The sequence below is a fragment of the Arthrobacter sp. BE255 genome (assembly GCF_031457335.1).
GTDB lineage: Bacteria > Actinomycetota > Actinomycetes > Actinomycetales > Micrococcaceae > Arthrobacter.
In genome coordinates this window covers 226408-457093 of sequence record NZ_JAVDWK010000002.1, presented here as the reverse complement: position 1 = coordinate 457093, position 230686 = coordinate 226408, and the positions used below count along the sequence as shown (strand labels likewise).

Genomic DNA, 230686 nt, shown 5'->3' with positions numbered 1-230686 from the left:
ATGTAATCGGACGTCACCCCATACTTGACGCAACACAGTCCGCCGGCATTGGTGGCGGCATTGCCGCCGATACTGCAGATCTCGTACGAAGCGGGGTCCGGCGGGTACCACAGTCCCGCCTGGGCAGTTGCTGCCTTGACTTCAGCATTGAGAAGCCCTGGCTGGACCACGGCAGTACGGGTGACTGTGTCCACCGTGATGCTGCGCATCCGCTCGGTGCTCAGCACTATGCCGTTATTCACAGCGGTTGCTCCTCCGGAGAGCCCGGTCCCTGCACCTCTGGGTACCACGGGGATCCGATGTTTGGCCGCCCACTGCATGGTCTCCTTGACGTGCTCGGTGGTCAAGGGAAGCACAACAGCCATCGGCATCCCCGCATCGGGATCGAAGGCGCGGTCCTGTCGATAGGGCGCCATGGCCGCAGGATCAGTGATCAGAGCTTCGGGCGGCAGCACCCGAGCAAGCTCGTCCATGATCCGGCCGCTGGTGTCTTTTTGGTCAGTTACTCCGGATGCAGGATCTTGTAGCTCTGCATCATGGACGTTGGCAGCGTGTGACATGTGGTGCGCTCCTTTTCGGTCAATGTATTGGAGTAATGGGGAGATTCGGGCGCGCTATGAGTGCCCTGCTGCCAGCAATTGGCAGCGTCAGTCAATTCTTGAGTTGGGCGACTTCGAAGAGAGTTCGATCATTGGAGGCTCGATGAGCAAGTCGCACCCTCCGAGCGGTCTTCACCGGCGCCACAAGCGCTGTTGCTTTCGTCGCTCCTTCATGGGTGCACAGGAGACCGCTGCTGAAGGAAAGGTGCGGCCGTAGGTGCGCCGGCCTTAGGAACAGTGAGTGAGTTCGAATTCCCTTCAGCTTTACCCTGGTGCTGCTAGTTTCTGAGGTCCTGTTGCTCTGTATAGCCGTAGGGTACTGATGGGCTGAGGCTGACCCGGCAGGCGTCGTGGCGAATGCGGGTTACCAGGATGCCTTGGTCTATGCGGCCAACTGCTAAATCAACAAGCTGTCTTACGGCAGCCTCCAATTTCGTTTCCATGGAGGCCTTATCGTCAGCCACCACTGTTATCGAGCTGGGCTTGCTAATTTTCATGTGGTGCACCGGATTCGTGGAAGCTGTAGCCCTCGGCTTCTTGGTAGATAGCACGGGTTTCAACACCGTCTGTTTCGAGCCAAACTGCGGCCAGGGCAGGTGCGACCTCTTGCACCCGTCCTGTTCTTGTATGTCGTCCGTCCTTCCAAACTTGGATCTGTTGCCCGATCAGCCCCTTCCAGTCGTCATCCTTTTTTGTCGGCATGGATATTTCAGATTCTTTGGAGTGGTTTAGTGGGAAGCCGTTGATGAAGCTTTCGTTCCGATCTGTCACTGTGGCATCCTTTGGCGGCGGACACGGCGGGCAAAGTCCGCGGCGCCGATCACGGCAGCCTTGGGACCGAGCTCGGCCTGAACAATGCTGGGAATGCCTCGACGCGAGCGGAGGAACGCGACTTCATTCAAGTGTTCTCGGACGGTGGGGAGGACTAAGTGGCCGACCCCCTCTGCCACTGAACCCCCTATGACTACAACGTCCGGGTCCACGACAGGGATAAGCATTGCGATGGCGTCTGCGAGAGCTATTGCTGCCTTTTTGAATGCGTCCACAGCCGCCTGATCGCCAATCTCCGCCGCCTCTCCCATCTCTCGTGCAGTAACACCAAGAGGCTGTGCCGCGAGCCAGGGGGAGGTTGCTGTGGCCTGCAGATTCGAGGCTGTTCGCTCCAACGATCGCCCGCCAGCAACTGTTTCCAGACAGCCGATGCTGCCGCACGCGCACTCTAAGCCTGGGGGGACTGCAACTGGCATGTGGCCAAGTTCGGTAGCGAAGCCGTTGGCGCCTTTCAGTAGTCGCCCATCGACCATTATGCTGCCACCAACACCTGAGCCGAGGGTGAACAGCAGTGCACCCTTGGCGCCACTGGCAGCTCCGGCCACATATTCCCCCCACAATGTCGCATCGCCATCATTCTGCAAGACCACGGTGGCGTTGGGGAATCGGACAGAAAGCAATTCGGTGAGGGGTACCGATTCGAGACCTAGGATTGCGCTGCCCACTAAGATCGTGCGTTCGGGGTTGATCCACCCTGCACAGGAGACTCCCAAGGCACGGATCTCGCCGGAGTTGAGCATTGGGGCCAGGAGCAGAGCCTCTGCCGCGAGTTCGAAGGTTGCCAGTAGGTCCTGGCTCGTTCGGATCCGGTGAGGTACCCACGTTTCCCGCATCACTTCACCGTTTTCACTGACTAAAGCCATAGCCAACTTGGTTGCACCCAGGTCAGCACCAATCGTGTACATGGATCTCCTTGAAAAATTCGACTTGCCCGGGTCACGGCTGTCCACGGCCAGACCCTGTTCGGAATGGGCGTGATGGTTTTACTGAATGGTGTCGGGCTGGAATGCCTGCTTAACGTGGCTGAGTACAGCCGCCTGAATGCCCTTCTCGTAGGCGACAGGGTCGTCGTCGCGGGAGGGGACCTGAACGAACTTTGCGTGTGGGAGTTGTGCCGCCCAGTTTTCCGCCAGCAAGAGCGGGTGTACTGGATCGCCAGGAGTGCCAACTATCAAAGCGGGCAGGACCTTGCCCTCTTGACTTTGGGCACTGTCGAAGGCGGTGTTGCGTGGAATCTCCGCTAAACGGATTGATCGCTCCAGCACACCGGGCTTGGTGAATTGGTCCCGGAGGCTGGCGGCCCCGCTGGGCGATATGGCTGCCACCGTCTGATACGCCACTGTTTCGGTAAAGCGGTGCAGACCTTCCTCTTGCCCGTATTGGTCGAGGATTTCCGCAATCACCTTCATTACTTTCAGGTGTTCCGGAAACGGGACGTGGCTGAAGGCAGGTCGGATATAGCCGGCTCCGCGCAGATCTAGGGCGTGCGTGTAAACCGTGTGAAGGGCAAGTGCCGCGCCCATTGAGATCCCGGCGATGTAGGTAGGCTTTTCAGCCTGTCCGGTTGCCCTGATCAGGGCGAGAAGGTCCGCAACCATGGCTGGGAACGTGAAGTCCGATGGCTCTCCTACCAAGGCAGTCGCGCCATGGGCGCGAGCGTCCGGAGCGAGGACCGCAATATCGTTCAAGGCCGCTCCTCGAATCAATCCGAGTGCCTGATTTCTGTCCCCGCCCAAACCATGGAGTAGAACCAGTAGCCGAGAGGCATCTGGGCTGCTTAGCTCATAGCCGGCGGCGGCAACATAGTCTTGGTGCCTGTTACTCATGCGACTGTGGCTGCGATGGAGCGAAGTCGGTGGCACAGTTCAGGGATCTGCACTTCTGTCGCATCCTGGATAATCAGCGGTACATGCCTGGGAAGATGGGAGCGCAGGTCAAGGACAAGCTCGTAATCCACGACGCCGAGGCCGTCAAGCGTTTCCGTCCATGGGACGGTGTCCTTGGCATGCACGCAGATGGTCTTTGTTCCGAGCTGGTCAAATGCTTCGCGCAGGACGGCTTCGTGCTTCGATTGTTCGTGTTCGGATATGAGATTCGCAGGGTCCAGAATAAAACCAATATGCCTTGCATCGTCACCAAGTTCACGGATCAGGCGGATGGCTTGGGCAGTGCCCGCCACTACATTTCCAGGTTCTGGCTCCACTGCTAATTGAACGTTCGATTCTTCCGCCGCGGACAGCAGTGCTTCAAGGGACTCTCTCATGTCCCGCCATGCCGACTCGCTTGCATTGTCGGGGTGCTTGCGCCACATGTTCTCGGGATCGCGACTGCCAGTGCATAAGGTTGCCGCCACGGCTCCGCTGTTGCTCATGGTGCGGATAAATTGTGCTGCCCGAGCGGTGGATGTCCTTCGGACCATGTTGTCAGGGTGTGCGGCGTTGTAGGTGGCCGAAAGGCCCCACACTGATCGGCCTCGTTCTTCGAAAGCCGTACGAATAGCCCCCAGGTCAGTCCGCTCGAGCTCGAAGCCATGTGGGATTGTGGGCAAGCCAATTGCGTTCAAGTTCAGCTGTACCTGGAATAGCGAGTTTGCGACAAAGGCATCTGCAACTTCGTGTGCTGAGGACCGCGGGAAGATTCTTGCGAATGCGCCAAGTTGCTGTTCGAAGACATCAATTTTTTGAAGTGCGTTCATAGCAGGACCTTCTGTTGAAGGGCTACTTGAGCCCCGTCGTTGGTCGACGACTCGGAGACCGCCTCAATCCAGCGCACGGCAGCCACTCCTTCCTCGGGGTCGGGGCTGGTGGGCAGGTTTTCGAGAATGGCTCTTGCGAAGTACTCGGCCTGCAACTTATAGGCGTCCGTGTCACCCGGGTGGTTGCTTATGGACGTACCGTCCGCTTCGATATGGACCGACACGGAACTGGCACGCTTGAAGAAGGGAAAGTGCGTCCGGATACTGATGTGTCCGTGTTCGCCGTAGACGTCCATTCCTTCGGCATAATCGCCGTGCACAGTGGTCGAGATTTCGAACGAGATCAATCCGCCGCTATTTGTCAGGTCGGCGACACCTTTCCACGTGTAGTCCTCCCCAACGTTGCCCACGCGGGCACTGACCCATGAGGAAGGCCCCCCGAAGAAGCGCAGTCCGTCGAAGAGATGGGCGCCATGGGTGGCGAGCAGGTATCGCTCGCGGTCAGCCTTGAATTGCTGCTCTACCCTGCGGACTTCAGGATCAACTACGAGGTCACCCGGGAAGAGGGTTGCCTCGATCGGGTGCCGATCGCTCATGACGCGGTACCAGGAGGTGAGACTGAGGATTCGGCCGATGCGAGGCAAATGCTGCCTAGCGAAGGCAATCCCTGGATCGTGGCGCTTCATGGCCCCGGTCTGGAGTTTGAGGCCCTTTTCATGGGCGAGATCGGCGAGTTCTGCCGCTTCAGTGCTCGTTGAAGCCAATGGTTTTTCCATCAAGACGTGTTTTCCTGCATTCAGTGCCAGCGCACCGAGTGACCTGTGGAACCTGTCCGGGGTCGCGATCAGGACCGCGTCGAGCTCGTGCCTGAGTAGCTCCTCTGTGTCGGTGAATCCCTTGATTCCATACCTCGCGGCAACTCCCTGAGCGAGGGCGGGGCTTGGGTCGCTGATGGCCACCAGTTCCAAATTTTTGGCTTTTACGAGAGCCGGCAGATGCGCTGCCTGTGCGATGCGGCCCGCGCCGATGACGCCGAGTCGGACTTTTTGGGTGTTGTCGAGCATTGTGTCGTCCTTTCTGTGGACTTGGGGCCTTGCCCTTTTGGTCCGGTAGATCTGGTGCAGTGCCGGAAGAGGCAACAGCGATGAAACGGATGGCCCGCATGGGCGACAATCCTTGGCAGGCCTCCAAGGCGTCGTGGATTCCTATGGACTTACGACGGATGTGGGTGCGGGGTCAGCGGATGCCTTGAGGGCGCCCCCTTGCAGCTGATTTGACGCGCGAAGGGCCCTGTCAGTGTTAGGCATCTGGCGGAATAACTCCCTTGCGGACGATAACGCCGCCATAAAGGCGTCGTTCTCCCGTGATGACTACGGCGTAACTGTTACTGGCCCTGTCCTTGAACTCACTTGGTTCGATAGCAGTCAGTGCAGTTCCCGGTGCATTCTGCCCGACGATTGAAGTGAATTCTTCGAAGATCGGGAGGATCTTGTCTGGCTTTGAATCGGCGATCATCCGCCAGGCGGTGGCGGGTTCTTCGACTTCGAGCGGCATCACCGAGAGGACGGCTGACAGAGCATCTGTCGCGGAAATGCCATCAAGACGAATGACGCGGCTTTTTGGATCGCACGGGAAGTTTGCGTCGACAATGGCCAGATCCTGGCGGTGGCCCATCGACCTCAGCGCGTGGAGTAGGTCCGGGGATAGCAGGGGGTTGATGTTTTTTAGCACGACTAACTCCTCGAAATCAGACAAAAGGTGCGATCAGCAAAAGAGCGGTGTTCGCCGAGAATGGTTTGTGTTGCGATGTGCAGCGCCCCGTCGGCCCAAGTCGTGCCTGTAAGGTCCCTGACGACGATGTGGGCGCGAGTTGCTAGGGCGGCCGGCCCTACGCCTAGGACAACTGAAGCGCCGGCGGCCAGAGCGGCATCGACTCCGGTTTCACTGTCCTCCAGAACGATGCATTCGTGGATTGCTGCGCCAAGTTTGGTTGCAGCAAGAAGGTATCCATCGGGGGCGGGTTTTCCATTGACGACATCATCACCTGTCACGACGACAGCAGGGCGCCGTAGTCCTGCGGCAGTAAGTCGGGCTCCGAAAAGTGCAGGCGTAGCGGAGGTGACGATCGCCCAGTTTTCAGCCATCGACTGGAGAGCCTGCACTGCCCCCGGCACGGGCGTGGTGGTGTCCGCGGCCTGAAGTTCGATTTCTTCGATTCTGTCCAGACCATGTTTCCTGGCGTTCTTCGGCAGGTGCTTGTCAACCGTTTCGGCGGATCTGCGACCGTGGATGCCTTGCAGCACGTCGTCTTCATTTAAGTTGTGGTCCTGAGCCCATTGACGCCAGGCGTTCTCTCCAGCGGAGGTAGAGTCAACGAGCACGCCATCGCAGTCGAAGAGCACGGCGTTGCAGCTGAGGGTGATAAAGGCCACGGTTAAACCTCCAGTCCCTATGTAAGGGTGGATCGACGCCGCGATAGCGCGTCCACGGTGGCAGCGAGGGCCAGTACAAGGCCGGTGACAATCGAGACGATGGCGGCTGGCTGGTTGAGCAGACCCAGGCCATTTTCCACGATGGCAAGAACCAGTCCGCCGATCACGGCGTTCGAGAGCTTTCCACGGCCACCGAATAGAGAGGTGCCGCCGATGACAGCAGCTCCTACCGCGAACAACAGTGTGTTAAGGCCTCCAGCGCTGGGATCGACAGAACCCACCTTTGACGAATAAATGATTGCCCCAACTGCGGCCAGCGAGGAAGAAATGATGAAGACGCTGGCACGGACCTTGGTGACGTCGATCCCTGCGCGGCGGGCTGCTTCGTTGTTGCCGCCGACAGCATAGACGTGGCGGCCGTATCTGGTCCTACCGAGAACGTAAGTTCCGGCTACAAGCAGGGCAAGTACGATCGGCACCACGTAAGGGACTCCGGCGATAATGACGGAAGGGTTCTGGGAACGGTTAGCGGTGAGGAGGGTGGTCGCAATGGCCCCCAGGACAACGGCAGCGACGACCTTGGCGATGACGACCACAATAGGCTGGGTAACCAGCCCGCGACGGGCGCGGGTCAGGTGTTTTCCTACCGTCACCGCAGCAAAACCTCCCACGGAAACCGCATAAAGCAGCCAACTGTTCAGCGTTGAAAGATTGCCGTTGGCAACAGCGTTCAGGGTCGGGGAGGTGTTTATGCCCAGGACCCCGCCATCGCCGATCAGCTTTAGGATTACGCCCTGCCAAGTAAGGAACAGGGCCAAGGTAATAACGAACGAAGGGATGCGTACTTTGGCCACCATGAAGCCGGTCAGCGTACCGATCGTTGTGCCAACTGTCACAGCCAGGAGCATTTCGATCCAGGGGTTGGCTTCGAAGCCCAGCACGGCGATGACGACAGGAATGACGCTGATGACTGCCGCGGCCCATATGCGCATCCAGAGTGCCAGCGCGATGCCCAGGATATTTACGGCAATGAAGATGATGAATACCGGCTGGCCCATAGCGCCAAGAAGGTTGCCGTCGTTGACGAAATGCAGAGCCAAAACGGCTGCTGTTACTCCGGAAGCCGCGCCTGCAGAGACGTCAATCTCGCCGATCAGGAGGACGAACACCAGACCCATCGCGATGAGCATTCGTCCGGATCCCTGAGACAGTAAATTGGCCATGTTGGTCACGGAGAGAAATACCGGTGACGTGGAGGCGAAAATGACGATAAGAACGGCTATGCCCGCCAGAGCCGGCAACGATCCCAGCTCACCGGAACGCAGGCGCGAGCCATAATCACGAACTGCTTGGGTCGTCGACTTTTTCAAAGTATCGCTGCCGAAGTCCGACTGTGAATGCAGAGTCGGTGAGGTCAAACTTGTTTTGGACATGGGGAAAATCTCCTCTAGAGGCCTGAAATGGCAGCCGTTTCGGGCTTTGGCAGCCCCAGATCGCCCGATCGCCCGGACGTGATTAGTTCGACGACTTGGTTCTGGGTGACGTCTTTTGCAGCTAGCTGGGCCACCAGTCGGCCCAGATAGACCACTGCAATTCGGTCAGCGACTTCAAAGACGTCGCCAAGGTTGTGGCTGATCAGCACAACCCCTAAGCCCTGCTCGGCCAGCCGACGGACAAGGTCGAGGACCTGGCGGGTCTGAGCCACACCGAGGGCAGCTGTGGGCTCGTCAAGAAGGATGACTTTCGAGTCCCACAAGACGGATTTAGCAATGGCGACCGTCTGGCGCTGACCGCCTGACAAGGCCTGGACGGGCAGCCTAACGGAGGTGATGGTGCGAACGGATAGGGAGGCGAGCGTTTTCCGCGCTTCTTCCTCCATTGCTACTTCGTTCATGAACCACTTCGAACCGCGTTCCCGGCCAAGGTACATGTTCTGCACGATGTCCAGGTTGTCCGCCAGTGCCAGGTCCTGGTAAACGACTTCAATGCCGAGTTGTGAGGCGGCCTTCGGTTCGGTCAGGTGCACTTCCTCGCCGTTGAATCGGATTGTTCCCGAGTCAATCGGGTAGATTCCGGCAATGCATTTGACCATGGTTGATTTGCCAGCGCCGTTGTCGCCGACCAGAGCCACAACTTCGCCGGGACGGACGGAGAAATTGACGTCGTGAAGTACATGGACCGGGCCGAACGCTTTGTTTACCCCCTGCAGTGACAATAGATCCTGACTCATTTGCTGATCCCAGCGATCTTGCAGGCTTCGACCAGATCGGAAGAACACAGCTGCTCGGCGGTCAGGTAGCCCTGCTCTACGACATCCTTGACGTTGGATTTGTCAACGACCTGCGGCTTCAGCAGCACTGACTTGATCTGTCGTCCCGACTTCGGGTCGGTGGTGGTCTGTGTGGCCAGGGAATCAGCCGCGCCGGTGTCCTTAGACGCTACTGCTGCCGCGAGCTTGGCGGCTGCCTCGGCCTCGAGTTTGATGGCCTTGAAGACCGTCATGGTCTGATCCCCACGCAGAATCGATTGAAGGCCGGCGAGTGTTGCGTCCTGGCCGGTCACTGGGACCACGCCGTTAAGGCCGTTCTTCTTCAGGACGGTTATTACGGCCCCGGCCATTCCATCGTTTGCGGCGATGACCCCGTCAACCTTGCCGCCGTTTGACGTAAGAATCTGTTCAAATTGAGTTCCGCCGAGCTGGTTGTCCCAGCCGGGAGTGAACTGGTCGCGCACAAGTTTGAGCTTTCCCGAAGAGTAAAGCGGCTCCAGAACTTCCATCTGGCCCTTATGGAACAGAATGGAATTGTTCTCGTCCGGGGCGCCCTCGATTTGGATAACCTCCGCACCCGGCTTGTCCTTCAACGCCGCAGCGAGTGCCGTGCCCTGCAACCGGCCAACCTCCACGTTGTCGAACGAGACATAATAGTCAGCGCTTCCGCCGGTATTGAGCCGGTCGTAGTCGATGGTCGGGATCCCTGCCGCCTGCGCCTTCTGCTCCACGGTGGCACCTACTTCCGCGTTGGGAGAGGCAATGATGAGCGCCTTGACCTGAGTGGCGATCATTCCATCCGCCAGGCTCGAAAATTTCTGTACGTCACCCTGGGCATTTTGGATGTTGGACTCGTACCCCTGCTTCTTGAGGGCGGCGGCGAGAAGCGGCTTGTCGAAAGCCTCCCACCGGGCGGACGTTGCGGTCTCCGGAAGAATGACGCCGATCGTGCCCTTCGACGGTCCTGCGGTGGAATCTGAGGTCGCCGATTCCTGTGCAGGACCCAGTGCATTGGCGCCGCACCCGGTGAGCATGAGCGCTGCGGCGCCGAAGCTGGCGAAAACAAGCGCGCGGGACGTGCGGACAGAAGATGATGTGCGGGTGGTGTTCATGGAGTTCCTCGTCTCTGAGGTGAAAATTGCAAAGGATGACTTGTGAACTGACGGGACCGGACTGTGGCGACCCTTGTGGAGTTCCTGCAGGCAGGTGTGGCGGCTTTCCAGCCGGGGAACCCGTCTTTGCTGTGAAGCATCAATCTCGGTTTGATCATCCGAGCTTTTCCGCTTTGACTCGTTCACTTACGTTTAGTAGCGATATATGGCAGTCTAGTACCCAATGGACCGATCCTGTCAAGGGCTTCGGCGGATAATCAGCGGGAAATCGAAAGTTTCCGAAACAATTCAAAAATCAAGAGGAGAAATAGCGATGGGCGCAGGGCTTTCAGGACAGGTGGCAGTTGTAACGGCGGCATCGAGGGGGATTGGCCGGGCGATCGCCCTTGAGCTTGCAAAGGCTGGGGCCGACGTGGCACTCGGGGTTCGGGATGTCAGCGGGGCCTCTGGGGTGGTTCAGGAAATCACCGCACTAGGGCGCCGGGCGTTGCCGGTCCGGATGGATGTCACTGATCTTGCTGGCTGCCGGCAGTCTGTCGACCAGGTCGTGGCTGACTTCGGCCGCGTGGACGTTCTCATCAATAACGCAGGCGGAAGTATTCTTGGCGATGCCCTCGTCGTAAGCGAAGAGGATTTTGCTTCGGTGTGGGAGCTCAATGTGAAGTCAGCCTTCTTCATCTCTCAGCACGCCGCGAAGCACATGGCCAGATCTGGGACTGGATCGATAGTGAACGTCGCTTCCCAGGCGGGCGTGGTGGCACTCCCAGGGGAGTCCTCGTACTGCATTAGCAAGGCCGCGTTGATCCATATGACTAAATGCCATGCAATCGAATGGGGGAAGATGGGGATTCGCGTTAATGCCGTGGCACCCACTTTTATCGAAACTGACGGAACCTCCGGGGCTCTCGCAGATGAGGCTTTCCGTGCAGACACTCTCGAGCGGATTGCGGCTCTTCATCGAGTTGGCACGCCCCACGAGGTCGCAGCCGCAGTAGCTTTTCTGGCATCCCCTGACGCTTCTCTGATCACGGGGCACACCCTTGTCGTCGACGGGGGATGGACGGTCCGATAAGTCCGGCGCGGTGATGTCAGATTCGTCATTATCGGCGACAGAAGTTGCGAACTCTCGCCATCCTGCCGTGCTAGCGTAAAAGGAAAGCAAACGAGTTGTATCGAAAGATTGGCCATGCTGACTGGCTCGGGTCATGGCCGTCCGAACACGCTAGGAGCCAAAATGAAGACTGCAACCGGAAGCCGCTCTCCTGAATTCGCCGAGGAGCGACGCGCGCACATCCTGGAGATGGTGAATGCCCGCGGACGCGTTACAGTTACGGAGCTCGCGGAAGAACTGAATGTCACGCAGCCGACAATCCGCAAGGACATTTCCAGCCTGGATGAACAGCGCAAGCTCCGGCGGACGCATGGTGGAGCGCTGGCAGCAAAGCCTCTTTATGAGACACAGATCGACACGAGGCGAAATGCCAACGCCGACGGCAAAGCCCGCATCAGCCAGGCATGCCTGGCCCTGATCAAGGAAAACGACTCCATCTTCCTCGACTCGGGTACGACGACCTTGGGCATCGCTGAAGCCCTCGCAGCGGAGGCTGAGGGCGGTCGCTTTGGCAGAAGTCTTAATGTATTGACAAACTCAGTGCCCGTGGCGCGCGTACTGGCTAACATCGGAACGATTCACCACACCCTTCTGGGTGGCCAATTGCGTCCCATTGCAGACAGTCTCGTTGGGCCAGTAGCCCTCCAAGCTGCACGGCAGTTCACAGTCAATCTCGCGTTCATCGGAGTAACCGGCATTGCCGGGGACCAGTTCAGCGTCGCTGATTTGGGCGAAGCCGATCTGAAGCGGAGCTTGCTTGGTCAAGCACATCGAGTGGTAGTACCTATGGACGGTACGAAGATAGGACTGACCGATTTTGTCACCCTCTGCCGCCTCGACGAAATCAGCACACTAGTGACTGACGAAGACAACGACTACTTAGCCACACTCTGCAGAGGGAAGGGCGTGGAACTTATCGTCGCGCCGTAACCTTCGGTGCCACCGCAAAAACAACCGGAATTTTGGCACTGGGACGTACCAATTGGCCGGAGGGAACCCGCGCGGGTTGTCAGATCCTGACGGCTGCGCCACACACGTGCTCCCAAGCGGGATAGTCCCTATGCGCTTTTAGGGACGCGCCACATTCCCTTCTTCACCTGACAAATACCTTAGAGTCGCCTTACCCACCCTCTCGCGGCTTTGCCATGACCCGTATCGGCTTCTATGTACAAGGGGCTAGAGCCCTCCATTGCTCGGATCATTGACCAGCTGCTCTGGCCGCAGACCGCAGGCAGTCCCGACGCCGGCTGATCGATCCCTCATCGGAAGGTAGGAGACGGCCTCTTTCAGGCCCCCACGAATTTTGAACACCGATAACCCACGTTCCGCCAGTAATCGCCGCTTGGACTCCGGCATTACGGGCGGGCCGGCAGGGGAGTGCTTCACCCCAGCTTCGCGTGGCGCAGATACTGGTAGACGGTCTCCCCGCTGATCCCGTAGTCACGTGCAGATAAAAACCACGGGAGTAGAAGCAGAAGGACTCCCATCCACTGGTTTTGTCGCGCCAACTGAGAGGTTGCCTGGATTGAATGACGGGGCGACGGCCGCGAAACCAGGGTGCATCGGCACTGCGTGGAACCGGCCCGACCGCCGGTCAGGACTCCAGCGCCGCCGCAAACCAGCCCGTGATGGTGGCCGGATGGGTGATGGCGGTGCCCACGACGACGGCGAACGCTCCGGTGTCGAGCGCCTGGCGGGCCTGCGCGGGAGTGTGGATGCGGCCCTCTGCAATCAGCGGCACACCGAACCCCGCCGCAGCGATTTCTTCCAGCAGTGCGAAGTCCGGACCTGATGTCTTGGGGCGCTCGCCTGAGTAGCCGGCCAGGGTGGTGCCGATCAGGTCCGCGCCGGCGTCGACGGCTGCAACGGCGTCCTCGAACGAGCCGCAGTCGGCCATCACCAGGGCGTGTGAGTCGGCGTGGATGCCGGCCACGGTCTGGGCCAGGGTGAGTCCGTCGGGGCGGTCCCGGCGGGTGCCGTCCAGGGCCACCACGTGGGCGCCGGCGTTGGCCACGGCCAGGGCGTGCCGGAGTGTGGGCGTGATGAAGACGCCGTCGTGCCCGTCCTTCCACAGCCCGATCACGGGGACCTCGACGGCGGTGCGCGTGGACTGCACGTCGGACAGCCCCTGGACGCGGACCGCCGCTGCCCCGCCGATGACTGCCGAGGCCGCCACCTGGCCCGTGGTGCGCGGGTCCCGCATCGGTTCGCCCGGGTATGCCTGGCAGGACACAATTAGCCGGCCGCGGAGGGATTCAAGGGCTTGCGGGGTCAGGATCACGGTCAGTTCCTCTGGAGGATAGGGGCGGTGGAGAGGACGAGGCTTGCGGCGCCTACCAGGGCGGCGGCGTTGCCGAGAGCGGCAGGAAGCACAGGAAGATCGGCGAGTGAGGGGAGCAGTTCGGCGCGCAGCGCCCGTTCCATCGGCTCCCACCACGACGCACCGGCGTCGGACAGGCCGCCGGAGACCACCAGCACCTCGGGGTCGAGGACGTTGGCGAGTCCGCCCACGGCCTGCCCGGCGGCGGCAGCTGCGACGCCGACCGCCCTGACAGCCGCGTCATCGCCGTTTGAAGCGAGGGTGAAGACCGTGCGGGCGTCAGCCGCCGGGGCCTGCCCGCCGAAGCGAAGGTACGCCTCGCGCACGGCCGGACCGGACGCGATGGCTTCCACATGGCCGGAACCGCCGCAGACGCAGGGGAGCGGGGCGCCGCCGTCGAACGCGTACGGGGAGGCGAAGTGGCCCACGTGCCCGCCCGCGTAGCGGTGGCCCAGGACCGGGCGCCCCTGCAGGACAAAACTGCCTCCGACGCCGGTGCCGACGGCCACCAGCAGCGAACTCGCCGTTCCGGCAGCGGCACCGGCCCGGGCCTCGCCGAGCGCATGGGCGTGGACGTCGTTCACAGCCATCACGGCCGACGGCGGCACCCCCAGCCGCGAGGCCAGCCCGGCAGTCAGTTCAGTCCCGGCCCAGCCGCGGATCGCGTCGGTCGCGGAAACCACCACCCCGCGCGAGGCATCTATAACCCCGGCAGAACCAACACCGACGTGCTCTACGGCGATCCCGGCGGCAGCAGCCCGCCGAATCAGCCCCGAGACCAGCGCCGCAGTAGCATCCAGAATCGCCGCGCCGCCGTCGCGGTTCAACGTAGGAATGGTCTCCGAAAACAGCACCTCGCCATCCCCAGAGACAACCCCGGCAGCAGTCTTGGTGCCCCCCAAATCAACGCCAATCGCGTACTGCATTTCTGTCCTTACATAGTTTCCTGTGGTTGCGGCGCGCCGAGGGCTCCATTTTGCCGGCCCTTAGACACCTCCCGCCGCCATATTCCCGTCGCTGAGCGACGTCCATAAGGCTCTGGTCGGCGATGCGGGCCTACGCAAAACGAAACCCCCTGCGCTTCGGTGAGACGGTCGCCTAGGGTGCGGCAGCAGTGTTCCGGGTAGGCGCGCATCGCCGACCAGAATGGTGCGGAGGTCGCCCAGCGACCGGAGCGGCATGGCGGGAGGTGTCTAAGCGCCGGCGGAACGCTGCTGCCGAGCCCGACCCGGCCCCGACACGAACTAGACCAGCGCGTTGCGTTCGAGGATGACCTTGATCGCCGTTGTCTCGTCTTCGTTCAGTGCAGGCATGGGCACGCTCATGGTGTTGGACTCGATGACGCCCATGATCTGCAGGGCGGTCTTGAAGGCGCCGAGGCCGGCCGCACCGCCGGAGACGCGACCGTTGGGGGTGTAGACGATCTCGAACAGGTCGGCCAGGCGATCCTGCTCGCAGGAAGCGGCAGCCCAGTCGCCGGCCCGTGCGGCATCGAACAGGTTCCGGTAGCCGCGCGGGTCCACGTTGCCGAGGCCGGGCACAACGCCCTGGGCGCCGCCGAGGAGGGCGCCGTCCACCACCACTTCGTGGCCGGTGAAGATGTCGAAGTTGGGGATGCCGCGGGCCGCCAGGAGCAGCTGGCGGAAGGACACGTCGTCGCCGGAGGAGTCCTTGACACCGGCGATCACGCCGTCGCGGCCGAGCCGGACCAGCAGGTCGGTGGGGAGCTTGAAGTGGGTGCGGACCGGGACGTCGTAGGCGAAGATCGGCTTGCTGACCGCGGCTTGGATGGCGCGGAAATGCGTTTCGGTCTCCTCGGCGTTGCCGATGGCGTAGTACATGGAGGTGACCACAATGGCGTCGGCGCCGAGGTCGATGACCTTCTTGGCTTCCTCGATCACACGGTTGGTGGTCTGCTCGTTGGCGCCCACGATCAGCGGCACCGCGCCGGCACCGGCAGACGCGTTGGCCTCGGCGATCGTCGAGACCACCAGCTCACGCTCGGCGTTGGTCATGTAGGGGACCTCGGCGGAGGAGCCCAGGACGAAAAGTCCGGACACGCCGCCGTCGAGCAGGTGTTTGGTGAGGTTCTGCAGCGACGCGGTGTCGATGCTGCCGTCAGCGTGGCGTGGGGTGACGACCGGCGGGATAACGCCCTGGAACTGGGAAGACACGGAAAAACTCCAATGAGAGGGTGGGTGAAAGCGGGGGATAAAAAGGGAAATTTAGGTGTGGAGCAGGCTGGGCGCTGCGCCGAGGAGCTTCTTGGTGTAGTCGTTGCGGGGGGAATCGAACACCTGCGCGGCAGCGCCTTCCTCCACGATTTCGCCGAAATACATCACGCAGATGCGGTCTGACACGTAGCGGACGGTCTGGATGTCGTGCGAGATGAACACCATGCCCAGGTTGAGCTGGGTCTTCAGGTCGGACAGCAGGTTCAGCACCTGCGCCCGGACGGAGACGTCCAGGGCCGACGTCGGCTCGTCCGCCACGATGATGTCCGGGTCCAGCGCCAGTGCCCGGGCGATGGCCACGCGCTGGCGCTGCCCGCCGGAAACCTGCGACGGCGTGACTCCCGCGGCCGAGTGCGGCAGGCCTACGAGCGCCAGCAGTTCCTTGACCTTGGCTGCGCGGCTGGCCGCGGTGCCGATGCCGTGGACCTGGAGCGGATCCGTGAGGATGTCCTGGATGGTCATCCGCGGGTTCAGCGCGGTGGCCGGGTCCTGGAACACCACCGAGACGGCGCGGCCGAATTCCTTGCGCATGGCCGCGTTCCGCTTGATGGCTGGCTTGCCGTGGAACAGCACTTCGCCGGAGGTCGGGGCCTGCAGGCCCACCAGCACGGAGGCCAGCGTTGACTTGCCGCAGCCGGACTCGCCCACGATGCCCACGGTCTCGCCGCGGCTGATGGTGAAGTCCACGCCGTTGACGGCCTTGACGATGTTCGGGCGGAAAAGGCTGCCCGTCCGTGCCCGGTGATGGACCTTGACGTCCTTCAGTTCGATGACCGGCTTGCCGGTGGAAACGCTCACTGTGCGTCCTCCTTCAGGTGGCTGGCCCAGTAGTGGTCGGCATCGCCGCTGACGGACGTGAGGACCAGTTGCTGGTTGGGGTCGGCGTCGGACCGCAGTGACCGCGCCGCGAAGCGGTCGCCCGCGGCGAAGTCCTGCGGTGCGGGCACGGTCCCGGGGATCTGGTGCAGGCGGACGGCGTCGGCCTCGATGGAGAGCACAGCACCCAGCAGGCCGCGGGTGTATTCGTGCCTCGGGTTCTGCAACAGCTCGGATGCCTGGGCGGATTCCACCACCTGGCCGGCGTACATCACGGTGATGCGGTGCGCGAGCGATGCCACCAGGGCGAGGTCGTGGCTGACGAAGACCATGGCGAAGCCGAGCTGCCCGCGCAGTTCGTTCAGCAGGTCCACCACCTGTTTCTGGACGGTGACGTCGAGGGCGGTGGTGGGCTCGTCGGCCACTACGATCCTGGGTGAGCGGGACAGGGCCATGGCGATCAGGACGCGCTGGCGCTGGCCGCCGGAGAGCTCGTGCGGGTAGCTCGCCAGGGTGCGGACGGGATCCAGCTTCACCATTTCCAGCAGTTCGGTGGGGGTCTTGCGGCCGCCGCGGCGGGTGAGCTGCAGCATCTGGTCCTTGATCTTCATGGACGGGTTCAGCGAGCTGAGCGCGTCCTGGTAGACCATGGCGATCTGTTCGCCGCGGAGCCCCTGGTAGGCCTTGGCGCTGCTGTTGCCCGTTGCCGGGTCCAGCAGTTCCTTGCCGTCGAACTTGATGGAGCCGGTGACCTGGGCGGTCTTGGGCAGGAGGCCCATGATGGCCAGCGAGGTGATGGACTTGCCGCAGCCGGATTCGCCTACCAGTCCCATGGTTTCGCCTTCGCGGACCGTGAAGGAGACGTTGTCCACGATCGCGGTGTCGCCGAAGCGGCCCGGGAAGCGGATGGACAGGTTCCGGACTTCCAGGACGGTGCGGGCGGTGGCCGGCACCTGCGGGAGCCGGTCGGCGCGGCCGGCTTCGACGGCGGCGAGCAGCTTCAGCTCCTGGTCCAGCAGGGCGTGCGGGTTGGCGAGGGCCGTGCGCGGGTCGTGGAGGATGCCGGCACCTTCGGCACCGGAACCTCCGGCACCGCCGGCGAACGGGGCCGCATCACCCGAGGCGGCGCGGACGCCGTCGAGCTCGTGCTGTTCCACCACGGAACCCTGCGCCACGGACGTTCCGATCTCGGTGTCGACGGCGGTGGCGGGGACAGCGGCGGAGGAACCGTCGTCGTCCTTCACTGCCGGCGCCCGGCGCAGCTTCGGGTTGACCATGGCATCGGTGAGGCCTTCGGCCAGGATGTTCAGTGCCAGCACGGTGAGCAGGATGGTGAGGCCGGCGAACGTGGTGGCCCACCAGCCACCGGAAAGGACCAGGTTGCGGCCGTAGGAGATGACGTTGCCCCAGGACGGGGCGGGGTCCTGCACGCCGGCGCCGAGGAAGGACAGCGACGCCTCGAGGATGATTGCGTCGGCCACCATCACGGTGGCGAACACCAGCACGGGGGCGGCGGTGTTGCGGACGATGTGCTTGAGCAGGATATAGAAGCGGCCGGCGCCGATCACCCGTTCCGCCCGGACGTAGTCCTCGCCGTACTGGGAGAGCACGTTGGCGCGGACCACGCGGGCCAGCTGCGGGGTGTAGATGACGGCGATGGCCACGATGATGGTGGGCACGGTGTTGCCGAAAGCAGCCAGCAGGACGGCTGCCAGGGCGATGCCGGGGAACGCCATCAGGATGTCCATCAGGCGCATGATCAGTTCGTTCACGGCTTTGCTGGACGTGGCGGCGAGGGATCCCAGCAGGGCTCCGACCACGACGGCCAGGCCCACGGCGCCGAGGCCGATCAGCAGCGAGGACTGGGACCCGTAGAGCAGCCTGGAGAAGATGTCCCGGCCCAGCCGGTCGGTGCCGAAGAAGTGTTCGCCGCCCGGCGGGGTGGCCGGAATGAAGGATTCCAGCGGATCGTGCGGGGCGATGACCGGCGCGAAGATGGCGGCAACGGCGATCACCGTAAGGAAAACGAGTGCCAGGCGGGAACTCCAGGGCAGGGCCTTGAAACGGATTCCCGGGGCGCTCAGGCGTTCAGCAAGTTTGCTGCGCATGGGTCAGACCGTCCTGATTCGGGGGTTGATGAGCAGGTACAGGAGGTCAACGGCGATGTTGACCAGGACGAAGGTGACCGAGATGACCAGGACCACGCCCTGCACCAGGTTCACGTCCAGGTTGGTGATGCCGTTGAGGATCAGCTGGCCCATGCCGGGCAGCGCAAAGATCATTTCAATGACGACGGCGCCGCCCAGCAGGTAGCCGATCCGCAGTCCCAGCACGGTCACCGGAGTCACCAGCGCGTTCCGGAGCACGTTCTTGGACACCACCTCGCGGTAGGGCACACCGTTGCCGACGGCCGTGCGGACGTAGTCCCGGTCCAGCTCCTCCACCATCGAGGTGCGGACCACCCGGATGAGCGAGGCCGAGACCGGGATGCCAAGCGCGAGGGCCGGAAGCGCCATCGAGTTGAGCCAGCCGCCAAAGCCCGATTCCGGCGTCGCGATTCCCCCGGAAGGGAACAGCGGGCTGGAGCCGAGGGCGAACCACTGGATCAGCAGGATGCCCAGCCAGAACGACGGCGTGGCGACCGCGGCGATCGAGAACACCCGCACCACCTGGTCCTGCCACTTGTCCCGGTACAGGGCGCCCAGGATGCCGAAGGCCAGTGACAGGACGACGGCGATCAGCACACCCAGGAACGTCAGCTGCAGGGTCAGCGGAAACGCGGTGCCGATCATGCTGGCCACCGACTTCGCCGGGGGAGTGGTGACGCCGAGGTCCAGCTGGAGCAGCTTGCCCAGGAAGCGGAAGTACTGCAGGAACAGCGGATCGTTCAGGCCGTTGTCCTGCCGGTACTGTTCCTTGGCTTCCTCGCTGGCGCCGTCGCCCAGGGCGCTGCTGGCCTGGTCGCCCGGGGCGGCCTGCAGGACCAGGAAGACCAGCAGCGTGATGCCCAGGACCATCAGGGGCAGTGCTGCGAGCCTGCGGCCCAGGAGGCGCAATATCGTGACCAATGTAATCTCCGGTTTGTTGGGGGTGCTGCAGTTCAAGATGTTGCGGGGCCTGCTCTGCGTGCTCCCCGGGGGATTAGGGGCGTAGAGCAGGCCTCACAACGCAGGGGTGCGCGTCAGGCCGTGCGGCCGACGCCAACGAAGGAAACCCCGGTGGTGGGCAGCGGCTTGAAACCGCTGAGCTTTTTGGAGTCCCAGGCGCTGGGGAGCTGGCGGTGGAAGACCGGGTAGAGCGGCAGCTCCTCGGACACCAGGTCCACGATCTCGCCGGTCAGCTTCTTGGCCTCGTCCTTGGCGGACTGGCCGGCCTTGGCCATCAGATCAACCAGCTTGGCGCGCTCAGGTGTGGAGGCCCAGTAGGCGCGCCCCTTCATCCACGTGTCGCCAGCGTAGAACCAGCTCAGGAGCAGGTCGGCGTCGTTGCCGAAGACGGACGGGTCACCCGGGGCAGCGACCACCGTGTAGTCACCCTTACCCACGCGGTCCGTGTACAAGGCGCCGGACTGCAGGTTCTTCAGGGTGACCTTGACGCCGGGGATCTTGTTCCAGGATTCGAGCATCAGCGGAGCCACGTCCTTGACCCAGGCGGTGTCCGTGGTGAGGAGTTCGAATTCGAGGCTGGTGACGCCGGCTTCCTTGAGGAGTTCCTCGGCCTTCTTGGCGTCGTAGCCGTAGACGTTCTTGGCCTTGACGTAGTCCGGGTGGCCTTCCTGGAAGTAGGAGCTGGCCGCCTTGGCGTTGCCGAACAGCGCCTTTTTGATGATGGATTCCTTGTCCAGGCCGTAGTGCAGCGCCTGGCGGACCAGCTTGTTGTCGAACGGAGCCTTGGCGCAGTTGAACATGAGGAACAGCAGGCCGAAGGACTGGACGGACTCCACGGTGGCCTTGGACTTCAGGCCGTCGATGTCCAGGTAGGGGACGTCCTCGATGGCCTGGACGCGGCCGGACTGCATGGCGGTGACGCGGGCGGCGGCGTCGGAGAGCAGCAGCCAGGTCATGCCCTTGGCCAGGGCGGGCATCGGGCCGTTGTAGGCCGGGTTGGCCTCGAACACGATCTTGTCGTCCTTGACGGCGGAGACCAGCTTGTAGGGGCCGGTGCCCACAGGCTTGGCGTCGAACGCCTTCAGCTGCTCGGAGCCCAGCGGGAAGTTGGCCAGTGCCTTGGGCACCACCTTGACCACGGAGATGCGTGCGGCGAAGCCGGGGAACGCGTACTTGAGGGTGAACTCCACGGTCTTGGCGTCCAGCGCCTTGACCTCCTGGATGAAGGGGATGAACTGGGAGAAGAGCGACTTGTTGGCCGGATCCAGCACGCGGGTGAAGGAGAAGACCACGTCTTCTGCAGTGACGGGGGTGCCGTCGTGGAAGACGGCGCCTTCCCGGAGGGCCACCTGGTAGGTGGTGCCGTTGACCATCTTGGGGTCGGCCGCGGCGAGGGCGTTGTAGGGCTCGCGGGTGGCGGGGTGCAGTTCCACCAGGCCCTCGTAAATGTGCAGGTTGGCGGCCAGCGGGGTGGCGCCGGAGGAGGAGATGGGGTCGAACCCGGTGGAGAGGGCGTAGGAGATGCCCGCCTCAATGATGAGGTCCTTGTTCACCGGGGCCGTGTTGGACGTGGCGCCGGCGGTGGTGGTGGCGGGGGCTCCGCAGGCAGCAAGGGAGGTGGTGAAAGCCGCGGCCGCGCCCAGCGCGCCCGTCAGTTTGAGGAAGCCGCGGCGGCTGGCGTCAGTAGCCAGCGGCAGGTTCTTAAGGGTTGTGTTCATGAGATGCCTCGCCATTCCAGGGTGTTTATCGGATGTAGGACGTCCGATGCTCGTAGAATGACTGTAAGGGCCATCACATCCCCGCGTCAAGCGTTAAGAGTTGCGGGTGTCCGGCGCCCGCTTCTCTGGCAGAGTATGAGCATGCTCACTGTTATCGGCGAGGGCCTTGTTGACGTTGTCCAGCGCGCCTCCGGAATCGAAGCCCACGTGGGCGGCAGCCCCCTCAATGTCGCGGTGGGGCTGGCACGCCTGGACCATCCGGTGCAGTTCATCGGCCGCTACGGCCGCGACGCCTACGGGGATTCCGTGGCGGCGCACCTTCGTGCCAGTTCGGTGATGCTGCCGCAGGGCCCGGACGACCTGCCCACCAGCGTGGCTACCGCCCTGATCGACGACGACGGCGCCGCCACCTACACGTTCGACCTCACCTGGGAGCTCCCCGGGCTGGCCGACCGCCTCGCCTTTATGCTGCAGGGCACCACCCTGCTGCACACCGGCTCCATCGCCACGATGCTGGCGCCGGGCGCGACGGCGGTGCTCGCCGCCGTCGAATACGCCCACCCGGCTGCAACGATCAGTTTTGATCCCAACTGCCGGCCCAGCATCATCACCGATGTGGACTATGCGCGGCGGCAGGCGGAAAAGTTCGCCTCGCTCGCGGACGTGGTCAAGGCCTCCGATGAGGACCTGGAGTGGCTGTATCCCGGGGTCGATCCCCTGGAATCAGCCCGCCGCTGGCTGTCCCTTGGCGGTCACGAGGGTCCGGCGATGGTGGTGGTGACCCGCGGCGCGGCCGGCCCGTGGGGTGTTACGGCCGCCGGGGAAGCTGCCTATCCCGCACCTACAGTCGAGGTGGCGGACACCGTCGGCGCAGGGGATTCGTTCATGGCTGCGCTCTTGTCCGGCATCGTTGACCGCGGCCTGGACGGTGCACAGAACCGGAAGGACCTGCGCGAGCTTCCGGCCGAAGGGCTGGCTGAACTGCTGGCGCACGCGTCCCGCGCCGCCGCCGTCACGGTCTCGCGGCCCGGCGCCAACCCGCCCACGCGAGCTGAACTGAACGGGGTTCCGGGGGAGTAGGGCGGGTATGAAGAACCTGGACCTGAACCTGTTGCCCCAACTGCAGGTCCTGCTGGAGCTGAAGAACGTTTCCCGGGCGGCCGAGAGGCTGCAGCTGAGCCAGCCGGCCACGAGCGCCGCCATGGCCAGGCTCCGGCGCCATTTCGACGACGAGCTCCTGGTACGGAACGGCCGGACTTACGACCTCTCGCCGTTCGCGCAGTCCCTGGTCCCGCTGGTTGATGAAGCCATGCTCCACATCCAGCGGGCCACGCGCGTCCGGTCCGGTTTCGATGCCGCCACCAGCGAACGGGAGTTCATCATCGCGGCCTCGGACTACGCGGCAGCGCTGATCGTCGGGCCGCTGCGGGGCATCCTGCGGGAAGAGGCCCCGTCCGTGTCAGTGGACTTCGTCCCCACCGCCGGCTCCGGAATCCAGGGCCAGATGGCCGACTATTCGAAAATTGATTTGCTCGTGGGTCCGACCGGATACCACATGCAGGGGGCGAGCAAGCAGCTGTTCCGCGACAGCTTCGTGGCCGTGGCAGACAACGGAAATCTTCTGCTCCGGCAGTCCCGCCTGACACTGGCCGATCTGGCAACGGTTCCGCACGCCGTCGGGTATTTCGGGGAAGGAATCAGCACCCCCGCAGACAAACTGTTTGAGTCCCGGGGCGTGCAGCGCCGCGTGGCGGCTGTGGTGGCCGGGTTCCTGTCCCTGCCGCTGCTTGTCGAAGGAACGGACCTGGTGGCGATGGTCCCGCGAATGCTGGCCGCACGGGCGCAGCGTGGCGCGGACATCGTTGTGCTGGAGTTCTCCGAAGGCACGGAAGCGTCCCTGGTGGAAGCGATGTACTGGCATCCGTCCCAGACGGAAGACCCCGCCAGCGTCTGGCTGCGCTCGGTGGTGCAGCGCGCCTGCGCCCAGCTGCATGAACTCTTCCCGGCCACTGCCCACCCGGTGCCCATCACAACCGAAGTAGGCGGCAATTAGCGTTGTTATGGGCGCTCATCCGCGCATCGCGTCGGAGACTGACTTGGCTGCCCCGTGGCCTGACTGGCCGCCGTCCACCGGAATCTCTGCCCCCGTGACGTAGGAGGACAACGGGCTGAGGAGGAAAAGCACGACGCCGGCCACCTCCTCCACGCTCCCGGTGCGGCCCAGCGGGGTCTCGGCCAGCGTTGCCTGCTTGAACTCCGGCTTGGCGCTCGCCGTCATGGGCGTTTCGATAAAGCCCGGGTGCACTGTGTTCACCCGAATGCCGCGCGGACCCATTTCCATGGCAGCCACCTGGGACAGCCCGCGGAGCGCCCATTTGCTGGCGGTGTAGGCCACCGGATAATGCGCAGTGAGGCCGGCGACAGAGCCCACGTTCACGATGGCGGAGCCACTGGCCATCAGCGGGGCGAGGGCCTGGATGCCCAGCAGGGCTCCGGCAACGTTCACTTCATAAACGCGCTGCAGGTCAGCCACCGTCGCATCGAGCAGCCGGCTGCGCTGGGTGATGCCGGCGTTGTTGACCAGCCCGTCCACCTGCCATCCCTGGGACTGGATCCAGTGCGCGAGCTTGGCCCAGCCTTCAGCGTCGGCGACGTCCAGCGGCCGGTACACCAGCGCATTGGCCGCAGCCGGGGGAACAGCAGCCAGCCCCGCCGGAATCTCCGATGCCAGGTCCGTGGCGATGACGCGAGCCCCGGCCTCAACCAGCAAGCGGGCCTCGGCAGCGCCCTGCCCCTGGCCCGCGCCGGTGACAACCACCGTCCGCCCCTCCAGCTGAAGGGATATCACGCTAGATCCCGGAAGGAGCAGCAGTGGCAACCCGGTTGCGCGGACGGACACGTGCAGCCACCCGCGTCACAGCCTGACGCCGCTCACCCACGGTGTTCTCGATGCTGCCGATGCCCTCCACCGTCATCCGGACCACGTCCCCGGTCTTCAGCGGCGGGGGAGTCTTGGCGCCGTTGCGCCCCCATAGTTCGGCCAGGCAGCCGCTGCCGCAGGTGCCGGAACCCAGGACATCGCCCGGCCGCACCACGGAATCCTGCGAGGCGTAGGCGACGAGTTCGGCGAACGGCCAGCCCATGTTGGAGAGCAGGTCCTGCCCGATGGCCTCGCCGTTTACTTCCACGGCCATGGAGATCGGCAGGAACCCGTCGGCGTCGTGCAGGTCCTCGAACTCGTCGGCCGTGACAATCCAGGGGCCCAGGGTGTTGGCGAAGTCCTTGCCCTTGCACGGGCCCAGGCTGACTTTCATCTCGCGGCGCTGCAGGTCCCGCGCCGACCAGTCGTTGAGGACGGTGTAGCCGAAGATGTGCCGGTGTGCCTCGGCTGCGGTCAGGTTCCGGCCGTCGTTTCCGGGGACACGTCCGACGACGGCAGCCACCTCCGTTTCAAAGTCCAGGTCCGTGCAGCCCGCCGGAATCCCGATCACCTCGCCGGTGCCGGTCACCGTGTGCGGGTTAGTGAAGTAGAAGGTGGGTGCCTCGTACCATTCGGGGACGACGCCGGCCACGCCGTCGATGCTTTTCCGCACGCCTTCGACGTGCTCCTCGAAGGCCACGAAGTCCCGGATCGTGGCGGGAACCAGCGGCGCGATCAGCTGCACGTCGGCCAGCGGTACGGCGGGCGATGAGCCCACGGTTTCAGCCGCCAGCCGCAGGGCCTCCGCCAGGCCGGCGTCCAGCAAATTCTGGACAGTCTGCCCTGCGGGCAGGGCATAGCAGTTTCCGCCGTCCACGAAGCCGGACTGCGTCCCGCCGTCGTAATTCCAGCGTGCAATCTTGACCATCTGAGTGTTCCTTAAGCGTTGGGGCGGGCGGTCAGGGCGGCCGCCGCGGTGATGCCCAGGGTGCGTGCGTTGCCGGCCAAAACCTGAGCCTCGTCGTCGGCAGGGAGTCCGGCAGCCTGGACCTCGTCCACGGGAAGGTCAGAGCCCATGTCGAACGGGTAGTCGGATCCCAGGAGGACCTGTTCGGGGCCGGCGGCTGCCACGAGTGCCCGCAGTTCGGCCGCGCTGTGGACCAGGGAGTCGAAGTGGAGCTTTTTCAGGTATGAGGACGGCGGCTGGGCGCAGCCGTGCGCTTCGGGCCGGACCTTCCAGGCGTGGTCGGAGCGTCCGATGGTGGTGGGCAGGTAGCCGCCGCCGTGGGCCGCCAGGACCTTGAGCTCCGGGTGGCGGTCCAGCACGCCGCTGAAGATTAGGTGGGAAAGGGCGACCGCGTTTTCGGCCGGCTGGGAAACGGTGTTGGCCAGGTAGAAGCGGCCCAGCCGCTCGTCCAGGGAGCAGCCGAAGGGGTGCAGGAACACCAGTGCCCCGAGTTCCGCAGCCCGGCTCCAGAACGGTTCCAGGCGGGGGTCTGAAAGCTCGACGGTGCTGCGTTCCGGATCGTTGGGAGTGGCCGCAAATGAGCCGATTTCCACGCCGAGCAGCCCGCATTCCAGGACGGCGTGCTCCAAAGCTGCCACCATCAGGGCCGGGTGCTGCAGCGGGACCAGGCCCAGCCCGTTAAGGCGGTTCGGGGCGCGGTCCACGAACTCGCGCACCGCCTGGTTGGCGGCTTTCGCCACTTCCAGGGACAGCTCCTCGGCGGCGAAGTAGTAGAAGTGCGACGGCGACGGCGAGACCAGCTGCACGTCCACGCCCTGGGCATCCATGTCCGCCAGCCGGCGGTCCAGGTCGGTCAGCTGAGGCCACCGCTCCTTGATCATCCGGCCGGAGGCTGCCATGGATGCCGGCCCGTTTCGGCGGATCTCGAGTGCCTGCTGGGCGCCGAAGCCTTCGGGGTCGGCGTCCGCGACCAGTTGCTGGAGGGCAGGGAGCAGGATGTGGGCGTGGACGTCAACGGTGGGACGCGTGCCGTCATGGATGTGGGCGCTCATGCGGGTTCCTTAACCATGGTGGACAGCGAGTGCATCAGGCCGGGGACGTCGGCGTCGCGGACGCCGTCGAGCATCCACTGGCCAAGCTGGACCGAAGCGTTGACTACGGCTTTTGCCCGGTCCAGGCGCCGGTCGGTGAATTCTTTCCAGAGCGTCTCGGTGATGTGGTCGCCGTTGATGAGCAGTTCGGCCAGGACGGCCGCGTCCTCCAGGGCCATCGCTGCACCCTGGGCCACCGTGGGCGGGCAGCTGTGCGCGGCATCGCCGATGATCACGGTCCGGCCGCGGTTCCAGGGGCCGTCCACCAGGTGGGTGGTGAACCACGTGTAGTTGATGCGGGCACTGTGGTCCAGGTTTGCCCGGATCTCGTTCCAGGGGCCGCCGTAGGCTGCGGCGAGTTCGGTCATGATGCGGGGGCCGTCCTCGTGCTTGCGCTCCTGGGCCCTTTCCACCAGGTACGCGTAGATGGTGTCCGGGCCGGTGGGGCAGTAGCCGGCGATGAAGCAGGGGCCGCCGTACGTCAGGTCGGTGCGGACCACGTCCGCGGGCCGCTCAACGAAGGCGCGCCAGATGCCCATGCCGGTGGACTGGGGCTCGACGTCGATGCGGATGGCCTTGCGGACGGCCGAGTGCAGGCCGTCGGCGCCGATCAGGAGGTCGTAGCGTGCGGTGGCGCCGTCGGCGGTGCTGACGGTGACGGATTCGCCGTCGTCCGTTATCCCTGTGACCGTTTTGCCGTAGCTGATGCGGGCACCGGCCTGCTCGGCGCGTTCGCGGAGGATGGCGGTGAGGTCCGGGCGGTACATGCCCAGGGTGGCGGGGAGGTCCTCGCCGCCGGTGCGCATGTCTTCAAGCACCGCGATGACGGTCCCGGCGGGGTCCGGGGCGCGCAGGCCGAGGGTGCTGAACGGGTAGCCCTTCGCCTCGATCTGCTCCCAGACGCCCAGCTGGCGGAGGACCCGCAGGGCGTTTCCCTGCAGGGTGATTCCTGATCCGAGGGTCTGTGGTTCGGCGGCCTTCTCCAGGACTTCCACGTTGATTCCGGCGTCGGCCAGGAGGATGGCTGCGGTCAGTCCCGCGGCTCCCGCTCCGACGATTCCGACGTTCTGTACTGCTGCCATCGCTGACTCCTTTGTGTTGACGGCGTTACTGCTGGTGGGTGTTTGTTGCTGCTAACTGAAAGCTACCGGAGGGCGATCGGGTTGACCGGTGATCCGACGGCGCCGGTGATGGGGAGCGGTGCTGCGGTGAGGAGGAAGTCGTATCTGCCGTCCGCTGCGCACGCTTCCGCCAGGCCGTCGGGGTCCCACATTTCACCGAGGAACAGCCCCAGGTTGGGGATGGCGATCTGGTGGAGGGGCTGGAAGGCGCCGTCGAACTCGTTGGGACGGACCTCAAAACCCCACGTGTCGGTGGCGATCCCGGCGATTTCGCTCTCGTGCAGCCACGGGGCCGTGCTGAAGGACAGTCCCGGGGCTGAGCCGCCGGCGTAATCCCCCCAGCCGTCGCGGCGAACCCTGGTGTGCTGCCCGGTGCGGATCACGACGATGTCGCCACGGCCCACCGTGGAGCTGGGTCCCTGCAGTTCGATGGTGCGCTCGAGGTGTTTCGGCGTGATGGCGAAGCCGTCCGGCAGCTCGCCGTCGGTCCGGCCGAGTTCCGGGCCGAGCGCGCGGCCAACGTCGAGCAGGACGCCGCGGGTGGCGATCTTGGCCGCTGCGGTTTCGATGCCGGTGACCAGGTCGCCTTCGGAGGTGACGACGTCGCCGGCTGCCCGGCCGTTCCAGGCCTTGCCCTGGTCGAAGATGTGGCCCAGGCCGTCCCACTGGGTGGAGCACTGCAGCGGCATGGCAATCACGTCGTCAGCGCCGCCGAAGCCGTGCGGGAAGCCCTGGTTGCCGCGTTCGGCGTCCACACCGGTGTCGGTCATGGTGTGGACGGGGTTGGTGCGCCGGCGCCAGCCCTTTTGCGGGCCGTTGGTGTCGAACGGCTGGGAGAGCGAGAACGCCTCACCCGTTCTGACGAGGGCTGCGGCCTCGATGCGTTTGGCGGCGTCGATGAAGTTCAGGGTTCCCAGGACGTCGTTGGCGCCCCAGCGGCCCCAGTTGTTGTGCTCTGCTGCCATGGCGCGGATGCTGCCGAGCGGGTCCTCACGCCGGATCACCGGGGAATCGGTTGATTCCCCGGTGCCGGTGGTGCGCGTGTCCTGGGTGGTCACGACTGGACCTCGTCCTTGCAGTGGATGAGCTGGGTGCCCAGTCCTGTGATAGTTCCTTCCATGACGTCGCCGTCCTGGAGCAGCCGGCCCCAGTGCTGGCCGTTGCCGGCGGGGCTTCCGGTGAGGACCAGGTCGCCGGGGCGCAACGGCATGATCTGCGAGGCTTCGCTGACCAGCTTGGCCACACCGAAGATCATGTCCTGGGTGGACTCGTCCTGCATGGCCTTGCCGTTGAGCTTCAGAGTGACCTGCACGTCCTGCGGGTCGCCGAAGAACTTGGCGGGCACCAGCAGCGGACCGGTGGGCAGGAAGCCCGGGGCGTTCTTGGCGCGGTACCAGTCCGAGCCGATGGCCGGCATGTCCTTGCGGAAGACGTATTCGCGAGTGGTGATGTCGTTGACCATGGTGTAGCCGAAGACGTAGTCCAGTGCCTCCTCCGGGGTGACCCGGAACGCGGTCTTGCCAATGACGGCTGCCAGTTCCAGTTCCCAGTCATGGGATGTGGAGTAGGCAGGCAGGGTGAGATCGTCCGTGGCGGAAGCGACCGCCGTCGGGAGTCCGATAAAGAAGTACGGCGTGCCCTGGCCAGCCCGCTTGTCCATCATGGCGGCGGTCTTGGCGCGGACTTCGTCCTCGTCCTCGCCCGGTTCGCGGTGCGCGGCCGCCAGGTCGATGACGTGCTTGCGGTAGTTGGCGCCGGTCTGCAGGACCTGGACCGGGTCCACGGGGGCCAGGACCTCGACGTCGGCCAGTGCCAGGCCGGTTTCCCCGGCGGCGGAGGCGGCGAGGCTGTCCAGCTGGCTTTCGGTGGTGTCCCAGTGCTCGATCAAGGAGTTGATGTCCCCGTCCAGGGGCAGGACCCGCTCGCCGACCAGAAGGCCGGCGCGGGCCTTGCCGTCACCGGCTTCCTGGAACCGGATCAGGGAATATGTCGTTTCAGGCATATTCCTCTTAGCCCCGTCCCTGCTTGGCGTACGGGTTCAGGAGCGCTTCCTTCATCTCGGGGGAAGCTCCTTCTTCGGTGGCGGTGAAACCTTCGGCCGGCGGGAAGGATTCGGTCATGGAGTGCGGCATGGCGCCGTTCTTGTAGAAGTTGTTGGAGCCCTCGGACGGCTTCCAGGTGTTGGCTTCCCAGTCCGGGACGTAGTTGCGGTAGCCGCCGGAGTTGAGCTCGACGCGCAGGCCTGACGGATCGCGGAAGTACAGGAAGTTCTGTTCGCCCACGCCGTGGATGGAGGGTCCGTATTCCATGGGGGTGCCGTTTTCCATCATGACGTCCGCGGTGCGGAGCAGGTCCTCGGTGGCGTCCACCCAGAAGGCAATGTGGTTGACGCGGCCGGCGCGGCTGGAGGTGTCCAGGACAACGCCCAGGTCGTGGGACTTTTCGTTGGTGGTCAGCACGGAGAAGACGGTGATGGGTGCTTCGTCCAGGTCAACGAATGCCATGACGCGGAAGCCCAGGGCCTCGTTGTACCACTTTGCGAAGCCGCGGACGTCCGAGCAGGCCACAGTGACGTGGTCCAGGAAGCGAGGTGCTGCGGCGTGGCTGCTGCGGCGCTCGGGGCGGTCGGGGTAGGTGGACTCGAAGCCGGGCTCGGCAACGAACTTCTCCACGTCATAAAACAGGCGCATCCGGTGGCCGTAGGGTCCGGTGAATTCGTAGGCCTTGCCGTAGCCGTGGCCGCCGGGGGTCCAGGTGCCCTGGACGCCGGTTGCTTCGACGCGCTGCGCCGCGGCTTCGAGAGCGGCCTGGTTGTTGGTCCGCCAGGCCATCCGGCCCAGGGACGCCTCGGGTCCTTCGGTGATGACCAGGCTGTAGCGGTAGTAGTCGCCCCAGCAGCGCAGGTAGACGTTGCCGTCCACGCGGTCGATGATGCGCATGCCGAACTTTTCCTCGTAGAACCGTGCCGACGCTTCGACGTCGGGAGTGGTGATCTCGAGGTGGGCAAGATGGGAGAGGGGAGTTTCCACGTTGAATTCCTTCTGGTTGCTGGCTGCTTCGGTCTGCTGCAGGTCCTGTAACCACTGTGAACCAGCTCATGTATTTGGTGAAGAGGCATTTACTGATATCTGGCATTTGTCTGGCAGATACGCCGCGACCCTCCTCTGACTATCCATGCGGCGGATACCACCTAGTGCCAAAGCGCCGTTTCCCTTCCGGATTTTTCCTGCGAAAGTCGATGAAACGTACCTTCGGAAGGACCCCTCATGCGCGTTTCCAGTCAGCGCCTCGCCGGCAAGACCGCGGTCATTACCGGAACGGCCAGCGGCCAAGGCAGGGCCGCGGCGCTGGCCTTTGCCGAAGCGGGAGCCGTGGTGGTGGGCTGCGACATGGACGACGACGGCGCCGAAGCCACGGTTGCCCAGGTCACCGCGGCGGGTGGCCGGATGAGCAGCCAGCGGGTGGACCTCACGGACGAGGCCGCCGTCGAGTCCTGGGCGCAGGCTGTGGCCGCAACCCACGGTCAGGTCCATATTCTGTATGCCAATGCTGCGGTCACGCGGTTCGCCCCGGTGGAGCAGCTGACCTTCGCCGACTGGAAATGGAACGTTGAACATGAAATGGACGTGGTGTTCCTGCCGGTGAAGTACTTCTGGCCGCACCTGATCCAGGCCCCGAACCCGGCCATCGTCCTTGTGGGGTCCACGGCCGGAGTCACCGGTTCCATGACCAACGGGAGGTTGGCCCACACTGCCACCAAGGGAGCCGTGCTGGCCATGACCAAGCAGCTCGCGGCCGAAGGGGCTCCGCACGGGCTGCGGGTCAATGCCGTCAGTCCCGGAATGATCCGCACGGCGGCCACCGAAGGCAACCTCCTGGCCCCGGGACACCCCATGAGGACCATCGCCGGAAGTATTCCCCTGGGCCGGATCGGCACCGCGGAGGAAGTCGCCAAATGCGCCCTGTTTCTGGCCTCGGACGAAGCATCGTACGTGACGGGCGCCAACCTGATGGTCGACGGCGGCTGGTCGGCCGTCCTGCCCGGCTGACAGTTTAGTTGAATCTCAACAAACTTAGGTGTGAAAGTGACGGAATGCTGTTACGCTAAATAGGCACCTACAGAGAGTGAGCAATGATGCTTCTCGAAAGAGACCTCATCCAGTCCGTCGGATTCCGGAACGTCACCGAGGGTGGGCGCGTGACCGGCTTCCAATTCCATGTCCGCATGCCGTCCTACAGGGGCATGGCCGCCTCCCTGATTGACGGAATCGCGGTCCGCGTGGGCAGCATCGTCGACGTCGGCCGGGACGTTCCGCTCTGGACCTTCGGCGGGCAGACCTGCACGCTGCAGCAGCTCTGGCAGAGTGAAGGCCTCCGGTGGCCCCTGGAGGAAGCCGCGGTTGTCACCGTCCCCCTCGACGGCGGCCTGCCGCAGGGCGTCCATGAGATAACCATCGAGCTGCACCTGCGGATGTCCTACATTCCCATCGAGCACCAGCCCACCGTGTACCGCGCCAGCCGCAAGGTGACGCTGGGGCCCGAAGGCGGCGAGGGCACGTTCCGCTACGGCGTCTCCCTCTATAGCTTTATGGGCGACTACGGAACCGTCATGGACCTGGAGACGGCGCTCGCCGCCGTCGCTGATGCAGGCGCAACCGGCGTCGAAATCCTCGGCGAAGGACATATTCCCGGCTACCCTGAGCCGTCCACAGCCTGGACGGACACCTGGTTCCGGCTCCTGGAGAAGTATTCACTGGAACCCACCAACTACGGTTCCTGGATCGACACCCGGCTGCACCCGGGACGGGCCATGACCGCTGCCGAAGGTGCGGACGCCTTGCAGCGTGACCTCAGGCTGGCCCACCGGCTCGGCTTCGGCTTTGTGCGTCCCAAGATTGGCGTTGTGTCCAGCGATTTGGTCCCCGACCCGATTTGGACGGAATCGGTGGAACGCTCCCTTGACCTTGCGCACGAGCTGGGCGTCATTATCTGCCCTGAGATCCATTCGCCGACGCCCATCAAACATCCCGTGGTCGAGGATTACATCGGCCTCATTGAACGGACGGGCACCAAGAACTTCGGCCTGCTCATCGATACCGGGATCTTCCAGGACCGCCCGATTCCGTTGCGGGAGGGGGAGTCCCGGGAAAACCGGCCCGCGTTCCTCGACGGCATCGGTGTCGATCCGGCCGATTTCGCTGGCATCGCCCAGTATGTGGTGTTTATCCAGGCGAAGTTCCATGACATCAACGAACAGCTCGAAGACCAGCAGATCCCGTGGCGGCCCGTGCTCCAAAGCCTCAAGGACGCCGGCTACACCGGCTACCTCTCCAGCGAATACGAAGGCGAACGCACCCCGTGGCGCGCCATCGAACAGGTGCGGCGCCAACATGCCCTTATCCGCCGCATCGCCGGCGAGCTAGCCTGACCCGCCCCACACCCACCCACCTCTCCACCAGCAAAAGAGAGAACCATGCCAAACGGACTCATTGACGATTCAAGCCTGCGCACCCATCCTGAAGGTTTCGCGCTGGCACTGACACTGCCGTGGTACCGCAGCCTCTGGCTTTCCTCGGTCACCAGTCTCCGGCTCACCGTGGATGGCCAGGAGGTTCCCGCCGGGAACCTGTCCCTGGAGCTCGGCGGAGTGCGGTACGCGCTGCCTGACCTTCCGGAGCAAAGCGCGACACTCTGGTACCTCCAGGACCACCCGCTGCTGATAGCCCGGAGAGACAACCCTGTCTCCCTGGGCGAGCAGCTCCAGATCCAGCTGACCGGAGAGCTGCGCCTCCCCTACATGCAGATTGCCCCGGGCCAGGACGGCGGTCCCGGGATGTACGTCCCGAACTTCGTGAACCAGTCGATGGAGCTGACGGCCACCGACCGGAACGTGCCGGCTCCGCAACTCACGACGGCAGCCGTCATGCCGGCTCCGCCGAAGGCCGAGGACGATCCGTTCTCGCTGGGGCTCACCCTCTATTCGGCCAGTGCCGAATTCCGGGCAGGCTGGTACGACTTCGACGGCCTGCTCAACCGGGTGGCCGAACTCGGGATCGGTCCCGGGATTGAGATCGTGGCATCCCAGGTTTTGCCGACCTACCCCCACGTGACGGACGACTTTGCCCGCTCATGGCAGGCTGCCTTCGACAAGCACGGCTTCGTGGCCAGTTCCTTCGGCGCCAACCTGGACATGGGACGCCGTCGCGACCGGGACATGACCCCTGATGAGGAATACGAGTTCACAGAGACGCTGTTCCGAGGCGCCAAGAAGCTGGGGTTCCCCCTCGTACGCATCCAGAGCGCCAAGCCTGAGCTGCTCCGCAGGCTGCTGCCCCTCGCTGAGGACCTTGAGCTCAAGCTTGCTTATGAGATCCATGCGCCGCTGGGGCCCAACTCGCCGGAGATCATGAAAGTCCGCGATGTCTACGCCGACCTCGACTCACCGCTGCTGGGTTTCGTGGCGGACTTCTCCTCCACCATGCACAGCATGTCCCCCACGCTCCTGCGGGCTGTCCGCCGTGCCGGTCTCGACGACGACGCCATCCAGCGGCTGCAAGCCATCTGGGCCACTGACTCGCCCATGCGGGCGCGGCAGGAGGAGTTCATTGGCTACCTCCGTGGACGCGACTTTGATCCTGCACGCCTTGGCTCCTTCGCCCACCTGGCCTTTAACATGCACGGCCACGTCAGTCCGACGGAATGGGCGGACATCATGCCGCAGATCATGCACGTCCACGCAAAGTTCTACGACATTGACGAGCAGGGCAACGAGCCCGCCATTGACTATCCGGAGCTGGTGCGCGTGTTCGTTGAAGGCGGTTACCGCGGCTATTGGTCCAGCGAGTGGGAGGGCCACGCGTTCGCCGAGCTCGGCGAGGTGGATCCACTGCTGCTGGTCCGGAAGCAGCATGACCTCATCCGCCGCAGCATGCGGGCATCCGTTATGTCAGCATGACGGGCAGCCTGCTCCGGTAGTACGCGGTCATGTGAACGGGAATGCCCGGCTGGTCATCCAGCCGGGCATCACGGCCTTAAGTCGCGTTCTTTGCTGCGGACGCCGCCACAATCCCGGCGGCTTCTTCAAAGAGGCCGCGCATCCACTCATGTTCCGAATCCCGGTTGTGCACCGGATGCCACCAAAGCGCGTTGACCAGCGGTGTGGCATCAAAAGGCAGCGGCAGAACCCTTATGCCTCCCAGTTGAAGGGCGAAGGGCGCCAGCGCCGCCTGGATAAGTCCAATCCGCTGGGTTCCAATGACGAAGTGGGGGAGGGAAAGGAAGCTCTCCACCACCACCTCGACCCGGGGCTCAATGCCCAGCTGCTGGATCTGGCGTTCCGCGGAGGTAAAGGCCGACCGCGACTGGTAAGACATGACCCACGGAAGTTCGGCGACGTTTTCCATGGTGATCTGCTCTCCGACGGCCTCGTTGGATGAGGAGACGACGGCCACCCAGCCGTCCCGCCAGAGGTCCAGGTAGGGGAGCCCGGTGAGGAATCCGTGCGGCAGCACCATACCGTCCACCGAGCGAAGGCGGTTGGCGGCGTCCTCCACCACCATCGGATTGTGGAGCATGAACCTGAACCGGACGCCGGGGGCACGCTCCGCGGCGAGTTCCGAGGCGACCCGGCCGATGGTGGTGAAGCCGTAATCCGACCCGTAAATGGAGAACTCACGTTCGGACTCCGCCGGCTCCCATGTTGCCTGGCTTTCGAAGACGCGGCGGGCCGCCTCAAGCGCGGTGGTGGTGTGCTCCGCCAGGCGGAGTGCGAAGGGCGTGAGCTCGTAGGCATTGCCGCGGCGGGCAAGGATGGGGTCGCCGAAGTGCGATCGGAGCCGCGACAGGGCGGCGCTGAGGGCGGGCTGGCTAAGGTGGAGCCGCTCGGCCGCCCTCGTAACGCTGCGCTCCGTAATAAGGGCATCCAGCGAGATGAGCAGATTCAGGTCAAGCCGGGAAAGAAGAGCGGAATTCGTCACGGCGGAGCGATCCTTCGGGAAGGGATTCAGTACGCCAAGCGTATCAGGGCCATCAATGTGGACAGGGGAGATCATCATTATTTTTGATGCTAATCGGGGGTGGGTGGCACGGACTTCCCCTGCTGGGTCCACGTTGCGGCCTTCTGCAATCCATCTTCAGACTTATGTCCGGTATCGGGAATACTTATGTGCTTTTTCGGCACATCTCCTGCATACTGATGAGTGACCGGGGTCACGGCTCCCGGAAATTTTTCGACAACGAAGTCAGAAAGGCTGGACATGACACAGCACAGTCGCTTTTCGGGCCTGAAGGTCGGCGCCCTCGCCCTCCCCACAGCCGCAGCCCTCATCCTCACCGGATGTTCCGGTTCCACCGGGAGCAACACCGCCGCAGGCGGCGCCCAGGAATTTTCCCTCAGCTTTGCCACCTCCAACACCATCGAGAGCCCGTTCCAGACACTGGGCGAGAAGTACATGAAAACCCACCCGGACGTGAAGATCACGTTCAACCCGCAGCCCAACGACTCCTACGACCAGACGCTGCGGACCCAGCTCCAGGCCGGAAACGCGTCCGACGTGGTGGTGACCTCCCCGGGTTCCGGCACCGGCCGCAGCATCCTGCCCCTCGTGCAGGCAGGATTCCTCGAGGCGCTGGACGGGGCTGCCAAGGCGCTCGTGCCCGAGGGCAGCGAAGCCCTGTTCGGGACAGACGGCAAGGTGTACGGACAGGCCCCCGAAATCACGGTGGTCGGTATGGTCGCCAATGAAACAGCCGCCAAAGCCGCCGGCATTTCCGATTTCCCGTCAGACTTCGCCTCCCTTGAGGACCAGTGCCGGTCGCTCGCGTCCTCCGGCAAGTCGTTCATTGCACTGGCGGGCTCCGCAGCTCCAAACACCGGCCTGATGGCGATGTCCCTGGCTGCGTCCCGCGTCTACGCGGAGGACCCGAAGTGGAACGAAAAGCGTGCCGCCAAGGAGACCACCTTCGCTGGGTCTGATGGCTGGAAGGCATCGCTGGAGGCCGTCACCAAACTCAACGATGCGGGCTGCTTCCAGAAGGGCGCGGCAGGTGCCGGGTTCGATGCCATTACCAAGGGCCTTGCCAGCGGAACATCCGTTGCCGGCTTTATCCCGGGTCCCAGCTGGAAGCAGCTGAAGACCGCGGCTGCCGACTCTGATTTTGATGTGCGTGCGCTCCCGGCAGAGAAGAGCTCGGATAAGGCTTTCGTTTATGCCAGCGCTAACTACGCATTTTCGATCAATGCAGCGTCCAAGAACAAGGATGCGGCCCAGGCGTTCCTTGACTGGGCGGCGGAGCCTGAGCAGACCAAGGCCTTCGCGGAAATCGATGGCGCCCTTCCGGTCACCGGCCTGGACAGCTATGACTTCGACGCCAGCGCCTACAAGAATGTCGGCGATCTCATCAAGGGCGGAAAGTACGGCCCGCTGCCGAACAGCCAGTGGCCCAACTCCGCCGTGTACGACGCTCTCGCCACCGGCGTGCAGGGCCTCATCACCGGACAGAAGACTGCCGATCAGGTGCTGCAGGCCATGGACACAGCCTGGGGACAGTGACAGTTTCAGACCACCAGAGTTCTGACGACTCAAAGGGACAAGCAAGGATTACCATGACTGCGACGATGCAACCGAAAAGCGAAGCAGCTAAAGCACCCCTGCGAGGCAGGCGTGCTCCGGGGACGGGCGAAAAGACCCGTCCCCGGAGCACCGGCCTGCAGTTGGGTCACTGGTGGTGGGCGCTGCCCGGGATTGTCCTGGTCATCGCCATCCACTACGTGGCAACGGGTATCGGCGGCTTCTTCGCATTTACGAACTGGACAGGCATTGGCTCGTTCAAGATTGTGGGCTGGCAGAACTTCGAAGCCATCTTCAAGGACCCCACCAAGCTCGGAGCACTGACAAACACGCTGTTCCTCGCCTTTGGATCGGTCTTCCTCGGCAATGTCGGCGGGCTCATCATCGCCCTCGGCCTCAACCGGATGCTGAAGACGCGGTACGTCCTCCGCACCCTCTTCTTTATGCCCGTGGTGCTCAGCCCGCTGGCCACTGCATACGTCTGGAAGTACATCTTCGACTTCGACGGCCCCATCAACGTGTTCCTCACCTCGATCGGCGCCGGCGACCTCGCCAAGCCATGGCTGGCGGACCCGCAGTGGGCCATCTGGACGGTCCTGATCGTGCTCGTCTGGGGATCCACCGGCTTTGCCATGGTGATCTTCATGGCCGGACTTGCCAGCGTCCCGGTGGAGGTCGAAGAGGCGGCCGCGATCGACGGCGCCAACTTGTGGCAGCGCTTCCAGAACGTCACGTTGCCGGCCATCCGCCCCGCCATCGCGATTGCCACCACGCTGGGAATCGTCCAGGGGCTCCGGGTCTTCGATCCCATCATGGCCCTGACCAACGGCGGACCCGCCGGCGCCACCGAAACCCTGGCCACCCAGGTCTACAAGCAGGCATTTGCGCTCGGCAACTTCGGCGGCGGTGCCGCCCTGGCCCTGGTGCTCGCCGCCATCATCCTGTTCTTCGCCGTGATCCAGCAACGGCTGACGCGATCGAACCCCGAGGACTGACAATGTTCCGTTACACCAAGCTGACCCTGCTCCGCGAAATTGGCCTCTGGGCCTTGGCGCTGACCTTCCTCGCCCCGTTCTATTTCCTGGTGACCACCGCCTTGAAGCCGGATAGCGAGATGTACACCACCTCGCCCCTGGCGCTGCCGAAGAACCCTGACTTCAGCAACTTCGTGGCCGTCCTGACGGCCCAGGGCAATTCCAACGTGGTCATGGGCCTTGTGAACAGCATCATCATCACCGCCGGAAGCATTGTCGGACTGATCGCCCTCGGTTCGATCACCGGCTACGTCATCTCCCGCAGCACCCGCCGCTGGAGTAAGGCCACGTACTACCTCTTCCTGATTGCGATCATTCTCCCCGGCCAGCTCGGCGCGGTGCCGCTGTACATGGGTGCACGGTCCCTGGGCCTCACCGGCTCGGCGTGGGGCCTGATTATCCTGTACACCGGTATGCTCCTGCCGCTGTCGATCTTCCTTTACTCCAACTTCTTCCGCGGGTTGGGTACCGACTATGAGGAAGCGGCCACCATCGATGGCGCCAGCAGATCGCAGATCTTCTCGAAGGTGGTACTGCCCATGATGGCTCCCGCCACAGGGACAGTCACGATCTTCGCCGGGCTCATCGTGTGGAATGACTTCTTCACGTCGCTGATCTTCCTCGGCGGCTCCGCCAACCAGACCCTGCCCGTGGCCATGTATTACTACATCGGGTCCCTGGTCTCGGAATGGAACTCCATCTTCGCGATTGTGATCGTGTCCATGATCCCCATTCTGGTGCTGTTCCTGTTCGCGCAGAAAAGGTTCATCCAGGGCTTTTCCGGCGGCCTGAAGGGCTGAGCCCACAATGACTGACAACCGCGCGGCGTTCGAGCGCTTCGCGGAGATCTCCTACACCCAAAAACGGGTCAGGGAAGCCTTCGAATACCTCATCGCCGACGACTACCGGCAACACAACGCGACCATCCCGGGTGGTCCCGAAGCGGCCATCCGCATGCTCACCCCCATGCTCTAAAACCCTTTTTCTACTTACCAGGAGACAGCCATGTTCCAACTTTCGCCGAATATCGACCTTTTGTTCGCCGAAGCGGGCGAAAGTGCCGCAGATCGAGTCCGTGCCGCCGCGGCCGCAGGCTTTAACGCTGTAGAGATGTGGGGCCCCACGGGCAAGGACATTCCGGCGCTCAAGGCCGCCCTGGAGGAAACGGGCGTCCAGCTCACCGCCCAGCTTGCGGAGCCCCGCATGCAGTTCATGATCCCGCCGCGCAACCACGAGCCGTTCTATGAGGGCCTGGACGCGGGCGTCAAAGTGGCGCAGCAGCTCGGCTGCCCCCGCATGGTTGTGGGAAGCGGCACCGGATTCGGCGGACGCAAGCGGCAGGACCAGCTCGACGAGCTGATCGAGATCTTCACCCGCGGCGTGGCCCACATCGAGGGGTCCGGCATCACACTGATCCTTGAGCCCGTCAACGTCCGGGTGGACCACCCCGGTGCCCTGCTGGACCGCACGTCCGAGGCCGTCTACATCGCGCGGGGTGTCGATTCGCCGAACTTCGGCGTCCTCTACGATCTGTACCACTCCACCGTGGAGGGCGAGAACGTGGCCGCCGAGCTCGCAAATGCGGGTGACCTGATCCGCTACGTCCAGATCGCCGACACTCCGGGCCGGGGCGAGCCGGGCTCCGGATCCATCGACTGGGTTGCCCGGCTGGCCGACCTGCGCACCAGCGGATACTCCGGACCGATCGGACTGGAGTATTACCCCACCATTGACTCGGCGAAATCGGTCCGGTACATCCAGGAACTGGTGGCAGGGCGGTGAGCCACCACCGGTACCCCGAATCGGTCGACGTCGCCATCGTCGGGAGTGGTCCGACGGCGTCGGCATACGCTCGGATCCTCAGCGAGGAAGCGCCGGGCGCCACGATCGCCATGTTCGAAGTGGGACCGACGGTCAGCAACCCGCCCGGCGCCCACGTGAAAAACATCGAGGACCCGAACCGGCTCAGCCTCGCGCAGCGCGCCTCCGAAGGGCCGGGTGCGGGCGCCAAGACAGTGAACTCGCCCGGTGCCGTTAAGAGCGGTGACCGGCTCGCCCGCCCGGGGACCTTCCTCCTCCAGGACGGCTTCGCCTTCCCGGGAGAGGACGGGCTGCCCGTCGCAGCCATGTCGAGCAATGTGGGCGGCATGGCCGCGCACTGGACGGCGGCGTGCCCCCGTCCGGGCGCCGGGGAGCGCATTAGTTTCCTTCCGGACCTGGATGGCCTGCTGGACGACGCCGAGCGCCTGCTTGGCGTCACCGCTCACGCCTTCGACGGCGCGCCGTTCTCGGACATTGTCCTGGGGCGCCTCGCCGACGCCGTGGACAATGGCCGCGACGCGGCGTTCCGGGTCCAGCCCATGCCGCTCGCTGTCCATCGGCGCCAGGACGGGCGCCTCGTGTGGTCCGGCGCCGACGTCGTCCTGGGCGACGTAACCCGCGAGAATCCCAACTTCGAGCTCTTTGATGAGTCGCTGGTGACCCGCGTGCTGGTTGAGGGCGGCCGGGCTGTGGGCGTCGAGGTCAGGAGCCGGCGCACCGGCGAAACCCACAGCGTAGCCGCCCGATATGTGGTGGTTGGCGCGGATGCGCTCCGCACCCCGCAACTGCTGTGGGCTTCCGGAATCAGGCCCGCCGCGTTGGGGCGCTACCTTAATGACCAGTCGCAGGTGGTGTTCGCCAGCAGGCTGCGGGACGTACCGGCAGACAGCGGGCTTGAGGCGGCAAACGGTGCGCTTCGTGAGCAAAGCGGTGTTGCCTGGGTTCCCTACACGGACGAGATGCCGTTCCACGGGCAGATCATGCAGCTGGACGCCTCGCCGGTCCCGGTGGCTGAGGACGATCCCGTGGTGCCGGGCTCGATTGTGGGGCTGGGGCTGTTCTGTGCCAAGGACCTTCAGAGGGAGGACCGGGTGGCCTTCGACGACACCTCCCTGGATGCCTACGGGATGCCGTCCATGCGCCTCCACTACCGCCTGACCGAGCGGGACCGGGACGTGCTGGAGCGGGCCAAGCAGGAGATCGTCCGCCTGGGCAAGGCTGTGGGCGAACCGCTCGACGAGCGTCCGTTCGTCCTCCCGCCGGGAGCCTCGCTGCATTATCAGGGCACCACCCGGATGGGAGCAGCGGACGACGGCGGCAGCGTCTGTTCGCCTGACAGCCAGGTCTGGGACGTCCCCGGCCTCTTCGTGGCCGGCAATGGTGTCATCCCCACGTCCACGGCGTGCAACCCCACGCTGACTGCCGTGGCGCTTGCGGTCCGCGGCGCACGGAAGCTTGTCCACGATCTCAGCACCCCTTTACTTATGTCTAAATCAGACAATAGAATGAATAAATAATGAAGAAGTGGCTAACGGCCGCACTTCAGCGCCAGGCACAGACAAGGAGGTCTCGATGATTGCCGACCGCATAATCGAGCAAGGAACACTCACCACAGAGGGCGGCCGCGCCGCCGTGGAGGTCCGCATCCCGTGGTACCGCGCCCTGCCGGGCTCCTGCATTGCCGGAGCCTCGCTGACAATCGACGGGGTCGCTGCTCCGGAGGATTCGCTGCGCTGGACCATGAACAACCGGACGTTCAGCTTTGAGGAACTCGTGGACGAGACAGGCGAATGGTGGTTCCCGCTGGACTCCGCCATCCTGTCCGGCGATGTGCCCGTTGCGGAAGACCAGACCGAACATGAGATCCGGGTGGACCTGAAGCTCTACATTCCGTACATCATCACCGACCACGGCGTGCTCCACATCGAAGAACACGACACAAAGACCATGAAGGTGGTACAGCGATGACCAGCCTCGGCACGCCGATCCAGGGCGTCACCCTTTACAGCTTCACCCGGGCTTTCCACGCCCGGCAGTATGACCTCGATGGCCTCATCCGCAGGGTGGCGGCAGAGGGCTTCGGCCCTGGTCTTGAAGTCATCGGCTTCTCCAGCCTGCGCGGATTCCCGGACCACATCGATGACGCCTTCGTTGGGCATTTCCGCGATCTTGTCTCCGAAGTGGACCTGGTTCCCACATCCCTTGCCGTTAACGTGGACACCGGAATCCGCCGTGACCGGCTGATGAACCACGATGAGCTCGTTGAGTACATGAGCCGGCAGATCGAAGTTGCCGCCAGGCTCGGCTTCCCCATCGCCCGGGTGCAGATCTCCCTGACTCCGGACGCCATGGAGAGCCTGTTGCCCGTTGCCGAGAAGTACGGCGTGACACTGGCGCTCGAAGTCCACGCTGACCAGCATGGCGCCCACGAGCGGGTCCTTGCCCTGCGCGACCGCTACGAAAAGCTCGGCTCGCCCCTGCTCGGCTTTACCGCCGACTGGGGAGCCACCGTCACCGGCTTTGCGCCCTCGCTGCTGGAGGCCTACCGCCGTCGCGGGGCTTCCGAGGAACTGCTTCGCCAGGTCGTTGAACTCTGGAACGGCTTCTACGCAGAGGGGCCGCCCAACACGCAGAAAATCCACGGTGAACGCTTCGGTGCGTTTATTGGCCTGGCGGCCCGCAACGGCCGGCCGGACCTGGGGATTGACTTCGCCATCAACGGAACAGGACTCTTTGGTCCGGCCCCCGTCGACACCTGGCTGGAAATCATGCCGTGGGTCCGCCACGTGCATGGCAAATTCTTCGGCATTGACGAGCACGGCGAGGAACCCTCGGTTCCCGTGCGCGGGCTGGTCCGCCAGCTCGTCGAAAACGGCTATTCCGGTGCGATTTCCAGCGAATACGAAGGCTGGCACTGGAACAACTGGCAGGATCCGTTCGAGATCATCCGCGGCGAGCAGGCCGTGCAGCGTTCAGCAGCTGTAGACGCCGGCTCCGCCATGATCACCGATCCCGCCGAGGCCCGCCGCATCCTCAACAGCCACCTCGCCCAGCCCGTCCGCGGCTGAAACAGAAGGAACAAGACATGTCAGAAGGCATCGCAGGCTCGGGAATCGAGCTTGGCATTACCCTTTATTCGCTCACCTCTGAGTTCGCCGCCGGGCTCTACACCCCGGAGACGCTGATCAAGGCGGTCGCAGACGAGGGCCTCGGCCCCGGAGTTGAGTTCAACATCGCGCAGATGCTGCGCACCTACCCCGACGTCGACGACGACTTTGTGCGCCTCTGGCGCGACAGCATGGACCGTTACGGGCTGACGCCCAGCGCAGTGGGAACCAACCTGGACATGGGGCGCCGCAAAGACCGCGACATGACCCCTGATGAGGAGTACGACTTCTTCGCCAGGCAGCTCAAGACCGCCAACACGCTGGGCTTCAATAAGATTGTCATCCGGTCCGCCGGCAAGGAACTGCTGCGGCGCCTTCTTCCCTTGGCTGAGAAGTACGACCAGAAGCTTGGCTACGAAATTCACGCACCCCAAGGACCGAATGACCCCAAGATCCTGCAGATCCGGGAAATGTACGAGGAACTGGGGAGCGACCGGCTGGGCTTCACCGCCGACTTCAGCTCTACGATGCACAGCCTTTCCCCGACGCTCTTCCGTACCCTGACCCAGATGGGGCTGCCCGAAGAGCACTTCGCCGTGATGCAGGAAATCTGGCGCAAGCCGCTGCCCATGCAAGAGCGCAACCAGGAGTTCGAGGACTACCTGAATGCCAACAACTTTGATCCTGCACGCCTGGGCCCGTTCACCCGGCTGGCGTTCAACATGCATGGGCTGGTTCCGCCGGAGGAATGGCTCGACATCATGCCGCAGATCTTCCACGTGCACGCGAAGTTCTACGACATCGACGAACACGGCAACGAGCCTGCGATGGACATTCCGCGCATCGTGCAGCAGTTCGTCAAGGGCGGCTACACCGGCTATCTGTCCAGCGAGTGGGAGGGGCATGCGTTCGCAGACCTTGGCGAGTCCGATCCGATCGACCTGGTCAAGAAGCAGCACACACTGATGCGCCGCGCCGTCGAGGAATCCGTCGTCCCAGCCTAAGGAGAACGCCCATGACTGCAACCAAAGGCGAAGTCAGCACTGAGGTCGAGCAGCTGCGCCGTGAACTCGACGAGGCACTCCGCCTGGCCCGGCGGGCCAACGACAGGGGCGACCTCGAGAACCTGTTCAACCGCTACATGTACCTGCACAATGCCTTCGAGGACGAACAAATTATCCCGCTGTGGGTAAAGCCAGGAACGCCGGGCGTGCGGGCGAGGTACACCAACGCGGGGCAATACACGGATTACGAGAGTGTGGTCCGCTACCACAAGGGGCGTCCGTCCCCTGTGGGCAAGCTGATCCTGCACTACACCACGACTCCGGTCATCGAGGTCGCCGCCGATGGCAAGACGGCCAAGGGCGTCTGGATCGTCACAGGCAACGAGTCAGGACTCACGGACCCCGAAGTGGCCAAGGAAAGCCCCGACTACATGTACTCGCCTGGTGAGGTACAGGGCAAGAAGGTCTGGGCCCACTGGGTCTGGTGCAAGTATGCGGTGGACTTCCTGCGCCAGGACGGTGAGTGGAAGATCTGGAAATTCCGCTGCTACGAGCTCCTCCGGGCGCCATTCGAGGAAAACTGGATCAGCTTCGCGGAAAAGAACCAGCATGCCTTTGCCCTGGACCTGATGTACTTCGGCGACGACGGCAAGCCGGTCTTTATGCCACCCGCCGATGAACCCGTGCCCACGGAGTACCACCCCTACAGCCCATCAACACGGCAGACGCTGGACCCCGCGCCGCCTGTTCCCCACGACACCTTCGTCGACACGTTCAAGTAAGGAAAGCCATGGCAACTCACAACTCCCTGTTCAAGGACACCGATGTCAGCAGGCACCCAGAGGGCATTGCGGTGTCGGTGCAACTGCCCTGGTACCGCAGCCTTTGGCTGTCCGCCGTTGACGACGTCGCCGCAACAGTCAACGGTGTGGAGATCACCAAGGAATCCCTTCGCCTCGAGCTCCAAGGCAAGTCCTATTCCATTGCCGAACTCCCGGAGCAGTGGGAGACCCTGTGGTTCGTCGCGGACCGGCCCGATGTGATCATTCCCCTGGACCGCGTCCCTGAGGCCGGCGAGGAGATCGACGTCGAAGTCATCCTCACCCTCCGCCTGCTCTACATGCAGATCGCCCCCATGCGTTACGTGGGCAACCGCGTCGCCGTGGAACGGAAGGTGGTGCTCGCATGACCGCCCTGCGCGTGGCCATGATTGGCTACGGCTTCATGGGCGCCGCCCATTCCCAGGGCTGGCGCACTGCCCCGCGCGTATTCGGCCTGCCTGCCGAGACGGAAATGGCCGTTATCGTGGGCCGCAACGCCCAGGCTGTCGGTGAGGCGGCCCGGAAGTGGGGCTGGGCTGAATCGGCAACCGACTGGCGGGAGGTCATCGCCCGGGACGACATCGACATTGTCGATATCGTCACCCCCGGTGACTCCCACGCCGAGATAGCCATCACGGCGCTTGAAGCCGGAAAGCATGTGCTGTGCGAAAAGCCACTGGCCAACACGGTGGCAGAGGCCGAAGCGATGGCCGACGCCGCCGCATACGCCGCCGTACGGGGTGTTCGGGCGATGGTGGGGTTCACCTACCGGCGCGTTCCGGCGGTGACGTTCCTCCGCAACCTCATCGCCGAGGGGGCCGTGGGCAGGATCAGCCATGTACGGGCTTCGTACCGGCAGGACTGGCTCGTGGACCCGGAGATGCCGCTGGCCTGGCGCCTGCAGAAGGAGCATGCCGGCTCCGGTGCGCTCGGGGATATCGGCGCACACGCGATCGACCTGGTCCAGTTCGTTACCGGGCAGAACCTCCAGAAGGTCTCCGGCGTCGTCGATACGATCATTAAGGAGAGGCCTGTCCTGGCTTCCGGTTCAGGCCTGTCGGGCCGGGCCGGCGCAGGGTACGGGCCGGTTACCGTGGACGACATCGCCATTTTCACCGGCCGTTTCGAATCCGGGGCGTTGGCCTCGTTTGAGGCATCGCGTTTTGCCACCGGACGCAAGAACGCGCTCGCGATTGAGGTCTCAGGGGACAAGGGAGCCCTGGCCTTCGACCTTGAAGACCTCAACAGTGTCCAGTTCTATGACCGCACGGTCCCGGCGGACCGGCAGGGTTTCCGGAAGATCCTGGTCACGGAGGCGGTGCATCCCTATGTCTCGGCCTGGTGGCCCGCAGGCCACATGCTCGGGTACGAGCACGGGTTCTCGCACCAGGTCAAGGACCTCGTGGAAGGCATCGTGGGCGGCACTGACCCGCATTCGACCTTCGCTGAGGGACTCACGGTGCAGCGCGTGCTCGACGCCGTCGAGCGCAGCTCTGGGAACGACTCTGCCTGGACAAGCGTCGGAGCCGACGCGGCCGTCCAGGCCCGCTAAGGAGGGAAGAACATGGCTCGACCGATTACCTTGTTTACCGGCCAGTGGGCCGACCTGCCGTTCGAGGAGGTGGCCCGGCTCGCCGGCGAGTGGGGATATGACGGGCTGGAAATCGCCTGTTGGGGTGACCATCTTGATCCTTGGCGGTGGAACGACGACGCCTATGTCCAGGGCAAGCTGGACGTCCTGGAACGCAATGGCCTGAAAGTGTGGACGATTGCCAACCACCTCAAGGGCCAGGCCGTCTGTGACGACCCCATCGACGAACGGCACCGTGGCATCCTGCCGGACATCGTCTGGGGCGACGGCGGCCCTGAGGGTGTCCGGCGCCGGGCCGCCGAGGAAATGAAGAACACCGCGCGCCTGGCAGCCAAGCTCGGCGTGAAGACTGTGACCGGGTTTACCGGCTCATCGATCTGGAAGTACGTTGCCATGTTCCCGCCCGCCACAGAGGCGATGGTGGAGGCAGGTTACCAGGATTTCGCCGACCGGTGGAACCCGATCCTTGACGTCTTCGACGAGGTGGGTGTCCGGTTTGCGCATGAGGTACACCCGTCGGAAATTGCCTATGACTACTGGACCACGGCCCGCACCCTGGAAGCCATCGGGCACCGCAAGGCTTTCGGCCTTAATTGGGACCCCAGCCACATGGTCTGGCAGGACATTGACCCCGTGGGGTTCCTGTGGGACTTCAAGGACCGGATCTACCACGTGCACTGCAAGGACACGAAGAAACGGCTGGCAAACGGCCGCAATGGCCGTCTGTCATCCCACTTGCCGTGGGCCGATCCGCGCCGCGGCTGGGATTTCATCTCCACGGGCCACGGTGACGTGCCGTGGGAGGATGCCTTCCGCATGCTCAACTCCATCGAGTACGTCGGCCCGTTGTCCGTCGAGTGGGAGGACGCGGGCATGGACCGGCTGGCCGGAGCGCCCGAGGCCCTCGCTTTCGTCCGGCGGCTGTCCAGCTACGAGCCGTCCGTTGCCGCTTTTGACGCGGCATTCAGCACACGATAAACAGCCACAGACAGAGCGGCCGGCCCCGGTGACCCGGGGCCGGCCGCTTTCTGCTGTGCCTGTGTGCGAACTGGCAGCAGATGCCCCCAAATCCACATTTTGAGGGCGTTAGCTGCCAGTTCGCGCGGGACGCGTAAGGGGTCAGGCTGCAGCTCCATCCCCTGCAGCCAGCGCAGTGGTGGCGAGGGCAAGGTGCCGGCGTGTGATGTCGGTGGGGTCATCCCGGAGCCACTCGTGGCCGCCCCACTCACTGGTCAGCGTGCCGGCAAACCCGCTGCTGCGCAGGAGCCCGCCCAGGTCGCGGAGCGGCTGCGACACGCGTCCGTCAGCGTCCTCCAGGTCCCAGAACTTCAGGTGGAAGGCGCCAACAAGGGGAAGGACGCTCTGCAGGTCTGAAGCGACGCTGCGGCCGAAGCGGATCACCAGGTTCATGAAGAGCGTGTGGACGCCTGGCGGCACCTTTCCGGACTGCAGCAATGCCTTCACGGCATCCAGCGTGGCAGGGTTCCGCCATTCATCCGCCAGCCGGGTCACGAGCTCAGCGGGGACGCCGCCCCGGCGGAGCTCCTCAAGGTAGCTGGCAGGCAGGGCCGGCATGAGCATGCTGATGTCCACGAGCACCCGCACATGATCGTCCGCCAGCCCTGCGATCGTCTCCAAGGCCGGGGCTATGGCGGGGCTGTCAGGAGCCTGCTGCCCTTGAATCTCCTCGTACAGCACCAGGTCCAGCTCGTGCAGCAGCGGCTGCACCATGGCCAGCAGGTCGGCGCCGGCCTGGCCGATCGGCAACCGGACACCGGTAGCACCCACCCGCCGGGCCGCTTGGAGCTGGGGAACCAGGAAGTCCAGCCGCTGCCTGGTGGACCGCCGCTGTGTCGGTGAGAGGAAGTCATCCAGGCTCACGCCCACAATGCTGACCCTTCCACCCACCTGGTCAAGGGCATCGTGAAACTCGTCCACCTCGGCATCCCGGGGCTCCGGAAAGGATCGCCACAGCAGCCCGGGCTCGAGTTCGACCGTATCGGCCACGCCGTCGGCGACGATGCCGGTGACAATGTCCAGGGCCGGTCGCCGTGCCGCGGTGATGTCAGGTGTCCAGTTGAAGGCACTTGCGCAGAGGGTCCAGGTTTGAGGAATTCCAGTGATCATGGGCACCTTTTCAAATATGCGTGTTAATGACAAACTTATGTCACTTTTAGGATAAAGGATGGAAGCCATGCTGCAAACAGCTCTGCGCGACGATGCGCTCACCACCACTCCGGACGGCTTTGAACTGCGGATCGGACTGCCTTGGATCCGCTCAATGCCGCTGTCCAGCGTGTACGGCCTTGCCGTCGAGGTCGACGGCGTGCGGTTCGGTCCGGAGGATCTTGCGGTGCATCTTGGGGTGCGGGACGTGCTGGCGGGTTCATTGCCGGAAGAGCACGGCTGGTGGTTCGTCCAGGACCGCCTCGTTGTGGCTGGCGGTGGCCGGGTCGCCGCTGGCGCGCATGCCGTCTCGGTGGATTTTCAGCTCCTGGTGCCCTATCTCCAGGCGCGGCCGGGCTCGCCGCTCATTCTGCCGTTCCACCTCGAAGCGGAACTGGAATCCGGGCGGGATGCTGTCTCGGGCGTGGCCAGGGACGTGGCCTGAACGCTTGTGGCCACGTCCCGGATTTCGGCGGCGGTGATACTACTTCTGGGAGGCGGGTTCGCCTGCGGCAACCCAGCCGTATTCGATCGCGACTTTATGCCGGAACGGTTGCCCGTTCCGGTGAGGGCCGGCCTTCCGCGAACCAGCGGGGGAAGGTGACGTCGAACAGCTGCTCGCGGGCCAGTTCGGCTCCGCCGCGCAGCGGTTCGCGCTCATCGTTTACCGAGAGAGTGATGGTGAGATCCCGGGTGGCGAGCGGCAGCGACAGTTCGTAGACCCGCTGGCGCACTTCTGCCAGGAATACCTCGCCGGCGGAGCCCATCGCGCCGCCGATCACAATGACTCCCGGATTGAACATGTTCACCAGCGCTGAAATGGTCTCCCCTGCCACCCGCGCAGACTTCTGGACGAGGGTGATGGCGAGTGAATCCCCGGCCTGGGCTGCAAGGGTGATGTCTTCAAGGGTCAGTGCTCCCTTCTTCACGCGCGCTGCCAAGGAGCTCGCGGTACCTTCCTTGATGGCGAGTTCGGCATCCCGGACGAGAGCCCAGCCGCCGGCCACAGCTTCCAGGCAGCCGACCTTGCCGCAGCGGCACTGTGCATCCGAGTCGGAGACCCGGACATGGCCGATGTCTCCGGCGGCGCCGTTCGCGCCCCGATGGATCCTGCCCTTGGACAGCAGGCCTGCTCCAATTCCCGAACCGATCTTGCAGTAAATCAGGTCGACCAGGGAGTCGCGCCGCCGGGCGCGTTCCCCGAGGGCAAGGAGGTTGGAATCGTTGTCCACCCAAACCGGTGCATTGAAGCGTTCTTCAAAGGGAGTGCGGACGTCGTAACCGTTCCACCCTGGCATGATCGGGGGCGCCACGGGCTGCCCCGAGGCAAAGTCCACTGGGCCGGGAAGCCCTACCACCACACCCCACACTGGCACCGCGGGGTCCTTCTTGAGTAAATCGTCGACCAGGGACATGACCGCATCGATGGTCTTCTCCGGACCCTGCGCGATATCCCAGGTGCGGTGCGTATGGTCCAGGATGTCGCCGTCGAGCGCAGTAATGCCGACCCTCATGTGCGCCGCTCCCAGGGCGCATATGACGATGCGTCCCTGCTCCGCCCGGAAGCGCAGGGTCCGTGGTGCGCGGCCGCCGGAGGAGGCTCCGAATTCGCCATCGCCCAGGAAGCCAATATGAATGGCCTGGTCCACGCGTTGGCTGACTACGCCCCTGCCCAGGCCGGTGACCTTGCCGATCTCCGGGCGGGTGGTTGCTTCGCCCGTGCGCACCAGATTGACGATCCGCAAAAGGCTCGTCACTTCATCCGTTTGGGCTCCAAAGCGGAGTGTGGAGTCTGTCGTCATGGTCACAATTCTCACACATTGAGGCCCACTAAGGTGTCGTGGGACGCGACTATAGCCAGAACCAACCTAACTTATGAATAATAGACACATAAGAAGGAGGGCGATGATGCCTTGGAACGTAGGTGTGCTGGGTGCCGGGCCGGGGGTTGCCGCGCTTCATCTGGCGACGCTGGGCCGGTTGAGTGAGCTGTTCACCGTGGTGCATATTGCCGATGCCGGCAGTGGGCGCGCCCGAGGTCTGGCTGAGGGGCTCTGTGCGCGCTGGTCGCAGGGCGATTCGGAGCTTCTTGCAGACCCGGACGTGGACCTTGTGGCCGTGTGCAGCCCACCCGCAGAGCATGGCCGGCAGGTCCTCGCCGCCGTGGCTGCCGGCAAGCGGGCCGTCTTCTGCGAGAAGCCGCTGGCCACGAGCCCGGAAGAAGCTGAAGAGGTGGTCGACGCCTGCCGCGCGGCGGGGACCATCCTCCTGGTCGGCACGAACCATTTGTTTGATGCGGCCTGGGGGCATGCCAGACATCACCTCGTGGCGCTCGAAGGCCGGGTGCAGGCGGTCTCTGTCACGATGGCGCTGCCGCCGAACGACCGGTACCACCGGCTCGTTGCTGAGGGTGGGCCCTTCCTGCCTGCCCGCCGGGGCAGGCCGGACCTGAAGGACGCCGCCGTGGCAGCGGATGTCCTCCGGCAGCTGCTGACGGGGCTCGCGATCCATGACCTCCCGGCGCTGCGGGACCTTGCGCCCGCGATTGAGGAGGTGGTGTACGCGCGGCTGGTTCCACCGGTCGGCTATGTGGTGGGCTACCGCGCGAGCGGGGTGCTGGTGCAGCTTGCCCTCACCATGCTTCCGGCGGGGCCCGATGCCCTTTGGCGGATGAGCATCTCCACGTCGCATGACCGCATCGAGGTGGACTTTCCACCGGCGTTTGTCCATGCGGGAAGCGCCGCCGTACGCGTCCGCACCCCCGGCGGACGCTGGACAGACTATGGCCGTGATCCGGAAGACGGCTATGTGGCCGAGTGGCGCCTGCTGGCTGCGCTCCTAGAGGAAAGGGTGCCAGTGGAATACGACGAGCTGCTTGCGGACTCCCATTATGCGACTGCCCTGGCCGACGGCGCCGCCGCGAAGCTGCTTGAGGGTGTGTACGCATGAGCGGGGCGACCCTGCGGATGGGTGTCTGCGCCGTCCTTCCCGACTACCGCGCCGCCGTCGCCGAACTCCCTGTCAGCGCGGCATCGTCGGAAAGCCCCCGGGGTTCTGTTGTGGTGGTGCCCGGTGCCGGCGGATGGTGGGACCGTGCGCTCGCTGCCCGGGCCGAGGGTGCGGCGGCCATCGTCATCGCAGACCCGCAGGACCTGCCGCACGAAGCCCGGGAGGCCCTCCGGACGCTGACGGACATCCCCATCATTGTTGAGCGTCCCCGGCTGAGGCCCGATCTTGTTGACGATGCAATCCAGGGGCGGGCAGGTATTCCGGCCAGCATCATCGCCGTCGAGTGCGCCGCGCCCGCGTCGGAACTTAATCCGGTCATCCGTGATGGGTTTGGCTGGGCAAGGGTCTTCGCAGGTGGCCCGCTGAGCATTCTTGCCGGTTCTGCCACGGCCCAGGCGCGGGTGGCGCTCCTGGAGCCCCGGGAAAGGCGGGCCGGTCCGGCCGTTACCTTGGCGGGCAACGCTGAGGCGGGGAGCGGCTCGGGCGGCCTGTTGCGGGTCCTGGCGCTGGGCGAAGTGAGATCTGAGGTATCGGTGGACCAGGCAGCGGGTCTGGCGCGGCTTGAGACCTGCACGGAGGAAGGCGCGTTGGTTGCGCCGCGTCGGTTTGAAGCCTCGGCGCGGCTGGCGCTGCGGCGGGCTTTCGAGGCTTGCTCCACGGGCGGGGCCGTGACAGACGTCGAGGATTTCCTGGATGACTGCGCGCTCGGGTGGGACCTGGCTGCGCTCGTAGCGGCTAAGGACGCTAGTGTTTGATCCCGTCATTCTTTGGTTGCTTTCAGACCAAAGTGCGGTATGATGATGGTGGCGTCGGGGTCCCCTCCGGATCCGTTCTCCGCCGTGATGGTGCGGCGGAGGCACAACACGTCGCGTCGATGGCCCGATCGTTCGGGTAGATGACTATGCCACTTTCGCCTTTGAGATTCCGTCTCCTCGTTATTTCCCTGCTCACGGTCTCCTTCCTCGGGGCCCTCGACCACACCGTGGTGTCCACGTCCCTTGCCACGATTGCCGGAGAGCTGGGCGCCCTGAAACTCATGAGCTGGGTTGTGGTGGGGTACACGCTCGCAAGCACCGTGCTGTTGCCGGTGCTCGGCAAGCTCGGTGACGTCCTGGGAGCCCGCCGGGTCTTCCTCGTCTCGCTCGTGACCTTCCTTACCGCTTCCCTGGCCTGCGGCTTCGCCCAGGACATCTCCTGGCTCATCGCCGCGCGTGTCCTGCAGGGGATGAGCTCCGCCGGACTGCAGCTGATGTCCCAGACCGTCATTGCCCGCGTGACCACCCAGCGGGAACGGCCCCATTACATGGCCATCATTGGGGCGGCCTTCCCCATCGCAATCCTGGTGGGTCCCGTCCTCGGCGGTGCCATTACCGACTACTGGGGCTGGTCGTGGGTCTTCTGGATCAACATTCCGGTCGGAGCAGTCGCCCTTGGCCTGGCAATTATCGCAATACCGCACCTGGAGCCGGGAACCGTTCCACGCCATTTCGACGTCGGCGGCGCCGTTATCTTCACGGCCGCCCTGGTGGCCCTGGTGCTGGCTGTGTCCTGGGCGGCCGAGCGTACCGCCGGCCCCGCCACCACGGCGGCGCTCGCGGTCAGCGTCGCAGGTTTCGTCGCTTTCTTCATCGTGGAGCGCCGTGCACCGGAACCGATCGTGCCGCTGAAGTACTTTGCCAACCGCACTATTGCCGCGGGCACCGCGCTGTCGGCGATTATCGGCGTCGGACTCTTCTCCATCACGGCCTACCTGCCCACGTATTTCCAGATGGCGTACCAGACCACGGCAACCGTGTCCGGACTCGTTCCGATCGCCACCGTGTTCGGCATGCTGGTCAGCAACCTCCTCACCGGCTATCTGGCCAGCCGGACGGGCCGTTACAGGGTGTTCCCGATTATTGGCACGTCGCTGGGATCCGCCGGCCTTTTTGTGATGGCCATGCTTCCTGCCGGTCTCCCGCTCTGGGTTCCGATGATTGTGATGGGTGTGGTGGGAATCGGTACAGGTGCTTTTATGAGCCTGATTGTCGCCGTTGTCCAAGGAGCTGCCCCGGCCAGCCAGACAGGCACCATCACCGCGACCGTCAACCTGGTGCGCCAGGTGGGGTCAACAGTGGCCACCGCGGTCATCGGCGGCGTGATCGGGTTCGGCGTGGCCGCCCTCCTTCCGGCAGGCCTGGATCCTGCCACCCTGACGCCCCAGTTCGTCCACGGGGCGGCGCCGGCCGTGCAGGCGGACATCGCCCGGATTTACAGCACTGTGTTCGTCCCCATATTCGTCGCATTGGCGGCCACCTACGCCGTCGGCATTGTCGCGGCGGTGCTTCTTCCGCACGGCCGACTTTCGGATGAGCCCGTCCCCGCCGCCCGCCAAACAACGTCCGAGACCCAAGCGGTCTGACCCTTTTTCGAAGGAGACACCATGTCCACCAACCCCACCATCGCGATCGTCGGCAGCGGGCCGATCGGCTCCACCTATGCCCGGGTGCTCCTGGAACGAGTCCCCAGCGCGCGGGTGGTGATGTTCGAAGCAGGACCACAGCTGACGGACCGTCCCGGCGAGAGCGTCCGGAACATCGCCGATCCCGACGAGAAAGCCCGCGCGCGGGAGATGTCGCAGGGGCCGCAGGCCGGCGCCTACCGTGAGTCGCTCGGCATCCCGGCCGGCACCGTCACCGAGGGCATGTTCACCGCGCGCCAGGGCACCCACCTGCTCGATTTCGGCGGCACAGGCTCCGCACACGCCGCCGGCTTCCCGGCCGCGGCTGCGGCAACCAACGTCGGTGGCCAGGGCGCGCACTGGACCTGTGCGACGCCGTCGCCCGCCTTCAGCGAGAAGATCCCGTTCATCACCGACGACGAGTGGGATGAACTGATCGGCGCCGCGAAAGGGCTGCTGCACGTGCAGGGTGCGGCGTTCGCCGACTCGGCCGTCGGCGCAGCCGTCAGGTCCCTCCTCGACGAGGAGTTCGGCGCGGAGCTTCCCGACGGGTACGGCGTGGACACCCTGCCGGTGGCGGGCGACCCGCAGCCGGACGGCTCGATCCGCTGGGCAGGCGCCGACGTTGTCCTCGGCCCGCTGCTCGATCCGGACAGCCCGCTCTCACAGCAGTTCGAACTCCGCGACCTGACGTTGGTCCGCCGCGTCGAACTGGACGGACGCCGCGTCACGGGGGTCACGGTGGAGGATCTCCGCACCGGCGCGTCGTCGTTCGTGGCTGCGGACGTCGTGGTGGTCGCTGCCGATGCCTTCCGGTCGCCGCAGCTCCTGTGGGCCTCGGGTGTCCGGCCGCAGGCCCTCGGCCACTACCTGACCGAGCACCCCGTGGTCATCTCCACAGTGGCTCTGGATGCAGGGAAAATGGAGCGCTTCGCCACAGAGACGGACCTCGACGCCGAACTGGCCCGGCGCGCCCTCAATCCCGCCGATCCCGTCGCGGCGGTCAACCGCATTCCGTTCTCCGAGCCGGACCACCCCTTCTCCGTCCAGGTCATGTACTCCGAATCGACTCCGTTTCCGATGGAGCCCGGAACGCCCTACTCGGAGAACCGCTGGGGCTATGTCAACATGGGCTACGGGATGCGCAAGCACCCCCGCTATGAGGATGCCGTGACCTTCGACGATAACGAACCGGACTACCGCGGATTCCCGAACATGACCATCGCATACGCACTCACCGAGCGGGAAGAGTCGGAGATTGCCGACGCCACCGAGCGGCTGCGGCGGGCAGGCAAGGCACTCGGAGCGTTTGTTGCCGAGCCGAGGCTGATGCCGAACGGGTCAAGCCTGCACTACCAGGGCACCATGCGCATGGGCGAGGCCGACGACGGCACCTCGGTGGCGGATCCGTGGTCGCGGGTGTGGGGCTACAGCAATCTCGTGGTGGGCGGAAACGCACTGATCCCTACAGCGACGGCCATGAACCCCACACTGATGAGCGTCGCCATCGCCGTACGCGGCGCACGGAAGGCTGCAGAGGGGCTGGGCTGACCGGCAGCCCGGTGACGGTCGCAGCCGGAACCTAGGCGCCGGTAACCTTGCGCCGCCGTCGTTCTGTCCGGCGGAGCTGCAGGATGCGCGCCCCGCCGGCGATGGCTACGAGGATGCCGCCTCCAACGGCTGCGATGAAGAAGGCAACACCCTGGGCAAGGCGGCCCTCCCAGCCGAGGAACTTGACGGCAACCATGTCCTGGTTCTGGATGAAGAAGATGATCAGCAGCACCAGCACCGCGAGGCTGACCGCCACGGCACTCCAGATGACGGCGGCCCGGGTGACGCGGGTGGGAACAGCTTTGCTCCCGGATGCGGGCGGAGGGGCAGGCTCGGCGCGCTGGACCGTTGGCTGGGACTCCGGTGCGGGGGGCACAGCGGCGGATGGCAGCGGTTCTTCTGAGCTCATACCGCCATTGTCTCCCCGCGCGGGTCTTTTGGTGGGACGCCGGAACATATGGGATGGCGGGCACCCGGCAGAACCGCCGGCATGCAAAAACCCAGCCGCCCGGAACTTGTTGCAGTTCCGGGCGGCTGGGTTATTTAATGTGTTTCACTGCCGGCGACTCCGTCAGTAAGGCCTACTCCTTGCCCAGCCCCGCAGCGGACGTTTTCTCCCCGGTGACCTCATTCAGGGCCCGGAGGTCGAAGATGCCGTTGATGTCGGCCTGCTTGGTGGTGCCGGCCTCGACGCCGTCCTTCAGCAGCTTGGGGTACGTTCCGGCCAGCGGATCCACGGTGAACACGATGTTCTTCAGGGACCGCTCGATCACGTCGGCCTTCAGCTCGGCGCCGGCGGCTTCCTTCAGTGCGGCGTTGATGACCTTGGCCTTCTCATCGGCGGCGGCGCTGTTCAGCCACTCCACGGACTTCACGTGCCCCTTGAGCAGGGCCTTCACCGTGTCCGGGTGCTCTGCCGCAAACGTTTTGCTCACGATCAGGATGGTGGTGGGGAATTCGCCGGCCTTGCCGGAGAGCGAACCGTCCCAGAGGTCCTTTTCATCAACCAGGACCTTCGCTCCGGCGGTCAGCACCAGGCGGGAGGCCCAGGGCTCCGGCAGCCACGCGCCGTCGAGCTTTCCGTCCTGGAACAGTTTGAGGGTCTGCGCGTTTTCGGTCGGGTTGATGGCCACGTCGCCGCTGCCGTCAACGTTGGTCTTGTAGCCCTGCGTGGCGAGCCAGGCGCGGAGCGCCACGTCCTGCGTTCCGCCCAGCTGCGGCGAGGCGAGCGTCTTGCCCTTCAGGTCCGCGGCGGAGGTGATCTCCGGGCGGACCACCAGCTGAGCCCCGCCGGCGGCGGCACCGGCGATGATGTTGACCGACTCGCCGCCGCTCTTGACGAAGGAGTTGATGGCAGGGTTGGGGCCGATGTACGTGGCGTCGATGGCGCCGGCGTTCAGGGCCTCGATCGCGGCGGGACCGGCGTTGAAAACCTGCGTGGTGAGCTTGGTGTCGCCCAGTTCCTTGGCGATGTAGCCCTGGCTGACGCCCACCAGGGCGGGTGCGTGGGTGACGTTGCCGAAGTAGCCGAGCTTGAGCTCGGCGGCGGGGTTGCCGGCGGGTGCGGCGGCCTCGGCAGGCGTGCCGGTGCTCGAGGAGTTGTTGCTGTTGACGGCCGATGCCACTGCCACGCCGCCGCCGATCAGGGCCAGGACGCCGGCCACAATGCCGATCTTCAGGCCGAGCGGGCGCTTGGGGGTGGCGGACTGGCCGGCCACGATGCGGGTGGAGCCTTGGGGGTTCTGCGGACTGTTGTCCTGCGGTGTTGTCACGGGGATTCCTTTGTTGGGGCGAGTACTGGAGATGAGATTACGGACGGCCCCCCGGCGCCACAACGGGTCAGGACACGGACGTTCACCGGACGTCGCGGACGCTCAACAGAACGTAGCGCGGCGTCAAAAAACGTCGCGGGGCGTCTTCAAGCGGCTGCGTCCGGCGCCTCCCGGCGGCTGCAGCCCCACGTAGACTGGCAGGATGCGGCTCGTAGCAAGTGACATTGACGGAACGATTCTTGGGCACGACGGAAAGATCAGCGACCGCACCGTCCGGGCCTTCCACGCCTGCCGGGAGGCCGGCGTCGAACTCGTTTTTGTCACCGGACGCCCGCCGCGCTGGCTGCACCCGCTCGAAGAACAGCTGGGCCACACCGGCACCGTGATCTGCTCCAACGGGGCCGTGGTCTGGGATCTGGAGGACAACCGGCTGGTGTCGGCGCGGGCGCTCAGTATCAATGCTGTCCTGGAGATCCGCCGGATCATCAAGGAGCTGCGGCCGGCCGCGCTCTTCGCGGCGGAAACCCTGACCGGCTTCCACCTGGAGCCCGGCTTCATCGAAAACGGCTCCAGCGAACTGCTGGCCGAATTCACGCCGGCCCCGCTGGCCGACACGCTCACGCCGGACGACGCCGTAGTGAAGTTCCTCGCGATCGTCCGCGAAGGCACCCCGGACAGCTTCCTGGCCGAGGTGAAGCCCGCCGTCGAGCACCTGGCCGCCGCCACGCACTCGTCTCCCGGGGTGTCCATGCTGGAACTGTCGCTGCCCGGCGTCAACAAAGCCGTCACCCTGGCCGAATACGCCAAATCCCTGGGCATCAGCGCCGCCGACGTTGTGGCCTTCGGGGACATGCCCAACGACATCGAGATGCTCCGCTGGGCCGGCCACGGCTACGCGATGGCCAGCGGCCACCCTGAGGCGATCCTCGCCGCCGGCCAGCAGGCGCCGCATTTCGACGACGACGGCGTTGCCCAGGTCCTCGAGGCCCGGCTCGCATCGCTCGGGGTAAAGCTTCCCTAGGTACGGCACCGCGTCAGCAGTACCGCTTTTTCACAGCTGGCGCTCACCTGACGTTTACCTTGCCGCCCTACCGTGGGCAGTGGACAACCGATCCGCGGCTAAGGGGACATCATGGCAAGGAACGTCAAGCACGGTGCGGCCGAGGCGCCGCTGCGTCCGGCGGTACCGGAGGCCCACTGGAAGAAGCTGAAGCAGGGCGACCGTGTCCTGGTCCGCCTCACGCCCGGCTTCGAAACCGGCGGCGTCGTGGATGCCATCACCTGGGACCACTCGGCCGTCTGGATAGACCTCGACGGCGGCCGCGGCCGTACGCTGCTGCACTGCAGCGACGGTGTGGAGGTTGTGCTCCGGGAGTAGGCGGTACGCTCGCACTGTGACTGCACCCTCGCCGTTCCTGTACAACGCCGGCCATCCGGTGGCTCTGGCCCACCGCGGCTTCTCGCACGAGGGGCTGGAGAATTCCATGGCGGCGTTCCGCGCCGCCGTCGACCTCGGTTACCGGTACGTGGAAACCGATGTGCACACCACCTCCGACGGCGTCCTGGTGCTTTTCCATGACGAGACGCTGGACCGGGTGACGGACGGCGTCGGCCGGATCTCCGAACTCACCGCCGCCGAGGTTGCTGCAGCGCGGATCGGAGGGCGCGAAACGGTGCCGCTGTTCGACGAGCTGGTGGCCGCGTTGCCCGGCATCCGGCTCAACCTGGACGTGAAAGACTGGCACTCGGTCCGCAGCCTCGCCGCCGCCATCGAACGGCACAGCCTCCACGACCGGGTGCTGGTGGCCAGTTTTTCGGACCGCCGGCGCCGGGCGGTGCTGAAGCTGCTCAGCCGCCCCGTTGCGTCGTCAGCCGGGGTCGCCACGAATACGCTCTTTTTCCTGTTGCGGCCGCTGCCGGCCGCGTGGCTGAGGCGGTTGCTGCGGGGCCCGCTCGGGGATGTCCAGGCACTGCAGGTCCCGGTCAGGTACGGCGGCTTCCGGGTGGCCACGTCCGGCTACGTCCGGCAGGCCCACTCCCTGGGCCTGAAAGTGCACGTGTGGACCATCAACGACCCCGCCGAAATGCGAAGTCTGCTGGATCTCGGCGTGGACGGCATCGTGACTGACCGCGCCGACCTCCTCAAGCAGGTCCTGCTGGAACGGGGGGAGTGGCCGGACAGCTAAGCTTTGTGCGCAGCCGTCAGTGCTTGTCGGTTCTGCCTGACACGCCCTGGGCAACGTTCTCCGAATCGGAGAGCCGGATGAGCCCGTCCGGATCCTTTGCCGTGTTCCAGGCCGCCCATTCCTCGGGCCGCACTGACGGCCGGCCAAGGAGGTAGCCCTGTCCTGCGCTGATGCCAAGATCCGTCAGTACCTGGAGTTCCTCGCGCGTTTCCACGCCTTCGGCCACCAGTTCGGTGCCGATCTGCTCGGCGAAGTCCACCATGCACGCTGCCAGCGCCTGCTGGGTTGGATCAACGTCCACGCCGCTGATGATGTCGCGTCCCAGCTTGATGAAATCGGGACGCAGATGCACCATCCGGCTCAGCGCGCCGGCTCCGGAGTAGGAGTCGTCGATGGCGATGCGCAGGCCGCGCTCGCGCAGCGGAGTAATTGCGGAAATGAAATGCGGGTATTCATCATCCGAAATTCCCTCGGTCAATTCGAGCACAATCCGATTGACCGGAAGATCGATGTGCTCAAACAATTCGGGCAGCCGCGGATCAATGCAGGACGTCGGTGAGACGTTCAGGGAAACGTAGAGGTGTGGCGGGAGGTTAGCGGCGGCGTCAGCAGCGGAGCCCAGCGCAGAGAATTCCAGGTTGGCTCCCAGCCCCACTGAGGCAGCCTCCGCAAACCACAGTTCGGCACCGGCGCCGTCGTCACTGACGAACCGCGAGAGCGCCTCCACCCCCACCACGCTTTTGCTCGCAAGGCCGTAGATCGGCTGGAACGCGGTCATCAGCATCTGGTTTTCCAGCAGGGCGCTGATCCTCGACAGGCTGCGGATGGCATCCAGGCGTTCAAGCAGTTGCGGCGGCATGGCGTTCCGAGGAAACGGTGCGCGGGCGGTGTCCGGGGTTCCGCTGTCCAGGCTGTCCTGTTGCCGGTTCTCCAGCAGGTGTTCCAGGAGCGCCCTTTCAGGTACTCCCGGGTTTTCGTCCAGCCGGTCGCTAAGACGCTGACGTGTAGCTGCCTGGGCGGGGTCGGACCCCGCCAGGACAGCAGCAATTACTCCCCAAGCCTGTACTCGAACCGACATTAACTACGCCCCCAGTTGACGAAGTAATGACCCGTTGGCCCCGTAATTGTTCAATTTCCAGATACCTTCGGAATCAGCAACTTCTGATTAAATCCGATCTCCCACGCAGTGTAATTCTGACACCGCATCATGATCGTATATCGGGCAGGGCAAAAGTACAGCCCTTTTCGCCACTATGGCCTTTTATTGACGGTTGGGAAGGCTCCGGCCACCAGTGCCGGGATATCGTCCGCCGGCAGGGGTTTGCTAAAGAAATAGCCCTGCGCACTCAGGCACCCGAGGTTCCTGAGATGCTCAGCCTGCTCGGCAGTTTCAACACCCTCCCACACGGCTTCCAGTCCGCATGCACGCACCAGCTGCAGGACCGCGGCCACCAGGGCGGGCTGGCTGGGATCGGTGCCCAGTCCGACGATGAGGGAGCGGTCCACCTTGACCCGGTCCACGGGGAGCCGCCGGAGGTAGCTGATGGATGAATAGCCCGTCCCGAAATCGTCGATCTCAATCCCGACGCCCAGGCCGCGCAGCCCGCCCAGTGAATAGCGGTCCAGGTCGTTGCCCTTGACGATGGCCATCTCGGTGAGTTCCAGGACCACCTGTTCAGGCCGGACGCCCGTCTCCTTGAGCACCTCCCGGACATCCTCGATGAACTGGAGGCTCTGCAGGTCGGTGGCAGAGATGTTGATCCGCACCGAGAAACTGCTGTCCACCGCATCGTCCTCCACCCACCGGCGCAGCTGCTCCACGGCGGTGGTGAGGACCCAGCGTCCAAGCTCGGAGATCAGCCCCGCCTCCTCGGCAAGGGGGATGAATTCATCCGGCATGATCCGGCCCCGGGAGGGGTGATTCCACCGGATCAGCGCCTCCACACCTTCGACCCGGCCGGTGGCCAGTTCCACCACGGGCTGGTAGTTCAGCACCAGGCCCTCGCCCTTAAGTGCCAACCGGAGGTCGTCCAACAGCTGGCTGCGGAGCCGGCGAACCAGCAGGAGGCCGGGCTCAAAAATATGGAGCCGGTTCAGGCCCTCGGCCTTGGAGGCGTACATGGCGACGTCGGCCTGCATCAGCATTTCCTCGGGCCCCTGCCCGGTATCCCCGACGCTCAGCCCGACGCTCGCCCCGCAGCGGATGCTCCGGTCGGGCAGCTCGATGGGTTCGTTAAGGGCGGCCAGGATCCGCTGCCCGACGACGGCGGCCTGGTCGGCTCCGGTGGCGGGCATAACGATGGCGAACTCGTCGCCGCCCAGCCGGGCAACAACGTCGGTGGCCCGGACGGCGCCCCGGATGCGCTCGGCCACCGTGATCAGGACCTTGTCCCCGGCTGTATGGCCCTGGGTGTCGTTGATGGACTTGAATGCGTCCAGGTCCAGCAGCAGGATGACAGGAGACAGGGTGTCGCGCGCGCCGTCAGACTGCGCCGACTTCAGCGCCGTCAGCAGCGCCGAACGGTTGGCCAGCCCGGTGAGGGGGTCCTGCATGGCCATTTTCTGCATTTCCAGGTGGGCCTCATGCAGGAGCTTGGTCCGGACCTCCACCCGCTGTTCAAGCTCTTCGTAGATGATCTGCAGGTCCTCGGCGAGGAGGTTGGTGCCCATGATGATGGCATCGAGTTCGTCCCGCGCGGGGGACACCTCAATCCTCGAATTCAGGTCGCCGGAGGCCAGCCGGACAATGCCCTCCAGCAGCTGCGAAAGCCTGGGGTCATTGTCAGCGAACACCTGGATTGCTCCTTCCGGCGATCAGCTTGCCGGGGCCGCGTTGGTGCCCAGCGGCAGGGTCACGGTGACCGTGGTGCCGGCGCCCAGCTCCGAGGCAACGTCAATGCTGCCACCGTGGCGGCTCACGATGTCCTTGGTGATGGCCAGGCCCAGGCCGGTGCCCGGGACTGCCCCGGACATGGCGTTGGAGGCGCGGTAGAAGCGGGTGAAGACGTGGGCGATCTCCTCACTGGAAATCCCCATTCCGGTGTCCGTCACACGGACTGTGGCCCAGCGCGTGCCGTCAGCGGCGGAATGGGCAGAGCTGCCCACATGGATTTTCCCTCCGCCGGGCGTGAACTTGATGGCATTCGAGACCAGGTTGGTGAAAACCTGCTGCAGCTGCACCTCATCCCCCATGAGTTCAGGATCCTCCTGTGCGGGTTCCAGCGCTATGGTGACGTCCTGCAGCGTCGCCAGCGGACGGAGGGCACCTGCCACGATTTCCAGCGTGCGGCCCAGCCGGATCGGCGTCAGGTGCAGCGGGCCGTCCCCGCCGCCGCTGCGGGACACGCTCAGCATGTCCTCGATGAGCATCCGCAGCCGTTCCGTGTTCCGAACCACGATGTCAAGCATCTGGTGGACTTCAGGCGACACAGGATCGGCGGTGCTCTCCTGGATCATGTCCAGGTACGCCATGATCGACGTCAGCGGGGTGCGCAGTTCATGGTTGACGGTGGCCAGGAAGTCCGTCTTGGCCTTGTCCAGCTCCTGCAGCTGCTTGACCACCTGGAGCTGGCTGCTGATCAGGTGGCTTTGGATCAGTCCGTGGGCGCCGTTGCCGGCCACGTGCTGGATGAGTCCCAGTTCGGCGCGTGACCAGGCCCGGGGGCTGTCCAGCAAAGCGATCCACAAAATGCCGAGGGACGAGTTTCCTTCCCCCATGGGCACCACCACCGACGCTTTCGCGTGCAGGTCCTCCAGCGATTTTGGCAGCCTGATGGAGCCGTCCGAGCCGTCCGTAGTCAGGACTTCTGCCCTGGCCCACAGCTGATCCGCAGTGGACCGCGCGGCGGCTTCGTCCTCAAGAGGGCCGGCCCGAAGCGGATCCAGTCCTTGCCGGCTCCACGTCGCGGTAATGGGAGGCACGCGTTCGTCCTCAAACGTGGTCAGCCAGACGTGGTCGGCACCGAACGTTTCGCCAAAGCCGGTCACCACGTAGTCGGCGATCTTCTGTGGATCATTGGTTCCGCGCACGGCGGCCGATACGAGCCGCAGCTGCTCGCGCAGGGCCTCGGCCTCCTGCCGCGCCCGGGTGCGCCGTTCCACGAGGTTGATCAGGGCGGTGGCGCGGTGCACCAGCTCCTTGGCCGCCGGAGGCTTGGCGATGCAGTCACGGACGCCGGATCCCTCGATGGCGGCGATCTCGCCGCTGTCGTCCAGGTCCACCAGCACCAGCACCGGCACACGGCTCTCCCGGGGGGAGAGGGAACTGTCAACGACCAGGACGGAGGGCCGGACGCCGTCGAGCACCGAAAACAGGGTCTCGGCATTTTGGGCCGTGCGGACGAGGTAGCCGGCCGCGCGCAGGGCCTCGGCGCTGGACTCGAGCCGGCCGGCGTCGGGGTCGGCCACCACAGCTGTGCGTTGCATAGCTGTGACAAGGGGTGTGTCCGCTGCCACCATGCTCCCTTCGCTCCTGATTGAGTACATTCTAGGGGGACACTTCGCCGCTGCTACCGCAACGATGCATGGTGCAAGGGATGCGGCTGCTGCCCTGCTTATGACGGACCGCGGCGGCGGCATGACGCCAACAGACGTATTGGTGCCCTGCCCGGTGCCTGCGGGACATATATTTGGACCGTGTCCTCGCCAGCGAAAACCATGCTCTCCGCCCTGCGGAAGTACCTGATGATCCCGAAGCTCATCAGGCTGTCCCGCTCTGCGCCGAAGGACAGGAACGTGGCCTGGGACCGCTACTGGGCGGGAATAGCCAGGACCGGTACGCAGAGCGAAGTGCTCTGGGACTCCGGCAGCGACCATGAGCTCCTCGGTTACGCCGACGTGCTGGGGCGCCACCTTGATCCGATGCTGCCGGTGGTGGACGTCGGGTGCGGCCACGGCAGCTTCACGCGCGCCCTGGCCCAGTTTTTCCCCCGGGCCGTTGGAGTGGATGTGTCCGCCCACGCCGTGGAGCGGGCCCGGGACGGGTCCCACGGGATGGACAATGTCAGCTTCCTCGTGCGCGACATGACCCAGCCAGGTGCCGGTGCAGGAATCGCCGGGAACAGCGATGCCAACGTTTTCATCCGCGGTGTGCTGCACGTGCTCGAACCGGCAGAGCAGGCGGCCCTGGTGGATAACCTGCGGCAACTGGTGGGCAGGCGCGGTGCTGTCTTCCTGGCCGAAACGAACTTCCAGGGCAACCCGGTGGAGTACGTGACCCATCTGGGCGCCACCATGGAGGCCATTCCGGCACCGCTGGAACGGGCCATCCGCGAACTGCCGATGCCCGGCCACTTCGGTCCTGCCGAGCGCAGCAGGGCCTTGCCGCCTGAGGCCTGGGAACTGCTGGAGGACGGCCCCACCACCATCGAAACGAACCCGATGACCGGGGACGCGGCCGCAAGCCTCGTCCCCGGTTACTTCGCGGTCCTGAAGCCCCGGAACTAGGCCCGGTCCGGAACTACGCCCGGGCCAGCAGGCGTTCGACGTCGGCCGGGCCGGGGTACGCGGCCTGCGTCCCCTTCCGCGTGGCGGCCAGCGCGGCCGCAACCGAGGCGAACGCGGCAGCGGCCGCAAGGGGGTCTCCCGCTGCCAGGCGGGCCGCCACGGCACCGGTGAACGCATCACCGGCGCCGGTGGTGTCCACCGCCTTCACCGGGGTGGGCGCAATTTTCGTCACCTTCGCCCCGGCCGCCTGCGAATCCAGGACCACCGAACCGTCCGCGCCCAGGGTGACCAGGACCCGCTGCAGCCCGCGCTCGGCAAAGCGCTCGCGGATCCTGTCCCAGTCGGCGTCGTCCGCTCCGGCACCCGGCATCCCGGACTCCGGCACGTCCCCTGAGCCAAGGAAGAGCGACGCCTCGTGGGCGTTGACCAGCAGGACGTCCGCCAGTTCCGCCAGCTCCCGGCTGATCCCTGCGTAGGGGGAGAGGTTCAGCAGGACGGTGGCGCCGGCGTCGTGCCCCGCGCGTGCCGCGGCCTCCACCGTTTCGGGGCTGACCTCGAGGCAGAGGCAAACCACTGCGGCGCCGTCGAACGCGTCCGCCGCGGCGGCGACGTCCGTGGGGGACAGCGTGCCGTTGGCGCCTGCGGAGATGATGATGTTGTTTTCGCCGTGCCCGTCGACGGCGATGACGGCCACGCCCGTGGGCTCGACGACGCTCCGGACATGGCCCACGTCTACTCCTGCGCCGGCCGCGGAGGACAGCAGCATCCCGCCGTTGGCGTCGTCCCCCACGGCGCCGACGAGGCTCACATCCGCGCCCAGCAGGCTGGCGGCCACGGCCTGGTTGGCGCTCTTGCCGCCCGGGTTGACGGCGAATCCGGTGCCGTGGACTGTCTCGCCCGGCAGGGGGAGACGCTCGCAGTAGATGGTCAGGTCCGCATTCAGGGATCCGACGACGACGATCCTGCCGCCCTTTTCGACGCCGGTGCCCGCTGTTCCGGTGATCATTCGGCCACCTCAGCTTCGACGGGTTTCGGGATCAGCAGCGAGGCGCCGAACGCGGCAACGGTGATGACCAGGCCGGTGACCACGACGGTCAGGTAGGACGCCTTCGCATCCCCGAGCGCCGACGTCGCCACCAGCACGGCCGGGAGGACCAGGAAGCTGAGGCCGGCACCGAGGTTGAAGGCACCCGCGTTCATGCCGGGCAGGAAGCCGGGGTTTCCGGCGGGGGAGAGCACCACGCCGAGGCCGTTGAGCATGATATTGACCGTACCGGCGTACATGATGCCCAGCAAGACCGTTCCGGCGATCATCAGCGGCAGGCTGCTGAGCCCAAAGAACGCGATGATGGCCAGGGCGGCGATGCTGCCCAGCATGCCGATCCGCAGCACCTGCGTGTAGCCGAGCACGGGGGCCAGCCTGCCGCTGATGGGCCCCACCAGCCAGCCGAGCAGGGCGTACGGGGTGAGGATGATCAGCGACATTTCGGTGGGACCGACGCCGAACCCGGGGGCGGCCGCCTGGACGTAGGCGGGGATGATGCCGTTGATCACGGCGAAGATGCCGGTCATGGTCAGGGTGGTGGTCAGCAGCGGCGCCCAGGTGGAGCGCTGGCGCAGGTGCACGGTCTCCACCATGGGCTGCTTCGCGCGGTTCTCCACCGTCCAGAACGCATAAAACGCGACGGCGGCAACGGCCACCAGCCCGATGGCCAGCATCAGCGTGCCGGTGGAGAATGCGCCCACCAGCTTGGAGCCCTCGTTCAAGGCCGTGAGCAGGGCGCCGACGGCCACCACAATGAAGAACACGCCCAGCCAGTCCATGGTGGTACCGGCGGCCGGCTTGCTTTCGCCGGCGAGGAAGGCGATCAGGGCGGTGGCCACCAGCGCCAGGACCACCATGAGCCAGAAGATGCTGCGGAAGCCGAAGTGCTCGGCGAAGTAGCCGCCCACGAACGAGTCCACGCCGGCCACGCCACCGTTGACCGCGGTGATGAGGCCCATGAGCGTGCCGTACTTGCGCGGGTTGCTGACGGCGGAGCGCAGCATGATCAGGCACAGCGGCACGGTGGGGCCGCTGACGCCCTGGATGATGCGGCCCACAAAGAGCCAGGTCACGTCCGGGGCCAGTGCGGCGATGACGGAGCCGACGGCCATCAGGAGCATCATGCCGATCAGGATCTTCTTCCGGCCGATGATGTCGCTCAGGCGCGGCAGGAAGAGGGAGAACAGGGCGGCTGCGGTGAAGAACCAGGTCTGGGAGAGACCGATGACGGCCTGGTCGGTGTTCAGTTCGTTGCCCATGGTGACCAGGGCAGGGCTGAGCATGGAGGCGTTGAGCTGGAACGCCACGCAGGCGGCCAGCAGGGCCACCATCAGTGCGGTGACGTTGCCGCGGGAGGTCTTGGCTTGGGTGAGTGTGGCGGTCATTTACTTGATCCCTCCGGCACCCACGGTGACCGTTTCAGCAACGGTGGCGGCAGCGCCGGCGTCGGGCTCGCCGATCCGGATGAGGGCATCGGTGACGAGGTCCCAGAACCGTCCGTGGTCCAGGTCCACGGCGACGGAGGTATTGCAGTCGGCGGGCGCCGGCGCGCGGAAGTCGGCCACCGTCATGCCGAGGGTCAGCGTGCCCTGCAGTTCGATGTCCACGGGCACCTTCCGGGTGGTGACGATGCTGGGGTCGATCACGTAGGCCACGGCGCAGGGGTCGTGCACCGGCGGGTAGTCGAAGCCCTGGGCATCCTTGTAGGTCTGGGTGAAGAACTCCATCAGTTCCATCACGAACTGCGCCGGTTTGGTGCCGATGGCCGCGATCTTGGCCACGACTTCGGGCGTGGCCAGCGCCTGGTGGGTGAGGTCCAGGCCCACCATCACCACGGGCCACTTCTCGTTGAACACGATGTGCGCGGCTTCGGGGTCGATGATGATGTTGAATTCGGCCACGGCGCTCCAGTTGCCCACGTGGTAACCGCCGCCCATCAGGACAACTTCCTTGACGCGTTCCACAATGCGCGGCTCTTTGCGCGCCGCCATGGCGATGTTGGTGAGGCCGGCGGTGGGCACCAGGGTGACGGTGCCGGGCTCGTGCGCCATGACGGTGTCGATGATGAGGTCGACGGCGTGGCGGGGGTCCAGCTCGATGGCGGACTCGGGCTGGGCGGGGCCGTCCATACCGCTTTCGCCGTGGATGTCGGGTGCGGTTTCGATCGTCCGCACCAGCGGCCGTCCGCAGCCGGCGGCGAACGGAACTCCGGTGATGCCGGCGATGGTGCCCACGGACAGGGCGTTGCGGGTGACCTTCTCGAGGGTCTGGTTGCCCACCACGGTGGTGACGGCCAGCAGCTCGATGTCAGGGTTGCCGTGCGCGAGCAGCAGCGCCACGGCGTCGTCATGCCCGGGGTCGCAGTCCAGGATGATCTTCTTGCGGGTTACGGGGTTGGGGTCCACGTTGGTCTCCACGTCATTGGGGGCCTGCCAGGGGCAGGGTGCTAGCAGGAGGCTAAAGCAATCAATGGAGATCATGGCATCTCCACCACAGCTGCGTCAAGCGCTTAACGTAAAACCCGTCAAGCGCTTGATGCCTTGCAGGGCCTGATGGCGCGGATGGGCCTCCCGGGCCGACTACCATCGAGTTATGGAAACCGCGGAGCACACCCAGCAGCAGCCAGGGCGGGGCCCGCGGGTCACGGCGGCCATGGTGGCCGCCCGGGCCGGCGTCTCGACGGCGACCGTTTCCCTGGTGGCCAACGGCAAGACGCGGGGGCGCGTCTCCGAGGACAACATCACCCGCGTGCGGGACGCGATCGCCGAACTCGGCTACGTGGTGGACAGTGTGGGCAGCTCACTGGCCAAGGGCGTGAGCTCGATCGTGATCCTCGTGGCGCCGGACATCTCGAACCCGTTTTTTGCCAAGGTGATCGCCGGGGTCAGGGAATCCCTGGGCGCCGATTACCAGCTCCTGCTCTCCGTGACCGACGCCGGCGAGTTCCCGCAGGCCCACGATGTCCGCAAGCTGCTGGCACTGCGCCCGGCCGGGCTGCTCGTGGACGCACCCAACTCCGACTTCCTCGAGGACCTTTCGGCGCCGGGGCCGCTGGTGCTGCTCGATGCGCCGGGGCTGGAGTCATACGCGCCCTCGGTGAACCTTGACGTAGCCTCCGGAGCGCGCCAGCTGGCAGCCCACCTGGCCGACGCCGGTCACCGGACGGTGGCCTACGTTGACAGCGTGACCGGCACTGCAACCTTCGATGTGCGGCGCACCGCGTTCCTGGACGAGGCCGGGATGCGGGGGATCTCCGTGCCTGCCAGCTGCATCATCAGCACCACCATCGACGTCGGTGCTGCAGCGGCTGCCTTCACGCAGGCGTGGCCGCAGTGGCAGCAGGCCGGGGTCACCGCCGTCGTCTGCGGCACGGACACCCATGCCTACGGCGTGCTGCAGGAAGCCCGCGTGGCCGGCGTGCAGATCCCTGCTCAGCTCGCCGTGGCGGGCTTCGACGACCTCCCGTACTCCGCCACGTCCAACCCCGGCCTCACCAGCGTGCACCTGCCGGCCACCCCGCTGGGCCTTAAGGCGGGGGAGCAGTTGCGCGCTTTGATGGAGGGCCGGCCGCTCGAGCAGGCCCAGCTGACGCTTGAGAGCTCGCTCGTGGTGCGCGGCTCCACCAGCTGACCCGGCCGCGACCGGCTTCGCCCTACGAAGGTCGCACGTAACGTCGTCGCCGGGAGAATGGCGACGTTACGTCCGGGTTGGTTGGACGGCGTGTCCGTATTACGGATCGGGCAAGCGCTTTCCAGGACGGGGCTGGCATGATGGAGCGCATGCGCATTCTCATTGCTCCGGACAAGTTCAAGGGCTCGCTCACCGCCGCCGAGGCGGCCGCCGCCATCGCCGAAGGCGCGCTCCGCGTCTACCCCGATGCCGTGGCCACCCAGTTCCCCGTGGCCGACGGCGGCGAAGGCACCCTGGAGGCGGCCGTCTCGGCAGGCTATGAGGAGCGGCTCAACGCAGTGGTCGGCCCCATCCTGGCTCCCGTGGGGGCTGCCTGGGCCATCCGCAAAACCGCCTTCGGCGGCGCCACCGCAGTGATCGAGACGGCACAGGCTTCCGGTCTCGCCGAGATGGACCCCACCCCGGAGAATTCCCTCCGGGCCCACAGCTACGGCTGCGGACAGCTCGTCGCCGCGGCACTGGACGCCGGCGCCACGGAGATTGTGCTGGGCCTTGGCGGGTCGGCCATGACCGACGGCGGCAGCGGCGCCCTGCGCGCGCTCGGCCTCAAACCGCTGGACTCCGCCGGAAACGTGGTGCCGCTGGGCGGCGGGTCCCTCGCCGATATCGTGGCGCTGGACACGACCGAACTGGATCCGCGGCTGTCCACCGTGCAGTTCCGGATCGCCGTCGACGTCCGGAACCCCCTGTACGGACCGGAGGGGGCCGCCCATGTCTTCGGTCCGCAGAAGGGCGCCGACGCAGACGCCGTTGAACTGCTCGACGCCGGCCTCCGGAACTGGGCGTCAGTGCTGCGGGAGGCCACCGGCCGGGACGTCAACATTCCGGGCGCAGGCGCAGCAGGCGGGTTCCCGGCGTCGTTCCTTGCCTTCACTGAATCCAGGCTGGAAGGCGGCTTCGCGCTGGTGGCCGGGCTCACCGGGCTGGCCGAGCAGCTGGCGGACTCGGACCTGGTGATCACCGGCGAGGGTTCCATGGATTCCCAGTCCCTGACCGGGAAGGCGCCCATCGCGCTCGCCGACGCCGCCCGCGAACGTGGCATCCCCGTCATAGTGGTGGCCGGCCGGATCCTGGTCACGCCCGAGGACCTCGCCCAGCATGGTGTGGTGGCCGCAGCCCAGCTGCTGGATGTGGCGCCCAGCCCGGCTGAGGCGATCGCGAACGCCGCCAAATACCTGACCTGGGCCACCACGCAGGTGCTGGAAGGCGCCTGAAAGCGGTTTTACGCTCCGGTCTCGTAATGCGGTTCAGCCACCGGCTTCGACTCGGGTGAGCCCTTTTCGCGGAGGTAAACGGACGCGCCCACCAGGACAGCGACCGCAAGGAATTCGCTTTGCCAGTTCTGGAAGGACTGGAACCAGAACTGGCTGGTGCCCAAAAAGTCCAGCAGCGTCACCGTGGGCTGGCCATGGCTCATCTGCTCCTCGTTGTACGCCGCCGTGCCGCCCAGCGCATGAAGGGTGAATGAGGCGACGAATAGCGCCAGGAGCACCAGGGACAGCGAGTGCTCATAAAGCTTGAGCACCAGGCCGCCGCGCTTCACCGGCCACGGCGTGGCGGCCTTGATGGGGGCGTCGCGCGGATCCTCGTCCTGGGGCGCCTTCCTGCCCATCGGCTTGGACTCGGAAGAGCCCTTCTGGAACAGGAAAACCGTCAGGATGACATACATGGCCATCTGCAGGAATTCCGATTCCCAGTTTTCAAAGGTGGCTTCCACGAAGTCGCCCGTGGACAGGTATTCAAGGACAGTAATCGCCTGCTGCCCGTGGGCGGCCTGCTCCTCGCTGTAGGCGGCGGCGCCGGAGAGGACCATCCCGCCGAAGAACACCACGAATAAACCGGCGTTTGCCAGCAGCAGCCCGTGTTCCCTGGCCCATGTGCGCATCTTTGCTCCCGTTGCTGTTTGGACGGACCCGCGCCTGGCTATTGGCCTTTGGCGCGGTGGTTCAGCCGGAGCGGGACGTAGACCAGCAGCACCAGCAGGATGGCCAGCAGGATGCCGCCGGCGGTCAGGCCCGCGGAGCGGCCCGCGGTGACGTCAAAGACGAGGGACGCCGTTCCAATGCTGAGCATGCCCACCCCGGCCAGGGCGATCTTGGTGATGGTATCCGCACTGGAGACCAGCGTCTCCTTGAGGCGCTGGCGGAACAGCCGCCGATGCACGCTGACCGGGAGCAGGATGAAGGCGGTGGTGAGGGTGGCAATGACCACGTTGACGAGGTAGAGGGTGACCTGGAAATCGTCGAGGCGCCCGAAACGCTCCTGGAAGGGCAGGGTCAGCAGGAAGCCTGCGAGGATCTGGACGCCGGTCTGCAGGACCCGAAGTTCCTGCAGCAATTCCGCCCAGTTCCGGTCCAGCTGTTCTTCGCGGGTCTCGTTGCGGCCGGTGCTCCCGGTGAAATCCTCCACATCCGACATGCCCTCTCCTCCTCCGCCCGGTGGTGCCACGGAGATCCGTCCGCGGCGCCGGGTGCTCCAAAACTAGGCCGAAGTTGCGCCAAGATCAACGTTTGATAAGTTTACTGATTATTCGCCCGGGACGGTGGACTTTGCTCCGCCCAGCGGGTTAGTTTCAAAGGACCGGCGCAAGCGGGAGCCCTTCGAAAACCTTTCGACGTGAGTAGGTGGACTATGAGCGATACGCAGAAACAGACCGGGCCGCCGGCCGACCCCAGGGGCGGCTACCATTCCGGTCCCTTTCCGGAGCAGGAACAGAAGCAGCCGGGCCTGACAGCGCCCATGGATCCCCAGCCGGACCACGGCGAGCACAGCTACGAGGGGCACGGTGCCCTGCAGGGCAAGGCTGCGCTCATCACCGGCGGGGACTCCGGAATCGGCAAGGCCGCGGCTATTGCCTTCGCCCGTGAGGGGGCCGACGTCGCGATCTCCTACCTGCCGGAAGAGGAAGACGACGCCCAGGACACCGCCAACTGGATCCGGAAAGCGGGCCAGCGTGCCCTGCTGCTGCCCGGCGACGGGCGGGACGAGGAGTTCAGCACCCGCATCGTGGAAGACACCGTGGCAGAGTTCGGCGGCCTTGACGTCCTGGTGCTCAACGCGGCCTACCAAAAGAACCGGGAGAGCTTCGAGTCGCTCCCCACCGAGGAATTCGACCGGGTCTTCCGAACCAACTTGTACTCGCTGCTCTGGACGGCCCGCGCCGCGGTTCCGCACCTGAAAGCAGGCGCTTCGATCATCACCACAGCCTCCATCCAGGCGTTCAATCCCTCGCCGGGTCTGATCGACTATGCCATGACCAAGGCAGCGCAAGTGGCTTTCACCAAGGCGCTTGCCCAGGAGTTGGGGCCGAAGGGGATCCGCGTCAACGCCGTGGCCCCGGGCCCCATCTGGACGCCGCTGATCCCGGCGACCGAATGGCCGGACAAGCTGCCTAAGTTCGGGCAGGACACGCCGTTGCAGCGCGCCGGCCAGCCCGCCGAACTTGCGGCGGCGTATGTGCTGCTGGCCTCCGACCAGGGGTCCTACATTTCGGGCGCCGTGCTGCCAGTGACCGGCGGCAAGGGCCTGTAGCAGGAAGTTTGCACGTCAGATTCATCCACATCCATAACAGGAGGAACCATGGGTCAGGACAACCAGCACGCCGAAGAAGCCGGAGGCTACGGCTCGCCGACGGCCGAGCAGGAGATGGGCGGTGCAGGCAGCCAGCACTTCCACGCGGCAGCCGAGACCAACGATCCCGGGTTCGAGCCGGGAGACCTGCCAGTCCCGCGCGATGCGGACCTCCCCTCCGCGGAGGCCGAAATCAACGAATCCAACGCTGATGAGCAGGGCGCGGAGCCGTTCTCGTCGGAGTCCGGGCAGGAGGCGGCGGGCCTGCCGGATGGCAGCGGAAACGACCTTCCGGCTGAGAAGGCCGCCAAGGACGACGACGGGGAAAGCTTCGACGCCGGCTAAACGCAAGGTGCCGGCTCCGATAAGAAAGGTGCCGTCCGGCTTTGCGCCGGCCGGCACCTTTCTTGTTGCATTGGGCCCAGTACTTTCGGGCTGGACAACGCCCTTCCAGCCCGATCCGGACGTATCCTAATTACAGGCTTTGAAGTGGGCCGGCTCGTATCGTAGCGAGGCGTGCACCATGGCCGCGTTGACCCCAGGGGACCCGGGCTGGGAATCACTTCCAGCACCCCAGGATGTCGTGTTCGACAGCCAGGAAGTGGAGAGCTTCCTTGGCGAAGTCACCCATGAGTTCATGCGGAGCATCGACGGCCATCACCGCGGCATCAGCTGGGCTGCCACGTTCTACCGCCGCGGGGACGTCCACCCGGACGCCCACCCTATCGCCCACACCATCGCCGCGGGCAGCGAGGTCGCCCGGGCCGCGGACCGGGAGCAGTGCTCGTTCGAAGACGGACCCGTGCTGGAGGCCATGCGGTCAGGCGACTTTGTCCATCTCCCCGATACGGCACGCGACCGCAGATGGCCAGGCTACGCCAGCGCCGCCGCCGGCCACGGGGTCCGGTCGCTGCTGTCCATGCCGATAGCCGCCACGGCCGGATCAAGTGCGGCGATCAACCTCTACGCCTCTACTCCGCACGCCTTCACCAGCGAGGACATCGTCAGGACACGCGCGTACGCGCTGGAGGTCGGAAGGGCGCTGCGCGTGGTGCTGCGTGTGGCGGAGCGGGCAGAAGCCAGCGCCGAACTCGCGGTAGCCCAAAGCTCCATGGTGCTGATGGACCTTGCCGTCGGCACGCTCATGGCGGAATACGGACTGAGCCGTGAGGTGGCACTCCAGTACCTCCGGACCGTCGCGAAGCACAACAACCAGGGGCTCCGCGACGCAGCCTTGAACATAGTGGCGGCCGCACGCCGGGATCCGGTAACACCGGGCCGGGATGATGCGGGCTTCCCAGGACTCATTGCAGTCGAATCACAGGCCCTCAAAAAGGGACCCTAGAAGACAGGGAGTACGGCATGAACGTCTGGAAGCAGGACCGGCCAACCCGGGATGCCTCTGCAGTTCCCGCACCGCATCCGTGGCACCGGCTGGTGGCACTCGGAGACTCGTTCACTGAGGGAATCGGGGACCCTGAACCGCTCAGCGAAGGAGGGCTGCGCGGCTGGGCTGACCGCGTCGCCGAAGAACTCAGCGCGAACCAGCCGGACTTCGCGTACGCCAACCTGGCCGTCAGGGGCCTGATGCTGCAGCAGATCCTGGACCAGCAACTGGCACCTGCCCTGGCCCTGAAGCCGGATCTGGTGACGCTGTCCGCCGGCGGCAACGACATTGTCTTCCGGCGCAGTGATCCTGACCGGCTGGCGGAAAAAATCGACGACGGCGTCGGTCAGCTGACGAGGTCAGGCGCCACCGTGGTCCTCTTTGCCGGCCCGGACTGGGGAGCCACACCGGTCTTCAGCCAGATCCGCGGGAAGGTGGCGATCTTCAATGAGAACCTCCATGCCGTGGCTGCCCGCCACGACGCCGTGATGGTGGATCTGTGGTTCCTGCGGGAGCTAACCAACGCTGGCATGTGGGATCCGGACCGGCTGCACTTCTCGCCCCTGGGCCACCACACCATCGCGACCGCCGTGCTGAATTCCCTCGGTGTCCCGCATACCCTGGTGCCCCTGCAGCCCAAGCAGCTGCCGCCGCGGACCTGGCGGCAGGCCCGGGCGGAGGACCTCATCTGGGCGCGCGAATACCTGGTCCCGTGGGTACTCCGGCAGCTGAGGCAGCACACCGCGGAAGACGAAATGCTGCACGCCAAACGGCCCGAACCGGGCCCGGTTTTTGGCATCGGCAGCCCGCCCGGACCATTTATCGGCGGGAGCAACGCCGCCTGACCCTGGCTGCCCTGGTCAGCGCTTCTTGGGTGCCCGTTTCGCGGCCGCGTTGACTGCTGCCTTCACGGCGGGTGGCAGGCCCGCCTGCTCGGTCTCCGGCTCGGCGGCCGTGCCCCGCGCCTTCGCGATCGCCTTCATGCCGTGGTAGATCACCAGAGCGGCGGCCGAGCCCAGCGCGATGCCGGTGAATTTCAGTTCCCCGATGGTCCAGGTGTAGTCGGCGATGCCGATGATCAGCGCCACGGCGGCCGTGGTCAGGTTCACCGGGTTGGAGAAGTTGACCTTGTTCTGCACCCAGATCTTGACGCCCAGGATACCGATCATGCCGTACAGCATGGTGGCGGCGCCGCCCAGCACACCCGGGGGAACGGTGGCGATTAGTTCGCCGAATTTCGGCGAGAAGCTCAGCACGATGGCGAAGGTCCCCGCCACCCAGTAGGCCGCCGTCGAATAGACCTTGGTGGCGGCCATAACGCCGATGTTCTCCGCGTAGGTGGTGGTGCCTGATCCGCCGCCGAGGCCGGCCAGGACCGTGGCCGCACCGTCTGCCATCAGCGCGCGGCCGGAGACGCCGTCGAGGTTCTGGCCGGTCATGGCAGACACGGACTTCACGTGCCCGATGTTCTCGGCCACGAGCACCAGCACCACGGGCACGAAGAGGCCCAGGACACCCACGTGGAACTCCGGCGTCTGGAACTGCGGCAGGCCGACCCAGGCCGCGGCGTCCATCTTTTCGTAGTTCACTTCACCGCGCAGCATGGCCACCAGGTAGCCCACAACCACGCCCACCAGGATGCTGAGGCGCCCGATGATTCCGCGGAACAGGACGCTGACCAGGATGATCGTGGCCAGTGTGATGACGGCGGTGATGGGGGCGGCGTCGAAGTTCATCTTGGCGGCGGGGGCAAGGTTCAGGCCGATCAGTGCCACGATGGCGCCGGTGACGATCGGGGGCATCAGCCTGTTGATCCAGCCCGCGCCGAACTTCTGCACCAGCGCACCGATCAGGGCGAGTGCGACGCCGGCGAGCACCACTCCGCCCAGGGCACCGGGCACGCCGAACTGCTGCTGGGACGCCATGATGGGGGCGATGAACGCGAAGCTGGAGCCAAGGTAGCTGGGCACCCGGCCCTTGGTGATGACCAGGAACAGCAGCGTGCCGATGCCGGAGAAGAACAGGGTGGTGGCCGGCGGCATGCCCGTGATGATGGGCACCAGGAACGTGGCTCCGAACATGGCCACCACGTGCTGCATGCCCACGCCGATGGTCAGCGGCCAGGCCAGCCTCTCATCGGGGGCCACCACATGGCCGGGCCGGATCGACTTGCCGTTGCCGTGGAGCTTCCATTTCATTCCGAGCATGCTCATGGCGGGGGCCTTTCAAGGGGGTGCCGCGGGGCGGGGATCTTCCGCAGCAAGAATACCGCGCAGGCCGCTGTTCCCAGGCGTGTCCGCGGCTCGGAACCGTCAAGGCCAGGAAGTGCGGGCAAGCCTCTGAGCCGGACGGGCTGTGGGCAACGTCACCTGCCGTCATGGGAAGAGGACTCAATCGCTTGAAGTTGCAACCATAGGAAGAGAAACAGACAGCCGCCGCCCGGTGGGCTGCGCAGCGAAAGGTAAGCCAATGACTATTGCCCACGAAGAAGCGGCCATCGATTCGGCCGCCGTCGACGCCATCTTTGCCGAGGCCCGCACCGCCAACTCCTTCACCGGCGAGGTGACCGAGGACCAGGCCCGCGCCATCTACGAACTCACCAAGTTCGGCCCCACTGCCTTCAACTCCCAGCCCCTGCGCGTCACCTACGTCCGCTCCGACGAAGCCCGCGCAACGCTCGTGGACACCCTCGCCAACGGCAACAAGGCCAAGACCGCGTCCGCGCCGCTCGTCGCCATCCTCAGCTACGACACCGACTGGGCGGGGCAGTGGGAGAACTTCCTCCCCGGCTACAACGCCCCCAAGGCCATGTACGATGCCTCGCCGGAGCTGGCAGCCACCACCGGCAACAACAACGCCCACCTGCAGGCCGGCTACTTCATCCTGGCCGTCCGCTCGCTCGGCTTCGCAGCCGGACCCATGACCGGCGCCGACTTCGGTGCGATCGATGCCGCATTCTTCCCGGCCGGTGACCAGAAGAGCTTCCTGGTGGTTAACATCGGGCAGCCGGGTGAGGACGCCTGGGGCGCCGCGAAGCCCAAGTTCAGCTACGACGACGTCGTCCGCACCGTCTAATCCGAACCCTCAAGCAGGGGTGATTCAGGGGCGCCGTTTCGCCAGTTCTGCCTGATCGTCCGCGGATGCCGGTGCATGCGCGGGGTCCGGGCAGAGGTGGTTGGCGGCGTCCCGAAGTTCCTGGGCGCGGAACGGCTTGGTCAGGTAGGCGGCGGCGCCGGAGGCCATGCCGGCGAGGAGGTCATCATCTTCCGCCCGGGCAGTAATGAACAGCAGCGGAGCCGAGCTCAGCGCCCGCACCGCCCTGGCCACGACGTGGCCGTCCATGTCCGGCAGCCCGAGGTCCAGGGTGACCAGGGAAACGGCCGGGTCGGCGGCCGCGGCGATGCCCTCGGCTCCCGTGGCGGCTGAGCGGACCTCGAAACCGGCGCGCCTCAGCACCATCCCGATCAGTCCGCGGATGTCGTCATTGTCCTCAATGACAAGGCAGATCCGTCGTTTTTCCATGGAAGCCCCCCGGCCCTAGCTACGACAAGTATAGGGGCGCAACGTACCCGGGAAGGGCACGGCGCCGCAGGCTCCACCGCATGACGTTGAGGTTACGCCAGGACCAGCAGCCCGGTGGCGAACATGACCGCCAGGCCGAGGATGATTCCGGCCGTTGTGGCGGCTGTGAAGGTCCTCCCCGCCTGGTCCTTCAGCAGGGGGAGCAGCTTGACGGCCACCTGGGCCACCGCCCCGGCCCCGACGCCGAGCAGGAATGCTGCAAGTGCCGGCTGGTAGACGGTTGCTCCGATGAGCGCCCCGGCGATGGCCGGCGCGCCGGCGACGAGTCCCAGGGCTGCGAGCCGGGGCAGGCCAGGCGGCTGCTTCGCCAGCGGCGTGACGATGGCGAGGCCCTCGGTGGTGTTGTGGATCGCGAAGCCGATGATCAGCGAGGCGCCCAGGGCGAGCGAACCAACAGCGTAGGCGGATCCTATCGCGAGTCCTTCGCCAAGGTTGTGCAGGCCGATACCGACGGCGATCAGCAGGGAGAGGCGGTGCGGCGGAAGAGCTGCCGACCTGCCCTCCGCGGCCGGTTCACGGCGCCGGCGCATCCAGGCGTCCAATCCCTCCAAAAGCAGGTACGCCACCGCCGCGCCGAGGAACACGACCATCGGACCGCCGAACGCCCTGTTGTCCGCCACGAGTTCAGTGGCTTCGAGGGTGGCGTCGATGGCCAGGAAGGCGAGCAGGCCCACGGTTACGCCGAGCAGTACCCGGACCCAGGACGCGGGCGCACGGCGCACGAACGGCATCCACAGCATCCCAAGTGCCACGGGAATGACGCCGACATACACTCCGAGCAGCGTCATGAGGGCAAAGAATGAGCCGCCGCGTTCCGGGCTGAGCGCGGCCGCGTCAATTGTCGCCGGGATCTTGCCGCCGTTCGAGGTCACCAGGGCCACATCGTAGGGATCTCCGTCCACCCAGTGGTAGCTGATGGTCAGCGTGGTGGACTCCAGCGGCGCCATGGTCTCCCGGGTCTGGGTGAACATGGCGTAGTAGTCCGAGACGTTGACCTGGGCGATGGACACCGGGTCCGGTCCCTCGTTGCGGAGCGTGATGGCGATCTGCCCGGGCGTGAGGCGGATGTCTTCGACGGCGACCTCCTCCTTGGGCGGGACGCCTTCGGAAAGTTTGTTGAGGCCGGGCGCGTTGAGCAGGGTGAACAGGCCGAGCACGATCGCGATCAGGACCAGGGGGCCTACGCCCAGCAGCCAGGGCGGCACGGGCGGCCGGCGGTGGGGCGCCGCTGCCTGGCGGGCCGCCGTCTTTTCATCCAGGCTCATGCTGCACCTACCTCGAAGAAGCCCATCCAGCCCAGTTCCGCGAACTCGGTCTTGTGGGCGTGGAACATGTACTTGCCGGGGTAGGGAAAGCGCAGTTCCACGATGCCGCGCTGGCCCTGCACCTGCGAGATGGTGTCCGTGTATTCGCTGGGCGTCAGCATGGTGCCGGTGGGGTAGTAGTGGAAGAAGTTGCCGTGCACGTGGAAGGAATTGATGGGGTCGTATTCCAGCACGTTGATGAGGTGGATGCGGACCAGCGCGTGCTGTTTTACCCGGACTGGAAAGTCCATGAAGTGGAACGGCAGGCCGTTGACGGAATAGAACTCGTTGTCGTCCCCGCCGTCGGTGTTGTAGCCGTTCATGACCATGACCATTTCGTCGTCGGCCGGCGGCCGGCCCTCACGGGGCTCGATGATGAAGCCGCCGTAGAGCCCCTTGGCGATGTGCGGTGCAAGAGGTGACTGGTGGCAGTGGTACAGGTGGGTGCCGAACGGTGTGGCGTCGAATTCGTAGGTGAAGCTCTGGCCCGGCGCGATCGAACCCGCCCCGATGCCGGGTGTCCCATCCATCTCGGCCTTGTGGATGCCGTGGAAGTGCATGGTGTGCGGATGCGCACCGGCGTTGGTGAAGTTGATCCGCAGCGCGTCGCCTTCGCGGGCCCAGAGTGTGGGTCCCGGGATCCGGCCGTTATAGGTCCAGCCGGGGAACGTGACGCCGGGTGCGATCTCGAAGTCCTTGTCAACGGCAACGATGTCCCACACCCGCAAAGTCCGGCCGTCCGGCAGGAGGCTTGTTTTCCCGCGGTCGAAGTCACGCAGGATGGCAGTGGGGTCAATGCCGGCCCGCCCCGGCAGGACCGAGCCGCCCGCGAAGCCGGCATGGCCGGCGTGGTTTGTGGCGCCGCCCGCGGAGGTGGGCGCGCCGGCGTTTCCGGAACCGGCGTTTCCAGAACCACCGGTCCCGGAAGCGCTGCTGCCGGAACTGCCGCCATGCTGGTCATGACCGCTGGCTGCGTGCGCCTGGAACGTCGAAATGGCAGGGACGGCCGCCAGTGCGGCCGCGCCGGAAAGCATGGACCGCCTGCTGGGGAGCCGCTCCGCCAAATTTTTCGGCATGCCGATTCCGTTCACTTCATTGCGAAAACAAATTTGTTCGCTAAGCCTAACATTTGAGGCGGGCTTGATACTATGGACGTCATGCCGGTCTCTGATTTGTCCCCCGCCGCACAGGATTATTTGAAGCTGATCTGGTCAGCCACGGAGTGGTCGCCGGCCCCCATTACAGTCAGCGTGATGGCAGAACGGCTCGGTGTGCGGCCCTCCACCGTCTCCGACGGGATCAAGAAACTGGCCGGCCAAGGGCTGGTCACCCATGCGCCCTACGGCAGCATCGAGCTGACGGACGCCGGGCGCGCACACGCTGTCGCGATGGTCCGCCGGCACCGCCTCCTGGAAACTTTCCTGGTGGACGTGCTGGGCTATGGCTGGGATGAAGTCCACGATGAGGCTGAGGTCCTGGAGCATGCCGTCTCGGACACGCTGATCGACCGGATGGACCGGAAGCTCGGCCATCCCACCCGGGATCCGCACGGAGATCCCATTCCCGGTGCCGACGGCCGGCCAAGCATGCCGAAGGGGACCCAGCTTTCCGCCGCCGCCGCGGGCAACACGGTGGCCATCACCCGCATTTCGGATGCGGACCCGCAGATGCTGCGCTACTTCACAGAGCTGGGCCTCGCGCCGGACACGAGGCTCACCGTCACGGAGCACCGCCCCTACGCAGACGTCACCACCGTCCGTGTGCACGAACCCGAGCGGGACATCGACCTGGGCGCCTCAGCGTCCGATGCCATCTGGGTGGTTGCAGTCTAGAGCCGGCCAGCGATTACATCGCCGGCGGGCTCCGGCTGCCTGCTGCCATGTGGCGCAGGCAGCCCTCCTGAACTGATTCCTAGGCGATGACGCCGTCCACCAGCGCCTTGGCCTCGGCCTGGACCTGCTTGAGGTGCTCCTCACCCTTGAAGGACTCGGCGTAGATCTTGTAGACGTCCTCGGTGCCCGACGGACGCGCGGCGAACCAGGCGTTCTCGGTGACAACCTTCAGCCCGCCGATGGACGCGCCGTTTCCGGGGGCCTCGGTCAGCTTGGCGGTGATCGCCTCGCCTGCCAGCTCGGTTGCAGTAACGTCCGACGGCGACAGCTTGCCGAGTGCCGCCTTCTGCTCCCGCGTGGCCGCGGCATCAATGCGCGCGTAGACGGGTGCGCCGAACTGGTCGGTCAGGCCCTTGTACAGCTGCGACGGGGACTTGCCCGTGACGGCCGTGATCTCCGACGCCAGCAGGGCCAGCAGGATGCCGTCCTTGTCGGTGGTCCAGACGCTGCCGTCCTTCTTGTTGAAGGAGGCGCCGGCCGATTCCTCGCCGCCGAAGGCGCCTTCGCCGGACAGCAGCCCCGGCACGAACCACTTGAAGCCCACGGGGACCTCCACCAGCTTGCGGCCCAGGCTCTCGGCCACGCGGTCGATGATGGAGGAGGAAACCAGCGTCTTGCCCACCACCGAGTTCGGGTTCCAGCCGCTGCGGTTGCGGTAGAGGTAGTCAATGGCGACGGCGAGGTAGTGGTTCGGGTTCATCAGGCCGCCGTCGGGGGTCACGATGCCGTGCCTGTCGGCGTCGGCGTCGTTGCCGGTGGCAATGTCGAAGGAGCTGCCGCCGTCGGACATCCGCTGGATCAGTGACGCCATCGCTGACGGTGACGAGCAGTCCATCCTGATCTTTTCGTCCCAGTCCAGGGTCATGAAGGCCCACTGCGGGTCCACGGTGGGGTTCACCACGGTGAGGTTAAGGTGGTGGCGCTCGCCGATCTCGCCCCAGTAATCCACTGCGGCGCCGCCCATGGGGTCCGCGCCGATGCGGACGCCGGCGTCGCGGATGGCATCCAGGTTCAGCACGGAGGGGAGGTCGTCAACGTAGCTGCTGAGGAAGTCGAACTTGCCGGTGCTGTCGGCGGCGAGGGCATCCGCGAGGGGGATGCGCTTCACGCCGCGGAGCTCGTTTTCGAGGAGCTCGTTGGCCCGGTTGGCGATCCAGCCGGTGGCGTCGGAATCGGCGGGTCCGCCGTGCGGGGGGTTGTATTTGAAGCCGCCGTCGGCCGGCGGGTTGTGGCTGGGGGTAACGACGATGCCATCCGCTTCGGGTGCGCCGGGCAGGCGGGCCTTGTTGTAGGTCAGGATGGCGTGGCTCAGGGCCGGGGTGGGCGTGTAGCCGTGGCGGGCGTCGACCAGAACATGGACGCCGTTGGCGGCCAGCACCTCAAGGGCCGAGTTCTGCGCCGGCTCGCTCAGGGCGTGGGTGTCCTTGGCCAGGAACAGGGGACCGGTGATGCCCTGGCCGGCCCGGTACTCCACAATCGCCTGCGTAATGGCAACAATGTGCTTTTCGTTGAACGACGCCTTGAGGCTGGATCCGCGGTGCCCGGAGGTGCCGAACGCAACGCGCTGGCCGGGATCACCAAGATCCGGGGTGATGTCGTAATACGCGTCAAGGAGCGCAGTGATGTCAACAAGGTCCTGGGGTTGGGCAACTGTGCCCGCGCGGCTAGCCATGGCACCAGCATGCCAGACGTGGGCTGGAGTCAAAACGCCCTGCCCAAAATGCGGCCCCTATGACGCGGAAAGTCCCCCGCCCCCGGCCGGAAGCAGGTAGTCAGCCTGAGTACACAGGCCCAAAAGTACTTATATACCGGGCACCCGCGGCGCTGTTACTTTCAAAAAACCTCGAAAGGACAAGGACGACGGCGGGACTCACCGCCTGCGTCGGACGGCGGAAGAGTGGGGGACCGGTCATGGCGGCAGGCGACAGCGCAGCCGAGCAGTCCAGGCTTGCTGCCGAACGGGTCGCACGCCTCAAACGCCAGCTGGACCTGGCCGAGCGGGCCACTAAATCGTGGGACACCGGCGCGGTGGGCGAACGGGTCGTGGCCGACCGGCTGAGCCAGCTCATCCCGCATGGCTGGTACGTGCTCCACGACGTGCACTGGCCCGGGCGCCCCAAGGCCATCCTGGACCACGTGCTCGTGGGGCCGGGCGGCATTGTGGTGGTGGACGCCAAGAACTGGACCGGGGAGGTCCGCGTTTCCTCGGGCGTCCTGTGGCAGGGGCGTTACTCGCGGACGCAATCCGTGGAAGGCGCGCTGGCCCAGTGCGCTGCCGTGGCCTCGGTGCTGTCACCTCCGCACCGGAGGCTGGTCCGCCCGCTGATCTGCATGGCCGCCCAGCCCGACCTCTTCGGCATCACCAGCTCGGACGTGGCAGTGGCCGGCGTGGACCGCGTTGTTGCTGCTGTTACGGCGCTCCCGGCCGTGCTGGACCAGCAAACGGTGGTTGGACTCTATGCCCATCTGGGCCAGATGCTGACGCAGGAACAGGAAGACAGTGCGCTTTTGGGAATGCGCCCGATCGCCGAAACCCAGGCGGGGACGGCGGCATCTCCGGTATCAGCGGATGGAAGACCACAAGCTGGCAGTCCGCAGGCCGGCAGGGGACAGGCAGCCAGGGGACTGGCAGGCCGTCCGCAGGCCGCCAAGTCCGCGGCCCGCCGGCCTGCGGTCCCGGGCCAGGCCGGCCGCGGAACGGTGGCGGGAACAGGCGGCCGGAAGTCGAAGGCCCACGACCACGCCGCCGGCAGCATGGCCAGGCTCGTTCTTCTGGGCGCCTTTGTGATCTTTGCCGTGTACATCCTGCCCTACTGGGGCCGGTAGGGCCGTGAGCCGGTGGTCCCGGCAACAGTGCTGGCGGTAGGCTGGGAACACAGACTTTTGAGGGGGAAATCATGAGTGACCAGCCAACGCCGCGCCCGGATTCACAGGGGTCCGGCACCCACGATTCGGGCGATTCGCCGGCCGGCTACGAGCCGCCGCAGTTTGTGCCGCCGCAGGGCTCCGACATCCCCGCGCCGCCGGTCTACGGCCAGAACCAGTTCGGCCAGGCCCAGTACGGCCAGGCCCAGTTCGGGCAGACCCAGTATGGGGCCGGCCAGTACGGACAGAATCCGCCGGGGCAGGACCAGCCGCACCAGGGGCAGGGCACCTACGGCCAGCCGGAGTTTGGCCAGAGCCAGCACAGCGCCGGCCAGTACGGCCAGCCCGGCGAACAGTACGGTCCGCCCTATGCGCAGCCTGCCGACCCGTTTGGCCAGCCTTCCGCCTACGGCCAGGCACCCGGCCCCTACGGCCAGCCGCCCAGCCCCTATGGCCAGCCCAATCCGTACGGCCAACCTGCGTACTACGGCATGCCGGCTGAGCCCAAGGGGCTGAGCATCGCCAGCATGGTGTGCGGCATCGCCTCGGTCATCCTCGGCTGGTTCCTGCTTCCGCAGCTCGCTGCAATCATCACCGGCCACCTGGCGCTCAAGCGTGAACCGTCAGGCAAGGGCATGTCCATCACCGGGCTGGTCCTCGGCTACCTCTGCCTCCTGGGCTACGGCGCCTTCTGGTTGCTGGTTGTGGTGGCCGGGGCCATGTACAGCACGTCCGGATACTCCTACTAAGCCACCAGTAGTAAGCCGCCAGCGGGACGTGCCGCAGGTCCGCCGGCGGCCATCTCCTGACGGATCAGCGAAGCAGCTCCACGTCTGACACCAACTCAATATGGGCCAACATGGCCTCCGCCGCGCCATCCGGGTCCTGTGCCCGGATGGCGTCAGCGATTTTGCGGTGCGAAGCCAGCGACTGTTCGGGCCGGCCCGGCTGGCCGAGGGATTCCATCCTGGTTTCCAGGATCATTTCCGCGATAAAAGCCATCAGCTGCGCCAGCACCGCTGAATGCGCCGCGCCTGTCACCGCCTGATGGAACAGCTCGTCACCGTGGGTTCCCCGGTCTCCCTCGCTGATTTCGCCGGCCATCACCTCCAGTGCGGCATCGATCGCTGCGAGGTCTTCCTCCGTGCGCCGAACCGCCGCCAACGCGGCCAGTTTCACTTCCAGGGTGCTGCGCGCCTCGACAATCTCCGGCAGCCGGCTCTGGTGTTCGCGCAGCCCCTTGATGACTGATGCCACGCTGGGCCGCCGGGCGAGGACGGCGCCGGTCCCGTGCTGCACATCGATCACGCCCAGCACCTCAAGTGCCACCAGCGCCTGGGCCAGCGTTGCCCGCGAGACCCCCAGCCGCTCTGCGAGGTCGCGTTCGGCCGGCAGTAGATCGCCTGGTCCCAGCTGGGCGGATTCGATGTACGCGAGGATCTGCTCCACCAGCTGCTCATACAGCCGGGGCCGTGTCACACGTTCCAGTCCGAGCCGCGCTGTTTTCTCCACAAGGGCCTCACTACGTCGTCGATTTCTCCAAGAATACACCGCAGGCGTATTGACAGATTGACTCGGTGTCTAGGAGGCTAGTCCAGTGAGCCAGTTACTCACATCACACTCTTTAGACCCTAGGAGGACCAAAGATGTCCGCTCCTGTCTTGTCGATCATCATCCTGGCGGCGATGTTCCTGCTCGCCACCGTCCTGCCCCTGAACATGGGTGCGCTCGCCTTCGTCGGCGCCTTCCTGCTGGGCAGCGTGGTCCTGGGGATGTCCACCAACGACATCCTCGCCAACTTCCCCGGCGGCCTGTTCCTGACCATTGTCGGTGTGACCTACCTGTTCGCGATTGCGCAGAACAACGGCACCATCGACCTCCTGGTCCGGGGAGCCGTCAAAATGGTGGGCAGCCGCGTGGCCCTGATCCCGTGGGTCATGTTCGCCATCACCGCCGTCATCACGTCCGTGGGCGCACTGTCTCCCGCCGCCGTCGCCATCATTGCCCCGATCGCCCTCAGCTTTGCCGGGAAGTACAAGATCAGCCCGCTGCTGATGGGCATGATGGTCATCCACGGCGCCCAGGCCGGCGGTTTCTCGCCGATCGCCGTCTACGGAGTCACCGTCAACGGCATCCTGGCCAAGACCGACCTGGATTTCAGCCCCACCGCGCTCTTCCTGAGCAGCCTCATCTTCAACCTCGTCATTGCCCTCGTGCTCTTCATCGTCCTCGGCGGCAGGGCCCTGCTGTCCTCCAAGGTCAGCCACTTCGTGGAGCAGGCGGCCGAAGCCCGGATGTCCGTCAGCGTGGGGGCCAATGCGGGAGACGTGCCGTTCAAGGGCTTCGGCTCCGGCATGTACGGCCCCCGGGACCCCGCAGGTGACGGCGTGGCGGCCACCAAGGAACGGTCCGAACGGATCCCGCAGCTTGTCACCATCGCCGGACTGATCGCGCTCGCCGTCATCGCTCTCGGGTTCAAAGTAGACGTCGGCTTTGTCTCCATCACCATCGCCATCGTGCTGGCACTGGTCTCGCCGAAGGCCCAGAAGGGCGCCATCAATAAGATCAGCTGGTCAACAGTGCTCCTGATCTGCGGCATGCTCACCTTTGTCGGCGTGCTGGAAGAAGCCGGCACCATCGAGTTCGTCTCCAACGGCGTGGCCGGCATGGGCATGCCACTGCTGGCAGCGCTCCTCATTTGCTACATCGGCGCCGTGGTGTCGGCGTTCGCCTCCTCCACAGCCATCCTCGCCGCCCTCATCCCGCTGGCCGTGCCGTTCCTCTCCACCGGCGAGATCGGCGCCGTCGGCGTGATCTGTGCGCTCGCCGTGGCCGCCACCATCGTGGACGTTTCACCGTTCTCCACCAACGGGGCCCTGGTCCTGGCCAACGCCCCGGAAGGCGTGGACAAGGACAGGTTCTACAAGCAGATCCTTGGCTACAGCGGGATTGTCATTGTGGCCGGGCCGCTGCTCGCGTGGCTGGCCCTGGTGGTGCCCGGATGGCTGTAGGTCCCGCACACCGCGCCGTGTCCCGCGCATCGCACCCCAACCACACCCAGAAGGAAACCGCCTCATGAGCACAGCAAACGAATACCGCAGGGGCGGCCCACTCTCCGGTCACCTCGTGGTGGACCTGAGCCGGGCGCTGGCCGGACCGCACGCGGCAATGATGCTGGCCGACCTTGGCGCCCGCGTCATCAAGGTGGAAAACCCGGGCACCGGGGACGACACCCGCGGCTGGGGCCCGCCGTTCGTCGGCCCTGAGGACGACCTGCAGTCCACCTACTTCATGTCCTGCAACCGCAACAAGGAATCCATCAGCCTTGACCTGAAAAGCGATGACGGCAAGGAGGTGCTGCGCAGCCTGCTGGAACGCGCCGACGTCGTGATCGAAAACTTCCGCCCCGGCGTGATGGACCGGCTGGGCTTCTCCACCGCCGCCATGCACGAACTCAACCCGCGGCTTGTGATCCTCTCCATCACCGGGTTCGGGCACGACGGCCCCGAGTCCCAGCGCAGCGGCTACGACCAGATCCTCCAGGGTGAAGCCGGGCTCATGTCGCTGACGGGCTCCGGACCGGACGACCCCCAGCGCGTGGGCGTGCCCATCGCCGACCTGCTCTCCGGCATGAATGGAGCCTTCGGCGTGCTCGCAGCGCTCGTGGAACGGGACAGGACCGGCCGCGGCCAGATCGTGCGGACATCGCTGCTGGCATCGCTGATCGGCGTGCACGCCTTCCAGGGAACGCGCACCACTGTGGCCGGCGAAGTGCCGCAGGCACAGGGCAACCACCACCCCTCCATCGCGCCCTACGGACTGTTCGCCTGCCGCGACGGCAGTGTCCAGATCAGCGTGGGCAGCGAGAAACTGTGGTCGGCCTTCGCCGCCGCCTTCGGCCTCGATCCGGCTGCACCGGGCTTCGCCAGCAACGGCGACAGGGTGCGGAACCGCGCGGCGGTGATTGCCGCCGTCGAACGCGTTTTCTCCGGCTACGGTGCCGCGGAACTGCTCGCGAAACTGAACGACGCCGGGATCCCGGCCGGGAAGGTGCGCTCGCTGGATGAGGTTTACGCGTGGGAGCAGGTGGCTTCGCAGGGGCTGGTTATTGACGTCGAGCACCCGCTGCTGGGGAAGGTCAGCCTGCCCGGGCCGCCGCTGAGGTTCTTCGCGCCCGGCGACAGCGCCGAGACTACGGTGACGGCCCACGGCGCGCCGCCCTTGCTGGACGAAGACGGGCAGGGCATCCGCGAATGGCTGGGCATGGCGGCGTCCGTCGCGGGGGTGAAATAGCATGCCAACGACGGAAAAAGTCCGCCACCTGAGCGCCGCCGAACTGCTGGACTCCGTTGTCGACCCGGGCACTTTCGTCTCCTGGGACGAGGCTGCGCAGCAACCGCAGGCCACCGAGGACTACGCCCGGGATCTCGCCAGGGCGCGGGAGAAGAGCGGGACGGATGAATCCGTCCTCACAGGATCAGGGCTGATCCGGGGACACCGGGTGGCGGTCATCGTCAGCGAGTTCTCCTTCCTGGCCGGATCGATCGGCCACGCCGCGGCCCAGCGGATCGTGGCAGCTGTGGAACGGGCAACGGCCGAGGGCCTGCCGCTGCTGGCCGGACCCGCCTCCGGCGGCACGCGCATGCAGGAAGGGACGCTGGCCTTCCTGTCCATGGTCAAGATCACCGGGGCGGTGCGCGCCCACCGGCATGCCGGGCTGCCGTACCTGGTCTATCTCCGGCATCCCACCACCGGGGGAGTGATGGCTTCCTGGGGTTCACTGGGTCACATCAATGTGGCGGAGCCTGGGGCACTGCTGGGGTTCCTGGGGCCCCGCGTTTATGAGGCCCTCTACGGGGAGGCTTTTCCCGACGGCGTGCAGGTGGCGGAGAACCTGTTCAGCAAGGGCCTGATCGACGCCGTGGTGGAACCGGCCGAGCTGCCGGCAATCATCGGGCGGGCGCTGGACATCCTGGCGGTAAAGCCCGGGGCCGGACCCGTCCCCGGGGCGGCCACACCGCCAGCCACCCTCGCGGTCCGGCCCGCAGCCGTGGACGCCTGGACCTCCATCGGCATCTCCCGGCAGCCCCGACGCCCGGACCTGCGCCAACTCCTGCGCTACGGAGCTGACGACGCGCTGCCCCTGAACGGCACCGGCCAGGGTGAAAAGGATCCCGGCCTCCTGCTGGCGCTTGCCCGCTTTGGCGGACAGTCCTGCATCGTCCTGGGCCACGCCCGTCCCCTGCGCAAGGACGCAGCCGGAATGGGGCCGGGTTCGCTGCGGGAGGCGCGCCGCGGCATGAAGCTCGCCGAGGAACTGCGCCTGCCGCTGCTGACCGTGATCGACACCGCCGGTGCTGCCCTGTCGCAGGAAGCGGAAGAGGGCGGACTGGCGGGTGAGATCGCGCGGTCCCTGCACGAACTGATCGGGCTGCAGTCGCCGTCGGTCTCGGTACTGCTGGGCCAGGGCGCCGGCGGAGGGGCGCTGGCCCTGCTCCCGGCGGACCGGACCATCGCCGCGCAGCACAGCTGGCTCTCACCGCTGCCGCCCGAAGGGGCCAGCGCGATTGTGCACCGCACCACCGAATTTGCGCCGCAGATGGCCGATGCCCAGGGCGTTAACGTCGCGGCGCTCTACGCCAACGGCCTGGTGGACCACATCGTGGACGAACGGGACGACGCGTCACTGGAACCCAAGGACTTCTGCGCCCGCATGGCACGGGCTATCGAATACGAGCTCGGAACCTTGGCGGGCATCCCCGTGGATGAACTGCTGGCGTCCCGGGCCCGGAAGTTCCGGGAGCTCGGCGGGTAGGGCTTGTTCGGAGGTCCTGCGGCGTCCTACGTGGTGGCGATCCGCTCCGCCTGTCCGCGTTCCGCACCGCTCAACACTGCGGCGCTGCTGCCCTGCAGGGACCAGCGCGTTGTCATTCCATCCGGGCCGGTGAGCGAGCCCGACGCCAGGGCTTTGTCTATCCGACGGCGGACCTCGGCTTCCTGCCCCGGGTCGGCGGCGAAGACGATCCGCAGTTCCACTGCACCACCTTGCCGCTCAGGGCTGGTGTGGTGCGGGGCCAGCGGACAGGGCGGAACGTGATCCCAGCTCCCGCATAGCTCCAGCGTGATGGCGGCACCCGGCGCTGCCAGGTCGGCGTCCGGGTCCATCCGCAGGGAGGCCGCGTGTACGTAGTGTCCTCGCATGCTGCCATTGTCCCAGCACCGCCGCGCGGCAGGTTCCTCGGGCCCCTGGCAGGATCAGGGCAGCGCGCGGACAGTCACTTGGCAGGACCCCGGGGTGCCTTCGAGGCCGAGAGTGAGCATCTGGTCCCACGCAACGCCAGCGGCACCTGGTGCCGGGACCGTGAGAATCTGTTCTGTACCCGGCTCCAGCTTGCCTTGCGTGACGTTCGAGGCATCGGCGGTCCCGTCCGCAGCGGGTGGCGCAACGGTTGACCACTGGTACGTGAGGCCGTCGCAACCGGCAGTGGCGGAACGCAGACCGATCGAGCGTGCAGCCGCGCCGTTGACGAGCAGCTGCGTAGGTGACGCGAGGGGACCGGCGGAGGTGGTCCACGCCGTGGGAGTCTGGGCGCTTGGTCCTTCAGTGCGCAGATCATGATCCGTCAGCAGGGCGACCGATCCTTGCAGCCCCTGCCCCGTGCTGGCTGGCAGATAGGGCTGGATAGCTGCCGCGAAAGCGAGGGCGTCGGATTCCGGGATTACCAGGTGGACCGCCCGCAGGTCCGCAAGTTCCCCCGGGACGCCGGCATCGAGTGGTTGTGAGGATTTGATCCACCGCTGGGCGGCGGGCGATTCGAGGAACTCATTGACTGCCTGCAGGTTGCGGTGACCTTCCGGCAGGTCGGGTACCCATTGGCGGGAAACCAGGACAGTACGCCCGTCGTCGCCGATGAGTCCGGACCAGGGCAAAGCATCCCGCAGGTCCACTTGAGGAAGCTGGTAGATGTCCGGAGTGGGGGCCCCGGCCTGTTGGACGTAGGTCTGGAACAGAAGGCTCGAGTTGAAGGATGTGGAGGCAATCGGCACCATGACGGGCCCGTTGGTGCTGGCCAGGGTCCTGGCGGTTGTTGCGATCGCTACGAGATGGTCGAAATTCGTTTGAACGAACGGCTCAGTGACACTCGGGTTGAGGCCCGCGGGCAGTTTCGCCGCCGCGATGCGGGGCGCCAGCAGGGCCGGCACCGGGGCAAACATAAACACAAACAAAGCCGCCGTGAGTCCCAGGGCGACCATCTGGCGGACAACCAGGCGTGGCCGCGGCACCATCCGAATGACGCCGGCAAGTCCAAGCGTCATAAGGAGTGGCCAGACATGGACCTGATGGATGATGCCTGCTTGCTTCTGGGTGACGGCCCACAGTACCTCTGAGACGCCCAGGAAAGCAGCCACGAAGACGGCATTGCGGGTGACAGCGGGCGACGTCCTCCGGGCTATCACCAGCCATAGGGCAAGGACAGCTGCCGCCGCGAGTACCAGGGCCACAAAGCCGCCGGCATAGGACAGGTTGCTGGAGAGCGCATCAGCAACGGAGGTCTGATAACTGACGTAGAAAAGGGAATTGTCCCGCGTGAAGATTGACGTAAGAGTCCCGGGTGTGACAGTCGCGATGGCAGCGATCACCCCGGCTGCTCCGAGCAAAACCCTCAAGCTCAGCGCCTCTTTAATGAGGTGCAGGCCCCAGGCGGCTGGATGCCTGTACCGCAGTGCGGCGACTGAGTACGCAAAGAGGTAACAGGCGACGACGGCTGTGAGATCGAAAAGGAAGTTTTTCTTCACCAGGAGCGCGGCTCCGGCAACCAACACCGCCCAGAAGAGGGTCGACCGCCGCATGGGACGGGACACCAGGATCCACACTGCAGCGAGGACCAACGACATCCCGATCAGATCGGGAACACCTTGAACGCATACGAGGAAAGCCAGCGGGTTGAGCCCAGCCATCAGGACCATCCACGGCGAGACGCGCAAGCCGAAGACCCGGCAGGCAATTTTGGTGGTGAACACTGTCATCGGGATCAGGCCGATCAGGCCCATGGCGCCGACGTAAGGCACCCGAAGGTTGAGGAGTTCGGGTGGTAAAACCGCCAGCGGCAGGGACCAATACGGAGGATATTCGCTCAACGACTGCGTCTTGAGCCAATCGAAGAGCTCATGTGGACCTTGGCGAAGCGCTACGGAGGCGTTGATTGCCACTTCCTGGAAGCCACGCGGATCGTAGAAATAAATCCGGTGTTCACCGGCAACATACAGCACGAGAATCCCGAGGATGGCGCCTAGCGGCAGGACCCAGGTCAGGAGAAATTCACGGCGTGGCAGTCCCCAGGCAACCGTCCGCCTCATGTTTTCCTTACCCGTCATTCCTCGCCATCCGTCTTCCCCACGAAACTGATTTAAGAGTCCGGTAGCCTCCCCGGAGTTGGCCCAGCTCCTCACCGTGGACCCGATCAACCATACCGAACAAAACGCGACGGCCGGGGTCGACAGTGCAGAGGGAGCCCGTGACGCGCATCGCATCGCAGAGGCATGGCGAAGGCTTCTGCGTCGAACATTTCCCGTGTACGTCAGGATGCTCCTGACAGCGGAAAGGCCTCCGCGGGGAGGCCTTTCTTCGGGAAGTTCCGGCCCTTCGGGTCAGACCCTCTCGTGGGCGCGGTCAGCAACCGGTTCTTCAGCTGCGGGTGTCTCCCGGCGAAGCGGGAAGGCCCAGAACTTGAAGTCCTGCGCCGTGTAATGCGGCTCGGGACGGTCCGGCGGTGTTTCGTGGCGCGCTTCGGGTTTCCGGTCGGTTTCCTTCTTGTAGCCCCAGCCGAAATCCTTGCTTGATGAATAGCACATCACAGGCCTCCTCAAAGTGACTGCCCTTTAATCGTCCTCCGGTTGCGGCTTTCCGTACACACTTATTCCGGCATTTCCACTCCTGCAGGGGCTAGCGGCGGAGGATGTCCTCAGCTTCCTGCGGGTTGTGGAACTCGCACGGCCCGTAGTGCCGGAGCGGCAGCAGGCACGTCCGGCCGGTGGCAAGGTGGACGTTGGCGCAGCGCCCTGCCCGGGCCAGATCTTCGCGGACATGGATGTTGCTCAGGTCCGACCTGACCGTGACCGGTTCCCGGTTGTGTGTGTGACCGTGCTCAGCGTTCCTGTCCATTGCAGCTCCCCCTCGAGTGCCTGCCGTCAGCGATCACGGCTGATGTGTGTGGCTGTCCTCTAATTCTGCTCCTTTCCGGTTACCAATGGGTTACGGGGGCCCAAGGTTTCCGGCTATGAAGGACAGATCCCCGGCAAACTCCCTCGTGGGCGCTTCCCCATCAGAACCCCAGCTGCGCCGCCACCTGGAGAAGCAGCCGTTCGGAGCCCGCGGGACCCACCAGCTGGATGCCCATCGGAAGGCCCTGTCCCGGGCCGTCTCCCGTCCAGTGCACGGGTATGGTGATGGCCGGCAATCCGCAGACGTTGACCATGGAGGACCATGGCGCGTATTCGCACTGTTTCCGGTAGTCGCCGTCGGCGTCCCCGGTCCACTCGGCGGCGGGCCAACGGTCATCCCCGTGGGCCGCGCCGGTAAACCAGCCCACGGGACGTGGTGTCTGCGCCAGCGTGGGCATCAGCATCAGGTCCCACTGCCCGTACTGGGTGATGGTGTCGCGCTGGAACTGGCGGAGGAACGCCAGCGCTTCGTTGAGCTTTGCGGCGCTGCGTTGCTGGGCCCGCCGCCGGAAGGCCCGGGTGAGCGGCGCCAGCAGCGCCTCGCGGTGGGGGGTGATCCTGGCGCTGCCGACGGCGGCCGTCCAGGCTGTGGTGAACGCGTCCGGGTAGCGGTTGTCATAGCGGACGGCAGCTTCCGAGACCCGGTGTCCGGCGTGCTCCAGGAGTTCCGTACCGGCGCGCAGCGCGTCGAGGGCCTCAGGCCCGGTGATGAACGGGAAGGTGGTGGACCAGGGGCTGTCCAGCGTCACCCCGATGCGCAGCGGGCCCGGACCGTGCCGGACTGCCCCGCTGTAAGTCTCGCCCGAGGAGGGCGCCAGCGCGTCCATCATCAGGGCCGCATCCGCCGCGCTGCGCGCCAGGGGGCCTGCCGCCACCAGCCGTGCGGGGTCGCCGGAGCTCTCGCCGGAGGCCACCACGCCGCGGCCCGGCTTCAGGCCCACCAGTCCGCAGGCCGCCGCCGGGATGCGGACCGACCCGCCGCCGTCGGTCCCGGGGGCGAACGGAAGCATCCCTGCGGCCACCGCGGCAGCGCTGCCTCCCGAGGAACCGCCGGAACTCCGGCTGGGGGCGTGCGGATTGCGCGACGGCGGGGCGATGCGGTTTTCGCTGTATGCAGTCAGTCCGAACTCCGGCACCTGGGTCTTGCCCAGGGAAACGACGCCGGCACCCTTCAGTGCGGTGACCAGGGCACCGTCCGTCAGCGCGGGTTTATGGTCCAGAGCGGCGCTGCCGTGCGTGGTCACCACGCCGGCGACGTCTGTCAGGTCCTTGAAGCCGACCGGCATCCCGTGCAGCAGTGGCAGGGTTTCACTGACGTCGCCAGAAGACGCCGCACGACGAAGCCGCGCGAACTTCGCGTCCGCGGCGGCGGCGTCGGCCATGGCCTGCCCGCCGGTGACGGTGACGAATGCGCCCAGGAGGCGGTTGCCCGATTCGATCCGGGCCAGGCAGTGCGCCGTTGCCTCCCGCGCCGAGAGTTCGCCGGAGCGCAGGAAGCCGCTCAGCTGGACGGCGGACAGTTCGTGGATCTCAGCCAAGGAAACGTGGCTCCAGGCGCCTTTCGGAGGTGGCCGGAATGGTGGGCTGCTCAGCGGACAAGGATCCTCCTACGGGTCAGCAACAGCGTAACTTGTCCCAGGTTTCGGGAACGGGGCGATCCGCTGGCACTAGGCTGGAAGGAGACCCGTGATTCTCCGAAAGAGGACTTCCATGAGCGATTTCGATTCCGTGCCAGTCAACGACGTCCCGGCGGACGCCGTGATTCTGGACGTCCGCGAAGACTACGAATGGGTAGCCGGACACGCTGAGGACGCGGTCCACATCCCCCTGGACCAGCTCCCGGCGCGGCTCGGTGAACTCGACCCCGATGAGGATCTGTACGTCATCTGCCGGACCGGCGGCCGCTCCTTCCGGGCGGCCCAGTGGCTGACCGGCCAGGGCTACACGGCCATCAACGTCGCGGGCGGCATGGACCAGTGGCTTGAATCGGGCAGGCCGCTGGTTTCGGACAACGGCCTGAAGCCTTTGGTGCTCTAGCCCGTTGACCCTTGCCCCCGGGTGATCGAGCCTGTGGGGATCCTGGTCCGCCCGTTCATAACCACTAAGGAATATTCGATGTCCGCGTCGCCCGTTACCTATACCTTCCTGGGGCCGGAAGGCACCTTCACCGAGGCGGCGCTGATGCAGGTCCCGGGGGCTGGCGCGGCAACCCGCATCCCCGCATCGAACGTGAACGCCGCCCTGGACAAGGTCCGTGACGGTTCAGCGGATGCCGCAATGGTCCCGATCGAAAACTCGGTGGAGGGCGGGGTGACCGCCACGCTGGATGCGATCGCCAGCGGCCAGGAACTGCGCATTATCCGGGAAGTGCTGGTGCCCATCAGCTTTGTGCTGGTGGCCCGGCCCGGGGTGACCGTTTCGCAGATCCGCCGGATCTCCACGCACGGCCACGCCTGGGCGCAGTGCCGGCTGTGGGTTGACGCCAATATTCCCGGTGCTGAATATGTTCCGGGCTCCTCCACCGCCGCCTCCGCCATGGGCCTGCTGGAAGACGCCGCGCACTACGACGCCGCAATCTGCGCCCCCATCGTGGCCCAGGAACAGCCCGGGCTCTCCGTCCTCGCCGAGAACATCGGCGACAACCCGGGAGCCGTGACCCGGTTTGTCCTGGTCAGCCGGCCCGGGGCCCTGCCGGAGCGGACCGGCGCGGACAAGACCACAGTTGTGGTCCCGCTCCCGGAGGACCGCCCTGGTGCGCTGATGGAAATCCTGGACCAGTTCGCCACCCGCGGCGTGAACCTCAGCCGGATCGAATCCAGGCCCACCGGGCAGTACCTCGGCCACTACTTCTTCAGCATCGACGCTGACGGCCACATAGGCGACGCACGCGTGGCCGATGCCCTGGCCGGACTCCACCGGATCAGCCCTGCCACCCGCTTCCTGGGTTCGTATGAACGGGCTGACGCGCAAAGCGCTGACGTCGCCCCGCACACCTCTGACGAGGCATTCCAGGCGGCACACGCCTGGGTGGGGGCGATCCTCAGCGGGGAACCGGTCAGCTCCGAAGCCGTTTCCAGGGCTTCGCCCACAGCGTAGGTCCAGGTACTACCGCGCGCATAACACTGTGCGTATGCTTACTTGATCCACATTGGGGGACGGCCCCTATCGAAGGGAGCGGGTCATGAGCAGCAGCACTGATAATGACGGCCAGGGAATGATTGTCAATCCCAAGCCGACTGCCGACAACCAGGACTGGGACGGCGACGACGCAGACCGCGCTGACCGCCTGCGCTTCGAAGAAGAGCAGGCCATGATCCGTGAACAGTCCGAGGCCCGGGCTGCCAAAGCTGCCGCCGAGGCCGCCAAGAAGGCCACCGCCTAGGGCGTCCGTAATCCACCCGGCCGCGGGCTATCAGGCCTGCGGCTGGCCCTTGACCCGGATCAGGAGGGACCGCGGCTCCACGCGCACGGTGAGTTTGGTGGCTTCACCCGACGTGTCGCCGTCGATCTGGGTGGGCATCGGCTCTGGGCACTTGATGACGATCTTCCCGGACCTGTACATGGTCATTATCGGCAGGTTGCCCCGGTGCCTGAGCAGTACTTTGCCGTACATGATGATCCAGCCGAGGGCGCTCCGCGGGCTCATCACCACCACATCCAGCATGCCGTCGTCGATCATGGCCTGCGGAATGAAATCGATGCCTCCGGGTACCAGCCCGCAGTTGGCAAACAGGACGCTGCGGATGTTCCGGGCCTGTTCGGGGCCGTCGTCCAGGGTGATGGACACTTTCCGGCGCCGGCCGGGCAGGTGCCGCATGCCGGCCTCCGTGTAGGCGAGCCAGCCCACGGCTTTTTTGAGGCCGTCGTTCGTGTCGGCCAGGATTTCGGCGTCCAGCCCGATGCCCGCGATCACCAGGAAGGCGTGCTCGGAGGAGTGCCCGGTGCGGGAGTTCTCGATGCCCATCCGCGCCGTATCGATGTAGCGCTGCTGCCCGAACAGCGCCGTCTGGATGCTTGCGTGGAGGTCGTTGACGTCCAGGTCCACGTTGCGTGCCAGCAGGTTCCCGGTGCCCAGCGGGATGATGCCCATGGCAACATCCGTGTGGGCGAGGAACTCCGCCACCGCCCGCACGGTACCGTCGCCGCCGCCCACCAGGACGACGTCGGCCTTGTAGTCCAGCGCCGCCCGGGCCTGTGTGTATCCCGGATCCTCCGCGGTCGTCTCCAGGAAGAGGGGATCGTCCCAGCCCGCGGCAAGGCAGGCCCGCTGGATGGCTGCTTTGGCCTCCGGGGCGCGCGCCTTAATAGGGTTGAGGATCACCGCAACGCGCTGGTGGCTGAGGCCGGCCTCGTGCGCATCTTCGGCCACCGCGCTGCGGATGTGCAGTGCCTTGAGCTTGCGCACGCCCCACCAACTGGAGACAGCGAAGGCCAGTGCCGCGGCACTCAGGAGGTAAAGCAGCCAGTCGCTCATGGTGCTTCAACAGTATCCCGGCGGGAAGGTCCGCGTTCCCGCCCTCCTGCCGTCCGCGCTGCCGCGCCCGGATTCGATACTCTTGTCTGGTGATCGACGTAAAAGACCTCAGCGAAAACCCGGACAAGTTCCGTGCCAGCCAGCGCGCCCGCGGCGCCGACGAATCAGTGGTGGACGCGATCATCGCCGCAGACTCCGCCCGGCGTGCCGCCCTGATCCGGTACGAAAACCTCCGCGCCGAGCAGAACGTCTTCGGCAAGAAGGTGGCCCAGGCCAAGGGCGACGAGAAGAAGGCGCTGCTCGCGGAGGTCAAGGAGCTCGCCAACACGGTCAAGGCGGCCTCGGCCGAGGCTGATGCTGCCCAGGCGAAGCAGGATGAACTGCTGCGCTCCATCCCTAACCTCATCGAGGACGGCGTGCCCGAAGGCGGCGAGGACGACTACGTGGTGGTCAAGACCGTCGGAACGCCCCGCGAATTCCCCGACTTCGAGCCCCGGGACCACCTGGAAATCGGCGAGCTGATCGGCGCGATCGACATGGAGCGCGGCGCGAAGGTGTCCGGCTCCCGCTTCTACTTCCTGCGCGGCGTCGGTGCACGCCTGGAGATGGCGCTGCTGCAGATGGCCATGGACCAGGCCATCGAGGCCGGGTTCGTCCCCATGATTACGCCCACCCTGGTGCGCCCCGAAACCATGCAGGGCACCGGCTTTGACGTCAAGCACGACGCCGAGATCTACCGTCTCGCCGAGGACGACCTTTACCTTGTGGGAACCTCCGAGGTTGCCTTGGCCGGCTACCACGCCGACGAAATCCTGGACTTCGCCGCCGGGCCCATCCGGTTCGCCGGCCAGAGCTCCTGCTACCGGCGCGAGGCCGGCTCGCACGGCAAGGACACCCGCGGCATCATCCGGGTCCACCAGTTCAATAAGGTGGAGATGTTCATCTACACCACCGTTGAAGAGGCGGCCGCCGAGCACGAGCGCCTGCTTGCCTGGGAAGAGGAAATGCTGGCCAAGTGCGAGCTGCCGTACCGCGTGATCGACACCGCTGCCGGTGACCTGGGCATGTCCGCGGCACGAAAGTTCGACTGCGAAGCCTGGGTCCCCACGCAGGGTGCCTACCGCGAGCTGACATCCACCTCGAACTGCACCACCTTCCAGGCCCGCCGGCTCAACATCCGCGAGCGGGTCTTCAACGAAGAGGGCGCACCGAAGGGAACCCGCGCCGTGGCCACCCTGAACGGCACGCTGGCCACCACCCGCTGGATCGTGGCACTGCTGGAGCATCACCAGAACGCCGACGGCTCGGTCAACGTCCCGGCCGCGCTGCAGAAGTACATCGGCGGCCTGACGGTTCTCCCGGTCCTCTAGGTTCAACGGTTCCTGGGTAAACTCCCCGCCTCGTGGTCCGTTCCCCCGTTTATGCGAGGGGGATTAGTCCACCCGGCGGGGATTTTGCCTCCTGAGCCCGGCACCTTCGAGCTTGCGCCGCAGCACCTCCGGGTCGGTTACGGCTTTCCAGTCCCAGCGGACCACCTTGTAGCCGAGCGCCCGGAGCCGGTCCTCGCGCTTTTTCTCCGCCAGGATGGCTTCCCGTGTGCTGCGGTCGCCCAGGAGCTCGTCGTCAAGATACTTGGCGTCGCCGTCGAACTCCCCGATAACGCCGTATTCGGGCCAGAAGAAATCTGTCCGCCCAATGAATCCTTCGCTGTCATGAAAAGGACGCTGCAGGACCGGAGCGGGGAATCCCAGAATGTGGATGAGTGCCCGGCTGCGGGACTCCCCGACGGATTCCGCCGCCTCGTCAGCCAAGGCCAGGACCTCCAGGACCCGACGGCGTTTGGCAGCAGATGCCAGGCTGGCCGACGCCTGCTGCAGGTCCATTCGGGTCAGGCCTTCGCCTTCCTGGCGGCGGCTTCCCAGGACGGTGTCAGCCACAGCCACAGCCTCCGGGAGTTCCAACCGGACAACTGAGTCCATCACAGTCTGAACGAGCGTCGTCACAGCGTAGCCGCGGGCTTGGACGATATCGGTTTCCCAGTGATGCCGGAAGATTCCATAGCCCCGGACCGATTCGAGACCGGTGAGGCCTGTCTTCGGATTCCTGGCCGCTTGGGTTGTCGAGGCGATTCTGCCCGCCTTGTGCGGTGATTGCGTGACGATGTGGATATGGTCGGGGACCCCCGGGGTGGGCAATCGCCAGACACGCAGCGCTGTCAGATAACAGAAACCTGCCGCCGGATCGCTGGCGGCAACCGCGGCAACTGTGGCCGCATAGCGTTCCCATGCTTTGAGGGCCAGCCACGCGGGCTTGCTGTAGTAGACGCCGGCGCGGACGCGGACCAGGTTTCCCTGCGTGTAGGCGCGGCTCAGGCCGCGGCTGCTTCCGGTGAGGGCGCGCATTTGGCTGGCGAGAATCAGGGGAGCAGGGGATTGCATGTGTCCATGCTGGGCTGTTCATCCCGACGCAACCAGACACGGCTTCCTGAATGTGGATAAGTCGAGGCAATTCCCCTGTGAGTGGACCTTTCCCCGTGGAACGCAGCGGGGAATTGACCATGCGGCGGGGAACGATGTGGGAATTGGCCGGTGAAGGTTAACACTCACACCGGGGATAACCCTGTGAGTATTAACGTGTTGTTCACAGGAGCTGTGGCGTGCGTCCTAGCAGTGGTCCGCGGGCGTCTGCTCTACTGGATAAATGACAACACTGACTGAAAACACAGTCGCTGGCAACGATGACCAGCGAAACACCAACCCGGCCGGCAGCACCAAGTACATGGTGGCCCTGGACGTCGACGGCACGCTCGTGGACCACGACGGCCACATGTCCGAAGGTGTCCGTGAAGCCGCCCGCGCGGTGGTTTCCGGCGGCCACGACGTCCTGATCGCCACCGGGCGTTCGCTCAACGCCACCCTGCCCGTGATCGAGCAGATCGGCCTGGACCGCGGCTACGCCGTATGCTGCAACGGCGGCGTGACCCTCCGCCTGGACCCGGCGCTGGCCGACGGGTACGAGGTCATCCACAAGGCCACGTTCGACCCCGCCCCCGCGCTCCGTGCACTGCGGGAAAAGCTCCCCACGGCGAAGTACGCCCTGGAGGACGAGGAAGGGAACTTCCTGTCCACGGAGCGCTTCCAGGACGCCAGCTTCGGCGTGGAGGCCATCGGCGTCGACTTCCAGACCCTGCTGGAATCCACAGCCGTCCGCCTGGTGGTGTTCAGCACCGAGAACACGCCCGAGGAATTCTCCACCACCATCCGCGAGATCGGCCTGGCCGGCGTCACCTACTCGGTCGGCTGGACGGCGTGGCTGGACATTGCCGCCGCAGGCGTCACCAAGGCCAGCGCCCTCGAGAAGCTCCGCGGCAGGCTCGGCACTCCGCAGCATCTCACCGTCGCCGTGGGGGACGGCCGGAACGACATCGAAATGCTCGGCTGGGCGGGACGCGGCGTGGCCATGGGCCAGGCGCCGGAGGAAGTCATCGCCGCCGCGGACGAGATCACGCATTCGGTGTACGACGACGGCGCCGCGCACGTGCTGCGCAGCCTCCTGCCGTAGGGGGGTTCTTCAGCTGGTCTGACGAGGGCGGTCAGGGCTACTTTTCGTCTGGCCCGAGGTCGGGGCCGGACACAAAGCGGACGTCGCGGGTAGTGCTGCCCTGAAGTTCCAGGACCGCCAGGACATTGCTGCCCTTCCGGATCAGCGGCCCCGGCACGTACAGCGTGCGCTGCGGTCCGCGGCTCCAGTAGCGGCCCAGGTTAAAGCCATTGACGTAGGCGTTGCCCTTCGTCCAGCCGTCCAGCCGCAGGTACCTGTCGCCCGGTCCGTCCGCGTCGAAGGGAGCAAAGGACAGTGACGGTCCGGCCACGCCTCCGGACCCGCGCAGGTCTTTGGCCAGCTCCGCAAGCGGGGTGGCGTCCAGATTCGCCAGTTCCAGCGGCCGGATCTGCCATCCTGTGAGCTCTTCGCCGTCGAGGACTGCCGGCCCGGTGAGTCCTTTCGATTCGCCGATCCGCGGCCCGTAGTTCACCCGCCCCTGGTCCTCCACCAGGACCTGCAGGAGCCCTCCCCGGGGGACCACTATGGAGCGTTCGGCCAGTTCACGGCTGAGTGTGCCCAGCGGGAACCCGTCGAGGAAGAACTGCGCCCGGTCACGGACCTCCCCGAAGGTGAGGACGCCGCCGCGGTCAAGGGACCGTTCGTAGAGGCAGAAGCCGCGGTATTTTCCGGTGGCCTCGCTGGCCGGGACAGGACCTGCAATACGCTGCGGGGAACCGAGGGCATCCACCACGCTGAGCAGCGGGACACTGGAGCCTATGGTGACCACAGACTCCGGCAGGACCGGCCGGACTGCCGGGACCTCTGCCGGAACAGGGAAGTGCTTGGCGATGACGTCCCGGAACGCGAAGTACTTGGCCGCCGGATAGCCGTCTTCGGACAGCGGCGCGTCGTAGTCGTAGGACGTGATGCTGGGTTCGTAGATGCCTTTGTCGTTGGCGCCGTTGGTGAAGCCGAAGTTCGTGCCCCCGTGGAACATGTAGATGTTCACCGACGCACCAGCGGACAGCAGCGCATCGAGCTCGGCGGCGGAAGCAGCGGCGTCAGTGGTGTGGTGGTGCGTGCCCCAGTTGTCGAACCAGCCGTTCCAGAACTCGGCGCACATCAGCGGGCCTGTGGGCTGCCGCTCGCGCAGAAACCCAAGGCGCTCCGGCGAACGTGAACCAAACGTCCCGGTCTTGTGCAGTTCGGGCAGTGAACCGTCCTCGATCATGCGGCCGAAAGGCTGGTCGCAGGTGAACAGCGGGATGTCCACGCCGTGGCGTTTCACCAGGTCCACCAGGTGCTGCAGGTACGCCTTGTCCTTGCCGTAGGCGCCGTATTCATTTTCGATCTGCAGCAGGATGACCGGCCCGCCGCGCGTGACCTGTCGCTCCACCACGATGGGCAGCAGGGAATCGAAATAGGAGCCGACGGCGGCGAGGTAGCCGGGTTCACTGCTGCGGACGCCCACGGTGGGGTCGCTGAACAGCCACGCCGGCAGCCCGCCGTTGTCCCATTCGGCGCAGATATACGGTCCCGGCCGGACGATGGCCCGCATGCCCGCGGCGTCCACGAGGTCCAGGAACCGGCCCAAGTCCAGCCGCCCCCCGGCACGGAACGTCCCCGGCTCGGGGGAGTGCTCGTTCCACGGCACGTAGGTCTCGATGGTATTCAGTCCCATCAGCCGGGCCTTCCGGATGCGGTCCTCCCACAGGTCCGGATGGACCCGGAAATAGTGGATGGCGCCGGAGAGGATCCGGAAGGGCTCGTCGTTCAGCAGGTAGTCGTGATCGCCGATGGCAAAGGTATCCATGGGTTCCTTGGGATTCGCAGGGCGGGGCCAGGGAGGTTAGAGCAGGGGACTGCCGTCAGTCCTGGCGCAGGACGGCGTGGAACGCGAACGCGGCGTTACTCCACACCACAAACAGGAGCGGCGCCGGTGCCAGGGCCACGCCCAGCACCGGCTGGAGCAGCGCGGCCGAGGCGATGATGCCGAGCAGAACCAGCATGGCCAGGCTCAGGTACCAGCGCTGGACGCACAGGTAGAGCGATGCCTTGGCCAGGCTCTTGAGCCTGGCGCCGGGGAGAAGTACGACGCCGGCAATCACCAGCACGGACACCGTCACCGTGGCAGCCGCGGCCACCACGATGACGGGAACCAGCACCGCTGCCGCCGGCATCGACTGGACAGCGACGAGGTCTACGCCGAGGAACAGCAGCAGTGCAACCGCTGCCAGCCCCAGCGGCGCGGTGCGCCGGAAGCTGCGCACATAACCCCGGAGGAAGGAGGCAAACGGCTTGACCGCGCCGCCGTCGTCGTTCAGTGCCTGGAACGCGGCGAACAGGCCGGCGAGCGACGGCGGCACAGTCACCGAAAGCGCCAGGAAAAACGGCCACGAGGCCATGGGATCGGCCACGAGGGCGAGGCAAAACACCAGCGGGGCGTTGGCCAGGGCAAGCAACACATTCCCGGCGAGGAATGTGTAAACGAACCCGAAGATGCTCCCGAAAGTTTCAAACCCCGGGCCTGCCCAGCGGCGCGGCTTCTGCCCTGCCAAGGAGGTCATCCCTTCATCCCGCTCGTCGCGATGCCCTGGATGAAGTAACGCTGGCCCACCAGGAAGATGATCAGGATCGGGATCACCGAGATGACGGACCCGGTCATGATCATGGCGTATTCGGCGTCGAACTGTCCCACGAAGGACCGCAGGCCCAGCTGTACTGTCCACAGCCGGTTGGACGTCAGGTAGATGAACGGGCCCATGTAGTCGTTCCAGGTGTTGACGAAGGTCAGCAGCGCCAGGCTGGCGAGGGCGGGCTTGGACAGGGGCAGGATCACCCTGGCCCAGATGCCGTACTCGCTCAGGCCATCGATGCGGGCGGCCTCGCACAGTTCATCGGGGATGGTCATGTAGTACTGGCGCATCAGGAACACCCCGAACGCGCCGAAGGCCTGCAACAGGATCAGGGCGTTGAAGCTGTTGGTCAGCCCCAGCTGCTGCATCATGATGTACTGCGGCACCATGTAGGCCTGCCACGGCACGGCGATGGTGCCGATATACGCCAGGAACAGTACGTCCCGGCCCGGGAAGCGGACCTTCGAGAAGCCGTAGGCGGCGAGGGACCCGGTGAGGACCTGCAGGCAGGTGATGATCACGGCAAGGTAGAGCGAGTTCTGCAGGTAGCCCATCATGGGGATGCGGGTCCAGATCTCCGTGTAGTTGCTCCACACGAACTCCGAGGGGATCCACTGGATGGGGACGGTGAGGACCTGGTTGTTCTCCTTCAGGGAGGAGGACAGCATCCAGATGAACGGCACCAGCAGCGCCAGGACCAGCACCGCCAGGACGGCGTAGATGACGGCGTCGGTGGTCCGCGCTTTCCGTTCGCGGGTGGACCGCCCGCGGGGTGCCGGCGGCGCCGCGAGGGCGGCGCCGGCCCGGAAAGGAGCCTCGGCCTTGAGGTCTTCGGCCATGTTGGTCATCAGCGTTCCCTCCGCTGTTGGAGCTTGAATTGCAGGACGGTGACCGTCAGGACGATGACGAACAGAACCAGCGAAATGGCCGACGAGTAGCCGAACTTCCCTTCGCCGATGCCCTCCTGGTAGATGAGTTGGGACAGTACGGTGGTGGCGCGTCCCGGCCCGCCATTGGTCATGACCACGATCAGGTCAAAGACCTTGAAGCTGGACACGGTCAGCATGACCACCACAAAGAACGTGGTGGGCCGCAGCGACGGCAGGGTGACGTTCCAGAACCGCTGCCAGGGGCTGGCGCCATCCACCTCGGCGGCTTCGTAGAGTTCGGCGGGGATGGCCTGGAGCCCGGCTAAGTACAGGACCATGTAGTAGCCCATATCCCGCCACACACTGGTGATGATTACGGCGGGCATGGCCCAGTCGGAACTGGACGTCCAGCCCGGTGCCTCGGCGATGCCGACGGCGTGCAGGAACTGGTTGATGGGGCCGGTGTCCGGGCTGAAGAGCATGTTCCAGACGACGGCGACGGCCACCAGGGAGGTGATGTAGGGGAAGAAGATGGCCACCCGGAAGAAGCCGATGCCCTTGAGCTTCCGGTTCAGGAGCAGGGCCAGGACCAGGGCGAGGGCCATGGTCAGCGGGACGTGTCCCAGGGCGTAGACCACCGTGTTGCGCAGGGCCACCCAGAAGGTGTCACTCTGCACCATCCGCTGGAAGTTTGCCAGACCTACCCAGCGCGGGGCGCTGAACGAGGTCCACTCCATAAAGGACAGGGCGAAGGCGGCGAGGACGGGGATCAGCGTGAAGGCCAGGAAGCCCAGGAAGTTCGGAAGGATGAACGTCCAGCCGATCAGCGTGTTGCGCCGTGCCTGCTTCCGGTTGCCCCGGCTGTGGACAGCCGGGGCCCTCTTGAGTGTCTCTGTAGTCACTGGCCCAGGACTTCGCTCTTGACCCGCTTGTCCATTTCAGCGATGCCGTCAGCCACGGAGCGCTCGCCGACCATGATGAGGTCGTGCTCCTGGTTGAGGATCTTGTCGGTCGCCGCGGACTTGTCGCTTACGGGCATTTCGAGGGCAGTCCGGTCAGGGGTGAAGGCCTTCTTGGACAGTTCATCGGTGGGGAGGCCATCCAGCGTGAAGTAGGCGTCCGTCACCGCGTCATTCTGCAAGGCCGGAACGACGCCGATCTTGGAGATCACCTTGGCGCCCTCTTCACCGGCGGCCCACTTGATGAACTTCTTGGCTTCATCCGAATGGGAGGCGTTCTTGTTCACGGCGAACGCCGTGGGGGATCCGAACGTGGTGACATCGCCGCCGGACTTCTTCTGCGGCATCGGGGCCAGGCCCCAGTTGACGTTGGTCTTGCCGTCCTTCTTGGCCTGCAGGATCCCCGCGATGTACCAGGTGCCCATCGGCATCATGGCTGCCTGGCCGGTTTCGAACATGGTGCGGTAGCTGGTCTTCTGGCTCTTGGCCGTGCCGAACTCCAGGGCGGCGCCGCTCTTCTGCAGGTCCAGGGCGGTGTTGTACTGGTCCTCGAAGAAGCCGTAATCGCCGCCGATCAGGTCGCCGTCGTTCTGGGCTGCGGAAATGGCCTGGATGACGGAGCGCCAGATGTGGTGGTAGGTGCCGTAGACGGTCTTGCCGTCGGCGCCCTTGGTGGTGAGCTTCTGGGCAAGGGCGGCGTATTCGTCCCAGCTGAGGTCCGCGGGATCCTCCACCCCGGCGGCCTTGAAGAGGTCCTTGTTGTAGTAGAGGAGCCAGAAGTCCTGCCGGTAGGGGGCGGCGAAGTACTTGCCGTCGACGTCGAACGCGTCCAGGCCGGCGAGGTTGCCCTTGTCGAGCGTGTCCACCACGCTGTTGATCTCCTGGAGCTGGCCGTTGCTGGCGTACCGGGAGTAGTCGATGACGTTCTTCATGGTCAGGACGTCGGTGGTGTCGCCGCCCGCCAGCATGGTGGTGACCTTCTGCGGATAGTCATCGGCGAGGATGTCCACCGGTTCGATGTCCACGTTGGGGTTGGCGGCTTCGTAGCCGTCGAACAGGGCCTTGAACTCCGGTGTTCCTTCGTAGTTCCATACCGATACGGTCAGGCGGGTCTTGCCGTTCTGGGCCTGCGGCTCCGCCGGTCCGGCGGCTCCTGCGCAACCGGTCATGCCAAGCCCGGCCGTTACGGCCAGGGCAATCGCGGCGAGGGTTGTGCGCTTCATTGCGTTCTCCTTAGGTGAGTGTTAAGTCTGCCGCACGCGCGGCGTTTTGGTGGGGGTCAGGCGCTGAGTGAAAGGTCCTCGTGGACCACCTGGGCGAGGAGTTCCTGCCCGGTCAGGTACCGTTCAAGGTCATCCAGGGCAGCGTCGGACATGCGCCGGGTTTCCGTTCCCAGGGAGCCGGCGATGTGCGGGGTGATGACCACGTTGGGGAGGTCATAGAGGACGGAGTCCCGCGGCAGCGGCTCGGGTTCCGTGACATCGAGGAGGGCGTGGATCCGGCCCGTGGCACACTCAACCTCAAGTGCACTGGTGTCCACCAGCGATCCGCGGGCCGTATTGATAAGGGTTGAGTGGTCCTTCATGGCCCGAAGCTCAGGAGCCCCGATCATGTGCCGGGTTTCGGGCAGCGAGGGTGCGTGGACTGACACGATGTCCGAGGCCGGAAGGAGTTCCGCCAGCGGAACGAGCCGCCCGCCGGCTGCCTCGACGGCGAGCGGGTCAGCGTGCGGATCGCTCACGAGGACGGTGACGTCCTGCAGTTGCTGGACGAGCTGGACCACCCTGCGCCCGATCCGGGAAAAACCGATCACGCCGATGACCCGCCCGATGTTGCCGAGTTCGCCACGCTGCGTGGAATAGCTCCAGTCTTCACGGTGCGTGCGGGCATCGTTAGCGAGGACGTGGGCCTTTTTGCCCGCAAGGACGATGGAGGCGAAGGTGAACTCGGCGACGGGGATGGCGTTTGCGTCCGCGCCGTTGGTGACCAGGATGCCGCGTTCCCACAGCTTGTCGCTGGCGAAGCTGCGGACCGTGCCGGCGCAGTGGAAGACTGCACGCAGTTTGGGCATCCGCTCAAGCCGCTCGGAAGTGAGCAGCGGAACTCCCCAGCTGGTGAGCAGGATTTCCACGTCTGCCAGCCGCGGGGCGAGGTCCGGGGAGTCCAGCGAATCCGTCCACGGCTCTCCACCCAGGTCAACGAGTCCGGCGAGCCGCTGCAGGCGTGTGGAATCGAATTGATCTGCAAAGGTTCCGCTATTCATGACCAGCAGCGCCTTGGGTTTGGGTGACATCAGGGAATCCTCCTTTCAGGTTTCTTGGTGTTGCCCTCGGGGGCGATTTCATGTCTTGCATCACATCTAACAATCAGTAGATACTCATAAACAAGACAGATCAATCACCTCGTTCAGCTTCGATCTAAAACGATCTAACTCGAACATCCGAGAAGAGTCTTCAATGAATCCACCACCTGCCGGCGGCACGCCGTCCATGGCCCTGGGCGTCCGCCCTCTCGCCTCCGCCTGGGGAACGAACGCATCCCCTTCCGGCCTTGCAGACCTGCTGGCCGGCGGCCTGTCCGGACTCCGCGTCCGTCCGCTGGGCGATGCCGCCTGGCTCGGCGTCAGCGAGGCGGCCTCCTCCGGTCTGGCCGCCCAGGCGCGGACGGAGCAGGGGGCAGCCTGGCCGCAGCCCCTGGTATCGCACTACGCCCGCTACTTCCGGGACGGCAACCGCACCGCCTACGAAGGGCTGGTGGGGGCGCGGCAGCAGCGGCTGACGCGTGCCGTTGCGATGGCCCTGCTCTCCGGACGGGACGGCGGAATGGTTGCCGGCGGCGGCGCCGCCGGGGACGGAGCCGACGCCGAGTGGCTGGACGAGGTGGTCGACGGCGTCTACCTGCTCTGCGAACAGAGCTCGTGGAGCTGGGCTGCGCACGACGACGTCTTCAGCCGCAGCGGCGAGGTGGTGCCGGACAAGTCCCGGCCGTACCTGGATCTCGGCGCCGGCGAAGTCGCCGCGCAGCTCGCGTGGACGGATTACGTGCTGGGCGACTCCCTGGATGCCAGGGCGCCCGGCCTGCGCCGCCGGATCCGGCAGGAAACCCAGGAACGTGTCATCACCCCCTTCCTCGGCCGGAAGGACTGGCACTGGCTCGGGCTGGACGGGGACGTCCACAACTGGAACCCGTGGATCCACACCAACCTGATTGCCGCAGCGCTGTTCCTGGTGGACGATCCCCAACTCCAGGCAGCCACCGTAGCCCGCTGCATCGAGGGCCTGGACCGTTTCCTCGCCTCCCTGCCCGCCGACGGAGCCATCGATGAGGGCTTCGCCTACTGGTGGAACGGGGCAGGCAGGGCGCTGGAGGGCCTCGCACTGCTGGAGGAAGCCACCAACGGGGCGCTCGACGTCGACCTCCCCGTGGTCCGCCAGCTCGTCGCTTTTCCGCACCGGATGCACCTGGGCGGAAGCTGGTTCCTCAACGTTGCCGACGGTCCGGCCCGGGCGGCCAGCGGTCTGCCGTGGGACATGCTGCACCGATGGGCGCTGCGCCTCGACGACCGTGACGCCGCCGGACATGCAGAGTCCTTCGTCTCCGGCCAGCCGGTGGCGACGGCGGGACTGGGCCGGGTGCTGCACGCGCTCCTGCGGGGGACGGAAACCCGCGGCGCCGAAGCATGCGGTCACGCGCCGCTGGTGCCGTTTACCTACCTTCCGTCGGTGCAGATCATGGTGGCCCGCGAAACCGCCGGCACGGACCAGGGCCTGCTGCTCGCCGCGAAGGGCGGGCACAACGGGGAGCACCACAACCACCGCGACGTCGGCTCCCTGGTGGTTGCCGTCGACGGCGTTCCGTTGCTGGTGGACGCCGGCCAGCCCACCTACACGGCGAAGACCTTCAGCCCGGACCGGTACGAAATCCGGGCAATGCAAAGCGCCTGGCACAGCGTTCCCGCGCCGTTCGGCCTGGAGCAGGGCACCGGAAGGGACTTCGCGGCTGGCGTCCTGCAGGCGCCCAGCCCCGGCAAACCAACACTCAGGCTGGCGCTTGGAGCGGCGTACGGAATGCGCCCGGAGCAGTGGATCCGCACATCATCCCTGAACCGGGAGGACAGGCGGGTGGTCGTCGCTGACCGCTGGGATCTTCCGGAGGTGCCGGCCGGGGGAACGCCCGACGTCGACATCACCTACCTCGCTGCCGGCACCCTCCGCCTCGGTGAAGAGGGCTCAGCCACCATCCTGCCGGACGGCATCCCCACCGCAGGGAACGGCAGCGGGCTCCGCCTGCGCTGGGAGCCGGGCGCCGCCGTCGTCCTGGTGGATGAATGGCTGCTGGATGACCCCCTGCTGTCCGATGTGTGGGGCGCACGGCTGACGCGCCTGCGCTTCCGCCTGCCCGAAGAACACCGCCCAGCCGGCACATTCACCCTGACAGTGGAGGCAACACCATGAGCCCTGAACAACCATCCGAAGGTGCCGGGAAATCCCTGTTCTCGCTCCAGCGCCGCGAGCGGCTGATGGAGGAGCTGCGCGCCCACGGAGCCATCACGGTCCGCGGCATTGCGGCAAAGCTGGGCGTCAGCGAGCTGACCATCCGGCGGGACGTCAACCTGTTGGCTGATGAGGGCCTGGTGTCGCGGGTCCACGGGGGAGCCACGCTGCCCAGCCCGCTGGACCGGTCGGCGACGGCTGCCCGGACCCCGCAGCACAGCTACTCGATCGGCATGGTTGTGCCGTCCCTGGACTACTACTGGCCGCAGGTCATCAGCGGCGCGAGGGCAGAGGCCGAGATGCAGAACCTTCGGATCCTGGTGCGCGGCTCGGCCTATGACGCCGCCGACAACCGGCGGCAGGTCCAGGCCCTGCTCGACACCCAAAACATCGACGGCCTGATCGTCGCCCCGGACATGACCGGCGAAAAAGGGCAGGAGCTGCTCCGCTGGCTCAACGCGCTGCCCATTCCGGTGGTGCTGGCTGAACGGCGCTCTCCCGTGGAAAACCCGGCGCACCGCCTCGAATGGGTTGCCACGGACCACGCGTTCGGCGCCGGCATGGCGGTCCGGCACCTGTGGCAGGAGGGCCACCGGCAGATCGGCTGCCTCACCGATTCCGCCAGCCCCACCAGCCCGCACGTGGTGCGCGGCTGGCGGCAGGCGATGGCAGCCCTGAAGATCCCGGTGGAGGCCTCCGTCCATCAGGATTCGGCCAAGCTGGACAACGGCGACCGGGCAGCACACTTCGACCACGTCCTGGAGCTCTGCAAAAAGACCGGGACCACGGCCATGCTGGTCCATTCGGACACCCAGGCGGTGGCTTTTGTGCAGCATTGCGTGGACAAGGGACTCCAGGTTCCAGGCGACATGGCCATCGTTGGATACGACGACGAAGTGGCCTACCTCGCCGAGCCCGCCATCTCGGCCGTCCGCCCGCCCAAACAGTACGTGGGGAAGGTTGCCGTCCAGCTCATGGCTGCGCGCCTCGCGGAGGGACGCACGCGGCCGGTGCACCGGATTGAACTGAACCCGGAACTGATCCTGCGCGAGTCATCCGTCGGTGCGCCGCGGGTCCCGGCGTCCGGCGTGCTCCAGGAATCCCTGTGACGGCGGGCAGGCCGGCGGCTCCGCGGGCGCTGCTCCTGAGCGGCGTCGGCCGGTACGCGGACCTCTGGCACCCGTTCGCGGAGACGTCCGCGGCCTTGGCGGACCTGCTGGAGGAGGCGGGGTTCGCCGTCGAGCTGGCGGACGGCGTCGACGCTGCCCTGGCAGGACTGGCCTCCGGCGCCGGGCTGCCGGACCTGCTCGTGGTGAACGTGGGGCTTCCGCGCGATGACCGGCCCTCGCCCGCGACCCCCGAAGCCACGGCCGGGCTGCGGCGCTGGCTGGCGGACGGGCGTCCGCTGCTGGTGAGCCATGTCAGTTCCACCAGCTTCATCGATGCCCCTGAGTGGGAAACCGGACTGGGCGGCCGCTGGATCCGCGGGACCTCGATGCATCCCGAGTACGGGCCGGCGGCGATCCGCGTCCTTCCGGAATCCGGCGCCCTGGCGGAGGGCATCCAGGACTTCGAGCTGCCGGACGAACGCTACAGCTACCTCCGGACAGCGCCCGGCATCACCGTCCATGCCACCCATACGCACGAGGACCGCGAGCATCCGGTGATGTGGTCCCTGGACCGCCGGCCGGGACGCACCTTCTACGACGCCCTGGGCCATGACGCCGCCTCCTACGACTCGCCCGAGCATCGCGAACTCCTGCTCCGTGCCATCGCCTGGCTCACCGCCGGCTAGGCTTCCTGACCGCCAGCCCTCCAACCCTGAGGACCCCATGCCATCCACAGCGACCCCGTTTGCCCTGACCCTGCCCGCCCTGGACCGCGGGCTTTCGCCGCACACCGGCCTGACCCGCGGGCACTGGTGCGCCTACGCCGACTACCTGCTCCGCTCGGCCCAGCGCTACGGCACCGATGACCACGCCAACATCCACCTGCCCGGCGCCAACAGCGCCTATGGCCCGCGCAGTGACTCGCTCGAAGCCTTCGCCCGGACCTTCCTGCTGGCCTCCTTCCGGATCGCCGGCGACCCGCAGGGAACAGGGTGGATCGCAGACTGGTACGCGAAGGGCCTGGACGCCGGCACCAACCCCGGGAACCCGGACCGCTGGCCCACGCCCGGCGAATTGGGCCAGGCAAAGGTGGAGGCGGCGTCGTTGGCCGTGGGGCTGGCGCTGACCCGGGACGTGCTGTGGGACAAGCTCCCGCAGCGGGTCCAGGAGCAACTGGTCGCGTGGTTCGAAACCGTGATTGGTGAGGAGTACCCGCCCATCAACTGGGTCTGGTTCCAGATTGTGGTGGAGACCTTCCTGGCCAGCGTCGGCGGGCGCTTTTCGGACGAGGACATCGACTCCGGCCTGGCCACCCACGATTCGCTCTACCGCGGCCACGGCTGGTTCGCCGACGGCCCCGAGCGCGCCTACGACCACTACGTGGGCTGGGCCTTCCAGGTCTACCCGCAGCTCTGGGCGCTGATGGCGCCGGATGATCCCCGGGTCAAGGCCCGGAAAGAGCTCGACGGCGAACGGCTCGCCGACTTCCTGGACGACGCCGCATACCTTGTGGGCGGCAACGGGGCCCCGCTGATCCAGGGCCGCAGCCTCATCTACCGCTTCGCAGCGGCGGCGCCCTTCTGGGTGGGCGAGCTCTCCGGCCATACCCGGCTGTCCCCCGGGATGGGCCGGCGCGCGGCCTCCGGCATGCTGGACTATTTCGCCCGCCACGGATCCATCACCGATGAGGGCCTGCTCTCGATCGGCTGGCACGGCGAGTTCGCCGGAATGAAGCAGTCCTACTCCGGTGCAGGCTCGCCGTACTGGGCCGCCAAGGGCTTCCTGGGCCTGGCGCTGCCGGCGGACCACCGGGTGTGGACCGCCGTCGAGGAGCCCTTGCCCGTGGAAACCGGCGACACCCAGCGGCTGATCGCGGCGCCCGGCTGGCAGGTGGACGGAACAGCGTCCGACGGCGTGGTCCGGATCCGCAACCACGGCACGGACCACGCCAACGCGGGAGCCGCGGTGGCCGATTCCCCGCTGTACGCCCGGCTGGGATACTCCACGCACACGTTCCCGGACCTTGAGCCGGAATCCCTGGACAACGCCGTCGTGCTGGTTGACGCCGGGGCACGGCCCACGCACCGTACGGGCTTTGAATTCCTGGGCCAGAAGGACCTGGGCGGCGTCCTGGCCGGCGCCTCCCGTGCCACCGTCAACTGGATCGAGATTGATCCCGACGGCGGCCCGGACCACGGCAGCGGGGCCAGGGGCACGGCGACCCCCGGGCCGGAAGTCACCGTGGTCTCGCTGACGCGCCGTGCCGTGGAGCTCAGGCTGGTCCGGGTCCGCGGCACGTCCTCCACAGCGCCCGCGCGGCTGCGGATCGGTGGCTGGCCCGTGGATGCCGAGTCCCCGGTGGCCAGCGAAATCCGTCCCCTTGCCGGCTGGGGCTCACCCCTGGACGACGCCGGAACCTGGCGCCGGGAGGCCCCGCACCCGATGGGGGAGCGGCTCACTATTCCCTGGATTGGCACGTCCGGCGCGGCGAACGACGGCGACTACGCCGCCGTCGTCGTCCTCGCCGGCGCGGGAAGCGCTGAAGCCGGCGCCGTCCGGTTTGTCCCGGCCGACGGCGGCCCTGGCCCCGGCGGACGCTTCGAGTTCGCGGACGGGACCACCGTCGACGCCGCCGCCGTTTGGGAGGGACTTACAAGCGCCTAGCTCGCGGCGTCGTACCCGAACTCGCGGAGCTCCTGCGGGCACCGGCAGGCAACCGCGATCTTCCTCGCCCATTCGACCGCGTCTTCCCGCGTCGGCAGCTCCAGCACGGTGAATCCGCCCTTGAGTTCGGAGCCCGGGTAGATCTCGGTGCCCACCGACCCGTCGGCGGAGACCAGCACGGGAGCGATGTCCTCCGCGATCCCGCCGCCGAACACGTAGACGCCCGCAGCCTTCGCCTCCTCGATCACAGCGTGGGATTCTGCAACGACGGCCGGGAACTCCTCGGCGGTGACCACCATGGCGTCGCTCGGGAAGGAGATGAGGTATTTGGTCATGTCCTACGCCTCCCCGAACCAGTCCCTGGCAGGGTTGCTCACGGCCGGGACCGAGCGGTGCAGTCCGGGCTGCGCGGCCCAGCGCACGCCGTTTGCGAGGACCCGCTGGATCTGCGGGTGGTGGTACACGGGGTATTCCTGGTCGCCCGGGCTGAAGTAGAAGATCCTGCCCATGCCCCGGGTGAACGTGACCCCGGAACGGAACACCTCGCCGCCGGCGAACGAGCTGATGAAAATCAGGTCGTCGGGGTCGGGAATGTCGAACAGCTCGCCGTACATCTCCTGCTCGGGGATGACGATGGGGCTGTCCACACCTTCGGCGATGGGGTGGGAGGGCTTGACGGTCCACACCAGCTCGCGTTCGCCCTCGTTCCGCCACGCCAGCGAGCAGCTGGTGCCCAGCAGCCGGGTGAACACCTTGGCGAAATGCCCCGAATGGAGCACGATCAGCCCCATCCCGCCCAGGACGTGCCGGTGGACGCGTTCGACGACGGCCTCGGTCACCTCGGCGTGTGCCATGTGGCCCCACCACAGCAGCACGTCGGTGTCGGCGAGGATCTCCTCGTCGAGGCCGTGTTCATCGTCGGTGGCCAGGACCGCCGTCGTGATCTCCGCTTCCGGATAGAAGGAGCGCAGGCCGGCCGCGATGGCGCCGTGGATGCCGTCAGGGTAGATCTCCCCGATGTGGGACGGCTCATTGAGTGCCTCGTGGACGCCCTCGTTCCAGACCCGGATCCTCAGTTTGTCGTTCATTAGAGACGAACCTCCCTCTGTTCGCGTGCCGACTGGTAGCACGCATCGATAATTTGGGCGCGGTAGAGGGCCAGCGAGCCATCATGTTCGCCCCAGGCCGCGGCACCGTCCCGGACGGCCGTGACGAAGTCTTCCACCACACCATCGTGCGCCCGGCCAGGGAGCGCAGCCGGCACGTAGTCGGCGTTTTCGCCGTCTTTTTCCGTGAACACCCTCAGCTGGCCAACGGGGGCAAAAGGAGCGCCCTGCACTTTCAGTTCGGCTCCGCCGTCGGTCCCGTAGACCGTAAAGTCCAGCAGGTCGTCCGTCTCCCGGTAGGTCGCCCAGCCCGCCTCGATCAGCAGCGTGGCGCCGCCCTCAAGGCGCAGGAACGCGGACGCGAAGTCTTCCACCTCGAACGCGTGGCTGGTGGCCATCGCGGTGTAGCGGTCGTTGCCGCCGCGGCCGCGGGGGCCCAGCTCTGAATGCGTGGTGGCGGACACTGCCACGACCTTTGGTTCGCCCAGCAGGTGCAGGGCGTAGTCGAGGGCATGGACGCCGATGTCGGCAAGCGGCCCGCCGCCTGCGAGTTCGGGGTTGGTGAACCAGCTCCCCAGCATGGGAATGCCGGAGCGGCGCAGCCAGGAAGCCTTGGCGTAGTACGGGCGGCCCACGCCGCCGTCGTCGATCACTTCCTTGAGCGCCTGGATGTCACCGCGGCGGCGGTGGTTGAAGGCGATGTCCAGGACGCGCCCGGCCTTGCGGGCGGCGTCTACCATGGCCTGGCCTTCGACGGCGTTGCGCGCGATTGGCTTCTCGCTCAGCACGTGCAGGCCGCGCTCGAGGGCGGCGATGGCGATGGGTGCATGCAGGAAGGTGGGCACTGCGACGCTGACCGCGTCCAGGCCGCCGTGCTCCAGCATCTCTTCCCAGCCGGCGAAGGCGTTCGGGATCGAGTATTCGGCCTGCAGGGATTCGCGGAGCTCCTGTTCCATCCCTGCCAGCGACACGATGCGGACGCCTTCCAGGGAATCGTAGGCCTTCAGGTGCTGCTGTCCCGCCCAGCCAATGCCGACGACGCCCACCCTCAGTTCTCCGGCTTGTGGTTCCTTCAGGGAAGCGGCCTGCTGTCCCGGGGACTGCTCGTTGCTCACGGATGTTTCCTTTTCTTCTGTTGTTGCGGACATGGTTGGCTGGGTTTAGCCCTTGACCGCGCCGGCGGTCATGCCGGAAACGATGCGCTTCTGGCATACCAGGACGAGGATGACCAGCGGGACCGTGATGATCACCGACGCGGCACTGATGGTGCCCAATGGCTGGTCAAACTCGCTGGTTCCGCTGAAGAACGCGATCGCCACCGGGACCGGACGGGCCTCGGGGGAAGTGGTGAGGGTGACGGCAAGCAGGAATTCGTTCCACACCGAGATGAACACGAGGATCGCCGTGGTGGCAAGACCCGGAACAGCCAGCGGCAGGATGACCTTCCGGAAGGCGGTGAACGGCGTGGCCCCGTCCATGTACGCCGATTCCTCCAGCTCACGCGGGATCTCCTTGAAGAAGGATGTCAGCGTGTAGATCGCCAGCGGCAACGCAAAGGTCAGCTTCGGGATGATGAGGCCCAGCAGCGTGTCGTACAGGCCGATTTCGCGCCAGATCGAGAACATCGGGGCCGCGATGGCGATGGCCGGGAAGGTGGTGACCGAGAGGATCAGGGTCAGGATCAGGGCTTTGCGGCGCATCTTGAGCCTGGCCAGGGCATAGGCGGCGAAAGAAGCGAACACCAGCGCCACGGTGGTGGTGACGACGGCGATGATCACCGAGTTGCGCAGGGCCAGGAGGAACTCCGGGTTCTGGAACACCGCCAGGTAGTTCTCGAAGGTGGGTTGGCTCGGGAACAGTTCGCCCTTGGACAGGCTCACGCCCTTCTTCAGGGAGGTGTTGACCAGCCAGTAGAACGGTATGAGCGAGAATCCCATCACGGCAAAGACGAAGACCCACACGACCGGGTGCAGCTTCTCCTCGCCGCGAAGCCTGCGCCTGGGTGACCTGCGCTTTGGTGACCTGCCGGGGGCGGCGGGTCCCGCCGTCGTGCGCTGTGCAGTCAGGGTGCTCATTGTTCCTCCTTGGCGACTTCACGGATGTTGCCGCCGGCGAAGCGGATGTAGACCACCGAAACGGCCATGACGGTGAGGAAGGTCAGGATGGACAGCGCCGATCCTTCGCCCACCAGGCGGTTCTCGCGCAGCTGGGTGTAGGCCAGCATCGACATGGACTCGGTGCCGTTGGCGCCGCGGGTGAGCACAAACGGCAGGTCGAAGACGCGCAGGGCGTCCATAGTGCGGAAGATCGCCGCGAGGACGATTGCCGGGCGCAGCAGCGGCAGGGTGATATTTACGAATGTCTGCCATTTGCCGGCGCCGTCGAGTTCTGCGGCCTCGTAGGTCTCGGCTGAGATGACCTGCAGGCCGGCCAGGATGATGAGTGCGGCGAAGGGCGTCGTTTTCCAGACGTCGGCAAGGACGATCACGGCCATCGCGTAGCCGTGCTCGCCGAGCCAGACGACATCGCCGCCGGGCAGGCCAAGCGTCGAAAGGACGTTGGTGACCAGGCCCAGGTTGGGCTGGAACATCGTTTCCCAGGTGATGGCGCTGACCACGGTCACCACCGCGTAGGGCAGCAGGACCACGGTGCGCAGGAGGGCGCGGCCTTTGAAGGCGAGGTTGAGCAGCAGTGCCATGGCAGTGCCGAGCACCAGCTCGAGGGAGACCGAAAGTCCTGCGAAGAGGAAGGTCTGGCCGAAGGCTGCCCACCAGTGCGGCCCGCTGAGGGCCGTGATGTAGTTGTCCAGGCCGACGAACCGGGACAGGCCGGCGGTGCGGACGCTGTACTGGTTCAGGGACAGCCAGAGCGCGTAGCCGATGGGGACAGCTGCGACCAGGGCCATGAGCACGAGGGACGGAGCGGTCATCCGGACCGCGAGCCGCCGCTCCGCCCGGTCGCGGACGTTCACGCCGCGGCTGTTCACCCCGCTGCTGTTCACCCCGCGGCCGGGGGAGAGGAACTTGGTTGCCATGGTCAGAAGCTCGCCTTTGCGGTGGTGATCTCTTCGGCCATCGTCTTCACGGCGTCCTCGGTGGAGGCAGCGCCGGAGAGGACGGCATAGACGTTTTTGTAGATCGCCTGCGAGATCTGCGGGTAGACCGGGGAGATCGGGCGCGGCTTGGCGCCCTTGACGGAGGCGAGCAGTTCGGTGGCGAACGGCATCTTCGCCAGGACGGCGGCGTCGGAGTAGGCAGCCTCGTTGACCGGGGCCTGCGAGAAGTCCATGGCCACGTGCTTCTGCCAGTCCGGGGTGGTGGCGAAGTCGATGAATGCCACGGCTCCGGCCTGGTTCGTCGAGTGGGCCGAGATGGCCAGGTTCCAGCCGCCCAGGACGCCGGAGGCCTTGCCGCCTTCCCAGGCCGGAAGCGGAGCCACACCGAAGGTGCCTGCCAGCGGGCTGGCGTTGAGCAGGCGGTAGACGTGCGGCCAGTTGCGCTGGTAGCCGTAGTTGCCGGACTCGTAGGCAAGCCGCCCCGGGTCCTCGTTGTAGGTCAGCACGGCACGCTCCGCCGAGCCGTCCTTGAGGCCCTGGTTCATAAAGTCGAGCACCTCACGGGTCTCCGGTGAGTCGATGGCGACCTCACCCTGGGCGTCCAGCACCTCGCCGCCGGCGCTGTAGAGCATCTCCAGGAAATTCACGGTGAGGCCCTCGTACTGTTTGCCCTGGTAGACAAAGCTGTTGCCCGGAGCCTTCGCTGCCTCCGCGTAGAGCTGCTGCCAGGTCTCCGGCTTGGCCACCTTGTCCTTCTGGTAATACACGAGCCCCGCGTTGGTGAAGAACGGCGAAGCCCAGTATTTGTCGTCGTACTTTGCGGTCTCCACGGTGGAGGGGATGAGCCGGTCCTTGTTGGCCTCGACGAGCCTGGTCTGGTCCAGGAGCCAGCCCTGGGAGGCGAATTCGGAGGTCCAGATGACGTCGGTGAGGAAGATGTCGCATTCGGTGGACTTGCCCTCGAGCCGCTGCACGGCCTGCGTGCGGGCCTCGTCGGTGGTCGCCCCGATCTCGGTGTACTTGGCGGTGACCTTGCCGTTCGCCGCAGTGAAGGCATCGGCAGTGCCCTTGTAGATGCCGGAGGCGTCCTTGCCGCCGCAGATGTTGATGCTGCCGGTGGCGTTGGCCGCCGACGCCGGATCGGCGGCCGCCGCGTTGTCGGCGCCCTGGGGCGCTGCTCCGCCGCCGCATCCGCTCAGCATCAGGCCCGTCGCCAGGGCCGCAGCCGCGATAACAGCGGGTCGTGGGGAAGTCAGTCGAATCAAGTCCACAAATGGCTCCTTTGCCTTGCCGGCGTCTTTTCGAGTTCTCTTGTCATTCAATTGGAATCGATTCCAAATTGAAGGCAAAATGCTCCCCGTGGAAGTTTGGAATCGATTCCAAAGTAGTGTGACAGCCGCCACGCCGGGGTGTCAACCCCCGTCTTAGGTCCTGGTCGAGTCCCGCACCACGAGTTCATGCGGGAGGAAGGTCCGGCCGCGGCGGTGCGGGCCGGGCACCGTCATCCGTGCGAGGAGCTCCTCGAAGGCCAGCCGCCCCATGTCATACGCCGGCTGCCTGATCGTGGTCAGCTCGGGCACGCACATTTCCGCCTGCACTGAGTCGTCAAAGCCCGCCACCGCGATGTCGTCGGGCACCCGCAGGCCGGCGTCGGTGATTTCCCGGACGCAGCCGGCGGCGACGGTATCACTGCCGCAGAACACGGCGTCGGGAAGGGGGTCTGCCGTCAGCAGTTTCCTGGTGAGGCGGCGCCCCGTGTGGAAGTCGAACTCGCCTTCGACGAACAGCATCTGCTCCGGAAACATGCCCGCTTCGGCGGCTGCCCGGCGGAAGCCTTCCTCGCGCAGCCGGCCGGAACGGGCGGCCCTGTTGCCGATCATCGCCAAACGGCGGCCGCCCGTCTCAATGAGGTGCCGCGTGATGTCGAAGGCTGCCTGCCGGTCGTCGATGGATACGCCGAATGCCGCCTCGGAATCGGCGATTTCGCAGATCTGGACAACGCTGAGCTGCTCTGCCATGTCGTTGACATCTTCATCCGGCATCGTTGGCGAAAACATGATCAGCCCGTCCACGGATCCGTTCCGCAGCATGTCCACCAGCTGCTGTTCCCGTTCCAGGTTCCCGGCCGTCGGGGCGATGAGGCTGACGTAGCCCGATGATGCCGCGGCGTCGCCGACGCCCCGGAAGGCTTCGCTGATGATGGGCGAGTTCAGGTTTTTGGCGAGGGCCAGGATGCGCATGGTCCGGTCCCGGCGCAGGTCGCGAGCGGAGGCGAGGGGCCGGTAATTGAGCTGGCGGATGGCCGCTGTGACCTTTTCCTTGCTGGACTCGCTGACGGCCGGGCTTTTGTTCAGGACACGTGACACCGTCCCGACTGACACTCCTGCCGTCTTAGCGACGTCCTGGACTGTCGCTCGCGCCATTCGGTTGTCCTTCCGCGACCAGCGCCTCTGGTCCTTGCCGCCATGCCGTGCCGTGCTGCGGCCGGTTTTTCCCCAGCATAGCCGCCCGCCGGCCGGGGACCGGATCGAAAAGAACCGAAGGCCGGTTAGGCGCCGGCGGTCTCCATGACCGGCTCGCCGTTGAAGTACTCAAGCTGCCAGCCGTCAACGGCGTGGTGGTGGGCGAGGTTGAGGGCAGCGTTCTCGACGCTCTGCAGGGTGCGGCCGATGGCGCGGCCGAGGCTCACGCGCAGGAGCGTGCCGTGGGCAACCACCAGGACTCGGCGGCCGCGGAACTCCTCGGCCAGCGCTTCGAGCGCGGTCAACCCGCGGGAGGCTGCCTCGTCGTCGCTTTCGGCGCCGCGGAAGCCGCCGGGAATGCGCAGGGCGTCCAGTTCGGGGCCGGCCTGCAGGCCCTCCGCGGGCCCGAAGCTGCGCTCTGTGAGCTCCGGAATGCGGCGGGCAACGCTCAGCCCGAGTCCGGCGGCAATCAGATCTGCGGTCTCCGCGGCACGGCTCAGCGGCGAGGAGACGATCGCGTCCCATTCGTGGGCGGACACCACGGCGACGGCGTCGCGCGCCTGGCCGCGGCCGACGTCGTTCAGTGGAATATCGGTGGCACCCTGCAGCCTGCGCTGCGCATTCCAGTCTGTCTGGCCATGGCGGATGAGGGCGAAGGTTGTGAGGGTCATGCCCTCCATTCTCCCCGACGTGGGGCGGGCTCCGGAAACTGCGGCGTCGTCCTACGACGCCACAGCCGTTGCAGCACCCGCGGTTCCGGTGCTGCAACGGCCGTGCCTGCGGTTCCCGCAGGGAGCCTGAGGTGCCCTTACATCAGCTTCTATTTTGAAGCGAAGTAGCTGACGCATTCCCCTTCGGAGGCGAACCCGGGCTCAACGTTGGTGGCCCAGCCGCCGTTCGCGCAGGCGGCCTTTCCGCTCACGAAGGCCACCGTGTAGTTCTTCGTGGTGCCGTCAGGGGCGGTCACCGTGACCGCCGCCGGGTGGCCAGCCGTTGCCTGGACGATGGAAACCACCGCGTTGGTGTCCAGCGGGTATGCGGCCACGGTTGGTGCCGCCGCCGACGTCGTCAGCACCGTGTAGCCGGTGGTTCCGGCCGCGAAGCCGGCCACTGACTTCTGCCCCACCAGGAGGCGGCCAAGATCGGCAAGCCCGGCCTCACCCAGGCGCGATCCTGCGATGGCCACCTCGGACACCTTGGTGTAGGAGCCCGGAGTTGCCAGCGCCACCCGGATGCCGCGCGTGGTGACGGGGCTGAAGGACACCTTGGACGGCGCGGCCGTGCCCAGGCCGGTGACGGTTCCCGCCGTCGTGTCCTTCCACTCGCCGGCTGCATCCTGGTACTGGACCGTGAGGCTCTGCGCCGCCTTTTCGGCGAGTGTCACGGTCACGGAGTCCACCGTGTAGTCGCGGCTGAAGGCGTAGCTCAGGGTGTCGCCGCTGCGGCCTCCGCTGACCCAGTTCGACCAGCGGGTCGAGGCGTTGCCGTCGCACGTGTTCTTGGCGATGTACGAGCCTTCGGTGTAGCTGGCAGTGACACTGGTGGTGGTGTCGTCCTTGCAGATGTGGCTGCTGGGGACGCGGTCCACCATGAGGACCGTCAGCTGCGCGTCGAGCGGCTTGTCACCGTCGACGCCAGTGGCTGCCTTGCCCCGCACGGTGGCGGTTCCGGCGGCCTGCAACGCAGCAGGATCAAAAGCGCTCCAGTCCCAGGTGACAGCGAGGCTGTTCCTTGCCGTTCCGGTGCCGATCTGCCCCGGCACGGTTGCCGGTGCCGCAGCCTGGACCTCGGCGAGTGTTGCTCCGGTGCCCACCGTGGCGGATACGGGGTCGGTGGCCGTGTACTTTCCGACTGTCACGGTGACCTTGGCGCCGTTGAAGACCTGGCCATACACGTCGGTGCCGGTACCGCCAATGGTTACCGTGCCACGTTTCTTCCAGGCGGCGGGGTCAACGGCGTCCCACTGGACCGGCACGGGCCGGCCTTCACCCTTTTTGTACAGCGGCGTGACGGTGGCGGGAAGGGAGGGCACGACGCCGATGGGCGTGCTGAGATCCACCGGCTTTGTACCGAGCAGCGCCAGGTCCGCGAGGTCCGTGAATCCCCAGGACTGGTGGGCGCTGCCGGATGCGGTGGCCGTGGTGCCGGTGGAGGAGCCGAGTGCGACGGCCGTTCCGGCCGCAGTCTGGTTCCCCGAAACCTGCAGGGCGATGGCCGCGGCGGCGTTGACCAGGGACCACTGCCTGCCGTTTTCGGTGGTCACGATCCACTGCGCGGAGGGGGCGGTTTTGGCCTGCTCCAGGCCCATGGCCGCCAGGGCCGCGGCTCCCGACTGGCTCGCATTCAGCACGCCGCCGTTGCCGGTCAGCACGCGCCCGTCCCTGTTGGTGACCACCCAGCGGCGGTCGTTGGCGTACTCATCGCCGCTGTCCACGGCGTGGAACGTCCACAGTTGCGGGGTGACCTCCGCCGCCGTCGTTCCCAGCTCCTGGATGGAGGCTGATCCGTCTGCGCGGCCGGTGAGGTATTTGCCGCTGGCATCGCCGGTGAGGTGGTAGCTGTGGCCGTCCTTGACCGGTGCGGCGTCCTCCGCAACCCCGCTGACGCCGTCGACGACGAATGTCACCACGGAGGCGGCGGGAACCTCAAGCGTCGCGGACTTCGCCGCGGCGTCGACGGCGACCGGGGCGCCCTTGACGAGCGCGTTGCGTTCGATGTCATCGAGTGGGGATTTGGTGGTCACCACCGGCGTGACGGTGGCGCCGGGCGCGATGGCGCCGAAGCGGCTGAGGTCGATGGTGACCCTTTCCGCCGTCGGGGTGTCGTTGAAGTGCACCAGCGTGGCGCCGTTGCCGTCAGCGTCCAGGGCGCTCGCGGTCTTGGCGTTGTCGTTCTGGATGAGGAAGTCCCCGGGCCGGATGTAGTGCGTGAAGTTCCGGGTGGTGTTGTACTTCTGGTTGGTCAGGACGCGGCACTTTGCCTGATCTTCGGACACGCCGTCGTTGAGCCGGCGGTTGGAGTAGCCCGCGCGGCCTTCGTAGTTGCAGTCGAAGTCGACGTAGATGGAGCCCCAGCCCTTGTCGCCCTTTTCCTGCTTGTAGGTGTCCTCCACGGGCTGCCAGAAGACCCAGGCGTCGGGCTCGAGCTCGCGGAGGTCGTTCACCATGCGGCCGGCGATGCCCAGGCCGTTGGTGATGTTGGAGCGGTCCCAGCCGCTGGTGGAGTCGCCGAGCGTCGGGTTGCCGGGCCAGAATCCGCCCACTTCGCTCATCCAGAGTGGCTTGTCCGTGGAGTTCGCCAGGTCGCGGACCCGGCGGCGGTCATTGGTGCCGTAGGTGTGGACGTTGAGCTGGGCGACGGCGTCCTTCGCCGCCTGGCTGTAGCCGTTCCAGTTGGTCATGAACTTGGTGGGATCGGTCTCGTCCATCGCGGAGATGACGGCGTCCGTGGTGGTGCTGTGCTTGGCGAGTTCGGCGGCGAGCAGTTTGGTGACCCGGTCCTGGGCCGCCGGGTAGATCAGGGCGCCCTCCTGCTTCTGCGTGTAGCTGGTGGGCGGTTTCCCGGTTGCCGGGTCGATCGCCGTCCCCCAGTACCCGGAGTTGGGTTCGTTGAACGGATCGATGGTGTCCACGGTGATGCCGCTGCCGGTCTCCAGGAGTTCGACGGCGTGCTTCATGTAGGCGGCGAACTTGGCTTCGGCCTGGGGCAACAGGTTTTCACCCTTGTTGGAGTTGACCTGGCCGGAGACGTAGCCGCTTTTGGTCATGAACCAGGGCGGGGAGTTGCTGAATGCCTCCCAGTGGGTGATCTGCTGGTCAGCGGCCAGCCGTTCCACCCACCAGCGCTGGTTCTGGTCGGCGTCGGGGTTGTAGGACGCGGGATCGTCCGGGTTCCACTGGTTCAGGAACGCCAGCTTGTTCGCCTGGGCCGGATCCACGGAGCCGTCCGGGTTGTAGAGGTCCGACGCGGCCGTGCCTGCTGCGGGCGCGGTAACCGGCTTCCACCAGCCTTCCACGGCGCTGCCGTCGTTGAGGTAGTCGGGCACGTCCGAAGCGTTTCCGCCGCCCACGTTGTAGCGGGCGATGTTGAGGTTCAGCCCGTCCTCTCCGAAGACCTTCTGGTACAGCTCTTCACGCAGCTCGGGGGAGTAGCCCGCCGTCGCGTTGGCGAACCAGACAAGGCTGGTGCCCCATCCTTCGAACGCCTCGCCGCGGCTGGCAGGGTTCGGGGTGATGGTCACCGGGGTTGCTCCGTCTGCTGCTGCCGGGGGTGCGGCCGGCAGCATCGCCAGCCCTGCCGCGGCGGTAACGGCCGCTGCCAGGGCGGCCACCGGCCTTCGGATTCTTCGTGCGGAAAACGCCATTGTTATACCTCGTGGTCTCGGGGGAGCGGTGCTGATCCGGAAAGCCGGGCACAGTGAGACTATGTTCGAGGTGTTTCCGGTTCAAGGGATCCGAACAGGCTCGTTCGTGCTCGGTCAGAGGTGTTCAGCGCTCTTCCTGCCGGAACGCCGGCCCGCCGTAGACTGCTCGTGTGCTCTACGAGGAGTGTCCCGCCCCCGCCCGGCTGCAGCCGTATGTCAGCCACTTCTGGTTTGTGCGCGGCGAACCGGCGGCGAGGTACGAAAAGATCCTTCCCGGCCCGTTGGCGCACCTGATCCTGAACCTGTCCTCGCCGTACCGCCTCATCGATCCGTTTGCCGCGGCTCCGGACCACGGGGCCACAGAGGTGGCCGCCGGCTTCTATTCCGGCATCCAGCGCAGCTACCTCATCAGCGAGAACCCGCCGCAGCTGTTCAACATCGGTGCCGCGCTGCAGCCCTACGGCATCGCGGCGCTCACGGAGGTGCCGCCGTCGGAACTGCAGGGAAAAGTGCAGGCCACTGACGCTTTCCTGCCCGGCTTCACTGCCCTGCGCGCTGCCCTGACGGACGCCGGACCGGCCACCGCATTCGCCGCCCTTGAAAGCTTCCTCAGCTCCAGGCTCCGCGGCGGCGCGGACCAGCGGACAGTGACCGCTGCCGCGGTCTTGGCGGAGGATGACGTGCCCGTGGCCGGGCTCGCCCGGCGCCTGGGGATCAACCCGTCCACACTGCAGCGGATCATGTTCCGCGACTGCGGTATCACGCCCAAGAGCTACGCCGACGTGTGCCGTTTCTACCGCTTCGTCAACGCCGCAGCCCGGTTGCCCGCGGACGGCGCGAGCGGGCGGGAACTGCTGGGGCTGGCCGACTACTACGACCAGCCCCATCTGATCCGCACTTTCCGGCACTTCAGCGGCTTCACGCCGTCGGAATACCTCCGCCTCATCCGGGAACACGGGCCGGAATACGCCATCTTCGTCCCGCTCCGGAGCGTGGGGGACATTCCGACGGCGGCACGCTGAGAAGGTGCGGATCCCGCCTACCCGGCGGTGCGGCTTTTGTACAAGACCCGGCCCGCCGGCGGGCATAGGCTCCAGCCAGGGGATGCCGCTGAACGGCGTCTCCGGGAAGGATGGCTGTGATGGGACTGGACATCAGCTGGCTGGGCGTTCTGCTGGCGGCGTTGGCAACGTTTGTGGTGGGCGGCCTTTGGTACTCGGTGCTTTTCGCGAAAGTGTGGCAGCGCGAGGCTGGCGTGACGGACGAGCAGCTCAAACGCGGGACCGTCCGGGTTTTTGTGGGGTCGTTCCTGCTCGGGCTGGTCATGGCGGTGGTGCTGGCTGCGTTCATTGGCGACGGCGGCGCGGGTTTCGGCGCGTTGGCCGGGCTGGCTGCGGGAGCGGCGTGGGTGGCGGCTGCGCTGGGCATCAACTACCTGTTTGAACGGCGCAGCCTGACGCTGTTCGCCATCAACGCCAGCTACAACGTCGTGGCGTTCACGGCAATGGGGGCGATCATCGGTGCTCTGCAGTAGCGGCAGCGGGCGGCGCCGGGGTGGTATCGACCCTGCGTTCAGCGCACCTCGAGGATAAGGGAAAGCAGCCGTGCGGCGGCGGGGCGGGCGGCGTGTTCCTCCGCCCACTGCGACCGGGCCACCGCCTTGCTTACGGCCTGGGTGGTGATGCCCAGTTCCTGTGCCACCGCCTTCTGCTGCCCGCGGACGCCGGGGGTCATGAGGTCCAGGACGCGCCATTCAGCGCCGGACCTGTCCCGCACAATATGGCCCAGGATCCGCAGCACCGCCTCGGCCTCGTAAGCCACGTCGGCCAGCGGTCCCTCCACGGCCACCGGTACCCGGTCCTTGCCGTTCCGCAGCCTGTCCACGGCACGGCGGGCGTAGACCAGGCCGTGACCGGACGCATCCTTGATCAGGTTCGGCAGCGGCTCATTCACGGGACCCACGCCAATGCCCACGTACCAGGACCCGGAGCGCAGGGCGATCAGCGCAGCCTCCACTGCCTGGTGCGGACAGTCCACGATGCCCTGCACTTCGTCTTCCACCGAGCGGTCGAAGTCCAGGCGCGCGGGGATGTGCCGCAGGTCCTTGAGTAACTGCGGCACCCGGTCACCATCGCGCCGGCTGTCCGTTTGATTGATGGTCAGCGTGAACATTCTGGGTACACACTACCCGGTGGTACGCAGCACGGAAGTGCCCTTTTGCAGGCCTGGTCAAGCCGGACGGCCGAGCCGATTTGAACGGGCGGCAGGGCCCGCAGCCCGGCACATCCTGCCCGGCCGGGACGGCGGCCGGGGAACCGCAGAGGTTGCCAGTGCGTCTGTCTTCTGTTCGGATGGAGCGACGGCCGCAGCGGCGGCGGTGCGACGTAAGGATGGCTATGGCCGGCAACTTGGCGCAGGACGAACTTGAACTCGTGGACCGCTGGTGGCGGGCCGCAAACTACCTTTCAGTTGGCCAGATCTACCTGCGCGCCAACCCGTTGCTCCGGAAGCCACTCGCCGCCGAGGACACCAAGTCCCGCCTGCTGGGCCACTGGGGCACCACACCGGGCCTGAACTTCGTTTACGCGCACCTGAACCGGCTGATCCGCCGGGACTCGCAGGAGATGCTGTTTGTGGCCGGGCCCGGACACGGCGGCCCTGCAGTGGTGGCCAACGCCTGGCTGGAGGGTACGTACTCCGAGATCTACGGGCACGTGGGCAACGACGAATCCGGCATGGCTGAGCTGTTCCGGCAGTTTTCCTACCCGGGCGGGATCCCCAGCCACGCAGCCCCCGAAACGCCGGGATCCATCAGCGAGGGCGGCGAACTCGGGTACGCGCTGGCGCACGCCTACGGGTCGGTGTTCGACAATCCCCAGCTGGTCACCGCCGTCGTGATCGGCGACGGCGAGGCCGAAACCGGACCGCTCGCGGCGAGCTGGCATTCGCACAATTTCCTGGACCCTGCCGCCGACGGGGCCGTGCTGCCCATCCTGCACCTGAACGGCTACAAGATCGCCAACCCCACCATCCTCGCCCGGATGCCGGAAGCCCAGCTGGAACAGCTGCTGCGCGGCTACGGCCACGAGCCGTATTTCGTAACGGTCGCCGACCCGGACAACACCGTCCAGGCACACCGGGACTTCGCCGCTGCCCTGGAGGACTGCCTGGCCGGGATCCGCGCCATCCAGGACTCCCGCAGGGGAAGCGATGCGAACGCCGCAGGTGACGAAGGGGCGCCCCGCTGGCCCATGATCGTGCTGCGCTCGCCGAAGGGCTGGACCGGCCCGAAGACCGTGGACGGCCTGCAGGTGGAAGGCACCTGGCGGAGCCACCAGGTGCCGCTGTCCGAGGTCCGCACCAACCCCGGACACCTGAAACTTCTTGAGGAGTGGCTGCAGTCCTACCGTCCGGAGGAGCTGTTCGACGGCGATGGCAGGCTCCGGCCCGGCATCGCCGAGGCTGCCCCCACCGGTGATTTCCGCATGAGCGCAACCCCGCACGCCAACGGCGGGCAGCTGCGCCGCGCGCTGGAACTGCCCGCCTATGAGGCCCACGCCGTGGACGTGCCCAAACCCGGCACCGAGCGGATCAGCCCCATGATCACCCTGGGTTCGTGGATGCGGGATGTGATCTCGCTGAACATGGAGAACTTCCGCCTGTTCGGACCGGACGAGACGGCTTCCAACCGCCTGCAGAACGTCTACGAAGTCACCGACAAGGTGTGGCAGTACCGGATTGACGACGCCGACGAGCACCTTGCGCGGTCGGGCCGGGTTCTGGAGGTGCTCAGCGAGCATCTGTGCCAGGGCTGGCTGGAAGGCTACCTCCTGACCGGACGGCACGGAGTGTTCAGCTGCTACGAGGCCTTCATCCACATTATCGATTCGATGTTCAACCAGCACGCCAAATGGTTGAAGGTGCACCGTAAGCTCCCGTGGCGCCAGCCCGTGGCCTCGCTCAATTACCTGTTGTCCTCACATGTCTGGCAGCAGGACCACAACGGCTTCTCGCACCAGGACCCGGGCTTCATCGACCACGCGGTGAACAAAAAGGCCGAGGTCATCCGGGTCTACCTGCCGCCGGACGCCAACACCCTGCTGTCCGTCATGGAGCACTGCCTGGCGTCCACGGACTACGTGAACATTGTGGTCAGCGGCAAGCAGCCGTCGCCCACCTGGCTGGGGCCTGCCGACGCCGAGCACCACTGCCGCCGGGGCCTGGGGATCTGGGAATTCGCGGGTTCCGAGGTGGCGGGGGAGGAACCGGACGTTGTCCTGGCGTGCGCCGGGGACGTGCCCACGGTGGAAACCGTGGCTGCTGCCGAGCTGCTGAAGCAGGGTGCCCCGGGGCTGAAGGTCCGGGTGGTCAACGTGGTGGACCTGATGCGGCTCCAGGACGTGAGTGAGCACCCGCACGGCCTCCCGGCGTCGGACTTTGACGGAATTTTCACCCCGGACAAGCCGATCATCTTCGCGTACCACGGCTATCCGTCGCTGATCCACCGGCTGGCCTACCGCCGGACCAACCAGGAGGGCCTGCACGTTCGCGGCTACAAGGAGGAGGGCACCACAACCACGCCCTTCGACATGGCCATGCTCAACGGCATCGACCGCTTCCAGCTGGCGATCGACGCGATCGACCGCGTCCCCGGCCTGGCCGAAAAGCACTCCCTCCTGCGCCAGACCCTCCAGGACCGCAGGATTGCAGCGCGGGAACACACACGCACGCACGGCGAGGACCCGGAGGAGATCCGGAACTGGGCGCTGGGCCGGCAGCAGGAAAAGGACTAGCTGCCCTGCTCGGTGACCCGTCACTTTCGGCCCGCGGGTCTGGACGCACCGTGACACGCGGACCGGGTTCTGGAACGCTGGTTGGCGGAGGGCCGACCGGCGGCCCGCTGCCCGGAGGGAACCGTCCCCATGCCATGGCTTGACGTGCTCGGCAACGACATCCACTACACCGACTCAGGCCACGGCCAGCCGCTGGTCCTGCTGCACGGCCATGCCTCCGCGGCGGCCTGCTGGGAACCGATCATCGCGGAGCTGGAGCACGACTTCCGGGTGCTTGCGTACGACACCTACGACCACGGCTGGTCATCGAACTCGCCGCGGCAGGGGCCGCTGGTTGACCGGGCGGCAGAGCTGGAGCACTTCATCAGTTCGCTCGGCCTGGAGAACCCGGTCATCGTGGGGCAGTCCATGGGCGGCATGACCACTCTTCGCTGGGCCGTCCGCCATCCCGACGACGCGGCCGCGCTGGTGGTCTGCGGCATGGGCTGGCCGCTGGTGGTGCCGCCGCCCGGGCAACCCGGCCAGCCGGAGACGTTTGAGGTGTTCAGCTCGCTCGACGCCGACGAGCGGATCTGGCTGGGGGTGAGAAACTCCTTCACGGACGAATGGATCGCTGCCAACCCGCTCGACCACGCCCGCTACATCCGGGTCCGGTCTACCGCCGCTGCGATCGAAGCCGCGCGCCACCCGCGCAGCCTGGAGGCAAGCCAGGGCGAGTTCCTCAGCGCTGACGCCCACGACGTCGCTGCGTTCCAGAAGGGGCTGGAGTCGATCACGAGCCCCCTGCTGGTGTTCATCGGGGACGCCGAAAGGCCGCGCATCCGCCGCGGCGCCGAGCACGTTGCCGCCACGGTCCCCGGCTGCCGCCTGCTCATCGTCGACAACGCCGGGCACAACGCATACTTCCAGCGGCAGGACCTGTTGGTGGAGGCCATCCGCAGCGCTGTGGCAGGTACCTGAAAACCTTCCGCGCGCTTACTCCGATCGGTAGTGGAGGGCGCCGGGGATTCCGCCTGCTTCGGCCAGGCCGTCCCCGCGTGCGAACGCTGCCCACAGGCTGCGCAGTTCCCGGCCCACGGCGTTGATCTCATCCCACGTGGACCCTGTGAGGAGACCGGCGGCTGCCCACGTTTGCTGGTTTCCGAACAACAGCGGCAGGTCAACGGTGTGCGCAGCCCGGTAGTAATTTCCGGTGGCGCCCCAGGAGATGACGTAGCTGTGGGCCTTGCCGCCGGCGCGGGCGTGGCGGCGGGCGAACTTCCGGGCTGCCCGGCCGTACACCGCCTCCGTCACCGCCCAGTTGATGGCACGCACGGCGGGGCCGCCCAGCATGGGAACCTTGCCCAGCCGGCTGACCAAGGGACTGCGGGGGAGGAAGAGCCGGGCTTCATCGGCAGTGTGCCCGATCAGCACCTCGATGTCCGGAGCGGTCGCATTCCAGGCCGCCTCAATATCGGCTTCGGGTGGCAGCGGGGCGTGCCCGTACTGCGTGCCGAACGGCATGGCCGCCATCAGCCCGTACTTCCGGGCCACCTGCGACACGCGGTCCTCAACGGCAACGACGTCCATGGCAGGCGTGTCCTCCGTGACGGCTTCGGCCGCGATGCCCATGGCGTGGCTCATTTTGTGCCGGCCCCGGGTGATCCCCAGCGGTGCACTCTGGATGATGGCCCGCTGGAACAGCGACGGCGCCTCAGGGGTCGCCATGAGATGGGCCACGGAATCGCCCCCGGCGGACTGCCCGAACGCTGTGACGCGGCCTGGATCGCCGCCGAAGGCGGAAATGTTGCGCTGCACCCAGCGGAAGGCTTCGAGCTGGTCCAGCAGACCGAGGTTCGCGGGGCGTCCCGTTCCGGTGGCCAAGTAGCCGAACAGGCCCAGCCGGTACGTCACGGACACAACGATGACGCGGTTTTCGGACACCAGGGACGTGGCGTCGAAGATGGCCAGGTCGCCGGAGCCGGAGGTATAGGACCCGCCGTGCAGCCACACCATGACCGGGACCTGCTCACCGTCGGCAAGGCTGGCGGGAACCGTGATGGACAGCCGCTGGCAGTCCTCGCTGCCGGGGAGCTCGCCGTAACGGGTGCCCAGGACGTCGTCGAGGAACGGCACAGGGCCCTGCGGGCAGGCCGGGGCGGGCGATGTTGCGGCAAAGGCCGTGGTCCAGTCCGTCGCCTTGGCAGGGGGTTGGAAGCGGGCCGCGGTGGCAAAGGGGATGCCCGTTGCGCGCACCACGTCACCGTCCCGCCAGCCGGTGATGGGACCGCACGGGGGACTAAACAAAGGCTCGGAACTCACAAGGCCACGATTCCACAGTTTCCTGGTCCGCCGCTGACAACGCGCGAACGTACACTTGGGGCCCAAAATCGAAGGGTTTTTGGGCCCCAGGTGTACGTTCGCGCGGAGGGGAGACTTAAACCCCGACGGCGGGGCCGCGGTTCCTGAGGCACTGCACCTCCGGCATGGCGTGGGTCAGCCGGCAACGGCTCCCTCACGCAGCCACGCGAGTGCCGCCTGGACCCGGAGGTTGTCCTCCGGCGCCTCTTCCAGGCCAAGTTTGACAAACACCGAGCGGAGGTGGGCCTCCACCGTCCGGCGTGAGGTGGCCAGCACCTGCGCGATCCCGGCATTGCTGCGACCCGCCGCCAGGTGCCGCAGGACCTCCAGCTCGCGCGGCGTCAGTGCCGTCAGCCGGTGCTCGTTGGACAGCAGGAACGCGTTGATCGCCTGCAGATCAATGGCCGTGCCGCCGTCGGCAACGTGCTGAACCGTTGCCAGGAACTCCTCGGTGTGCAGGACCCGGTCCTTGAGCAGGTATCCGAAGGCAGCCAGGTTCCGGCGGGTCATCATCACGGCGACGGCAGGATCCACCACGTGGGACAGGATGATCACCGGCAACGACGGATAGCGTTCACGCAGCATGAGGGCAGCGCGGGCACCTTCGTCAGTGTGGCTGGGCGGCATCCGGACATCGGCGATCAGCAGATCCGGGCGGTGCTCGACGACGGCGTCGATCAGGCCGTGTGCGTCGCCCGCCTGGGCAACTACCGTGTGGCCGGCATCCGCCAGGAGCCGGGCGATACCCTCGCGGAGCAGGACCAGGTCCTCGGCTATGACGATTCGCACGGCACCGACACCTCCACGAGGGTGCCGCTGGGCGTGCGGTCGCTGACGATCAGGTGGCCGCCCATCGAACGCACACGCTCTGCCAGGCCGCGCAGCCCCGTGCCGGCCCGCAGATCGGCCGAGCCCACGCCGTCGTCGGCCACTGTGATGCTCAGGACGCGGTCCGCCACCTGCAGCCTGACGTCAACATAGCTCGCGTGGGCATGTTTCACGGCGTTGGTGACGGCTTCTGCCACCACGAAGTAACTCATGGCCTCCAGCTGCGGGCTAATCCGATCCGGCGGGACGGCGAGATACACGGGGATGGGCATCGGCGCAACGAAGTCACTGAACGCGGCATGCAGTCCATCGGAGGCGAGTTTCGCCGGAACACTCCCCAGTGCCAGCAGGCGCAGTTCCTCCAGGACTCCGCCCATCCCGGAAACGACCTCCTCCATGGCGAGGCGGGCGTGTGCGTCGTCCACGTTCCGGGATGCTGACTGCAGGTTCAGAGCCAGTCCCAGCAGGCGACCCTGTACGCCGTCGTGCATGTCCTGGACGATCCGGGCGCGCTCCTGTGCGCCGGCGCCGACCGCCCGCGCCGACTCACGTTCGGCGGCGGCGTGCCGGTAGTGCACAGCGGCCTCCAGGACAGCCGGTTCCAGGATGCGGTCGAGTTGGGGGATGGCTGCCCCCAACGACGCGGACCGGGCGGAACCGAACACGATGCAGGCGTGCGGATCTCCGGAGCTGCCCAGAAGAAGTGCGTGCTCCTGCCCGTTGGGCGATGGGACGGCAAGCCCCCTGGAATCAACCCAGCCAGCGCCCTCCGGGAGTTTGAGGCTGACCGTGGCGCCGGCGTCGTTAACTGCAGCACGGAGGGAGGCTTCGATCGCCTGCCCTTCGCCCCCGGACGGCACCTTGCCACGCCGGCGCAGCTCCGCCAACAAGTTCTCGCGCGGGTCCAGAACCCTTCTGCACCAGGCGGCCAACCTCAACGAGAACGGAATCAGGACGGCGGCGACGCCGATTGTCATCATGGACGAAAGCCAGACGGATCCGGCGGTGGCGATTCCAGCGCTGGCGGCCGCGAGCGCAACGGTCCCGAGGAGCGTCCCACTGAGGACCAGCGCGATCAGCCGGCGGGGGATCCCGCGCCCGGTTTCGGACGCCACGGCACCGGCCGCCAGGAACGCTGTCAGTGCACAGCTCACAGAGAACCCCACCATCAGCGTGGTGAATCCCGCAGAGCTGCCCAGCCCGCCGACGGAAACGGCAATCCCCGCTGCCGAGCACAGGACGATGATGAAGACCGGAACCAGTGAAGCGATGCCCGCAAGGAGCAGCCGCTGGCGGCGCTCGCCCTCAGAGGCCCGGACCAGCAGCCACACTGTGACCGGCGATACAAGGAAGCTGCCGAGCCACAGGAAGGAGCCAGGCCCATCCGAGAACCACTGCAGGAAGGAGCCGAGTGCCGACCCGGGCGGAAGCATTGGCTCCATCTGTGGCATGCTCCGGGCCTGTCCGCCCACGGCGAGGGAGAACGACGCTAAGGCCACGGAAGCCACCAGCAGGTAGCGCACCAGCCGGCGCGACTGTCCGGCGATGTCCTCTGCTACGACAATTGGCAGCAACTGAAGCAGCAGCAGGCACGGAGCATGCCACGAGAACGCCGTCGCCAGCAGGATGGTTCCGGACAGTGCGGTATTTCCGCCGTCCCACACCAGGACGTTGCTCAGGAACATCCAGAACGGGTAAAGGCACAGTGCGGCTCCCACAACGAAAGTCAGCCAGGCCAAGCGCTGGTTTCCCAAGCGCCGGATCACCGAAGCCGAGGCAAAGACGACGGCGGCCGCGCAGATCAGCGACACATGCGCCGGAGGGGAAAATGCGAAAAACGGCGGATCGATGACGGCATTCCATTGAAGAACGGCACTGGCCACACCCACCGCGAGCAGCGCTCCGGCGGCGCCGGACCACAGGATTCTCTCGAGATGGAGCGGCGTCGGGGGCAAGCTCAATCCGCCGACAGCCATACAGCCAATGCTGTCCCAGATCCGGCCCGGAGGGAATAGGTGCTTTCACCGATGATTCGGCCCGCAGGACGGCGTAGCTTCGGGAACATCAACCAGTTCTGGCTTGGTGCCAGCGGATACAAGGAGATGATCCCGATGGCGGACAGCAAGGCAGTCAGTGAGCTGACAAAGGAGGCGCAAACAGGACGCAGGCGGATGGCGGACCGCTTCGGATTCTGGCTGGGCATGGCCAACCTGGTGGTGCTTGTGCCGTTTGCCATCCTGCCGGTGACGCTGCTGGGGACGGCCCACATGACGTTCCATCTGATTTACATCCCATGCCTCATCATCGGCCTCTGGGTGATCTGGCAGCTGAAAGGCTTGGCCCCGAACCGCGCGCTCCGCGTCCTGGCCTGGATCCTGCTCGCGGCGCAGTCAATAGCGCTCCTTGGGCATGCGGGCGAGCTGTTCGCCGTCATACAGCACGGCGGTTTTGAGGCCCCCTACGAGGTGTTCGAGGAGCCGGAGCATGTCCGGTCCGCGCAATTTGCCCTTCCAGCCATCATGCTGACCATCCTGACCATGGTTGTCTTCGATCTGACCGCGGGCATCCGGGGCATGTTCCACCGGGCGCACCGCGCGGGTTAAACCCCGACACCGGGGCAACAGAAAATCCCCGCCTCCCGGACCTTTCCCCGTCGCATGACGCGGGGATTTGTCCGGAAGACGGGGATTTTGTGGCGGAGCTTGAGGCCGATTAGTGCGCGGCAGGCACGTAACGCTTGATGGAGGCTTCCAGCTCGGCCTCGGCGGCGGCGCGGTCGCCCCAGCCTTCAGCCTTGACCCACTTGCCCGGCTCCAGGTCCTTGTAGCGGGTGAAGAAGTGCTCGATTTCCTTGATCAGGAATTCGCTGACGTCGCTGACTTCCTGGATGTGGTCGAAACGGGCGTCAACCGGGACGCACAGGACCTTGGCGTCTCCGCCGCCGTCGTCAGTCATGTTGAAAACGCCGATGGGGCGGGACTCGACGATGACGCCGGGGTGCAGGTCGAAGTCCTGCAGGAGCACCAGTGCGTCCAGCGGGTCGCCGTCCTCGCCCAGGGTGTTTTCGAAGAACCCGTAGTGCGTGGGGTACTGCATGGAGGTGAAGAGGACGCGGTCCAGGCGGACGCGGCCGGTCTCGTGGTCAACTTCGTATTTGACGCGGGATCCCTTGGGGATCTCGATGGTCACGTCATGCTTCATGGAATGCTCCTCGGCAATTGCAGGGGGTGCGCGGCACAGTGGACGATCAGCAAAAAGGAGTGTCGGTGCCGCCGACTACTATTGAGGATATAGCGAGAGGCCCAAGTTTCAGGAACTGTGGGGAATTTTCAGGACTTGAGGACCAGCACCAACATGAAGGAAACATCGGGCTTCGGCGCGTTCAAGGACGCGGTCCGCCGCACGTTCCACCGCGGATTGAGGGCCTGGCCCACTGTGCTGCTCCTGGTTTTGATCGTCGTCCTGGCCCTCCCCGCCGGCTGGCTGCTCGCCCCGGCGTTCATGGGCCCGGCCCCCGTGGCGGCGCCCGAAATACCGGCCTGGCAGCAGGCCCCCGCCTCGCTCTCCGCCCGGCAGGGACTGTCCCCGCTCACAGACTCTGCTCCGGTACCGCTGCCGGCGGCTGTCGCGGCGCAGCTGGAACCGGTGTTAAAGCCCGACGGCGGCGGCACCTTCACGGGGCTGGTCCAGGATGCGCTCACTGGCCAGGTCCTGTTTGACCGGGGCGGTTCCGAAAACCGTATTCCCGCGTCCAACATGAAGCTGCTGACCGCTGTGGCGGCCCTGCGGGTCCTCGGGCCGGACGCACGGTTCAGTACCAGGGTCATCGCCGGTCCCACGCCGGACCAGGTGGTGCTGGCCGGCGGCGGCGACGTCCTCCTGGGAGCAGGGGAGTCCGCGCCGGACGAGGTGCTGGGCCACGCCGGGCTCGCCACCCTGGCCGCGGCCACGGTGGCCGCTCTGCAGGACGCCGGCGCAACCGGAGAGCTGAAAGTCCTGGTTGACGATTCCCTGTTCAGCGGACCGGCGCTGAATCCGGCCTGGGCGGGCGGGGATGTCGAAGCCGGCGAGGTGGCCCCGCTGTACCCGCTGGCGCTGAACTCGGCACGGTTCGATCCCGCCGTCACTACCGGCCCGCGCCCGCAGGACTCTGCGGTCACCGCCGCCGAGGCGTTCGCCGCGCAGCTCCGGGCGGCAGGTGCCGCCGCGGGACTGACGGTGGCAACCGGCGTCGGGCGTTACACGGTGCCGCAGACGGCTGACCGTAACCCGGACATCCTGGCAGAAGTCCAGTCCGCCACCGTGGGTGAGCAGGTTGACCTGATGCTCCAGACCTCGGACAACTACCTCGCGGAGGTCCTGGGCCGGATGGCGGCCGCGGCGGAGGGCCAGCTGGCCAGCAACGACGCCGCCACAGCCACAGTCAGGGCCCAGCTCGCCGAACTGGGGATCCCCACCGACACCATGCGGCTCGCGGACGTGTCCGGGCTGGCGCTGGACAACCAGGTCTCTGCCCGGCAGTTCGCCGAAGTGGTGCGCGCCATCACCTCGGGGACGGACCCCAGGCTCCGGGCCGCGCTGGCCGGCTTTCCGGTGGCCGGCCTGACCGGGACCCTGGACACCCGTTACGGGGACAGCTCCACCGCCCGTGGCGCGGGGCTGGTCCGTGCCAAGACCGGTACGCTGAATTCGGTGATCGCGCTCAGCGGCTACGTGGTGGACGCCGACGGCCGCCTGCTGGTGTTTTCGTTCATCGGCAACGGCCTCACCCCCGGGTCCGGCGGCAACAAAGAAGCCCTGGACCGGGCCGCCACCGCGCTCGCGGCCTGCGGCTGCCGCTAGTCCTCCGATGTGAAAGCGGTCCGGGCCCGCATGAGCGGTGCGGGGCAGCGCCGTCCGAGCGGGGCAGGCCGCTGTTGGGTCCGGGTCCCACTGTCCCGGGCGTTCGCCGGTGAGCGAACTTAAGGACGATCCGCGGTCCGCTGTGTTCTGATGGGAACTATGGAGTCCACCGCACGTGATACGTCCGCACCGGCACCGTCCAGCCCGGCCCAGGCCCTGATCAACTGGGACCTCGCCGCGTCCACTGCCGCGCGGCTGACATCCGCAGGGCCAGTCCTGTCCCCGGCGGAAATCGGCGACGCCGTGGACAGCCTGCGGCGGCTCGCTGACGAATCCGTGCACCACGTCCACCAGATCACCGGCCTGGAAGCGGCCCGGGACCTGCGGGACTCCTCGGTCCTGGTGGTGGACCGGGCATCCTGGGCCAAGGCCAACACCCAAAGCTTCGCGGTGATGCTGAAACCCGCCATGGAGAAAATGCTGGAAAGCCGCCGCGGAACGGTCAGCCCCGCCGCGGCGGCCGTCAGTGGAGCCATCACCGGCAGCCAGCTGGGCGCCGTCCTGGCCTTCCTTTCCAGCAAAGTCCTGGGCCAGTACGACCCCTTCGCCGCCCTTGCCGAAGGCTCCACGGCCCCGGCCGGCGGCAGGCTGCTGCTGGTGGCCCCCAACATCGTGACCGTGGAGCGCGAACTCAACGTCACGCCCGAGGACTTCCGGCTCTGGGTCTGCCTGCACGAACAGACCCACCGCGTGCAGTTCGCCGCCGCACCCTGGCTGCGCCACCACATGCTCTCCGAGATCGACAACCTCAGCGTGCACCTGCTGGGCAACGTTGACTCCCTCATGGAGCGTGCCTCCGCGGCCGCCCGCTCCCTCAAGGACCGGTCCGCCACAGGCGGCACGCCCGGCCGCGGCGCCATCCTGGACCTGCTGCAAAACCCGGAGGAAAAGGCATCCCTGTCCCACCTCACGGCCGTCATGAGCCTGCTGGAAGGCCACGCGAACGTGGTGATGGACGCCGTCGACGCCAGCATTGTGCCGTCCGTGAAGACCATCCGGCAGCGCTTCAACGACCGCGGCAAGGACCGCGGCGTGATCGAAAAGTTCATCCGAAGCCTGCTGGGCCTGGACGCCAAGATGCGCCAGTACTCCGACGGCGCCAAATTCGTCCGCGCCGTGGTGGACGTCGCCGGGATGGAGGGCTTTAACCGCGTCTGGGAATCCGCGGACAACCTGCCTACCGAGCCCGAAATCCACGACGCCAGGATCTGGCTCGACCGGATGGGCCTCTAATTGCCTGAAGTGCACAGCGGACGACGGCGGCCCGGCAGGCTCGCGCCCGTCGTCGGCACAGCGCGCAAGGCGCTCCAGAACGCCCTGGCGGACGCCGGCTACCCCGAGCACGTGATGGTTGCGTGCAGCGGGGGCCCGGACTCGCTGGCGCTCGCCGCCGTCGCAGCCTATTTTGCCCGCCGCGGCCATGTGGAAGGGCGCCCCGTGACGGTGGGGGCCGTGGTTGTGGACCACCAGCTGCAGCCCGGCTCGGCTGATGTGGCCGCCCGGACCGCGCAGACCCTCACGGAGCTGGGCCTCGCCCCGGTGGAGGTCCGCACCGTCGTTGTCGCGCCCACCGGAATGGGCCCGGAAGCTGCCGCCCGAGATGCCCGCCACTCCGCCTTGGACGCTGCCGCCGCAGGCCAGGGCGCGGCTGCGGTCCTGCTGGGCCATACCCTGGACGACCAGGCCGAACAGGTCCTGCTGGGACTGGCCCGCGGCTCGGGGACCAGATCCCTGGCCGGGATGCGCCCTGCGCGCGGGATCCTGCTCCGGCCGTTCCTCGGGCTCCGCCGCGCCGACACCCTGGAGATCTGCGACGTCGAGGAACTCGACCCCTGGCATGACCCCAGCAATGCTGACCCGTCCTTTGCCCGCTCCAGGACCCGCGTGGAAGTGCTGCCGATGCTCGAAGAAAAACTCGGCCCCGGCGTCGCGGAATCCCTGGCCAGGACCGCTGCGATCCTGCAGCTGGACGCTGATTACCTCGAGGACGTGGCAGAAAGCACGTTTGCCGCCCTGGTGGAACGCTCCGGCGTTGAAGTCAGCCTTTCGGAGGAGGCGCTGGGCGGCCTGGCGCCGGCCATCAGGTTCCGCGTTATCGCGAAGGCGGCGGCCGACGTCGGCGGCCAACAGCCCAGCTACCAGAGGCTTCTTGCGGCGGAAGCGCTGCTTCGGCGGCAAGGTTCGGCCGGGCCCGTTGAGCTTCCCGGCGGCGTGAGCGTGTACCGGCTGTCGCTGGCCCAGATGCAGGCGGCAAACAGGCCCGGCGCGGACGCAGGCCAGGCCGACGGCGGCAGTCCCGTTCCCCGTGAGGGCGCCCGCTGTGGGAAGCTAGTATTCCGGCCTCAAAAACCGCCCCAAAATTAGTCGCACCCCGCATCTACACAGGAGCCATTGGTGGATTCAAACGACGTCCAGGCAGACCTCAAGCACGTTCTCTACACCAAGGAACAGATCCAGCAGCGGATCGCCGAACTCGCTGCCGAGATCGACAAGGACTACGAAGGCCGTGAAATCCTCATTGTTGGTGTGCTCAAGGGTGCGGTGATGGTCATGGCGGACCTCGCCCGGGCACTCCACAGCCACATCTCCATGGACTGGATGGCTGTTTCCTCCTATGGATCCGGCACCCAGTCCTCAGGGGTTGTCCGCATCCTCAAGGACCTGGACACGGACCTCATGGGCAAGGATGTGCTGATCGTCGAGGACATCATCGACTCCGGCCTCACGCTGTCCTGGCTGAAGACCAACCTGGAATCCCGCGGCACCGCTTCGGTGGAAATCTGCACCGCCTTCCGCAAGCCCACCGCCGCCAAGGTGGAGATCGACGTCAAGTACGTGGGCTACGACATCCCCAACGAGTTCGTAGTGGGCTACGGCCTGGACTACGCCGAAAAGTACCGCAACCTGGACTTCGTGGGCACCCTGGCCCCGCACGTCTACGAGTAAAACCCTCACACAGCACTGCCGGTGGCGGCCTCTTCGGAGGCCGCCACCGGCATTTAAGCCGTGCCAAAGCCGACCAAAATGACAAAACGATTTGCCACCTGCCGGACTTCGCCGCCAGCAGGCAAAACATCCGCGTTATGTGACCCTTGACACTCGGCCCGAAAGAGGCCTACATTTATGCCAAGTCGTTTTGGCAAAACGATTTTTCACCCCACAGACCGTCTCGCCATTCCGTTCGAGAGAAAGTGAGTCGACAGCGATGTCCACTCGAAAGACCATCAACAGGTTCGCCACCATCGGCGGCCTCTGCACCGCCGTCGCACTTGCGGCCACCGGGTGCGGCGCCGGGGGCCCGACCACTTCGGGTAGCGCCGCCAGCACCGTCAATGTCCTGGTGGAAGCCGGCGGCCACGCCGAGCTGACCGGCGTCGCCGAGCAGTGCAAGAAGGACGCGGGAATCGACGTCAACTTCGTCGAACTGCCGTACGACGGCATGTTCAACCGGCTCTCCAGCGAGTTCTCCTCCGGCAACGTCTCCTTTGACGTCGCCGCCCTGGACTCCGTGTGGCTGCCCAGCTTCAAGGACGCCGTCCAGCCCATCGACGAACTCTTCACCGACGAGGCCAAGAAGGACATCTTCCCGGCCCTCGTCAAGGAAGCCAACGTGGACGGCCACTTCATCGGCATGCCCGCCTGGACCAACGCCGAAATCATCCTCTACCGCAAAGACCTCTTCGAGGACTCAGCGAACAAGGCCGGCTTCAAGGCGAAGTACGGCTACGACCTGGCGGCACCCACCACCTGGCAGCAGTACAAGGACATCTCGGAGTTCTTCACCAAGGACGGCATGTACGGCACGGACGTCAAGGGCGGCGTCGAGACCGAATGGCTGGCCCACGTCCTCCAGGCCGGCTCCCCGATGATCCTGGACGAAAACAACAACGTGGTCATCGACAACGACGCCCACCGGGAAGCGCTGGACTTCTACACCAGCCTGACTAAGTACGCGCCCCCAGGTGCCGCGCAGGTGGACTGGGCAGCGGCCCAGAACCTCTTCAACCAGGGCAAGACCGCCATGACCCGCTTCTGGGCCCACGCTTACCGCCAGATCCCCAAGGACGCACCGGTAGCCGGCAAGGTGGGCGCGGCTCCGATGATCGGCGGCAGCGCAGGCGTGGCAGGCGTTCCGGGACCGTGGTACCTCTCAGTGCCCAAGGCCACCAAGAACACGGACAACGCCAAGAAGTTCGTCAAGTGCGCCTACGACTACAACAGCATGGGCATCGAGTCCAGCCTGGGCCTCGCCTCGCGCATCTCGGCCTTCGAGAAATACCAGGACAAGGCCGGGTACGAGAGCTTCGGCCCGCTGATCGAAACACTGAACGGTGACGCCACTGCCACCCGGCCCGCCACCGAGAAGTGGCAGCAGATCGTGGACACCGTCCTGGTGCCGCTCCTGCAGAAAGCCGTGGCCGGCGGAGACTCCGCAGCCCTCCTGGCTGACGCCAAGAAGCAGATCCAGGACCTCCTCAAGTAAGACTCCGCGGCCGGCACCTGCCCAACCGGTGCCGGCCGCGGCCCCCAACAAACAGAAGAGAAAACCGTGCGCATCTCCGATCGCCGCTTCGCAACGTTTCTGATGGCTCCGGCGGCTTTGTTCCTCGCCATCTTTGTGGCTTACCCGCTGTTCCGGCTTGTGGCCGACAGCTTCTTCAAGATCTCGCCCATCGCCGGCGGGCCCCGCGACTTCGTGGGCCTGGACAACTATTTCCGGGCCTTCGCATCCGAGGCATTCATGGGCGCCGGCTGGCGGACCCTCGCCTACACCCTGGTAGTAGTGGCCCTCGAATTCGCCCTCGGGCTGGGGATGGCCCTGCTCTTCACCATGCTGGGCCGCAACTCCCAGATCTGGCGGACCGTGTTCCTCTACCCGCTCATGATTGCCCCGATCGTTGCAGGCCTGCTGTGGAAGTTCCTCATGATCGACAACTTCGGCCTGATCGGAACCCTCATGTACCAGGCCGGGCTGCTGGCCAACCCCAACCAGATCGGCTGGTTGTCGGACCCCAACATCGTGCTGTTCTCGGTGGCCATTCCGGACATCTGGCTCACTACATCGTTTATGTGCCTGGTGCTCTTTGCCGGCTTACAGAACATCCCCGGTGACCTGATCGAAGCGGCCCGCCTGGACGGCGCCCGTGCGCCCGCCATGCTGTTCCGGATCATCCTTCCCCTCCTGCGGCCGGTCATCGCCGTCGCACTGGTGGTCCGCGGCATCGACGCGGCACGGGCCTTCGACACCATCCTCATCCAGACCAACGGCGGCCCCCAGTCCGCCTCCGAAACCATGAGCCTGCTGATTTACCGCACCATGATCCGCTTCGGCGATCCCGGCCTGGCAAGCGCCATGGGCACCATCTACCTGCTGGCCATGCTCGCCGTCGCCTTCTTCGCGGTCTCCACCATCTGGCGGCCAGGAAAGGACAACTGATGAGCCTCGCAGACCCCCGCCTTCACGGTCCAGCCGCAACGGAGACCACCATGCCAACCACAACAGTCCCTTCCGCACCCAGCACCAAGGCGCACGGCGGCAACGGCACGCGCCGCCGTCGACACCACGCGGAGGGCCTTGAGGCAGGCAAGCGCAGCACCAGGACGCTGCTGTGGATCCTCCTCGCGGCGGCCATGATCTTCTACGGCTTCCCGTTCCTCTACCTGCTCTTCACGTCCTTCAAGACGCCGATCGACACCATCGCCGTCCCGCCCACCATCCTGCCGAGGGAATGGACGCTCGAGAACTACACCAACGCCCTGGGACGCAGCGGGGTGCTGGCTTCCTTCATCAACAGCGCGCAGACGGCGATCATCAGCACGGTCCTGTCCCTCGTGCTGGCGGTTCCGGCCGCGTACGGCATCACCCGCTACAAGACACCCAGCGGCCGCGTGTTCATCATGGCGGCGCTGGTCACCCGCATGGTGCCGCCGGTGGCCATCGGCATTCCGCTCGCATCGATGATGTCGGCAGCCGGACTCGCAGATACACCCATCGCGCTGTCCATCGCCCACACCACCATCTCGCTGCCGCTTTCCATCTGGCTGATGTCCAGCTTCTTCGAAGCCGTGCCCAAGGACCTGGAGGAAGCAGCCACCGTGGACGGCTGCAGCAGGCTTGGAGCCCTGTGGAGGGTGGTCATCCCGGTGGTATCCGGCGGCATCGCGGTCACGGCGATCTTCGCCTTCCTCGCTTCCTGGAACGAGTTCCTGTTCGCCCTCCTGATGACCGCCGTCAGGTCCCAGACCACCCCGGTGGTGATCGCGAACTTCCAGACCCAGTTCGGCCTCGACTGGGGATCCATGACGGCACTGGCAGCCGTCTACTCGATCCCGGTCATCCTCCTCACCCTTCTCCTGCAGCGCAAGATCGTCGCAGGCATGACGCTCGGCGCCGTCAAGGGCTGAGCAACCACACCACAAAGGGAAGAAGCTATGTCAAGCAACAACTGCTACGACGTGACGACGTGGCCGGTCGGCAATCCGTCCGAGGACGTCGGTGAAGTAATCAACAGCATCATCGCTGACATCAAGGCCCGGCAGACGGCCGCCGATGCGAACGACGGCGGAAAGCCAGGCGCGGTGATCTACATTCCGCCCGGTGACTACCACCTTCGTACGCAGGTGGTGATCGACATCAGCTTCCTTCGAATCCATGGCTCGGGACACGGATTTACGTCGTCAAGCATCCGGTTCAACGTTCCCGAAGACGAATGGCCCGACTTGCATGAGCTGTGGCCCGGGGGGAGCCGCATCCTCGTCGACCTTCCCCCCGGCGAAGACGGGGAGAAATCCAAGGGAGCCGCCTTTTACGTTGAGCGCAGCGGGAGCCCGCGGATCAGCTCGGTCGAGTTCTCCAACTTCTGCATCGACGGGCTGCACTTCACCCCGGATGGCTCGGGGATGCCTCCGGAGAACACCTACGTCAACGGCAAGACCGGTATCTATGTCGCGAACGCCAATGACTCATTCCGCGTCACCGGCATGGGGTTCGTCTACCTTGAGAACGCGCTCACCATCTACCACGCGGACGCGTTGTCGATTCACGACAACTTCATCGCCGAATGCGGCAGCTGCATCGAGCTGCGCGGGTGGGGACAGGCATCGAAGATCACCGACAACCTGGTGGGGGCAGGCTTCAAGGGCCACTCGATCTACGCCGAGAACCATGGCGGGCTCCTGATCACCGCGAACAACGTCTTCCCCCGTGGTGCGAGCAGCGTCCATCTCGACGGTGTCACGCGTTCAAGCGTCACCAACAACCGTTTGCATTCGTTCTACCCCGGGATGGTGGTTCTCGCAGCGAACAGTTCGGAGAACCTCGTGGCCACGAATCACTTCCTGCGTGACCATGAGCCCTGGACGCCCTTCCTGGGAGTCGACAACGGACTGGACGACCTCTACGGACTTCTCCGTGTCAGCGGCAGCAACAACTCTGTGATCGGCAACCACTTCTCCGAGATCATCGACACGCAGAGCATCCGGCCGGCAGGGGCCACACCTGTCATCATCCGGCTGGTGGCGGGGGCAGGCAACTTCGTCTCCAACAACCACGTGGTGGCAATGGACGTCCACTCCAAGCCAAGTGACTCCTGCTTCTCGGCGCAGGTGGACGCCCTGTTGACCACCGAGGCGTCGGACGATCTCGCTGTTACGGCCGTTATGGTTGATTCCGAATCCGCCCGGAATACGATCCTTGATTCCGGAAGTGACGCCCAGGTTATCGCAGACAGGGCTGCAAACGCGTTGAGGGCCACACCCACGGTCGGTTTCCAGGTGGCACATGCAGTTCTGGCCCAGTAAAGCGCCCAGGGGCCACGGCCACGCCCAGGGAAACGATTACTCGTCTGTAGCCTTACTGGTACAGCACCAACACCATGAGGACGTGGGAGACCAATGACCAACAGATCAGTCGGTATCAAGGAAGTAGCAGTCGCCGCCGGCGTGTCTGTGACCACGGTCTCCCATGTCCTCAATGACGTGAAGTACGCACGGATCAGCCCGGAAACCAGGGACAAGGTGAAGTCCGCCGCCGAACAGCTCGGCTACGGGCCCAACCGGCTCGCCCAGGCGCTCCGCACCCAGCGGACCGGAATGCTGGGCCTGGTCAGCGAGGACATCGCCACCACGCCCCATGCGGGACGGATCATCCTGGGCGCGGACGAGGCCGCCCGTGCCCGCGGCTACAACCTGATGATCATCAACACGTCCGGGTCCGCGAGCACCGAATCCAGGGATGCCGACGTCGAGGCCCTCCTCGAGCGCCGCGTGGACGGCATCCTCTACGCCACCATGTACCACCGCCAGGTGCAGGTGCCGGTCAACCTTGGCAGCGTGCCGTCCGTCCTGGTGGACTCCGTCAGCACCGGCGGCAGCATCACCGCCGTGGTGCCGGACGAGGAGGGCGGTGCCCGGGCCGCCGTCGGAATCCTCCTGGCGGCCGGCCATACCCGCATCGGCTTCCTTAACAACACCGACGACGTCCCCGCCACCCGGGACCGCCTTCGCGGCTTCCGGGCCACACTGACGGAGGCAGGGCTCGACGGCGACGCGGCCCCTGTCGAGTCGGAGATCTCCGAAGTGCAGGGCGGCTATGAGGCGGCCCGCCGGATCCTGGCCCGCCCGGACAGGCCCACCGGGCTGTTCTGCTACAACGACCGGATGGCCATGGGCGCCTACCGGGCCGCGGCGGAGCTCGGGCTGTCCATCCCTACCGACCTGTCCGTGGTGGGCTTCGACGACCAGGAACTCATCGCCGCAAACCTGTACCCGGGCCTGACCACGGTGGCCCTGCCGCACTACGAAATGGGCGCCTGGGCCGCCGGGAACCTGATCGACGCCATCGAGGGCAAGACGGACCTGGCCCTCATGGCGCTCCACCCCACCATCCTGGACTGCCCGCTGGTGGCCCGCGACTCCGTGGCGGCGCCACCGCCGTGACCCCGGGTCCCGCTCCCGCGGACCCGGACCCAGCAAGTCATCCCTACCGACCACACCAGAGCAAGGATCCAGCACCATGTCCAGCCGCCTTGATGACGCACGCCCGCAACCGGCCCCGCCGCAGGAAGTCCGGCCCCCGGTTGTGCTGCCGCAGCAAGTCCATGCCGCGACTCCGCACCTGCGTCCGGCCCTGCACTACACGGCGCGGGACACCTGGCTCAATGACCCCAACGGCCTGGTGTTTTACCGGGGCACCTACCACCTCTACTACCAGAACAACCCGTACGGGAACGTGTGGGGCAACATGTCCTGGGGCCACGCCACCTCCACCGACCTGGTGCACTGGACCGAGCAGCCCGTGGCCATCACCTGCGACGACGCCGAGGACATCTACTCCGGCAGCATCGTGGTGGACCACGCCAACAGCTCAGGCTTCGGCAGCGCCGAAAACCCGCCCCTCGTGGCCATCTACACCAGCGCCTTCAAGCCCGGCACCGCCCACGAAGGCACCCAGGCCCAGTCCCTGGCCTACAGCAACGACGCCGGTATGACCTGGACCAAGTTCGCGGGCAACCCCGTGCTGACGCGCGGCTCGGCAAACTTCCGCGACCCCAAGGTCTTCAGCTACCCGGGCCCTGACGGCCCGTACTGGGTGATGGCCGCCGTCGAGGCAGGGGAGCAGACGGTGGTGATTTACCGCTCCACGGACCTGCGCGTGTGGGAGCTGGCCAGCGAGTTCGGGCCAGCCAACGCCGCCGGCGGCGAGTGGGAATGCCCCGACCTCTTCCCGCTGCCCCTGGACGGCGACCCGGAAAGGACCAAGTGGGTGCTGGTGGTCAACGTCAACCCCGGTGCAGTGGCCGGCGGCTCCGGCGGGCAGTATTTCGTGGGCGACTTCGACGGCTCCACCTTCACGCCCGATCCGTCGTCCCTGCTGGACTCCCCGGTCTTTGGGACCACCGCCACGGACCTGGGCCGGCTCCGCCAATGCCGCTGGCTGGACTGGGGCCGTGACTACTACGCCGCCGTTTCGTTCAGCAACGTTCCGGACAACCGGCGCCTCATGATCGGCTGGATCAACAACTGGGACTACGCCAACACCCTGCCCACCTCCCCCTGGCGGTCCGGGATGTCCCTGGTCCGTGAGGTCACCCTGGAAACGGTGGACGGCCGCCCGACGCTGGTCCAGGCCCCCGTCCTTCCGCCCCTTGACGCCGTCCAGTCCCTGGGCGGCGGAGAGCTCCGCGGCACGCTCGCGCTGCCCGGAGTCCAGCCAGGCACGGCCCAGGTCATCGACGCCGAGATCCTTCCCGGCACCTCGGTCAGGTGCGGCTTCCGGCTGTGGGAGGATGCCGACGGCGGCGCCGCCGTCCTCGCGTACGATCCCGCCGCCGGGGTGCTCAGCCTGGACCGCACCGCGGTGGGGGACACCGCCTTCCATCCGGCGTTCGCGTCGGTGGAGTCGGTCCCCGTTCCGCTGGAGGACGGCGTGCTCACGGTTCGCGTCGTCGTCGACCAGTGCTCGGTGGAGGTTTTCGCCCAGGGCGGCAAGGTGGTCCTGACGGACCTGATCTTCCCGGGCCCGGGAAACCACGGCGCTTCCGTCTTCGCCGAGGGCGGCACGGCCACCCTTCGGAAACTGGCTGTGCACGCGGCCGTCTGACCTGCGGCGCGTCCGTCCTGGCCTCCTGCACCCCGCTACGCCCAGAGGGAACTTTTGCGCCATACCGTGCGTGATTTACTCGGAACGGTGTATAGCTAGAACCTGACGCAGCACCACACGCGCGCAGACCACTCGCCGTGCAGCACTACCAGGAGGGACGGGGCGAATCCCCGAACAGATGAAAGCTAAGAGTTTCTTCAAGGGCCCGGGCATCTGGATCGTTGTTGTGATCGGCATGCTCCTTGTGGCTTTTGCAACGCTGGCTCCCGGCGGTGCCGCCCGGATCGACACCGACAAGGGCCTGGGGCTGCTGGCCGACAACAAAGTTGAGCAGGCGAAGATCTTCGACGGCGAAAACCGCGTGGACCTGGTGCTCAAGGACAACCTCCAGGTCGACGGGCAGGACAAGGGCAAGAGCGTCCAGTTCTTCTTCGTCGACGCCCGGGCGGTGGACGTGGTCAAGGCCGTCACCGACGCCAAACCCGCAAGCGGCTACACGGACCAGCCGATCGAGAGCAACTGGTTCTCCGGACTCCTCTCGCTCCTGATCCCGGTCATCCTCCTCGGTGCGCTGTTCTGGTTCCTGATGACCCGTATGCAGGGCGGCGGTTCCAAGATCATGCAGTTCGGCAAGTCCAAGGCCAAGATGGTCAACAAGGACATGCCGCAGGTGACCTTCGTGGACGTTGCCGGCGCTGACGAAGCCGTGGAGGAACTCCAGGAAATCAAGGAGTTCCTGCAGGAACCGGCCAAATTCCAGGCGGTGGGCGCCAAGATCCCCAAGGGTGTTCTGCTGTACGGCCCTCCCGGCACCGGCAAGACCCTCCTGGCCCGCGCTGTCGCGGGCGAGGCGGGCGTTCCCTTCTTCTCCATCTCCGGCTCGGACTTCGTTGAGATGTTCGTCGGTGTGGGTGCCTCCCGCGTCCGTGACCTGTTCGAACAGGCCAAGGCCAACTCGCCTGCCATCATCTTTGTTGACGAAATCGACGCTGTTGGCCGCCACCGCGGCGCCGGCATCGGCGGAGGCAACGACGAACGCGAGCAGACCCTGAACCAGCTGCTGGTGGAAATGGACGGCTTTGACGTCAAGACCAACGTCATCCTGATCGCCGCCACCAACCGCCCAGACGTCCTGGACCCGGCCCTGCTGCGTCCGGGCCGCTTCGACCGCCAGATCGGTGTGGAAGCGCCGGACATGATCGGCCGTGACCAGATCCTGCAGGTCCACGCCAAGGGCAAGCCCATGGCCCAGGGCGTCGACCTCAAGGCTGTGGCCAAGAAGACCCCAGGCTACACCGGAGCAGACCTGGCCAACGTGCTCAACGAAGCGGCGCTGCTCACGGCCCGCTCCAACGCCAACCTCATCGACGACCGCGCCCTGGACGAGGCCATCGACCGCGTTATGGCCGGCCCGCAGAAGCGCAGCCGCGTCATGAAGGAGCACGAGCGCAAGATCACCGCCTACCACGAAGGCGGACACGCCCTGGTGGCGGCGGCGCTGCGCAACTCCGCCCCGGTCACCAAGATCACCATCCTGCCCCGCGGCCGCGCCCTGGGCTACACCATGGTGGTTCCGGACAACGACAAATACTCGGTCACCCGGAACGAGCTGCTGGACCAGATGGCCTACGCCATGGGCGGCCGCGTCGCCGAGGAAATCGTCTTCCACGACCCCTCCACGGGCGCCTCGAACGACATCGAAAAGGCCACGTCGACGGCCCGCAAGATGGTCACCGAGTACGGCATGAGCGAACGCGTGGGTGCCGTGCGCCTGGGCCAGGGCGGCGGCGAGCCGTTCCTGGGCCGCGACGCCGGGCACGAGCGCAACTACTCCGACCAGATCGCCTACGTGGTGGACGAGGAAGTGCGCCGCCTGATCGACCAGGCGCATGACGAGGCCTACGCCATCCTGACCGAAAACCGCGACGTTCTGGACCAGCTGGCCCTGGAACTCCTGGAGCGGGAGACCCTCAACCAGGCTGAAATCGCGCACATCTTCACGGACATCCGCAAGCGTGACTTCCGCGAGGTATGGCTCTCGAAGGAGACCCGTCCGGTCCAGAAGGAAGGACCTGTCGAGTCGCGCCTGGAGAAGGCCGAACGCGAAGCCCAGGAGGAGGCCAAGGAGGCCCGCCTTGAGGAGCCGCTGGACGCCCAGCCCCCGCACCCCCAGGGCGTTCCGGAGGATGCCCCGTTCCAGGGCGGCATCCCCGACTCGGGGCCCGACACCCTTCGCGGCTAAGCTTTCATACGTGAATCACTTAGACGACGACGACGCCCACTCCTCCGCCGGTTACCCGGCGGAGGACGGATCCCACCACAAAAAGCACGAGAAGGTGGACCGGCCGCGGATCGAAGCTGCCGTCCGCGAAATCCTGCTGGCCATTGGTGAGGATCCGGACCGTGGCGGGCTCCAGGACACCCCCAAACGGGTAGCGAAGGCCTACGCCGAGGTCTTCGCGGGGCTGCACCACGATCCGGCGGATGTCCTCTCCACCAAGTTCGACCTGGACCACGAGGAACTGGTCCTGGTCAAGGACATCCCCTTCTACTCCACGTGCGAGCACCACCTCGTGCCGTTCCACGGTGTGGCCCACGTTGGCTACATTCCTTCCCATGACGGAAAGGTGACCGGGCTCAGCAAGCTCGCCCGGCTCGTGGACATCTACGCCCGCCGCCCCCAGGTCCAGGAGCGGCTCACCACCCAGATCGTTGAAGCGATGGTCAGCCACCTCAAACCCCGCGGCGCGATCGTCGTGGTTGAATGCGAGCACATGTGCATGTCCATGCGCGGTGTCCGCAAGCCCGGAGCGAAGACCGTCACCAGTGCGGTACGCGGGCAGCTCCATGACCCGGCCACCCGTGCCGAAGCCATGAGCCTCATCCTCGGAAGGTAAGTATCAAGACCATGGACTCACTAGCTGCAGCCCCGGGAACCGGGCCCGCAACATCTCCGCTGCCCATCCTGCGCAAACCGCGTCCGGCCGCGAAATTCTCCGACCTTCCCACCGACCGCACCCTGGTCATGGGCGTCCTGAACGTCACCCCGGACTCGTTCAGCGACGGCGGGAAGCACGCGACGCCGGACACCGCCATCGCGGCGGGCCTGCGGATGTTCTACGCCGGGGCGGACATCATCGACGTCGGCGGAGAATCGACCCGTCCAGGCGCGGAGGACGTCAGCCCCGCCGAGGAACAGCGGCGCGTGATCCCCGTGATCCAGGCCCTGGTCAAGGCCGGTGCCCTGGTCAGCATCGACACCACCCACGCCTCCACCGCAGCCGCCGCTGTGGAGGCCGGCGCCGCGATCATCAACGACATCTCCGGCCTCACCATCGAACCGGAAATGGCAGAGCTCGTCGCCGCTTCCAAGGTGCCGTACGTGCTCACCCACCGCCGCGGCGACGCCCGCACCATGAATTCGCTGGCCGAGTACAAGGACGTTGCCGCCGAAGTGGTGGCCGAACTGGCCGGGGTACGGGACAAGCTCTACGCAGCCGGGGTCAGCCAGGACCAGATCATCGTGGACCCGGGCCTGGGCTTCGCCAAGAATGATGCCCAGAACTGGGAACTCCTGCAGCACCTGGACCAGCTGGAGGGCCTCGGCCACAAAGTCCTGGTGGGCGCTTCGCGCAAGCGCTTCCTGGGCACGCTGCTCACCGTGGCCGGCAAGTCGGCCTCCCCGGAAGAGCGGGACGCCGCCACCGCGGCCATCACCGCCATCAGCGCGTTCCGCGGGGCCTGGGCGGTCCGCGTGCACGACGTCGGCCCCAGCCTTGACGCCGTCAAGGTTGCCTCACGCATGGCTGCCGCCCGCACCGCACACTAGGGCCGGGGGACCCCCATGGACAGGATTACGCTGAGCGGTGTGACCGCCGTCGGCCATCACGGTGTGTTCGATTTCGAACGCCGCGAGGGCCAGCCCTTTGTGGTGGACGCCGTGCTGCACCTGGACTTTTCCCCGGCGGCCGCCTCGGATGATGTCCGGGACACCGCGCACTACGGCGAAGTGGCGGAGCGCATCACCGGCTGGATCACGGGCGAGCCGGTAAACCTGATTGAGGCCCTGGCCGTGCGGATCGCCGAGGACCTGCTCAGCGAATACCGGCTCCACGCGGTGGAGATTACCGTGCACAAGCCCAAGGCGCCCATCGAGGTTCCCTTCGACGACGTGTCCGTCAGCGTGTACCGGGAGCAGAAATGACCACCGGCTACTCCAAGGCAGTGCTTGCGCTTGGCAGCAACCTCGGCGAACGGAACGACACCCTGTCCGGGGCCGTTGCCGACCTCGTGGATCCGCCGGAAGTCCGCCTGCTGGCCGTCTCTCCGGTAGTGCAGACCAAAGCCGTCGGAGGGCCCGCCGGCCAGCCGGACTTCCTGAACATGGTCATCACCGTCGAAACCACCCTGTCCCCGGCGGCGCTGCTGGAGCACTGCCAGTCCGTGGAGAACAAGCACCACCGCGTCCGGGAGGTGCGCTGGGGGCCGCGGACGCTCGACGTCGACATCATCACCTACGGCGACCTCACCAGTGACGACCCGGACCTGACCCTGCCGCACCCGCGTGCCGCCGAACGCGCCTTTGTGCTCTACCCGTGGTCCCTGATCGAGCCGGCGGCGACGCTGAACGGCGAAAAAATCAGCGTCCTGGCCACCCGGGCCTCCGACTTTGAAGACCTGGTTCCGTTCGACGGCTTCGGCGACTTCGACGGCGTCCCCACGGCCGGGGCGGTTGAGTAGGCCATGAAACCCATCAACCCGCTTCGCCTGCTGCTGATCGGCCTGATCCTGGCCGTTGCCGGCTGGGCCGCCACGGTCCTGACCAACCGGTACAGCGTGGCCACGCCTGTCCTGCCCGCCACGGCGCTGGCCACCATGGGCGTGATCGTGGCCATCACCCTGGTCCTTGGCATCCGGATCCTGCGGTGGCGCAACAGCAACCGCGACGCTACCAAGAAGAAGACTGCCCTCAACCCGATCCTCGCCGCCCGGACCCTGGTCCTGGCCCAGGCCTGCGCCTACGCAGGAACGGTCCTGCTGGGCTGGCACGCCGGGATTTTCCTGGACCAGCTGCGGGTCTGGAGCCTTCGCAGCGACCAGGGCATCACGTGGCTGGCGCTGGCCCAGGCCGGCGGCGGCCTGGTGATGATCGTGGTGGGCCTGCTGGTGGAGCGGTTCTGCAAGATCCCGCCGGAGGACACCGAAACGCCGGGTGAGGGCCAGCGCGGCCGGAGCCCGCGTGGTGAAGCCGCAGGGGAAGGCGAATATGCATACCGAGGCGATTGATCCGCCGGGCATCAGCTGGCAGCGGGTGTCGCCCACATATGTGACCGTCCGGCTGGTGCAGTGGGCCCTCGGGAACATCGTGATGGTGCTCGTCCTGAGCCTGCCGCTGGTGTTTGTGACCCTTGGCTGGTGGCTGTGGCCGCCATTGTGGCTCGCCATCCTGGTACCGTCCGCCGCGCTGGTCCTGGCGGTCTGGCGGCTGGTGCTGATCCCGCGCCAGGTACGCGCCATCGGCTACGCCGAGCGTGATGACGACCTCCTGATCCGCGGCGGCATTTTCTTCCAGCGCACCATGGTGGTCCCCTACGGGCGGATGCAGTACGTGGACATCGGTGTCGGCCCCGTGGAGCGCGGACTTGGGCTGTGCACACTGAAGCTGCACACCGCCTCGCCGGGCACCAACGCGCACATCCCCGGGCTGCCCGCCGCCGAAGGGGCACGCCTGCGCGAGCAGCTGTCGGCCCGCGGCGAAGCCAGGCTGGCTGGGCTGTGACCGCTGACGGCCCCGTTCCTGAGCCGGGGACGGCGCCTGGTCCTGCGCCCGCCGCGCCCGCACCGGAAACGGCTGCGCCCGCCGCGCCTGCACCGGGAACGCCCGACGGCGAGTGGCTGCGCGTGCACCCGGCGTCGCCGTTTGTGCGCGGCTGGGTGGCGCTGGCCGCCATCGGATTCTTCTTCGGCCGCGACTTCTTTGAGCGGATGCTGCAGGGCAGGCCCGTCCTGGAAGACGACTTCGCCGGCCGGATACCCTGGCTGCTGGCCGGCGGTGGAGCGGTCCTGCTGATAGCTGTGCTCGGCTTCATCCTGACCTGGTATTTCACCCGGTACCAGGTGGCCGGCGGCTACGTCCGGGTCAACACCGGCTTCCTCTTCCGGCAGCAGCGGCAGGCCCGGCTGGACCGCGTCCAGGCCATCGATATTGTGCAGCCGTTGCTGGCCAGGATCTTCGGCCTGGCCGAGCTGAAGTTCGAGGTGGCCGACGCCGGCGAGTCAGCCGTCCGCCTCGCCTACCTCCGGATGGACGAGGCCCGGCAGCTCCGGGCCACCATCCTCGCCCGGGCCGCCGGCGTGGTGCAGGACCCGGCCCGGCCGGAGGAGGCCGCGCCCGAGGCGCCGGAATATCCGGTACTGTCCGTGCCGCCGTCGCGCCTTGTCGGTTCGCTGCTGCTCAGTGAGCAAAGCTTCTTTGTGGTCCTCGGCGGCGTCGCCTCCGTGATCCTGTCCGCCGTGACCGAGAACCGCGGCTTCTACTTCTACCTGATTCCGGCCGCGCTGGGCCTGGCCGCGAGTTACTGGGGCTCCTTCAACAAGGGCTACAACTTCACCGCCGCCATCTCCCCGGACGGGATCCGGCTGCGGTACGGACTCCTGGACACCCAGGCCCAGACCCTCCCGCCCGGCAGGATCCAGGCGCTCAGGGTGGCGCAGCCGCCGCTGTGGCGGATCTTCGGCTGGTACCGGATCCAGGTCAATGTCGCCGGATACGGGGCGGCCGGGAGCAACGGCGAAACGGCGTCACGCACCACACTGCTGCCCGTCGGCAAGCTGGCCGACGTCATGAGCATGCTGTCGCTGGTGCTCCCGGACCCCGGGACTCCGGAACCGGGACGGGTCTTCGGCGCGGGGCTCACCGGGCTGGATTCCGACGGCGGTTTTGTCACCACGCCGCGGCGTGCCCGGCTCCTGGCCCCGCTCGGCTGGCGCCGAAACGGCTTCACCGCAACCTCAACCGCCCTGCTGATCCGCTCGGGACGCTGGTGGCGGCAGCTGGTGGTGGTCCCGCACCAGCGCACGCAGTCCATGGCCCTGCACCAGGGGCCGCTGGCCAGGCGCTTCGGCGTCGCGGACCTCGTGCTGCACACCACCGCCGGCCCGGTCTCACCCCGCCTGATCCAGGCCGGGACGGACGAGGCCAGGACCCTCTTCGACGAACAGTCCGCACGCGCCCGGCTGGCCCGGAAGCGCCAGACCACCGAACACTGGCTGGCCCAGGTGGTGCCGGCAGCCCCGGTGGCTGAGCCTGGAACCCCAACGGAACCCGCCAACAAGGAAGGCCAGCAGCATGGCTAAGCCCGGACGCCTCGGCGTCGGAATCATCGGTGCCGGCAAGGTGGGCGCCGTGCTCGGTGCGGCGCTCCGCTCGGCGGAACACGCCGTCGTCGGGGTTTCCGCCGTGTCCGACGCGAGCCGCGAACGGGCCGAAGCGCTGCTTCCCGGCGTGCCCGTCCTGGAGATCCAGGACATCGTGGAGCGCTCGGAACTGGTGCTCCTCGCCGTCCCCGATGACGCCCTGGCCGGGCTCGTTGCCGGGCTGGCGAAGCTGGGGGCCTGGCAGCCCGGACAGCTGGTGGCCCATACGTCGGGCCGGTTTGGCGTGGGGGTCCTGCATCCCGTGCGCGCTGCCGGTTCCATCCCGCTGGCCCTGCACCCGGCCATGACTTTCACCGGCATGAGCCTGGACCTCACCCGGCTGCTGGACTGCACCTTCGGCGTCACCGCCGACGCCGCCATGCTGCCCATCGCCCAGGCCCTCGTGGTGGAGATGGGTGCCGAGCCCGTGGCCATCGCCGAAGGCGACCGGACCCTGTACCACGCTGCCCTGGCCCACGGCTCAAACCACATGGTCACCCTGGTGGCGCAGGCGTCCCAGCTGCTCCGCGAGGTGGGCGTGGACGCGCCGGAACGGATGCTGGGGCCCTTGTTGCGTGCCACGCTGGAGAACGCCCTGGCCTCCGGCGAAGCCGCACTGACCGGGCCGGTGGCCCGTGGCGACGTCGGGACAGTGGCCGCCCACGCCGAGGCCCTGCGGGAGTACGACGCCGGCACCAACGGGGATGTGCTGGCGGCGTACCTGGCCATGGCCCGGTCCACGGCCCGCCGCGCCGAAAGCCGCGGCCTGCTGAAGGCGGACCAGCTGGACGGGCTGCGCGAGGCCCTGGAACCGAAGGAAGACTGACATGCCCATCAAACTGGTGACGACGGCGGCAGAACTGCGGTCCCACAGTGCCCGCCTGCTGATGCAGAAACAGGGTGCGTCACAGGGCCTGGTGCCCACGATGGGCGCACTCCATGAGGGGCACGCGCAGCTGGCGCGGACCGCCGTCGAACAGAACGACGTGGTGGTGGCGTCCATCTTTGTGAACCCGCTGCAGTTCGGCGATGCCGTGGACCTGGACCGATACCCGCGCACCCTGGACGCCGACCTTGCCCTGCTGGAGGCCGAAGGCGTGGACCTGGCATTCGCGCCATCGGTTGACGAGGTGTACCCCGGCGGCGAACCGTTGGTCCGGGTGACCGCCGGGCCGCTGGGGGAGAAATGGGAAGGTGCCTCCCGGCCCGGCCACTTCGACGGCGCCCTCACCGTGGTGGCCAAACTGCTGCACTACGGGATTCCCGGCGCAGGCCTGCCGCCGTCGGGTGCCTTTGCCTCCTCCGGCGTTGCCGGGCTGCCCGCCTACCGTGCCTACTTCGGCCAGAAGGATGCCCAGCAGCTGGCGCTGGTCCGGCGGATGGTGGCCGACCTGAACTTCCCCGTCGACATCGTGGGAGTGCCCACAGTGCGGTCCGCCGACGGCCTGGCCCTGTCCAGCCGCAACCGCTTCCTCTCCGACGAACAGCGCGAAGCCGCGCTGGTCCTCTCCAGGGCGCTGCGGCTCCTCGAAGACCGAGCCAACGCCCACGAACCGCTGGACCTCGGGTCCGCCCAGGACCTGGTGGCGTCCCAGCCGCTGGTGGACCTGGACTACTTCGAAGTGGTGGACCCGGGCACGCTGGAACCCCTGGCCGAGAACTGCCGGGAGACCCCGTTCCGCGGCGAAGGCCTTGCGATCATCGCCGCCAAAGTGGGACCGGTCCGGCTGATCGACAACGTGCCGCTGAGCTCCTAGGACTTCCCTTCAACACCTGTCGGCGTCCGGGGGCTTGGGATATGCTCAAAGTGTTGCCCCAGACCCCGGCAGCGCTCCCCACAGGGCGTTCTCCGGAGGGCCCATTCTGAAACCGCAACACCATCCACACCTCCCCGGCTGGCCGGCGGCGTTGAGCGCACTGCCCTGCTGTGCGCCGAAGCGCCGGACCGGGCATGGCATTTCTTGAATCAGGAGCAGCAGCTGTGATCAGCACAATGGAGGGCGGACAGTCCTACACCGTCGAAGCAGACGACGCGTCCGGCCTCGACGACGATTTGAATACGGCCGTGGACCTGGCGCCGTTGGCGCCGTTGGCGTCCGTTCCGGCCGTCCCCGGAATCTCGGAGGTGGGCCTGCAGGCACAGGAGATCATCGCGTCCATCCTCGAGGATCCAACCCCTGGCCTGGCCGAGGTCAAGCTTCGACTGCGCAGGTGCGTGGCTGCGCATCCGGGATTCCCGGAGCGTGCGTTGCTTGCGCACCTCATGGAGACCTCGGACCAGGTCAATTCTGCGGACGAGGCACCGGACGGGGACGCTGGCCTGCCGCAGTAAAATGGCGCCATGGCAGCGGCAAGCCGTGCGGAACGGGTCAGCGGGGCGTTCGTAAGACTCACCGCCACGCTGGTGGCGGACTACGACGTCCTGGACCTGCTGCACACCCTCGTGGAGGAGTCCAGGCAGCTCCTTGATGCCGCGGCCGCCGGGCTGCTCCTCGCGGATCCACAGGGGGAACTCCAGGTGATGGCTTCCACCAGCGAGGAGAGCCGGCAGGTGGAAATTCTCCAGCTTCAGTCAGGCTCGGGCCCCTGTGTTGAATGCCACCGGACGGGCCGTCCCGTTGCCGTGGCGGACATCGCGGCGCTCAGCACGTGGCCTGATTTTCGTGATGCTGCGCTGTCCTGCGGCTTCCGGTCAGTGCACGCCGTGCCGATGCGCATCCACGGCCGGGCCATCGGGGCCATGGGTCTTTTCGGCGCCGGGACCGGCCCGCTGACGGTGGAAGACGCCGCCATTTGCCAGGCCCTTGCCGACGTCGCCACCATCAGCCTCATCCAGGAGCGCAGCCGCAGGGAAGCCGTGCTGGTGAACGAGCAGCTGCAGCGGGCCCTGAATACCCGGGTCCTGATCGAACAGGCCAAGGGGGTCATCGCGCACACCGCCGGGGTGGACATGGACGAGGCGTTCAACCGGCTCCGCGCTTACGCCCGCACCAACAACCAGGGCCTCCATGAAACAGCGGCCCGGATCGTGGACCGCAGGTTGACCCTTTAGGGCGGCTTTACATTTAGACCGGAAGGTCCCGGTTGAACATCAGTTGTTCCAGCAGTGCCTGCTCGGGCTCGCCCGGATGCCGCGCCACGCAGCGGCGCAGCCTGGCCCTGGCCAGTTCCTCGCCGGGTGACTTTCCGCAGAGCACTTCGTCGATGATTTCCTGGGCCTGCCACCGCAGCGACTCGATCGCGAAGCGCCGAACCTCGACTGGATTGAAGCCATCTTCCAACCACGCATCGGGTTCTGAGGGCACGCTTTGAAACATCCGCTCTGCTGACATCGGGGCCTCCTTGCACCAATCCGGCGGGATCATCAACGGTCCAACCGGCGTCGAAAGCACTGCGCGTAGGAAGAACATTACAACGAGTAAGACCGGTCTGTCTCTACCTCGGGTAAACTGATTTCCACGATGAGTTCAGCTGCTGAATCTGTTCCGTCCCCGGTGCAAACACAGGCGGGGGCGTCAGCCGGTCACGCCGATGCGGTGGACCGGATCCTTGCCGTTGCCTACGAACTTTTCTCCCACCGGGGCGTCCGCGACGTCGGCGTTAACGAACTTATTGAACGTTCCGGCGTTGCCAAAGCAACCTTCTACCGGCACTTCCCGTCCAAGGATTCCCTGGTGCTCGCCTTCCTGGAACAGCGGGACCGGCAATGGACCGTGGACGCGATCGTCTCCGAGGCCCGGCGCCGCGGGACCACGCCCACCGAGCAGCTGCTGGCCATCTTCGACGTTTTCGGCGACTGGTTCCTGCGAGAGGACTTTGAGGCGTGCTCATTTATCAACATCCTGCTGGAGATGGGACCCGCGCACCCGCTTGGCCAGGCGAGCATCGACTACCTGGCCAGGATCCGCGGCCATGTCCAGGCCCTCGCGGAAGAAGCCGGACTCGCCCGTCCCGAGGACTTCGCCCGCTCCTGGCACATCCTCATGAAGGGGTCCATCATCTCGGCCACCGAGGGTGACATGCAGGCGAACAAGCGTGCCCAGCAGATGGCCGCCTGGCTGATCGAACACCACCGCAGCTAGGCACCGGAGCCCAGACCACACAGCGCGAACGTACAGTTGAGGCCCCGGTTTCGCGGGGCCTCAACTGTACGTTCGCGCCGAATAGTGGGCGGCGTGGGTGGCGGCAGGGCCGCCTGTGCCTGCTAGTGCTTGACGGCGTCGAGCTTGAGCATCTTGGCGATGACGCTGTCCAGTTCGGAGTCGTCGAAGATCTTCTTCCAGTCGTCCTTGATGATGGTGTCCTTGCCGTACTGGATGGCGATTTCGCAGGCCTCGGAGAACGGGTTGGAGCCGCGCAGGGCGTTGGTGAGGGCGATCTGGACGTGGCCGAACAGCATGGCCTTCGCCGCTTCCTCGGGGACGCCGGCGGTGTGGACGGTCTCGTGCAGGGCCTCGTTGAGCAGGGTGCCGATCATGCAGGCCACGGTTTCCACCAGGGTGGGTTCAAGGATGGCGAGCTGCTTGACAGTGACCCAGTGGACGTCGATGACGGGCGCGTAGATGATCCGGATGGTGGCCTCGGCGGCTGCCTTGGCCTCCTCCGTGGCGTTGTCGTCGATCGCTGCGACCACGTTCTGCGGGGCGCCTTCGCCGCCGAAGGTGTCGGCCCATTCTTCCTTCGTGGTGCGCTCCAGGAACACGGAGGGGTGGCACGGGTGCGCAACTGCCTGGACGACGTCGTCGCGCTTGGCCAGCAGTCCGGCGTAGGCGGCGGCGGGGTCCAGGGTGAGCAGGATCGCGCCGGCCTTCAGCTGGGGGACGACGCCCTGGGAGACGACGCCCAGGACGGTGTCGGGGACGGCGAGGATGACCACGTCGGCGTCCTTGACGGCGTCCTCGGTGGAGGTGATGGTGCGGCCTTCGGCCTGGATGCGTTCCTGGCCTGCGGGGGAGTTCTCGCTGTAGAAGACGGTGTGGTTGCTCTTCTGGAGGTTACGGGAAACGCGCATTCCCATTTTGCCACCGGCTCCGATGACGGCGACGGTCAATTTTTCTGCTGACATTTCACTTGCTCCTTAGGAATTCGATGCTTTGTTGGGTCCACTGGTTTTCGAGGCGGATGGTTTCCGCTTCGGAGTCCTGCCAAGGCAGCCAGTGTTCGACGATCTGGTTGATATTTCTTTGGTGGGGCTGGAACTTGCTGACCATGTAGTCGTAGTCGAGCAGGCCTTCGCCGAGCGGCGCGCCGGCGTAGGTGAACCCGACCCAGCCGTCCTTGCGGCTGAACGCAAAGTCCTTGACGTGCATGTTCAGGACATGGGGGGCGACGGCGTCAATCACCTCGCGCGGCATTTGCAGCGCCGCGACGGTGTTGGCCGGGTCCGCGCAGATGCCCAGTGACGGGCTGTCCACTGCGCGGATCACGTCCAGGATCCGGGAGGTGGGCACCTGTTCGTAGGTTTCCACGGCGATCTTCACCCCGGCGGCCTCGAACTCGGGCAGAACCTCCTTGAAGATCGCCACGGCTTCCTCCTCCGTGGGGGAGTGGCCCGGGACGTTGAACATGGTCCGCAACAGCGGCGAGCCCAGGATCCCTGCGATGTGCAGGAATCTGCGCAGGTGCTCCCGGCGGATGCCCTTGGTGCCGAGCTCCAGCGAGATGCCCAGCCGGTCCGCCGTCGCCCTGACAGCCTCGAGTTCGGAGTCCGTCATGGCTTCGAGCGGGGCGTAGTCGCAGATCTGGAACAGGTCCACGCCCAGTGCGGCGGTCCGTTCCAGCGCCTGGTGGATGCTGAGCGGTTCGGCGACCTTGTCCGAGAGCTGCCAGAAGAACGCGTAGCTGCTCAGGCCGATGCGTGAGGTCATGCTTTGGCCGCCGTTCCTGCGAACAGGCCCAGCCGCGCGGCAGCCTCATCCAGGATGGTCTTCAGCGCCTTCGGATCGTGCGCGAAGCGGCCCAGGAACAGGCCGGCGACGGCGGAGTCGAGCTTGCTGATCAGGCCGGGTCCGGCGCTGCCGCCGTAGATGACACGGCTGTCGGCCTGGCCGGGCAGGGTGCGCAGGTGCGCGTCGAGTCCGGTGATGACGGCGCTGATGTATTCCGGTGTTGCGGGTTCCGGGGCGCCGATGGCCCACTGTGGTTCGTAGGCCACGATGGTCCGTCCGGCGGGTCCGAGCGACTGGGCGCGGTTGAGGGCGGCGTCGATCTCCGCGGAGCATTGCGCGATGGCCTCTTCCGGGGAGCCGGCGTGCAGTTCCCCGACGCACAGGATGGGCGTGAGGCCGTTGCGGTAGGCCGCGGCGGTCTTCAGCCCGATGACCGTGTCGTCTTCGCCGAAGATCCGGCGCCGTTCGGCGTGGCCGACTTCGGCGTAGCGTCCGCCGAGCTCGGCCACTGTCTTGCCGCCCACCTCGCCTGTGTAGGCGCCTTCGTCTTCCCAGAAGATGTCCTGCGCGCCCGCGGCTGCCCCGGCGGTGCCGAGGATGCGGGCAGCTTCGGGGAGCACCGGGAGGGTGGGCAGGACGAACAGTTCGATCTCCCCGGCCTGGACCGCCGGGTGCGCGAACGCGATGGCGGCCACGTCGCGGCAGTAATCCACCGAGCGCTGGTAGCCGAAGTACATCTTCAGGCTGACGCCGATGATCGCCTTCGGTGTGGCGGGTACTCCGGCACGGGCCGAAGGGTTCTTAGCAGGAAGTGACACCCTCATAGTCCTTAATCAGGGTGACCTTCTCGGCCGAGGCGGAGGTTTCGTCGAACGTGTAGGTGAGCCATTCCTTGGCGAGTCGGCGGGCGAGCTCGAGGCCGACAACGCGCTGGCCGAACGTGAGGACCTGGACGTTGTTGGACAGGATGGAGCGTTCAACCGAGTAGCTGTCGTGCGCGGTGACGGCGCGGATGCCGGGGACCTTGTTCGCAGCGATCGCAACGCCGAGGCCGGTGCCGCAGACCAGCAGGGCGCGGTCGGCCTTGCCGGCGGCGATGAGCTCGGCGGCGGCGATGGCAACGGAGGGGTAGGGGGTGTGGCTGGTGGCGTCCACCCCGACGTCGGTCACGGACTCGACCAGGTCGGAGGCCTCCAAATCAGCCTTCAGGGCTTCCTTGTACTCGAAGCCGGCGTCGTCGGCTCCAACAATCAGGCGCAGTTTGGCGCTCATGCTTTCTCCTTTATGGTTGTCCGCTCGATGAGCGTGTTGTGGATGGCTCGGATGATCAGTGCCATGGACACCGCGCCGGCGTCCGGGGTGCCGAGGCTTTTCTCGGCGTGCGGGCGGGCTCGGCCCATGAGGGGCAGCAGCTGGGCGGTGTCCTCGGCGGCCTGCTCCGCGGTCATGGCGGCGGCGGCCCAGGCCTCGGTGAGGGACTTCCCGGCCCCGACGGCGGAGGCCAGGGCATCGCGGAACGGAACCAGGACGTCCACCAGGGTTTTGTCGCCTGGCTTGGCCTTGCCGAAGTCCATGATCGCGGCCGCAGCACCGGCGACTCCGGCGGCGACAGCACCGGCGTCGGGCGCTTTGCTGTCTCCGACGGCGTCACCGACGGCCCGCAGGGCCATGCCCCACAGGGCGCCGGACGTGCCGCCGGCCTTGTCGGCCCAGGCGTCAGCGGCGAAGTGCAGGGTGGTGGCGGCACCGGCGCCGCGGGCGACGGCGTCCGTCGCGGCCTCGACGGCGGCGCGCACACCGCGCTCCATGCCGATGCCGTGGTCACCGTCTCCGGCGATCGCATCGATCCGGCCCAGTTCGTCGGCGTTGGCGTCCACGACGGCCTTCGCGGCGCCGAGGGCTGCGAGGACCCGTACGGCTCCGGCGCGGGACTCCTCCGTCGCCTCCGGGATGGACTGTTCGGCCTCGCTGAGGTCCGCGGCGTCGGAGGCCTCCAGTGCTTCCGCGGTGACAGCGCCGCGGCGGAAGGCCGGCGCATCGGCCGGAGCGTTCCAGAGGGTCTCGAGTTCGTCGTCGAGCCAGAAGAGGGTCAGGGACGTGCCGGCCATGTCGAAGCTGGTGACGAGTTCGCCGACCTGCGGGTCCACGGCTTCCAGGCCGGCTTCGGCCAGGAGCTGGGCGACGCGGCGGTAAACGACGAAGAGCTCTTCGTACTTGACGCTGCCCAGCCCGTTCAGGATGGGCACCACGCGGGCACCCTTGACCTCAAGGCCTTCGGGTACTTCGGTGAGGAGTTTGGCGACCAGCAACTCGGCGAGCTCATCCGCCGTCGGGATGTCCGTCTCGTCGATGCCGGGTTCGCCGTGGATGCCCATGCCCACGGCCATGCGGCCTTCGGGGACGGAGAAGAGCGGGTGGTCCGCGCCCGGCAGGGTGCAGCCGGTGAAGGCGACGCCGAAGGAGCGGGTGCGGTCATTGGCGCGATCGGCGATTTCCACGACTGAATCCATGGAATAGCCGGCTTCCGCGGCCGCTGCGGCCACCTTGAACACGGTCAGGTCCCCGGCGATGCCGCGGCGCTTGGCGCGCTCGGCGAGCGGAGCGGAGGAAACGTCGTCAGTGACCGCGATGCTGCGGCAATCAATGCCCTCCTTGCGGAGCTTTTCCTGCGCCTGGGTGAAATGCAGAACATCGCCGGCGTAGTTGCCGTACCCCAGGAGCACACCGGCGCGGTTGCTGGCAGCCTTGGCCACGTTGTAGACCTGCTGGGCGGACGGCGAAGCGAACAGGTTGCCCATGGCGGCGCCGTGCGCGAGGCCCTGGCCCACCAGCCCGGCGAAGGCGGGGTAGTGGCCGGAACCGCCGCCGATCACCAAAGCCACCGTGTCCGGCGTGCTTTTGGTGTTGCGGACAACGCCGCCGGAAACGCGCTTCACCCAGCGGCCGTGGGAGGCGACAAAGCCCTCGATCATTTCGTCAGCAAATGCTGCGGGTTCGTTGAACAGGCGGGTCATGGGAAAGCTCCTGGAGTTATTGCTCGCTCCGGTGGCTCGACCACCGGTTAGTTGAATTGGTGCGGGGGCGCCCGCGGGTAAGGCGGACGCCCCCGGGTCTGTTACGGCTCGGAGTGGTGTCCGGCTCCCTGGGGATCCAGTGCCTCCGCGGGGATGCCCTCGCTGACCTTGCCGGAGCGGCTGAGCACCACCATCAGGATCGAGGAGAGGAGCATAAAGCCGCCCACCACGAACATCGGAACGGTGTAGCCGCCGGTCCAGTCCTTGAGCCAGCCCGTGACGTAGCCTGCGCTGAAGCCGGCCAGGTTGCCGATCGTGTTGATCAGGGCGATGCCGGCAGCCGCAGCTGCGCCGGTCAGGAACTGGGTGGGCACAGTCCAGAAGTTGGGCAAGGCCGCGAAGATGGACATCGCAGTGATGGTGATGACGGCGATGGTGGCTGCCGGGGAGCCGGCGAACAGTGCCAGCGGGATGCTCAGGCCGCCGATGAGGGCGGGAAGGGCGATGTGCCAGGTCTTGACGCCGCGCTTCGTGGCGTCCTTGGACCAGAAGTACAGGGCGAACGCTGCCGGCAGGTACGGGATCGCGGTGATCAGGCCCTTCTGGAGGACGTCGAACTTGGTGCCGTAGATGCCTTCGAAGCCGGCGATGATGGTGGGCAGGAAAAAGCCGAGGGCGTACAGGCCGTAGATGAAGCCGAAGTAGATGGCGGAGAGCATCCAGACGCGGCCGTTGCCAAAGACGGTGCGGACGCTGACGTGCTTGTTGCTGGCCGCGGTTTCCTTCTTTTCCTTCTCCAGGGCGCCGGTCAGCCAGGTCTTTTCATCCTGGGTCAGCCACTTGGCCTTGGCGGGGGAGTCAGCCAGGTAGAACCAGGCGACGATGCCGACGATGATGGCGGGGATGGCGACGCCGAAGAACATGACACGCCAGCCGGCGAGTCCGAAGAGGCCGTGCTGCTGGATGAGCAGACCCGCCAGCGGCGCACCGATCACGGTGGTCAGCGGCTGGGCCAGGTAGAACAGTGCGAGGATCTTGCTGCGGTGGCGGGAAGGGACCCAGAGGCTCAGGAACAGGATGGCGCCGGGGAAGAAGCCGGCTTCCGCCACACCCAGGATGAAGCGCAGGATGTAGAGCTGCTCAACGTTGCCTACCCAGGTGAACAGCAGGGAGACGATGCCCCAGCTGACCATGATGCGGGCGAGCCAGCGGCGGGCGCCGAACTTGTGCAGGGCCAGGTTGCTGGGGACCTCCAGCAGGATGTAGCCGATGAAGAAGACTCCGGACGCGAAGCCAAACTGGGCTGCCGAGAGGGCCAGGTCAGTGTTCATGCCGTTGGGGCCGGCGAACGAGATGGCCGTGCGGTCCAGGTAGTTGATGAAGAACATCAGGGCGACGAACGGGACAAGCCGTACCGCCACTTTCCTGATTGCGGATTTTTCGACCACCGATTGTGTGGTGTCCACGTTGACTCCTAGATGTTGATGTCCCGGCTGCGTCCGTCACTGGAGGCTTGGGGTCTGTTTCAACGCCGGGAGGGATTGGGGGCCAGCCGGCGGCTAAAGCGTTGTGACTTTAACGATAGGAGCGAATCTCAAATTGGTCAACCGGTTGACGTGTTCTTTTTTCAGATTCAGCATGACGGCTGGTGGCGGAGCCGGTTGCTACGCTTGGGAGGTGTCCATAAACTCCGCCGCATCGACGGCCAAGATCAGCGCAGCGCTCGGTTCCGTGGGCCAGGGCTCCGTTGTCTCTGAGGTTGCCGAGCGTTTGCTGGCCTATTTCACCAGTGGTGACATCGCCGTCGGCACGCGCCTTCCGGCGGAGCGCCAGCTGGCTGCGTCCCTGGGGGTGGGCAGGTCTGCAGTGCGGGAGGCGCTCGCCGCGCTGGAGATCCTGGGGATTGTCATTGTCCGTCCGGGCTCCGGCACGTACCTCCGCGACGGCATCTCCGAACTCCTGCCCCGCACCCTGAGCTGGGGGATGATGCTGGGCGCACCCCGGACGCGCGAACTGGTGGAACTGCGGAGTGGCCTGGAGGTCCAGGCTGCGCAACTCGCCGCCGGCCGGATCACCGAAGAGGCGCTGGAACGCATGCGCGGCAACCTCGCCACCATGGCTGACACCCTTGATGACCTTGCCGCATTTGTTGAAGCGGACGCTGCCTTCCACCGCGAAATTGCCGAAAGCTCCGGAAACCAGGTCCTGCAGGAGCTCCTGCAGAGCATCCGGTCGCTGCTGCGCATCTGGGTGGACCGGGCACTGACCGACGAAGGCCACGCGGCGTCGGCGCTCAAGGAGCACACGGAAATTTTCGCTGCCCTGGAGGCGCATGATGCCGAGGCTGTCACGAAGACCATGCGCTCGCACATGCTCACGGCTTCCCGGCGCCTGCTCGCCGGCTTCGACGCCTCGCAGTAGCGTTCGGGCTGCTTCCTTGCCCGGGCTGGGGTTGTGGAGTCCGACTATTGGTCAACCGGTTGACTTGTGCGTGGTGCTGATTCCATAATCGGGTATGGCCTGCCTCACAGGCCCTCTTTGAGTTTGCTTCAGCGACGCCGGGCACCCGGGCCATAGCAGCCCCGGGCAAGGCAGAGAGCAGTGACGTGTCGTTCCAGCCCCTTGCCGATACCCAGCCCGTACTGTCCGCTTCCGTCCAGGCCCGGCTGGCACCCCCGCTCCGGGTACTGTCCGCGGGACCGTGGACTGCCCGGCTTGTCGGCGACGAGCTGGCACACATCAGCTATGCGGGCCGGCCGGTGCTGCGGGCCGTCAAGGCTGTTGTCCGGGACCAGGACTGGCGGACTCCTCAGCCTTCGGTCCGAAGCATCGAGATCACCCAGGACGACGACGGCCTGCACGCGCGCTGGACCGTTGCCTTTGCCGGCTACGGCGTGGAGTATGGCGCCGTCCTGAGCGCCGTTTTCACTCCCGCGACGGTGGAAATTTCCTTCGAAGGCACCGCCGCGCACGCCTTCCGGAGCAACCGGATCGGCCTGGTGGTGCTCCACCCTCCCGCCGACACCGGCAAGGACATCACTGTCGAACACCCCGACGGCGGCAGCACGGCCGCGCAGTTTCCCGGCGACATCAGCCCGCACCAGCCGTTTATGGACATCGCGGCCCTCGAGTGGGCCGATGCCGGCACAGCCTTCCGGCTGTCCTTCACCGGTGACGTCTTTGAGACGGAGGACCAGCGGAACTGGACGGATGCGTCCTTCAAGACCTACAGCACGCCGCTGTCGCGCCCGTTTCCGGTGGACGTCGCGGCCGGGGGAACTGTCAGGCAGTCCGTTCTCCTGGAGGCCGCAACACTGGAGCCGCAGGAGGCGGTGGAAGCGGCCGCCGCTGCCGACGCCCGCGGGCCCAGGGTGGTCACCGCGCACATAGGCGGTGAATCCGGCCGGGTTCCGGCACTGGCGGTGGTTGCAGGGCCGCAGCCAGGCCGGCTCCCGGCGATCCCCGGGCTCGATGCCGTCCTCGTGGAGCTCGTCGAAGATTCGGAAGGCATTGACTCCTCCGGCTCCGGGCGGTCCGGCTGGGCTGCCCAGCTGCACGCGGCGGCCGCCGCCGCGGCCGTCCACGGAGCCGGGCTGGACATCCGGGCGGTAACCGCGGACCCCGCCGGCGCCGTGGCAGACCTCGCCCCGTACCTGGCCGAGGCCAAACGGCTCGCAGTGTTCCATCCGGCCAGCCACGTCACCGAGCCGGACGGCTGGCAGGAATTCAAGGCGTCGGCGCGGGTCGCAGGGTTCAGCGGAATCCTCCTCGCCGGTACCCGTGCCCACTTCACGGAACTGAACCGCGACAGCAGCCGCACGCCGTCGGACTCCGACGCCCTCACGTTCAGCATCACGCCGCAGATGCACAGCACCGAGGCCGCGCACATCATCGAGAGTGTGCCGATGCAGCGGGTCGCGGCCCGGAACGCGCTGCGTCTGGCGGGCGGACGGCCTGTCCACGTGGGTCCGGTGACGCTGCTGCCGCGGTTCAATGCTGTGGCCACGTCCGGCGATGATGCCGAAGCCGAAGCGGATGAACTGCAGGACCAGCCGTTCACCGCGGCGTGGATGCTGGCGAGCATCCGTGCGCTGACCCTGGACGGACTGGCGTCCGTCAGCTACTTCGAGGCGTCCGGGCCGAGGGGAATCTCCGACGCCGGCGGCCGGCTGAGTCCGGCCGGTGAACTGCTGAAGCAACTCGCCGCACTGCGGGACTCCGTGGTGTTGGCGGTCGACGTCGAGGCGGGGCCGGCGGAGGCGGACGCTGTGACTTTGTACCCCGTGCGGTCACCGGAGGGCCTGGTTATTTTTGCCGGGAATCTGTCCGGTGCAGCGGTTGCCGTGGACGTCCGGCTTCCTCACGGAGTCAATGCGGGCGACGGCGACACCGCACCCGGGCGGCTGGCCCTCGGACCGTGGTCCGCCGGCGTCGTCCGTTTTCCGGCAGCCGATTTTCCGGCACCAGGCTGATCCGCCCCACAAAACTTGCTGCCGGCTTCCGACGGCGGCGCCACCTTAGTGAAAGGAGACCCCATGGGTCTGCGTCTTGAAGGAAAAACTGCCCTCGTCACGGGGGCCGGCTCCGGGATCGGCCTGGCCGTTGCCCAGCGGTTCGTCGCCGAAGGGGCCACTGTCTACTTCGCCGACATCAACGTGGAGGCTGCCGAAAAGGCCGCCGCCGCTACGGGCGCTTCCGGCGCGCACGCCCTCCGGATGGACATCTCGGACGAAGCGAGTGTGGCCGCCGCGTACGCCGCCGTGGCCGAGGCGGGGCAGCTCGACGTGGTGGTGGCGAACGCCGGAGTCCAGCTGTTCGGGCAGGACGCCAAGGTGGGCGACCTGGACCTGTCCGTCTGGGAGAAGACGGTTACCATCAACCAGCGCGGAGCGTTCCTCACCCTCAAGCACGCCGTCCGGGCCATGGAAGGCCACGGCGGGTCCATCATCTGCACGGGCAGCCCCACTGCCGTGGTGGCCTGCGGCCAGACGTTCACCGCATACACCAGCTCCAAAGCCGGAGTCCACGGCCTCGCGCGCGTGGTGGCGGCCGATTACGCGCACGCCGGAATCCGGGTCAATATCGTGGTTCCGGGTTACACCGAAACGCCCCTGGTCCAGGCCATTGCCGATGACCCCGTCAGCCGTGCTGGCCTGGTGGACTCCACCATGCTGGGGCGGCCCGGGACAGCCGCGAACGTGGAGGGCATCATGGTGTTCCTCGCCAGCGACGACTCCGCCTACGCCACCGGCGGGATCTTCACCGTGGACGGCGGCCTGACGGCGCTGTAGTACGCACTACAGCCCCGTGATCTCGTAGCAAGTCCTGTATCTGCCCTGGCCAGTGGGGCGGTTCCCAGTCGGGGTGTTCGCTTAGGTAGTGGCGGCCGGTGGGTGAGGTCCAGCCGGGTGGCTCGTCTTTGGTGGCTTCGGTGGGTGTCCACGCCGTGGTGTGTTTCAAACGGTGGTGTTTGCGGCACAGTGATTCAAGGTTGGTGATGCCGGTGGTGCCGCCGTTGGCCCAGGCGAGGATGTGGTCTGCTTCGTTGTCGAGGGAATGGTTGTTGCAGCCGGGAAAGGAGCATTTCCGGTCGCGTATGCGCAGCCATTGCCGCATCGCTGCGGGGATGGGGTAGCTGGTTCGTCCGATTTCCAGTGGTGCGCCGTTGCGGGGGTCGGTGAGGACCCGGCGGAATGAGGATGCCCCGTCCGCGACGAGTTTGCGGGCCATGGAGGCGGGGATCGGCCCGTAGCCGTCGAGGTCGGCTGGTTCGTCGGTGAGGCCCATCAGAGCGAAAACCGGGACGGTCACGAGTACCTGGGCAGCCGGTGAGGGCGCACGACCAGCGGCGGCCACGTCCTTATCTGGAACGACGCCCGCAGCGACCCCGTCCGTGACCGGCAGGCGGACAGCTGCAACATCATCGCTGGTGCTGGTGCTGGTGCTGGTGCTGGTGCTGGTGCTGGAGGCCGCTGCGCCTTTGCTGTTGGTGCCGGGGGCTGGGTCTGTGTTGCCGGCCGTCGGGTTGCTGGTGGCGAAGCCGGCGCTGAGGAGTAATTTGGCGGCGATGTCGGCGCGGAGTTGGGTGATGGTGCGGGTCTCGGTGGGGCTTTGGAGTGACCGGGCGGCGGCGGTGATGCGGTTCCAGATCCCGGCGGCCTGGTCCGCCGGGAGGTACGCGCTGAGCCAGGCCATGCCGTCCCGGTCCGGTGCGTAGTCCAGCCGCCGGTCCAGGAAGCTTTTGGCGTGGCGTTTTTCGATGCTGACCGGGTGGTGGCGTTCGCGCCAGGTGCGGGCTTTGTGCCGGAACCTGGACGGGACCAGCTCCCCGGCCGGGCACCACCGGGCCGGGTGCGGTGCGTCGGGGTCCAGGAAATGGGCTTCCAGCGCGGCGGCCCCGGCCCGGTCCAGGCCGGTTGTTTCGTCGACCATGATCCGGGCGTGCTGCCACGACAGGTCCCCGGCCTGCAACCCGTCGAGGGTCAGCGGCAGCGTGGTGGTCAGTTCGTGGGACTGGGCCAGCAGGGCCGAGGCCGAGCGTTCGCTGACCGTCAGGGCACAGGCGACCTCCGCGACGACGCCCATGTCGCGGGCGAGGCGCTGATGCGGCTGTTCATCCGGAGGGGACATGGCCCGGGTTACGTTGGCGAACCCTGCGGTGAAACGCACCTTCCTGGCGGCAAGCATGGCCTCCAGCCGGGCCGTCACTTCGAGACCTTCCAGGCACGCATCTGCCCGGTCGCGGAGCGGGTTCGAACAGATGGCATCGGAGCGGCCCTCGCTGCGAGCCGCCAACACCGCAAGCGCAGCCATGGAAGCCATCATGGCCTCCATCGAATCCACTGCTGCGGCGTTTCCCATACCTCCATCATCGTGCGAGGCACCAACAAAAACCGCGAAGCAAATGCCCTATGTGGATAACCTCCGGCTCCCTTCCAGAAGCCACTTTTGAAGGGTTTTCGGCCTGTCAGTCCGAAGGGCCGTAGGTGTACGTTCGCGCCGGGGTGTTCCGGGCAGGTGGAGCGGGAACCCCTAAAACTTTTCCGTGGTGATGGCCTCAAGGAATGCGACCACTTCGGCGGGCATGTCCACCGAGTCGTTGTCCAGCAGCCACTGCACCTGCAGGCCGTCCATCAGCGCGGCAAGCTGGCGCGCGGCGGCCGGCGGAGCGATGCCGGGACGCAACTGGCCGTGCCTCTGAATCTCCGCGAACGCGTCCTTCATCGTGCCCCGGACCCAGTTGTAGCGCCGTTGGAAGTACTCGTGGGCCGGATGGTCGGGATCGGTGGCTTCAGCCGACAGGACGCAGTACAGGGCCACCAGGCCGGGGATAGTGGTGTTGTAGCGCGTGAGCTCCACCAGGCCGTGGAGCAGCCCAATCCCCTGGGCACTGAGTGCCCCGGTCCTGGCCACGGACTCCTCGTCCCTCAGGGTGAGGACAGCCTCCAGGAGCGCTTCCTTGTTGGGGAAATGATGCAGCAGTCCCGCCTGGGTCAGGCCCACTTTGTCTGCCACGTCCTTCAGCGAACCCGAGCGGTAGCCCGACGTCGAAAACACCTCGAAGGCAGCCGCCAGGATCTCCTGGCGCCGGCCTTCGGTCTTGGCGTAGCTGCCGCGCGGGCGGCCCCGCCGGGGAGTGTCCGCGACCACGGTGGCAGGCGTGTCTGTCATCACATAACCCTAACAAGCTGGCTTTGGCGGGCGGCAAGCCAATTGGTCAACCGCTGTGGGTGCCGTCACATTTCAGAACGATTCAACTTTCTAAAATAAAAACCTAGTACCCACTAGGTTTTCATGTTACGGTCTTTCCCAATGGCAGTCCATGGTGGACGCCACTGACCGTGAAAGGGACCAAAGATGTTCCGATCCAAGCGAATGGCCGCCGTAGTTGCCGCCGTTGCCCTGAGCCTCGCCGGCTGCTCCGCCGGTGGAGATGCCTCCGCAGAACAGTCCTCACAAACCCTCACCCTCGGCGCCATCCAGTCGCCCAAGACGTTCGATGCCAGCCAGTCCGAGTTCGCCAACCTCTCGCCGTTCTACCAGGCCGTGTACGACACCCTGCTCCGCATGCAGCCGGACGGCACACTGGTGCCCATGCTGGCGACGGAGTGGAAGTACAACGAGGACAAGACCGTCCTGACCCTGAAACTCCGCGATGACGTGAAGTTCACCGACGGCACCGCTTTCAACGCCGACGCCGCCAAGCAGAACCTTGAGCGCTTCAAGGCCGGCACCTCCCCGGACGCCCAGTTCCTTGCGGCCCTGAAGACGGCCACCGCCGTCGATGCCACCACCCTGGAACTGACGCTCTCCGCCCCGGATCCGGCCTTCCTGAACTACCTGTCCAAGGACGCGTCCTTCATGCAGAGCCCGGCTTCGTTCGCCAACACGGACATCGCCACCAACCCGGTCGGCTCCGGCCCCTACGTGCTGGACACCGCTGCCACCGTTACTGGCACGTCCTACACGTACAAGCGCAACCCGGACTACTGGGACAAGGACCTGGTCCACTACGACAACCTGGTCCTGAACGTCTACCTCGACCAGACGTCCCTGCTTAACGCCATCAAGTCCGGCACCCTGAACGGCGCCAACACCATTGACAACAACACGCTGACGGAGATCGAAGCCGCAGGCTACAAGGTCAACCCGCTCCAGCTGAACTGGTCCGGCCTCCTGATCTTCGACCGCGCCGGCACCACCAACCCGGCCCTCAAGGACGTCCGCGTCCGCCAGGCCCTCAACTACGCCTTCGACACAAAGGCGCTGCTGCAGTCGATCGGGCAGGGCTACGGCGAGCAGACCGCCCAGGTATTCCCGCCGTCGTCGGACGCCTATGACAAGTCCCTGGACTCCCGCTACGCCTACGACCCCGCCAAGGCCAAGGCACTGCTGGCTGAGGCCGGCTACGCCAGCGGCCTGACCCTGACGCTGCCGTCCTCCACCCTCCTGGGCAACACCATTCCGGCGCTGATCACCCAGCAGCTCAAGGACGTCGGCATCACTGCAGTATTCACCGACACCGGCAACAACTTCATCGCCGACCTCCTGGCGCCGAAGTACGGCGTGAGCTACATGATCCTGGAGCAGCAGTCCGACTGGCAGCTGATCAACATGAAGCTCACTCCCAACGCCCCCTGGAACCCGTACAACTACGAGGACCCCAAGGTGGATGAACTGGTCAACAAGATCCACGTCGGATCTGCTGACGAGCAGAAATCCGCGGCGAAGGAACTGAACAAGTACATCGTGGAGCAGGCCTGGTTTGCCCCGTGGTTCCGCCCGCAGTCCAGCTTCGTCACCGACGCCAAGACCAACGTCGAGGTCCAGACGGGCAACGCCTACCCGTTCATCTGGTCCTTCACCCCCGCCTCCTAGCGGACAGCTGCCGGACCGGGCCGCATCCCAGCGGTCCAGTCCGGCAGCTTCAGGAACCTTCCTTAAGGATTTTCGAATGTACCGATTCGTGCTGCGGCGCCTGTTTTCCGGTGTCCTCCTGCTGTTCGTCATCACCACGGTCGCCTACCTGCTGCTCTATGCGGGCGGCGGCGACATCGCCCGCCGCATCGTGGGCCCCACCGCAAGCGACGCCCAGGTTGCGCTGAAAGCCAGCCAGCTGGGCCTGGACCGTCCGCTCCTGGTCCAGTACTGGGACTGGCTCACCAGCGCCCTGACCGGCGACCTCGGCCGGTCGTGGTTCAACGGCCAGCTCGTCAGCGCAAGCGTCAGCAGCCGTGTCTCCGTCACCATCTCCCTGGTACTGGGGGCCACCATCATCGCGGCCGTTGTTTCGATCGTTGTGGCCGTCTGGGCTGCAGTCCGACGCGGCTGGGTTGACCGGGTGGTCCAATTTGTGGGCGTCCTGGGCTTCGCCATTCCGGGCTTCCTGATCGCCCTGGGCCTGGTGTCCCTGTTCGCCCTGAACCTCAAGTGGTTCAAGGCCACCGGTTATGTCCCAATTACGACGTCGTTCGGCGGCTGGGCGGCGACGGTCACCTTGCCGATCATCGCCCTTTCCATCGGCTGCATTGCCGCTGTGGTCCAGCAGGTCCGCGGCTCCCTGATCGATGCCCTCCGCCAGGATTACGTCCGGACGCTGCGTGCCCGGGGCCTGTCCTTCAACCGCGTGGTCTACAAGCACGTGCTGCGCAACGCCGGCGGCCCCGCCCTGGCCGTGCTCGCTGTGCAGTTCATCGGGCTGCTGGGCGGCGCCGTCATTGTCGAACAGATCTTCGCACTGCCCGGGCTCGGGCAGATCACCGTCACCGCCACCGGCCAGGCCGACATCCCGGTCGTGATGGGAGTCGTCGTCGCGACGGCCGCCATCGTGGTGACCGTCAACCTCATCATCGACCTCGCCCAGGGCTGGCTCAATCCGAAAGTTCGGCTGTCATGACCGCTACACCTCTCGTACTGCCCGCAACGGCAGCCAAAGTTCCCCTGTTCCGCCGGCTCCTGACCCACCCCACGGGCGTGGCGTCCCTGGCCGTCCTGCTCATAGTTGCACTGCTCTCGGTCCTGGCGCCGCTGCTGGCAACCCACGATCCGAGCACCGCCAGCCTGCAGGACGTGCTGGCCAAGGCCGGGTCCGAACACCTCCTCGGTGCCGACAGCGCAGGCCGCGACGTCTTCAGCCGGCTGCTGTTCGCCGGCCAGTTCAGCCTCGCCGGCGCACTGTTGGCCCTCGCTGTCGCGCTGGTCGTTGGCGTCACGGCGGGCCTGATCGCCGGGTACTACGGCGGCTGGTTCGACTCGGCCTCCTCCTGGCTCACGGGCCTGACGATGGCCCTTCCCGGCATGGTGGTGCTGCTGGCGGCCCGCGCCGTGATCGGCCCGTCCATGTGGCTGTCCATGATGATCTTCGGCGTCCTGCTTTCACCCGCGTTCTTCCGGCTGGTCTACGCCTCCGTCACCGCCGTCCGCAACGAGCTCTACGTGGATGCGGCACGGGTTTCGGGGCTGAGTGATTTCCGGATCATCGGCCGGCACATCCTGACCGTGGTCCGGGCCCCTGTGATCATCCAGTCCGCCATGGTCCTGGGCATTGCCATCGCCATCCAGGCCGGCCTGGAGTTCCTCGGCCTGGGCGACCTGAACATCCCCACCTGGGGCAGCATGCTCAACGACGGCTTCATCAACATCTTCAAATCCCCCACCCTGGTGCTGTGGCCGTCCCTGATGATCGGCCTGGTCTGCATCGCCCTGACGCTGCTGGCCAACGCCATGCGGGACGAGCTGGAACGCAGCCGCGGACCGGTGAAGAAGAGCCGCAAAGCCGCGGCAGCGGCCGCAGCAGCCGAGGCCGAAGGTGCCGCCGAGAAGCGCGGTGCCGCCGCCGTCGTACACCCCGACGGACTGAATGAAAACGCCGGCGAGCTGCTGCTGGAAGTCACCGACCTGGGTGTCGGCTACGACCAGCCCGACGGTTCCACCACCAACGTGGTCAACCACGTTGGCCTCACAGTACGCCGCGGCGAAGTCCACGGCCTGGTGGGCGAATCCGGGTCCGGGAAGACGCAGACCGCGTTCTCCATCCTCCGGCTCCTGCCGCAGGGCGGACGCATCACCGGCGGCTCCATCTTCTTCGAGGGCAAGGACCTGGCGCACCTGTCCGAGAAGGAGATGACCAAGGTCCGCGGGAAGCGCATTGCCTACATTCCGCAGGAGCCCATGTCCAACCTGGACGGCGCGTTCACCATCGGCAGCCAGCTGATGGAGCCCATGCAGGTCTGCCTGGGAATCTCCAAGGCCGAGGCCCGCAAACGCGCCCTGGCGCTGCTGGCGAAGGTGGGCATCCCCAACCCGGAACGCACGTTCAACGCCTACCCGCACCAGATCTCCGGCGGCATGGCCCAGCGCGTCCTGATCGCCGGCGCAGTGTCCTGCGAACCGGACCTGCTGATCGCCGACGAACCCACCACCGCCCTGGACGTCACCGTCCAGGCCGAAGTCCTGAACCTGCTCCGCGAGCTCCAGGACGAACTGAACATGGGCGTCATCCTGGTGACCCACAACTTCGGCGTGGTGGCCGACCTCTGTGACCGCGTCTCCGTGATGCAGACCGGCCGCGTGGTGGAAACCGGTCCGGTCCGGGCCATCTTCAACGATGCCCGGCACCCGTACACCCGCCAGCTGCTGGACGCGATCCTCGAGGACACGGCACCCCGCGGCCAGTACCCCACAGCCGGCCGCAAACCCGCCGCCCCAACAGCCGGGCCCAAGGCATTGAAAGGAGTGACGTCATGACCGAGACACTGCTCGACGTCAAGGACGTTGTTGTGGAATACCCGCTCAAGGGCTTCCGGAAGGAACCGTTCAAGGCGCTCAAAGGCGTTTCCCTGGACATCCGGCCCGGCGAGACAGTGGGCCTGGTGGGGGAGTCCGGTTCGGGCAAGACCACCCTGGGCCGCGCCGTGCTGGGCCTGGCGCCCGTCACCGGCGGCAGCATCAAGTACCGCGGGCAGGAGATCTCCAAGGCCACCCGTGCCCAGCGCAAGGAGCTCAGCCACGAGATCCAGGTGGTTTTCCAGGACCCCTATACGTCGCTGAACCCGTCCATGACCATTGAGCAGATCCTCACCGAGCCGCTCACGGTCCGCAAAGTGGAGCGGCAGGCCGCCAACAAGCGGGTCGCGGAGCTTTTGGACCAGGTCCGGCTGCCGCACGGCGCAGCGCACCGGCTGCCGCGGGAATTCTCCGGCGGCCAGCGCCAGCGCGTCGCGATCGCCCGGGCACTGGCCCTGGACCCGAAACTGATTGTCTGCGACGAACCCGTCTCCGCCCTGGACCTCTCCACCCAGGCCCGGGTCATGGAACTGTTCATCGAGATCCAGGAACGCACCGGCGTCGCCTACCTCTTTGTCTCCCACGACCTCGCTGTCGTCCGGCACCTGAGCCACCGCGTGGCCGTGATGTACCACGGCGAGATCGTGGAGTGGGGCGACGGCGAACAGGTCACCGGGGCGCCCGAACACCCCTATACCCAGCGTCTGTTTATGGCCGCGCCGATTCCTGACCCCGACCGGCAGGCCAAACACCGCGCCGACAGGCTCCGGCTCCTGGAACTCCAGCACCAGCAGGACGTCCAGGCCGGCGTCGCCTGACCCCCGGGCCCCGGGCCCCGGGCTCCGGGCTCCGGGCTCCGGGACAGACAGCCGCCTCATCAACACTGCGTCAGCCATGACACGTGCAACGCAGGAACAGCCAAGAAAGCCACCATGGAAACCCTCACCACTGATCCGAACGCCGACGAGACCACTGACCAGACCACTGACGCCCGGCTGAAGTCCCTCCTGGCTGACCTGACGCTCGAAGAGAAGGTCCAGCTGCTGACCGGCCGCGACTTCTGGACCACGTGGCCCCTGGAGAAGATCGGCCTGCGCCGGATGCTCTTCTCCGATGGGCCCACCGGGGTCCGGGGCGAGGTCTGGGATGAGCGTGAGCCGTCCATGAACTTCCCGTCGGCCGCCGCGATCAGCTCGTCCTGGGATCCGGCGATCGCTGACCGGCTCGGCGCCGCGTCCGCCGTCGAGGCCCGCCGCAAGGGCGTGGACGTGGTCCTTGGCCCCACCATTAATCTGCACCGCTCGCCGCTGGGCGGCCGCCACTTCGAGGCCTTCAGCGAGGACCCCGTCCTCACCGCCGAGCTCGCCGCAGCGTACGTGGCCGGGGTGCAGCGCAACGGCGTGGGCGCCACCCCGAAGCACTACATCGCCAACGACTCCGAAACCGACCGCTTCACCGTGGACGTCAAGGTCGGCGACAGGCCGCTGCGCGAGCTCTACCTGCTCGCGTTCGAGAAGGCCATCGTTGAGTCGAAGGCATGGCTGGTGATGAGCGCCTACAACTCGATCAACGGCGCCACCGCCACCGAAAACGACCTGCTGGAAACCCCGCTGAACAGCGAATGGGGCTTCGACGGTGTGGTGATCAGCGACTGGACCGCCGTCCGCAGCATCAACTCCGCGAACGCCTCCCAGGACCTGGCCATGCCGGGCCCGGACGGCCCGTGGGGCGAAGCCCTGGTGGTGGCCGTGAAATCCGGCCAGGTCCCGGAGGCCGCGATCGACCGCAAGGTGTTCCGGATCCTGCAGCTCGCCGCCCGCGTCGGGGCCCTCGAAGGCTTCGACCCCGTGGCCGCCGAACCGGTGGACCGCGAGGACCCCATCGCGTTCGCCCGCGAGGCCTCCGCCGCCGGTACCGTCATGGTGAAGAACGACGGCGTGCTGCCGCTGGATCCTGCCGCGGTCACGACGGTCGCGGTAATCGGGCACAACGCCCGCTACGCCCGCACCCAGGGCGGCGGGTCCGCCACCGTGGTGCCGGAAAAGATCGTCACCCCGCTGGACGGGATCCGCGCCGCCTTCGGCAAGGACAACGTGACCTACAGTGTGGGCGCCGTGGTGCAGGAAGGCATCGCCGAACTGCCGCTGGAACAGATCACCAACCCCGCCACCGGGGCCCCCGGCGTACGGGTCCGGTTCCTGGACACCAACGGCGAGGAACTCTTCGCCGAGGACCGCCGCTCCACCGCCCTGGTCTGGTTCGGCGGCGACGCGCCCATCGCCGCGTCCTCCACCGTCCAGTTCCACACCATCTACACCCCGGACGAGACCGGCCCGGTCCGCCTCGGCTTCTCCACGGTGGGCCACGGCCGGATCTTCGTCGACGGGACACTGGCCCGCGAGGCCACCATCGAAGCCACCGGCACCGACCTCGGCGCGGCGTTCCTGGCCCCGCCCTCAGCGTCCGTCGCAGTCCAGGCCACGGCCGGCGTCCCCCTCGAGGTCCGGATCGAACTCGACACCAATGACCGCGAAGGTGCCCTGTCCAACGCCCTGGCCATCACCATCGGCGTGGAAGCGGACGACGCCGACCCGGACGCCCTGATCCGCGACGCCGTGGAGGCCGCCCGCGCGGCCGAGATCGCCGTCGTTGTGGTGGGCACCAACTCCCGCGTCGAATCCGAAGGCTACGACCGCACCTGCCTGGAACTGCCCGGCCTGCAGGACCGCCTGGTCCACGCCGTCGCCGCCGCCAACCCCCGGACCATCGTCATCGTGAACTCCGGATCCCCGGTCCTGCTGCCCTGGCGCAACGAAGTGGCCGCGACCCTGATCGGCTACTTCGGCGGCCAGGAATTCGGCCATGCCCTCACCGACATCCTCACCGGCGCCAGCGAACCCGGCGGCCGGCTGCCCACCACCTGGCCCGCCACCCAGGAGGACGTGCCCGTCATCAACGTCACCCCCGCCCCGGACGGGACGCTGACCTACGACGAAGGCATCCACATCGGCTACCGGGCCTGGCTCAAAGCCGGCACCACCCCCGCCTATGAATTCGGCTACGGCCTCGGCTACACCGACTGGACCCTGGACACCGCGGACGCGCCCGCCGACGCCGCACCCGGTGCGGTCGTCCCCGTCACCGTCACCCTGACCAACACCGGAACTCGGCCCGGGAAGAACGTCGTCCAGGTCTACGCCGAAAAGCCCGGCTCCGCCGTCGACCGCCCGGTCCGCTGGCTCGTCGCCTCCGCCCCCGTATGGGCCGGACCCGGCGAAACCGTGACCGCCGTCGTCGAGGTCCCCACCCGGCTCCTGGCCTACTGGGACAAGGGCTGGACCTACGAACCCGGCAACTACACCCTGCATATCGGCACGTCCGTCACCGACCTGCCGCTTGAAACCACCCTGACCCTGACCCACCTCTCCCAGGAGGGAGCAGCATGAACCTGCCCAACCCGCTGATCCCCGGCTTCAATCCGGACCCCAGCATCGTCAAGGTGGGCGGGGACTACTACCTGGCCACCTCCACGTTTGAATACCTGCCCGGCATCCCCGTCTACCACAGCACCGACCTGGTCAGCTGGACCCGGATCGGGCACGTGGTGGACCGTGAAGGGCAGCTGGATTCCCGCGACGTGCCCACCCTCGGCGGCGCCTGGGCTCCCACCATCCGCTTCCACGACGGCCTGTTCTACGTGGCCGTCACCGACGCCATGGCACGCGGCACCCTGGTGTTCACGGCCAAGGATCCCGCGGGCCCGTGGAGCGACGGACTCGCCATCGAGGGCGCCATCGGCATCGACCAGGACCTCGCCTGGGACGAGGACGGCACCGCCTTCATGACCTACTCCGGGCTGGACACCGTCACCGGAACCATCAACGAGCACGGCGGCATCCTCCAGGTCCGCGTCGACCTCGAGGCAGGCAAGGCGCTCGAAGAACCCCGCAGCGTCTGGTCCGGCACCGGCCTGATGTTCCCCGAAGCGCCGCACCTCTACAAGCGGGGCGACTACTGGTACCTCATGATCGCCGAGGGCGGCACCGAGCGCGGCCACAGCGTCAGCATCGCCCGCGGAACCTCCCCGGCCGGACCGTTCGAGTCCAACCCTGCCAACCCCATCCTGAGCGCCCGCAGCACCGACCGGCCCATCCAGAACACCGGCCACGGCGACCTCGTGGAAACCCCCGACGGCGGCTGGGCCATGGTGCTCCTCGGCATGCGGCCCAAGGGCATGACCCGCGCCTTCTCCGCCCTCGGCCGGGAAACGTTCATCACCCCGGTCACCTGGGAGGACGGCTGGCCCGTCGCGGAGCCGGTCATCCTGAACCCCCGCGAGGGCGGGAACGCGTTCGAAGATGACTTTGCGGACGCAGAGCTCGACGGCGGCTGGATCGCCGTCCGGCGCTTCCCCGGCGCGTTTGCCTCCACCGAAAAAGTCCCGGGCCGCCTCACGCTCACCAGCGACGGCACCAGCCTCGACGACGCCCGGCCAGCGTTCCTGGGCCGCCGCCAGCAGTCCCAGGTGGAGACCATCGCCGCCCTGATGGATGCGGGGGAGAACGGCTCGGGCGGGCTGGCGGTCCGCTACGACGAAGCCCACCACTACTCGATAGAAACGGACGGGACCACGGTCACCGCCCGGGCCCGGATCTCCTCGATCGAACAGGCCTGGACCCGCCCGGCGCCCGGCGGCCCACTTGAACTGCGGATCGAAACCCGGGAACCAAACCCGGACAACGCCATCGGCAGCCTGAGCTCGGACACCATCGCGCTGCAGGCCGTCATCAACGGCGAACCGGTGACCCTGGCCGAACTCGACGGCCGGTACCTCTCGGCCGAGACCGCCGCGTCCTTCACCGGACGGGTCGCCGGCGTCTTCGCCAGCAGCGGCACGGTCTCGTTCGACTGGTTCCGCAGCGAAGGCCGCGAACCCCGCTAGAAATCCCAGTGCCCTCCCGCCCCTTAGCTCTTCCGCTCGAAAGGCCCTCCGTGACAAACACGACCCTGACACCGCAGTCAGCCACCCGCCAGCAGACCGCCGTCAGCCGGTTGAGCGCGGAGTACCGGACGGACACCCCGTTCGTGGCAGGGCCGCGGCCCCGGCTCAGCTGGGTTACGGACACTGCGGGCACGGACTGGCTGCAGGTTCGGGCCGAGTTCAGGCTCACGCGCGGCGGGGCGACGGAGTCTGCGGTGCTCGCGGGCGCCGAGTCCGTGCTCGTTGAGTGGCCCTTCGGGCCAATCGCGCCTGGCGAGCAGGTGGCGGTGGAAGTCAGGGTCACCGGGAACGACGGCGGCACGACGGACTGGAGCGCGCCCCTGGTTTTGGCGGGCGGCTTTGTGGACGGACCGTGGGAGGCGGAAGCGATCGGCCTCCCGTTCCCGGCCGGGGAAGAACAGCGGCTGGGGCAGCCGGGCCAGCTGCGCTACGAATTCACCGTTGGGGAGGGGCTGGCTAAAGCCACGCTGTTCGCCACCGCACACGGGGTCTATCAGGCCGAAATCAACGGCACGGAAGTGGATGACCAGATCCTCAAGCCGGGCTGGACGGCCTACGCGGACCGGCTCAACCACGAAACCACCGACGTCACGGCGCTGCTGGCTCCAGGCGCCAACGCCATCGGCGTCTGGCTCGCTGGCGGCTGGTTCACGGAAAAGTACGGCTTCCACGGCTTCGCCAAACCGTTCTACGGTGAACAGCCCGCGGCCAAGGTGGAACTGCACCTCGTCTACGCGGACGGGACGCGGCAAACCGTGGCCGGCGGCCCGGGCTGGCGGGCTTTCACCGGCGGCCCGCTGGTGTCCAGCGGCATCTACGCCGGCGAAGCCTTCGACGCCCGGCGCGCCGAAGCAGGCTGGTCAAAACCCGGTTTCGACGACGCCCACTGGCTCCCCGCGCCGGTCACCGCGAGTGCCTGGGCGGAGGCCACGCCGGCCATCGCCCCGCCCGTGCGCCGCATCGAGGAACTGCCCGTCAGGGATGTCCTGACCACACCCTCCGGCGCCACGGTGCTGGACTTCGGCCAGAACCTCGTGGGCCGGCTCCGGATCCGGGTCTCCGGCGAGGCGGGCCGCACCATCACCCTCCGGCATGCCGAAGTCCTCGAGGACGGCGAACTGTCCCTCCGCCCGCTGCGCCAGGCGGCTGCCACCGACACCTATACCCTCGCCGGCAGCGGAATCGGAGACGCAGCCGTGGAGGAATGGGAGCCGCGCTTCACGTTCCACGGCTTCCGCTACGCCCAGGTGGACAACTGGCCCGGTGAGCTGGACCCGGCGGCGATCACCGCCGTCGTGATCCACAACGACATGCGCCGCACGGGCTGGTTCGAGTGCTCCGACCCGCTGCTGAACCGGCTGCACGAAAACGCCCTCTGGGGGATGCGCGGCAACTTCCTGGCCCTGCCCACCGACTGCCCGCAGCGTGACGAGCGGCTGGGCTGGACCGGCGACATCCAGGTCTTCAGCCCCACCGCCAGCTACCTGTACGACTCGCTGGGCTTCCTGGACTCCTGGCTGCAGGACCTTGCGCTCGAACAGGGCCACCGCGACGGCGTGGTCCCCATCATTGTGCCGTCCGTCCTGGGCATGCTCGAATCACCGGTGGCTGCCTGGGGTGACGCCGCCACGGTGGTCCCCTGGGTGCTGCTTGAGCGCTTCGGCGACACCGGCCTGCTCCGCCGGCAATATGCCAGCATGCGGGACTGGGCTGATGCCCTTCTGAAGGTCCGCGACAGTTCCGGTCTGTGGCAGGGCCAGATGCAGCTCGGCGACTGGCTCGACCCCGCCGCTCCGCCGGACAAGCCCGGTGCCGCCCGCACCCACGGCGACATTGTGGCCGGCGCCTACCTGTTCCGCTCCCTGGACCTCGTGGCCCAGGCGGCCGCCGTACTGGGGAACGACGCCGACCACGGCAAATACTCTGCGCTCGCCGAGGAGACCCGGCAGGCATTCCTGGCCGAGTACGTCACGCCCTCCGGCCGGATGGTTTCGGACGCCCAGACGGCCTACTCGCTGGCCCTGATGTTCGGCATCAGCACCGATCCGGCCCAGCGCCAGGCCCTGGGCGGCCGCCTCGCCGAACTCGCCCGGCTGGGCGGCTACCGGATCGCCACCGGGTTTGTGGGAACCCCGCTGATCGCCGACGCACTGACGGTCACGGGCCACCTGGATGCTGCCGAGCGGCTGCTCACCCAGACCGAATGCCCGTCCTGGCTGTACCCGGTCACCCAGGGCGCCACCACCATCTGGGAACGCTGGGACTCCATCCTCGAGGACGGCAGCGTCAACCCCGGCGAAATGACCTCCTTCAACCACTACGCGCTGGGCGCCATCGCCGACTGGATGCACCGCACCGTGGCAGGCCTTGCCCCGGCGGCGCCCGGGTACCGGAAGCTGCGCATCGCACCCCGTCCGCTCAACAGCCTGGCGCACGCCTCGACGTCGCACGAGACGCCCTACGGCCTGGCCCGCGTCGCCTGGAAGCGGGTGGGGGACCGGATCCTGGTGGAGGCCACCGTGCCGCCGGGCACCACCGCCGTGGTCTCGCTCCCGGACGGCTCCGCGGAGTTTGTTGCGGGCTCGGGCCGGCACAGCTGGGACGTTCCCGACGCCGGGCCCGCAGCTGAACCGGGCGCCACCTCGCTGGACACCCCGCTGGCGGACATCATGGACGATCCCGAGGCCTACGCGGCAGTGTGGCAGGCCATCGACGCGCATGATCCGGCAGGGGCTGCTGCTTTCCGCAAGGACACCGTCTGGTACCGGCAGACCTCGCTGGACCAGGGCCTGCTCTTCACCCAGCCCGCCGTCAAGAAGGACATCGCCGCCGCGCTGCAGGCCCTCACCGGCAACCGCGCCGCCGGCGCCCCTGAAGACTCCTGAACTCCGTACGTCCCGAACCAAGAAGGCCCCGATGACAACTTTCACCGCCGAAAGCCCGCTGTACTTTGTGATGCGGCACGCCGAAGGCAACCGCATCCTGAGCGAGCACGTCCCCTCGCTGACCAACAACCCCCTGCTGCACACCCTGTATTTCCACGAGGTGGGCATGATCCTGGGCACCGAGGAAGCCCTGAAAGGGAAGCCCGCCGAGGTGGCGGAGATCCTCCGCCTGATCGGCGGGCTGGAACCGGAGGACACCGTGGCACAGCGCGCCGCGGCAGCCGCCGTCGACATTCCCGCCCCCGCCGCCGGCTACGAGCCGGAAACCGTGGAGCGGGGCAGCGCCGCTGTTTCCCTGCCCGCGACGGCGGCAGCGCAGGAACGCTTCGAAGCCACCTTCGCCGGGCCCTCGCACGGCAACCCGTTCACCGACGTCGACCTCCGCGCCGTGTTCACCGCACCCTCAGGCAAGGTGCTCAGCGTCCCGGGCTTCTACGACGGCGACGGGACGTACAAAGTCAGGCTCCTGGTCCCGGAAGCGGGGGACTGGACTTTCACCACGTCCAGCAACGCCCGCTCGCTCGACGGCGTCACCGGCTCGTTCCATGCGGCGGACGCCGCGGAAGGGGCCAGGGGAGTGGTGCGGGTGGCCCGCACCTTCCACTTCGCGTACGACGACGGCACCCCCTACCTGCCGATCGGCACCACAGCCTACGCCTGGACCCACCAGGGCGAAGCCCTGGAAAAGCAGACCCTGGACACGCTGGCCGCGGGACCGTTCAACAAGATGCGGATGTGCGTCTTCCCCAAGTCGTACCTGTTCAACGAGAACGAACCGGACCTGTACCCGTTCGAAGGCTCCCTGGCTGGCGGCTTCGACTACGAGCGGCCCAACCCGGCGTTCTACCGCCACCTCGAACAGCGCATCAGCCAGCTGGACGAACTCGGCATCGAAGCCGACCTCATCCTCTTCCACGCCTACGACCGCTGGGGCTTCTCCACCATGACCCCGGGCCAGGACGACCGCTACCTCAAGTACGTGGTGGCCCGGCTGGCTGCGCACCGGAACATCTGGTGGTCCCTGGCCAACGAATACGACCTGCTGTTCCGCAAGACCACCGAGGACTGGGAGCGCTTCGCCGGGATTGTCCAGGCCAACGACCCCAGCGGCCATCTGCTGTCCATCCACAACTGCCAGGACTTCTACGACTACAGCCGGCCTTGGATCACCCACAGCAGCATCCAGCGCCAGGACGTGCACAAGACCGCCGAGTTCACCGGGGAGTGGCGCGACCGCTGGCAGAAGCCGGTGGTGATCGACGAGTGCGCCTACGAAGGCAACATCGACCAGGGCTGGGGCAACATCACCGGCGAGGAAATGACCCGCCGGTTCTGGGAGGGCGCCATCCGCGGCGGCTACGTGGGCCACGGCGAAACGTACATGCACGCCGGGGACATCCTGTGGTGGGCCAAGGGCGGGGAATTCCACGGCACCAGCCCCGAACGCATCGCATTCCTGCGCCGCATCCTGGACGAGACACCGGGCGGATTCCTGGACCCGCTGCCCAGCGCCTGGGACGTCCCCACCGCCGGCATCCGGTACGAGTACGAGCTCAGCTACTTCGGCTTCAATCAGCCCACGTACCGGAACTTCGTGATGCCGGCCGGGCGTAAGTACCACGTGGACATCATCGACACCTGGAACATGACAGTGGAGACACTTCCCGGCACGGTGGAAGGCCGGTTCCGGGTTGAGCTTCCCGGGCGGCAGTTCATCGCCGTTCGGATCCGCGCCGTTTCCTGACCCCGGGGGCATGAGCCGGGGAGAGCCCAAAGTAGTCAGCTTGCTTATTACTTTGGGCTTTCCTAGGCTGGATGCTGTCAGGCAAAACAACTCTCCAGGCGGACACCGCGCGCTTCCCTGTGCTGCGGCCGCCTCACCAGAGGAGGAAAAATGTCAGAACACAGCATCGCAGGCAAGAGGATCGCATTCCTGCTGACGGACGGCGTGGAGCAGGTCGAACTCACCAGCCCCTGGCAGGCGGTCAAGGACGCCGGCGGCGAACCCACCCTGGTGGCCCTCAAGAGCGGCAAGCTGCAGGGCTTCAAGGGCACCGAGAAGGGCGACACGTTCGACGTCGACCTGACAGTGGCCGACGCCAACGCGGAGGACTTTGACGCCCTGGTGCTTCCCGGCGGTGTGGTGAACGCCGACCACCTCCGGGTGGACAAGGACGCCCAGAACTTCACCCGGGCCTTCTTCGAGCAGCATAAGCCGGTGGCTTCGATCTGCCACGGGCCGTGGCTCCTGATCGACGCCGGCGTGGTCCGCGGCCGGAACGTCACCTCCTACCACACGCTCCAGACGGACCTGAAGAACGCAGGCGCCAACTGGAGCGACCAGGAAGTGGTGGTGGACCAGGGCCTGGTCACCAGCCGGAGCCCGAAAGACCTGCCGGCCTTCAACAGCAAGCTGGTGGAGGAAATCTCGGAAGGCCAGCACGCCGGCCAGACCGCCTGAACCGAACTGTTCCCCCAGGGTTAAGAAAAATACCCGCCGGAGGAATTACTCCACCGGGTAGAGTGTTGGAATCTGCAGCGACGATGCTCGCCTGCCACCAAACTCAAACTCCCTGAGGGAACACTTATGTCTACAAAAGTCTCTTCTGACGCCCACGGCGAGCCCGTGCAGGCCGCTGAGGCGCAGCCGTCCGCACCGGTGAAGATGTCCCGCGAATCGGTGACCATCATCGCCACGCTGCTGGTGGCAACATTCGTGGTGATCCTCAACGAAACCATCATGAACGTTGCCCTGCAGCGGCTGATGGTGGACCTCGGCGTGGACGCGCCCACCGTGCAGTGGCTGTCCACCGGCTTTATGCTCACCATGGCCGTGGTCATCCCCACCACCGGTTTCATCCTCCAGAGCCTGTCCACGCGCGCCGTCTTTATGCTGGCCATGGGCCTGTTCGCCGGCGGAACCGCGCTGGCAGCTGTGGCGCCGGGCTTCGAAGTCCTGCTCCTGGCCCGCATCATCCAGGCCGGCGGTACGGCCATCATGCTCCCGCTGCTGATGACTACCATCCTCACCCTGGTCCCGCTCGCCAAGCGCGGCGCCGTGATGGGCAACGTCAGCATCGCCATCTCCGTGGCGCCGGCCATGGGCCCCACGGTCTCCGGACTGATCCTGGAACACTTCACCTGGCGCTTTATGTTTGTGTTCGTCCTTCCGGTGGCGCTCGCGGCCCTGGCGATCGGCGCCAAGTACCTGACCAACGTCGGCGAAACGGAGAAGACCAAGCTCGACTTCCTCTCCGTGCTGCTGACGGTCCCGGCCTTTGGCGGCCTGGTCTACGGCCTCAGCCAGATCGGCGGCGGACACGGCGGCCAGAGCGGCCCCAGCCCTGTGGCTATCGGCGCGCTGGTGATCGGCGTGGTCAGCCTCGCGGTGTTTGTGCTCCGCCAGCTCCGGCTGCAGAAGGCCGAGGCCCCGCTGCTGGACCTCCGCGCCTTCAACTTCCGCATGTTCACTGTCTCCGTGCTGCTGATGGTGGTGGCCATGATGGCGCTGTTCGGCGGCGTCATCCTGCTGCCGCTCTACCTGCAGGAAATCCGCGGCCTCGGTTCGCTGGAGACCGGCCTGGCCCTGCTCCCGGGCGGCCTGGCCATGGGCCTGCTGGGCCCGTTCATCGGCCGGCTTTTCGACAAGGTCGGTCCGCTGCCGCTCACGGTGACAGGGTCGGTCCTGATGGTGCTGTCCCTGTGGCAGTTCTCCATGCTCGACGCCGGCACCGCGGTCTGGTGGATCGTCAGCCTCCACGTTGTGCTGAGCTTCGGCCTGGCGCTGCTGTTCACTCCCGCGTTCACCACCGGCCTTAACCCGCTGCCGCCGCACCTGTACTCACACGGGTCGGCGATCATGAGCACCACGCAGCAGGTGGCAGGCGCAGCCGGCACGGCGCTGCTGGTGTCCATTTTTGCCGTGGTTTCCGCGTCGTCGGGCATCGTCGCGGGGATGAGTGCCGCATTCCTGACGGCAACCGTCATAGCCCTCGCCGCCGTCGTACTCTCAGCGATGATGCGCAAGACGGAAGGCGCCGGCCCCGCCCACGGCGGCCACTAGCCCCATCCGGCTGTCTTAACCCACCACGCCACTCTCACCCCACCTTTACCCCCAACGCGGGGTCACTCCGCCCCCTTCCAGGCCACCGGAAGGGGCGCGAAGTGACCCCGCGTTGCTGTGGGCGGGGTCAGCCGGCGAAGAAGTCGCTGAGTTCGGTGATCAGCTTGTCCGGTGCGCGGAGTACGCCGTCGTGGCCGGAGCCCTGCAGGATGGTGTAGCTGGAACCGGACAGGACGTCGTGGATCTGCCCGCACGCCACCCCGAAGTAGGCCGGGCTCTTTTCGCCCACCACGATCAGGGTTTCCAGCGGCAGCGCCAGGAACGGTTCGGCAGGCATGTCCGCGGCAATGATCGCCTTGATTTCCCGGACACCGGTGCGCATCAGTTCACGCATCTGCTTGCCCACGTGCGTGCCGGCCGTGAGCTTGTTGGCAATGGTGAGCATGGACAGCGGCATCCGCGAGAACGCGCCGCCGGTTTCCAGGCCCTTGGTCAGCACGGCCAGGGCGCGGTCGTCGTCCCCGGCGGCCGTGGCGCGCTCGTATTCGGCGGTCCAGTCGGCTTTGACGCTGTGGTTGACGGAGACGGCGGGGTCATAGACCGCGAGCCGCTCCACCGGAAGCGTGCGGGCCGCGTGCAGGGCCACGGCACCGCCGAAGCTGTGCCCGAACACGTCGGTGCTGGAGGTGTGCTTCATGACGGCGTTGAGGTCCCGGATGTCCGCGTCAAGGGTGTAGTCCTCGGCCTGCGGTGATGAGGAACCGCGGCCGCGGCGGTTGAACGTGTGCACCGGACGGCCCAGGGCTGCGCTGAGTTTCTGCGCAAACTTCGTATAGTCGGCCGCGGTGACCATGGAGGCCGGCACCACCACCACGCCGGAGCCGGCGGACGCCAGTTCCGCGCCCGTGGAGAAGAGCTCGAGTGTGCCGCCGTCGGGGGTGTGGATGTTCTCGCGCGTCATGTTCCGAGCCTAGCCGAGGTACCTGAGTGCTGGCATCATGGACGCTGCCCTCCTCGGAGACAGAAGCCGCAGCGGGCGCACGGACTGTTCAGCCCAGGCGGGCGATGAGGGCAGTGCTCTGGCCCCGGATGGCCGGCAGTTCATTGCCCAGCCCGCACAGAATGAGCCCGGCATCGGCCGCCTGAAGCGGAGAATCGGATGTTGCCATTCCGTCGGCCCGCAGGTTGACCAGGGATTCGACGAGGCGGAACGCAAGATCGCCCGGGTTCCCCGAAACTGCGGCGGGGGCGGCAGGGGACAGGAGGGCGCCCAGTTCCCCGTACAGGTTGCGCAGTTCCTGCCGCTCCGCCAGGAACCGTGCGAACCGGCCGCCGCGGGCTTCGGGCAGGTGGTACAGGACTCCGAGGTTCCACCGGGAGCTGCACAGTTGCGTGCCGTCATAAAGGGCGACGGCGTGAAGCCGGCTTCCCGGAGTCGACTCACCGTTGGGCAGGGCAGTTACCGCGCGGGCAAACGCCAGCCCGGCCAGCACGGTGCCCTCAAGCAGGTCCTCGAGGATGTCGTCCTTGGTCTTGAAGTGGTGGTACAGCGAGGACTGCCTGATCCCCACGGCGTCGGCTATGGACCGGGTGGAAGTGTTGGCGAAGCCGTGCGTCGTGAAAAGCTCGGCCGCCGCATCCAGGATTTCGTCCCGGGCAGTTGCCCCTGGCCTGGAGGGCTGTTGGTTGCGGGGGCGTCCCGGTCCGGCTGAAGTCACGGCATCATTCTTGCACCCAGGCGGGTACAACTTCGCCGCCCGGGTTCGAGGTGAGGAGCCGGAAATACTGTGGAAACAAGATGTCCATGCGCCTTTTACAAAGGCGAAACTAGTTGGGGACATCGCGCTGGAAAACTATCAATTGACCGGTATTCCGCAGCTCTCGGCCGAGTGCTGCAATACCGGCGGCCCCTCGCCATTCCAGCCCCCGGAGAATCCGATGACCTCAACCATTGCTCCCGCCGTCCACGCGGACGACGCGGATCTGACGTCCCTTGGCTACGAACCCACCCTCCACCGGAAACTCGGCCGCTACGCTTCCTTTGCTGCCGGCTTTTCCTTCGTCTCGATCCTGACCACCATCTTCCAGCTGTTCGCCTTCGGCTACTCCTTCGCGGGGCCGGCCTTCTTCTGGACCTGGCCGGTGGTCCTGGTGGGCCAGTTCCTCGTGGCCCTGAACTTTGCCGAACTGGCAGCCCGCTACCCGTTGTCCGGAGCCGTGTACCAGTGGGCCCGCCGCGTCGGGGGAGAGGGCGTGGGCTGGTTCGCCGGCTGGTTCATGGCCATTGCCCAGGTGGTGACCGCCGCAGCCGCCGCAATCGCCCTGCAGGTGGTGCTGCCCCAGCTCTGGGACGGCTTCCAGATTGTTGGCGGCGATCCGGCGCTCAACACCGTCAGCGGTGCCGCCAACGCCGTCATCCTCGGAGCAGTGCTCCTGGTGGCCACCACCATCATCAACTCACTCGGCGTGAAGCTCATGGCCCACGTAAATTCAGTGGGCGTCACCTGCGAGATCGTGGGCGTCGCGGCCGTTATCCTCGCCCTCATCAGCGCGGCCCAGCGTGGACCTGAGGTCGTCGCGGATACCACGATGATTCAGGGCTCGGACCTCGGCGCCGTGGGAGCCTTCCTTGTCTCCGGCCTGATGGCCGCCTACGTCATGGTGGGCTTCAATTCCGCCGGCGAGCTCTCGGAAGAAACCAAGGACCCGCGCCGCACGGCTCCGCGCACCATCCTCTCCGCCCTGCTCATCTCCGGCATCGGCGGAGCCCTGATGATCATCACCGCCCTGATGGCCGCACCCAGCCTCGACGACGGCCGCCTCGCGACCGAGGGCCTGCCCTACGTGCTCACCGCCGTCCTGGGCACGTTCTGGGGCAAGGTCCTGCTGGTCGACGTTGCCATCGCCATCTTCGTCTGCACCCTGGCCATCCAGACCGCAGGTTCCCGGCTGGTGTTCTCCATGGCACGCGACGGCAAGCTGCCCGCCTCCGCCCTGCTCTCCTCGGTCCACCCCACCCGCGGCACTCCCATGTGGCCGTCGATCGCAATCGGTGCCCTGGCCGTCGGCGTCCTTGCCATCAACGTTGGCAACGCGGCCCTGTTCACCACCCTCTGCAGCGTCTGCATTGTCATGGTCTACATCGCCTACCTCCTGGTCACCGTGCCGCAGCTCCTCAACAGGCTCCGCGGAGACTGGAACCGGGCGGGGCAGGCGCTGCCGGACGGACTGTTCTCCCTGGGACGCTGGGGGCTCCCGGTAAACATCCTCGCCGTCCTCTACGGGGCCCTGATGGTGGTCAACCTGGCTTGGCCCAGGCCCGAGGTCTACGACCCGTCCGGCGAAAACGGCATCCTCCTTTACTCAGCGCCTCTGATGGTCGCCGTGGTCCTGCTCCTAGGGGTGTGGGTCCGACGGCGGAACCTGGCTTCGAAGGCCTGACGTGCCGGCGCTCCGCGCACGCTTCCGGAACAACCACGCGCAACAAACCGCGCTTCAGAACAACACGGGATTGACATGACACAAATAACCGAAAGCCCCGCAACGGCCGGCACCGCCACCACGGCAGGCGCCCGCGCGCACGCCAGGGAGCAGCACGGCAGGACCGTTGACACCATGCGATACGTGCCCGCCGCCTCCGCCCCGGAACGCCTGACTGCAGGCCTTGACGGTGCCGCCGCGAACACGCTCACCTGGGCCGAATCACTGGCCTTCGGCCGCTACACCACCATGACACTGGCGCGCGGCACCCGGATCAGGCTCACGGACACGTCCGGCGATGCCTGCGTGCACGCCCTCCTCTACCGCGCCGGGGCACTGCACGAACGGCTCAACATCGCGGACACCGTCAAGGTGCCCTGGCAGGCCTATCCCTCCACGGGCCACCCGCTGCTTTCCGACGCCGGCCGCCTGATGGCCACGATTGTCACCGATACGTCCTCCCGCCACGACGCTCTGACGGGTGCCACTACCCTGGAAGGAAACACGGCACGGTACGGTGCGGGAACCGCCCACAGTGCGTCCCCTGCCGCCCGCGAACTGCTCACCCTCGGAGCACTCAAGAATGGGCTTGGCCCGCGTGATGTGGCACCGTCGCTGACCCTCTTCAAGTGCGTCAGCGTGGACCCTGCCGGCAGCATCACCTTCACCGGCAGCGCCGGCCCGGGAGCCGCCGTCGAACTCCTGTTCCAGATGGACACCGTGCTGGTCCTTGCCAATACCGCCCACCCGCTGGACCCGCGCCCGGACTTCACGGGCACCGCCGTGGACATCGTTGCCTGGCACGCGCCGCAGGACCTGGCGGCACTGGAATCCGGTGCACTCACCGGGCCCCTGGCTCCCGAACACCTGCAGGCACTGCACAACACCGAACACGATCTGACTGCAAGGAATGCCCGATGAACACCGCCACCTACACCCCGTCCGCAGCAGGTCCCCGCGACGTTGCCCTGGCTCCCGGCGACGTGGTCCTCGACGAGCTCGTCGAGGCGCGCGGCCCCTGGTCCGCCGTCGTGTCCGCCGGCGACGTACTGACCATCGTTGACCTCGAAGGCAACCAGGCCGTGGACTGCCTGCTGTACGCCGCAGGCGACACCACCGTGCGGTACTCCGCGGCCGTCACCATCGCCCGGCAGCAGTCGATCGTCCTCACCACGGGCTCCGTCCTGCGGGCGGACACTGGAGCGCCCCTGATGACAGTTGTTGCTGACGAGGTGGGCGTGCACGACACCATCGGCGGTGCCTGCTCGCAGGAGTCCAATACGCTCCGCTACGGGCAGCACACCCGTGAACAGCATGCCTGCGTGGAGAACTTCCTGATCGAAGGCTCCCGCTGGGGCCTGGGCAAGCGGGACCTGGTGTCCAATATCAACTGGTTCATGAACGTGCCCGTGGACCCGGACGGTGCCCTGGGAATCGTGGACGGGCTGTCCGCCCCCGGAAAGCGGGTGGCGCTGCGCGCAGACGTGGACACCCTGGTGCTCGTGTCCAACTGCCCACAGGTCAACAACCCCTGCAACGGTTTCAACCCCACCCCCGTCCGCATGATCGTCACCCGGCCGGAGGCTGCGCTGTGAATTCTTTCGACACCCTCCTGGTTGCCAACCGCGGGGAAATTGCCTGCCGCATCATCGAATCCGCGAAGAAGCTGGGACTCCGGACCGTTGCCGTATTCTCCGAAGCGGACCGGGGCGCCAAACACGTCCGGCTGGCCGACGAAGCGGTACTTCTGGGGCCGGCCCCGGCGAAGGAGTCCTACCTTCGCGTGGACGCGCTGATCAGCGCCGCCAAAGCCGCCGGTGCCGGGGCGATTCACCCTGGCTACGGCTTCCTCTCCGAGGACGCCGCCTTCGCCGAGGCAGTGGAAGCGGCCGGGCTCGTCTTTGTGGGCCCGACCCCCGAGCAGTTACGCATCTTCGGCACCAAGCACACCGCGCGCGACGCCGCCCGGGCGGCCGGGGTGCCGATGATCGCCGGTTCCGGCCTGCTTCGGGACGTGGACGACGCCGTCGCGGCCAGCACCGCCATTGGCTTCCCCCTGATGCTCAAGGCCACCGGCGGTGGCGGCGGCATCGGCATGACCGTCTGCCGCACCGAGGCTGAACTGGTGGAAAGCTTCCCGCGCGTCGCCCGCCTGGCCGGTGCCAGCTTCGGCACGGCCGGCGTCTTCGCCGAACGGTATGTCGAAAATGCGCGCCACATCGAGGTCCAGGTGTTTGGCGACGGCGAAGGCCGGGTTGTCAGCCTGGGCGACCGGGACTGCACCCTCCAGCGCCGCCACCAGAAGGTCCTTGAAGAGGCACCCGCCCCGGACCTGCCGGAAGGGCTGCGGGAAGAACTCCACCGCAGCTCCCGTGCACTCTGCGCTTCCCTCAACTACCGCTCCGCCGGCACAGTTGAATTCGTCTGCGACTCCACCCGCAAAGAGGCGTCCTTCCTCGAGGTCAACGCCCGCCTGCAGGTGGAGCATCCCGTCACCGAGGCCGTCACCGGCGTGGACCTCGTGGAGTGGATGCTCCGTCTTGCCCAGGGCGGCAGCGAAGCCGCCACCGTCCTTGAAGGATTGCCGGACAGCCTGCCTGTGACTGGCCACGCCGTGGAAGCCCGCGTCTACGCCGAGGACCCTGCGCGCGGCTTCCAGCCAAGCGCCGGGACCGTCACGAACGCCGTTTACCCGGAGGCAGAAGAAGCGAGGGTGGATGCCTGGGCGGAAACAGGTACAGAAGTTTCCACCAATTACGATCCCCTCCTGGGCAAGATCATCACCTCCGGCGCAAGCCGCACCGAGGCCTTTGCCCGGCTGGCCGCAGCGCTCACCGGCACCCGGATCGACGGCATCGAAACGAACCTGGGGATGCTCCGCGCCGCCACCGCCCTGGACGTGGTCCGCCGGGTCCACCATTCCACCAGCACCCTGGACAATGTGGGCGACCCCGAACCGCGCATCACCGTAGGCCGCCCCGGCCTGCAGACAAGCGTCCAGGACTGGCCCGGCCGGACCGGACTCTGGCAGATCGGCGTTCCACCCAGCGGTCCCATGGACGATCTGTCCTTCCGGCTTGGAAACATCGCCCTCGGCAACCCGGAAGGTACTCCGGGCCTCGAATTCACCATGACCGGTCCCAGCCTGACCTTCACCCACCCCACCACCGTCTGCGTCACCGGCGCGGAGGCAACGGTGACTGTCGACGGGGCGGAGGTGCCCTCCTGGGCGCCGGTGACGGTTCCGGCGGGGGGAACGCTCGACGTCGGCACCGCGGCGGGGCATGGGCTCCGCGGGTACATCCTGTTCCAGGGCGGCCTGGACATTCCGGAGTACCTCGGCAGCGCCTCTACGTTCACGCTGGGCCAGTTCGGCGGGCACGCCGGACGGGTCCTGCGCGCCGGCGACGTGCTCCGCGCTGTACAGCCCGCCGCAGGTGCCCGAAGCGCGGCACCCACGGCAGCCGTGCCCTTGGACAGCCGGCCCGCGCTGGCCTCCACCTGGGAGCTGGCCGTGACGGAAGGCCCGCACGGTGCTCCGGACTTCTTCCAGCGCGAAGACATCGAAGAGCTGTATGCCTCTCAGTATGAGGTCCACTTCAACTCCGCCCGCACCGGCGTCCGGCTGACCGGCCCCAAGCCGCGCTGGGCGCGGACCGACGGCGGCGAGGCCGGCCTGCACCCGTCCAATATCCACGACACCGCGTACTCGGTGGGTGCCCTGGACTTCACCGGCGATACCCCTATCCTGCTCGGCCCCGACGGTCCCAGCCTGGGCGGGTTCGTCTGCCCGGTCACCGTGGTAACTGCCGACCGCTGGAAGCTCGGCCAGCTCCGGCCGGGGGACAAGGTCCGGTTCGTTCCGGTCCGGGCCAGCCAGGCGCCGTCGGCCAAGGATTTGGGACCGGGCCGGCAGCTGGTCCTGCCCGGCGACGCCAGCTGGTCAGGGGACGTGGCGAAGGTAACCGCCGCCGGAATCACCGCAGCGGCCTCCGCCCCGGCCGTCAGCATCTCGCGCGGGGATGGCGACGACGGCGTGCTGGGCCGGGTGCCGGAAGGCACCGGCAGGCCGGCGGTCACTTACCGCCGCTCAGGTGATGACAACCTGCTCGTGGAGTACGGCGAAATGGTCCTGGACCTTGGGCTCCGCGCACGTGTACACGCCCTGCACCAGCACCTCGAACAGCTCCGCGTGCCGGGCATCGTGGACCTCACCCCGGGCATCCGCTCCCTGCAGGTCAAGGTTGATCCCTCGGTCCTTTCCACCAGCCGCTTGCTGGGCCTTGTCCGGGAAATTGAGGCGGCACTGCCGGCGAGTTCCGAGCTGGTGGTCCCGAGCCGCACGGTCCGGCTGCCCCTGTCCTGGGACGACCCCGCCACCCGCGAGGCGATCGAACGCTACATGGCGGGCGTCCGCGACGACGCCCCGTGGTGCCCCTGGAACATCGAATTCATCCGGCGGATCAACGGCCTGGACTCGGTCAATGACGTGTTCGACACCGTTTTCAACGCGGACTACCTGGTCCTTGGACTGGGCGACGTCTACCTGGGCGCCCCGGTTGCCACCCCGCTGGATCCGCGGCACCGCCTGGTCACTACCAAGTACAACCCCGCCCGCACCTGGACACCTGAGAACGCGGTGGGCATCGGTGGCGCGTACATGTGCATTTACGGCATGGAAGGCCCGGGCGGCTACCAGTTCGTTGGCCGCACCACCCAGGTCTGGTCGCGCTACGCGGAGTCCGCCCCGTTCGAGCCCGGCTCGCCGTGGCTGCTGCGCTTCTTCGACCGGATCTCCTGGTACCCGGTCAGCCCCGAGGAACTCCTGGACCTCCGCGCGGACATGGCCGCCGGGCGCGGCCGCGGCGTGGAGATCGAGGACGGCACGTTCTCGCTGGCTGAGCATGAGGTGTTCCTCGAAGAGAACCGCGAATCCATAGCGGCGTTCCGGGAGAAACAGGGCAGCGCGTTCGCCGTCGAGCGGCAGGCGTGGGCCGATGCCGGCGAGTTCGACCGGGCCGACGCGCTCGCCGCCGTCATCTCACCGGTGGCCGATGAAGTGACCGTTCCGGAAGGCGGTTCCCTCGTGGCTGCGCCCTTCGCTGCAAGTGTCTGGAAGGTGGACGTGAAGCCAGGCGACCGGGTGGTGCAGGGCCAGCCGATGGTCTCCCTGGAGGCGATGAAGATGGAGACCGTCCTGGAAGCACCCTGCGACGGCGTGGTGCTGCAGGTTCTGCCGGCCGCAGGTTCGCAGGTGGTTGCGGGAGAAGCAGTGGTGGTCCTCGGCAGCGTGGATGCGGAGCTCGTGTCCGTTATCGAAGCTCACGAACTGGAAGAGGCAGCAGTATGAACACCGCAACCACCGGCGCCGCTACCACGCGCGCAAGGGCGGCCCTTGCCGCCCTGGAAACAGTGGACCGTCCGGAAATCTGGATCACCCTCCGCGGTGCTGATGACCTGCTGGCGGAGGCCGCCGCCATTGACGCAGCAGTGGCGGGCGGCGCCGAGTTGCCCCTGGCCGGGCTCCTGCTTGCCGTCAAGAACAACGTTGACGTCGCAGGAATCCCCACCACGGCGGGGTGCCCCGGGTTTGCCTACCTGCCGGAGAACGATGCAGAACCGGTGGCCCGCCTCCGCGCCGCCGGCGCCCTGGTGCTGGGCGCCACCAACCTGGACCAGTTCGCCACCGGCCTGGTGGGTACGCGTAGCCCGTACGGCGCGGTCCGGGATTCCCGCCGGCCGGACTACATCTCCGGCGGCTCCAGTTCCGGTTCCGCGGTCGCTGTGGCACTTGGCCTGGTGGATATCGCCATCGGAACGGATACGGCAGGATCGGGACGGGTGCCTGCCGGATTGCAGGGCATCGTGGGCATCAAACCTACCCTGGGCGTTGTGTCCACTGCCGGCGTGGTGCCAGCCTGTCGATCCTGGGACGCCGTCACCATCTTCGCCCGCCGCCTGTCAACGGCTGAACGTGCCATAGGCGCGATGGCGGGAGGATCCCGGGCCTGGCCGGCGGACATCCGGCTGGCGGCGCCGGAGAAACCGCGGGTTGCGTACCCTGCGTCACTTCCGGCACTGCCGGAGGCCTGGGCAGCCGAATTCCACCGCAATGTGGACCGGCTTAAGGCGTTGGGCGTGGAGGCGGAGGCGATCGAATTCGATGCCTTCCTCAAGGCCGCCCGGCTGCTGTATGACGGTGGTCTGGTGGCGGAGCGCTACGCCGCCGTCGGCGAATTCATTGAAGCAGCCGACGGCGGCGCTGGCGCCCGGGCGGGCCTCGACCCAACGGTGGCGGGCATCATCCGGGCGGCGGGGAAGGTGCCTGCCCATCAGTACGTCGCTGACACCGCGAAGCTGGAAGCACTGAAGCAGCAGGCGATGGCGCAGTTGGAAGGGTTTGACGCCCTGCTGGTCCCCACCGCCCCGTTCCACCCCACCCTTGCCGAGGTGGTCGTAGACCCGGTGGGAGTGAACTCGCTGATGGGTACCTACACGAACTTCTGCAACCTGTTCGACCTGTGCGCCGTTGCCGTTCCTTCCGGTGAAGTGGACGGCGCCCAGTTCGGTCTGACCGTAGTGGGCCGGACGTTCGACGACGCCGTCGCCGCGGACATTGCCCGGCTCCTGGAGGCAACCCCGGACTTTCCGGTGCTCTGCGCCGACGGTGCTGCGCCCGCAGCTCCGGACGATACTGTCCACGCGTCGTGGTCCGTTCCCTGGCCGGTGGCTGCAGGCGCCGTCGCTGTCCCGCTGGTGGTGGTCGGCGCCCACCGCAAGGGGCAGCCGCTGGCTCCGCAACTCGAGGCGCTCGGGGCCGCCTGGGCCGGCCCCGTGCGCACAGCGGCCCGCTACCGGATGGTGTCCCTGGACACCGTGCCGCCGAAGCCCGGGGTGTACCGTGCGGAGGACGGCGGAGCCCAGCTTGTGGGTGAACGGTGGCTCGTCTCCGAAGCCGGGCTGGGGGCGTTCCTGGCTGCCCTGCCCGAACCCATGCTGCTCGGATCGATGGAACTGGCTGACGGTTCCAGGGCTGTGGGGTTCGCCTGCGATGCAGTGGCGGCCGCGCAGGGGGAGGACGTTACGCGCTACGGCGACTGGCTGGCAGCCAAGGACCACGCGACTCAACCCAAGAGCGTGTGGCAGGCCCTGGGAGATGCCGCCCTGGCAGGGTTCAGCCGCGGAGCTTAGCCCCGGAAGTACTCCGAGATATCCGTCACCAGCTCCTTGACGGCGGCAGGGATGGAGCCGTGGAAACCCTTGGGTGACAGCTCGAAGGTGCTCCCGGGAACCGCGGCGTGGAGCCGCCGGGCCGTGACCTTGTAATAGCCCGGGCTCTTGCCGCCCACCATGAAGTGCGTGTTGGCCGGCAGGACGGCGAAATCGCGGACATGCTCGGCCTCATCGTAGGCGGCACGCAGCTCACCCACCCCCGTGGGCATGAGCTCGCGGAACATCCGGTTGACCTTCGTGCGCGACACCAGGGCCATCAGCCCGGCCAGGACAGGTTCGGGGATCCTGGCGAGGGCGGTGGCGGGCTGCATGCCTTTCTTCAGCCGGGCCAGCGCATGCCCCACGTTGCCGGCGTCGACCGCGTCTTCGAAGTCGTCCAGCCATGCGGTGTCGATGCTGCCGTCGATGTTCACCGCGGCGTCGTACACGCACAGCTTGTCCGGAACATAGCCGCTTCCGGTGAACTCCTGCACAGCGTTCAGCGCGACGGAGCCGCCCAGGCTGTGCCCCAGGATGTTGCGGGCGCCGGTGGTGTCCAGGACCGTGCGGAGATCGGCGATTTCGGTGGCCATGGAGTAGTCCGCCGGCTGTTCGCTGGACTTGCCGCGGCCCCGGCGGTCGTAGACATCCACCGCCCAGCCGTGGCCCAGGCCCTTCGCCAGCGCCTGGGAAAACGGGCGGTAGATCAGGGCGGTGAGGAAGGCGCCGCCGATCAGCACCACGCGGCGTTCTCCCGGCGCGTCCACGGTGCCGTAGCTGTACAAAGCCAGCCGGCCGCCGTCGTGCGTTGGCACTACCTGTTCTTTCACCCTCCCCATCCTAGGGGCGGGGGCTCCGGCGTCCCGGGCGGCGGAGCCGGCAGAACGGCCGCGAAGCCGGTACGCCGAACTCCCGGTAAACTTGGGGATTGTGACTTCCCAAAACACCCCCGCCCCCAAGAATGCCCCAGAGCCCCTCGACGCCAGCGAACAGATGCGCATCCGCATGGAAAAGCGCGCCAAGCTGATCGAGCGCGGCAGCGAGGCATACCCGGTGGGTGTTGAGCGCACGCACTCCCTCACCGAGATCCGCGAAAAGTACGCGCACCTCGAAGCCGACGAGACCACCGGCGACGTTGTGGGCGTCACCGGCCGCGTGGTTTTTGTGCGCAACACCGGAAAGCTGTGCTTCGCCACGCTGCAGGAAGGCGGCGTTGACGGCAAGGGCACCCGGCTCCAGGCCATGCTCAGCCTCGCCAACGTGGGCGAAGAAGCGCTCGCCGACTGGAAGGCCCTGGTTGACCTGGGCGACCACGTGTTCATCAAGGGCGAGGTGATTTCCTCCCGCCGCGGCGAGCTGTCCGTCATGGCAGACTCCTGGTCCATGGCCTCCAAGGCGCTCCGCCCGCTGCCCGTCCTGCACGCGGAACTGAACGAGGAAACCCGCGTCCGCCAGCGGTACGTCGACCTGATGGTGCGCGACGAAGCCCGCGAAATGGTCTACACCCGCGCCGCGATCACCCGCTCCATCCGCGAGAGCCTGCACCGCCACAGCTACGTGGAGGTGGAAACGCCCATCCTGCAGCTGGTGCACGGCGGCGCCCTGGCGCGCCCGTTCGAGACGCACATGAACGCGTTCGACCAGAAGATGACCCTGCGGATCGCCACCGAGCTTTACCTCAAGCGCGCCGTGGTCGGCGGCATCGACCGCGTCTACGACATGGGCCGGGTCTTCCGCAACGAAGGCGTGGACTCCACCCACAGCCCGGAATTCACCACGCTCGAGTGCTACGAGGCCTGGGCGGACCAGTTCGTCATGGCGCAGCGCATCAAGGAAATCATCCTCGACGCCGCCGATGCGGTGGGTGCCGGCCGCACCCTGCAGACCGAGGCCGGCGAGATCAACCTCGACGGCGACTGGGCCTGGGTCTCTGTCTACCCCGGACTGTCCGACGCCGTTGGCCAGGAGGTCACGCCGGACACTTCGCTGGAGGTGCTGCGCGGGATCGCCGAAAAGCACGAGGTCAAGGTGGACCCGAAGTGGGACGCCGAGAAGCTCGCCGTGGAACTGTTCGGAGAAATCGTGGAGCCCACGCTCCTGAACCCCACGTTTGTGTACGACTACCCGCCGTCCGCGCAGCCGCTGGCCCGTCCGCACCGCGAGGACGGCCGGCTGATCGAGGCCTGGGACCTCATCATCGGCGGCATGGAACGTGGCACGGCCTTCTCCGAGCTGATCGACCCCGTCATCCAGCGCGAGCGGCTCACCGAGCAGTCCCGGCATGCGGCCGCCGGTGACGACGAGGCCATGCAGCTGGACGAGGACTTCCTCCGCGCCCTCGAATACGGTGCGCCGCCCATGGGCGGCATCGGCCTCGGCATCGACCGGCTGGTCATGCTGTTCACCGGTGCCGGCATCCGCGAAACCATTCTTTTCCCGCTCCTGAAGCCCGAAGGCCACTGAGCATGGAATACGTAGCCGTACTCCTGCCGTCACTTGTAGTGGGCCTGCTTTTCTGGTTCGCCATGAAATCGATCTTTAATGCAGATAAGTCCGAACGGCAGGCCGAAGCGCGCGCCCAGGCTGAGGCCGAAGCGCGTTCCGCTGCGCCATTGAACGGGCCGGACGCAGAATCCGATAAATAAATCGAAAGTACTTTCTGCGAATATCCCCAGGAACCTTTTGACGCTTTGACGCGTTGCCATAAAGAGGGTCATACTTTTTACAGGAACATCCTGCTTTTCTGACAACCCGAACCTTCCCAAGAGGACTATTTAATGGCACAGAAAGTAAACATCATCCTCGTAGATGATCTGGATGGGGGATCCGCGGACGAGAATGTCCGTTTTGGCCTCGATGGGGTCAGCTACGAAATTGATCTGTCCTCGGCCAACGCGGCCGAGCTCCGTTCGTCCCTGGAGCGGTTTATTGCCGCAGGGCGCAAGACATCCGCCGGCCGGGCCACCCGCGCCAAGGTCGTTACTGGCACCCGCAGCAATGATTCTGCCCAAATCCGCCAGTGGGCACGGGACAACGGCTACACGGTTAACAGCCGGGGCCGAATTCAGGCTGAAATCCAGGAAGCCTACCAAAAGGCAAATTCCTGATAACGGCCCCTCGCCGGCGTAATAGACCCTGTCTTCACCCTCGGGTGTAGGCAGGGTTTTTTGCTGCCAATTGAAGAATGTGTAAGGGTCGCGCGCGCGGACCCAAAAACCCTTGCTGACTAACAGCCACCAAGCGTACTGTGGGGCTAATCGCCCTCGATTTCCAAGGGGATCAGCCGGTGATTTGGGTATTGAGCTTCCGGCATGGGACGCCCGCTCGAATTCGCCCTCTCGAATCGACGCGTGGCGGGAGCTGGAATGTCTGGAAAAAGCGGTTCTCGGCGGTTTACGGCAGTCCTTGCTGCGTTGGTCCTTCTCCTGGCTGCTCTTCCTGGTGCTCCGGCTGTGGCAGAGCCCGGCCGCGTGGATCTCAGCGTGATCCTGGATTCCACCGAGGTCATGGCCAACATCAACGAAAGTTCTGCCCCGGCAATTGCCACCGTCGTCACATATGACGTCTTCGACGCAGCCGGTGACGGCCTGCTGCCGGTCATGACCAGGGCCGCCGGCGCTGGGTTGGGGGAGACTGCTTCCTTCGATCTGGCTGACGGAAGCTACAGGATCAGGGTCACCGCCGAAGGTTTTCTGGACAGTTGGTTCACCGCCAGCTCCGGCCGCGATGGGGATGCTTTCCTGGAGCTCCTCCGCTACCAGGAGAGGACCACTTTTGCGACAGCGGACGACATTGTGGTGGATTCTGTCACCCCCGCCAACTCCAGTTGGAATTCGCAGGGCTGGACGGTACTCCACCCGTCATCTTCGTCGATCTCCGGGGCAGTAGGAAGCGACGTTTCAGCGCAGCAGGGAACCTTGCTGGCAGATGTGGCTGTTGAACTCTACGACGGGTCCGCTGCACCGGATTCCGGCCCGGCTGCCACAACCCGGACCGACCAAAACGGCTATTACACGTTCCTGGACCAGGCTCCGGGCAGCTACAAGGTGCGCTTCGACAACGGGTTCACCGAGCGCTGGTGGCCGGAGACGCCTTACCGAGCCGAAGCCGAAAGCATTACGCTCAATGGCTCCAACTACTTCAACCTCGCCTATGCAATCTTCCCGGCCGCTCCTGTGCCTGTAGACCCGGGACGGGTCCTGACACTCACCGGCCAGCCTGCGCTCGGGGCTACCCTGACCGCTTCTCCCGATTACATTGATCCCGGCCCCGCCGGGGAGGACTGCCTGCAGCGATACAGCTGGTTCCTGGACGGACACCAAGTGGACGGCGCATTCGGCCCCACATTTGCGGTCCCGCTGGATGCCGGCGGCAAGTCCGTGACCGCCCGGCTGGACGTGGCCGGCATTGGCTGCACATATGCGGCGTTGGTGAGCAACGCCGTGGGCCCGGTGGATCGCAGCCTCACTACGGACGGGACCAACGTGCAGGTGTTCCCCGTGGACAGCTCCGGGGGGACGGATGTGAGCCTGAAGTTCGCAAGCGTGGGGACGCCAGGAATCACTACAGTCACGCGGCTTGAGTCCGGCGACGCCTTCCCCGACGGCGGCTTCTTCTCGCTGGCGGACCCGCCGCTGTACTACGACATCGAGACCACCGCTGAGTTCAACGCAGGGCTGGGGGTCGAAGTCTGCATCACGTTCGACACCACCGGCATGACCGGGGAGCAGCACCTCTACCACTTCACCGACGGTGCCTGGAAGGACATAACGGTGAGCAGCAAGCCGGGCAAGGTCTGCGGGCGGACGAGTTCCTTCTCGCCATTTGCCGTCGGCCAGCCGCAGTGGCCGTTCCGGGGGTTCTTCCAGCCGGTGGACAATGGTGGCGTCCTCAACGCCATGAAGGCGGGCGCGGCAGTGCCGGTCAAGTTCGGACTTGGCGGGAACCGAGGCCTTGGCATCCTGGCGGCGGAAGCGCCGTCGTCGTACGCCATTGCCTGCCCCGGCGGCCCCGCTCCGGACGACATCGAGCAGACTGTTGCCGCCGGAACCAGCTCGCTGAGCTACAGCGCAGCGTCCGACACGTACACGTTCGTCTGGAAAACCCAGAAGGACTGGGCTGGTTCCTGCCGGCAATTTGAGCTGAAATTGAACGACGGCACAACGCACGCGGCGATGTTCGACTTCCGCAGGTAGCCCGCCGGGAAGCCTGCCGGGGATATTCCCGCACCGGCCACGGTTTCCCCTGTGGCGAACACGCTCCACAAGACTGGGTCGGCCACGTAGCATCAAAGTACGTCGTAGCTAGGAGTGTGGCGAAATGTTTGAGCGATTTACGGACCGTGCCCGTCGCGTAGTTGTGCTTGCCCAAGAAGAGGCACGCATGCTGAACCACAATTACATTGGTACCGAACACATCCTCTTGGGTCTGATCCATGAAGGTGAGGGCGTTGCCGCCAAGGCTCTTGAGTCCTTGAGCATTTCGCTCGACGGCGTGCGCGAGCAGGTGCAGGAGATTATCGGCCAGGGCCAGCAGGCCCCGTCCGGCCACATCCCCTTCACCCCCCGCGCCAAGAAGGTGCTGGAGCTCTCCCTGAGGGAAGCCCTGCAGCTGGGCCACAACTACATCGGCACGGAGCACATCCTGCTGGGACTCATCCGCGAGGGTGAGGGTGTTGCTGCCCAGGTGCTGGTGAAGCTCGGCGCAGACCTCAACCGTGTCCGGCAGCAGGTCATCCAGCTCCTCTCCGGCTACCAGGGCAAGGAAACCACCGGCGCTGGCGTCGGTGCAGGCCAGCCCGAAGGCACCCCTGCCGGTTCCGTGGTCCTGGACCAGTTCGGCCGCAACCTGACCCAGGCTGCCCGCGAGAACAAGCTGGACCCGGTCATTGGGCGCGAATCCGAAATGGAACGCGTCATGCAGGTCCTTTCGCGCCGCACCAAGAACAACCCTGTCCTGATCGGTGAACCCGGCGTCGGCAAGACCGCCGTTGTCGAAGGCCTCGCCCAGGCGATCGTCCGCGGCGACGTCCCGGAGACCATCAAGGACAAGCAGCTGTACACCCTGGACCTCGGGTCCCTGGTGGCAGGATCGCGTTACCGCGGTGACTTCGAAGAGCGCCTCAAGAAGGTCCTCAAGGAGATCCGCACCCGCGGCGACATCATTCTCTTCATCGACGAGATCCACACCCTCGTGGGTGCCGGCGCCGCTGAAGGTGCCATCGATGCCGCGTCCATCCTGAAGCCCATGCTGGCCCGCGGTGAACTGCAGACCATTGGTGCCACCACCCTGGACGAGTACCGCAAGCACATCGAGAAGGACGCCGCCCTGGAGCGCCGCTTCCAGCCGATCCAGGTCAAGGAACCCTCCGTTGCGCATGCAATCGAGATCCTCAAGGGCCTGCGTGACCGCTACGAGGCGCACCACCGCGTCACCATCACCGACGGCGCCCTCGCCTCGGCTGCCAGCCTCTCCGAGCGCTACATCTCGGACCGCTTCCTGCCGGACAAGGCCATCGACCTGATCGATGAGGCAGGCGCCCGGCTGCGCATCCGCCGGATGACCGCCCCGCCGGAGCTGAAGGCGATGGACGAGCGGATCGCCAAGCTCAAGATGGAGAAGGAGTCCGCGATTGACGCGCAGGACTTCGAAGGTGCTGCCGCGCTCCGCGACAAGGAGCAGAAGCTCATCACAGAGCGCTCCGAGAAGGAACGCCACTGGAAGACCGGCGGCATGGATGACATCTCCGAGGTGGATGAGGATCTCATCGCCGAAGTGCTGGCCAACTCCACCGGCATCCCGGTCTTCAAGCTGACCGAGGAAGAATCCTCGCGCCTGCTGAAGATGGAAGACGAACTGCACAAGCGCGTGGTGGGCCAGAACGAGGCCATCAAGGCCCTGTCCCAGGCCATCCGCCGCACCCGTGCAGGGCTCAAGGACCCGAAACGGCCCGGCGGCTCGTTCATCTTCGCCGGCCCCACCGGCGTCGGCAAGACCGAGCTGGCCAAGGCGCTGGCGGAGTTCCTGTTCGGTGAAGAGGACGCCCTCATCACGCTGGACATGTCCGAGTACTCCGAGAAGCACACCGTTTCGCGCCTCTTCGGTGCCCCTCCGGGCTACGTCGGCTACGAGGAAGGCGGCCAGCTGACCGAGAAGGTCCGCCGTCGTCCGTTCTCCGTTGTCCTGTTCGACGAAGTGGAAAAGGCCCACGCGGACCTCTTCAACTCCCTCCTGCAGATCCTGGAAGACGGCCGCCTGACCGACTCCCAGGGCCGTGTGGTGGACTTCAAGAACACCGTGATCATCATGACCACCAACCTCGGCACCCGGGACATCTCCAAGAGCGTTGCCACCGGTTTCCAGTCCGGCACGGACACCCAGACCGGCTACAACCGGATGCGTGCCCGCGTGACGGAGGAGCTCAAGCAGCACTTCCGCCCGGAGTTCCTGAACCGTGTGGATGACGTTGTGGTGTTCCCGCAGCTGACCCAGGACGAGATCATCGAGATCGTGGACCTGTTCGTTGGCCGCCTGGAGAAGCGCCTAAAGGACAAGGACATGGGCATCGAGCTCACGCCCAAGGCCAAGGTGCTCCTGGCCACCCGCGGCTACGATCCCGCCATGGGTGCCCGGCCGCTGCGCCGCACCATCCAGCGCGAGATCGAGGACCAGCTCTCCGAGAAGATCCTGTTCGGCGAGATCCACGCCGGCGACATCGTTGTGGTGGATGTGGACGGCGACGGAGACGAAGCCAAGTTCACCTTCGCCGGCAACGCCAAGCCGCGCATCCCGGAAATCGCCCCGAGCGCCTAAGCACCAAAGCGAAGGCCCCGCCAGCTCCCGCAAAGGAGCAGGCGGGGCCTTTCGCTTTTTCGTTTCATCGTGGCTGGGTCGCTCCGGTACCGGCGCCATTTGCCGCTTGCTGCTCCTTCGTCGCTCTGACGCAAGCTACACAAATGACCCCGGCACCCTCGCTCGGCGACTGGCGCACGAGGCGCGGACCGCCAGGCATTTGTGTAGGCGCCGTCAAAGCGACGAAGGAGCAGGCGCCGGCAAATGTCTGGGGGTTGGCGCCGTACTGGACCACACCCCATGCACGTGACCGTCGCCGCGCCTTCTGTGCTTGGGGCGGGAAAACGTGTTGAATCGGGGCATGGCAACTGAGAACCCGGCGATCCCGGGCGAGCAACCTGAAACCCCTTTCCACGACCTTGACCACTACCTGGCCATCCCGCGCGTGAGCGGCCTGTCCCTGAGCCCGGACGGCCGCAGGCTGGTCACCACCGTGTCCACGCTCAACGGCAAAGGCACCGAATTCGCCACCGCCCTCTGGGAGCTGGATCCCGCCGGGGAAAAGCATGCCCGGCGCATTACCCGCAGCGCCAAAGGCGAGGCCGGAGCTGCCTTCGCGGCCAACGGCGATGTCTACTTCACCTCCGCCCGGCCGGATCCGGACAGCCCGGAAGGTGATCCGGTCAGTGCCCTCTGGCTGCTGCCGGCCGACGGCGGTGAGGCCCGTGTGGTCCTCTCGCGTCCCGGCGGCGTTGGCGCCGTCATGGCCGCCCGGAACGCCGATGCCACCTTCGTCACGGCCGAACTCCTGGCCGGCTCAACCGACGAGGAAAACGACGCCGACCGCCGCAAGTCCCGCAAAGACAACAAAGTTTCCGCCATCCTGCACAGCGAATACCCGGTCCGCTACTGGGACGCCGACCTGGGACCGGGGCAGCCGCGGATCTTCGCCGTCGAACCGGGAACGGACAAGGAACCCGGCAAGCCGGCCACCGTGGACGCTGCGCCGCCGCTGCAGCTCCGCAACCTCACCCCCGACGCCGGGCCGCGGCTCCGCGAGGCCGAGACAGTAGTCAGCCCGGACGGCCGGACCATATACACGAGCTACACCAGGCCGCTGGCCAAGGCGGACAGCCGCTCAGTCCTGGTGGCGGTGGATGTCGCCACGGCAAGCCAGAAGGTGCTCCTGGACGAGGAGGGCATGAGTTTCTTCCCGGGCCCGGTCAGCCCGGACGGGAATACCCTCGTGGTGCTCAGCGAGAGCGACACCACCCCGCACGAAGCGCCCCAGGTCAAGCTGCACCTGCTGGACGTTTCAGGCAAGGCGGACGGTGCGGCTGGCAACAACGGCCTCACCCCGCTGGTGCCTGACTGGGACCGCTGGGCCAAGCCGGCGGCATGGTTGCCGGACGGTTCGGGCCTCCTCGTCACCGCGGACGACGACGGCGCGTCGCCCGTTTTCCGGGTCAGCGTCCCGGCGTCTGCGGCTGAAGTGAGCGTCACCCGGGTGACGCAGGACGCCTCGGCGTACACCGACGTCGTGGTTTCCCCTGAAGGCCGCAGCGCCTATGCGCTCCGCAGCTCCTACGCGTTCCCGCCCGAGGCGGTCCGGATCGACCTGGAAACAGGGGAGACCACCCGGCTGCCGGCTCCGGCGGAACGGCCAAACTACCCTGGCAGGCTGGAGCGGCTGGCTGCAACCGCGCCGGACGGCACACGCGTGCCCGCCTACCTGGCACTGCCCGACGGCGCGTCGGCTGACTCGCCCGCACCCATGCTGCTGTGGATCCACGGCGGCCCGCTGGGATCATGGAATGCCTGGACCTGGCGCTGGAACCCCTGGCTGCTCACCGCGAAGGGTTACGCGGTACTGCTGCCCGATCCGGCGCTGTCCACCGGCTACGGCCAGGCCCACATCCAGCGGGGCTGGGGCGAGTGGGGCAAGGGCCCGTTCACGGACCTGATGGCCGTCACCGATACCGCAGTGGCGCGCCCGGACATCGACGGGACCCGGACCGCTGCCATGGGCGGGTCCTTCGGCGGCTACATGGCCAACTGGGTTGCAGGCCAGACCGACCGCTTCAAGGCGATCGTCACGCACGCCAGCCTCTGGGCGCTGGACCAGTTCGGCCCCACCACGGACGCCTCCCAGTACTGGCTCAAGGAAATGACCGAGGAGATGGCCCGCGACAACTCGCCGCACCTCCATGTCGAAAAGATCAGTACCCCCATGCTGGTGATCCATGGCGACAAGGATTACCGGGTGCCGATCGGCGAAGGCCTGCGGCTCTGGTACGAACTCCTCTCCAAGTCGCAGCTGGCCGCGGACGAGGACGGCCAGGCCCGGCACAGGTTCCTCTACTTCCCGGACGAGAACCACTGGATCCTGCAGCCGCAACACGCCAAGGTCTGGTACGGCGTCGTGGAAAGTTTCCTCGCGAAGAACGTGCTGGACGAGGACTTGCCTGTGCCTCCCGAGCTCGGACTGTAAGCTCCCGCTCCGGTCACCTCCGGCTCGGAGGCTGGGACATTTACCGCGTGCTGCTCCTTCGTCGCTTTGACGCACGCTACATAAATGTCCCAGCCTCCGTCGCCTCGTGCCGTGCGTCACCCCTGGATGCGGCCAATTGCCCACATCTTCGCCCCGCGGCGTCACGCAGGGCACGGTTTTGGGTTGCAGGTCGGGCGCAAACCCCGACATTGCTAGGGGGAGGTGACGCGGAGCTGCCGAAACCGTGTCCGGCGTGACGCTTGAGGCGACTGACGCACGAGGCGCGTCACATGCGAAGCGAGGGTGCCGGGGTCATTTGTGTAGCTTGCGTCGGAGCGACGAAGGAGCAGGCGCCGGCAAATGTCTGGCGGTCGGCGCCGTACTTGGAGCGCCCCAACCCGGCACAGGCCCGCGGACAGCACTCGCGCCTCGTAGGATTGATCCTGTGACTGACTCCTTCCGTATCCGCCCTGCCCGCACCGGCGATGTGGCCGCCATTAAGAGACTGGTGGCACCGCTGGCGGACCAGCGGATCCTGATGGCCAAGGAGACGGTGGCCTATTACGAGAGCCTGCAGGAGTTCCGGATTGCGGAATCGGCCGACGGCGACGTGATCGGCTGCGGCGCCCTGCACGTGATGTGGGAGGACCTGGCCGAGGTGCGCACCCTTGCGGCCTCGGATGCCTGGCGTGGCAAGGGTGTGGGCCACGTGCTGGTGGAGAGCCTGCTGGAGGAGGCCAAAGCGCTCGGCGTTGCCCGCGTTTTCTGCCTCACCTTCGAGGTGGATTTCTTCAAACGCCACGGCTTCGACGTGATGGAGGACCAGTCCGCGGTGGACCCTGTGGTCTACTCCGAACTGCTCCGCTCCCATGACGAAGGCGTGGCCGAATTCCTTGACCTCGCAAGGGTAAAGCCCAACACACTGGGCAATACCCGCATGATCAAGTTCCTCTGACGTCCTCGGCCCAGCCACAACAGCCGCCCGAGCAACAGCAGCCCCGCCTTCCCCGGATGGCGGGGCTGCGTCATGCCAGGACACCTCCTTGCTTTAGTAAATTTGATAGATAAACTATGGAAGGCCTGTGTTTGGGGGCACGTGCGCAAGGGACAGTCATTGGGGGCTGTCCCTTTCGTCGTTCCCGGGACGGGCGGCGCCAGAGGAACAACGCCGTGGGCCCGCGGCAAGCGGCAGGAACTACCGCAGCTTCAGCGGCGGTAGTAGGGTCAATGTGACACCCGCCAGACGGACCGCCCGGGAGCGCCGCCATGAAAAAACTCATCAATGATCCCCGCGCTGTGGTGGACGAGTCGGTGGACGGCTTTGGGTTGGCCCACGCGGATCTGGTCGCCGTCAATGCGGAGCCCCGGTTCATTATCCGAAGGGACGCGCCGGTGGCCGGGAAGGTGGGGCTGGTTTCCGGCGGCGGCAGCGGCCACGAGCCGCTGCACGCAGGCTTTGTTGGCATGGGAATGCTCGACGCCGCCGTGCCGGGGGCGGTGTTCACCTCGCCGACGCCGGACCAGATCCTTCCGGCAACGCAGGCAGTTGACTCAGGTGCCGGCGTCGTCCATATCGTCAAGAACTACACCGGCGACGTGCTGAACTTCGAAACCGCCGCCGAGCTGGCCGAGGCGGAAGGCGTGCAGGTCCGCACCGTCCTGGTCAACGACGACGTCGCAGTGGAGGACTCGCTGTACACGGCAGGGCGGCGGGGCGTGGGCGGCACCGTGCTGGTGGAGAAGATCGCCGGAGCCGCTGCCGAGCGGGGAGACAGCCTGGACGCCGTCGCTGCAATCGGCGAGCGGGTGAACAGCAACGTCCGCACCATGGGCGTTGCGCTGTCGGCCTGTACCGTGCCGCATGCCGGCACGCCCAGCTTCGACCTGGAGGACAACGAGATCGAGATCGGCATCGGAATCCACGGCGAACCCGGCCGGCACAAGATCCCGCTGGAGAACGCGGACACCATCACTGACATGCTGCTGGAACCCGTGCTCAGCGACCTGGGCATCGCAGCCGGTGACAAGGTGCTCCTGTTCGTCAACGGGATGGGCGGGACGCCTCTGAGCGAGCTCTACATTGTGTTCCGCCGGGCCGCCCGGGTGATCGCGGACAGGGGCGCCACGGTGGAACGCTCCCTGGTGGGGAACTACATCACCGCCCTGGAGATGCAGGGCTGCTCCATTTCGGTCCTCCGGCTGGACGATGAGCTGACCGGGCTCTGGGACGCCCCGGTGCACACGGCCGCCCTGCGCTGGGGAGCGTAGTCATGGTGCTCGACGCGAACTGGGCCGTGAAATGGCTGACGCTCTGCGCCCAGGCCATGGCGGAAAACCGGGTATGGCTCATCGAACTGGACCGCGCCATCGGGGACTCGGACCACGGCGAAAACATGGACCGCGGCTTCCAGGCTGTCCTGGATAAACTTGCAGAAGTACCGCCTGAGACGCCCGGGGCCGCACTCAAGCTGACGGCCATGACGCTGATATCCAAAGTGGGCGGTGCTGCCGGTCCGCTGTACGGCACCGCCTTCCTCCGGGCCGCAGCCGCGCTGGGCGACGCGATGGAGGTGGAGCCGGCCGCGTTCGCTGGGGCCCTGCTCGCAGCCAGGGACGGCATCGTGGCCCGCGGCAAGGCGGAGCCGGGTGACAAGACCATGGTGGACGCGTGGACGCCGGCCGCCGAAGCTGCCGTTGCGGCCGCCGCGGACGGGGCAGGCAGCGTCCTTGAGGTCCTGGTGGCCGCGGCCGAAGCCGCCGAGGCAGGCGCCGCCGCCACGGATCCGATGGTGGCCCGCAAAGGACGCGCCAGTTACCTGGGGGAACGGAGCGCCGGCCACCGCGATCCGGGAGCGGCGTCCAGCGCGCTGATCCTCCGCGCGGCAGTCGGGGCCGCGGCGTGACCGTCGCCCTGGTTGTGGTTTCCCATAGTGAAAAAATTGCCGACGGCGCCGCGGAACTTGCCGCGCAGATGGCACCTGATGTCTCCATCGTGGCCGCCGGGGGTACCGCGGACGGGCGGATCGGCACCAGCCTCGAGAAGGTCATGGCTGCCCTGGAACAGGCTGCCGGCGCGGATGGCGTGGTCATCCTGACCGATCTGGGATCCGCCGTGATGACTGCGGAATCCGCCCTGGAGTTTGCCGGGGAGCCGGACGGCATAGTGCTGGCGGACGCTCCCCTGGTCGAGGGGCTGGTGGCTGCCGCCGTGGCGGCGCAGGGCGGCGCTGACGTGCACGCCGTCAAACGTGCCGCTGAAGCCGCGTACGGCTCCGCAAGGGGAGTGCCGCCGTCGTCCTCCATCAGTGCCGTCGAGGAGGGCTCGGTGACGGGGGCAGGACCGGAATTCACCGGCGACTTCGAACTCATCAACCAGGCCGGAATGCATGCACGCCCGGCCGCCAAAATCGCCGGCGGGCTGTCATCGCTGGACGCGCGCGTGACCGTCAACGGCCTGGACGGGACCTCAATGACAGCACTGATGACCCTCGCGGCCGGCAAAGGCTCGGTGCTGCACGTTGAAGCCTGGGGCGTCGACGCCGAGCGGGCAGTGAACTATGTTGGCGGGCTGGTCCAGGCCGGGTTCGGGGAGCCGTAGGCCTCCCAAGTGCCCTCTTTGGACTTCTCCGGTGTGTTCACGCCCGTCCTGTCAGGGCCTGCGAATATCATCGATGCCATGGAACGGCTCGACATCGATGACAACTGCCCGCCGCTGGTGGTTCTGGACGGACAGACATCCATCGAGGAGCTCTTCGACGAACTCGGGTTCGAGTGGCGGGCGGATTCGGGCCTGTCCGGCACGGACGTTGGTGCCCCCTCAGGCGGAATGACGGGGCAGGCCACACTGTTCTGACCTGCGTGAATTCATCACCCCGGGTTCATCCGCCGTTAAGGGTGGTGCCCTAGATTGTCCCTTCAGGCACTCTCTGCTCGAAGGGATCCATCATGGCCAATATTGCTGAAATTCTGGGCAGGCTAACCCCTGAAGAACTCGACGGCCTGCGGGGCCTTGGCCCGCAGGGCCATCTGACCAAGCCCCTCGTGGAAGCCCTGGACCGGGCCGCCGGAGGGGCCGGAGCAGGCCGCGGCTACTACGTGCCCACCGGCAGCGTCAGTGAGACCGGCGGCCCCCATCTCGTCCTGCGCAGCGACGTCTCCGCATGGCTTTTCGGGACAGCCCCGCAGGTACCCCACACCGGGGCGTCCGACCCGGCAGCCCAGCAGTAGCCGGGCGTCACGGAGCCTGGCGCAACCCGCCGGCGTCGAGTATTACGGAAGCGGTGACAAACCTTCCGCACTGCTCGCCGTAGGGGAAGTCGCCGCGGGGGCGGAAGTCCAGCGTCCGCACCGGCAACGCTGAGCCGTTGGGGGAGGTTCCGGTGGCCGTCACTGCCATCGGCGATTCGGTCAGGGAATCCAGGAACAGCATGCCGATCATGGTTCCGTCAGGCGACACTGTGGCCGAGCAAGAGCCGTCCGGCCTGCAGCCCTGGTCGATGGACACACTGCCCTGCCGCAGCTCCAGAGCGTCCTCCGTGCACACGCCGTCCTGGCAGGCTTTCAGGCGCAGGGTGCCCACCTGGGGCACGTAGGGGGCCGCCACGGTGACTGACACCACCGACGCCTGTGCGATCGCCGGGCACGGCGTCTCGTAAGGGAAGTAGTAGCAGCCAGAGGTGAGCAACGTCGTCGATACCAGTGCCAGAATTACCCCGGACTTGCGCATACTTCAGCGTAGGACGGGCGGGCCGGGGCCCGCACTGCTACCAGGAAACTGACGCAAACATCGTTATTGCCAGCACGCCGAAGGTCACCAGAATGAGACCTGTGGCCAGCCTGCCCCTGGCAACAACGAACACGGGCAGCGTGGATTCGGCCGGGTTGGCCGGGTTGTAGGCCACCGGAATGGTGGCGCCGATGATCGCCTGGTCCCGGCTGTAGATGTCGGACTGCCCCAGCCACCGCCGGCCGTTGGCGTCGCTGAACTCATACGACGGCGCGAAGCGGTCCCGGCCGTTGCTGGCAGGCCCGTCTTCGCCGTGGAGGTTTCCCGTGACGGTGGCGGACGTGTGCGGCCAGCCGGCGATGGAGCGTTGCCGGCGGAATGATGCGGACAGGGACAAACCCGCCAGGATCAGGCCAAGCACCACGAACAGTCCCGGCAGGACAATAAAGAGCAGTTTCAGGGCATCCATGGTTCAGCCCACCGGGAAGATGCCGACGAACCAGAACGAGACCAGGGCGAACACCGCAAAGAACGGAACCAGGCAGCCCAGGACCATCTTGGACTCTGCGGCCACCTGGAACGACTGGTTGGGATTCGCCGGGTTGTAGGCCACTTCGAGGAGCGCGCCGGGCACCTGCTGGTTTGCGTACGAAACCTCGGATTCGCCGCCATACAGCGTCCCGTTGGGGTCAGCGAACTGGTAGGTGGGGTAGAAGCGCCGGCCTCGCGTTGAGCCGCCTCCGCCATGTGTCCAGCCAGCAATGTTGCCGGTCACGGTTGCCTGCGCCTTGGGCCAGCCTGCGATCAGTTGCTCTTGGCGCCTGGTCTTGCGCAGTGTGTGGACAAAGGCAAAAATGACGCCCGCCACAAACAGCGCCCAGATGATGTACAGCACGATTTTCATGGAATTCCCCCGGTTCCGGTCACCAAGAAGTATGCCATCCGGCCGGGAGAGGTTCTTGTCAAAGGACTAGGCCGGCAGCCGGTAGCCGCCCTGGTGCAGCTCGGCCAGGCCGTCGCTGAGGAGCCCTGCCAGCGCCCGTTCCAGCTGTTCCGGCGCGGAGTTCAGCCTGTGCAGGGCGGCCAGCGGCACTCCGATCCCCTCCGGCTCGAACCCGAGGTCCGCCGGTTCCTGCTGGAACATCTCCGGCGGCACCGGCGTGTCAGCGACCCGGAGCACGGCCACCACGGCTCCGCGGACCTGGCGGTCGGTGCCGTGCCACGCCTGCCCCTTAGGAACATACGACGGCGGCGGCTCGCCTGCCGCCAGCCAGGCGCAGGAATCCCGCACGGGACACACAGCGCATTTCGGCGCCCGGGCCGTACACACCAGCGCCCCCAGCTCCATCACCGCAGCGTTCCAGCGCACGGACGTGCCGTCGTCGTCCGGCAGCAGTTCCGCAGCGAGCCGCATCTCCGCGGCGGTCAGGGAAGGGGCGGGAAGCGCGACGCCGGAAATGAGCCGTGCGTGGACGCGGCGGATGTTGGTGTCCACCACCGTTTCCCGGCGGCCGAACGCGAATGCCGCCACCGCGGCGGCCGTGTAGCTTCCCACCCCGGGAAGGTCCAGCAGCTCGGCGTAGGTGCCCGGGACCTTGCCGCCGTGATCACGTCCGATGGCCGCCGCCGCCGCATGGAGCCGGAGCGCCCGGCGGGGATAGCCCAGCCGGCCCCAGTGGCGTACCGCTTCCCCGGCCGGCTCGGACGCGAGGTCTGCGGGGGTGGGCCAGCGTTCCAGCCATTCCCGCCACACCGGCAGGACCCGAACCACGGGCGTCTGCTGGAGCATGATCTCGCTGACCAGCACCCCCCACGGCGAGCACGCCGGTTCACGCCACGGGAGGTCGCGTGCGGTCTCGTCGAACCAGCTGTTGATCCCGCTGTGCAGGTGGACCGGCCCGGAGCCGCCCGCGGGCGGTGGCTGCAGTTCTGTTGGCGGAGTTGCGGTGGAAAGTGCTGGGGCAAGGGTTGTAGCGTCGATCCCAACACTGTAGTTGATCCGCTGTTTGGGAAGCCACGGGGAGGCGAGCCAAGACCCCGGAAACCCGGCGTCCGGAAACCAATTGTGACCATAGCGTTGGCCGGGTGCGCGGCGTGGTGGGACAGCGGAGCCCGGCCGGTTCTCTAGCCTAGAAGGATGGGCAGGCAAGACACGTCATCAGCACGCGGCAAGGCATCCGCATCGGGTTCGCGCACCGGACGGACGCCGAGCCCCGCCGTGTACCGGCGGCGCAGGCTGTTCGTGGGCGCGGCCCTGCTGATGGTGGCGGCGATGGTCTTCGGCGGCTTTGCGGTGGCTGGGGCGTTCAGCGGCAGCTCCGACCAGGTTTCCTCCACGGGTACCCCCACCGGCGGCTCCACAGCGGCCGCGCCGGACGCTCAGCCGTCGGCAACCCCCAGCAGCACGCCTACCCCCACCCCCACCCCCACCCCCACGCCAACCTGCAACCAGAACCTGGTGACCGTTTCGGCGTCCACGGACAAAGCCGCCTACGGCCCCGATGAGAGCCCGGTGCTTAGCCTGAAGGTGACCAACGGCGGCACGATGCCGTGCGAAGTGAACATCGGCACGTCCCAGATGGAGTTCCTCGTGACCAGCGGCGCGGACAGGATCTTTTCGTCCAGGGACTGCCAGGCCACGAGCGAGGACCTGGTGAAGGTCATCGAGCCGGGTGCCAGCGAGACGGCGAACTTTCCGTGGGCGCGGAACCGCACGCTGGAAGGCTGCCAGCCCATTGCGGCGAAGCCGGGCGCGGGCGGGGCGTACTACATCTTCACGGCCAAGCTCGGCTCGAGGGCCAGCCCGAAGGCAGTGTTCCAGCTCGGCTGACCCGCACCTGACCATCGAGTGCTCCACACCGGCCCTTTTCAGCGCCTAAAAGGGCCCTTGTGGAGCATCGGTTTAGAGGAAACGGTCCAGCAGGCTGGCTTCGGCCATCCGGCTTAGGCCTTCGCGGACGGTGCGGGCGCGCTGGTCGCCGATGCCGTCAACGGTCATGAGGTCGTCAATGGTGGCCGCCATCAGGAACTGCAGGCCGCCGAAGTGGTCCACCAGGCGGTCGGCAACGGCCTTCGGGACTGCCTTGAGGCCGGACAGCAGCCGGTAGCCGCGCGGCTGCACCACGGCGTCGAGGTTGGCCTCACCGCCGGCGAAACCGACGATCCCGGAGATCTTGCCGAGGTCGATCAGCTCCGTGGGGCCGAGGTTCACCAGGGCGCTGACGGCTTTTTCGATGTCGTCGGCGGACGCGTCCGGGCCGGCGTAGTCGCGGATGATGACGTCGCTGCCGGGGCCGCGGCCCACGGTCAGTTCATCAAGCTGGAGGGACAGCAGCCGGCCGTCCTCGCCGAGTTCCAGGACGTACTGCGAGATTTCTTCCGAAATCCGGCGGACCATCTCCTGCCGCTGCAGGGTGACGGCCACGTCCCGCACGGTCACCATGGCCTCGATCTCCAGGGCGGACAGTGAGCTGGTCACCTGGTCCAGCCGCGAACGGTACCGCTCCAGGGTGGCGAGGGCCTGGTTGGCACGGGCCAGGACCTTCTCGGACCCCTCCAGCACGTGCCGGAGCCCGTTCACGTACAGGGCGATGATCTGCATTGACTGGCTGACGGAAATCACGGGCACGCCGGTCTGGATGGCCACGCGTTCCGCGGTGCGGTGCCGGGTGCCGGATTCCTGCGTTTCGATGCTTGAGTCCGGGACCAGCTGGACGGCGGCCCGGAGAATGTTGCCGGCGTCCTTGTCGCAGATGATGGCGCCGTCCATTTTGGCCAGTTCGCGCAGCCGGGTGGGGGAGAAGTCGATGCCGATGTCGAAGCCGCCGGAGCAGATCGAATCGATGGTCCTGTCCGAGCCCAGCACGATCAGCGCGCCGGTGCGCCCGCGGAGGATCCGTTCCAGCCCGTCACGCAACGGCGTGCCTGGAGCCACTCTGCCCAGAGTCGCCTTGAGCGATTCTTCGGGGCTCCGAGCCATAGTGTTCCCTTCAAAGGTGCAGGCTGCCGCCCGCAGGTACGCCGGTTTTACGCTCCGCCGACGGGATCAAAAGTATGCAGTTTCCTGCAAGCTCAATGATAGAGGTAAGAAATGGCAACAACCGCACGGACAAGCCCTAAAGTGCCCCATTAGGGGACCGGCCGAAGGCGCCTGGGAACGCGTCCGACGGCGGCTTGCCGGGTGGGTGTTTTTGTCCTGTTTGGGTGCATGGCGGGCTCAGCACCCCGGCCACATCAGAAAGATGCAACGAGGCGGGCGAGCGGCGGAGGTGCCTGCCCTGCCGGCAAGGCCTCGACGAGCAGTTGCGCGTATCGGAGCTTGTTGCCGCTGCGTCCGCCGAAGAACCGGCGCAACTGCGCCGTTACCGGCCGCTCCCGCTGCGCGGGCTGGCGTTGCAGGATCCGGAACGACGCGAGTTCGCCCTGGGCCGCGATGACGCCGAGTACGGCATCAATCCCAAGGCAGCGGATCAGTTCGTCCTCCAGGTCGGCGTAACAGACCTGGAACCCAAGCTCGGCCAGCGAACCGGACCCGACGCCTGCCCGCACGAGCGCACGGGCGACGCCACGGGATTCCCCGGCATCACACAGGCCGAGTAACCGGTGGCCCGCGCCCGCAGGTCCGTAGCGGTCGAGGAAGTGGACAATGCTGGTCGCGCCGCCCATCGGCACGACCGTGACCCGTTCGGCTGCCAGGTCATGGCCGGCCCGAAAGGCCAGCTTCTCGACCGCCATCCGGTCACTCTCGCCCTCGACCAACACCGTTGTTCCCTGCATGGAACAAGTATGGGTCAGCGTCCCCGCTGGCGCAGGAGGTGCTCAAGGTCCCGGCTGACTTTGCGCAGCGATGCCGCCCTGAGTGCTTTCTCGTCAGTAACCGGGCCGGTCCGGCGCCGGGACGCCTCGTCCGGGGTACCAGGGCTCCGCTGCAAGTCGACCTGTAAAGTTCCACTGCCGTGCATCGCCGCCGGTACCGAAGGCGGATTGGCAAGGGGATCGTAGAAGAGGCTGCCCATCATGTGCCCCAAGCTAGCGGGGCCGGGTTTCGCGGTCTTGAACTGCCGGTTTCGTCGGCGTTAAGCGGTTACCTCGGCTCCGGTCCGCCGCTGCGATAAACTTGGACATTGGCGCTCAGCCAGCCCTTTCCCCGTCCAGCGATGTCCCGTCCAGCGCCAAGGGTTATCCCCACCGCAGCGAAAGTAGCACCGTGTCCCAAGATGTCCTTAGCCCCGCCCGGGTCCATGAGATTCACAAACAGGCGGCCCGGCGTCGGACGTTTGCCGTCATTTCGCACCCTGACGCCGGAAAGTCCACGCTCACCGAAGCGCTGGCGCTGCACGCGAAGGTGATCGGCACCGCCGGTGCCTCCAGCGGCAAGGCCAACCGCAAGGAAACGGTCTCGGACTGGATGCAGATGGAAAAGGACCGCGGCATCTCCATCAGCTCCGCGGCGCTCCAGTTCTCCTACCGGGACACCGTCATCAACCTGCTGGACACCCCCGGCCACGCGGACTTCTCCGAGGACACCTACCGCGTCCTGGCCGCCGTCGACTGCGCAGTGATGCTGGTGGACGCCGCCAAGGGCCTGGAAACGCAGACCATGAAACTGTTCGAGGTCTGCAAGCAGCGCAACCTGCCCATCATTACCGTGATCAACAAGTGGGACCGCCCCGGCCTGGACGCCCTGGCGCTGATGGACGAGATCACCGAACGGACCGGCCTGCAGCCGATGCCGCTGACGTGGGCCGTGGGCATTTCCGGAGATTTCCGTGGCGTGTGGGACCTCCGCCAGGACCGTTTCGCCCGCTTCCAGCGCAACAACTCCGGCGCCAACATCGCCCTGACCGAATACTTCACGCCGGAACAGGCCGCCGAAACCCAGGGCAGCAACTGGACCGACGCCGTGGACGAAGCCGGACTGGTGATCGACTCCAACCTCGAGTTCGACGTCGACGCCTTCCACGCCGGCACCGCCACCCCCATCCTGTTCAGCTCCGCCGCCCTGAACTTCGGCGTCAAGGAACTGCTGGACGCGCTGGTGGACTTCGCCCCGCCTGCGGCGCCCCGCCCGGACGTCGACGGCAGCCCGCGCGCCGTCGAGTCGCCGTTCTCCGGCTTTGTCTTCAAGGTCCAGGCCGGCATGAACAAGGCCCACCGCGACCACGTCGCGTTTATCCGCGTTTGCTCCGGCGTTTTCGAGCGCGGCATGGTGGTCACCCAGACCCGGACCGGAAAGTCCTTCGCCACCAAGTACGCCCAGCAGGTGTTCGGACGCGAACGCGAGGTCATCGATGAGGCCTACCCCGGCGACGTCGTAGGCCTCGTTAACGCCTCCTCGCTCCGCGTCGGCGACAGCCTCTTCCTCGAGGACGCGGTGGAATACCCGGCCATCCCGCTGTTCGCCCCGGAACACTTCCAGGTGGCCCGGTCCAAGGACCCCAGCAAGTTCAAGCAGTTCCGCCGCGGCATCGAGCAGCTCGAGCACGAGGGCGTCATCCAGGTGCTCCGCTCCGACGTCCGCGGCGACCAGGCGCCGGTGCTGGCCGCCGTCGGCCCCATGCAGTTCGAGGTGGTGGAGGACCGCATGGCGCACGACTTCAACGCCCCCATGCGGCTGGAACGCCTGCCGTACTCCATGGCCAGGATTTCGACGGCGGACGCCATGCCCGCACTGGCCAACGTGCCGGGCGCCGAGGTGCTTTTGCGGTCCGACGGCGAATACCTTGCCCTGTTCAACGACGTCTGGGCGCTGCGCCGGATCGAGAAGAACCACCCCGATCTGACCCTTGTGCCCATCGGCACGCACAACCCCGCAAAGTAGCGTCCCATGCCTGCAGTTCAACCACGAGCGCTCATCACGGGCGCCGGCACCATCAACCCCCTCGGATCCAACGTGGAGCAGACCTGGGAAGCGCTGCTCGCCGGCCGCTCCGGGATCGCCCCGCTGGAGGACGACTGGGCCGGACAGCTGCCCGTGCGGATGGCCGGGCAGGTCACGGCCGACCTCTCGGAGCACCTCACCACCCGCGAGCTGAAGCGGATGGACCGGTGCGGACAGCTTGCCCTGGTGGCTGCCCGCGAAGCCTGGCAGCAGGCGGGGGCGCCCGACGTCGACCCCGAACGGTTTGCCGTGGTGATCGGCTCCGCCTACGGCGGCCTCGGTTCCACGATCGAGCAGGACCGGGCCCTGGCCAGCGGCGGCCCGCGCCGGGTCTCGCCGCACACGCTCACCCGGCTGATGGTCAACGGGCCCGCAGCCTGGGTGTCCATCGACCTGGGTGCCCGCGGCGGCGCCCGGACCCCTGTCAGCGCCTGCGCGTCCGGTGCCGAAGCAATCGTCCAGGGTGCCGAAATGATCCTGTCCGGGGCGGCCGACGTCGTGATCGCCGGCGGCGTGGACGCCTCGGTGAACGACCTGGTGATCACGGGGTTCTCCCAGATCCGTGCCCTCTCCACGCGCAACGGCGAACCGCAGCGCGCATCGCGCCCGTTCGACGGCGGCCGCGACGGTTTTGTGCTCGCCGAGGGCGCCGGCATTGTGGTGCTGGAGAGCGAGGCGCATGCCCGGGCGCGCGGCGCAGCCGTCCTGGCTGCCGTCGCCGGCGGCGCGGTGACCTCTGACGCGAACGACATCGTGGCGGCGGACCCAGCCATGCAGCGGCGGGTCATGCAGAAGGCCCTGGCCTCGGCCGGAATGGACGCCGCGGACATCGGCTTCGTCCACGCCCACGCCACCTCCACCCCGGTGGGGGACCGGCTGGAGGCGCAGGCCATCACCGCCATTCTTGGTTCCGACGTGCCCGTGACCTCCACCAAGGGCCATACCGGGCATCTTTTGGGCGGAGCAGGGGCGCTGGCCGCCGTTGTTGTGGTCCAGGCCCTGCTGACCGGCCAGCTCCCCGGGACGCTGAATGTTGAGGCGCTGGATCCTGAAGTGGACCTGAACGTCATCACCGACCCCGCCCACACCCTCGCTCCGGGCACCGCCCCGGCCGGCCTGGTGAACGCCTTCGGCTTCGGCGGACACAGCGTCGCGCTGGTGATTACGGGGAGCTGAACACCACAGCCTCAGGACCCGGAGCGCTGGTCTGGCCGCATGGCAGGATGAACGTTGCCGTCGTGCCCGCGCCCGGTGAGCTTGTGAGGCTCAGGGAGCCGCCGTGGCCTTCGATGATGGTCTTGCTGACAGGCAGCCCCAGCCCGGCCCCGGGGATGGCCGTTTCGCGTGACCGTGCGGAGCGGAAGAACTTGGTGAAGGCCTGTTCCTGGTCCTCAGCGCTCATGCCGACGCCCGGATCCGTGATCGAACAGACGAGGTCTGTCCCGGTTCTGTGCGCCCGCGCGGTGATGCGGCCGCCGTCGGGGGAGTATTTGATCGCGTTCGAGAGCAGGTTCCCCACGACCTGCCGGATCCGGTCGCCGTCCATCAGGGCAGTCAGCGGCTGCTCGGCCTCAAGTACCAGCTCCAGGCCCCTGTTCGCGGCCTGGGGGAGGGTGGAATTGACGACGTCGGCGAGGAGCCGGGCGAGGTCCGTTTCCTGCAGTGACAGCTCCACCCGTTCGGAGGCTACCGCTATCAGGTCGTTCACGAGGCCCAGAAGGTGCGTGGCGTTGCGGTGCACCACCTTTAGCTCGGCTTCGATCGTCTCGTGCCCCGGCTCGTCCAGGACCAGTTCCAGGTAGCCGAGGATGGAGGTGAGCGGTGTCCGGAGTTCGTGCGAGACGGTGCCGACGAAGTTGTCCTTGGCGGCCAGTGCCGTGATCAGGGCGGTCACGTCCACGAAGGTTATGACGCCCCCGCTGCGGACGCCGTCCGTGGAGCGGATGACGTGCGCGCTCACCGAATAGGCACGTTGTTTCCCGTCGTCGCCAGCCCACAGGAGCTCGTCCGTAAACATGTCGCCCCGTGTCACGCGTGCTACCGGGAGCATGCGGGGTGCCACCGGAGTTGCCTGGTCGCCCAGCAGCAGCCGGGTCCCGGTGTCCCCGTCGGTCAGCCGGGCAAGGACGGGATCGGCGCGGACGGCCCGGTTGGTCAGGACGTTGTTCCCTTCATGGTCAACCACCCAGACGCCCACCCCCACGGCGCCGAGTACGGCGTCCAGCAGCCGCTGGCGTTCCACGCTTTCGGTGAGTGTTTCTGCCAGCGCCTCGTCCTTGCTGACCATGGCCGTACGCTGGCGGTGAAGCGTCCCGGAGACGACATGCGCCGTTACTGCGATTGCTGCCATAACAAGGGGCAGGAAGATGGTCCGGATCATCGAGCCTTGGGCCGGGGGCGTGCCTAGAACTACTGCAGGGACGGTTGTGCTGAGTACCGTGCCCACCACAGCCATCACCACCCTGATGCGCTGGCGGCCAATGGCGAGCCACACCACCGGGAACACGAGCAGCAGGCTCAGAACCGCGAAATTGGCGCCACCGGCCTGGCGAGTGAAGCCGATGGCAAGGCAATCAAGGAAAGGTATCACCGTGAATGCGGCTGACGGCAGCCTGTCCCACGGAAGAATTACGCAGGCGGCGAAGATGGCCGAATGCGCCAGCAACGCCAGCCTGAAGGCATTGTCCGCCAGCGTCTCGGGGCTGAACAGAGCGGCAGCCACCACGATGAGCACCACAGTAACCGTGAGCGGAAGCTGGCTCATCACCACCCGGCCCCGGACGCCAAGGCCCCCGAAGAACGCGTCCAGCCTTCCGGCGAGGCGGTTCCCTTCCTCCAGGTCGTCTTCTGCGGATACGCCTGCTTGTATTCGATTAGTCACTCCGGCCCCCCAGGCGCAGTAATGAGAACCTCCGGCTGCCTGAAGGTCGTTACGCCAGCCTAGCTCTTAGCTCCCGCCGGAGAGCTTTTCAATACGTGTCGAAGTCGCAGGGTTCGACGGCGGCCTCCGCCGGCGCGCCGGCAGCAAAGCCACGGAGACGCTCGATGATGTCTTTGGTGCGGTGGTCCTTTTCGAGCTCGGCAGTGAGGGGCGCGGTAGCGGCATGAAAGGCTTCCAGATCGCCTTCCGTGGCCATGACCACCGTGCCTCCGCCCTCGCAATACCTGCGGGCTTCGGCGGCGAGTGTCGAGAGCAACGACGTGGACCAGTCCCTGGTAAAGGCCGCGGAATCACGGAGGATCTGCCGCTGGCCCTCATCCAGCCCGTCCATGACTTTCGCGTTGATGACGAGCGTGTTGATCTTGGAATAGAGAACGAGGTTGCCCGTGACGACGGCCCGACCGGTCTTCGTGTGGGCCCCGGGCAGGCCGTCTGCGTAGGCGAGGGACGACTCTGTTCCACCCACGTTGCCGGCCTCGACTTCGTTTCCGAATTCTTCGTCTGCAATGTCAGCCGGCACCGCGCCTAGTGCCTCCAGGACCGAATAGTTGGTGGCCGACTTCGGGGCCCTGATGACCATCCCCTTCACGTCCGCCGGCGTAAGAATTGGGCTGCCGAACGAAAAGAGGGGCCGCGGTCCTTCAGGAAACAGCGCCAGTCCGGTGAGCCCCACATCCTTCAGCCCGGCCAGCATTCCGTCCGCGAGTTCCGGCTTCACGGCTTCCTTGATGAGGGCATCCGAAGTCACCAGGAATGGCACAGACAGGGCACGGAAAGAGTCAACACCCTCGGTGTCCCAGGCGCGGGCCGGCACGACGGCCATGGCCAGCTCTCCGGAGATGGCCTTCCGCGCAACCACCTGGTCCCATTCCCTGGTCTGGTCTCCACCGGCCCGGAACACCGGTTCAATGGCAAGTTCCCCGTTTGAACGTTCCGCTACCTGGCGGGCAAACTCATCAATCTGCCCGCGGGTGGGGACCAGCCCATCGTCGTTCGTCCCGATACGGAGCACCGTCAAGGCGCCGGACTCGGTAGCGACAGCGTGGGTGGGCTCGTCCGTGCCCTCCTCGTAGGTACAGGCAGCTGCTGGCACCAGCAGCAGGAAAAGGAGGAACGCCGCACGAACCTTTGCCGGTTGCACCATGGCCGAACCTTTCGGGAGGAACGGGCTGCTTCAGTTATGGGGAAGGCGCAACGGGCGCATCCTTACGCGAACCCTACGCCCGCGGGTAACCCGCGGCAACGGATTTGGGAGTATTAGGGGCGAGGGGGCCTACCCGATCAACAGGCTCAGCGCCTCCGTCAGGTGCTCCACCTCACGCACGGAGAAGCCCGCCGGAACCGGACCCGGGCCGTTGTGGCTGGCGGGGACGACGGCGTGCGTGAAGCCCAGCCGGTGGGCCTCCTGGATGCGCTGGTTGATGCCGGGAACGGGCCGGACTTCGCCCGCCAGACCCACCTCACCGAAGGCGATCAGGCGGATGGGCAGCGGTTTCCGGGCCTTGGCCGAGGCCACCGCCAGCGCGACCGCAAGGTCCGTGGCGGGTTCGCTCAGCTTCACGCCGCCCACCGTTGCCACGTAGGAGTCGTCCTTGTGCAGAAGGCACCCGGCGCGCTGCTGCAGCACGGCGAGCAGCATGGACACGCGGGAGCTGTCCAGGCCGCTGGTGGCACGGCGCGGCTGCGAGTTGGGGCTTTCGGCGAGCAGCGACTGCACCTCGGCCAGCAGCGGCCGCCTGCCCTCCATGGTCACGGTGATGCAGGTGCCGGACACGGGCTCCTTGGTGCGGCTGACAAACAGTCCGCTGGGATCAGCGAGGCCCTCAATGCCGTCCTCGTTCAGGTCGAAGCAGCCAACATCGTCCGTGGGACCGTACCGGTTCTTCACGGCCCGCAACAGCCGGAGCCTGGAATGGCGCTCACCTTCGAACTGACACACCACATCCACAAGGTGCTCCAAAAGCCGCGGCCCGGCGATGGAACCGTCCTTCGTCACATGGCCCACCAGCAGCGTGGTCATGTTGCGCCGCTTGGCCGCGGCGATGATGGAGGCTGCGACCTCGCGCACCTGGGAGACTCCGCCGGCGCTGCCGTCAACGTCCGCGCTGCTGAGCGTCTGCACGGAGTCCACGATCAACAGCCGGGGCTCCACCTTTTCCACCTGCCCGAGCGCCTGCCCCAGGTCCGTCTCGGCGGACAGGTAGAGGGAATCCGCGACGGCGTCGATCCGCTCCGCGCGCAGCTTCACCTGCGCGGCCGATTCCTCGCCCGTGATGTACAGGACGTCCTGGGCTGTGCGGGCGAACTTCGCGGCGACGTCAAGCAGCAGGGTGGACTTGCCCACGCCGGGCTCGCCCGCCAGCAGAATCACGGCGCCGGGGACCAAACCGCCGCCCAGCACGCGGTCCAGTTCGTCCACGCCCGTGGGCAGGAACGCCGCAGTGGTGGCGTCCACCTCGGCAATCCGGCGGGCCGGCTCCAGGACCGTTGTTGCCGCCGTCGTACGCGCCACAGCGGCGCCGGTTTCCTCCACGGTGCCCCACGCCTGGCACTCGCCGCAGCGGCCTACCCACTTGACGGTGGTCCAGCCGCATTCGGCGCACTTGTAAGCGGGCGCCTTGGACGCGCGGGAAGTCTTTGTTGCCATGGGTTCCACCCTAGCGGCGGGGGCCGACATCGCCCGCCTGGCCGCTACAGCCCGGGCAGGACGTCCCGGGCTTCGTGGGAATCCATCCCCGTGGCTTCCAGCAGGTCCACCATCAGCGGGCGGAACAGCATGACCACCGTCTCGCCTTCAAGCCGCTGGACCTCCAGCAGCTTCGGGTGCAGGCGGAGGGCGATCTCGCTGAGGTCCTGCCGGGCGGTGCGCAGGTGGGCGCGCCGGGCCCCGTCCTGCGTTTCCGCCAGGCCGAGCGACAGCTCGTCAATGGCGGCAGCGGTGTCCTGCAGGACCTCCGCGATGTTGTCGGTGGCTTCATCGGACAGTGCGGCGTGGTTGATGGCGCTGGTCAGCCGGCGCGCGAAGACCCGGCTGTTACGCAGGGCAAGATCGATGAAGTCCAGTGACTGCTTGAGCCGGTCCAGCTCGTCGCGGTGCCGGCGGTAAGCCGGTGCGAGTGTGGCCACCTCGCCGGAAGCGCGCAGGGAATGGCGCATCGCGTCCACCAGCGGCTGGCAGTTCCGGCCGCGGATCAGCGCATGCCACGCCTGCGTGGAATCGCTGTTGCTGAGGGCCGTGGCGCACTCCCGCAGCACTTCGGCCAGTTCGTGGAGCAGCTTCTGGACATCCTTGCGGGGCTCCCGGCGCGGATCCTTGGGCACCAGGATGGTCACCAGCAGCGCGAACAGCCCGCCCACAATGGCGTCCAGGCTGCGCGTGAAGGGCCCGCCGGCCGGTGCCGGCAGCAGCACCACCAGCAGCGACTGCAGCCCCAGCTGGGTGGTGAAGATGTTGCCGCCGTCGAGGAAGCGCGCCAGCAGGATGGAGATCAGGAGGACGACGGCGGCAACCCAGATATCGCCGCCCAGCCAGTGGAGGAGCAAATCACCCACAACAATGCCAATCGTGCAGCCCAGCCCTACTTCCACCACCCTGCGCAGCCGGGGCTCCCGGGAGAAGCCCAGGGCAATCAGTGATGATGTTGCCGCGAACAGCGGACCCGAATGCCCGAGCACGTACTCGGCGAACGCGTATGCCCCTACGGCGCAGCCGGTCATCTGGATGGCCGGGAACAGCGAGTTGCGGCTGCGGATCAGGCCGGTACGGATGCGGCCACGCAGGAAACGCCGGCTTGCTGAGAGTCCTGCTGCGATGGCCATGGGTTCAAGTCTATTCACTGGCTGTGCACTACGACCGGACATGTGATCAGCGCAATGGTGACGCTGCAGATGTAAACCAATATCCCGCAGTCGTTAATTTCCCGTTCACTTTGGACAGCCCATCCCGTTACCTGCGGCCCATAACTTCAATGAAGGTACAGAACGTACGCATCGCGCTGCAGGGCGTCTCCGGTCCTGCCCGCAACTGAATAACCCTGGAAGGGGTACATCTAGTGAAGGCTCTCCGCTTCGGCCGCCACGCGGCTATCGCTGTTATCGCAGCCGGCGCTCTCGCGCTCACCGCCTGCGGTTCAAACAACCCTACGGGCGCTGCGCCTGCTGGCAACCAGACTTCCGCTGGCCCCAAGGTCACCGGCACCCTCACGGGCATCGGCGCCTCCTCCACCGGCGCAGCCATGGACGCCTGGAAGGCCGGCTTCGCTGCCGCCAACTCCGGTGCCACGGTCCAGTACTCCCCGGACGGCTCGGGCGCAGGCCGCAAGGCCATCATCGACGGCTCGGCCCAGTTCGCCGGTTCGGACGCGTACCTCAAGGATGACGAGCTGGCCAGCTCCAAGACTGTCTGTGGCCCCGAGGGCGCCATCAACATCCCGGTCTACATCTCCCCGATCGCTGTGGCGTTCAACGTCCCGGGCGTCACCGAGCTGAAGCTTGACGCAGCCACCGTGGCCAAGATCTTCCGTGGCCAGATCGCCAAGTGGAACGACCCCGCCATCGCCGCCTTGAACGCGGGCGTCAGCCTGCCGGACCTGAAGGTCACCCCGGTGAACCGCTCGGACGACTCCGGCACCACCACGAACTTCACGGACTACCTGGCCTCGGCAGCCCCGGAGGTCTGGACGGACAAGTCCGCCGGCATTTGGCCGGCCACCCTGCAGGGTGAAAACGCCAAGGGCACCTCCGGTGTGGTCAAGACCGTCACCGACACCCCGGGCGCCGTAACCTACGCCGATGACTCCGCCGTGGGCGGCAAGCTGGGCACCGCCTCCATCAAGGTGGGCGAGGAGTTCGTCAAGATCTCCGCCGACGCCGCAGCCAAGGCTGTTGAAGCCGGCAAGCCCGTTGAAGGCCGCTCCGCCACCGACGTCGCCATCAAGCTGGACCGCAAGACCACCGCTTCCGGCGCCTACCCGGTGGTCCTGGTTTCCTACCACGTTGTCTGCACCACCTACGACAAGCAGGAAACCGTTGACCTCGTCAAGGCATTCGAAAACTACGTAGTTTCCGACGAAGGCCAGAAGGTAGCAGCAGACTCGGCCAAGTCCGCGCCGCTCTCCTCGACCCTCGCCGCGAAGGCCGTCAAGGCCATCGAGTCCATCAAGGTCAAGTCCTAGTACCTGCCCTGAACGAGTTCCCCGCCACGCCGAGAGGCGGGGCGGGGAACTTGGCTTTTGTAAACCTTGCTTCACGCTTTCCCCAAGCACCACCTCAACCGAAGGGTCGGGAATGACCGTCACCTCCCTGAAAAGCTCCCAGGGCGCAGGCCGCGCCGGGGACAAGATCTTTTCCGGAGCAACCCTGGCAGCAGGGTGCCTGATCCTTGCCGTCCTGTTCGGCGTTGCCCTGTTCCTTGTGGTGCAGGCGATTCCTGCGCTCACCGCCCCGGCCGCCGAGATCCAGGGCGGCGAGGGATTCTTCGCCTACATCTGGCCGATCGTGGTGGGCACCCTGATCGCCGCCGCCATCGCCCTGGTGATCGCCACCCCCATCGCCATCGGGGTGGCCCTGTTCATCTCGCACTTCGCGCCGCGCCAGCTCGCGGCCGGATTGGGCTACGTGATCGACCTGCTGGCCGCCATCCCGTCCGTGGTCTACGGCGCCTGGGGTGCCGCGTTCCTGGCCAAGGAAATCTCACCGGCCTACAACTGGCTGGCAGACAACATGGGCTGGCTGCCCATCTTCCAGGGACCGGCCTCCGCCACCGGAAAGACCATCCTCACCGCAGGCATCGTGCTGTCCGTGATGGTGCTGCCCATCATCACGTCCCTGAGCCGCGAAATCTTCCTGCAGACCCCCAAGCTCCATGAGGAAGCGGCACTGGCCCTGGGCGCCACGCGTTGGGAAATGATCAAGATGGCCGTGCTGCCCTTCGCCCGCCCG

Annotated in this window: 208 protein-coding genes (2 of these 208 running past the window's edge); 115 read left to right on the top strand and 93 right to left on the bottom strand. The window is 66.5% G+C overall.

Going from position 1 to position 230686, the window contains the following annotated elements; all coding sequences use genetic code 11:
* The 11 genes from J2X42_RS05315 to J2X42_RS05265 form a co-directional block, all read right to left on the bottom strand.
* Window positions 1-560, bottom strand: the beginning of a protein-coding gene (locus J2X42_RS05315) for an FAD-linked oxidase C-terminal domain-containing protein (protein WP_310162950.1). 919 nt of this gene lie to the left of the window's left edge; only the first 560 of its 1479 coding nucleotides appear in the window; it begins with the start codon at window positions 558-560; the stop codon falls past the left edge of the window.
* A gap of 525 nt (window positions 561-1085) precedes the next feature.
* Window positions 1086-1370 (bottom strand): hypothetical protein, encoded by a 285-nt coding sequence (locus J2X42_RS05310; protein ID WP_310162948.1) that lies wholly within the window; start codon window positions 1368-1370, stop codon window positions 1086-1088.
* On the bottom strand, window positions 1367-2335 hold the full coding sequence (locus J2X42_RS05305) for an ROK family protein (RefSeq protein ID WP_310162946.1): 969 nt from the start codon (window positions 2333-2335) through the stop codon (window positions 1367-1369). Before J2X42_RS05305 ends, J2X42_RS05310 begins: the two co-directional genes overlap by 4 nt.
* Window positions 2336-2413: 78 nt before the next feature.
* On the bottom strand, window positions 2414-3256 hold the full coding sequence (locus tag J2X42_RS05300; protein WP_310162944.1) for an alpha/beta fold hydrolase: 843 nt from the start codon (window positions 3254-3256) through the stop codon (window positions 2414-2416).
* Window positions 3253-4125, bottom strand: a complete 873-nt coding sequence (locus tag J2X42_RS05295) for a TIM barrel protein (RefSeq protein ID WP_310162941.1) — start codon at window positions 4123-4125, stop codon at window positions 3253-3255. Before J2X42_RS05295 ends, J2X42_RS05300 begins: the two co-directional genes overlap by 4 nt.
* Window positions 4122-5189 (bottom strand): Gfo/Idh/MocA family oxidoreductase, encoded by a 1068-nt coding sequence (locus J2X42_RS05290; RefSeq protein ID WP_310162939.1) that lies wholly within the window; start codon window positions 5187-5189, stop codon window positions 4122-4124. The genes J2X42_RS05295 and J2X42_RS05290 overlap by 4 nt, the downstream gene beginning before the upstream one ends.
* Window positions 5190-5424: 235 nt before the next feature.
* Window positions 5425-5856, bottom strand: a complete 432-nt coding sequence (locus J2X42_RS05285) for an RbsD/FucU domain-containing protein (protein ID WP_310162938.1) — start codon at window positions 5854-5856, stop codon at window positions 5425-5427.
* A 2-nt stretch (window positions 5857-5858) separates the two neighbouring features.
* Complete coding sequence (locus tag J2X42_RS05280) at window positions 5859-6557, bottom strand: HAD-IA family hydrolase (protein ID WP_310162935.1); 699 nt, start codon at window positions 6555-6557, stop codon at window positions 5859-5861.
* A 17-nt stretch (window positions 6558-6574) separates the two neighbouring features.
* Window positions 6575-7990, bottom strand: coding sequence for an ABC transporter permease subunit (locus J2X42_RS05275; RefSeq protein ID WP_310162931.1), 1416 nt, complete (start codon window positions 7988-7990; stop codon window positions 6575-6577).
* 14 nt (window positions 7991-8004) lie between these two features.
* Window positions 8005-8787: an ATP-binding cassette domain-containing protein gene (locus J2X42_RS05270; RefSeq protein WP_310162929.1), complete on the bottom strand. Its 783-nt coding sequence runs from the start codon at window positions 8785-8787 to the stop codon at window positions 8005-8007.
* Entirely contained in the window at window positions 8784-9938 is a 1155-nt protein-coding gene (locus J2X42_RS05265) for a substrate-binding domain-containing protein (RefSeq protein WP_310162926.1), read from the bottom strand. The genes J2X42_RS05270 and J2X42_RS05265 overlap by 4 nt, the downstream gene beginning before the upstream one ends.
* A 313-nt stretch (window positions 9939-10251) precedes the next feature.
* On the opposite strand from J2X42_RS05265, the gene J2X42_RS05260 reads away from it, so the two are divergent.
* The gene (locus J2X42_RS05260; protein ID WP_310162924.1) at window positions 10252-11010 is read left to right on the top strand and encodes an SDR family NAD(P)-dependent oxidoreductase; all 759 of its coding nucleotides are present in this window, start codon (window positions 10252-10254) and stop codon (window positions 11008-11010) included.
* A 162-nt stretch (window positions 11011-11172) separates the two neighbouring features.
* On the top strand, window positions 11173-11979 hold the full coding sequence (locus J2X42_RS05255) for a DeoR/GlpR family DNA-binding transcription regulator (protein WP_310162922.1): 807 nt from the start codon (window positions 11173-11175) through the stop codon (window positions 11977-11979).
* A 664-nt stretch (window positions 11980-12643) separates the two neighbouring features.
* Here the strand turns inward: J2X42_RS05255 and J2X42_RS05250 are convergent.
* The 7 genes from J2X42_RS05250 to J2X42_RS05220 form a co-directional block, all read right to left on the bottom strand.
* Complete coding sequence (locus tag J2X42_RS05250) at window positions 12644-13330, bottom strand: N-acetylmannosamine-6-phosphate 2-epimerase (protein ID WP_310162920.1); 687 nt, start codon at window positions 13328-13330, stop codon at window positions 12644-12646.
* Window positions 13331-13332: 2 nt separating this feature from the next.
* Window positions 13333-14295 carry an ROK family protein gene (locus J2X42_RS05245; protein WP_310162918.1) on the bottom strand — a complete coding sequence of 321 codons (963 nt, stop codon included), beginning with the start codon at window positions 14293-14295 and terminating at the stop codon, window positions 13333-13335.
* A gap of 318 nt (window positions 14296-14613) precedes the next feature.
* Window positions 14614-15543: a dihydrodipicolinate synthase family protein gene (locus tag J2X42_RS05240; RefSeq protein WP_310162916.1), complete on the bottom strand. Its 930-nt coding sequence runs from the start codon at window positions 15541-15543 to the stop codon at window positions 14614-14616.
* A 51-nt stretch (window positions 15544-15594) separates the two neighbouring features.
* Window positions 15595-16401 carry an ABC transporter ATP-binding protein gene (locus J2X42_RS05235; protein ID WP_310162914.1) on the bottom strand — a complete coding sequence of 269 codons (807 nt, stop codon included), beginning with the start codon at window positions 16399-16401 and terminating at the stop codon, window positions 15595-15597.
* Window positions 16398-18527, bottom strand: a complete 2130-nt coding sequence (locus J2X42_RS05230; RefSeq protein ID WP_310162913.1) for a dipeptide/oligopeptide/nickel ABC transporter permease/ATP-binding protein — start codon at window positions 18525-18527, stop codon at window positions 16398-16400. The genes J2X42_RS05235 and J2X42_RS05230 overlap by 4 nt, the downstream gene beginning before the upstream one ends.
* 3 nt (window positions 18528-18530) lie before the next feature.
* Complete coding sequence (locus J2X42_RS05225; RefSeq protein ID WP_310162911.1) at window positions 18531-19487, bottom strand: ABC transporter permease; 957 nt, start codon at window positions 19485-19487, stop codon at window positions 18531-18533.
* Window positions 19488-19600: 113 nt separating this feature from the next.
* A complete protein-coding gene (locus J2X42_RS05220; protein ID WP_396134021.1) occupies window positions 19601-21259 on the bottom strand; it encodes an ABC transporter substrate-binding protein in 1659 nt (552 codons plus the stop codon).
* Between the two features lie 126 nt (window positions 21260-21385).
* Between J2X42_RS05220 and J2X42_RS05215 the strand changes: the two genes are divergently transcribed.
* Together J2X42_RS05215 and J2X42_RS05210 are read left to right on the top strand one after the other, a co-directional pair.
* Complete coding sequence (locus J2X42_RS05215; RefSeq protein ID WP_310162907.1) at window positions 21386-22324, top strand: carbohydrate kinase; 939 nt, start codon at window positions 21386-21388, stop codon at window positions 22322-22324.
* A 7-nt stretch (window positions 22325-22331) separates the two neighbouring features.
* A complete protein-coding gene (locus tag J2X42_RS05210; RefSeq protein ID WP_310162906.1) occupies window positions 22332-23297 on the top strand; it encodes a LysR family transcriptional regulator in 966 nt (321 codons plus the stop codon).
* A gap of 15 nt (window positions 23298-23312) precedes the next feature.
* Here J2X42_RS05210 and J2X42_RS05205 read toward each other — a convergent pair whose 3' ends face one another.
* The 7 genes from J2X42_RS05205 to J2X42_RS05175 form a co-directional block, all read right to left on the bottom strand.
* On the bottom strand, window positions 23313-24092 hold the full coding sequence (locus J2X42_RS05205; protein ID WP_310162903.1) for an SDR family NAD(P)-dependent oxidoreductase: 780 nt from the start codon (window positions 24090-24092) through the stop codon (window positions 23313-23315).
* Window position 24093: 1 nt separating this feature from the next.
* Window positions 24094-25092, bottom strand: coding sequence for a fumarylacetoacetate hydrolase family protein (locus J2X42_RS05200; protein WP_310162902.1), 999 nt, complete (start codon window positions 25090-25092; stop codon window positions 24094-24096).
* 11 nt (window positions 25093-25103) lie between these two features.
* Window positions 25104-26183 carry an amidohydrolase family protein gene (locus J2X42_RS05195; RefSeq protein WP_310162900.1) on the bottom strand — a complete coding sequence of 360 codons (1080 nt, stop codon included), beginning with the start codon at window positions 26181-26183 and terminating at the stop codon, window positions 25104-25106.
* Window positions 26180-27304 (bottom strand): FAD-dependent oxidoreductase, encoded by a 1125-nt coding sequence (locus J2X42_RS05190; protein ID WP_310162897.1) that lies wholly within the window; start codon window positions 27302-27304, stop codon window positions 26180-26182. The genes J2X42_RS05195 and J2X42_RS05190 overlap by 4 nt, the downstream gene beginning before the upstream one ends.
* Window positions 27305-27366: 62 nt before the next feature.
* Window positions 27367-28401 carry a cyclase family protein gene (locus J2X42_RS05185; RefSeq protein ID WP_310162893.1) on the bottom strand — a complete coding sequence of 345 codons (1035 nt, stop codon included), beginning with the start codon at window positions 28399-28401 and terminating at the stop codon, window positions 27367-27369.
* Entirely contained in the window at window positions 28398-29345 is a 948-nt protein-coding gene (locus tag J2X42_RS05180; protein ID WP_310162890.1) for a fumarylacetoacetate hydrolase family protein, read from the bottom strand. The genes J2X42_RS05185 and J2X42_RS05180 overlap by 4 nt, the downstream gene beginning before the upstream one ends.
* Window positions 29346-29352: 7 nt before the next feature.
* On the bottom strand, window positions 29353-30372 hold the full coding sequence (locus J2X42_RS05175) for a VOC family protein (RefSeq protein WP_310162887.1): 1020 nt from the start codon (window positions 30370-30372) through the stop codon (window positions 29353-29355).
* Between the two features lie 237 nt (window positions 30373-30609).
* Between J2X42_RS05175 and J2X42_RS05170 the strand changes: the two genes are divergently transcribed.
* From J2X42_RS05170 to J2X42_RS05160, 3 genes are all read left to right on the top strand, one after another.
* On the top strand, window positions 30610-31392 hold the full coding sequence (locus J2X42_RS05170) for an SDR family NAD(P)-dependent oxidoreductase (RefSeq protein WP_310162883.1): 783 nt from the start codon (window positions 30610-30612) through the stop codon (window positions 31390-31392).
* An 86-nt stretch (window positions 31393-31478) separates the two neighbouring features.
* Complete coding sequence (locus J2X42_RS05165) at window positions 31479-32771, top strand: DUF6379 domain-containing protein (RefSeq protein WP_310163361.1); 1293 nt, start codon at window positions 31479-31481, stop codon at window positions 32769-32771.
* Between the two features lie 45 nt (window positions 32772-32816).
* Window positions 32817-34298: a DUF6379 domain-containing protein gene (locus J2X42_RS05160; protein ID WP_310162881.1), complete on the top strand. Its 1482-nt coding sequence runs from the start codon at window positions 32817-32819 to the stop codon at window positions 34296-34298.
* 76 nt (window positions 34299-34374) lie between these two features.
* Here the strand turns inward: J2X42_RS05160 and J2X42_RS05155 are convergent, their stop codons facing one another.
* Window positions 34375-35319, bottom strand: a complete 945-nt coding sequence (locus J2X42_RS05155; protein WP_310162878.1) for a LysR family transcriptional regulator — start codon at window positions 35317-35319, stop codon at window positions 34375-34377.
* A gap of 279 nt (window positions 35320-35598) precedes the next feature.
* On the opposite strand from J2X42_RS05155, the gene J2X42_RS05150 reads away from it, so the two are divergent.
* From J2X42_RS05150 to J2X42_RS05090, 13 genes are read left to right on the top strand one after another with little or no spacing between them, the layout of a single operon-like run.
* The gene (locus tag J2X42_RS05150) at window positions 35599-36894 is read left to right on the top strand and encodes an extracellular solute-binding protein (protein ID WP_310162877.1); all 1296 of its coding nucleotides are present in this window, start codon (window positions 35599-35601) and stop codon (window positions 36892-36894) included.
* Between the two features lie 53 nt (window positions 36895-36947).
* Window positions 36948-37907, top strand: a complete 960-nt coding sequence (locus tag J2X42_RS05145) for a sugar ABC transporter permease (RefSeq protein ID WP_310162875.1) — start codon at window positions 36948-36950, stop codon at window positions 37905-37907.
* 2 nt (window positions 37908-37909) lie between these two features.
* Window positions 37910-38746 (top strand): carbohydrate ABC transporter permease, encoded by an 837-nt coding sequence (locus J2X42_RS05140; RefSeq protein WP_310162874.1) that lies wholly within the window; start codon window positions 37910-37912, stop codon window positions 38744-38746.
* Window positions 38747-38753: 7 nt separating this feature from the next.
* A complete protein-coding gene (locus J2X42_RS05135) occupies window positions 38754-38921 on the top strand; it encodes a hypothetical protein (RefSeq protein WP_310162873.1) in 168 nt (55 codons plus the stop codon).
* A 30-nt stretch (window positions 38922-38951) separates the two neighbouring features.
* Window positions 38952-39728 (top strand): TIM barrel protein, encoded by a 777-nt coding sequence (locus J2X42_RS05130; RefSeq protein WP_310162872.1) that lies wholly within the window; start codon window positions 38952-38954, stop codon window positions 39726-39728.
* Window positions 39725-41284 carry a GMC oxidoreductase gene (locus tag J2X42_RS05125; RefSeq protein WP_310162869.1) on the top strand — a complete coding sequence of 520 codons (1560 nt, stop codon included), beginning with the start codon at window positions 39725-39727 and terminating at the stop codon, window positions 41282-41284. The genes J2X42_RS05130 and J2X42_RS05125 overlap by 4 nt, the downstream gene beginning before the upstream one ends.
* A gap of 55 nt (window positions 41285-41339) precedes the next feature.
* A complete protein-coding gene (locus J2X42_RS05120; RefSeq protein WP_310162867.1) occupies window positions 41340-41735 on the top strand; it encodes a DUF6379 domain-containing protein in 396 nt (131 codons plus the stop codon).
* A complete protein-coding gene (locus J2X42_RS05115) occupies window positions 41732-42835 on the top strand; it encodes a sugar phosphate isomerase/epimerase (RefSeq protein WP_310162866.1) in 1104 nt (367 codons plus the stop codon). Before J2X42_RS05120 ends, J2X42_RS05115 begins: the two co-directional genes overlap by 4 nt.
* Before the next feature lie 17 nt (window positions 42836-42852).
* On the top strand, window positions 42853-43878 hold the full coding sequence (locus J2X42_RS05110) for a TIM barrel protein (protein WP_310162864.1): 1026 nt from the start codon (window positions 42853-42855) through the stop codon (window positions 43876-43878).
* A gap of 11 nt (window positions 43879-43889) precedes the next feature.
* Window positions 43890-44660 (top strand): nuclear transport factor 2 family protein, encoded by a 771-nt coding sequence (locus tag J2X42_RS05105; RefSeq protein WP_310162861.1) that lies wholly within the window; start codon window positions 43890-43892, stop codon window positions 44658-44660.
* Between the two features lie 8 nt (window positions 44661-44668).
* On the top strand, window positions 44669-45067 hold the full coding sequence (locus J2X42_RS05100) for a DUF6379 domain-containing protein (protein ID WP_310162858.1): 399 nt from the start codon (window positions 44669-44671) through the stop codon (window positions 45065-45067).
* Complete coding sequence (locus J2X42_RS05095) at window positions 45064-46251, top strand: Gfo/Idh/MocA family oxidoreductase (RefSeq protein ID WP_310162856.1); 1188 nt, start codon at window positions 45064-45066, stop codon at window positions 46249-46251. Before J2X42_RS05100 ends, J2X42_RS05095 begins: the two co-directional genes overlap by 4 nt.
* A 12-nt stretch (window positions 46252-46263) precedes the next feature.
* Window positions 46264-47268: a sugar phosphate isomerase/epimerase family protein gene (locus J2X42_RS05090; RefSeq protein WP_310162854.1), complete on the top strand. Its 1005-nt coding sequence runs from the start codon at window positions 46264-46266 to the stop codon at window positions 47266-47268.
* 141 nt (window positions 47269-47409) lie between these two features.
* On the opposite strand, the gene J2X42_RS05085 is transcribed toward J2X42_RS05090, so the two are convergent.
* Window positions 47410-48417: a restriction endonuclease subunit R gene (locus J2X42_RS05085; RefSeq protein ID WP_310162852.1), complete on the bottom strand. Its 1008-nt coding sequence runs from the start codon at window positions 48415-48417 to the stop codon at window positions 47410-47412.
* Between the two features lie 67 nt (window positions 48418-48484).
* Between J2X42_RS05085 and J2X42_RS05080 the strand changes: the two genes are divergently transcribed.
* A complete protein-coding gene (locus J2X42_RS05080) occupies window positions 48485-48901 on the top strand; it encodes a DUF6379 domain-containing protein (protein WP_310162850.1) in 417 nt (138 codons plus the stop codon).
* Between the two features lie 94 nt (window positions 48902-48995).
* Here the strand turns inward: J2X42_RS05080 and J2X42_RS05075 are convergent, their stop codons facing one another.
* Entirely contained in the window at window positions 48996-50258 is a 1263-nt protein-coding gene (locus tag J2X42_RS05075; RefSeq protein ID WP_310162848.1) for an ROK family protein, read from the bottom strand.
* 106 nt (window positions 50259-50364) lie between these two features.
* Between J2X42_RS05075 and J2X42_RS05070 the strand changes: the two genes are divergently transcribed.
* The 4 genes from J2X42_RS05070 to J2X42_RS05055 all read left to right on the top strand — a co-directional run bounded on the left by J2X42_RS05070 (window position 50365) and on the right by J2X42_RS05055 (window position 55456).
* Window positions 50365-51405 (top strand): Gfo/Idh/MocA family oxidoreductase, encoded by a 1041-nt coding sequence (locus J2X42_RS05070; protein ID WP_310162846.1) that lies wholly within the window; start codon window positions 50365-50367, stop codon window positions 51403-51405.
* The gene (locus J2X42_RS05065) at window positions 51402-52220 is read left to right on the top strand and encodes a hypothetical protein (RefSeq protein ID WP_310162844.1); all 819 of its coding nucleotides are present in this window, start codon (window positions 51402-51404) and stop codon (window positions 52218-52220) included. The genes J2X42_RS05070 and J2X42_RS05065 overlap by 4 nt, the downstream gene beginning before the upstream one ends.
* A gap of 140 nt (window positions 52221-52360) precedes the next feature.
* Entirely contained in the window at window positions 52361-53866 is a 1506-nt protein-coding gene (locus J2X42_RS05060) for an MFS transporter (protein ID WP_310162842.1), read from the top strand.
* A 21-nt stretch (window positions 53867-53887) separates the two neighbouring features.
* Window positions 53888-55456: a GMC oxidoreductase gene (locus J2X42_RS05055; protein WP_310162840.1), complete on the top strand. Its 1569-nt coding sequence runs from the start codon at window positions 53888-53890 to the stop codon at window positions 55454-55456.
* A gap of 31 nt (window positions 55457-55487) precedes the next feature.
* Here the strand turns inward: J2X42_RS05055 and J2X42_RS05050 are convergent, their stop codons facing one another.
* Window positions 55488-55865: a lipopolysaccharide assembly protein LapA domain-containing protein gene (locus J2X42_RS05050; protein WP_310162838.1), complete on the bottom strand. Its 378-nt coding sequence runs from the start codon at window positions 55863-55865 to the stop codon at window positions 55488-55490.
* 172 nt (window positions 55866-56037) lie between these two features.
* Window positions 56038-57228: an ABC transporter substrate-binding protein gene (locus J2X42_RS05045; RefSeq protein ID WP_310162835.1), complete on the bottom strand. Its 1191-nt coding sequence runs from the start codon at window positions 57226-57228 to the stop codon at window positions 56038-56040.
* Window positions 57229-57430: 202 nt separating this feature from the next.
* Here J2X42_RS05045 and J2X42_RS05040 point away from each other — a divergent pair, with 202 nt between their 5' ends.
* From J2X42_RS05040 to J2X42_RS05030, 3 genes are all read left to right on the top strand, one after another.
* Window positions 57431-58249, top strand: a complete 819-nt coding sequence (locus J2X42_RS05040; RefSeq protein ID WP_310162833.1) for an HAD family hydrolase — start codon at window positions 57431-57433, stop codon at window positions 58247-58249.
* 111 nt (window positions 58250-58360) lie between these two features.
* Window positions 58361-58606, top strand: a complete 246-nt coding sequence (locus tag J2X42_RS05035) for a hypothetical protein (protein WP_310162832.1) — start codon at window positions 58361-58363, stop codon at window positions 58604-58606.
* Window positions 58607-58622: 16 nt separating this feature from the next.
* Window positions 58623-59414 (top strand): glycerophosphodiester phosphodiesterase, encoded by a 792-nt coding sequence (locus tag J2X42_RS05030; protein ID WP_310162830.1) that lies wholly within the window; start codon window positions 58623-58625, stop codon window positions 59412-59414.
* A gap of 16 nt (window positions 59415-59430) precedes the next feature.
* Here the strand turns inward: J2X42_RS05030 and J2X42_RS05025 are convergent, their stop codons facing one another.
* The 3 genes from J2X42_RS05025 to J2X42_RS05015 all read right to left on the bottom strand — a co-directional run bounded on the left by J2X42_RS05025 (window position 59431) and on the right by J2X42_RS05015 (window position 63839).
* On the bottom strand, window positions 59431-60492 hold the full coding sequence (locus tag J2X42_RS05025) for an EAL domain-containing protein (RefSeq protein ID WP_310162829.1): 1062 nt from the start codon (window positions 60490-60492) through the stop codon (window positions 59431-59433).
* 173 nt (window positions 60493-60665) lie between these two features.
* Entirely contained in the window at window positions 60666-62207 is a 1542-nt protein-coding gene (locus J2X42_RS05020) for an EAL domain-containing protein (protein WP_310162827.1), read from the bottom strand.
* Between the two features lie 21 nt (window positions 62208-62228).
* A complete protein-coding gene (locus J2X42_RS05015) occupies window positions 62229-63839 on the bottom strand; it encodes an ATP-binding protein (protein ID WP_310162825.1) in 1611 nt (536 codons plus the stop codon).
* A gap of 231 nt (window positions 63840-64070) precedes the next feature.
* On the opposite strand from J2X42_RS05015, the gene J2X42_RS05010 reads away from it, so the two are divergent.
* Entirely contained in the window at window positions 64071-64859 is a 789-nt protein-coding gene (locus J2X42_RS05010; RefSeq protein WP_310163359.1) for a class I SAM-dependent methyltransferase, read from the top strand.
* 13 nt (window positions 64860-64872) lie between these two features.
* Here J2X42_RS05010 and J2X42_RS05005 read toward each other — a convergent pair whose 3' ends face one another.
* The 3 genes from J2X42_RS05005 to J2X42_RS04995 are packed head-to-tail and all read right to left on the bottom strand — an operon-like array spanning window position 64873 to window position 68321.
* Complete coding sequence (locus J2X42_RS05005; protein WP_310162824.1) at window positions 64873-65865, bottom strand: ribokinase; 993 nt, start codon at window positions 65863-65865, stop codon at window positions 64873-64875.
* On the bottom strand, window positions 65862-67289 hold the full coding sequence (locus tag J2X42_RS05000; protein WP_310162823.1) for an MFS transporter: 1428 nt from the start codon (window positions 67287-67289) through the stop codon (window positions 65862-65864). Before J2X42_RS05000 ends, J2X42_RS05005 begins: the two co-directional genes overlap by 4 nt.
* Window positions 67290-68321, bottom strand: coding sequence for a nucleoside hydrolase (locus J2X42_RS04995; protein WP_310163357.1), 1032 nt, complete (start codon window positions 68319-68321; stop codon window positions 67290-67292).
* A gap of 235 nt (window positions 68322-68556) precedes the next feature.
* Here J2X42_RS04995 and J2X42_RS04990 point away from each other — a divergent pair, with 235 nt between their 5' ends.
* Window positions 68557-69534, top strand: a complete 978-nt coding sequence (locus J2X42_RS04990) for a LacI family DNA-binding transcriptional regulator (RefSeq protein ID WP_310163356.1) — start codon at window positions 68557-68559, stop codon at window positions 69532-69534.
* Window positions 69535-69683: 149 nt separating this feature from the next.
* Window positions 69684-70808: a glycerate kinase gene (locus J2X42_RS04985; RefSeq protein ID WP_310162821.1), complete on the top strand. Its 1125-nt coding sequence runs from the start codon at window positions 69684-69686 to the stop codon at window positions 70806-70808.
* Between the two features lie 8 nt (window positions 70809-70816).
* Here J2X42_RS04985 and J2X42_RS04980 read toward each other — a convergent pair whose 3' ends face one another.
* The gene (locus tag J2X42_RS04980; protein WP_310162819.1) at window positions 70817-71479 is read right to left on the bottom strand and encodes a DUF6766 family protein; all 663 of its coding nucleotides are present in this window, start codon (window positions 71477-71479) and stop codon (window positions 70817-70819) included.
* 38 nt (window positions 71480-71517) lie between these two features.
* The gene (locus tag J2X42_RS04975) at window positions 71518-72012 is read right to left on the bottom strand and encodes a DUF6328 family protein (RefSeq protein WP_310162817.1); all 495 of its coding nucleotides are present in this window, start codon (window positions 72010-72012) and stop codon (window positions 71518-71520) included.
* 213 nt (window positions 72013-72225) lie between these two features.
* On the opposite strand from J2X42_RS04975, the gene J2X42_RS04970 reads away from it, so the two are divergent.
* The 4 genes from J2X42_RS04970 (at window position 72226) to J2X42_RS04955 (ending at window position 75396) form a co-directional block, all read left to right on the top strand.
* Window positions 72226-73125 (top strand): SDR family oxidoreductase, encoded by a 900-nt coding sequence (locus tag J2X42_RS04970; RefSeq protein ID WP_310162815.1) that lies wholly within the window; start codon window positions 72226-72228, stop codon window positions 73123-73125.
* A 48-nt stretch (window positions 73126-73173) separates the two neighbouring features.
* On the top strand, window positions 73174-73509 hold the full coding sequence (locus J2X42_RS04965; protein WP_310162813.1) for a hypothetical protein: 336 nt from the start codon (window positions 73174-73176) through the stop codon (window positions 73507-73509).
* A gap of 178 nt (window positions 73510-73687) precedes the next feature.
* A complete protein-coding gene (locus J2X42_RS04960; RefSeq protein ID WP_310162811.1) occupies window positions 73688-74509 on the top strand; it encodes a GAF and ANTAR domain-containing protein in 822 nt (273 codons plus the stop codon).
* Between the two features lie 17 nt (window positions 74510-74526).
* On the top strand, window positions 74527-75396 hold the full coding sequence (locus J2X42_RS04955; protein WP_310162809.1) for an SGNH/GDSL hydrolase family protein: 870 nt from the start codon (window positions 74527-74529) through the stop codon (window positions 75394-75396).
* A gap of 15 nt (window positions 75397-75411) precedes the next feature.
* Here J2X42_RS04955 and J2X42_RS04950 read toward each other — a convergent pair whose 3' ends face one another.
* A complete protein-coding gene (locus J2X42_RS04950; protein WP_310162806.1) occupies window positions 75412-76764 on the bottom strand; it encodes a solute carrier family 23 protein in 1353 nt (450 codons plus the stop codon).
* A 256-nt stretch (window positions 76765-77020) separates the two neighbouring features.
* Between J2X42_RS04950 and J2X42_RS04945 the strand changes: the two genes are divergently transcribed.
* A complete protein-coding gene (locus tag J2X42_RS04945; protein WP_310162804.1) occupies window positions 77021-77626 on the top strand; it encodes a malonic semialdehyde reductase in 606 nt (201 codons plus the stop codon).
* A 24-nt stretch (window positions 77627-77650) separates the two neighbouring features.
* Here the strand turns inward: J2X42_RS04945 and J2X42_RS04940 are convergent, their stop codons facing one another.
* From J2X42_RS04940 to J2X42_RS04930, 3 genes are all read right to left on the bottom strand, one after another.
* Window positions 77651-78073 (bottom strand): response regulator, encoded by a 423-nt coding sequence (locus J2X42_RS04940; RefSeq protein ID WP_310162802.1) that lies wholly within the window; start codon window positions 78071-78073, stop codon window positions 77651-77653.
* 92 nt (window positions 78074-78165) lie between these two features.
* Window positions 78166-79398, bottom strand: a complete 1233-nt coding sequence (locus J2X42_RS04935) for a ZIP family metal transporter (protein ID WP_310162800.1) — start codon at window positions 79396-79398, stop codon at window positions 78166-78168.
* Window positions 79395-80513, bottom strand: coding sequence for a multicopper oxidase domain-containing protein (locus tag J2X42_RS04930; RefSeq protein ID WP_310162799.1), 1119 nt, complete (start codon window positions 80511-80513; stop codon window positions 79395-79397). The genes J2X42_RS04935 and J2X42_RS04930 overlap by 4 nt, the downstream gene beginning before the upstream one ends.
* Window positions 80514-80594: 81 nt before the next feature.
* Here J2X42_RS04930 and J2X42_RS04925 point away from each other — a divergent pair, with 81 nt between their 5' ends.
* A complete protein-coding gene (locus J2X42_RS04925) occupies window positions 80595-81269 on the top strand; it encodes a metal-dependent transcriptional regulator (RefSeq protein ID WP_310162797.1) in 675 nt (224 codons plus the stop codon).
* A 79-nt stretch (window positions 81270-81348) separates the two neighbouring features.
* Here the strand turns inward: J2X42_RS04925 and pgm are convergent, their stop codons facing one another.
* Window positions 81349-83001 carry a phosphoglucomutase (alpha-D-glucose-1,6-bisphosphate-dependent) gene (gene pgm / locus J2X42_RS04920; RefSeq protein WP_310162795.1) on the bottom strand — a complete coding sequence of 551 codons (1653 nt, stop codon included), beginning with the start codon at window positions 82999-83001 and terminating at the stop codon, window positions 81349-81351.
* A 239-nt stretch (window positions 83002-83240) separates the two neighbouring features.
* On the opposite strand from pgm, the gene J2X42_RS04915 reads away from it, so the two are divergent.
* Window positions 83241-84155, top strand: coding sequence for an NERD domain-containing protein (locus J2X42_RS04915; RefSeq protein WP_310162792.1), 915 nt, complete (start codon window positions 83241-83243; stop codon window positions 84153-84155).
* A 71-nt stretch (window positions 84156-84226) separates the two neighbouring features.
* Window positions 84227-84943, top strand: a complete 717-nt coding sequence (locus J2X42_RS04910; protein ID WP_310162790.1) for a DUF4190 domain-containing protein — start codon at window positions 84227-84229, stop codon at window positions 84941-84943.
* Window positions 84944-85007: 64 nt separating this feature from the next.
* Here J2X42_RS04910 and J2X42_RS04905 read toward each other — a convergent pair whose 3' ends face one another.
* Window positions 85008-85706 carry a FadR/GntR family transcriptional regulator gene (locus J2X42_RS04905; protein WP_310162788.1) on the bottom strand — a complete coding sequence of 233 codons (699 nt, stop codon included), beginning with the start codon at window positions 85704-85706 and terminating at the stop codon, window positions 85008-85010.
* 134 nt (window positions 85707-85840) lie between these two features.
* Between J2X42_RS04905 and J2X42_RS04900 the strand changes: the two genes are divergently transcribed.
* The 3 genes from J2X42_RS04900 (at window position 85841) to J2X42_RS04890 (ending at window position 90009) form a co-directional block, all read left to right on the top strand.
* Window positions 85841-87205: an SLC13 family permease gene (locus J2X42_RS04900; protein WP_310162786.1), complete on the top strand. Its 1365-nt coding sequence runs from the start codon at window positions 85841-85843 to the stop codon at window positions 87203-87205.
* 64 nt (window positions 87206-87269) lie between these two features.
* Entirely contained in the window at window positions 87270-88487 is a 1218-nt protein-coding gene (locus J2X42_RS04895) for a CoA transferase (protein ID WP_310162784.1), read from the top strand.
* A 1-nt stretch (window position 88488) separates the two neighbouring features.
* Window positions 88489-90009: a carboxyl transferase domain-containing protein gene (locus J2X42_RS04890; protein ID WP_310162782.1), complete on the top strand. Its 1521-nt coding sequence runs from the start codon at window positions 88489-88491 to the stop codon at window positions 90007-90009.
* A 26-nt stretch (window positions 90010-90035) separates the two neighbouring features.
* Here the strand turns inward: J2X42_RS04890 and J2X42_RS04885 are convergent, their stop codons facing one another.
* From J2X42_RS04885 to J2X42_RS04865, 5 genes are all read right to left on the bottom strand, one after another.
* Window positions 90036-90395 carry a hypothetical protein gene (locus tag J2X42_RS04885; RefSeq protein WP_310162780.1) on the bottom strand — a complete coding sequence of 120 codons (360 nt, stop codon included), beginning with the start codon at window positions 90393-90395 and terminating at the stop codon, window positions 90036-90038.
* 54 nt (window positions 90396-90449) lie between these two features.
* Window positions 90450-92552, bottom strand: coding sequence for a hypothetical protein (locus tag J2X42_RS04880; RefSeq protein ID WP_310162777.1), 2103 nt, complete (start codon window positions 92550-92552; stop codon window positions 90450-90452).
* Window positions 92553-92843: 291 nt separating this feature from the next.
* On the bottom strand, window positions 92844-93047 hold the full coding sequence (locus J2X42_RS04875; protein WP_310162774.1) for a hypothetical protein: 204 nt from the start codon (window positions 93045-93047) through the stop codon (window positions 92844-92846).
* Between the two features lie 91 nt (window positions 93048-93138).
* Complete coding sequence (locus J2X42_RS04870; RefSeq protein ID WP_310162771.1) at window positions 93139-93357, bottom strand: hypothetical protein; 219 nt, start codon at window positions 93355-93357, stop codon at window positions 93139-93141.
* Between the two features lie 160 nt (window positions 93358-93517).
* The gene (locus J2X42_RS04865; protein ID WP_310162768.1) at window positions 93518-94954 is read right to left on the bottom strand and encodes an amidase; all 1437 of its coding nucleotides are present in this window, start codon (window positions 94952-94954) and stop codon (window positions 93518-93520) included.
* A gap of 172 nt (window positions 94955-95126) precedes the next feature.
* Between J2X42_RS04865 and J2X42_RS04860 the strand changes: the two genes are divergently transcribed.
* From J2X42_RS04860 to J2X42_RS04850, 3 genes are all read left to right on the top strand, one after another.
* Window positions 95127-95453 (top strand): rhodanese-like domain-containing protein, encoded by a 327-nt coding sequence (locus tag J2X42_RS04860; protein ID WP_131132272.1) that lies wholly within the window; start codon window positions 95127-95129, stop codon window positions 95451-95453.
* 78 nt (window positions 95454-95531) lie between these two features.
* Complete coding sequence (pheA, locus tag J2X42_RS04855; protein ID WP_310162767.1) at window positions 95532-96512, top strand: prephenate dehydratase; 981 nt, start codon at window positions 95532-95534, stop codon at window positions 96510-96512.
* Between the two features lie 85 nt (window positions 96513-96597).
* Window positions 96598-96798, top strand: a complete 201-nt coding sequence (locus tag J2X42_RS04850) for a hypothetical protein (protein WP_131132274.1) — start codon at window positions 96598-96600, stop codon at window positions 96796-96798.
* Between the two features lie 30 nt (window positions 96799-96828).
* Here J2X42_RS04850 and J2X42_RS04845 read toward each other — a convergent pair whose 3' ends face one another.
* On the bottom strand, window positions 96829-97890 hold the full coding sequence (locus J2X42_RS04845) for a diacylglycerol kinase family protein (RefSeq protein WP_310162764.1): 1062 nt from the start codon (window positions 97888-97890) through the stop codon (window positions 96829-96831).
* 89 nt (window positions 97891-97979) lie between these two features.
* On the opposite strand from J2X42_RS04845, the gene serS reads away from it, so the two are divergent.
* Entirely contained in the window at window positions 97980-99260 is a 1281-nt protein-coding gene (gene serS, locus J2X42_RS04840) for a serine--tRNA ligase (protein ID WP_310162762.1), read from the top strand.
* A 63-nt stretch (window positions 99261-99323) separates the two neighbouring features.
* Here serS and J2X42_RS04835 read toward each other — a convergent pair whose 3' ends face one another.
* The gene (locus tag J2X42_RS04835; RefSeq protein WP_310162760.1) at window positions 99324-100328 is read right to left on the bottom strand and encodes a hypothetical protein; all 1005 of its coding nucleotides are present in this window, start codon (window positions 100326-100328) and stop codon (window positions 99324-99326) included.
* Between the two features lie 262 nt (window positions 100329-100590).
* On the opposite strand from J2X42_RS04835, the gene J2X42_RS04830 reads away from it, so the two are divergent.
* Window positions 100591-101451, top strand: coding sequence for an HAD family hydrolase (locus tag J2X42_RS04830; RefSeq protein ID WP_310162759.1), 861 nt, complete (start codon window positions 100591-100593; stop codon window positions 101449-101451).
* A 37-nt stretch (window positions 101452-101488) separates the two neighbouring features.
* Here the strand turns inward: J2X42_RS04830 and J2X42_RS04825 are convergent, their stop codons facing one another.
* The 6 genes from J2X42_RS04825 to J2X42_RS04800 are packed head-to-tail and all read right to left on the bottom strand — an operon-like array spanning window position 101489 to window position 108190.
* Window positions 101489-103246, bottom strand: coding sequence for a beta-galactosidase (locus tag J2X42_RS04825; protein ID WP_310162758.1), 1758 nt, complete (start codon window positions 103244-103246; stop codon window positions 101489-101491).
* Between the two features lie 55 nt (window positions 103247-103301).
* Entirely contained in the window at window positions 103302-104000 is a 699-nt protein-coding gene (locus J2X42_RS04820) for a hypothetical protein (RefSeq protein WP_310162755.1), read from the bottom strand.
* Window positions 103997-104917 carry a carbohydrate ABC transporter permease gene (locus J2X42_RS04815; RefSeq protein WP_310162753.1) on the bottom strand — a complete coding sequence of 307 codons (921 nt, stop codon included), beginning with the start codon at window positions 104915-104917 and terminating at the stop codon, window positions 103997-103999. Before J2X42_RS04815 ends, J2X42_RS04820 begins: the two co-directional genes overlap by 4 nt.
* Complete coding sequence (locus tag J2X42_RS04810) at window positions 104917-105840, bottom strand: sugar ABC transporter permease (protein ID WP_310162751.1); 924 nt, start codon at window positions 105838-105840, stop codon at window positions 104917-104919. The genes J2X42_RS04815 and J2X42_RS04810 overlap by 1 nt, the downstream gene beginning before the upstream one ends.
* Window positions 105837-107120: a sugar ABC transporter substrate-binding protein gene (locus J2X42_RS04805; RefSeq protein WP_310162750.1), complete on the bottom strand. Its 1284-nt coding sequence runs from the start codon at window positions 107118-107120 to the stop codon at window positions 105837-105839. Before J2X42_RS04805 ends, J2X42_RS04810 begins: the two co-directional genes overlap by 4 nt.
* Before the next feature lie 56 nt (window positions 107121-107176).
* Window positions 107177-108190, bottom strand: a complete 1014-nt coding sequence (locus J2X42_RS04800; protein WP_310162749.1) for a hydroxyacid dehydrogenase — start codon at window positions 108188-108190, stop codon at window positions 107177-107179.
* A gap of 163 nt (window positions 108191-108353) precedes the next feature.
* Here J2X42_RS04800 and J2X42_RS04795 point away from each other — a divergent pair, with 163 nt between their 5' ends.
* Genes J2X42_RS04795 through J2X42_RS04780 form a run of 4 tightly spaced genes read left to right on the top strand, consistent with a single transcriptional unit; the run spans window position 108354 to window position 114163 of the window.
* Window positions 108354-110351: a heparinase II/III family protein gene (locus tag J2X42_RS04795; RefSeq protein ID WP_310162748.1), complete on the top strand. Its 1998-nt coding sequence runs from the start codon at window positions 108354-108356 to the stop codon at window positions 110349-110351.
* Window positions 110348-111499, top strand: a complete 1152-nt coding sequence (locus J2X42_RS04790) for a substrate-binding domain-containing protein (protein WP_310162746.1) — start codon at window positions 110348-110350, stop codon at window positions 111497-111499. The genes J2X42_RS04795 and J2X42_RS04790 overlap by 4 nt, the downstream gene beginning before the upstream one ends.
* On the top strand, window positions 111496-112185 hold the full coding sequence (locus J2X42_RS04785; RefSeq protein ID WP_310162745.1) for a ThuA domain-containing protein: 690 nt from the start codon (window positions 111496-111498) through the stop codon (window positions 112183-112185). The genes J2X42_RS04790 and J2X42_RS04785 overlap by 4 nt, the downstream gene beginning before the upstream one ends.
* Before the next feature lie 37 nt (window positions 112186-112222).
* On the top strand, window positions 112223-114163 hold the full coding sequence (locus J2X42_RS04780) for a DUF2264 domain-containing protein (protein WP_310162743.1): 1941 nt from the start codon (window positions 112223-112225) through the stop codon (window positions 114161-114163).
* On the opposite strand, the gene J2X42_RS04775 is transcribed toward J2X42_RS04780, so the two are convergent.
* From J2X42_RS04775 to J2X42_RS04740, 8 genes are all read right to left on the bottom strand, one after another.
* On the bottom strand, window positions 114160-114498 hold the full coding sequence (locus J2X42_RS04775; RefSeq protein WP_310162741.1) for a transcription initiation protein: 339 nt from the start codon (window positions 114496-114498) through the stop codon (window positions 114160-114162). The two genes, J2X42_RS04780 and J2X42_RS04775, sit on opposite strands and share 4 nt — an antisense overlap.
* A gap of 3 nt (window positions 114499-114501) precedes the next feature.
* Window positions 114502-115251, bottom strand: coding sequence for a ThuA domain-containing protein (locus tag J2X42_RS04770; RefSeq protein WP_310162739.1), 750 nt, complete (start codon window positions 115249-115251; stop codon window positions 114502-114504).
* Entirely contained in the window at window positions 115251-116384 is a 1134-nt protein-coding gene (locus tag J2X42_RS04765; RefSeq protein ID WP_310162736.1) for a Gfo/Idh/MocA family oxidoreductase, read from the bottom strand. Before J2X42_RS04765 ends, J2X42_RS04770 begins: the two co-directional genes overlap by 1 nt.
* A gap of 45 nt (window positions 116385-116429) precedes the next feature.
* Complete coding sequence (locus tag J2X42_RS04760; protein WP_310162733.1) at window positions 116430-117344, bottom strand: carbohydrate ABC transporter permease; 915 nt, start codon at window positions 117342-117344, stop codon at window positions 116430-116432.
* Window positions 117341-118303, bottom strand: a complete 963-nt coding sequence (locus tag J2X42_RS04755) for a sugar ABC transporter permease (protein ID WP_310162730.1) — start codon at window positions 118301-118303, stop codon at window positions 117341-117343. Before J2X42_RS04755 ends, J2X42_RS04760 begins: the two co-directional genes overlap by 4 nt.
* Before the next feature lie 2 nt (window positions 118304-118305).
* On the bottom strand, window positions 118306-119595 hold the full coding sequence (locus J2X42_RS04750; RefSeq protein ID WP_310162728.1) for an ABC transporter substrate-binding protein: 1290 nt from the start codon (window positions 119593-119595) through the stop codon (window positions 118306-118308).
* 153 nt (window positions 119596-119748) lie between these two features.
* Window positions 119749-120747 carry a LacI family DNA-binding transcriptional regulator gene (locus J2X42_RS04745; RefSeq protein ID WP_310162726.1) on the bottom strand — a complete coding sequence of 333 codons (999 nt, stop codon included), beginning with the start codon at window positions 120745-120747 and terminating at the stop codon, window positions 119749-119751.
* Window positions 120748-120872: 125 nt separating this feature from the next.
* The gene (locus J2X42_RS04740; RefSeq protein WP_310162724.1) at window positions 120873-121457 is read right to left on the bottom strand and encodes a histidine phosphatase family protein; all 585 of its coding nucleotides are present in this window, start codon (window positions 121455-121457) and stop codon (window positions 120873-120875) included.
* Here J2X42_RS04740 and J2X42_RS04735 point away from each other — a divergent pair.
* Window positions 121456-121587, top strand: a complete 132-nt coding sequence (locus J2X42_RS04735; protein WP_310162722.1) for a hypothetical protein — start codon at window positions 121456-121458, stop codon at window positions 121585-121587. The two genes, J2X42_RS04740 and J2X42_RS04735, sit on opposite strands and share 2 nt — an antisense overlap.
* 19 nt (window positions 121588-121606) lie before the next feature.
* On the opposite strand, the gene J2X42_RS04730 is transcribed toward J2X42_RS04735, so the two are convergent.
* Complete coding sequence (locus J2X42_RS04730) at window positions 121607-125149, bottom strand: discoidin domain-containing protein (RefSeq protein WP_310162719.1); 3543 nt, start codon at window positions 125147-125149, stop codon at window positions 121607-121609.
* A gap of 170 nt (window positions 125150-125319) precedes the next feature.
* Between J2X42_RS04730 and J2X42_RS04725 the strand changes: the two genes are divergently transcribed.
* Window positions 125320-126171: a DUF6597 domain-containing transcriptional factor gene (locus J2X42_RS04725; RefSeq protein WP_310162717.1), complete on the top strand. Its 852-nt coding sequence runs from the start codon at window positions 125320-125322 to the stop codon at window positions 126169-126171.
* Window positions 126172-126290: 119 nt separating this feature from the next.
* Entirely contained in the window at window positions 126291-126683 is a 393-nt protein-coding gene (locus tag J2X42_RS04720) for a DUF1761 domain-containing protein (protein WP_310162715.1), read from the top strand.
* A gap of 38 nt (window positions 126684-126721) precedes the next feature.
* Here the strand turns inward: J2X42_RS04720 and J2X42_RS04715 are convergent, their stop codons facing one another.
* Window positions 126722-127321 carry a hypothetical protein gene (locus J2X42_RS04715; RefSeq protein WP_310162714.1) on the bottom strand — a complete coding sequence of 200 codons (600 nt, stop codon included), beginning with the start codon at window positions 127319-127321 and terminating at the stop codon, window positions 126722-126724.
* 224 nt (window positions 127322-127545) lie between these two features.
* Here J2X42_RS04715 and J2X42_RS04710 point away from each other — a divergent pair, with 224 nt between their 5' ends.
* The gene (locus J2X42_RS04710) at window positions 127546-129942 is read left to right on the top strand and encodes a phosphoketolase family protein (RefSeq protein WP_310162713.1); all 2397 of its coding nucleotides are present in this window, start codon (window positions 127546-127548) and stop codon (window positions 129940-129942) included.
* Between the two features lie 129 nt (window positions 129943-130071).
* Window positions 130072-130902, top strand: coding sequence for an alpha/beta hydrolase (locus J2X42_RS04705; RefSeq protein ID WP_310162711.1), 831 nt, complete (start codon window positions 130072-130074; stop codon window positions 130900-130902).
* Between the two features lie 15 nt (window positions 130903-130917).
* On the opposite strand, the gene J2X42_RS04700 is transcribed toward J2X42_RS04705, so the two are convergent.
* The 3 genes from J2X42_RS04700 to J2X42_RS04690 form a co-directional block, all read right to left on the bottom strand.
* Complete coding sequence (locus tag J2X42_RS04700; protein WP_396134019.1) at window positions 130918-132243, bottom strand: carboxylesterase family protein; 1326 nt, start codon at window positions 132241-132243, stop codon at window positions 130918-130920.
* A 174-nt stretch (window positions 132244-132417) separates the two neighbouring features.
* The gene (locus tag J2X42_RS04695) at window positions 132418-133071 is read right to left on the bottom strand and encodes a response regulator transcription factor (RefSeq protein ID WP_310162709.1); all 654 of its coding nucleotides are present in this window, start codon (window positions 133069-133071) and stop codon (window positions 132418-132420) included.
* Complete coding sequence (locus J2X42_RS04690) at window positions 133056-135086, bottom strand: ATP-binding protein (protein ID WP_310162707.1); 2031 nt, start codon at window positions 135084-135086, stop codon at window positions 133056-133058. The genes J2X42_RS04695 and J2X42_RS04690 overlap by 16 nt, the downstream gene beginning before the upstream one ends.
* Window positions 135087-135137: 51 nt before the next feature.
* Here J2X42_RS04690 and J2X42_RS04685 point away from each other — a divergent pair, with 51 nt between their 5' ends.
* Window positions 135138-135713, top strand: a complete 576-nt coding sequence (locus J2X42_RS04685; protein ID WP_310162705.1) for a hypothetical protein — start codon at window positions 135138-135140, stop codon at window positions 135711-135713.
* A gap of 109 nt (window positions 135714-135822) precedes the next feature.
* Here the strand turns inward: J2X42_RS04685 and J2X42_RS04680 are convergent, their stop codons facing one another.
* A complete protein-coding gene (locus J2X42_RS04680; RefSeq protein WP_024818962.1) occupies window positions 135823-136311 on the bottom strand; it encodes an inorganic diphosphatase in 489 nt (162 codons plus the stop codon).
* Window positions 136312-136464: 153 nt separating this feature from the next.
* On the opposite strand from J2X42_RS04680, the gene dacB reads away from it, so the two are divergent.
* From dacB to J2X42_RS04570, 22 genes are all read left to right on the top strand, one after another.
* The gene (dacB, locus tag J2X42_RS04675; protein ID WP_310162700.1) at window positions 136465-137952 is read left to right on the top strand and encodes a D-alanyl-D-alanine carboxypeptidase/D-alanyl-D-alanine-endopeptidase; all 1488 of its coding nucleotides are present in this window, start codon (window positions 136465-136467) and stop codon (window positions 137950-137952) included.
* Between the two features lie 159 nt (window positions 137953-138111).
* Complete coding sequence (locus J2X42_RS04670) at window positions 138112-139245, top strand: zinc-dependent metalloprotease (protein WP_310162698.1); 1134 nt, start codon at window positions 138112-138114, stop codon at window positions 139243-139245.
* Between the two features lie 114 nt (window positions 139246-139359).
* Window positions 139360-140376 (top strand): tRNA lysidine(34) synthetase TilS, encoded by a 1017-nt coding sequence (gene tilS, locus J2X42_RS04665; RefSeq protein ID WP_310163352.1) that lies wholly within the window; start codon window positions 139360-139362, stop codon window positions 140374-140376.
* A 30-nt stretch (window positions 140377-140406) separates the two neighbouring features.
* Window positions 140407-140958: a hypoxanthine phosphoribosyltransferase gene (hpt, locus tag J2X42_RS04660; RefSeq protein ID WP_131132307.1), complete on the top strand. Its 552-nt coding sequence runs from the start codon at window positions 140407-140409 to the stop codon at window positions 140956-140958.
* Window positions 140959-141217: 259 nt separating this feature from the next.
* Window positions 141218-142495: a sugar ABC transporter substrate-binding protein gene (locus J2X42_RS04655; RefSeq protein WP_310162693.1), complete on the top strand. Its 1278-nt coding sequence runs from the start codon at window positions 141218-141220 to the stop codon at window positions 142493-142495.
* A 66-nt stretch (window positions 142496-142561) separates the two neighbouring features.
* On the top strand, window positions 142562-143449 hold the full coding sequence (locus tag J2X42_RS04650; RefSeq protein WP_310162692.1) for a sugar ABC transporter permease: 888 nt from the start codon (window positions 142562-142564) through the stop codon (window positions 143447-143449).
* A gap of 50 nt (window positions 143450-143499) precedes the next feature.
* Window positions 143500-144417 carry a carbohydrate ABC transporter permease gene (locus tag J2X42_RS04645; protein WP_310162690.1) on the top strand — a complete coding sequence of 306 codons (918 nt, stop codon included), beginning with the start codon at window positions 143500-143502 and terminating at the stop codon, window positions 144415-144417.
* 27 nt (window positions 144418-144444) lie between these two features.
* On the top strand, window positions 144445-145812 hold the full coding sequence (locus J2X42_RS04640) for a NosD domain-containing protein (RefSeq protein ID WP_310162687.1): 1368 nt from the start codon (window positions 144445-144447) through the stop codon (window positions 145810-145812).
* A 93-nt stretch (window positions 145813-145905) separates the two neighbouring features.
* Window positions 145906-146949 (top strand): LacI family DNA-binding transcriptional regulator, encoded by a 1044-nt coding sequence (locus J2X42_RS04635; protein ID WP_310162684.1) that lies wholly within the window; start codon window positions 145906-145908, stop codon window positions 146947-146949.
* 76 nt (window positions 146950-147025) lie between these two features.
* Window positions 147026-148612, top strand: coding sequence for a glycoside hydrolase family 32 protein (locus tag J2X42_RS04630; protein ID WP_310162680.1), 1587 nt, complete (start codon window positions 147026-147028; stop codon window positions 148610-148612).
* 178 nt (window positions 148613-148790) lie between these two features.
* Window positions 148791-150854, top strand: coding sequence for an ATP-dependent zinc metalloprotease FtsH (gene ftsH / locus J2X42_RS04625; protein ID WP_310162678.1), 2064 nt, complete (start codon window positions 148791-148793; stop codon window positions 150852-150854).
* Between the two features lie 10 nt (window positions 150855-150864).
* A complete protein-coding gene (gene folE / locus J2X42_RS04620; RefSeq protein WP_310162676.1) occupies window positions 150865-151509 on the top strand; it encodes a GTP cyclohydrolase I FolE in 645 nt (214 codons plus the stop codon).
* A gap of 11 nt (window positions 151510-151520) precedes the next feature.
* Window positions 151521-152441 (top strand): dihydropteroate synthase, encoded by a 921-nt coding sequence (folP, locus tag J2X42_RS04615; RefSeq protein ID WP_310162674.1) that lies wholly within the window; start codon window positions 151521-151523, stop codon window positions 152439-152441.
* A 15-nt stretch (window positions 152442-152456) separates the two neighbouring features.
* Window positions 152457-152816, top strand: a complete 360-nt coding sequence (folB, locus tag J2X42_RS04610) for a dihydroneopterin aldolase (protein WP_310162672.1) — start codon at window positions 152457-152459, stop codon at window positions 152814-152816.
* Window positions 152813-153352: a 2-amino-4-hydroxy-6-hydroxymethyldihydropteridine diphosphokinase gene (gene folK / locus J2X42_RS04605; RefSeq protein WP_310162670.1), complete on the top strand. Its 540-nt coding sequence runs from the start codon at window positions 152813-152815 to the stop codon at window positions 153350-153352. The genes folB and folK overlap by 4 nt, the downstream gene beginning before the upstream one ends.
* Before the next feature lie 3 nt (window positions 153353-153355).
* Window positions 153356-153898 carry a DUF3180 domain-containing protein gene (locus J2X42_RS04600; protein ID WP_310162668.1) on the top strand — a complete coding sequence of 181 codons (543 nt, stop codon included), beginning with the start codon at window positions 153356-153358 and terminating at the stop codon, window positions 153896-153898.
* The gene (locus J2X42_RS04595) at window positions 153879-154391 is read left to right on the top strand and encodes a PH domain-containing protein (RefSeq protein ID WP_310162666.1); all 513 of its coding nucleotides are present in this window, start codon (window positions 153879-153881) and stop codon (window positions 154389-154391) included. The genes J2X42_RS04600 and J2X42_RS04595 overlap by 20 nt, the downstream gene beginning before the upstream one ends.
* Window positions 154388-155968 (top strand): PH domain-containing protein, encoded by a 1581-nt coding sequence (locus J2X42_RS04590; RefSeq protein ID WP_396134018.1) that lies wholly within the window; start codon window positions 154388-154390, stop codon window positions 155966-155968. Before J2X42_RS04595 ends, J2X42_RS04590 begins: the two co-directional genes overlap by 4 nt.
* Complete coding sequence (locus J2X42_RS04585) at window positions 155961-156854, top strand: DUF2520 domain-containing protein (RefSeq protein WP_310162662.1); 894 nt, start codon at window positions 155961-155963, stop codon at window positions 156852-156854. The genes J2X42_RS04590 and J2X42_RS04585 overlap by 8 nt, the downstream gene beginning before the upstream one ends.
* 1 nt (window position 156855) lies before the next feature.
* A complete protein-coding gene (locus J2X42_RS04580; RefSeq protein WP_310162661.1) occupies window positions 156856-157785 on the top strand; it encodes a pantoate--beta-alanine ligase in 930 nt (309 codons plus the stop codon).
* A gap of 224 nt (window positions 157786-158009) precedes the next feature.
* A complete protein-coding gene (locus J2X42_RS04575) occupies window positions 158010-158360 on the top strand; it encodes a hypothetical protein (RefSeq protein ID WP_310162659.1) in 351 nt (116 codons plus the stop codon).
* A gap of 9 nt (window positions 158361-158369) precedes the next feature.
* On the top strand, window positions 158370-159080 hold the full coding sequence (locus J2X42_RS04570; RefSeq protein WP_310162657.1) for a GAF and ANTAR domain-containing protein: 711 nt from the start codon (window positions 158370-158372) through the stop codon (window positions 159078-159080).
* Window positions 159081-159093: 13 nt separating this feature from the next.
* On the opposite strand, the gene J2X42_RS04565 is transcribed toward J2X42_RS04570, so the two are convergent.
* Window positions 159094-159360: a hypothetical protein gene (locus J2X42_RS04565; protein WP_310162655.1), complete on the bottom strand. Its 267-nt coding sequence runs from the start codon at window positions 159358-159360 to the stop codon at window positions 159094-159096.
* 129 nt (window positions 159361-159489) lie between these two features.
* Between J2X42_RS04565 and J2X42_RS04560 the strand changes: the two genes are divergently transcribed.
* Entirely contained in the window at window positions 159490-160110 is a 621-nt protein-coding gene (locus J2X42_RS04560) for a helix-turn-helix domain-containing protein (RefSeq protein ID WP_310162652.1), read from the top strand.
* 122 nt (window positions 160111-160232) lie between these two features.
* Here J2X42_RS04560 and J2X42_RS04555 read toward each other — a convergent pair whose 3' ends face one another.
* The 6 genes from J2X42_RS04555 to J2X42_RS04530 form a co-directional block, all read right to left on the bottom strand.
* A complete protein-coding gene (locus J2X42_RS04555; RefSeq protein ID WP_310162649.1) occupies window positions 160233-161093 on the bottom strand; it encodes a phosphogluconate dehydrogenase C-terminal domain-containing protein in 861 nt (286 codons plus the stop codon).
* A 1-nt stretch (window position 161094) separates the two neighbouring features.
* A complete protein-coding gene (locus tag J2X42_RS04550) occupies window positions 161095-161895 on the bottom strand; it encodes a sugar phosphate isomerase/epimerase family protein (RefSeq protein WP_310162647.1) in 801 nt (266 codons plus the stop codon).
* Window positions 161892-162734 (bottom strand): triose-phosphate isomerase family protein, encoded by an 843-nt coding sequence (locus tag J2X42_RS04545; protein ID WP_310162644.1) that lies wholly within the window; start codon window positions 162732-162734, stop codon window positions 161892-161894. The genes J2X42_RS04550 and J2X42_RS04545 overlap by 4 nt, the downstream gene beginning before the upstream one ends.
* Window positions 162718-163188 (bottom strand): ribose-5-phosphate isomerase, encoded by a 471-nt coding sequence (locus tag J2X42_RS04540; protein WP_131132327.1) that lies wholly within the window; start codon window positions 163186-163188, stop codon window positions 162718-162720. Before J2X42_RS04540 ends, J2X42_RS04545 begins: the two co-directional genes overlap by 17 nt.
* Window positions 163185-164930 carry a dihydroxyacetone kinase family protein gene (locus J2X42_RS04535; RefSeq protein WP_310162641.1) on the bottom strand — a complete coding sequence of 582 codons (1746 nt, stop codon included), beginning with the start codon at window positions 164928-164930 and terminating at the stop codon, window positions 163185-163187. Before J2X42_RS04535 ends, J2X42_RS04540 begins: the two co-directional genes overlap by 4 nt.
* A 101-nt stretch (window positions 164931-165031) precedes the next feature.
* Window positions 165032-166396, bottom strand: coding sequence for an MFS transporter (locus J2X42_RS04530; RefSeq protein WP_310162639.1), 1365 nt, complete (start codon window positions 166394-166396; stop codon window positions 165032-165034).
* 211 nt (window positions 166397-166607) lie between these two features.
* Between J2X42_RS04530 and J2X42_RS04525 the strand changes: the two genes are divergently transcribed.
* The 3 genes from J2X42_RS04525 to J2X42_RS04515 all read left to right on the top strand — a co-directional run bounded on the left by J2X42_RS04525 (window position 166608) and on the right by J2X42_RS04515 (window position 170221).
* Window positions 166608-167351, top strand: a complete 744-nt coding sequence (locus tag J2X42_RS04525) for a FadR/GntR family transcriptional regulator (RefSeq protein ID WP_310162637.1) — start codon at window positions 166608-166610, stop codon at window positions 167349-167351.
* 185 nt (window positions 167352-167536) lie between these two features.
* Window positions 167537-169402, top strand: a complete 1866-nt coding sequence (locus tag J2X42_RS04520) for a hypothetical protein (protein ID WP_310162635.1) — start codon at window positions 167537-167539, stop codon at window positions 169400-169402.
* A 63-nt stretch (window positions 169403-169465) separates the two neighbouring features.
* The gene (locus tag J2X42_RS04515) at window positions 169466-170221 is read left to right on the top strand and encodes an SDR family oxidoreductase (protein ID WP_310162633.1); all 756 of its coding nucleotides are present in this window, start codon (window positions 169466-169468) and stop codon (window positions 170219-170221) included.
* Here the strand turns inward: J2X42_RS04515 and J2X42_RS04510 are convergent.
* The gene (locus J2X42_RS04510) at window positions 170190-171791 is read right to left on the bottom strand and encodes a DUF222 domain-containing protein (RefSeq protein WP_310162631.1); all 1602 of its coding nucleotides are present in this window, start codon (window positions 171789-171791) and stop codon (window positions 170190-170192) included. The genes J2X42_RS04515 and J2X42_RS04510 overlap by 32 nt on opposite strands.
* A gap of 171 nt (window positions 171792-171962) precedes the next feature.
* Window positions 171963-172601 carry a TetR/AcrR family transcriptional regulator gene (locus J2X42_RS04505; protein WP_310162628.1) on the bottom strand — a complete coding sequence of 213 codons (639 nt, stop codon included), beginning with the start codon at window positions 172599-172601 and terminating at the stop codon, window positions 171963-171965.
* 186 nt (window positions 172602-172787) lie between these two features.
* Here J2X42_RS04505 and J2X42_RS04500 point away from each other — a divergent pair, with 186 nt between their 5' ends.
* The 10 genes from J2X42_RS04500 to J2X42_RS04455 all read left to right on the top strand — a co-directional run bounded on the left by J2X42_RS04500 (window position 172788) and on the right by J2X42_RS04455 (window position 189225).
* Complete coding sequence (locus tag J2X42_RS04500) at window positions 172788-174308, top strand: ABC transporter substrate-binding protein (RefSeq protein WP_310162626.1); 1521 nt, start codon at window positions 172788-172790, stop codon at window positions 174306-174308.
* Window positions 174309-174384: 76 nt separating this feature from the next.
* Entirely contained in the window at window positions 174385-175326 is a 942-nt protein-coding gene (locus J2X42_RS04495; RefSeq protein WP_131132336.1) for an ABC transporter permease, read from the top strand.
* Window positions 175323-177176 carry a dipeptide/oligopeptide/nickel ABC transporter permease/ATP-binding protein gene (locus J2X42_RS04490; RefSeq protein WP_310162622.1) on the top strand — a complete coding sequence of 618 codons (1854 nt, stop codon included), beginning with the start codon at window positions 175323-175325 and terminating at the stop codon, window positions 177174-177176. The genes J2X42_RS04495 and J2X42_RS04490 overlap by 4 nt, the downstream gene beginning before the upstream one ends.
* Entirely contained in the window at window positions 177173-178033 is an 861-nt protein-coding gene (locus J2X42_RS04485; RefSeq protein WP_310162620.1) for an ATP-binding cassette domain-containing protein, read from the top strand. Before J2X42_RS04490 ends, J2X42_RS04485 begins: the two co-directional genes overlap by 4 nt.
* 114 nt (window positions 178034-178147) lie before the next feature.
* Window positions 178148-180661, top strand: coding sequence for a glycoside hydrolase family 3 C-terminal domain-containing protein (locus J2X42_RS04480; RefSeq protein WP_310162618.1), 2514 nt, complete (start codon window positions 178148-178150; stop codon window positions 180659-180661).
* Window positions 180658-182157: a family 43 glycosylhydrolase gene (locus J2X42_RS04475; RefSeq protein WP_310162616.1), complete on the top strand. Its 1500-nt coding sequence runs from the start codon at window positions 180658-180660 to the stop codon at window positions 182155-182157. Before J2X42_RS04480 ends, J2X42_RS04475 begins: the two co-directional genes overlap by 4 nt.
* 50 nt (window positions 182158-182207) lie before the next feature.
* On the top strand, window positions 182208-185102 hold the full coding sequence (locus J2X42_RS04470; protein WP_310162614.1) for a family 78 glycoside hydrolase catalytic domain: 2895 nt from the start codon (window positions 182208-182210) through the stop codon (window positions 185100-185102).
* Between the two features lie 31 nt (window positions 185103-185133).
* A complete protein-coding gene (locus J2X42_RS04465) occupies window positions 185134-186906 on the top strand; it encodes a DUF5605 domain-containing protein (protein ID WP_310162612.1) in 1773 nt (590 codons plus the stop codon).
* 150 nt (window positions 186907-187056) lie between these two features.
* Window positions 187057-187623 (top strand): type 1 glutamine amidotransferase domain-containing protein, encoded by a 567-nt coding sequence (locus tag J2X42_RS04460; protein WP_310162611.1) that lies wholly within the window; start codon window positions 187057-187059, stop codon window positions 187621-187623.
* Window positions 187624-187749: 126 nt separating this feature from the next.
* Window positions 187750-189225 carry a DHA2 family efflux MFS transporter permease subunit gene (locus J2X42_RS04455; protein WP_310162609.1) on the top strand — a complete coding sequence of 492 codons (1476 nt, stop codon included), beginning with the start codon at window positions 187750-187752 and terminating at the stop codon, window positions 189223-189225.
* A 127-nt stretch (window positions 189226-189352) separates the two neighbouring features.
* Here the strand turns inward: J2X42_RS04455 and J2X42_RS04450 are convergent, their stop codons facing one another.
* Both J2X42_RS04450 and J2X42_RS04445 read right to left on the bottom strand, forming a co-directional pair.
* Complete coding sequence (locus J2X42_RS04450; protein ID WP_310162606.1) at window positions 189353-190186, bottom strand: alpha/beta hydrolase; 834 nt, start codon at window positions 190184-190186, stop codon at window positions 189353-189355.
* An 88-nt stretch (window positions 190187-190274) separates the two neighbouring features.
* Window positions 190275-190943, bottom strand: a complete 669-nt coding sequence (locus J2X42_RS04445) for a TetR/AcrR family transcriptional regulator (protein WP_310162604.1) — start codon at window positions 190941-190943, stop codon at window positions 190275-190277.
* Window positions 190944-191163: 220 nt separating this feature from the next.
* Here J2X42_RS04445 and J2X42_RS04440 point away from each other — a divergent pair, with 220 nt between their 5' ends.
* The 5 genes from J2X42_RS04440 to atzF all read left to right on the top strand — a co-directional run bounded on the left by J2X42_RS04440 (window position 191164) and on the right by atzF (window position 199896).
* Window positions 191164-192666 carry an amino acid permease gene (locus J2X42_RS04440; RefSeq protein ID WP_310162602.1) on the top strand — a complete coding sequence of 501 codons (1503 nt, stop codon included), beginning with the start codon at window positions 191164-191166 and terminating at the stop codon, window positions 192664-192666.
* 75 nt (window positions 192667-192741) lie between these two features.
* On the top strand, window positions 192742-193626 hold the full coding sequence (locus tag J2X42_RS04435; RefSeq protein WP_310162601.1) for an urea amidolyase associated protein UAAP1: 885 nt from the start codon (window positions 192742-192744) through the stop codon (window positions 193624-193626).
* The gene (locus J2X42_RS04430; RefSeq protein WP_310162598.1) at window positions 193623-194300 is read left to right on the top strand and encodes an urea amidolyase associated protein UAAP2; all 678 of its coding nucleotides are present in this window, start codon (window positions 193623-193625) and stop codon (window positions 194298-194300) included. Before J2X42_RS04435 ends, J2X42_RS04430 begins: the two co-directional genes overlap by 4 nt.
* Window positions 194297-198055, top strand: coding sequence for an urea carboxylase (gene uca, locus J2X42_RS04425; protein WP_310162597.1), 3759 nt, complete (start codon window positions 194297-194299; stop codon window positions 198053-198055). Before J2X42_RS04430 ends, uca begins: the two co-directional genes overlap by 4 nt.
* Entirely contained in the window at window positions 198052-199896 is a 1845-nt protein-coding gene (atzF, locus tag J2X42_RS04420) for an allophanate hydrolase (protein WP_310162594.1), read from the top strand. Before uca ends, atzF begins: the two co-directional genes overlap by 4 nt.
* Here atzF and J2X42_RS04415 read toward each other — a convergent pair.
* Window positions 199893-200756: an alpha/beta hydrolase gene (locus J2X42_RS04415; RefSeq protein ID WP_396134017.1), complete on the bottom strand. Its 864-nt coding sequence runs from the start codon at window positions 200754-200756 to the stop codon at window positions 199893-199895. The two genes, atzF and J2X42_RS04415, sit on opposite strands and share 4 nt — an antisense overlap.
* Window positions 200757-200847: 91 nt before the next feature.
* Here J2X42_RS04415 and lysS point away from each other — a divergent pair, with 91 nt between their 5' ends.
* From lysS to J2X42_RS04355, 12 genes are all read left to right on the top strand, one after another.
* Window positions 200848-202380 carry a lysine--tRNA ligase gene (lysS, locus tag J2X42_RS04410; protein ID WP_310162591.1) on the top strand — a complete coding sequence of 511 codons (1533 nt, stop codon included), beginning with the start codon at window positions 200848-200850 and terminating at the stop codon, window positions 202378-202380.
* 2 nt (window positions 202381-202382) lie between these two features.
* Entirely contained in the window at window positions 202383-202562 is a 180-nt protein-coding gene (locus J2X42_RS04405; protein WP_310162590.1) for a hypothetical protein, read from the top strand.
* A gap of 132 nt (window positions 202563-202694) precedes the next feature.
* Window positions 202695-203024 (top strand): Lsr2 family protein, encoded by a 330-nt coding sequence (locus J2X42_RS04400; protein WP_310162588.1) that lies wholly within the window; start codon window positions 202695-202697, stop codon window positions 203022-203024.
* Between the two features lie 345 nt (window positions 203025-203369).
* Window positions 203370-205112, top strand: coding sequence for a PxKF domain-containing protein (locus J2X42_RS04395; protein WP_310162586.1), 1743 nt, complete (start codon window positions 203370-203372; stop codon window positions 205110-205112).
* 124 nt (window positions 205113-205236) lie between these two features.
* Entirely contained in the window at window positions 205237-207729 is a 2493-nt protein-coding gene (locus J2X42_RS04390) for an ATP-dependent Clp protease ATP-binding subunit (RefSeq protein WP_310162584.1), read from the top strand.
* Window positions 207730-208069: 340 nt separating this feature from the next.
* Window positions 208070-210199 (top strand): alpha/beta fold hydrolase, encoded by a 2130-nt coding sequence (locus J2X42_RS04385; RefSeq protein WP_310162582.1) that lies wholly within the window; start codon window positions 208070-208072, stop codon window positions 210197-210199.
* 445 nt (window positions 210200-210644) lie between these two features.
* Window positions 210645-211154, top strand: a complete 510-nt coding sequence (locus tag J2X42_RS04380; protein ID WP_310162580.1) for an amino-acid N-acetyltransferase — start codon at window positions 210645-210647, stop codon at window positions 211152-211154.
* A gap of 311 nt (window positions 211155-211465) precedes the next feature.
* Window positions 211466-212467 carry a dihydroxyacetone kinase subunit DhaK gene (gene dhaK, locus J2X42_RS04375; protein ID WP_310162577.1) on the top strand — a complete coding sequence of 334 codons (1002 nt, stop codon included), beginning with the start codon at window positions 211466-211468 and terminating at the stop codon, window positions 212465-212467.
* A gap of 2 nt (window positions 212468-212469) precedes the next feature.
* On the top strand, window positions 212470-213102 hold the full coding sequence (gene dhaL, locus J2X42_RS04370; protein ID WP_310162574.1) for a dihydroxyacetone kinase subunit DhaL: 633 nt from the start codon (window positions 212470-212472) through the stop codon (window positions 213100-213102).
* Window positions 213099-213797, top strand: coding sequence for a dihydroxyacetone kinase phosphoryl donor subunit DhaM (gene dhaM / locus J2X42_RS04365; protein ID WP_310162572.1), 699 nt, complete (start codon window positions 213099-213101; stop codon window positions 213795-213797). The genes dhaL and dhaM overlap by 4 nt, the downstream gene beginning before the upstream one ends.
* 9 nt (window positions 213798-213806) lie before the next feature.
* Window positions 213807-214052, top strand: a complete 246-nt coding sequence (locus J2X42_RS04360; RefSeq protein WP_310162569.1) for a hypothetical protein — start codon at window positions 213807-213809, stop codon at window positions 214050-214052.
* Window positions 214053-214144: 92 nt separating this feature from the next.
* Window positions 214145-214426 carry a hypothetical protein gene (locus J2X42_RS04355; RefSeq protein ID WP_310162567.1) on the top strand — a complete coding sequence of 94 codons (282 nt, stop codon included), beginning with the start codon at window positions 214145-214147 and terminating at the stop codon, window positions 214424-214426.
* A gap of 7 nt (window positions 214427-214433) precedes the next feature.
* Here the strand turns inward: J2X42_RS04355 and J2X42_RS04350 are convergent, their stop codons facing one another.
* The 4 genes from J2X42_RS04350 to J2X42_RS04335 all read right to left on the bottom strand — a co-directional run bounded on the left by J2X42_RS04350 (window position 214434) and on the right by J2X42_RS04335 (window position 216732).
* Window positions 214434-214925, bottom strand: a complete 492-nt coding sequence (locus J2X42_RS04350) for a hypothetical protein (RefSeq protein ID WP_310162566.1) — start codon at window positions 214923-214925, stop codon at window positions 214434-214436.
* A 37-nt stretch (window positions 214926-214962) separates the two neighbouring features.
* Window positions 214963-215394 (bottom strand): DUF3592 domain-containing protein, encoded by a 432-nt coding sequence (locus tag J2X42_RS04345; RefSeq protein ID WP_310162564.1) that lies wholly within the window; start codon window positions 215392-215394, stop codon window positions 214963-214965.
* A 3-nt stretch (window positions 215395-215397) separates the two neighbouring features.
* Window positions 215398-215829: a DUF3592 domain-containing protein gene (locus J2X42_RS04340; RefSeq protein WP_310162562.1), complete on the bottom strand. Its 432-nt coding sequence runs from the start codon at window positions 215827-215829 to the stop codon at window positions 215398-215400.
* A 66-nt stretch (window positions 215830-215895) separates the two neighbouring features.
* On the bottom strand, window positions 215896-216732 hold the full coding sequence (locus tag J2X42_RS04335; RefSeq protein ID WP_396134016.1) for an A/G-specific adenine glycosylase: 837 nt from the start codon (window positions 216730-216732) through the stop codon (window positions 215896-215898).
* 330 nt (window positions 216733-217062) lie between these two features.
* Here J2X42_RS04335 and J2X42_RS04330 point away from each other — a divergent pair, with 330 nt between their 5' ends.
* The gene (locus tag J2X42_RS04330) at window positions 217063-217755 is read left to right on the top strand and encodes a hypothetical protein (protein ID WP_310162559.1); all 693 of its coding nucleotides are present in this window, start codon (window positions 217063-217065) and stop codon (window positions 217753-217755) included.
* Window positions 217756-217827: 72 nt separating this feature from the next.
* On the opposite strand, the gene disA is transcribed toward J2X42_RS04330, so the two are convergent.
* A complete protein-coding gene (gene disA, locus J2X42_RS04325; protein WP_131132367.1) occupies window positions 217828-218904 on the bottom strand; it encodes a DNA integrity scanning diadenylate cyclase DisA in 1077 nt (358 codons plus the stop codon).
* Window positions 218905-219158: 254 nt separating this feature from the next.
* Window positions 219159-219701 (bottom strand): TOPRIM nucleotidyl transferase/hydrolase domain-containing protein, encoded by a 543-nt coding sequence (locus J2X42_RS04320; RefSeq protein ID WP_310162554.1) that lies wholly within the window; start codon window positions 219699-219701, stop codon window positions 219159-219161.
* 430 nt (window positions 219702-220131) lie between these two features.
* Between J2X42_RS04320 and J2X42_RS04315 the strand changes: the two genes are divergently transcribed.
* Both J2X42_RS04315 and J2X42_RS04310 read left to right on the top strand, forming a co-directional pair.
* A complete protein-coding gene (locus J2X42_RS04315; protein WP_310162551.1) occupies window positions 220132-221745 on the top strand; it encodes a peptide chain release factor 3 in 1614 nt (537 codons plus the stop codon).
* 6 nt (window positions 221746-221751) lie between these two features.
* Complete coding sequence (locus tag J2X42_RS04310; RefSeq protein WP_310162550.1) at window positions 221752-222981, top strand: beta-ketoacyl-[acyl-carrier-protein] synthase family protein; 1230 nt, start codon at window positions 221752-221754, stop codon at window positions 222979-222981.
* On the opposite strand, the gene J2X42_RS04305 is transcribed toward J2X42_RS04310, so the two are convergent.
* The 4 genes from J2X42_RS04305 to J2X42_RS04290 all read right to left on the bottom strand — a co-directional run bounded on the left by J2X42_RS04305 (window position 222968) and on the right by J2X42_RS04290 (window position 228565).
* The gene (locus J2X42_RS04305) at window positions 222968-224686 is read right to left on the bottom strand and encodes a HAMP domain-containing sensor histidine kinase (protein ID WP_310162547.1); all 1719 of its coding nucleotides are present in this window, start codon (window positions 224684-224686) and stop codon (window positions 222968-222970) included. The genes J2X42_RS04310 and J2X42_RS04305 overlap by 14 nt on opposite strands.
* A gap of 88 nt (window positions 224687-224774) precedes the next feature.
* Window positions 224775-225890, bottom strand: a complete 1116-nt coding sequence (locus tag J2X42_RS04300) for a TRAP transporter substrate-binding protein DctP (RefSeq protein WP_310162546.1) — start codon at window positions 225888-225890, stop codon at window positions 224775-224777.
* 129 nt (window positions 225891-226019) lie between these two features.
* Complete coding sequence (gene radA, locus J2X42_RS04295) at window positions 226020-227393, bottom strand: DNA repair protein RadA (protein ID WP_131134860.1); 1374 nt, start codon at window positions 227391-227393, stop codon at window positions 226020-226022.
* 44 nt (window positions 227394-227437) lie between these two features.
* On the bottom strand, window positions 227438-228565 hold the full coding sequence (locus tag J2X42_RS04290) for an FUSC family protein (protein ID WP_310162545.1): 1128 nt from the start codon (window positions 228563-228565) through the stop codon (window positions 227438-227440).
* A 233-nt stretch (window positions 228566-228798) separates the two neighbouring features.
* On the opposite strand from J2X42_RS04290, the gene pstS reads away from it, so the two are divergent.
* Entirely contained in the window at window positions 228799-229920 is a 1122-nt protein-coding gene (gene pstS, locus J2X42_RS04285; protein ID WP_310162544.1) for a phosphate ABC transporter substrate-binding protein PstS, read from the top strand.
* Between the two features lie 112 nt (window positions 229921-230032).
* On the top strand, window positions 230033-230686 hold the 5' portion of the coding sequence (gene pstC / locus J2X42_RS04280; protein ID WP_310162542.1) for a phosphate ABC transporter permease subunit PstC. 279 nt of this gene lie beyond the right edge of the window; 654 of the gene's 933 nt are visible here — the first part of the coding sequence; it begins with the start codon at window positions 230033-230035; the stop codon falls past the right edge of the window.

Bases quoted from the DNA above. Each gene is read 5' to 3' on its own strand.
- J2X42_RS04670 (WP_310162698.1), top strand. From the start codon at position 138,112: ATGGAGTCCACCGCACGTGATACGTCCGCACCGGCACCGTCCAGCCCG.
- J2X42_RS04910 (WP_310162790.1), top strand. From the start codon at position 84,227: ATGAGTGACCAGCCAACGCCGCGCCCGGATTCACAGGGGTCCGGCACC.
- J2X42_RS04600 (WP_310162668.1), top strand. From the start codon at position 153,356: ATGAAACCCATCAACCCGCTTCGCCTGCTGCTGATCGGCCTGATCCTG.
- J2X42_RS04350 (WP_310162566.1), bottom strand. From the start codon at position 214,925: ATGCGCAAGTCCGGGGTAATTCTGGCACTGGTATCGACGACGTTGCTC.
- J2X42_RS04990 (WP_310163356.1), top strand. From the start codon at position 68,557: ATGGTGGCCGCCCGGGCCGGCGTCTCGACGGCGACCGTTTCCCTGGTG.
- J2X42_RS05120 (WP_310162867.1), top strand. From the start codon at position 41,340: ATGATTGCCGACCGCATAATCGAGCAAGGAACACTCACCACAGAGGGC.
- J2X42_RS05060 (WP_310162842.1), top strand. From the start codon at position 52,361: ATGACTATGCCACTTTCGCCTTTGAGATTCCGTCTCCTCGTTATTTCC.
- J2X42_RS05245 (WP_310162918.1), bottom strand. From the start codon at position 14,295: ATGCAGTACGCGATTGGCGTTGATTTGGGGGGCACCAAGACTGCTGCC.
- J2X42_RS04825 (WP_310162758.1), bottom strand. From the start codon at position 103,246: ATGGATACCTTTGCCATCGGCGATCACGACTACCTGCTGAACGACGAG.
- J2X42_RS04745 (WP_310162726.1), bottom strand. From the start codon at position 120,747: ATGGCGCGAGCGACAGTCCAGGACGTCGCTAAGACGGCAGGAGTGTCA.
- J2X42_RS04900 (WP_310162786.1), top strand. From the start codon at position 85,841: ATGTCCGCTCCTGTCTTGTCGATCATCATCCTGGCGGCGATGTTCCTG.
- J2X42_RS04540 (WP_131132327.1), bottom strand. From the start codon at position 163,188: ATGAGCGCCAAACTGCGCCTGATTGTTGGAGCCGACGACGCCGGCTTC.
- ftsH (WP_310162678.1), top strand. From the start codon at position 148,791: ATGAAAGCTAAGAGTTTCTTCAAGGGCCCGGGCATCTGGATCGTTGTT.
- J2X42_RS04820 (WP_310162755.1), bottom strand. From the start codon at position 104,000: ATGACCTCCTTGGCAGGGCAGAAGCCGCGCCGCTGGGCAGGCCCGGGG.
- J2X42_RS04570 (WP_310162657.1), top strand. From the start codon at position 158,370: ATGGCAGCGGCAAGCCGTGCGGAACGGGTCAGCGGGGCGTTCGTAAGA.
- J2X42_RS04635 (WP_310162684.1), top strand. From the start codon at position 145,906: ATGACCAACAGATCAGTCGGTATCAAGGAAGTAGCAGTCGCCGCCGGC.
- J2X42_RS04415 (WP_396134017.1), bottom strand. From the start codon at position 200,756: ATGGGGAGGGTGAAAGAACAGGTAGTGCCAACGCACGACGGCGGCCGG.
- J2X42_RS05100 (WP_310162858.1), top strand. From the start codon at position 44,669: ATGGCAACTCACAACTCCCTGTTCAAGGACACCGATGTCAGCAGGCAC.
- J2X42_RS05040 (WP_310162833.1), top strand. From the start codon at position 57,431: ATGCGGCTCGTAGCAAGTGACATTGACGGAACGATTCTTGGGCACGAC.
- J2X42_RS05180 (WP_310162890.1), bottom strand. From the start codon at position 29,345: ATGCCTGAAACGACATATTCCCTGATCCGGTTCCAGGAAGCCGGTGAC.
- folB (WP_310162672.1), top strand. From the start codon at position 152,457: ATGGACAGGATTACGCTGAGCGGTGTGACCGCCGTCGGCCATCACGGT.
- J2X42_RS05110 (WP_310162864.1), top strand. From the start codon at position 42,853: ATGTCAGAAGGCATCGCAGGCTCGGGAATCGAGCTTGGCATTACCCTT.
- J2X42_RS04405 (WP_310162590.1), top strand. From the start codon at position 202,383: ATGGAATACGTAGCCGTACTCCTGCCGTCACTTGTAGTGGGCCTGCTT.
- folK (WP_310162670.1), top strand. From the start codon at position 152,813: ATGACCACCGGCTACTCCAAGGCAGTGCTTGCGCTTGGCAGCAACCTC.
- J2X42_RS04775 (WP_310162741.1), bottom strand. From the start codon at position 114,498: ATGACCAAATACCTCATCTCCTTCCCGAGCGACGCCATGGTGGTCACC.
- J2X42_RS05095 (WP_310162856.1), top strand. From the start codon at position 45,064: ATGACCGCCCTGCGCGTGGCCATGATTGGCTACGGCTTCATGGGCGCC.
- J2X42_RS04795 (WP_310162748.1), top strand. From the start codon at position 108,354: ATGAATCCACCACCTGCCGGCGGCACGCCGTCCATGGCCCTGGGCGTC.
- J2X42_RS04495 (WP_131132336.1), top strand. From the start codon at position 174,385: ATGTACCGATTCGTGCTGCGGCGCCTGTTTTCCGGTGTCCTCCTGCTG.
- J2X42_RS04705 (WP_310162711.1), top strand. From the start codon at position 130,072: ATGCCATGGCTTGACGTGCTCGGCAACGACATCCACTACACCGACTCA.
- J2X42_RS05140 (WP_310162874.1), top strand. From the start codon at position 37,910: ATGTTCCGTTACACCAAGCTGACCCTGCTCCGCGAAATTGGCCTCTGG.
- J2X42_RS04585 (WP_310162662.1), top strand. From the start codon at position 155,961: ATGGCTAAGCCCGGACGCCTCGGCGTCGGAATCATCGGTGCCGGCAAG.
- J2X42_RS05050 (WP_310162838.1), bottom strand. From the start codon at position 55,865: ATGAGCTCAGAAGAACCGCTGCCATCCGCCGCTGTGCCCCCCGCACCG.
- atzF (WP_310162594.1), top strand. From the start codon at position 198,052: ATGAACACCGCAACCACCGGCGCCGCTACCACGCGCGCAAGGGCGGCC.
- J2X42_RS04915 (WP_310162792.1), top strand. From the start codon at position 83,241: ATGGCGGCAGGCGACAGCGCAGCCGAGCAGTCCAGGCTTGCTGCCGAA.
- J2X42_RS04870 (WP_310162771.1), bottom strand. From the start codon at position 93,357: ATGGACAGGAACGCTGAGCACGGTCACACACACAACCGGGAACCGGTC.
- J2X42_RS05275 (WP_310162931.1), bottom strand. From the start codon at position 7,990: ATGTCCAAAACAAGTTTGACCTCACCGACTCTGCATTCACAGTCGGAC.
- J2X42_RS04800 (WP_310162749.1), bottom strand. From the start codon at position 108,190: ATGTCACCCAAACCCAAGGCGCTGCTGGTCATGAATAGCGGAACCTTT.
- J2X42_RS05115 (WP_310162866.1), top strand. From the start codon at position 41,732: ATGACCAGCCTCGGCACGCCGATCCAGGGCGTCACCCTTTACAGCTTC.
- tilS (WP_310163352.1), top strand. From the start codon at position 139,360: ATGGTTGCGTGCAGCGGGGGCCCGGACTCGCTGGCGCTCGCCGCCGTC.
- J2X42_RS05165 (WP_310163361.1), top strand. From the start codon at position 31,479: ATGCTTCTCGAAAGAGACCTCATCCAGTCCGTCGGATTCCGGAACGTC.
- disA (WP_131132367.1), bottom strand. From the start codon at position 218,904: ATGGCTCGGAGCCCCGAAGAATCGCTCAAGGCGACTCTGGGCAGAGTG.
- J2X42_RS05075 (WP_310162848.1), bottom strand. From the start codon at position 50,258: ATGACGACAGACTCCACACTCCGCTTTGGAGCCCAAACGGATGAAGTG.
- dacB (WP_310162700.1), top strand. From the start codon at position 136,465: ATGAAGGAAACATCGGGCTTCGGCGCGTTCAAGGACGCGGTCCGCCGC.
- J2X42_RS04535 (WP_310162641.1), bottom strand. From the start codon at position 164,930: ATGACCCGCCTGTTCAACGAACCCGCAGCATTTGCTGACGAAATGATC.
- J2X42_RS04450 (WP_310162606.1), bottom strand. From the start codon at position 190,186: ATGACGCGCGAGAACATCCACACCCCCGACGGCGGCACACTCGAGCTC.
- J2X42_RS05065 (WP_310162844.1), top strand. From the start codon at position 51,402: ATGAGCGGGGCGACCCTGCGGATGGGTGTCTGCGCCGTCCTTCCCGAC.
- J2X42_RS05290 (WP_310162939.1), bottom strand. From the start codon at position 5,189: ATGCTCGACAACACCCAAAAAGTCCGACTCGGCGTCATCGGCGCGGGC.
- J2X42_RS05080 (WP_310162850.1), top strand. From the start codon at position 48,485: ATGCTGCAAACAGCTCTGCGCGACGATGCGCTCACCACCACTCCGGAC.
- J2X42_RS04385 (WP_310162582.1), top strand. From the start codon at position 208,070: ATGGCAACTGAGAACCCGGCGATCCCGGGCGAGCAACCTGAAACCCCT.
- J2X42_RS04655 (WP_310162693.1), top strand. From the start codon at position 141,218: ATGTCCACTCGAAAGACCATCAACAGGTTCGCCACCATCGGCGGCCTC.
- J2X42_RS04475 (WP_310162616.1), top strand. From the start codon at position 180,658: ATGAACCTGCCCAACCCGCTGATCCCCGGCTTCAATCCGGACCCCAGC.
- J2X42_RS04850 (WP_131132274.1), top strand. From the start codon at position 96,598: ATGAGCAGCAGCACTGATAATGACGGCCAGGGAATGATTGTCAATCCC.
- J2X42_RS04345 (WP_310162564.1), bottom strand. From the start codon at position 215,394: ATGGATGCCCTGAAACTGCTCTTTATTGTCCTGCCGGGACTGTTCGTG.
- J2X42_RS05145 (WP_310162875.1), top strand. From the start codon at position 36,948: ATGACTGCGACGATGCAACCGAAAAGCGAAGCAGCTAAAGCACCCCTG.
- J2X42_RS04720 (WP_310162715.1), top strand. From the start codon at position 126,291: ATGGGACTGGACATCAGCTGGCTGGGCGTTCTGCTGGCGGCGTTGGCA.
- J2X42_RS04330 (WP_310162559.1), top strand. From the start codon at position 217,063: ATGGGCAGGCAAGACACGTCATCAGCACGCGGCAAGGCATCCGCATCG.
- J2X42_RS04985 (WP_310162821.1), top strand. From the start codon at position 69,684: ATGCGCATTCTCATTGCTCCGGACAAGTTCAAGGGCTCGCTCACCGCC.
- J2X42_RS04960 (WP_310162811.1), top strand. From the start codon at position 73,688: ATGGCCGCGTTGACCCCAGGGGACCCGGGCTGGGAATCACTTCCAGCA.
- J2X42_RS05135 (WP_310162873.1), top strand. From the start codon at position 38,754: ATGACTGACAACCGCGCGGCGTTCGAGCGCTTCGCGGAGATCTCCTAC.
- J2X42_RS04980 (WP_310162819.1), bottom strand. From the start codon at position 71,479: ATGCGCACATGGGCCAGGGAACACGGGCTGCTGCTGGCAAACGCCGGT.
- J2X42_RS04435 (WP_310162601.1), top strand. From the start codon at position 192,742: ATGACACAAATAACCGAAAGCCCCGCAACGGCCGGCACCGCCACCACG.
- J2X42_RS04880 (WP_310162777.1), bottom strand. From the start codon at position 92,552: ATGAGGCGGACGGTTGCCTGGGGACTGCCACGCCGTGAATTTCTCCTG.
- J2X42_RS05015 (WP_310162825.1), bottom strand. From the start codon at position 63,839: ATGCAACGCACAGCTGTGGTGGCCGACCCCGACGCCGGCCGGCTCGAG.
- J2X42_RS04945 (WP_310162804.1), top strand. From the start codon at position 77,021: ATGACTATTGCCCACGAAGAAGCGGCCATCGATTCGGCCGCCGTCGAC.
- J2X42_RS05265 (WP_310162926.1), bottom strand. From the start codon at position 9,938: ATGAACACCACCCGCACATCATCTTCTGTCCGCACGTCCCGCGCGCTT.
- J2X42_RS04485 (WP_310162620.1), top strand. From the start codon at position 177,173: ATGACCGAGACACTGCTCGACGTCAAGGACGTTGTTGTGGAATACCCG.
- J2X42_RS05195 (WP_310162900.1), bottom strand. From the start codon at position 26,183: ATGAGCGCCCACATCCATGACGGCACGCGTCCCACCGTTGACGTCCAC.
- J2X42_RS04740 (WP_310162724.1), bottom strand. From the start codon at position 121,457: ATGACCCTCACAACCTTCGCCCTCATCCGCCATGGCCAGACAGACTGG.
- J2X42_RS04770 (WP_310162739.1), bottom strand. From the start codon at position 115,251: ATGAACGACAAACTGAGGATCCGGGTCTGGAACGAGGGCGTCCACGAG.
- J2X42_RS04320 (WP_310162554.1), bottom strand. From the start codon at position 219,701: ATGCAGGGAACAACGGTGTTGGTCGAGGGCGAGAGTGACCGGATGGCG.
- J2X42_RS04780 (WP_310162743.1), top strand. From the start codon at position 112,223: ATGCCATCCACAGCGACCCCGTTTGCCCTGACCCTGCCCGCCCTGGAC.
- J2X42_RS04565 (WP_310162655.1), bottom strand. From the start codon at position 159,360: ATGTCAGCAGAGCGGATGTTTCAAAGCGTGCCCTCAGAACCCGATGCG.
- J2X42_RS05255 (WP_310162922.1), top strand. From the start codon at position 11,173: ATGAAGACTGCAACCGGAAGCCGCTCTCCTGAATTCGCCGAGGAGCGA.
- J2X42_RS05055 (WP_310162840.1), top strand. From the start codon at position 53,888: ATGTCCACCAACCCCACCATCGCGATCGTCGGCAGCGGGCCGATCGGC.
- J2X42_RS05025 (WP_310162829.1), bottom strand. From the start codon at position 60,492: ATGTCGGTTCGAGTACAGGCTTGGGGAGTAATTGCTGCTGTCCTGGCG.
- J2X42_RS04875 (WP_310162774.1), bottom strand. From the start codon at position 93,047: ATGTGCTATTCATCAAGCAAGGATTTCGGCTGGGGCTACAAGAAGGAA.
- J2X42_RS04490 (WP_310162622.1), top strand. From the start codon at position 175,323: ATGACCGCTACACCTCTCGTACTGCCCGCAACGGCAGCCAAAGTTCCC.
- J2X42_RS04935 (WP_310162800.1), bottom strand. From the start codon at position 79,398: ATGAGCCTGGATGAAAAGACGGCGGCCCGCCAGGCAGCGGCGCCCCAC.
- J2X42_RS04440 (WP_310162602.1), top strand. From the start codon at position 191,164: ATGACCTCAACCATTGCTCCCGCCGTCCACGCGGACGACGCGGATCTG.
- J2X42_RS04835 (WP_310162760.1), bottom strand. From the start codon at position 100,328: ATGCAATCCCCTGCTCCCCTGATTCTCGCCAGCCAAATGCGCGCCCTC.
- J2X42_RS05035 (WP_310162832.1), top strand. From the start codon at position 58,361: ATGGCAAGGAACGTCAAGCACGGTGCGGCCGAGGCGCCGCTGCGTCCG.
- J2X42_RS04975 (WP_310162817.1), bottom strand. From the start codon at position 72,012: ATGTCGGATGTGGAGGATTTCACCGGGAGCACCGGCCGCAACGAGACC.
- J2X42_RS04970 (WP_310162815.1), top strand. From the start codon at position 72,226: ATGAGCGATACGCAGAAACAGACCGGGCCGCCGGCCGACCCCAGGGGC.
- J2X42_RS04955 (WP_310162809.1), top strand. From the start codon at position 74,527: ATGAACGTCTGGAAGCAGGACCGGCCAACCCGGGATGCCTCTGCAGTT.
- J2X42_RS05200 (WP_310162902.1), bottom strand. From the start codon at position 25,092: ATGGTCAAGATTGCACGCTGGAATTACGACGGCGGGACGCAGTCCGGC.
- J2X42_RS05300 (WP_310162944.1), bottom strand. From the start codon at position 3,256: ATGAGTAACAGGCACCAAGACTATGTTGCCGCCGCCGGCTATGAGCTA.
- J2X42_RS04860 (WP_131132272.1), top strand. From the start codon at position 95,127: ATGAGCGATTTCGATTCCGTGCCAGTCAACGACGTCCCGGCGGACGCC.
- J2X42_RS04555 (WP_310162649.1), bottom strand. From the start codon at position 161,093: ATGTCAGCAGAAAAATTGACCGTCGCCGTCATCGGAGCCGGTGGCAAA.
- dhaL (WP_310162574.1), top strand. From the start codon at position 212,470: ATGGTGCTCGACGCGAACTGGGCCGTGAAATGGCTGACGCTCTGCGCC.
- J2X42_RS04510 (WP_310162631.1), bottom strand. From the start codon at position 171,791: ATGGGAAACGCCGCAGCAGTGGATTCGATGGAGGCCATGATGGCTTCC.
- J2X42_RS04925 (WP_310162797.1), top strand. From the start codon at position 80,595: ATGCCGGTCTCTGATTTGTCCCCCGCCGCACAGGATTATTTGAAGCTG.
- J2X42_RS04885 (WP_310162780.1), bottom strand. From the start codon at position 90,395: ATGCGAGGACACTACGTACACGCGGCCTCCCTGCGGATGGACCCGGAC.
- J2X42_RS04560 (WP_310162652.1), top strand. From the start codon at position 159,490: ATGAGTTCAGCTGCTGAATCTGTTCCGTCCCCGGTGCAAACACAGGCG.
- J2X42_RS04290 (WP_310162545.1), bottom strand. From the start codon at position 228,565: ATGGCCATCGCAGCAGGACTCTCAGCAAGCCGGCGTTTCCTGCGTGGC.
- J2X42_RS04685 (WP_310162705.1), top strand. From the start codon at position 135,138: ATGATTCGGCCCGCAGGACGGCGTAGCTTCGGGAACATCAACCAGTTC.
- dhaK (WP_310162577.1), top strand. From the start codon at position 211,466: ATGAAAAAACTCATCAATGATCCCCGCGCTGTGGTGGACGAGTCGGTG.
- J2X42_RS05090 (WP_310162854.1), top strand. From the start codon at position 46,264: ATGGCTCGACCGATTACCTTGTTTACCGGCCAGTGGGCCGACCTGCCG.
- J2X42_RS04480 (WP_310162618.1), top strand. From the start codon at position 178,148: ATGGAAACCCTCACCACTGATCCGAACGCCGACGAGACCACTGACCAG.
- J2X42_RS04580 (WP_310162661.1), top strand. From the start codon at position 156,856: ATGCCCATCAAACTGGTGACGACGGCGGCAGAACTGCGGTCCCACAGT.
- J2X42_RS04300 (WP_310162546.1), bottom strand. From the start codon at position 225,890: ATGGTGCAACCGGCAAAGGTTCGTGCGGCGTTCCTCCTTTTCCTGCTG.
- J2X42_RS04760 (WP_310162733.1), bottom strand. From the start codon at position 117,344: ATGAGCACCCTGACTGCACAGCGCACGACGGCGGGACCCGCCGCCCCC.
- J2X42_RS04715 (WP_310162714.1), bottom strand. From the start codon at position 127,321: ATGTTCACGCTGACCATCAATCAAACGGACAGCCGGCGCGATGGTGAC.
- J2X42_RS04845 (WP_310162764.1), bottom strand. From the start codon at position 97,890: ATGAGCGACTGGCTGCTTTACCTCCTGAGTGCCGCGGCACTGGCCTTC.
- radA (WP_131134860.1), bottom strand. From the start codon at position 227,393: ATGGCAACAAAGACTTCCCGCGCGTCCAAGGCGCCCGCTTACAAGTGC.
- pgm (WP_310162795.1), bottom strand. From the start codon at position 83,001: ATGGCTAGCCGCGCGGGCACAGTTGCCCAACCCCAGGACCTTGTTGAC.
- J2X42_RS04830 (WP_310162759.1), top strand. From the start codon at position 100,591: ATGACAACACTGACTGAAAACACAGTCGCTGGCAACGATGACCAGCGA.
- pheA (WP_310162767.1), top strand. From the start codon at position 95,532: ATGTCCGCGTCGCCCGTTACCTATACCTTCCTGGGGCCGGAAGGCACC.
- J2X42_RS04950 (WP_310162806.1), bottom strand. From the start codon at position 76,764: ATGAGCATGCTCGGAATGAAATGGAAGCTCCACGGCAACGGCAAGTCG.
- J2X42_RS05130 (WP_310162872.1), top strand. From the start codon at position 38,952: ATGTTCCAACTTTCGCCGAATATCGACCTTTTGTTCGCCGAAGCGGGC.
- J2X42_RS05160 (WP_310162881.1), top strand. From the start codon at position 32,817: ATGCCAAACGGACTCATTGACGATTCAAGCCTGCGCACCCATCCTGAA.
- J2X42_RS04965 (WP_310162813.1), top strand. From the start codon at position 73,174: ATGGGTCAGGACAACCAGCACGCCGAAGAAGCCGGAGGCTACGGCTCG.
- J2X42_RS04710 (WP_310162713.1), top strand. From the start codon at position 127,546: ATGGCCGGCAACTTGGCGCAGGACGAACTTGAACTCGTGGACCGCTGG.
- J2X42_RS04690 (WP_310162707.1), bottom strand. From the start codon at position 135,086: ATGGCTGTCGGCGGATTGAGCTTGCCCCCGACGCCGCTCCATCTCGAG.
- J2X42_RS04735 (WP_310162722.1), top strand. From the start codon at position 121,456: ATGCCCTCCATTCTCCCCGACGTGGGGCGGGCTCCGGAAACTGCGGCG.
- J2X42_RS05010 (WP_310163359.1), top strand. From the start codon at position 64,071: ATGCTCTCCGCCCTGCGGAAGTACCTGATGATCCCGAAGCTCATCAGG.
- J2X42_RS05005 (WP_310162824.1), bottom strand. From the start codon at position 65,865: ATGATCACCGGAACAGCGGGCACCGGCGTCGAAAAGGGCGGCAGGATC.
- J2X42_RS04550 (WP_310162647.1), bottom strand. From the start codon at position 161,895: ATGACCTCACGCATCGGCCTGAGCAGCTACGCGTTCTTCTGGCAGCTC.
- J2X42_RS05215 (WP_310162907.1), top strand. From the start codon at position 21,386: ATGCTCACTGTTATCGGCGAGGGCCTTGTTGACGTTGTCCAGCGCGCC.
- J2X42_RS04645 (WP_310162690.1), top strand. From the start codon at position 143,500: ATGCCAACCACAACAGTCCCTTCCGCACCCAGCACCAAGGCGCACGGC.
- J2X42_RS05260 (WP_310162924.1), top strand. From the start codon at position 10,252: ATGGGCGCAGGGCTTTCAGGACAGGTGGCAGTTGTAACGGCGGCATCG.
- J2X42_RS05305 (WP_310162946.1), bottom strand. From the start codon at position 2,335: ATGTACACGATTGGTGCTGACCTGGGTGCAACCAAGTTGGCTATGGCT.
- J2X42_RS04790 (WP_310162746.1), top strand. From the start codon at position 110,348: ATGAGCCCTGAACAACCATCCGAAGGTGCCGGGAAATCCCTGTTCTCG.
- J2X42_RS04630 (WP_310162680.1), top strand. From the start codon at position 147,026: ATGTCCAGCCGCCTTGATGACGCACGCCCGCAACCGGCCCCGCCGCAG.
- J2X42_RS04430 (WP_310162598.1), top strand. From the start codon at position 193,623: ATGAACACCGCCACCTACACCCCGTCCGCAGCAGGTCCCCGCGACGTT.
- J2X42_RS04505 (WP_310162628.1), bottom strand. From the start codon at position 172,601: ATGACAGACACGCCTGCCACCGTGGTCGCGGACACTCCCCGGCGGGGC.
- J2X42_RS05105 (WP_310162861.1), top strand. From the start codon at position 43,890: ATGACTGCAACCAAAGGCGAAGTCAGCACTGAGGTCGAGCAGCTGCGC.
- J2X42_RS05190 (WP_310162897.1), bottom strand. From the start codon at position 27,304: ATGGCAGCAGTACAGAACGTCGGAATCGTCGGAGCGGGAGCCGCGGGA.
- J2X42_RS05170 (WP_310162883.1), top strand. From the start codon at position 30,610: ATGCGCGTTTCCAGTCAGCGCCTCGCCGGCAAGACCGCGGTCATTACC.
- J2X42_RS04890 (WP_310162782.1), top strand. From the start codon at position 88,489: ATGCCAACGACGGAAAAAGTCCGCCACCTGAGCGCCGCCGAACTGCTG.
- J2X42_RS04680 (WP_024818962.1), bottom strand. From the start codon at position 136,311: ATGAAGCATGACGTGACCATCGAGATCCCCAAGGGATCCCGCGTCAAA.
- J2X42_RS04595 (WP_310162666.1), top strand. From the start codon at position 153,879: ATGCATACCGAGGCGATTGATCCGCCGGGCATCAGCTGGCAGCGGGTG.
- J2X42_RS05270 (WP_310162929.1), bottom strand. From the start codon at position 8,787: ATGAGTCAGGATCTATTGTCACTGCAGGGGGTAAACAAAGCGTTCGGC.
- J2X42_RS05070 (WP_310162846.1), top strand. From the start codon at position 50,365: ATGCCTTGGAACGTAGGTGTGCTGGGTGCCGGGCCGGGGGTTGCCGCG.
- J2X42_RS05210 (WP_310162906.1), top strand. From the start codon at position 22,332: ATGAAGAACCTGGACCTGAACCTGTTGCCCCAACTGCAGGTCCTGCTG.
- J2X42_RS04730 (WP_310162719.1), bottom strand. From the start codon at position 125,149: ATGGCGTTTTCCGCACGAAGAATCCGAAGGCCGGTGGCCGCCCTGGCA.
- J2X42_RS04500 (WP_310162626.1), top strand. From the start codon at position 172,788: ATGTTCCGATCCAAGCGAATGGCCGCCGTAGTTGCCGCCGTTGCCCTG.
- J2X42_RS05220 (WP_396134021.1), bottom strand. From the start codon at position 21,259: ATGGCGAGGCATCTCATGAACACAACCCTTAAGAACCTGCCGCTGGCT.
- J2X42_RS04805 (WP_310162750.1), bottom strand. From the start codon at position 107,120: ATGAAGCGCACAACCCTCGCCGCGATTGCCCTGGCCGTAACGGCCGGG.
- J2X42_RS04400 (WP_310162588.1), top strand. From the start codon at position 202,695: ATGGCACAGAAAGTAAACATCATCCTCGTAGATGATCTGGATGGGGGA.
- J2X42_RS04455 (WP_310162609.1), top strand. From the start codon at position 187,750: ATGTCTACAAAAGTCTCTTCTGACGCCCACGGCGAGCCCGTGCAGGCC.
- J2X42_RS05085 (WP_310162852.1), bottom strand. From the start codon at position 48,417: ATGATCACTGGAATTCCTCAAACCTGGACCCTCTGCGCAAGTGCCTTC.
- J2X42_RS05230 (WP_310162913.1), bottom strand. From the start codon at position 18,527: ATGCGCAGCAAACTTGCTGAACGCCTGAGCGCCCCGGGAATCCGTTTC.
- J2X42_RS04390 (WP_310162584.1), top strand. From the start codon at position 205,237: ATGTTTGAGCGATTTACGGACCGTGCCCGTCGCGTAGTTGTGCTTGCC.
- J2X42_RS04515 (WP_310162633.1), top strand. From the start codon at position 169,466: ATGGGTCTGCGTCTTGAAGGAAAAACTGCCCTCGTCACGGGGGCCGGC.
- J2X42_RS04355 (WP_310162567.1), top strand. From the start codon at position 214,145: ATGGCCAATATTGCTGAAATTCTGGGCAGGCTAACCCCTGAAGAACTC.
- folP (WP_310162674.1), top strand. From the start codon at position 151,521: ATGGACTCACTAGCTGCAGCCCCGGGAACCGGGCCCGCAACATCTCCG.
- J2X42_RS04310 (WP_310162550.1), top strand. From the start codon at position 221,752: ATGCCTGCAGTTCAACCACGAGCGCTCATCACGGGCGCCGGCACCATC.
- J2X42_RS04895 (WP_310162784.1), top strand. From the start codon at position 87,270: ATGAGCACAGCAAACGAATACCGCAGGGGCGGCCCACTCTCCGGTCAC.
- J2X42_RS04930 (WP_310162799.1), bottom strand. From the start codon at position 80,513: ATGCCGAAAAATTTGGCGGAGCGGCTCCCCAGCAGGCGGTCCATGCTT.
- J2X42_RS05295 (WP_310162941.1), bottom strand. From the start codon at position 4,125: ATGAACGCACTTCAAAAAATTGATGTCTTCGAACAGCAACTTGGCGCA.
- J2X42_RS05150 (WP_310162877.1), top strand. From the start codon at position 35,599: ATGACACAGCACAGTCGCTTTTCGGGCCTGAAGGTCGGCGCCCTCGCC.
- J2X42_RS04460 (WP_310162611.1), top strand. From the start codon at position 187,057: ATGTCAGAACACAGCATCGCAGGCAAGAGGATCGCATTCCTGCTGACG.
- J2X42_RS04815 (WP_310162753.1), bottom strand. From the start codon at position 104,917: ATGACCAACATGGCCGAAGACCTCAAGGCCGAGGCTCCTTTCCGGGCC.
- J2X42_RS05000 (WP_310162823.1), bottom strand. From the start codon at position 67,289: ATGACCGCCACACTCACCCAAGCCAAGACCTCCCGCGGCAACGTCACC.
- J2X42_RS04940 (WP_310162802.1), bottom strand. From the start codon at position 78,073: ATGGAAAAACGACGGATCTGCCTTGTCATTGAGGACAATGACGACATC.
- J2X42_RS04340 (WP_310162562.1), bottom strand. From the start codon at position 215,829: ATGAAAATCGTGCTGTACATCATCTGGGCGCTGTTTGTGGCGGGCGTC.
- J2X42_RS04640 (WP_310162687.1), top strand. From the start codon at position 144,445: ATGTCAAGCAACAACTGCTACGACGTGACGACGTGGCCGGTCGGCAAT.
- J2X42_RS04465 (WP_310162612.1), top strand. From the start codon at position 185,134: ATGACAACTTTCACCGCCGAAAGCCCGCTGTACTTTGTGATGCGGCAC.
- J2X42_RS04755 (WP_310162730.1), bottom strand. From the start codon at position 118,303: ATGGCAACCAAGTTCCTCTCCCCCGGCCGCGGGGTGAACAGCAGCGGG.